This is a genomic window from Eubacterium callanderi (genome assembly GCF_900142645.1).
Lineage (GTDB): Bacteria > Bacillota > Clostridia > Eubacteriales > Eubacteriaceae > Eubacterium > Eubacterium callanderi.
Genome location: NZ_FRBP01000001.1, coordinates 1 through 230,686 on the forward strand (window position 1 = coordinate 1; position 230,686 = coordinate 230,686).

The 230,686-nt window shown below is 46.6% G+C and carries 226 protein-coding genes, 1 tRNA gene, 1 other RNA gene, 1 pseudogene, 1 riboswitch and 1 other annotated feature (1 of these 231 cut by a window edge); of the genes and pseudogenes, 39 read left to right on the plus strand and 190 right to left on the minus strand.

Annotated features, from left to right (window positions below):
• The 7 genes from BUC22_RS00005 to BUC22_RS00030 form a co-directional block, all read right to left on the minus strand.
• Positions 1-487, minus strand: a 487-nt coding sequence (locus BUC22_RS00005) for a sigma factor (RefSeq protein WP_073381791.1), incomplete at its 3' end; no start/stop codon positions are given.
• 9 nt (positions 488-496) lie between these two features.
• A complete protein-coding gene (locus BUC22_RS00010) occupies positions 497-697 on the minus strand; it encodes a hypothetical protein (RefSeq protein WP_073381793.1) in 201 nt (66 codons plus the stop codon).
• Positions 698-699: 2 nt separating this feature from the next.
• On the minus strand, positions 700-1,311 hold the full coding sequence (locus BUC22_RS00015) for a hypothetical protein (protein WP_013381699.1): 612 nt from the start codon (positions 1,309-1,311) through the stop codon (positions 700-702).
• Positions 1,308-2,261 (minus strand): phage antirepressor KilAC domain-containing protein, encoded by a 954-nt coding sequence (locus BUC22_RS00020; RefSeq protein WP_081474246.1) that lies wholly within the window; start codon positions 2,259-2,261, stop codon positions 1,308-1,310. Before BUC22_RS00020 ends, BUC22_RS00015 begins: the two co-directional genes overlap by 4 nt.
• Positions 2,221-2,691: a hypothetical protein gene (locus tag BUC22_RS00025; protein WP_013381701.1), complete on the minus strand. Its 471-nt coding sequence runs from the start codon at positions 2,689-2,691 to the stop codon at positions 2,221-2,223. Before BUC22_RS00025 ends, BUC22_RS00020 begins: the two co-directional genes overlap by 41 nt.
• A gap of 227 nt (positions 2,692-2,918) precedes the next feature.
• Entirely contained in the window at positions 2,919-3,080 is a 162-nt protein-coding gene (locus tag BUC22_RS21620) for a hypothetical protein (RefSeq protein WP_013381703.1), read from the minus strand.
• Positions 3,055-3,408: a hypothetical protein gene (locus BUC22_RS00030; protein ID WP_013381704.1), complete on the minus strand. Its 354-nt coding sequence runs from the start codon at positions 3,406-3,408 to the stop codon at positions 3,055-3,057. Before BUC22_RS00030 ends, BUC22_RS21620 begins: the two co-directional genes overlap by 26 nt.
• A 320-nt stretch (positions 3,409-3,728) precedes the next feature.
• Here BUC22_RS00030 and BUC22_RS00035 point away from each other — a divergent pair, with 320 nt between their 5' ends.
• The 3 genes from BUC22_RS00035 to BUC22_RS00050 all read left to right on the plus strand — a co-directional run bounded on the left by BUC22_RS00035 (position 3,729) and on the right by BUC22_RS00050 (position 7,480).
• Positions 3,729-4,460 (plus strand): LytR/AlgR family response regulator transcription factor, encoded by a 732-nt coding sequence (locus tag BUC22_RS00035; RefSeq protein WP_013381705.1) that lies wholly within the window; start codon positions 3,729-3,731, stop codon positions 4,458-4,460.
• 263 nt (positions 4,461-4,723) lie between these two features.
• Positions 4,724-6,154, plus strand: a complete 1,431-nt coding sequence (locus BUC22_RS00045; protein WP_013381707.1) for an APC family permease — start codon at positions 4,724-4,726, stop codon at positions 6,152-6,154.
• A 15-nt stretch (positions 6,155-6,169) separates the two neighbouring features.
• Positions 6,170-7,480 carry a M18 family aminopeptidase gene (locus BUC22_RS00050; protein WP_013381708.1) on the plus strand — a complete coding sequence of 437 codons (1,311 nt, stop codon included), beginning with the start codon at positions 6,170-6,172 and terminating at the stop codon, positions 7,478-7,480.
• A 253-nt stretch (positions 7,481-7,733) separates the two neighbouring features.
• On the opposite strand, the gene BUC22_RS00055 is transcribed toward BUC22_RS00050, so the two are convergent.
• The 21 genes from BUC22_RS00055 to BUC22_RS00155 form a co-directional block, all read right to left on the minus strand.
• On the minus strand, positions 7,734-8,450 hold the full coding sequence (locus BUC22_RS00055) for a hypothetical protein (protein WP_013381710.1): 717 nt from the start codon (positions 8,448-8,450) through the stop codon (positions 7,734-7,736).
• Between the two features lie 46 nt (positions 8,451-8,496).
• Positions 8,497-9,057, minus strand: coding sequence for a SipW-dependent-type signal peptide-containing protein (locus BUC22_RS00060; protein WP_013381711.1), 561 nt, complete (start codon positions 9,055-9,057; stop codon positions 8,497-8,499).
• A gap of 33 nt (positions 9,058-9,090) precedes the next feature.
• Positions 9,091-9,726: a spore coat-associated protein gene (locus BUC22_RS00065; protein WP_013381712.1), complete on the minus strand. Its 636-nt coding sequence runs from the start codon at positions 9,724-9,726 to the stop codon at positions 9,091-9,093.
• Positions 9,727-9,771: 45 nt separating this feature from the next.
• On the minus strand, positions 9,772-10,407 hold the full coding sequence (locus BUC22_RS00070) for a hypothetical protein (protein WP_013381713.1): 636 nt from the start codon (positions 10,405-10,407) through the stop codon (positions 9,772-9,774).
• A gap of 14 nt (positions 10,408-10,421) precedes the next feature.
• The gene (locus BUC22_RS00075; protein WP_158308595.1) at positions 10,422-10,901 is read right to left on the minus strand and encodes a signal peptidase I; all 480 of its coding nucleotides are present in this window, start codon (positions 10,899-10,901) and stop codon (positions 10,422-10,424) included.
• A gap of 24 nt (positions 10,902-10,925) precedes the next feature.
• A complete protein-coding gene (locus tag BUC22_RS00080; RefSeq protein ID WP_013381715.1) occupies positions 10,926-12,980 on the minus strand; it encodes a VWA domain-containing protein in 2,055 nt (684 codons plus the stop codon).
• Between the two features lie 278 nt (positions 12,981-13,258).
• Positions 13,259-14,485: a tyrosine-type recombinase/integrase gene (locus tag BUC22_RS00085; protein ID WP_013381716.1), complete on the minus strand. Its 1,227-nt coding sequence runs from the start codon at positions 14,483-14,485 to the stop codon at positions 13,259-13,261.
• A 366-nt stretch (positions 14,486-14,851) separates the two neighbouring features.
• Positions 14,852-16,153 (minus strand): acetyl-CoA hydrolase/transferase family protein, encoded by a 1,302-nt coding sequence (locus BUC22_RS00090; RefSeq protein ID WP_013381718.1) that lies wholly within the window; start codon positions 16,151-16,153, stop codon positions 14,852-14,854.
• Positions 16,154-16,186: 33 nt separating this feature from the next.
• A complete protein-coding gene (locus tag BUC22_RS00095) occupies positions 16,187-16,738 on the minus strand; it encodes a 2-oxoacid:acceptor oxidoreductase family protein (protein WP_013381719.1) in 552 nt (183 codons plus the stop codon).
• Position 16,739: 1 nt separating this feature from the next.
• Positions 16,740-17,492: a thiamine pyrophosphate-dependent enzyme gene (locus BUC22_RS00100; protein ID WP_013381720.1), complete on the minus strand. Its 753-nt coding sequence runs from the start codon at positions 17,490-17,492 to the stop codon at positions 16,740-16,742.
• A complete protein-coding gene (locus BUC22_RS00105; protein ID WP_013381721.1) occupies positions 17,476-18,543 on the minus strand; it encodes a 3-methyl-2-oxobutanoate dehydrogenase subunit VorB in 1,068 nt (355 codons plus the stop codon). Before BUC22_RS00105 ends, BUC22_RS00100 begins: the two co-directional genes overlap by 17 nt.
• Before the next feature lie 12 nt (positions 18,544-18,555).
• Positions 18,556-18,780 carry a 4Fe-4S dicluster domain-containing protein gene (locus BUC22_RS00110; protein ID WP_013381722.1) on the minus strand — a complete coding sequence of 75 codons (225 nt, stop codon included), beginning with the start codon at positions 18,778-18,780 and terminating at the stop codon, positions 18,556-18,558.
• 24 nt (positions 18,781-18,804) lie between these two features.
• On the minus strand, positions 18,805-19,479 hold the full coding sequence (locus tag BUC22_RS00115) for an ATP-binding protein (RefSeq protein ID WP_013381723.1): 675 nt from the start codon (positions 19,477-19,479) through the stop codon (positions 18,805-18,807).
• A 127-nt stretch (positions 19,480-19,606) separates the two neighbouring features.
• A complete protein-coding gene (locus BUC22_RS00120) occupies positions 19,607-20,650 on the minus strand; it encodes a Glu/Leu/Phe/Val family dehydrogenase (protein WP_041689918.1) in 1,044 nt (347 codons plus the stop codon).
• A gap of 81 nt (positions 20,651-20,731) precedes the next feature.
• Positions 20,732-22,066 (minus strand): branched-chain amino acid transport system II carrier protein, encoded by a 1,335-nt coding sequence (gene brnQ, locus BUC22_RS00125; protein ID WP_013381726.1) that lies wholly within the window; start codon positions 22,064-22,066, stop codon positions 20,732-20,734.
• Positions 22,067-22,464: 398 nt separating this feature from the next.
• Positions 22,465-23,163, minus strand: a complete 699-nt coding sequence (locus tag BUC22_RS00130) for a helix-turn-helix domain-containing protein (protein ID WP_013381727.1) — start codon at positions 23,161-23,163, stop codon at positions 22,465-22,467.
• 234 nt (positions 23,164-23,397) lie between these two features.
• On the minus strand, positions 23,398-23,997 hold the full coding sequence (locus tag BUC22_RS00135; RefSeq protein WP_041689919.1) for a cytidylate kinase-like family protein: 600 nt from the start codon (positions 23,995-23,997) through the stop codon (positions 23,398-23,400).
• 10 nt (positions 23,998-24,007) lie between these two features.
• Positions 24,008-25,879: an ABC transporter ATP-binding protein gene (locus BUC22_RS00140; protein WP_013381729.1), complete on the minus strand. Its 1,872-nt coding sequence runs from the start codon at positions 25,877-25,879 to the stop codon at positions 24,008-24,010.
• Complete coding sequence (locus BUC22_RS00145) at positions 25,872-28,109, minus strand: ABC transporter ATP-binding protein (protein WP_013381730.1); 2,238 nt, start codon at positions 28,107-28,109, stop codon at positions 25,872-25,874. Before BUC22_RS00145 ends, BUC22_RS00140 begins: the two co-directional genes overlap by 8 nt.
• 33 nt (positions 28,110-28,142) lie before the next feature.
• Positions 28,143-28,640 (minus strand): MarR family winged helix-turn-helix transcriptional regulator, encoded by a 498-nt coding sequence (locus tag BUC22_RS00150; RefSeq protein WP_013381731.1) that lies wholly within the window; start codon positions 28,638-28,640, stop codon positions 28,143-28,145.
• A 253-nt stretch (positions 28,641-28,893) separates the two neighbouring features.
• Positions 28,894-29,595: a TetR/AcrR family transcriptional regulator gene (locus BUC22_RS00155; RefSeq protein ID WP_013381732.1), complete on the minus strand. Its 702-nt coding sequence runs from the start codon at positions 29,593-29,595 to the stop codon at positions 28,894-28,896.
• 196 nt (positions 29,596-29,791) lie between these two features.
• Here BUC22_RS00155 and BUC22_RS00160 point away from each other — a divergent pair, with 196 nt between their 5' ends.
• Together BUC22_RS00160 and BUC22_RS22010 are read left to right on the plus strand one after the other, a co-directional pair.
• Positions 29,792-30,949, plus strand: coding sequence for a uroporphyrinogen decarboxylase family protein (locus BUC22_RS00160; protein ID WP_013381733.1), 1,158 nt, complete (start codon positions 29,792-29,794; stop codon positions 30,947-30,949).
• A 12-nt stretch (positions 30,950-30,961) separates the two neighbouring features.
• Positions 30,962-31,108 carry a hypothetical protein gene (locus BUC22_RS22010; RefSeq protein ID WP_167495274.1) on the plus strand — a complete coding sequence of 49 codons (147 nt, stop codon included), beginning with the start codon at positions 30,962-30,964 and terminating at the stop codon, positions 31,106-31,108.
• Between the two features lie 78 nt (positions 31,109-31,186).
• On the opposite strand, the gene BUC22_RS00165 is transcribed toward BUC22_RS22010, so the two are convergent.
• The 6 genes from BUC22_RS00165 to BUC22_RS00190 form a co-directional block, all read right to left on the minus strand.
• Complete coding sequence (locus BUC22_RS00165; RefSeq protein WP_013381735.1) at positions 31,187-32,074, minus strand: fructose bisphosphate aldolase; 888 nt, start codon at positions 32,072-32,074, stop codon at positions 31,187-31,189.
• 177 nt (positions 32,075-32,251) lie between these two features.
• The gene (locus BUC22_RS00170) at positions 32,252-33,346 is read right to left on the minus strand and encodes a glycerol dehydrogenase (RefSeq protein ID WP_013381736.1); all 1,095 of its coding nucleotides are present in this window, start codon (positions 33,344-33,346) and stop codon (positions 32,252-32,254) included.
• A 188-nt stretch (positions 33,347-33,534) separates the two neighbouring features.
• Positions 33,535-35,442 (minus strand): bifunctional metallophosphatase/5'-nucleotidase, encoded by a 1,908-nt coding sequence (locus tag BUC22_RS00175; protein WP_013381737.1) that lies wholly within the window; start codon positions 35,440-35,442, stop codon positions 33,535-33,537.
• A gap of 119 nt (positions 35,443-35,561) precedes the next feature.
• Positions 35,562-36,608, minus strand: coding sequence for a BMP family lipoprotein (locus BUC22_RS00180; RefSeq protein WP_013381738.1), 1,047 nt, complete (start codon positions 36,606-36,608; stop codon positions 35,562-35,564).
• The gene (gene trxB / locus BUC22_RS00185; RefSeq protein ID WP_013381739.1) at positions 36,605-37,537 is read right to left on the minus strand and encodes a thioredoxin-disulfide reductase; all 933 of its coding nucleotides are present in this window, start codon (positions 37,535-37,537) and stop codon (positions 36,605-36,607) included. Before trxB ends, BUC22_RS00180 begins: the two co-directional genes overlap by 4 nt.
• A complete protein-coding gene (locus tag BUC22_RS00190; protein WP_013381740.1) occupies positions 37,537-39,252 on the minus strand; it encodes a Na/Pi cotransporter family protein in 1,716 nt (571 codons plus the stop codon). The genes trxB and BUC22_RS00190 overlap by 1 nt, the downstream gene beginning before the upstream one ends.
• Positions 39,253-39,439: 187 nt before the next feature.
• Here BUC22_RS00190 and BUC22_RS00195 point away from each other — a divergent pair, with 187 nt between their 5' ends.
• A complete protein-coding gene (locus BUC22_RS00195; protein WP_013381741.1) occupies positions 39,440-40,825 on the plus strand; it encodes a glycine--tRNA ligase in 1,386 nt (461 codons plus the stop codon).
• Positions 40,826-40,865: 40 nt separating this feature from the next.
• Here BUC22_RS00195 and BUC22_RS00200 read toward each other — a convergent pair whose 3' ends face one another.
• Positions 40,866-41,144, minus strand: coding sequence for a TfoX/Sxy family DNA transformation protein (locus BUC22_RS00200; RefSeq protein ID WP_013381742.1), 279 nt, complete (start codon positions 41,142-41,144; stop codon positions 40,866-40,868).
• 40 nt (positions 41,145-41,184) lie between these two features.
• The gene (locus BUC22_RS00205) at positions 41,185-42,867 is read right to left on the minus strand and encodes an FAD-dependent oxidoreductase (RefSeq protein ID WP_013381743.1); all 1,683 of its coding nucleotides are present in this window, start codon (positions 42,865-42,867) and stop codon (positions 41,185-41,187) included.
• Positions 42,868-43,120: 253 nt separating this feature from the next.
• Here BUC22_RS00205 and BUC22_RS00210 point away from each other — a divergent pair, with 253 nt between their 5' ends.
• From BUC22_RS00210 to BUC22_RS00225, 4 genes are all read left to right on the plus strand, one after another.
• Positions 43,121-43,783, plus strand: coding sequence for a response regulator transcription factor (locus BUC22_RS00210; RefSeq protein WP_013381744.1), 663 nt, complete (start codon positions 43,121-43,123; stop codon positions 43,781-43,783).
• Positions 43,784-43,786: 3 nt separating this feature from the next.
• On the plus strand, positions 43,787-44,803 hold the full coding sequence (locus tag BUC22_RS00215) for a sensor histidine kinase (protein ID WP_013381745.1): 1,017 nt from the start codon (positions 43,787-43,789) through the stop codon (positions 44,801-44,803).
• A 108-nt stretch (positions 44,804-44,911) separates the two neighbouring features.
• Complete coding sequence (locus tag BUC22_RS00220; protein ID WP_013381746.1) at positions 44,912-45,688, plus strand: ABC transporter ATP-binding protein; 777 nt, start codon at positions 44,912-44,914, stop codon at positions 45,686-45,688.
• Complete coding sequence (locus BUC22_RS00225) at positions 45,678-47,693, plus strand: FtsX-like permease family protein (RefSeq protein WP_073381795.1); 2,016 nt, start codon at positions 45,678-45,680, stop codon at positions 47,691-47,693. The genes BUC22_RS00220 and BUC22_RS00225 overlap by 11 nt, the downstream gene beginning before the upstream one ends.
• A 44-nt stretch (positions 47,694-47,737) precedes the next feature.
• Here the strand turns inward: BUC22_RS00225 and BUC22_RS00230 are convergent, their stop codons facing one another.
• The 12 genes from BUC22_RS00230 to lepA all read right to left on the minus strand — a co-directional run bounded on the left by BUC22_RS00230 (position 47,738) and on the right by lepA (position 58,099).
• Positions 47,738-48,631, minus strand: a complete 894-nt coding sequence (locus tag BUC22_RS00230) for a polyprenyl synthetase family protein (protein WP_013381748.1) — start codon at positions 48,629-48,631, stop codon at positions 47,738-47,740.
• Positions 48,628-48,849, minus strand: coding sequence for an exodeoxyribonuclease VII small subunit (xseB, locus tag BUC22_RS00235; RefSeq protein ID WP_013381749.1), 222 nt, complete (start codon positions 48,847-48,849; stop codon positions 48,628-48,630). The genes BUC22_RS00230 and xseB overlap by 4 nt, the downstream gene beginning before the upstream one ends.
• Positions 48,831-50,051 (minus strand): exodeoxyribonuclease VII large subunit, encoded by a 1,221-nt coding sequence (xseA, locus tag BUC22_RS00240; RefSeq protein ID WP_013381750.1) that lies wholly within the window; start codon positions 50,049-50,051, stop codon positions 48,831-48,833. The genes xseB and xseA overlap by 19 nt, the downstream gene beginning before the upstream one ends.
• An 11-nt stretch (positions 50,052-50,062) precedes the next feature.
• Positions 50,063-51,022: a Kae1-like domain-containing protein gene (locus BUC22_RS00245; RefSeq protein WP_013381751.1), complete on the minus strand. Its 960-nt coding sequence runs from the start codon at positions 51,020-51,022 to the stop codon at positions 50,063-50,065.
• Between the two features lie 6 nt (positions 51,023-51,028).
• Complete coding sequence (nusB, locus tag BUC22_RS00250) at positions 51,029-51,475, minus strand: transcription antitermination factor NusB (RefSeq protein WP_041689920.1); 447 nt, start codon at positions 51,473-51,475, stop codon at positions 51,029-51,031.
• A 76-nt stretch (positions 51,476-51,551) separates the two neighbouring features.
• Positions 51,552-51,896 (minus strand): Asp23/Gls24 family envelope stress response protein, encoded by a 345-nt coding sequence (locus BUC22_RS00255; RefSeq protein ID WP_013381753.1) that lies wholly within the window; start codon positions 51,894-51,896, stop codon positions 51,552-51,554.
• Positions 51,897-51,908: 12 nt separating this feature from the next.
• Positions 51,909-52,370 (minus strand): CD1247 N-terminal domain-containing protein, encoded by a 462-nt coding sequence (locus BUC22_RS00260; RefSeq protein WP_013381754.1) that lies wholly within the window; start codon positions 52,368-52,370, stop codon positions 51,909-51,911.
• Entirely contained in the window at positions 52,370-52,927 is a 558-nt protein-coding gene (efp, locus tag BUC22_RS00265) for an elongation factor P (RefSeq protein ID WP_013381755.1), read from the minus strand. Before efp ends, BUC22_RS00260 begins: the two co-directional genes overlap by 1 nt.
• A 105-nt stretch (positions 52,928-53,032) precedes the next feature.
• Positions 53,033-53,947: a peptide chain release factor N(5)-glutamine methyltransferase gene (prmC, locus tag BUC22_RS00270; protein ID WP_013381756.1), complete on the minus strand. Its 915-nt coding sequence runs from the start codon at positions 53,945-53,947 to the stop codon at positions 53,033-53,035.
• A complete protein-coding gene (gene rpmE, locus BUC22_RS00275) occupies positions 53,947-54,153 on the minus strand; it encodes a 50S ribosomal protein L31 (RefSeq protein ID WP_013381757.1) in 207 nt (68 codons plus the stop codon). Before rpmE ends, prmC begins: the two co-directional genes overlap by 1 nt.
• A gap of 104 nt (positions 54,154-54,257) precedes the next feature.
• Positions 54,258-56,111, minus strand: coding sequence for a transcription termination factor Rho (rho, locus tag BUC22_RS00280; RefSeq protein ID WP_013381758.1), 1,854 nt, complete (start codon positions 56,109-56,111; stop codon positions 54,258-54,260).
• 182 nt (positions 56,112-56,293) lie between these two features.
• On the minus strand, positions 56,294-58,099 hold the full coding sequence (lepA, locus tag BUC22_RS00285) for a translation elongation factor 4 (RefSeq protein ID WP_013381759.1): 1,806 nt from the start codon (positions 58,097-58,099) through the stop codon (positions 56,294-56,296).
• A 169-nt stretch (positions 58,100-58,268) separates the two neighbouring features.
• Between lepA and rpsT the strand changes: the two genes are divergently transcribed.
• Positions 58,269-58,535, plus strand: a complete 267-nt coding sequence (gene rpsT, locus BUC22_RS00290) for a 30S ribosomal protein S20 (RefSeq protein ID WP_013381760.1) — start codon at positions 58,269-58,271, stop codon at positions 58,533-58,535.
• Positions 58,536-58,668: 133 nt separating this feature from the next.
• On the opposite strand, the gene holA is transcribed toward rpsT, so the two are convergent.
• The 3 genes from holA to BUC22_RS00305 are packed head-to-tail and all read right to left on the minus strand — an operon-like array spanning position 58,669 to position 62,776.
• Positions 58,669-59,682, minus strand: a complete 1,014-nt coding sequence (gene holA, locus BUC22_RS00295; RefSeq protein ID WP_013381761.1) for a DNA polymerase III subunit delta — start codon at positions 59,680-59,682, stop codon at positions 58,669-58,671.
• 21 nt (positions 59,683-59,703) lie between these two features.
• The gene (locus tag BUC22_RS00300) at positions 59,704-62,019 is read right to left on the minus strand and encodes a DNA internalization-related competence protein ComEC/Rec2 (protein ID WP_013381762.1); all 2,316 of its coding nucleotides are present in this window, start codon (positions 62,017-62,019) and stop codon (positions 59,704-59,706) included.
• Between the two features lie 46 nt (positions 62,020-62,065).
• Entirely contained in the window at positions 62,066-62,776 is a 711-nt protein-coding gene (locus tag BUC22_RS00305; RefSeq protein ID WP_013381763.1) for an MBL fold metallo-hydrolase, read from the minus strand.
• A 146-nt stretch (positions 62,777-62,922) separates the two neighbouring features.
• Between BUC22_RS00305 and BUC22_RS00310 the strand changes: the two genes are divergently transcribed.
• The 3 genes from BUC22_RS00310 (at position 62,923) to BUC22_RS00320 (ending at position 65,988) form a co-directional block, all read left to right on the plus strand.
• Complete coding sequence (locus BUC22_RS00310) at positions 62,923-64,158, plus strand: patatin-like phospholipase family protein (protein ID WP_013381764.1); 1,236 nt, start codon at positions 62,923-62,925, stop codon at positions 64,156-64,158.
• The gene (locus tag BUC22_RS00315; protein WP_013381765.1) at positions 64,155-65,084 is read left to right on the plus strand and encodes an alpha/beta hydrolase; all 930 of its coding nucleotides are present in this window, start codon (positions 64,155-64,157) and stop codon (positions 65,082-65,084) included. The genes BUC22_RS00310 and BUC22_RS00315 overlap by 4 nt, the downstream gene beginning before the upstream one ends.
• Positions 65,085-65,211: 127 nt before the next feature.
• Positions 65,212-65,988, plus strand: a complete 777-nt coding sequence (locus BUC22_RS00320; RefSeq protein ID WP_013381767.1) for a class II glutamine amidotransferase — start codon at positions 65,212-65,214, stop codon at positions 65,986-65,988.
• Positions 65,989-66,035: 47 nt separating this feature from the next.
• On the opposite strand, the gene BUC22_RS00325 is transcribed toward BUC22_RS00320, so the two are convergent.
• On the minus strand, positions 66,036-66,485 hold the full coding sequence (locus BUC22_RS00325; RefSeq protein WP_013381768.1) for a SoxR reducing system RseC family protein: 450 nt from the start codon (positions 66,483-66,485) through the stop codon (positions 66,036-66,038).
• Positions 66,486-66,548: 63 nt separating this feature from the next.
• Positions 66,549-68,324 carry an aspartate--tRNA ligase gene (aspS, locus tag BUC22_RS00330; protein WP_013381769.1) on the minus strand — a complete coding sequence of 592 codons (1,776 nt, stop codon included), beginning with the start codon at positions 68,322-68,324 and terminating at the stop codon, positions 66,549-66,551.
• A 208-nt stretch (positions 68,325-68,532) separates the two neighbouring features.
• Here aspS and BUC22_RS00335 point away from each other — a divergent pair, with 208 nt between their 5' ends.
• Positions 68,533-69,189 (plus strand): Crp/Fnr family transcriptional regulator, encoded by a 657-nt coding sequence (locus BUC22_RS00335; protein ID WP_013381770.1) that lies wholly within the window; start codon positions 68,533-68,535, stop codon positions 69,187-69,189.
• Positions 69,190-69,346: 157 nt separating this feature from the next.
• The gene (locus BUC22_RS00340; RefSeq protein ID WP_013381771.1) at positions 69,347-70,726 is read left to right on the plus strand and encodes a uroporphyrinogen decarboxylase family protein; all 1,380 of its coding nucleotides are present in this window, start codon (positions 69,347-69,349) and stop codon (positions 70,724-70,726) included.
• Positions 70,727-70,789: 63 nt separating this feature from the next.
• On the opposite strand, the gene BUC22_RS00345 is transcribed toward BUC22_RS00340, so the two are convergent.
• From BUC22_RS00345 to BUC22_RS00510, 34 genes and pseudogenes are all read right to left on the minus strand, one after another.
• Positions 70,790-71,041: a TfoX/Sxy family protein gene (locus tag BUC22_RS00345; RefSeq protein WP_013381772.1), complete on the minus strand. Its 252-nt coding sequence runs from the start codon at positions 71,039-71,041 to the stop codon at positions 70,790-70,792.
• Positions 71,042-71,211: 170 nt separating this feature from the next.
• A pseudogene (locus tag BUC22_RS00350) lies at positions 71,212-71,862 on the minus strand (nitroreductase family protein); the annotation flags it as partial.
• 98 nt (positions 71,863-71,960) lie between these two features.
• On the minus strand, positions 71,961-72,668 hold the full coding sequence (locus BUC22_RS00355) for a hypothetical protein (protein ID WP_013381774.1): 708 nt from the start codon (positions 72,666-72,668) through the stop codon (positions 71,961-71,963).
• The gene (locus BUC22_RS00360; protein WP_013381775.1) at positions 72,665-73,339 is read right to left on the minus strand and encodes a fluoroquinolone export ABC transporter permease subunit; all 675 of its coding nucleotides are present in this window, start codon (positions 73,337-73,339) and stop codon (positions 72,665-72,667) included. The genes BUC22_RS00355 and BUC22_RS00360 overlap by 4 nt, the downstream gene beginning before the upstream one ends.
• Positions 73,336-74,181: an ABC transporter ATP-binding protein gene (locus BUC22_RS00365; protein ID WP_073381798.1), complete on the minus strand. Its 846-nt coding sequence runs from the start codon at positions 74,179-74,181 to the stop codon at positions 73,336-73,338. Before BUC22_RS00365 ends, BUC22_RS00360 begins: the two co-directional genes overlap by 4 nt.
• Positions 74,174-74,776 carry a TetR/AcrR family transcriptional regulator gene (locus BUC22_RS00370; RefSeq protein WP_013381777.1) on the minus strand — a complete coding sequence of 201 codons (603 nt, stop codon included), beginning with the start codon at positions 74,774-74,776 and terminating at the stop codon, positions 74,174-74,176. Before BUC22_RS00370 ends, BUC22_RS00365 begins: the two co-directional genes overlap by 8 nt.
• Before the next feature lie 125 nt (positions 74,777-74,901).
• Positions 74,902-75,342, minus strand: a complete 441-nt coding sequence (locus tag BUC22_RS00375; protein ID WP_013381778.1) for a GNAT family N-acetyltransferase — start codon at positions 75,340-75,342, stop codon at positions 74,902-74,904.
• Between the two features lie 26 nt (positions 75,343-75,368).
• A complete protein-coding gene (hemZ, locus tag BUC22_RS00380) occupies positions 75,369-76,814 on the minus strand; it encodes a coproporphyrinogen dehydrogenase HemZ (protein WP_013381779.1) in 1,446 nt (481 codons plus the stop codon).
• A gap of 3 nt (positions 76,815-76,817) precedes the next feature.
• The gene (locus BUC22_RS00385; RefSeq protein ID WP_013381780.1) at positions 76,818-77,447 is read right to left on the minus strand and encodes an MBL fold metallo-hydrolase; all 630 of its coding nucleotides are present in this window, start codon (positions 77,445-77,447) and stop codon (positions 76,818-76,820) included.
• Positions 77,448-77,458: 11 nt separating this feature from the next.
• On the minus strand, positions 77,459-77,911 hold the full coding sequence (gene dtd / locus BUC22_RS00390; RefSeq protein ID WP_013381781.1) for a D-aminoacyl-tRNA deacylase: 453 nt from the start codon (positions 77,909-77,911) through the stop codon (positions 77,459-77,461).
• Positions 77,912-77,919: 8 nt separating this feature from the next.
• Positions 77,920-80,097 carry a RelA/SpoT family protein gene (locus tag BUC22_RS00395; RefSeq protein ID WP_013381782.1) on the minus strand — a complete coding sequence of 726 codons (2,178 nt, stop codon included), beginning with the start codon at positions 80,095-80,097 and terminating at the stop codon, positions 77,920-77,922.
• An 84-nt stretch (positions 80,098-80,181) separates the two neighbouring features.
• Entirely contained in the window at positions 80,182-80,700 is a 519-nt protein-coding gene (locus BUC22_RS00400; RefSeq protein WP_013381783.1) for an adenine phosphoribosyltransferase, read from the minus strand.
• A 26-nt stretch (positions 80,701-80,726) separates the two neighbouring features.
• Positions 80,727-82,799: a single-stranded-DNA-specific exonuclease RecJ gene (gene recJ / locus BUC22_RS00405; RefSeq protein ID WP_013381784.1), complete on the minus strand. Its 2,073-nt coding sequence runs from the start codon at positions 82,797-82,799 to the stop codon at positions 80,727-80,729.
• A 63-nt stretch (positions 82,800-82,862) separates the two neighbouring features.
• Entirely contained in the window at positions 82,863-83,807 is a 945-nt protein-coding gene (gene secF, locus BUC22_RS00410) for a protein translocase subunit SecF (RefSeq protein ID WP_013381785.1), read from the minus strand.
• Positions 83,808-83,822: 15 nt separating this feature from the next.
• Positions 83,823-85,082 (minus strand): protein translocase subunit SecD, encoded by a 1,260-nt coding sequence (gene secD, locus BUC22_RS00415; RefSeq protein WP_013381786.1) that lies wholly within the window; start codon positions 85,080-85,082, stop codon positions 83,823-83,825.
• A gap of 34 nt (positions 85,083-85,116) precedes the next feature.
• Complete coding sequence (gene gltX / locus BUC22_RS00420) at positions 85,117-86,601, minus strand: glutamate--tRNA ligase (protein WP_013381787.1); 1,485 nt, start codon at positions 86,599-86,601, stop codon at positions 85,117-85,119.
• A gap of 68 nt (positions 86,602-86,669) precedes the next feature.
• Positions 86,670-87,617: a tRNA epoxyqueuosine(34) reductase QueG gene (gene queG, locus BUC22_RS00425; RefSeq protein ID WP_013381788.1), complete on the minus strand. Its 948-nt coding sequence runs from the start codon at positions 87,615-87,617 to the stop codon at positions 86,670-86,672.
• Positions 87,618-87,683: 66 nt separating this feature from the next.
• On the minus strand, positions 87,684-88,265 hold the full coding sequence (yihA, locus tag BUC22_RS00430; RefSeq protein ID WP_013381789.1) for a ribosome biogenesis GTP-binding protein YihA/YsxC: 582 nt from the start codon (positions 88,263-88,265) through the stop codon (positions 87,684-87,686).
• Entirely contained in the window at positions 88,262-90,646 is a 2,385-nt protein-coding gene (lon, locus tag BUC22_RS00435) for an endopeptidase La (RefSeq protein ID WP_013381790.1), read from the minus strand. The genes yihA and lon overlap by 4 nt, the downstream gene beginning before the upstream one ends.
• An 86-nt stretch (positions 90,647-90,732) precedes the next feature.
• Positions 90,733-91,998, minus strand: coding sequence for an ATP-dependent Clp protease ATP-binding subunit ClpX (clpX, locus tag BUC22_RS00440; RefSeq protein ID WP_013381791.1), 1,266 nt, complete (start codon positions 91,996-91,998; stop codon positions 90,733-90,735).
• An 11-nt stretch (positions 91,999-92,009) separates the two neighbouring features.
• The gene (gene clpP, locus BUC22_RS00445; protein WP_038353137.1) at positions 92,010-92,591 is read right to left on the minus strand and encodes an ATP-dependent Clp endopeptidase proteolytic subunit ClpP; all 582 of its coding nucleotides are present in this window, start codon (positions 92,589-92,591) and stop codon (positions 92,010-92,012) included.
• Between the two features lie 19 nt (positions 92,592-92,610).
• Positions 92,611-93,897, minus strand: coding sequence for a trigger factor (gene tig, locus BUC22_RS00450; RefSeq protein ID WP_073381800.1), 1,287 nt, complete (start codon positions 93,895-93,897; stop codon positions 92,611-92,613).
• A gap of 258 nt (positions 93,898-94,155) precedes the next feature.
• Positions 94,156-94,860, minus strand: coding sequence for an ABC transporter ATP-binding protein (locus BUC22_RS00455; RefSeq protein WP_013381794.1), 705 nt, complete (start codon positions 94,858-94,860; stop codon positions 94,156-94,158).
• A 10-nt stretch (positions 94,861-94,870) separates the two neighbouring features.
• Positions 94,871-95,629, minus strand: coding sequence for an ABC transporter ATP-binding protein (locus BUC22_RS00460; protein ID WP_013381795.1), 759 nt, complete (start codon positions 95,627-95,629; stop codon positions 94,871-94,873).
• Complete coding sequence (locus BUC22_RS00465; protein WP_013381796.1) at positions 95,629-96,636, minus strand: branched-chain amino acid ABC transporter permease; 1,008 nt, start codon at positions 96,634-96,636, stop codon at positions 95,629-95,631. Before BUC22_RS00465 ends, BUC22_RS00460 begins: the two co-directional genes overlap by 1 nt.
• A 3-nt stretch (positions 96,637-96,639) precedes the next feature.
• Entirely contained in the window at positions 96,640-97,515 is an 876-nt protein-coding gene (locus tag BUC22_RS00470; RefSeq protein WP_013381797.1) for a branched-chain amino acid ABC transporter permease, read from the minus strand.
• Positions 97,516-97,624: 109 nt separating this feature from the next.
• Positions 97,625-98,791, minus strand: a complete 1,167-nt coding sequence (locus tag BUC22_RS00475) for an ABC transporter substrate-binding protein (protein WP_013381798.1) — start codon at positions 98,789-98,791, stop codon at positions 97,625-97,627.
• A 98-nt stretch (positions 98,792-98,889) separates the two neighbouring features.
• Positions 98,890-99,531 (minus strand): endonuclease III, encoded by a 642-nt coding sequence (nth, locus tag BUC22_RS00480; protein ID WP_013381799.1) that lies wholly within the window; start codon positions 99,529-99,531, stop codon positions 98,890-98,892.
• Entirely contained in the window at positions 99,524-99,886 is a 363-nt protein-coding gene (locus BUC22_RS00485; protein ID WP_013381800.1) for a cupin domain-containing protein, read from the minus strand. Before BUC22_RS00485 ends, nth begins: the two co-directional genes overlap by 8 nt.
• 13 nt (positions 99,887-99,899) lie before the next feature.
• Positions 99,900-102,062, minus strand: coding sequence for a transglycosylase domain-containing protein (locus BUC22_RS00490; RefSeq protein WP_013381801.1), 2,163 nt, complete (start codon positions 102,060-102,062; stop codon positions 99,900-99,902).
• Positions 102,063-102,077: 15 nt separating this feature from the next.
• The gene (locus tag BUC22_RS00495) at positions 102,078-102,992 is read right to left on the minus strand and encodes an RluA family pseudouridine synthase (protein ID WP_013381802.1); all 915 of its coding nucleotides are present in this window, start codon (positions 102,990-102,992) and stop codon (positions 102,078-102,080) included.
• Positions 102,993-103,110: 118 nt separating this feature from the next.
• Positions 103,111-103,815 (minus strand): RadC family protein, encoded by a 705-nt coding sequence (gene radC / locus BUC22_RS00500; protein WP_013381803.1) that lies wholly within the window; start codon positions 103,813-103,815, stop codon positions 103,111-103,113.
• Between the two features lie 140 nt (positions 103,816-103,955).
• Positions 103,956-104,426, minus strand: a complete 471-nt coding sequence (locus tag BUC22_RS00505; RefSeq protein ID WP_013381804.1) for a MarR family winged helix-turn-helix transcriptional regulator — start codon at positions 104,424-104,426, stop codon at positions 103,956-103,958.
• A gap of 108 nt (positions 104,427-104,534) precedes the next feature.
• On the minus strand, positions 104,535-107,045 hold the full coding sequence (locus BUC22_RS00510; RefSeq protein WP_013381805.1) for a YhgE/Pip domain-containing protein: 2,511 nt from the start codon (positions 107,043-107,045) through the stop codon (positions 104,535-104,537).
• Between the two features lie 248 nt (positions 107,046-107,293).
• On the opposite strand from BUC22_RS00510, the gene BUC22_RS00515 reads away from it, so the two are divergent.
• Entirely contained in the window at positions 107,294-107,542 is a 249-nt protein-coding gene (locus BUC22_RS00515) for a hypothetical protein (RefSeq protein ID WP_013381806.1), read from the plus strand.
• Here the strand turns inward: BUC22_RS00515 and dhaS are convergent.
• From dhaS to hemW, 6 genes are all read right to left on the minus strand, one after another.
• Positions 107,539-108,105 carry a dihydroxyacetone kinase transcriptional activator DhaS gene (gene dhaS / locus BUC22_RS00520; protein ID WP_013381807.1) on the minus strand — a complete coding sequence of 189 codons (567 nt, stop codon included), beginning with the start codon at positions 108,103-108,105 and terminating at the stop codon, positions 107,539-107,541. The two genes, BUC22_RS00515 and dhaS, sit on opposite strands and share 4 nt — an antisense overlap.
• 66 nt (positions 108,106-108,171) lie before the next feature.
• The gene (gene dnaJ, locus BUC22_RS00525) at positions 108,172-109,341 is read right to left on the minus strand and encodes a molecular chaperone DnaJ (RefSeq protein ID WP_013381808.1); all 1,170 of its coding nucleotides are present in this window, start codon (positions 109,339-109,341) and stop codon (positions 108,172-108,174) included.
• 130 nt (positions 109,342-109,471) lie between these two features.
• Positions 109,472-111,307, minus strand: a complete 1,836-nt coding sequence (dnaK, locus tag BUC22_RS00530) for a molecular chaperone DnaK (protein ID WP_013381809.1) — start codon at positions 111,305-111,307, stop codon at positions 109,472-109,474.
• A gap of 105 nt (positions 111,308-111,412) precedes the next feature.
• Positions 111,413-111,988: a nucleotide exchange factor GrpE gene (gene grpE, locus BUC22_RS00535; RefSeq protein ID WP_013381810.1), complete on the minus strand. Its 576-nt coding sequence runs from the start codon at positions 111,986-111,988 to the stop codon at positions 111,413-111,415.
• A gap of 8 nt (positions 111,989-111,996) precedes the next feature.
• Positions 111,997-113,031 carry a heat-inducible transcriptional repressor HrcA gene (gene hrcA, locus BUC22_RS00540; RefSeq protein ID WP_013381811.1) on the minus strand — a complete coding sequence of 345 codons (1,035 nt, stop codon included), beginning with the start codon at positions 113,029-113,031 and terminating at the stop codon, positions 111,997-111,999.
• A gap of 176 nt (positions 113,032-113,207) precedes the next feature.
• A complete protein-coding gene (hemW, locus tag BUC22_RS00545; RefSeq protein WP_073381802.1) occupies positions 113,208-114,347 on the minus strand; it encodes a radical SAM family heme chaperone HemW in 1,140 nt (379 codons plus the stop codon).
• Between the two features lie 119 nt (positions 114,348-114,466).
• Here hemW and BUC22_RS00550 point away from each other — a divergent pair, with 119 nt between their 5' ends.
• Positions 114,467-115,435, plus strand: a complete 969-nt coding sequence (locus tag BUC22_RS00550; protein WP_073381804.1) for a tyrosine-protein phosphatase — start codon at positions 114,467-114,469, stop codon at positions 115,433-115,435.
• 50 nt (positions 115,436-115,485) lie between these two features.
• Entirely contained in the window at positions 115,486-116,379 is an 894-nt protein-coding gene (locus tag BUC22_RS00555; RefSeq protein ID WP_013381814.1) for a helix-turn-helix transcriptional regulator, read from the plus strand.
• Positions 116,380-116,396: 17 nt separating this feature from the next.
• On the opposite strand, the gene BUC22_RS00560 is transcribed toward BUC22_RS00555, so the two are convergent.
• The 55 genes from BUC22_RS00560 to BUC22_RS00840 form a co-directional block, all read right to left on the minus strand.
• Positions 116,397-117,038 (minus strand): RNA polymerase sigma factor, encoded by a 642-nt coding sequence (locus BUC22_RS00560; RefSeq protein WP_013381815.1) that lies wholly within the window; start codon positions 117,036-117,038, stop codon positions 116,397-116,399.
• Positions 117,022-117,594 (minus strand): replicative helicase loader/inhibitor, encoded by a 573-nt coding sequence (locus tag BUC22_RS00565; RefSeq protein WP_013381816.1) that lies wholly within the window; start codon positions 117,592-117,594, stop codon positions 117,022-117,024. Before BUC22_RS00565 ends, BUC22_RS00560 begins: the two co-directional genes overlap by 17 nt.
• Positions 117,591-118,073: a hypothetical protein gene (locus BUC22_RS00570; RefSeq protein ID WP_013381817.1), complete on the minus strand. Its 483-nt coding sequence runs from the start codon at positions 118,071-118,073 to the stop codon at positions 117,591-117,593. The genes BUC22_RS00565 and BUC22_RS00570 overlap by 4 nt, the downstream gene beginning before the upstream one ends.
• Positions 118,063-118,593 (minus strand): hypothetical protein, encoded by a 531-nt coding sequence (locus tag BUC22_RS00575; protein WP_013381818.1) that lies wholly within the window; start codon positions 118,591-118,593, stop codon positions 118,063-118,065. Before BUC22_RS00575 ends, BUC22_RS00570 begins: the two co-directional genes overlap by 11 nt.
• A complete protein-coding gene (locus BUC22_RS00580; protein WP_013381819.1) occupies positions 118,586-119,074 on the minus strand; it encodes a hypothetical protein in 489 nt (162 codons plus the stop codon). The genes BUC22_RS00575 and BUC22_RS00580 overlap by 8 nt, the downstream gene beginning before the upstream one ends.
• A gap of 327 nt (positions 119,075-119,401) precedes the next feature.
• Complete coding sequence (locus BUC22_RS00585; protein ID WP_013381822.1) at positions 119,402-119,746, minus strand: hypothetical protein; 345 nt, start codon at positions 119,744-119,746, stop codon at positions 119,402-119,404.
• 197 nt (positions 119,747-119,943) lie between these two features.
• Positions 119,944-120,528: an accessory gene regulator ArgB-like protein gene (locus tag BUC22_RS00590; RefSeq protein ID WP_013381823.1), complete on the minus strand. Its 585-nt coding sequence runs from the start codon at positions 120,526-120,528 to the stop codon at positions 119,944-119,946.
• Positions 120,529-120,577: 49 nt separating this feature from the next.
• Positions 120,578-121,699 carry an HlyD family secretion protein gene (locus BUC22_RS00595; RefSeq protein ID WP_013381824.1) on the minus strand — a complete coding sequence of 374 codons (1,122 nt, stop codon included), beginning with the start codon at positions 121,697-121,699 and terminating at the stop codon, positions 120,578-120,580.
• Between the two features lie 25 nt (positions 121,700-121,724).
• The gene (locus BUC22_RS00600; RefSeq protein ID WP_013381825.1) at positions 121,725-122,186 is read right to left on the minus strand and encodes a hypothetical protein; all 462 of its coding nucleotides are present in this window, start codon (positions 122,184-122,186) and stop codon (positions 121,725-121,727) included.
• 554 nt (positions 122,187-122,740) lie between these two features.
• Positions 122,741-123,109 carry a hypothetical protein gene (locus tag BUC22_RS00610; protein ID WP_013381827.1) on the minus strand — a complete coding sequence of 123 codons (369 nt, stop codon included), beginning with the start codon at positions 123,107-123,109 and terminating at the stop codon, positions 122,741-122,743.
• Positions 123,110-123,181: 72 nt separating this feature from the next.
• Entirely contained in the window at positions 123,182-125,404 is a 2,223-nt protein-coding gene (locus tag BUC22_RS00615; RefSeq protein ID WP_073381807.1) for a peptidase domain-containing ABC transporter, read from the minus strand.
• A 32-nt stretch (positions 125,405-125,436) separates the two neighbouring features.
• Positions 125,437-125,595 (minus strand): cyclic lactone autoinducer peptide, encoded by a 159-nt coding sequence (locus tag BUC22_RS00620; protein ID WP_013381829.1) that lies wholly within the window; start codon positions 125,593-125,595, stop codon positions 125,437-125,439.
• 118 nt (positions 125,596-125,713) lie between these two features.
• Positions 125,714-127,009 carry a sensor histidine kinase gene (locus tag BUC22_RS00625; RefSeq protein ID WP_073381810.1) on the minus strand — a complete coding sequence of 432 codons (1,296 nt, stop codon included), beginning with the start codon at positions 127,007-127,009 and terminating at the stop codon, positions 125,714-125,716.
• Between the two features lies 1 nt (position 127,010).
• Complete coding sequence (locus BUC22_RS00630; protein WP_073381812.1) at positions 127,011-127,727, minus strand: LytR/AlgR family response regulator transcription factor; 717 nt, start codon at positions 127,725-127,727, stop codon at positions 127,011-127,013.
• Positions 127,728-127,886: 159 nt separating this feature from the next.
• The gene (locus tag BUC22_RS00635; protein WP_041689922.1) at positions 127,887-128,390 is read right to left on the minus strand and encodes a hypothetical protein; all 504 of its coding nucleotides are present in this window, start codon (positions 128,388-128,390) and stop codon (positions 127,887-127,889) included.
• Between the two features lie 259 nt (positions 128,391-128,649).
• Positions 128,650-129,036: a hypothetical protein gene (locus BUC22_RS00640; RefSeq protein ID WP_013381834.1), complete on the minus strand. Its 387-nt coding sequence runs from the start codon at positions 129,034-129,036 to the stop codon at positions 128,650-128,652.
• Positions 129,037-129,108: 72 nt separating this feature from the next.
• The gene (locus BUC22_RS00645) at positions 129,109-129,630 is read right to left on the minus strand and encodes a hypothetical protein (RefSeq protein ID WP_013381835.1); all 522 of its coding nucleotides are present in this window, start codon (positions 129,628-129,630) and stop codon (positions 129,109-129,111) included.
• Between the two features lie 55 nt (positions 129,631-129,685).
• Complete coding sequence (locus BUC22_RS00650; RefSeq protein WP_013381836.1) at positions 129,686-129,958, minus strand: hypothetical protein; 273 nt, start codon at positions 129,956-129,958, stop codon at positions 129,686-129,688.
• Between the two features lie 35 nt (positions 129,959-129,993).
• Positions 129,994-130,497, minus strand: a complete 504-nt coding sequence (locus BUC22_RS00655; RefSeq protein WP_013381837.1) for a hypothetical protein — start codon at positions 130,495-130,497, stop codon at positions 129,994-129,996.
• A 98-nt stretch (positions 130,498-130,595) separates the two neighbouring features.
• Entirely contained in the window at positions 130,596-131,000 is a 405-nt protein-coding gene (locus BUC22_RS00665) for a hypothetical protein (protein ID WP_013381839.1), read from the minus strand.
• Positions 131,001-131,037: 37 nt separating this feature from the next.
• Positions 131,038-131,283, minus strand: coding sequence for a hypothetical protein (locus tag BUC22_RS00670; RefSeq protein ID WP_013381840.1), 246 nt, complete (start codon positions 131,281-131,283; stop codon positions 131,038-131,040).
• A gap of 81 nt (positions 131,284-131,364) precedes the next feature.
• Positions 131,365-131,628, minus strand: coding sequence for a hypothetical protein (locus BUC22_RS00675; protein ID WP_013381841.1), 264 nt, complete (start codon positions 131,626-131,628; stop codon positions 131,365-131,367).
• Positions 131,629-131,902: 274 nt separating this feature from the next.
• The gene (locus tag BUC22_RS00680; protein ID WP_013381842.1) at positions 131,903-132,436 is read right to left on the minus strand and encodes a hypothetical protein; all 534 of its coding nucleotides are present in this window, start codon (positions 132,434-132,436) and stop codon (positions 131,903-131,905) included.
• 77 nt (positions 132,437-132,513) lie between these two features.
• On the minus strand, positions 132,514-133,053 hold the full coding sequence (locus tag BUC22_RS00685) for a DUF2284 domain-containing protein (RefSeq protein WP_013381843.1): 540 nt from the start codon (positions 133,051-133,053) through the stop codon (positions 132,514-132,516).
• A gap of 12 nt (positions 133,054-133,065) precedes the next feature.
• Positions 133,066-133,782: a zinc ribbon domain-containing protein gene (locus BUC22_RS00690; RefSeq protein ID WP_013381844.1), complete on the minus strand. Its 717-nt coding sequence runs from the start codon at positions 133,780-133,782 to the stop codon at positions 133,066-133,068.
• On the minus strand, positions 133,782-135,113 hold the full coding sequence (locus BUC22_RS00695) for a condensation domain-containing protein (RefSeq protein WP_013381845.1): 1,332 nt from the start codon (positions 135,111-135,113) through the stop codon (positions 133,782-133,784). The genes BUC22_RS00690 and BUC22_RS00695 overlap by 1 nt, the downstream gene beginning before the upstream one ends.
• 2 nt (positions 135,114-135,115) lie before the next feature.
• The gene (locus BUC22_RS00700) at positions 135,116-135,700 is read right to left on the minus strand and encodes a hypothetical protein (RefSeq protein ID WP_013381846.1); all 585 of its coding nucleotides are present in this window, start codon (positions 135,698-135,700) and stop codon (positions 135,116-135,118) included.
• A gap of 1 nt (position 135,701) precedes the next feature.
• The gene (proS, locus tag BUC22_RS00705; RefSeq protein WP_013381847.1) at positions 135,702-137,153 is read right to left on the minus strand and encodes a proline--tRNA ligase; all 1,452 of its coding nucleotides are present in this window, start codon (positions 137,151-137,153) and stop codon (positions 135,702-135,704) included.
• Positions 137,154-137,288: 135 nt separating this feature from the next.
• Positions 137,289-137,669 (minus strand): 50S ribosomal protein L7/L12, encoded by a 381-nt coding sequence (gene rplL / locus BUC22_RS00710; RefSeq protein ID WP_013381848.1) that lies wholly within the window; start codon positions 137,667-137,669, stop codon positions 137,289-137,291.
• Between the two features lie 170 nt (positions 137,670-137,839).
• Positions 137,840-138,367, minus strand: a complete 528-nt coding sequence (rplJ, locus tag BUC22_RS00715; protein WP_013381849.1) for a 50S ribosomal protein L10 — start codon at positions 138,365-138,367, stop codon at positions 137,840-137,842.
• Between the two features lie 32 nt (positions 138,368-138,399).
• Positions 138,400-138,536 (minus strand) — a sequence feature (ribosomal protein L10 leader region).
• A 46-nt stretch (positions 138,537-138,582) separates the two neighbouring features.
• On the minus strand, positions 138,583-139,272 hold the full coding sequence (rplA, locus tag BUC22_RS00720) for a 50S ribosomal protein L1 (RefSeq protein WP_013381850.1): 690 nt from the start codon (positions 139,270-139,272) through the stop codon (positions 138,583-138,585).
• A gap of 62 nt (positions 139,273-139,334) precedes the next feature.
• Positions 139,335-139,760: a 50S ribosomal protein L11 gene (gene rplK / locus BUC22_RS00725; RefSeq protein WP_013381851.1), complete on the minus strand. Its 426-nt coding sequence runs from the start codon at positions 139,758-139,760 to the stop codon at positions 139,335-139,337.
• A 45-nt stretch (positions 139,761-139,805) separates the two neighbouring features.
• A complete protein-coding gene (gene nusG, locus BUC22_RS00730; protein WP_013381852.1) occupies positions 139,806-140,345 on the minus strand; it encodes a transcription termination/antitermination protein NusG in 540 nt (179 codons plus the stop codon).
• 15 nt (positions 140,346-140,360) lie between these two features.
• Positions 140,361-140,735: a preprotein translocase subunit SecE gene (gene secE / locus BUC22_RS21220; RefSeq protein ID WP_013381853.1), complete on the minus strand. Its 375-nt coding sequence runs from the start codon at positions 140,733-140,735 to the stop codon at positions 140,361-140,363.
• Between the two features lie 22 nt (positions 140,736-140,757).
• The gene (rpmG, locus tag BUC22_RS00740) at positions 140,758-140,907 is read right to left on the minus strand and encodes a 50S ribosomal protein L33 (protein ID WP_013381854.1); all 150 of its coding nucleotides are present in this window, start codon (positions 140,905-140,907) and stop codon (positions 140,758-140,760) included.
• A gap of 203 nt (positions 140,908-141,110) precedes the next feature.
• Complete coding sequence (locus BUC22_RS00745; protein ID WP_013381855.1) at positions 141,111-141,635, minus strand: GNAT family N-acetyltransferase; 525 nt, start codon at positions 141,633-141,635, stop codon at positions 141,111-141,113.
• Positions 141,636-141,646: 11 nt separating this feature from the next.
• Positions 141,647-141,832 (minus strand): hypothetical protein, encoded by a 186-nt coding sequence (locus BUC22_RS00750; RefSeq protein ID WP_013381856.1) that lies wholly within the window; start codon positions 141,830-141,832, stop codon positions 141,647-141,649.
• Between the two features lie 91 nt (positions 141,833-141,923).
• A complete protein-coding gene (locus tag BUC22_RS00755; protein ID WP_013381857.1) occupies positions 141,924-142,469 on the minus strand; it encodes a hypothetical protein in 546 nt (181 codons plus the stop codon).
• A gap of 23 nt (positions 142,470-142,492) precedes the next feature.
• Complete coding sequence (locus BUC22_RS00760) at positions 142,493-143,353, minus strand: NAD(P)-dependent oxidoreductase (RefSeq protein WP_073381815.1); 861 nt, start codon at positions 143,351-143,353, stop codon at positions 142,493-142,495.
• 81 nt (positions 143,354-143,434) lie between these two features.
• Positions 143,435-143,511, minus strand: a tRNA-Arg gene (locus BUC22_RS00765).
• Between the two features lie 52 nt (positions 143,512-143,563).
• Positions 143,564-144,319: an AIR synthase related protein gene (locus tag BUC22_RS00770; protein ID WP_013381859.1), complete on the minus strand. Its 756-nt coding sequence runs from the start codon at positions 144,317-144,319 to the stop codon at positions 143,564-143,566.
• A 46-nt stretch (positions 144,320-144,365) separates the two neighbouring features.
• Complete coding sequence (locus BUC22_RS00775; protein ID WP_013381860.1) at positions 144,366-145,154, minus strand: M15 family metallopeptidase; 789 nt, start codon at positions 145,152-145,154, stop codon at positions 144,366-144,368.
• A gap of 178 nt (positions 145,155-145,332) precedes the next feature.
• Positions 145,333-145,551 (minus strand): DUF8180 domain-containing protein, encoded by a 219-nt coding sequence (locus BUC22_RS00780; protein WP_013381861.1) that lies wholly within the window; start codon positions 145,549-145,551, stop codon positions 145,333-145,335.
• 26 nt (positions 145,552-145,577) lie between these two features.
• A complete protein-coding gene (locus BUC22_RS00785) occupies positions 145,578-145,991 on the minus strand; it encodes a DUF3842 family protein (RefSeq protein ID WP_013381862.1) in 414 nt (137 codons plus the stop codon).
• 1 nt (position 145,992) lies between these two features.
• Positions 145,993-146,193, minus strand: a complete 201-nt coding sequence (locus BUC22_RS00790) for a CooT family nickel-binding protein (RefSeq protein ID WP_013381863.1) — start codon at positions 146,191-146,193, stop codon at positions 145,993-145,995.
• A 163-nt stretch (positions 146,194-146,356) separates the two neighbouring features.
• Positions 146,357-146,743: a DUF8180 domain-containing protein gene (locus tag BUC22_RS22410; protein ID WP_013381864.1), complete on the minus strand. Its 387-nt coding sequence runs from the start codon at positions 146,741-146,743 to the stop codon at positions 146,357-146,359.
• Positions 146,744-146,872: 129 nt separating this feature from the next.
• Positions 146,873-149,020 carry an acetyl-CoA decarbonylase/synthase complex subunit alpha/beta gene (gene acsB, locus BUC22_RS00800; protein WP_038352888.1) on the minus strand — a complete coding sequence of 716 codons (2,148 nt, stop codon included), beginning with the start codon at positions 149,018-149,020 and terminating at the stop codon, positions 146,873-146,875.
• A 63-nt stretch (positions 149,021-149,083) separates the two neighbouring features.
• The gene (locus BUC22_RS00805) at positions 149,084-149,866 is read right to left on the minus strand and encodes an ATP-binding protein (protein WP_013381867.1); all 783 of its coding nucleotides are present in this window, start codon (positions 149,864-149,866) and stop codon (positions 149,084-149,086) included.
• A 40-nt stretch (positions 149,867-149,906) separates the two neighbouring features.
• Positions 149,907-151,802, minus strand: a complete 1,896-nt coding sequence (cooS, locus tag BUC22_RS00810; protein ID WP_070081154.1) for an anaerobic carbon-monoxide dehydrogenase catalytic subunit — start codon at positions 151,800-151,802, stop codon at positions 149,907-149,909.
• 206 nt (positions 151,803-152,008) lie between these two features.
• Positions 152,009-152,794, minus strand: a complete 786-nt coding sequence (acsE, locus tag BUC22_RS00815) for a carbon monoxide dehydrogenase/acetyl-CoA synthase methytransferase subunit (RefSeq protein ID WP_013381869.1) — start codon at positions 152,792-152,794, stop codon at positions 152,009-152,011.
• 122 nt (positions 152,795-152,916) lie between these two features.
• On the minus strand, positions 152,917-154,263 hold the full coding sequence (gene acsC / locus BUC22_RS00820; protein ID WP_073381817.1) for an acetyl-CoA decarbonylase/synthase complex subunit gamma: 1,347 nt from the start codon (positions 154,261-154,263) through the stop codon (positions 152,917-152,919).
• Positions 154,264-154,282: 19 nt separating this feature from the next.
• A complete protein-coding gene (gene acsD, locus BUC22_RS00825; protein ID WP_013381871.1) occupies positions 154,283-155,218 on the minus strand; it encodes an acetyl-CoA decarbonylase/synthase complex subunit delta in 936 nt (311 codons plus the stop codon).
• Positions 155,219-155,538: 320 nt separating this feature from the next.
• Complete coding sequence (locus BUC22_RS00830; RefSeq protein WP_013381872.1) at positions 155,539-156,186, minus strand: DUF3786 domain-containing protein; 648 nt, start codon at positions 156,184-156,186, stop codon at positions 155,539-155,541.
• Between the two features lie 13 nt (positions 156,187-156,199).
• Positions 156,200-158,125 carry a corrinoid activation/regeneration protein AcsV gene (acsV, locus tag BUC22_RS00835; protein ID WP_073381820.1) on the minus strand — a complete coding sequence of 642 codons (1,926 nt, stop codon included), beginning with the start codon at positions 158,123-158,125 and terminating at the stop codon, positions 156,200-156,202.
• Positions 158,126-158,246: 121 nt separating this feature from the next.
• Positions 158,247-159,017 carry an ATP-binding protein gene (locus tag BUC22_RS00840; protein WP_073381822.1) on the minus strand — a complete coding sequence of 257 codons (771 nt, stop codon included), beginning with the start codon at positions 159,015-159,017 and terminating at the stop codon, positions 158,247-158,249.
• Positions 159,018-159,367: 350 nt separating this feature from the next.
• On the opposite strand from BUC22_RS00840, the gene cls reads away from it, so the two are divergent.
• The gene (cls, locus tag BUC22_RS00845) at positions 159,368-160,846 is read left to right on the plus strand and encodes a cardiolipin synthase (RefSeq protein ID WP_073381825.1); all 1,479 of its coding nucleotides are present in this window, start codon (positions 159,368-159,370) and stop codon (positions 160,844-160,846) included.
• Positions 160,847-160,888: 42 nt separating this feature from the next.
• Here cls and BUC22_RS00850 read toward each other — a convergent pair whose 3' ends face one another.
• From BUC22_RS00850 to uvrC, 8 genes are all read right to left on the minus strand, one after another.
• Positions 160,889-162,160, minus strand: coding sequence for a dicarboxylate/amino acid:cation symporter (locus BUC22_RS00850; RefSeq protein ID WP_073381828.1), 1,272 nt, complete (start codon positions 162,158-162,160; stop codon positions 160,889-160,891).
• A 13-nt stretch (positions 162,161-162,173) separates the two neighbouring features.
• Positions 162,174-163,040: a dTDP-4-dehydrorhamnose reductase gene (gene rfbD, locus BUC22_RS00855; RefSeq protein ID WP_013381877.1), complete on the minus strand. Its 867-nt coding sequence runs from the start codon at positions 163,038-163,040 to the stop codon at positions 162,174-162,176.
• A gap of 136 nt (positions 163,041-163,176) precedes the next feature.
• Positions 163,177-164,394 (minus strand): peptidase T, encoded by a 1,218-nt coding sequence (pepT, locus tag BUC22_RS00860; protein WP_013381878.1) that lies wholly within the window; start codon positions 164,392-164,394, stop codon positions 163,177-163,179.
• A gap of 64 nt (positions 164,395-164,458) precedes the next feature.
• A complete protein-coding gene (prfA, locus tag BUC22_RS00865) occupies positions 164,459-165,532 on the minus strand; it encodes a peptide chain release factor 1 (protein WP_073381829.1) in 1,074 nt (357 codons plus the stop codon).
• 29 nt (positions 165,533-165,561) lie between these two features.
• On the minus strand, positions 165,562-166,422 hold the full coding sequence (locus BUC22_RS00870; RefSeq protein ID WP_013381880.1) for a DegV family protein: 861 nt from the start codon (positions 166,420-166,422) through the stop codon (positions 165,562-165,564).
• 146 nt (positions 166,423-166,568) lie between these two features.
• Positions 166,569-167,324 (minus strand): phosphatase, encoded by a 756-nt coding sequence (locus tag BUC22_RS00875; RefSeq protein WP_013381882.1) that lies wholly within the window; start codon positions 167,322-167,324, stop codon positions 166,569-166,571.
• Complete coding sequence (gene hprK, locus BUC22_RS00880) at positions 167,321-168,316, minus strand: HPr(Ser) kinase/phosphatase (RefSeq protein ID WP_073381832.1); 996 nt, start codon at positions 168,314-168,316, stop codon at positions 167,321-167,323. Before hprK ends, BUC22_RS00875 begins: the two co-directional genes overlap by 4 nt.
• Positions 168,313-170,211 carry an excinuclease ABC subunit UvrC gene (gene uvrC, locus BUC22_RS00885; RefSeq protein WP_073381834.1) on the minus strand — a complete coding sequence of 633 codons (1,899 nt, stop codon included), beginning with the start codon at positions 170,209-170,211 and terminating at the stop codon, positions 168,313-168,315. The genes hprK and uvrC overlap by 4 nt, the downstream gene beginning before the upstream one ends.
• Before the next feature lie 125 nt (positions 170,212-170,336).
• Between uvrC and BUC22_RS00890 the strand changes: the two genes are divergently transcribed.
• The 3 genes from BUC22_RS00890 (at position 170,337) to BUC22_RS00900 (ending at position 172,547) form a co-directional block, all read left to right on the plus strand.
• A complete protein-coding gene (locus BUC22_RS00890; protein WP_013381885.1) occupies positions 170,337-170,591 on the plus strand; it encodes a hypothetical protein in 255 nt (84 codons plus the stop codon).
• 141 nt (positions 170,592-170,732) lie between these two features.
• Positions 170,733-171,389: an HAD hydrolase-like protein gene (locus BUC22_RS00895; protein WP_073381837.1), complete on the plus strand. Its 657-nt coding sequence runs from the start codon at positions 170,733-170,735 to the stop codon at positions 171,387-171,389.
• A 93-nt stretch (positions 171,390-171,482) separates the two neighbouring features.
• A complete protein-coding gene (locus BUC22_RS00900) occupies positions 171,483-172,547 on the plus strand; it encodes a DUF2776 domain-containing protein (protein ID WP_073381841.1) in 1,065 nt (354 codons plus the stop codon).
• Positions 172,548-172,630: 83 nt separating this feature from the next.
• Here BUC22_RS00900 and fsa read toward each other — a convergent pair whose 3' ends face one another.
• Positions 172,631-173,287 (minus strand): fructose-6-phosphate aldolase, encoded by a 657-nt coding sequence (gene fsa / locus BUC22_RS00905; protein WP_073381843.1) that lies wholly within the window; start codon positions 173,285-173,287, stop codon positions 172,631-172,633.
• 329 nt (positions 173,288-173,616) lie between these two features.
• On the opposite strand from fsa, the gene malQ reads away from it, so the two are divergent.
• From malQ to nrdG, 6 genes are all read left to right on the plus strand, one after another.
• Positions 173,617-175,140, plus strand: a complete 1,524-nt coding sequence (gene malQ / locus BUC22_RS00910) for a 4-alpha-glucanotransferase (protein WP_073381846.1) — start codon at positions 173,617-173,619, stop codon at positions 175,138-175,140.
• A 116-nt stretch (positions 175,141-175,256) separates the two neighbouring features.
• Positions 175,257-176,831 (plus strand): ABC transporter substrate-binding protein, encoded by a 1,575-nt coding sequence (locus tag BUC22_RS00915; RefSeq protein ID WP_013381890.1) that lies wholly within the window; start codon positions 175,257-175,259, stop codon positions 176,829-176,831.
• Positions 176,832-177,059: 228 nt separating this feature from the next.
• Positions 177,060-178,334 carry a nickel-dependent lactate racemase gene (gene larA, locus BUC22_RS00920; RefSeq protein WP_073381849.1) on the plus strand — a complete coding sequence of 425 codons (1,275 nt, stop codon included), beginning with the start codon at positions 177,060-177,062 and terminating at the stop codon, positions 178,332-178,334.
• Positions 178,335-178,514: 180 nt separating this feature from the next.
• A complete protein-coding gene (locus tag BUC22_RS00925) occupies positions 178,515-180,146 on the plus strand; it encodes a fibronectin type III domain-containing protein (RefSeq protein WP_073381851.1) in 1,632 nt (543 codons plus the stop codon).
• 317 nt (positions 180,147-180,463) lie between these two features.
• A complete protein-coding gene (locus BUC22_RS00930) occupies positions 180,464-182,788 on the plus strand; it encodes an anaerobic ribonucleoside triphosphate reductase (protein WP_073381853.1) in 2,325 nt (774 codons plus the stop codon).
• Complete coding sequence (gene nrdG / locus BUC22_RS00935) at positions 182,766-183,230, plus strand: anaerobic ribonucleoside-triphosphate reductase activating protein (protein ID WP_013381897.1); 465 nt, start codon at positions 182,766-182,768, stop codon at positions 183,228-183,230. Before BUC22_RS00930 ends, nrdG begins: the two co-directional genes overlap by 23 nt.
• A 51-nt stretch (positions 183,231-183,281) precedes the next feature.
• Here nrdG and cysK read toward each other — a convergent pair whose 3' ends face one another.
• Positions 183,282-184,214, minus strand: a complete 933-nt coding sequence (cysK, locus tag BUC22_RS00940; RefSeq protein WP_013381898.1) for a cysteine synthase A — start codon at positions 184,212-184,214, stop codon at positions 183,282-183,284.
• Between the two features lie 226 nt (positions 184,215-184,440).
• On the opposite strand from cysK, the gene BUC22_RS00945 reads away from it, so the two are divergent.
• The 5 genes from BUC22_RS00945 to BUC22_RS00965 all read left to right on the plus strand — a co-directional run bounded on the left by BUC22_RS00945 (position 184,441) and on the right by BUC22_RS00965 (position 189,987).
• Positions 184,441-185,574 (plus strand): trans-sulfuration enzyme family protein, encoded by a 1,134-nt coding sequence (locus BUC22_RS00945; protein WP_073381856.1) that lies wholly within the window; start codon positions 184,441-184,443, stop codon positions 185,572-185,574.
• Between the two features lie 9 nt (positions 185,575-185,583).
• Complete coding sequence (locus BUC22_RS00950) at positions 185,584-186,759, plus strand: MalY/PatB family protein (RefSeq protein ID WP_073381858.1); 1,176 nt, start codon at positions 185,584-185,586, stop codon at positions 186,757-186,759.
• A 188-nt stretch (positions 186,760-186,947) separates the two neighbouring features.
• Complete coding sequence (locus BUC22_RS00955) at positions 186,948-188,570, plus strand: putative manganese-dependent inorganic diphosphatase (protein WP_073381861.1); 1,623 nt, start codon at positions 186,948-186,950, stop codon at positions 188,568-188,570.
• A gap of 104 nt (positions 188,571-188,674) precedes the next feature.
• On the plus strand, positions 188,675-189,475 hold the full coding sequence (locus tag BUC22_RS00960; RefSeq protein ID WP_073381862.1) for a hypothetical protein: 801 nt from the start codon (positions 188,675-188,677) through the stop codon (positions 189,473-189,475).
• A 140-nt stretch (positions 189,476-189,615) separates the two neighbouring features.
• Positions 189,616-189,987 carry a helix-turn-helix domain-containing protein gene (locus tag BUC22_RS00965; RefSeq protein ID WP_013381903.1) on the plus strand — a complete coding sequence of 124 codons (372 nt, stop codon included), beginning with the start codon at positions 189,616-189,618 and terminating at the stop codon, positions 189,985-189,987.
• A gap of 330 nt (positions 189,988-190,317) precedes the next feature.
• Here BUC22_RS00965 and BUC22_RS00970 read toward each other — a convergent pair whose 3' ends face one another.
• The 30 genes from BUC22_RS00970 to BUC22_RS01110 all read right to left on the minus strand — a co-directional run bounded on the left by BUC22_RS00970 (position 190,318) and on the right by BUC22_RS01110 (position 223,668).
• Complete coding sequence (locus tag BUC22_RS00970) at positions 190,318-192,693, minus strand: homocysteine S-methyltransferase family protein (RefSeq protein WP_073381865.1); 2,376 nt, start codon at positions 192,691-192,693, stop codon at positions 190,318-190,320.
• A gap of 10 nt (positions 192,694-192,703) precedes the next feature.
• Positions 192,704-193,417 (minus strand): UPF0280 family protein, encoded by a 714-nt coding sequence (locus BUC22_RS00975; RefSeq protein ID WP_013381905.1) that lies wholly within the window; start codon positions 193,415-193,417, stop codon positions 192,704-192,706.
• A 4-nt stretch (positions 193,418-193,421) separates the two neighbouring features.
• Positions 193,422-193,823: an NIL domain-containing protein gene (locus BUC22_RS00980; protein ID WP_073381868.1), complete on the minus strand. Its 402-nt coding sequence runs from the start codon at positions 193,821-193,823 to the stop codon at positions 193,422-193,424.
• On the minus strand, positions 193,823-194,983 hold the full coding sequence (locus tag BUC22_RS00985) for a homocysteine biosynthesis protein (protein ID WP_073381872.1): 1,161 nt from the start codon (positions 194,981-194,983) through the stop codon (positions 193,823-193,825). Before BUC22_RS00985 ends, BUC22_RS00980 begins: the two co-directional genes overlap by 1 nt.
• Positions 194,984-195,044: 61 nt before the next feature.
• Positions 195,045-195,148, minus strand: a riboswitch (SAM riboswitch).
• A gap of 197 nt (positions 195,149-195,345) precedes the next feature.
• Positions 195,346-196,447, minus strand: a protein-coding gene (prfB, locus tag BUC22_RS00990; protein WP_371720340.1) for a peptide chain release factor 2 whose coding sequence is annotated in 2 segments (ribosomal slippage) — positions 195,346-196,383 and positions 196,385-196,447 — 1,101 coding nt in all. Because the reading frame shifts where the segments join, the coding sequence is not laid out codon by codon here.
• An 18-nt stretch (positions 196,448-196,465) separates the two neighbouring features.
• Positions 196,466-199,021 (minus strand): preprotein translocase subunit SecA, encoded by a 2,556-nt coding sequence (gene secA / locus BUC22_RS00995; RefSeq protein WP_073381878.1) that lies wholly within the window; start codon positions 199,019-199,021, stop codon positions 196,466-196,468.
• Between the two features lie 148 nt (positions 199,022-199,169).
• Complete coding sequence (locus tag BUC22_RS01000; protein WP_143163918.1) at positions 199,170-200,888, minus strand: DUF5317 family protein; 1,719 nt, start codon at positions 200,886-200,888, stop codon at positions 199,170-199,172.
• 148 nt (positions 200,889-201,036) lie between these two features.
• Complete coding sequence (gene hpf, locus BUC22_RS01005) at positions 201,037-201,570, minus strand: ribosome hibernation-promoting factor, HPF/YfiA family (RefSeq protein ID WP_013381912.1); 534 nt, start codon at positions 201,568-201,570, stop codon at positions 201,037-201,039.
• 462 nt (positions 201,571-202,032) lie between these two features.
• Complete coding sequence (locus BUC22_RS21625) at positions 202,033-202,200, minus strand: hypothetical protein (RefSeq protein ID WP_158501375.1); 168 nt, start codon at positions 202,198-202,200, stop codon at positions 202,033-202,035.
• Between the two features lie 228 nt (positions 202,201-202,428).
• Entirely contained in the window at positions 202,429-203,778 is a 1,350-nt protein-coding gene (gene scfB / locus BUC22_RS01010; RefSeq protein ID WP_073381883.1) for a thioether cross-link-forming SCIFF peptide maturase, read from the minus strand.
• A gap of 88 nt (positions 203,779-203,866) precedes the next feature.
• Positions 203,867-204,007: a six-cysteine ranthipeptide SCIFF gene (gene scfA / locus BUC22_RS01015; protein ID WP_013381915.1), complete on the minus strand. Its 141-nt coding sequence runs from the start codon at positions 204,005-204,007 to the stop codon at positions 203,867-203,869.
• A 25-nt stretch (positions 204,008-204,032) separates the two neighbouring features.
• A complete protein-coding gene (gene yajC / locus BUC22_RS01020) occupies positions 204,033-204,476 on the minus strand; it encodes a preprotein translocase subunit YajC (RefSeq protein ID WP_073381886.1) in 444 nt (147 codons plus the stop codon).
• Positions 204,477-204,494: 18 nt separating this feature from the next.
• Positions 204,495-205,604, minus strand: a complete 1,110-nt coding sequence (gene tgt, locus BUC22_RS01025; RefSeq protein WP_013381917.1) for a tRNA guanosine(34) transglycosylase Tgt — start codon at positions 205,602-205,604, stop codon at positions 204,495-204,497.
• 12 nt (positions 205,605-205,616) lie between these two features.
• On the minus strand, positions 205,617-206,651 hold the full coding sequence (gene queA, locus BUC22_RS01030; protein ID WP_073381889.1) for a tRNA preQ1(34) S-adenosylmethionine ribosyltransferase-isomerase QueA: 1,035 nt from the start codon (positions 206,649-206,651) through the stop codon (positions 205,617-205,619).
• A gap of 10 nt (positions 206,652-206,661) precedes the next feature.
• Positions 206,662-207,690, minus strand: a complete 1,029-nt coding sequence (gene ruvB / locus BUC22_RS01035) for a Holliday junction branch migration DNA helicase RuvB (RefSeq protein ID WP_013381919.1) — start codon at positions 207,688-207,690, stop codon at positions 206,662-206,664.
• An 11-nt stretch (positions 207,691-207,701) separates the two neighbouring features.
• Entirely contained in the window at positions 207,702-208,313 is a 612-nt protein-coding gene (gene ruvA, locus BUC22_RS01040; RefSeq protein WP_013381920.1) for a Holliday junction branch migration protein RuvA, read from the minus strand.
• A gap of 102 nt (positions 208,314-208,415) precedes the next feature.
• Positions 208,416-208,594, minus strand: a non-coding RNA gene (ssrS, locus tag BUC22_RS01045) — 6S RNA.
• 121 nt (positions 208,595-208,715) lie between these two features.
• Positions 208,716-210,077 (minus strand): DNA repair protein RadA, encoded by a 1,362-nt coding sequence (radA, locus tag BUC22_RS01050; RefSeq protein ID WP_073381891.1) that lies wholly within the window; start codon positions 210,075-210,077, stop codon positions 208,716-208,718.
• 10 nt (positions 210,078-210,087) lie between these two features.
• Positions 210,088-210,573 carry a VanZ family protein gene (locus tag BUC22_RS01055; protein WP_013381922.1) on the minus strand — a complete coding sequence of 162 codons (486 nt, stop codon included), beginning with the start codon at positions 210,571-210,573 and terminating at the stop codon, positions 210,088-210,090.
• Positions 210,574-210,641: 68 nt separating this feature from the next.
• Positions 210,642-211,691, minus strand: a complete 1,050-nt coding sequence (locus tag BUC22_RS01060; protein ID WP_073381894.1) for a PTS sugar transporter subunit IIC — start codon at positions 211,689-211,691, stop codon at positions 210,642-210,644.
• A gap of 267 nt (positions 211,692-211,958) precedes the next feature.
• Positions 211,959-212,600 (minus strand): acetolactate decarboxylase, encoded by a 642-nt coding sequence (locus BUC22_RS01065; protein WP_073381897.1) that lies wholly within the window; start codon positions 212,598-212,600, stop codon positions 211,959-211,961.
• A gap of 9 nt (positions 212,601-212,609) precedes the next feature.
• Entirely contained in the window at positions 212,610-213,530 is a 921-nt protein-coding gene (locus BUC22_RS01070; protein WP_083591059.1) for a CobW family GTP-binding protein, read from the minus strand.
• Between the two features lie 58 nt (positions 213,531-213,588).
• Positions 213,589-214,938: a uroporphyrinogen decarboxylase family protein gene (locus BUC22_RS01075; RefSeq protein ID WP_073381902.1), complete on the minus strand. Its 1,350-nt coding sequence runs from the start codon at positions 214,936-214,938 to the stop codon at positions 213,589-213,591.
• A gap of 198 nt (positions 214,939-215,136) precedes the next feature.
• Positions 215,137-216,216, minus strand: coding sequence for a GTP-binding protein (locus BUC22_RS01080; protein WP_073381904.1), 1,080 nt, complete (start codon positions 216,214-216,216; stop codon positions 215,137-215,139).
• A 233-nt stretch (positions 216,217-216,449) separates the two neighbouring features.
• Positions 216,450-217,103: a hypothetical protein gene (locus BUC22_RS01085; RefSeq protein ID WP_013381928.1), complete on the minus strand. Its 654-nt coding sequence runs from the start codon at positions 217,101-217,103 to the stop codon at positions 216,450-216,452.
• Between the two features lie 20 nt (positions 217,104-217,123).
• Positions 217,124-217,615 (minus strand): prolyl-tRNA synthetase associated domain-containing protein, encoded by a 492-nt coding sequence (locus BUC22_RS01090; RefSeq protein WP_013381929.1) that lies wholly within the window; start codon positions 217,613-217,615, stop codon positions 217,124-217,126.
• On the minus strand, positions 217,605-218,504 hold the full coding sequence (locus BUC22_RS01095; RefSeq protein ID WP_073381906.1) for a DMT family transporter: 900 nt from the start codon (positions 218,502-218,504) through the stop codon (positions 217,605-217,607). The genes BUC22_RS01090 and BUC22_RS01095 overlap by 11 nt, the downstream gene beginning before the upstream one ends.
• Before the next feature lie 38 nt (positions 218,505-218,542).
• Positions 218,543-220,300: a sigma-54 interaction domain-containing protein gene (locus BUC22_RS01100; protein WP_013381931.1), complete on the minus strand. Its 1,758-nt coding sequence runs from the start codon at positions 220,298-220,300 to the stop codon at positions 218,543-218,545.
• 105 nt (positions 220,301-220,405) lie between these two features.
• Positions 220,406-222,067: a BCCT family transporter gene (locus BUC22_RS01105; protein WP_013381932.1), complete on the minus strand. Its 1,662-nt coding sequence runs from the start codon at positions 222,065-222,067 to the stop codon at positions 220,406-220,408.
• 98 nt (positions 222,068-222,165) lie between these two features.
• The gene (locus BUC22_RS01110) at positions 222,166-223,668 is read right to left on the minus strand and encodes a trimethylamine methyltransferase family protein (protein ID WP_081474251.1); all 1,503 of its coding nucleotides are present in this window, start codon (positions 223,666-223,668) and stop codon (positions 222,166-222,168) included.
• Positions 223,669-224,217: 549 nt separating this feature from the next.
• On the opposite strand from BUC22_RS01110, the gene BUC22_RS01115 reads away from it, so the two are divergent.
• The 4 genes from BUC22_RS01115 to BUC22_RS01130 all read left to right on the plus strand — a co-directional run bounded on the left by BUC22_RS01115 (position 224,218) and on the right by BUC22_RS01130 (position 229,094).
• Positions 224,218-225,261 (plus strand): ornithine cyclodeaminase family protein, encoded by a 1,044-nt coding sequence (locus tag BUC22_RS01115; protein WP_013381934.1) that lies wholly within the window; start codon positions 224,218-224,220, stop codon positions 225,259-225,261.
• Positions 225,262-225,302: 41 nt separating this feature from the next.
• The gene (locus BUC22_RS01120) at positions 225,303-225,923 is read left to right on the plus strand and encodes a corrinoid protein (protein ID WP_013381935.1); all 621 of its coding nucleotides are present in this window, start codon (positions 225,303-225,305) and stop codon (positions 225,921-225,923) included.
• 149 nt (positions 225,924-226,072) lie between these two features.
• The gene (mtpB, locus tag BUC22_RS01125) at positions 226,073-227,530 is read left to right on the plus strand and encodes a proline betaine:corrinoid methyltransferase (protein ID WP_073381909.1); all 1,458 of its coding nucleotides are present in this window, start codon (positions 226,073-226,075) and stop codon (positions 227,528-227,530) included.
• 301 nt (positions 227,531-227,831) lie between these two features.
• A complete protein-coding gene (locus BUC22_RS01130) occupies positions 227,832-229,094 on the plus strand; it encodes a helix-turn-helix domain-containing protein (RefSeq protein ID WP_013381939.1) in 1,263 nt (420 codons plus the stop codon).
• A gap of 11 nt (positions 229,095-229,105) precedes the next feature.
• Here the strand turns inward: BUC22_RS01130 and BUC22_RS01135 are convergent, their stop codons facing one another.
• Entirely contained in the window at positions 229,106-229,687 is a 582-nt protein-coding gene (locus BUC22_RS01135; RefSeq protein ID WP_013381940.1) for a hypothetical protein, read from the minus strand.
• Between the two features lie 85 nt (positions 229,688-229,772).
• Between BUC22_RS01135 and BUC22_RS01140 the strand changes: the two genes are divergently transcribed.
• Complete coding sequence (locus BUC22_RS01140) at positions 229,773-230,417, plus strand: vWA domain-containing protein (protein WP_073381911.1); 645 nt, start codon at positions 229,773-229,775, stop codon at positions 230,415-230,417.
• 91 nt (positions 230,418-230,508) lie between these two features.
• Here the strand turns inward: BUC22_RS01140 and BUC22_RS01145 are convergent, their stop codons facing one another.
• On the minus strand, positions 230,509-230,686 hold the 3' portion of the coding sequence (locus BUC22_RS01145; RefSeq protein ID WP_013381943.1) for a 5-methyltetrahydrofolate--homocysteine methyltransferase. Its footprint extends 461 nt past the window's final position; only the last 178 of its 639 coding nucleotides appear in the window; the start codon falls outside the window, past its right edge — the gene reads right to left on this strand; it ends in the stop codon at positions 230,509-230,511.

Genomic DNA, 230,686 nt, shown 5'->3' on the forward strand with positions numbered 1-230,686 from the left:
TCAGCCGTGAAAGGCCCTCTGCCAGTTTCCTTTGATGGCGCTCGTTTTCTTTCTTCCAGATAAAACCGTTCTCGGGGCCGGGGGCTTCATCTGCCAGCGTGTCTGCAAAGGTGAGCCCCTGCGTTCCTGGTGCTTTGTCGTCAAGCTGTTTTTTGGCCGTCACCGACTGATTAAAGCGCCCACTTTTCCATTTTCTGTAATACTGACACAGATGGGTGCGTATAAAAGCATTAAAAGCTGCGCCGCGCTCAGGATCAAAGCGCTCCAATCCCTTCATGAAGGCCAGAAGACCGTCCTGAAAGCCATCCTCAAACTGCTCATCCGGCACCTGAAACCTGCTCATCACGGACAGCACCAGGGGCTTAAAGGTTATGATGAGCATTTCTCCTGCCACCTTTGCGTTTTCCCGCTCTGGGCTGTTTGGGGGGTATTTCTGTCCATTTTTGTAGGTTCCGACCAACGCGTCGATCTCTTTGTATTGATTCATTCACCCCTCCTATTCATCCTCATAAAGATCCGTCATACTCAATACAATCTCCGGGTGCCTGTCCTCCACAGCCTGGCAGTACTCGCCGAATAAATCTTCCGCTTCTTCCACAGTCCGGGCATAAAAGCCCACCTGCACCCTGCATTCCGCTTCCACCAGGTAGGGACTGCGCTTGTGCAGGATGCCGGGACCTGTGCCATATTGATTCATGTTCATTTCTCCTTTCTCTGTTTTTCTTCCCTGGCGGCCCAGATGGCGTTAAAGGCGGCGACGTCATCATCGGGGTACTGCGCCCGGATGACGGCTTTCTCTTCCTCGCTGATCTGGGGGAGCAGGTTGAACTGGGGGATGAATGGCGCGTTCTCCTGATTAGAATACAATAGAGAAGCATGTTTTTGGTTTATAGTATTTAGGTATGGTTGAGCGCCTGGTCGGGCTGGGGTTCTGGTTTGTGTCCAGACCCGGGTCGGGCTTTGGCGGTTCTCGGACACAACCGAAACGGCTGCCAGGCCTTGATCAAAGGGGATCAGGCTATAGACGCCGGCCCGGGAGCCGATACCTGGAACGTAGGTCAGGCGTTCTGCCCGAATGAGTGTCTGGCGCTGTGTCCAGAGGGCCTGGCGGTTTTTAAGCCCCAGCCTGGCCATAAGGATCGTGTTAGGCACGTTAAAGCTGACGGGCCAGTACCAGAGGCCGTCGACCGCCTGTACGGCGGCCTTGTTGTTGTAATACATGAGCAGGTGCCAGTAGGCCTGCAGCAGCGGCGACAGGGGGTGGGCCTCCATAAACCGGTAGAAGCTCAGAAGCTCGGTCAGGTAGTTCATGAGGCAGCCTCACCGCAAGGGGCGCTGCCCGGCCCGGCGATAGGGGCCTCGGCAAAAACATCGCGGCCAAACTGCCGGGTGATCACCTCCATAAAATACTGCTGCCCCCGGGCGGTGACCATGGGCTTGCGGTACAGACGCATCCGGCCCTTCTTATCTGCTGTGCGGCTCTCGTACAGCTCCAGAACGCCCTGCTCCAGGGCCCGCTGTGTGGGGTCGTTCCAAAATGCTTTGCGGCGGCAAAGATACCCGTTGGCCCGCATCCAGGCAAAGAGGCGGTTCTGCCCCATATCCTTTACCTGGTGGTGGATGAGCTTGGCCATGGCCCCGATGGTAATGCTGTCCGCGGAGGTCTTGATGTCCCTGGCGAAGGCGGCCTCGGGCTGCTGGCGCCTCCATGCCTCCTGCCACTTATGCGCCTCAGCGGTGCTTTTTTCAAGAGCTTCCACTGCGCTCCGGCGTCCATCAGCTGCCAGGGCCAGGGCGGCGATGAGGGTGTCGAAGGCGGCCTTGTCCACCTGTACCCTGCCGAGCAGTTCGTCCTCGATGTGGGCCCCATGACGGCAGACAGAGGGCAGGATCACACTGGTCACATAGTGCTTGAACCGCCGGGCCGCGGGCAGCCTGCTGCCCATGCTCAGCGCGTACAGGCCACTCTCGTTGATGACCGTGGTGGGCATATGGCAGCCTCTGGGGTCGAGGATACGGCGTTTTGCCGTATCCTCCCTCTCCACATGGCGTTTGATTGCGTGGCCCGCGTCCTTAAAACCCAGGGCGGCGCACACATCCCGGGCCACAAACCAGATCTGGGGCTCGCCGCCGTTTCCAGACATCTCGGTGAGGGTGCGGATGCGTTTAAAGGTTTCGTGCTCAAAGACTTCCTCAATACTCAGGGCGTTCATGGGGTTTTTATTCACAGCGTCCACCTCCCCGGTAATTTTCCTTGACATCCTTTTTAAGCACCCACGGCAACGCCTCGAAAAGCTCGCTGGCCAGTGTTTTATCTTCGCCGCCAGGGGCGTTCTCCATCAGCCTGCGGGCTGTGGCTTCATCCACAAAGGGGGCGATGTCGATGATATAGGGGTTTACCGGCAGGGGGCGCACCATGAAGCGCCACTCAAAATCGCAGGCGTGCTCAAAGAACCATCCTTCGCCGTCCTCATAGCCGAGGAGGTCTAAAAGCTCATAGGCGTTGTACCAGGGCTTCATGCCGCTGCCGAGGAGTATGGCCACTGTGTCGCCATAAAGGGACAGGCCGCCCGGGATGATCTTTTTATCAAGGGTGCGGTCCTCCAGGGCACGCACGCCGCGTGCGCTGTTTAAAAATTGTTCAAAGGCCAGGATCTGATTGAGTTCAGGAATACGTTTTTCTCTGTTCATTGTTTGTTCCTCTGGGAACACCGGTGTTCGTTTGATTTAAGCTTATGGGTGCATTATACCCGGATGACCTGTCCCCTTCAAATGGGCTTAACCCCCTGTCCTTCGCCCAAAAAGAAAATTTTTTACGCACTTTCAGGCTAAAAAATATCCGACGCTGCTCAAAAACCGCTGTCCTTAAAACCTAAAGGCAGCGGTTCATGTTTTTTGCGTTAAGTTTTTCTTAAGCTTCAGGGCCAGAGCTCAAGCTCCACGCTCCGGCACTCCCGCATGCGGGCGTCGATGGCCGCGTTGGAGACGTCCAGCTCAAAGCGCTGGCCGGTGCGGGTCTCAAGGACGCCGCTGTAGCAGGCCTGCAAATTGTCCTTAATTAATTTTAGACCGACACACATAAAGGGGTCCTTCTTTACGTTTAAAACCCATAAACGCCAAGCCAGGCCCTATGTAAATCGGGGAAAGTCGGACCTTTTTCTTTTTGGCCCGCCTGTGCTTTTCTCGCACGATCTCGGCTGCCAGCGCCTGGCGGTGCGGCACCGAGACGCCGGTGCTGCGGAGGATCAGCTCGTAAAAGCCCTTTATATTTTCACTGAGCAGCCGGCTTGTGCTGTCGCTGTAGTAGACGCGCACCCGGTGCCGGCCTTTTTTATAAATCTCCTCAAAGGCCACAATCTCTCGATTGATTATCGTTTTCATTTCTTTTTTACTGTAAACACACTGCATTTCGACTCCTTTTTTGGCGTTTTTACCCGGCCAGCGGCGGACCATAAAAAAACCGGGAACGAAAAAATCGTCCTCGGTTTTTTAACGGGTCACAGGAATGCCCCGATGGTCTGGCTGGATATTTGGGCCGCCACCTCTTTTTATGGATTGTTACCGTTTAATTATATACTTTTTTCAGCCCTTTAGGGGAGTTTACACGCTTTTGACATGATATTGCACATTTTTAACTTTTATCTCCTGATTAAGGCGTTTTTGGCTATTTGACAACCCTGCCTGTTTTTTGATAAAATCAGATCAAAACCCCAGGGAGGTGAGAAGATATGCTGCAAATCGCAATCTGCGACGATGAGGCCGAGGATCTCAAACGCATCAGCCATCTGGCGGCGGCTTATGCCGAAGCGCATCCGGAGCTCAATATTGCCTGTTCCCAGTTTCTTTCGCCCTGCAATTTACTGGAAATGCTGGAAAAAAACCGACATTTTGACATCTATCTGCTCGATATCCTCATGCCGGAGCTGGACGGGCTGAGTGTGGGCAGGGTGATCCGCGAAAGCGACAGCTCGGCGACCATCATTTATCTTTCCTTTTCATCGGACTATGCGGTGGAATCCTACCGTGTCCGGGCTCAGGACTATCTGCTCAAGCCTGTGACCCAGGAGGCCCTTTTCGCCACGCTGGACGAGGCCATCAAAACCATTGACGCCGAGGACGCGCGCCGCCTGGTCATGCGGACAAAGGAGGGCGCGCAGACCATCCCCTTTTATCAGATCGCCTATGTGGAATCCTACGAACACCGCTTTTTCTGCGGTCTGACAGACGGCCGGGTCCTTGAGAGCAAAACGCAGCGGGTGTCTTTCAGCCACTTTATCAAGCCCCTGCTCAAGGATGGGCGCTTTGTGCAGACCTCGGTATCCTACGTGGTCAATATGCAGCATATCCGGACCGTCAACGGCGAGGGCTGCCGAATGGCGGACGGCACCACGGTCCCCATCACCAGGGCTTACGCGGACGCCCGGAACGCCTATCTTGCTTACCTGCTGGAAATGCGTTAACCCATGCGCATGTCATTTCAGATTCTGCTCCGGGCGCTGGTTGATGCTCCATTAAATAAAGAGAGGCTGCGGCATTACGCCGCAGCCTCTCTTTATTTATCTTTTCGTAAGCAGATGAGAGCATTGGATTTTAAACACGATTTTTTTTTCATTAAAAGGGACTCCCTGTTATTTTTTTACTTTTTTCTTGACCTTTTCCTTCAGGTCTTGCATAATAGACAAGGAATCCAAGTTATATAATTGCATAAAAAGGAGTATTCTTTATGAAAAATCAACTCGACACGCAACCTGTTGAAAAGAAAATGAGCTGGTATACCCTGGCGCTCATGGCTTTCACAGCTGTCTGGGGCTTCGGGAATGTCATCAACGGCTTTTCGGAATACAATGGTTTAAAGGCCATTGTGGCCTGGATCATCATTTTCGCCCTGTATTTTGTGCCTTACGCCCTCATGGTTGGGGAGCTGGGGTCTGCCTTCAAAGACGCTGAGGGCGGCGTGAGCTCTTGGATCATGCAGACCATTGGGCCGCGCATGGCCTACTACGCAGGCTGGACTTACTGGGTAGTGCACATGCCCTACATTTCCCAGAAGCCAAACTCGGTGATGATCGCGAGCAGCTGGGCCATCTTCCAGGACGCGCGCATCAGTGACATGAACCCCCTTGTCATGCAGTTTGCCGGGCTGGCCATTTTCCTGGTCGCTCTGGCGCTGGCCTCCAGAGGGCTCAGCATCCTCAAGAAGCTGGCCTCTGTGGCTGGTATGGCCTCCTTTGTCATGTCCATCCTCTACATTCTGCTCATGATGGCCGCTCCGGCCATCACCGGCGCCAAAACCCTTCAGATCGACTGGTCGCTCCAGACCTTTATGCCCACCTTTGATTTGAAATTTTTCACCGGCCTGTCCATCCTCATTTTTGCCGTGGGCGGCTGCGAAAAGCTGTCCCCCTATGTCAACCGGATGAAAAACCCGTCAAAGGATTTCTCGACTGGGATGATCGCCCTGGCGGTCATGGTTTGCGTCTGCGCCGTTTTGGGTACGATTGCTATGGGCATGATGTTTGACTCGAACAATATCCCCAAAGACCTGATGACCAACGGCGCTTACTATGCCTTTGCCACTCTTGGCGAATACTACCACGTGGGCAACGTTTTTGTCATCGCCTTTGCCCTCACCAACGCCATCAGTCAGTTTACGGTCATGATCCTCTCCATTGATGCACCGCTGTGCATTTTACTGGGCAGCGCGGATAAGGAGTACATCCCCAAATCGCTGTTTGTCCAGAACAAGTACGGCGCCTACACTAAGGGCCATAAAATGGTCTTAGTCATTGTAGGGATTCTCATTGTGGTGCCGGCCTTTGGCATTGGCAGCGTAGACGAGCTGGTCCGATGGCTGGTCAAGGTGAACTCGGTCTGTATGCCGCTGCGGTACCTGTGGGTGTTTGTGGCCTATATCGCCCTGAAAAAAGCCGGCAATGCGTTCCCGTCAGCCTATCACTTTGTCAAGAATAAAACCGTCGGCATCATTTTTGGCGCCTGGTGCTTTATCGTCACCGCCATTGCCTGCATTGGCGGCATCTATTCCGACGAGCCCTTTGAGCTGATCTTAAACATTCTGACCCCGGTTGTGCTGGTTCTGCTGGGCTTTATCATGCCCTACATCGCAAAACATCAGAACGCCAGGGATCTGTCGTAAAACAAGGAGGTCACCATGAACGAACCATTAAATCACGAACTGTTATCCTTTATTGGAAAAAGCCCCACCGTCTTTCACGCGGTGGACACCATGAAAGCCCAGCTTGCAGAAGCAGGCTTTATCCCGCTGGAAGAGAGCAGCGCCTGGCAGCTGGCGCCTGGCCGAGGCTACTACGTCACCCGCAACGCCTCGGCTCTCATTGCCTTCAGAATTCCGGAGGGGGCCTATACCGGCTTTCAGATTGTCGCCAGCCACGGCGACTCCCCGTCCTTTAAAATCAAGGACAACCCCGAGATTACCGTGGAGGACCACTACACCAAGCTGAACGTGGAGGGCTATGGCGGCATGCTCCGCGCGCCCTGGCTGGACCGGCCCCTGTCCGCGGCCGGACGGGTGGTCGTTAAGCACAGCAGCCAGATCTTTACCCGCCTGGTGAACCTGGACCAGGACCTGTTCCTCATTCCAAACCTCGCCATTCACATGGACCGCAAGTCTGGCAGCAGTCATGAATATAACATCCAGAAGGATATGCTGCCCCTTGTGGGCGACGGCGCTTCCAGGGGGCGGCTTATGGAGCTTGTGGCAGAGGCTGCCGGTGTGGCCGGAGCGGACATCACCGGCGCGGAGCTGTTCCTTTATAACCGGGACCCTGGCCGCATCTGGGGCGCGAACCATGATTTTATCTCCACCCCGCGGCTGGATGACCTCCAGTGCGCCTTTGCATCGCTGAAAGGCTTTCTGGCCGCGGTCCACCCGCGAAACGTGGCGGTGCACTGCGTCTTTGACAACGAGGAGGTGGGCAGCGGCACCAAGCAGGGCGCTGGCTCCACCTTCCTGAAGGACACCCTGGCCCGCATCGTAGAAGCCACCGGAGGCACCCGGGAGGATACCTTCCGCGCCATGGCCGGCAGCTTTATGGTCTCCGCCGACAACGCCCACGCTGTCCACCCCAATTTCCCGGAAAAAACGGACGACACCAACCGCCCTTACATGAACGCGGGCATTGTCATCAAGCACAGCGCCAACCAGAAATATACCACCGACGCGGTCTCCGCCGGCATTTTCAGGGCCATCTGTCAAAAGGCCGGCGTCCCTGTCCAGAACTATGTCAACCGGTCCGATATGGCCGGCGGCTCCACCCTTGGCAATATCGCAAGCACCCACACCCCCATGAACACTGTAGACATTGGCCTGGCCCAGCTGGCCATGCACTCCCCCTACGAAACCGGCGGCGCAAGAGACACTGAACACCTTGTAAAAGCGTTAAAATATTTTTATGAAACCCCAATCCGGTGCGAGGGCGACGGGCGGTATGTGGTTGAATAGACACCCCTATGCCAAAAGAGAGGATGCGGCGTCTTGCCGCATCCTCTCCTGCTGCCCTGTGACAGCCGGGAAATGGCGCTTTCCCTGGGTCATTCCTTTTTTAAATGCTCACTTCACTCTCCCGTGAGCTGTTCACACATCTACAAAACCTTTTATTTCCACTGGCCCTTTCCACCAGTCTTTCTCCAATCTCTTCAGACGGCCAGCCTGCTCCGCTCCACTGAAGCATTCCGGCCTTCTCCCGCGCGCTTTTTTAACGTTTTTTTCGGTTAACCATAACGCCCGAAACGCTTAATAATGCCAGCAAAACCAACAGATAGGCAGCACCCATACTGTCAAGCTGTCCAAACAGCCCTGTAGACGGCGCGCCGCCAGACCCCTCGGTTTTTGAACCACTCTGCGCAACATCACAGATAAAGACCCAGTGCACCCGTCCCAGGGCTTCCTGGTATTTATTCTCAAGATCCCCCGGAACCGTCAGTGTCGCGTCGATAATTCCCTGGTCATTTTTGGTGTACTCGCCAATGAAAATATCATCCTTTAAGGTCCCCTGGCCGCTGGTTTCCGGCAGCCCGGAGGCCGGCCCGTTATAGATGGTCCGGACGTTTCCGTCAGCGGTTGTCAGGTCCAGATGCAGGCTCAGGCGGTTTAACAATTCGTCGGAAAGCGCTTTTTCTTCTGGTGTGTCAAAACCTTCCGCCTCCGCTGCCTCGGCGTGCAGGTACATCTTCACATTGTTAAAGTCCTTATTGTTGAGCCAGATTCTCTGCTCCTGAACCTCGCCGGGCACCAGCTCCTTATAATTAAAGAACAGATCATCGTCTGGCAGGCTCACAATTTTTTTAGCCTCACCGTCATAAATGACGTTGCGCTCATTCTCAGCCCTGACGCCCACGCCGCTTATTGCCAGCAGGATCAGGACCGCCAAAAGCAAAACGGCTGCTTTTCTGGAAAATGTCATCACACTCATTCAATCACCCCTTTCCTCTGGTAATCAGGCTTATTTTAAGGTTCATTTATTCTCCCGGATAGGGCTCCACATGCGTGTCTCCCCAGCCGTCAATGACGCTCTCTGTCCTGTGGGGTGTAAAATGGTCGGACTGGACCGCTTCTGCCTGCACATTCACTGTAAAGGTTTTGTCCACAATTTCATTTCCCCAGGTTTCCGGGATGCTCAGCTCTGTGAACAGTGCTGGCGTGCTCTGCCCAACTGGCAGAACCGCCTGATAGTAGTAGCAGCCGTCTTCTGATTTCACCCAGTCTTTCTGAATTTCCAGCGCCTGCTCAATGTCATCCATCTGGGCGTCGCTCAGCCCCTCGTCGTGGGTCAGGCGGATGCGTACATAGGCACTGTTTTTACCGGTATTGGTCACTGTTGGATCCTTGGGGTAAACGCCGCCGGGCACAACGCCTGTTGGCGCTTTCCATTCCGGCTCGGTCAGATCAATCCGCACGTTTCCCATGGTGATAATATTTTCAGTTTTCTTGGCATCTGTGAACCACGCCAGTGTCCCAGCTGCGATTAACAGCGCAGTGCACAGAACAGCAGTGATTCCGATGGCTCTTTTTTTATTCATGTTTCGCTCCTTTCAGGTTACTCGCGCTCATGGCTAAACTAAATCCGGAAAAGCTGCCTTAATGCAGTCCGCCGCTGTTTTGCCGCTCTGAACCTGTGCCAGGTAACCGGCCGCGTCGATTTGGAAATCCTTAATGTCCGCCGCGTTCGCGTTATCGTGCACGTTTACCGATTTAAAGACATCGCTGGTTTCGCTGCCAGCTTCGACTGCGGTATTGTACACATAGACCACTGCCTTCCCATCCTTTGAGGTACCCAGCGCTGTCCATTCTCCGGTGTTAAAGCGGATGTCTGCAAACGCACTGACGGCGTCCAGCGCTGCCTGGCCCTCCGCGCCGTCACAGCTTATATCCAGACGGACAGCGATATAGGCCGGCTCCTTTTGCGAGGTGTTTTTCACCTGTGGATTTTTGGGAATGACCATGCCTGGCAGCATATCCTTTGCCATATCTCTGCCAAGGGGGGATGGCTGCGGGGTTACAGGGTTGTTACCATAGTCAAGCCCATCCCAGTTAACCTCCTGTATGGCGCCTGAAAGGCCGGCCGTCGCCACAAAGGTGTTTTTCTTTGTGGCTGTCTGCGCGGTCAGCCAGGCCAGCACGCCGCCAACGGCAAGAATCCCTGCCAGTGCAATCGCACTTAATCCAATTGTCCATTTCTTTTTGTTCATTTTAAACCTCTCTTTCACTTTAAGGCCATTTCTAACGACCGGCCATTACTGAATGGGGGTATCTGCACCCCATGTATCTTTTACAGCGCCCAGATCCGCCGCGTCCAGCGCGTCGGCCAGCACCTGTATTTCCAGATGACATCCCTCGGGCATTACAAATCCCGGAGCCAGTAAAACACTCTCCAACAGCTGTGTGGTGGTATCTCCTGGCGCTACCGGCGTTTTGTAGTAAAAATAGTCGCCCTGCTGCTGCCAGCCGCTGTCAGCCGTTCCCGGGCCAGACGCCGCAAAATTATAGCTTATCTGCCCCTCCAGGCTGATGCCGGTTCCCGCGTTATCGCTGTCAAAGACAATTCTGGGCACCAGCCGGATGCGGATATAAGCGTCTGTGACCTTTCCCTCCGGGTTATCATAGTTCTCAATCCATACCTTTTTAGGGACGGTGGCGCCACCCTGGATCGCTGCATAATTTTGCGGCGTTTTTTCACCAGTCTCCTGCCGGTCCCTGCCGCTGGCCGGGTCTTGTTCTAAGACTGTGATATTCACAATTTTTTTAGGGCTGAAAAGATTTTCCTTCACATTTGTGGTCGCGTTTAAAAACGCATAGGTTCCAGCTACCGCCGCCAGCAGCATAATACCAATGATACCGGCTGTAATGACACGGACTTTTTTTCGTTTCACGCATTCTCACCTCCTCATTTTCGTTTGGATGCATTTGTTTTCATCAGGCGTCCGGGCAAAAAGGCCAGGAGCACCAGGACCAGAAGGGCTGCCCCCAGAATCATTTTTCCCTGGGCCGACCCTGCCAAAATACTGACGTAGCCGGCAAGAGGAACACAGAACTGCGGGCTGCCCACCAGCCGGTCAAAGGACACAGTTCCCTGATCCTCAACGGCGTTGGCGTCCCCCTTTGTTTTAAAACTCTGGCTGGCCTCGTCCACCTGGGTCACCCGGTGTGTGGCCAGGGTTCTGCCGTCTGCCATATAAAAAGTAATGGGATCTCCCAACTTTACATCTTCCGCGGCGACCGGCCTGACAAAGATCAGGCTGCCCACTGGGTATTGCGGCTCCATGCTGCCGCTCAGCACCGCTAAAGGGATCCACCCCAGCAGGCGAAGGCCTGAAAGCAGCAGGATCATCAGACAGAGCAGTACTGTCAGAATGGTGGATAACATTTTTCGGATAACCATGGACTTTATTTAATTCACAAACCGGTTCAGGGCGTTGGCAGCATCCCCCAGAATACCAGTGTTCTGCTTTAAGGCATTGCTGGCCCTTATCACTGAGGGGGCCTTGCCTTCCTGTCCCTGGTAAGGCGCTGTGCCGTTAAGCTGGGCCTCTGTCGCAGTGCCGTTATCCCCTGAACCGCCCAAATAAAATCCTTCTGAGGGCTTATACACCGGGGCTGGAACAGGCTCAAAGCCCTGGGTTAAATCCGTTAAATTGTATTTCCACGACCAGCCGCTCTCTTCCTTTACGGTGTAGTAGCCTTTTCTAAGGCCCCGAACGGTGTTTGTTTTCACCTTTGTATCCTCATTGGCCGCGAAGCTGATCACCTCATAGAAGGTATCCTGAACCGGCCCGGACAGCTCGTCCCGCCGCTCAATTTTAAAAACAAAGCTCTGGTTGGTGTTCGGCCGCGTATCAGATGTATATTGGGCGTCGATCTCTTTAGTAATATCAAGCTGCCCTTTTACCACATGCACTGTGTACTGCCCGGACAGGCTATCCCCCGCCACACTGACGTTTCCAGACGAGCTGTTGGTTGACGCCTCTGTCGGAGGGTTGACGGACTGCGTGACACTCAGCTTATAGACGGTGCCGCTGTCCGGTATTCTGTCCAGCTCTTCTGGTGTGCAGGGTTCAGGCTGCCAGGCCTTTTTAATGAGCCCCTGATTGTAGGGCGCATCAAAAACATCGCCGATAGATGGACGGATGTTCTCAGCGTCGTCCCAGCCCAGCATCATGGCTTCCAGGCCGGCTTCGTCTGTGACGCCGGTCTGCCTGAGCGAATCACCATAAAAAATGGTTTTGTCAACATCCTGGCTCTTCAGCTTCAGCCGTCGCACATTCACCGTCGGCGAAGCAAAGGGCGCCACCAGCACCCCGTCGACACTTACCCCTGAGCCGGCAGCGTTGGTGGGCACATTGTTATCCCCGATAAAGCTGTCTTTTGCCTTCACCTCAACAGAGGCCTGCCAGCCGTTTCCGGACAAATCTTTATCCGGCCATACGATGGTGGTGGTGCCGTCACCGTTTTCGGTATATGCGACGCCTGCGGTGTCAAAGGCGGCTTTCTGCTCAGCGGTCAGCTCAAACCGGCTGTCCAGCACGTCACTTACCGTTGCTGTCACCGCGATCTGGTGTGTGATGGCTTCAAAAATATCCTGCAGAGCCTGCGCAGTATCCGCGAGAGCCGCGCTGTGCTGTGAGTCAATATAGTTCAGGTAATCGTGAACTCTTTGAGACGACCAGCTTTTTAAGATCCCAATCGAGAAGATTTCAGCGCTTAAGGGGTCTCCTTCAAATTCCCAGTCTGGGTTATGGCTGGAGCCATCATCAAGGCTGCCGTCATAATCTCCAAATATTCTTCCGTCTCTTTTAATTAAGTCCTCCCCTTTAATAATCGAGGCGGTGCTCTCCGCTCTCGCCGCGATCTCTCTGTCAAATCCCGAGTAGCTGTTTGGTTCCCCATCGGTCAAAAAGATGACAAACTGCTTGTTTCCTGAATCCGCTGCGCCCAGCACGCTGTACGCATCCTCCAGTCCTAAATCTGACCGTGTGGCGCCACTGGCCCAAAGCTTATCAATGGCCCGGTTAAGGCTCTGGATATTTTCCTGTGTGTCTAGAGACGTCAGGCCTATATTGGTTTTGGAGTCGCTTGCGTAGCTCACGACAGAAACCTGGCTGGCCGGGGACTGCGCGCTCAGCTGGGTAATGAAATCCTTAGCGGTATCCTTCAGCACCTCCATTTTAGTCTGCCGGCTTCCATCGTAGCGCTCGCCCATGCTCCCGGACCGGTCGATAACCAGCACCACATCCGCGGCGCCGACCGCTGAAGAACTGGCCTTTGCGCCAAGGTTGATCTGGTAGGTTCTGCTTTCCCAGTCCTTCAGCGCGGCCGTCTTGGTGACCTCGATATTGGGGGATGACGGCTCCGGCGCTGCCAAAACAGAAAAGCCGCTGCTCCACAGCATGCCCAGCAGAGCGATGACTGCAATAATTTGTTTTCCTGTTTTTTTCATATTCAGCATACATCCTTTCCTCCAGAATATTTTTGAAAACGTTTATTATCGTCGTTTGACGGATTTCGTTTTCTTATTCTGGATTTTTAAATTTTTTTGACAGCACCGTTATCTTGAGTATTTCTTAAAATGTTCGATATCCTCTTTTAAAAAATACAATTTGGTTATAAAATATAGGTCAGCTAACATAAAGCATTCGTGAAATATTTAAATTTCACGAGCTTTTGTCCTAAACCCTCTATTTCAAGCGCTTGGCGTATTTATGACCATGTTTTTGACCAAAACGGTCAGCTTGCAGACAGCTTCAGCATTTCCTGCTGATCCTGGCCGCTCAGTACATGAACATAAAGCTGCAGCGTCAAACCGACGTTTGAATGTCCCAAAATCCTGCTCAGGACAGAAATCTGCATATTTTTACTTGCTGCATGTGTCGCGAAAGTATGGCGCAGTGCATGAAAATTGACGTGGCGAATTCCGGCTTTTTTTAGAATACGCCTAAAGTAAAGCTGATAAACCCTGGGGTCGATGAAAGAATTTTTTCGATTTGTAAAGACGAATGTTTCTGAAAAATTTTCCCTGTGTTTCATGGTTTCATAATACTGATACAGCAGCTCATGGATTTCTGGATTCATGGGGATTGTCCGGTTAGAGCTGTAGGACTTTGTCCCTTCAAACACCATCTTGGTTTTCATGCCACTCTTCTCACTGTTTTTCACACGCTGAACCGAATCCCTGATTTGGATGACCTGCTCATCAAAATCAACATCCTTCCACCTTAAAGCAGCCAACTCCCCTAGACGAATGCCTGTCTTAAGGGCGAAAAGCACAGCTGTTGATTTTTTATGGTCCCGAGAATTTTTCAACACAGTTTCGAGCTTTTGGGCCTCTTTCACATCAAGAAAAACTGGCTTTTTTATGGGCCTTTTAGGTAAAATAATATCGTCACAAGGGTTTTTATGGATTAATCCCTCTTTTTGTGCCTGCTTGAGGGCGGCCGAGAGAATGACAATGTGCCCGCGAACCGTTGAGACCGCTATTTTATTTTCTTCTAAGGTTGCTTTTATATAATCCTGTATGGCATCTGGCTTCAGATTTTCCAGTTCGCAGTGCCCCAGCCGTGGCACGAGGTGCCGGTTGACGACATTGCTGTACCTTGTATAGGAGGACTGTTTGATCGTATATTTTTTGTATGACTCAAGCCACTTCCTCAGCCACTCCGCCAGTAGCGTTTTGGCCTTGTCTTTCTGGTTTTCGTCAAACTGAAGGTTCAAAACATTTTCAATAATACCCCTTTGATTGCTTTTTTCCTTTTCTTCCCGCAACAGACGCTGAAGCTGGACCTCCTCAAAAACTTTATTTTCTGCCTCCTCAAGCTTTAAAATTATTTCCTTGTAGGTTTTAGCATAAACGGAATGGTAGACAGCCTTTCCATAGACATTTTCATATCTTATTATATAGCGGCCCTCGTAACGGCCATCCTTGCGTTTATAGACATTTTTTCGATAACGTTTCATGATGATTCTACTCCCTTTCTGATTTCTGACCATATTCTGACCATTTTTTTTATAATTAAACAGATGAATAAAGCTCTATTTACTATCATTATCCATTTCCCTCTTTAATTATCTTAAAAAAGTCTGGATTTATTCAATTATTGTGTTATAATGTTTACATGAAATAGATAGTATCCGTATTTTAATATTTGATGGCTGACAAAAGCTCGTGAAATTTAAATATTTCACGAGCTTTTTTAATGCTTTTATTTCTTTTCTGTTTTTCTGTAAACCTTTTGAAGGCCGGTACTGTGCCATGGCGCGCGCCACCCAAAAAAAGATAATACGGCAAAACGCCGCATTATCTTTTAGAGAAGGATCTTTATTTTAGGACAGTATTTTCATTTTCCGCGCTTCTGTTTTTAACGCCTCCCTGAAATCAGGATGGGCGATGGCGATCAGCGCTCTGGTTCTTTCGGACAGGGTCTTTCCCCTCATCTCCGCGATACCGTATTCCGTCACGATGCGGTCCACATCGTTCTTGCTGGTTGTGACCACTGCGCCCTGTGTAAGCGTGGGTTTGATCCGGCTGACCTTGCCGTTGATGGCAGTGGAGGGGAAAGCGATAAAGCTTTTGCCGCCGGGGGACAGCCGGGCGCCTCTCACGTAATCGCTCTGGCCGCCGGTCCCCGAGATATGCCTGTTCCCCACAGATTCCGCGCACACCTGGCCCCAGAAATCAACCTCCAGAGCCGAATTAACCGATATAAAATCCGAATGCTCTGCGATCACCAGGGGGTTATTCACATAGTCCACTGGCAGGATTTCGATGGCAGGATTGTCATTGACAAAATCATACATATTCTGGCTGCCATAGGCAAATGTAGCCACAGAGCGTCCGGGGTGGATGGCTTTCCGGCTGTTGTCCACTGCTCCAGAGGCAATCAGCTCCATCATGCTGTCTGTAAAAAGCTCAGTGTGGATACCCAGGTGATGCTTTTTCTTCAGGGCCTGGCCCACTGCCTCGGGGATCCCGCCAATCCCCAGCTGAATAGTGGCCCCATCAGGGATCTCCGCCGCGATCAATTTGCCAATGATCTGGCTGACAGCGTCAGGCTCTGAGGGCTCTGTTGCGGGCAGGGGGACATTGTTCTCGCACAGCGCGGTAACTTGGGATATATGGATTACGGGACCGCTGAGCGATCTCGGCATATTTTCATTGACTTCCAGAAAGATATGTTCTGCCTTTTTAAGCATGGCAAGGCTATTGGAAGCGGTACAGCCGGTAGAGAAGTAGCCGTGCCGGTCCATTGGCGATACCGTCGCGCAAAAGGCGTCCATATCAATATAGTTTTCAAACAGCTCGGGCATATCCCGGTAGTAGCAGGGCATCACATCCCCCACCCCAGCTGCCACGCCCTGGCGCGCGTATTTTCCCGAAAACCAGGAAACGCCCATCTTACCCATAAGCCTTTCGTCGTAACAGGGCATGGGCTGCACATCCAGGATGGTGTGCAGCTGGACGGTAAAATCCGCTTCCTGCTGAATCCGATTCATCACCGCGCTGTAAATGGCCGGCGGGTAGCCCAGCGCGATGTCGGAGCAGCACACCCAGCCGCATTCCATGAGGGCTGCGATTTCCTCTGGCCGCTTAAGCTTTTGCTTATATTGACTGATCACTGTTTTCATTCACACACATTCCTCTTACCCTTATGCCTTCGGCTACGCCAGGGCTCTGGCATAATTCTTTCCCTTTTCAAGCGCCTGCCGGTTAACGGGGATAAACTTCGCTTTACCTTCGCCGAACACCTTGGTAAAGGCTTCCAAAACCGCCTCCTCCGAGATGGTATGATCCACTTCCAACAGGGCCCCAAGCAACACCATATTCATGAGCTTCGGGTTACCCAGCTCCTTGGCAATATCGCTGGCTGGAACATAGATCGTCCGGATATCCGTCCGCTCCGGTTTTAAAGAGATAAGGTTCGCATTGATGATCATGGCGCCGCCCGGAGCGACCACATTCTCAAACTTACGGAAGGACGGCTCATTCATGACGACCGCGGACGAGGCGTTTTTCGTGACGACCGGAGATCCAATGGGTTCATCCGAAATGATCACCGTACAGTTGGCTGTTCCTCCCCGCATCTCAGGGCCGTAAGAGGGACACCAGGAAACCTCCTTGTCTTTTATCATCGCCGCATAGGCAAGCAGCTTGCCAACACTCAGAACCCCCTGACCTCCAAAGCCTGCAAAACAAATTTTCTTCGTTTCCATTTTACGACTCTGCCTCCTTGGTAATGTCTTTATAAACCCCCAGCGGGTAGTAAGGGATCATTTCTTTTTCGATAAACTGCATGGCTTTGACCGGCGTTAGCCCCCAGTTGGTCGGGCAGCTTGAAACTACCTCAATGAGTGAAAAGCCAAGCCCTTTTTTCTGAACCTCAAAGGCCTTTTGAATCGCCTTTCTGGCCTTCATCACATTAAAGGGCGAATTGACTGCAACGCGCTGAATGTAAGCGGCTCCCTCAAGGGTGCTCAGCATCTCTGACACGCGTATGGGGTTCCCGTCGATTTTGGGATCACGCCCACTCTGGCAGGTGGTTGCCTTCATGCCTGGCAGGGTCGTCGGCGCCATCTGGCCACCCGTCATCCCATAGATGCCATTGTTGATAAAAATGGTCGTGATCTTCTCACCCCGGGCAGCCGCGTGAATGATTTCCGCGGTGCCAATGGAGGCCAGATCTCCGTCCCCCTGGTAGGTAAAAACCGTATTATCCGGGTGTACCCGTTTAACCCCGGTGGCCGTAGCCGGCGCGCGGCCATGGGCCGCCTGGATGCCATCAGTATTGAAATAGCTGGTCGCCATGACCGCACAGCCAACCGGGACCACCGCAATGGCTTCCTCCAGCAGCCCCATCTCCTCAAGAACCTCACCGACAAGCCGGTGGACAATACCGTGGGTACATCCTGGGCAGTAGTGGGTCTTTGCCTCGGTCAGCCCCTGGGTGCGTTTAAATACAGTGGTCATTTTTTTCCACCTCCATCACAGATTTCGCAAATTCAACAATTTCCTCTGGCGTCAGGATCACACCGCCGGTGCGGCCGTAAAACTCGACTTTATGGACATCCCCGCAGGCCAGTTTAACGTCGTCCACCATTTGGCCAAGGCTCATCTCAACATCCATGATCTTCTTGACCGAAAGGTTTTTAAATGCCTTTTCTGGGAAGGGCCACAGAGTCTTTGGCCTTATCAGCCCCACGCGGTAACCTTCCTCACGCAGGCGCTTAATGGCTGTCTTGACAATCCGGGCAGCGGTGCCGTATGCGGCAAAGGCGTACTCGGCGTCTTCCATCATAAAGCTTTCCGCCTGCTGCTCACTTTCCTGGATCTGCTCATATTTTTTCTGCAATTCAAAATTGGCGGTTTCCAGCCCCTCGGCTTCCAGGTCCAGGTTAATGACGAGGTGGCGCTCGCCCTTCCCTTTTCCGGTCATGGCCCAGTCCTTGGGCTTCAGTTCTTTGGATGGCCTGTAATTGAACTCCACAGGCTCCATCATCTGGCCGATCATTCCGTCGGACAGAATGATCACCGGTGTACGGTAATAGTCCGCAAGGTCAAACCCCTCCATGACCATATCCGCAACCTCCTGTACCGTCGACGGCGCCAGGACAATATTATGGTAATCCCCATTGCTGCCGCCCTTTACACACATGTGGTAATCGGCCTGGCTTGGCTGTATGCCGCCCAGGCCAGGGCCGCCGCGCATCATATTAACAATCACTGCCGGCAGCTCCGCCCGGGTAATATAACCGATCCCCTCCTGCTTCAAGGCGATTCCAGGTGAGGATGAGCTGGTCATAACCCGTGCGCCTGCTCCTGCCGCACCGTAAACCATATTGATAGCTGCCACCTCGGATTCGGACTGCACAAACGTCCCCCCGATTTTAGGCAGCTCTCTGGACAGATACTCTGGAACCTCGCTCTGCGGCGTGATCGGGTAGCCAAAAAAGAACCGGCATCCCGCCTCCATCGCCGCCTTGCCAACTGCTTCATTCCCCTTCATTAAAACCTTTGTCACTGCTATCCCTCCCTAATCGCATTTTTCTACTGTGATGGCCGCTTCCGGACACATCTTAGCGCAGTTCGCACAGGCGATACATTCGCCCATATCGGTGACCATACAGGGGTTATACCCGCTGATGTTCAGGCGTGTTTCATCCAGCGCCAAGATATCCTTTGGGCAGACGGACACACATAGTTCACACCCTTTACAATAAAATTCATCAATGATGACGTTTCCTTTGGCTCTTGCCATGTCTACTCCTCCATATTTGGTTTATTACATCCATTCTTCCCGCATGAAAAACTTCAGCGGCAGCCGCTCGCCAGACAGCCTCCCTGGTACCCTGCCAATGATTTCTTCCATATAAGACGTATACCGGATGGGAATCCCCGTCCGCTTCGAGGCTTCCCTCAACACCGCGTCGCCAGCGACCAGATTTTCAAGGGTACTCTCTCTCACAAGGTTTGTATTATTAATGAACCCCGTTACCTGAAAGCCTGAAGCGTACTCAAGACATTCTTTCTGAAAGAGGATTCCCTCCACACTCGCGGTATCCGGCCGGTTTACATTAACGACCATGAAAAAATCAATCTCGTCCCGGCTCAGAAGCGGCCTCAGGCGGGCCAGCGTGGTGGTGCCCACACTGTTTCCACCGAGGTCGATGATATAGTCACACGCTCTATCCTTTGCCGGTGTCCCAATCTCCGCTGAAACGGCCGGAAGATCACAGTTATCCTGCTTAATGGAGGACCCGATTACCCTCACGCCGTATTCCTCCAGCTCCTTACGCCTTTCCCTGGACCTGAAAAAAACATTGACAATGTCCAGATCTGCCAGTACAACCCTTGGTGCGTTTTTGCTCAGGGCAACTGCGTAATTGACCGCAAACTCTGTTTTTCCGCTTCCGTAATGGCCGGCAATGATTCGTACTCTTTTGTCTTTTTCCAACATTTTTTCACCTCCGCAGCGGCTTCAGCACAATGACCGGCTGCCCTTTTGCAAAACTAATGATTTTTATCCGGCAGGCCAGTAAAATTAACTGCTTCACAGGCCTGCCGTCAAGGCTTTTTAATAAGAATCAGGCGCGTCCCGCCTTGATGATATCCATTGCGTAGTGGTCTGCGGCCTCATAGGTTGTAATGCCCTTGTCTTTGGCATAATGGATGATGTTGAGGGTGGTGTCATAAATTTTATCAACCTTTTCTGTTACCTTGCTGGCGTCGTAGGGCTTTGTCACAATTTCTTCACCACAGTTGATAACACCGCCGGCGTTAATGATATAATCCGGTAAATAGAGGATGCCTCTTTCTTCCAGCTCCTCGCCGGTCTGTGGGTCAACCAGCACATTGTTGGCGCATCCGCCTACAATTTTACACTTCAAAGCCTTGGCGTTGCCGCTGTTGATCACCGCGCCCAGAGCGCATGGGGCAAAAATATCACACTCTGCTGTCAGTACCTCGTCAGCGTTCAGCGGGGTGGCGCCAAATTCTTCAACAGCCCGCTTTACAGCGTCCGGATTAATGTCATAAACCTTCAAGATAGCGCCCTCATCGTGCAGCAGCTTTGCGACCATATAACCAACACTGCCAAGCCCCTGAACCACAACGGTTAATCCCTCGGCCGTGTCCGCGCCAAACTTTTCCTTGATTCCGGCTTTAATTCCCATAAAGGTTCCTCTGGCTGTATAGGGTGACGGGTTGCCGCCAATTTCCCGGGTGCCGGTAACATACTTGGTTGTCTCCTGCATGTAGGCAATATCCTGCGTATTGATATTGACGTCCTCAGCAGTATAATATCTCCCGGCAAGGGATTCAATAAAGCGGCCATAGGCCTTAAAAAACGCTTCATTTTTAAGCTTTCTCGGATCGCCGATGATTACGGCTTTTCCGCCGCCGTTCTTTAATCCACAGCCCGCATTTTTAAGGCTCATGCCTCTGGACAGCCGCAGAACATCATAGAGAGCATCCTCCTCGCTCTCGTAGTTCCACATCCGGGTGCCGCCGAGCGCCGGGCCCAGGGTCGTGTCGTGAATGGCGATAATGGCCTTTAAACCTGTTTCCTCATCCCGTGCGAATACCAGTTCTTCGTGTCCATAGAAATCCATCTTTTCAAAAATACTCATTTTTTCATACCTCCAAAACATAATTTTTAATAATAATATATAGATACCAGCGGCTCTTAATCCGGCCGGCATAGATATCCCTTAGATTTTTCCCTTTCGCACTGTCTCTGCGGGATCGGGCTCCGGGACAGATACTTCTGGGCTTACTTTTTTCTTGTCGCCCTTGATAAAATACCCGGCCACGCCGCAGATCACGGTTGGCAGCAGCCATCCGAACCCAAAGTGGTGAAGCGGTAAATAGTTGACGAACTGGAAGCCCAGACCATGATTGGCGGCTGTCTCCAAAACGCTGATCAAAAACGCGCCCAGCGCGGCCGCTTTAAAGACATTGTCATTTTTGATCTTGTCACCTACAATGGTTAAAATGATCAGTGTAAGGGCCGGCGCGTAGACAATGGACAAAACCGGCTCTGAAATGGCGATGATCTCATCCAGGCCGATATTGGCGATGACCGGTGAAATCACGCACACAATGGTGACAATGACTTTATAACTGACACGCCCTTTGCTTAACCGGGAGAAATAAGCCCCACTGGAGCTGACCAGCGCCACTGCTGTGGTGATACAGGCCAGCGCTACCACAATCCCAAAGATAACCATGCCGACATTTCCAAGAAGGTTTTTAATGATCTCAAGAATCAGTGTAGACCTGGAAACATCCACCCCATACATGGTCGAGGCTGTCGCCCCAAGGTGGGCCAGACCAAAATAAACAATCAGGAGCCCTGCCCCAGCAACCAGCCCAGCGCCTCCGATTACAGCGTTTTTGGCTTTGATCTCCGTATAGCCCTTTTCCTTGACCGTTTTTACAATAATAACCCCAAAAATCAGCGCTGCCAGCACATCCATTGTCTGGTATCCCGAGATGATGCCGCTGCTGATAATATTTGAGACCTTTGGCTCAGCCGCAATTGGCCCCAGTGGATCAATGATCCCCTTTATGATGACAATCATCAGCCCGATAAACAGAGCCGGTGTCAGGAATTTACCGACAATGTCCACCACCGATGCCTCCTTCACGCACAGCACCCAGATAAGCACGAAAAATGCGATCGAAGCAACCAGTGGATTTACCCCCGGAAAGATGGGCGAAACGCCCATTTCAAAGGTTGTCGCCGCAGTCCTGGGAATGGCCAGCATCGGGCCAACGCACAGCACCACCAGCGTCGACAGCAGCACAGCGGGTATCCTCCCAATGCGGCAGGTAATTCCTTCGATATCGCTGTCACATTTCAGCATGGCCAGGATGGCCAGCATCGCCAGTCCAATATCTGCGATGTAGTAGCAGATAAAGGCCGGCACCCACATAGACGCTGCCGTCATTCCAAGATAAGGCGGAAAGATCACATTCCCGGCACCGAAAAACATCGAAAACAACGCAAGACCAACAATCCACTTGTCTTTTCTTTGACTCATTTTACACTCTCCTCTTTAATCAGCGTTACAGGTCCGAATCTCAGGTGATTAAGGCTGCCTCTTTGCAGCACTGTGTACGTCCGCTCCTCTTTTCTGATGATGGTTTTATTATATTCTCAGTATGTTTTTTCTGCAAAGTTGCTTAATATTCTTTAGAATCTCAATTTTTACCTCAAAAACTTCTTTATACGAAACTTTTAACCTGTTTTAATCTGTTTTTTGTATTTTTTGCTTTCTCAAGAAATCATTTTCACAAAAAAAAAGATTTATATGAAAACGTATTATTTCCCTGACCTTTTTAAAAATCATCCAAAAAAATGAAAAAACCCAGTTAAAATAACACTTTTACCGGGTTTGTTAAATATTAAACATTTTACTAATTTTTACACTTTTCCCTTTTAAGGGTCAATCACAAAACAATGATCTTCTTTCAAACGTTTTATCTCCTCTTTCGACACGACAAAAAATTCCTCCAATTCCTTGCTGGTCATCAGCTCCTTTGAAAGAATCACTTTAATGGCGGTTGGACGCATGCTGTAATTGTCCATTCCCGTCAGAATTCCCGGAATCGCGGAAAGCTTTTTCATGGGGATGAAAAAAGATAAATACGCAATTTCCGCCTCACAGTAAAGATTCTGCATGATGAAAATAATAAAATTATCCCGGATGTTCATGGAACCGTGATAAATCCCCTCGCACTTTTTATAGTTTTTAATATCTTCCGGCTGATAATAAAAGGTCGCGTAAATCTGACCGTTTGCCCGCTCTTCCCCAAGACGGATGTAAGAACAAAAATTTTTATGGCGCGACTGCTGGTAAAGATAAAAGTGGTCAATATTTCCCAGCTGGCTTTGAGTTACTTCCATCGTCTTGTCTTCTTTCGGTATATCCAAAAGATGAGAGACCCCAATGTTTAATGTCGAGGCAATTTCAAACAAAGTTGAAACATCCATACCAATCGCGCCTGTCTCATATTTTGAGATTGTCGCCCGGCTCTTACCAATGGTTCGAGCCATTTCATCAATGCTGATCTTTGCCATTTTTCGATACATCCGAACCTGAGCCCCAATTTGCGCATTCAATGAATCCCCTGTCATAATCTGCTCGCCCCCTATTTCTAAAAATAAAAAAACAAAAACAAATAAGATGTTTATTTCTAGTTGAATTCTACACGATTAAAAGAAGGACTGTCAACCTTTATTTAGAAAAACAAAAAATTTCAGTAATTTTAACAAAACTTTAAGCATTCACATATTTTGCGAAAAATAAATTAAAATAAGAGGATATGGCGTTTTGCCGTATCCTCTCTGCATTGTCATTTTCCGGTTATTTCACTCCACAGCTTTTTCTAAAATATCCACACATTTTCCAATTCCAAGCCTGCCCGAATCCAGAATCATGTGGTAGCCTTCGGGGGCACTCCACTTTTTGCCCGTATTCGCATTATAGTAACAGGCGCGGCGTTTATCAAACTTTTTCAGCACAACTTCTGCGTTGGCCGCGTCCACGCCGTAGGTCTCCACCGCCCGTTTTACACGGGCCTCCCAGCTGCTGTGGATAAAAACATTCAGGACATCTTTTCGTCTTCTCAGGGCGTGGCAGGCGCACCGGCCAATGATGACACAGGGGCCTTCCGCTGCCAGATCATTGATAATTTCAGCTTCTGCCAGCCGCAGCGCATCGTTCTCCGGCAGGCTGGGCGTATCGCCTATCAGGTTTTTGGACAGCATGTAGACAGAGTAGAAGAAGCTGTTGGTTGGTGTTTCTTCCAGCTCTTCAAGATATTCGGGGGAAACGCCTTTCTTTTTCGCAGCCATCTCCAGTATTTCTTTCCCGTAGTAAGGAATCCCCAGCTTTTCTGCTGTCCGGTAGCCGATTTCCCGACCGCCGCTGGCATATTCCCGTTCAATGGTGACAATATTGTATTTCATAATTGTTTTTTTACGCCTCCTCTTCCACTTCAAACTGGCTGTTATACAGGTCTGCGTAGAAGCCATTTCGGGCAAGCAGTTCTTCATGGGTTCCCTGTTCAATGATATCGCCGTCCTTCATCACGAAGATACAGTCTGCGTTCTTGATGGTGGACAGGCGGTGGGCAATGACAAAGCTGGTCCGCCCATGCATCAGGTTATCCATGGCCTTCTGAATGAGGATTTCGGTACGGGTATCGACAGAGCTGGTCGCTTCGTCAAGAATCAAAATTTTAGGATCTGCGAGGATCGCACGCGCAATGGTCAGAAGCTGTTTCTGCCCCTGGGACACATTGTTGGCTTCCTCGTTCAGCACCATACTGTAGCCATCGGGCAGTGTTCTTACAAAGTGGTCCACCTGGGCGGCCACAGCGGCCTGCTGAACCTCCTCATCGGTAGCGTCCAGACGCCCATAGCGGATATTGTCGGCAATGGTGCCGTTATACAGCCAGGTGTCCTGGAGAACCATCCCAAACAGGCTTCTCAGATCGTTTCTTCTAAAGTCCTTAATGTTGTGGCCATCCACCAGAATCGCGCCGGAGTCTACATCGTAGAAACGCATGAGCAGCTTGATAATCGTGGTTTTGCCCGCGCCGGTAGGCCCTACAATGGCGATCTTCTGGCCTTCCTTTACCTGTGCGGAGAAATCATTGATAATGATTTTGTTCGGGTTGTAGCCAAAATGAACGTGATCAAAGGTGACATTCCCCTGGACATCTGCAGGTGACACCGGATTCTGCGGGTCCGGCACCTCTTCTTCCTCAGCCAGGAATGTAAAGACACGCTCAGCCGCAGCCATAGTCATCTGCATGATATTGGACATATTGGCAATCTGTGAGATCGGCTGGTTGAACTGGCGGACATACTGGATGAACGCCTGAATATCCCCGACGGAGATGCGGCCGTTAACGGCCAGATAACCGCCCAAAATACACACAGCCACATAGCCCAGGTTTCCAATAAAGGCCATAATAGGCTGCATCAGGCTCGAGAGGAACTGCGATTTCCAGGCCGACCCATACAAGTTGTTGTTGAGTCCCTCAAAGGTTTTGTATGCTTCCTCTTCGTTGTTAAAGGCCTGAACCACTGAATGGCCGCCATAAATTTCCTCAATATGGCCATTGATGTGTCCAAGATATTCCTGCTGGCTGCTGAAATATTTCTGGGACCGCTTGACCACCAGTACGATGAACACAAAGGACAGTGGAATAATACACAGCGTTACCAGGGTCATCTGCCAGCTGATGGAGAACATCATGACCAGAATACCAATAACGGTTGCCACAGAGGTAATAATCTGGGTCAAACTCTGGTTAAGGGTCTGGTTGACCGTTTCAATATCGTTGGTTAAAAACGACAAAACTTCGCCGTAACTTGTTTTATCAAAATACTTAAAAGGGAGACGGTTTATTTTCGCAAATGTATTTTCACGCAGCTTGTAGGTGACTTTCATCGACACGCCTGTCATCAAAAATCCCTGGAGCGCTGAGAAAACAGCCGAGATAATATACAGTCCTACCAAAAACAGTAAAATCTTTGCGATACCTTCAAAATCAATGCCACTGCCGGTATTGGCGATCATATTCATCACGCCTTCAAAAATTTTCGTGGTTGCCTGTCCCAGAATTTTAGGTCCGACAATGTTAAAAACAGTTGAAGCGATAGCAAAGATCACGACAAAGGTCACGGCAACCCGATGGGGTTTCAGATAAGCTAAAAGTTTTTTAAGGGTACCCTTAAAGTCTTTTGCCTTTTCACCGCTCGCCATCACCGGCCCACGGCCCATGGGGCCACGGCGTTTTGGAGGCGTTGGAGTCGTTGCTTTCGTTACTTTATCAGACATTTCCTAATTCCTCCTTTGACAGCTGTGAGCTTGCGATTTCCTGATAGGTACCGCAGCTTCTCAATAATTCTTCATGGGTTCCCTTTCCGACCACGCGGCCTTCGTCAAGAACGATAATCTGTTCAGCGTTCATAATGGTATTAATACGCTGGGCAACAATCAGCACGGTAGCCTCCTCGGTATAATTCTTGAGGGCCGAACGCAGGGCTGCATCTGTTTTAAAGTCAAGGGCCGAAAAGCTGTCGTCAAAAATATAGACATCCGGTTTTTTAACAAGGGCTCTGGCAATGGATAAACGCTGCTTCTGCCCACCGGAGACATTGTCGCCGCCCTGGGCGATTTCACGCTCAAAACCATCAGAATTCGCGTTAATAAATTCCATAGCCTGGGCGATTTCCGCCCCCTGGCGCACTTCCTCCTCGGTGGCCTCTTTGCGGCCATAGCGAAGATTGGAATCAATGGTTCCTGAGAACAGAACCCCCTTTTGAGGGACATAACCAACCTTGTCGCGCAGGTCGTGGAGAGAGGCATCTCTTAAATCCACGCCATCCAGCGTAATAGCGCCGTCGGTCACATCATAAAAACGGGGAATGAGGTTAATCAATGTTGATTTACCTGAGCCGGTAGAGCCGATAAAGGCTGTTGTCTGTCCTGGATCAGCCTCAAAACTAATATCATGGAGCACGTCCTCGTCTGCGCCCTCGTAGTGGAAGGAAACATGGTCAAACACCAGGCGTCCCGGCACATTCTGAGGGAAGGGCTTTGGATTTTTAGGACTTTTGATCACCGGGTCCACTGCCAGCACTTCTGCGATACGTTCGCCGGAAACAGCGGCTCTGGGCACCAAGATAAACATCATGGAAATCATCAGGAAAGACATGATGATCTGCATGGCGTACTGCATAAAGGCCATCATATTACCAACCTGCATGGTTGAGTCCGCGATCTGATGTGCGCCAAGCCAGATAACCAGCAAAGTGGTACCATTCATAATAAGCATCATCAACGGCATCAGAAAGACCATTGTACGGTTGATAAAAAGGTTATTGTTTGTCACTCGTATGTTTTCTCTTTTAAAACGTTCACGTTCAAAATCCTGGTTCCCAAAGGCGCGGATCACCGACATCCCATTAAGGTTTTCACGCATGACCAGGTTCAGGCGGTCCACCAGCTTCTGAACAATTTTAAAACGCGGCAGCACCAGTGAGAAAGTCACTACAATCACTCCGACCAGCACAATGACCGACACAGCGATAATCCAGCTCATGGACGTGCTTTCCCGCAATGCCATAATCACCCCGCCAACCCCTAAGATGGGCGCGTAGCAGATCATTCGTATCCCCATGATCAGCAGCGTCTGCATCTGGGTGATATCGTTGGTGCTCCTCGTGATGAGCGAGGCGGTTGAAAACCGGTTAAATTCGGTGTTTGAGAAGGACTCAACCTTCTTAAAAATATCTCTGCGCACCACCTGTGAAAAACCAGCGGCTACCTTGGCGGCCAGCAGGCCAACACAAATGGCTGCGATAACACCAATCAGCGATAATCCCAGCATGATGCCGCCAATCTTAAGGATATACATGGTCTGTATATAGCTGGTGTCGGCGCCTAATTCTTTATAGAATTCCCTGACAAAAATGGCGCCTGTCTGCTGCTGGGTGGACTCTGGCGTCTGCACGGCCTTTTCTCTGGCGCTGTCGAACTGTTCCTTCGGCATCATTTTCAGCATAGGTGTCATTTCGTACAGCTTGGATAAATCCATGTCGTCAACGTTGGCTGTCATGTCCTCCTGGCTGGCTGTGCTTCCCTTCTGTTCGGCCATATCCTCTACGAAATTAATAAAAGTCCAGTCGGCCTCACCAAAGATGGCATCCAGCTTCGTGTAGGTATCCTCATCTGTGTTCCTGAGCACATAAGCACGCTCATTCTTCATTTCAGGATATTTTTTAATCTGTTTATCGGTCGCTGCCGAGGGCGTTACTTCCTCATAGGCCTCTGATACGGTTTTTTTCTGCTCATCGGTCATAAAGCTGGTGATAAAATCATATCCCTGCTCGCTGATGGCGTCTGGCGCGGCATGCTCGATCCCATTCTGCTGAATCCCCACATTGACAATATCGGACATGAAATTTGGCAGATTCAAATCCGACATTGCCTGGACAAACAGCAGAATAAAAGCCAGCAAAATCGAACCGATATAGGGTTTGAGATACTTTGCTAATTTTGTCATATTTGCTTCCTTTCTTTAATGTCTTACTCCGTTTTAGTTGCTTTCGCGGTTCAGCCGCTCGATGGTCTCGGAAAACTCATCCATCAAAGCGATAAACTGCCTGGTTTTTTCTTCTCCCATTTCCTCAGTTGTGCGAGTCAGCAGGTTGAGCATGGGTCTTGGTGCTGTTTTCAGCATGACCCTTCCGGCCTCGGTCAAATTGACATAAACAACACGGCGGTCTTTCTTGGTGGTGATACGCTCCACGTATCCAGCGTTCTCGAGGACGTTAATCATCTGAGAAACACCGGGCATCGAGCTGTTTGTCGCCTTGCTCAGCGTTGAGATACGCACCCCGGGTAGTGGTGCTGTTCCATTTTTCAAATGCTCATTTTCCTGCTCCTTACAGTGATTGGCAATACGCATCAGCATAAAAAATTCACTTTGGCGCAGGCCGTCAATGCGCTGCTTGCTCATGGTGTGAAACAGATTCTTTTTTACCTTGTTTAAACTGGCCAGAAACGTTTCCCCAAGGCTTTTCTCATGATCCATGATAAACTCCTTCCCTTTTGGGAACCAGACCTTCCGAAGCCAACGGAATCGCGGTCTCCATTTTTCTTTTGCTATCTTAATTATTACCCAACATAATAGTTAAGTAACTTAAATATTATTATAGACCTTTTTTGAAAGACTTCAAGAGAAAAGTAAAATCCGCAAACGATTTTCATGATCTTTTTGTTCAAAACAGGCTTTTTAAGCGGCTTTAAAAACCTGTAGCCTTTCTTAAAATAAAAAAAGACCAGATTCAGGAATCTGATCCCATATTTTGTACCACAAGGTACTGGTCGGTATCTAACAGCTGCGGATAACGCTCGAAAAGCTGATCGACCATCCGATTTGACCGCTCAATCATGTCCTGAATCTCCGCCTCGGTAAAATTCAGGTTGAGAGCAAAATTAAAACTGCGCACAACATAATCAAAGCATTCTGCGTAGGTCAGATCAAAGCCCTGATTAATTTTCCATTGCAGCGAACGCTGTATGCCGAAAATTGTCCCCAGAGCAAGCTTATAATTTTTTTCAAAGCTATAACCATTGGCCGGCATCTCACGGACAAGAGCTTCAAAAATTTCAGCCTGATTGCCTTCGTAAATGGATTCCTCCAGTAAGTCCTCCTTCATCACACCTGTAATAAAAGAAGCCATTCGCGGGTCGTGCTCACGGATGCGCATGGTCATATTTTGGAAATTGATAATAAAAAACAGGGGTTCCTCCTTCGGATCGACAAAATATTTCAGGTATGAGGCCTGCACCTGATAATCCTCCTTAAGGACCTGAATACCTATGTTTCGCTTACTGCCAAAATGATAGGTAATGAGCGCCTGGCTGACACCTGCCTCCTTTGCGATCTGGCGGCTTCCGACCTCATACCCTTTTTCAAAGAATAAACGCTTTGCTGTTTCATAAATAATCTGCTTCGCCTTTTTTTTATCCAATTTCTCTTTCACGTTTTTTCTCCCATCGCTGTCTTTTGTACTATTTAACCACAAAAAAAAAGATATTTCAAGCAATCCTTAAGAAAAACTATTCGCGAACAGTTTTTTCCTGTTCGCGAATAGTTTTTACTTGACTTTGAATTTGAAACCTGTTATTCTTAAGTCAACGTTAAAACCTGTTCGCGATCAGTTATTACTGGGAGGTAGTATGAATACATCTTTAAATGAAAAAACCCACGCGGTAAATAAAGTTTTTGAGGCTGTTTTTGATGGAAAAATGCCCTCGCGCGTTCCAATTCTCACAAACATTGATAATGCTTTCTGTCTTGAGTATGCCGGCTATAGCCTCAAAAAAGAACAGTACAGTATCGAAAAAACCCTGGAAGCCATTGACGTCACCACCCGCGATTTTGACGGGGACACGGTTCTCGGCATTACCATCCGTCTTCCACAGCTTTATAAAATTCTAGGCGCAAAAAACTTTAAAATGGGCGCCGATGGATTTTTACAGCATCCGGAGGTCCGCGGTATGGAGGTTGAGGATTACGACGCCTTTATTGCCGATCCGGTAAAAACACTCTGGCAAACCATTCTTCCAAGAATTTATGAAGAACTCAACCGCCCCGGATTTGAGGGGCAGAAGGTTCTGGCCAAGGCCTTCTTTACCTTTGCGAGCAGTATGGCCGCACTGGGTGAGGGCTATCAGAAAATTGCCGAAAAATATGGACGGAGCACCTATACCATGGCCTCAGCCGCTTCAGCCGAGCCGCTGGATACGCTTTCCGACCAGCTGCGCTCTTTCTCAGGCATCAGCAAGGATATCCGCCGCTGTCCGGACAAAGTCATTGCCGCCTGTGAGGCATTACTGCCGGTCTGCCTGAAGGCTGGTGTAAATCCTGCTTCAAGCCGCTATAACCGAACCTTTATCCCGCTCCACATGGCGCCGTACATGCGCGAAAAGGACTTCCTGAAATTCTACTGGCCAACCTTTAAAGCTTATGTCGAAGGGCTGAACGCCGCGGGAGCCGGCGCCAATCTTTTTGTGGAAGAAGACTGGTCCCGCTACCTGGACTATTTAAATGAGCTGCCTGAAAATACTTTGATGGTTTTTGAATATGGCGACTCTAAGGAAATAAAAGCAAAGGTAGGCAGCCGGCATATCGTCAGCGGCCTTTACCCCATCGGTCTCTTAAAATCGGGCACTGAGCAGGCATGTATCGACAAGGCAAAAGAATTAATCGACATCTTCGCCCCGGACGGCGGATACATTTTTGGCTTTGACAAAGCCATTCTCCGCCTCAATGACATTAATCCAGCGAACTTAAAAGCAGTATTCAATTTCGTACATGAATACGGAATCTATTAACAGGAGGCACCAATGACTGTAAAATCCGAATATTACACTGATTTTGAAGAAACCATGAATAAATATGATATTCCCGAGGAAGCCGCTCCCTTTGCGGCCGAAAGCCTGCAATCGGTCGAGGAACTTCTCTTTGGGTTTATGATCTACCTGATCTCCTGAGTGATGAGCAGTAAACAATATCTGAAATAAAAAAAGACCGTATCTGAATCGTACAGATACGGTCTTTTGCGTTGAATGCTATTTAATTGAGGCATCATAGATGCTCTTGATCGACTCTGCCAGCATGGCGTTAAATTCCGCGTCGCTCTGGCTCGCGTTCAGCCCTTCGGACAGCGCTCTGGAAAAGCTGGCGATAAGGCCCGGATTCTGTGCCAGCAGGGCGTTTGATTCCTCACGGGTATAGCCGCCGGACAGCGCGACCACGCGCACCACATGCTTATCGGCGATAATGTCGCTGTAGAATCCGTTTTCAGATGGAAGGCTGAGCTTAAACATCAGGCGGACATTGTCGTCCAGGGTATTCAGGCGGTCTAAAATTTCCGTTTTCAGTATTTTTTCGCATTCTGCTTTATCAGCGCTTTTGATATTGACTTCCGGTTCCAGTATTGGCACAAAGCCGGCTGCCGCAATTTGCAGGCCCACTTCAAACTGCTGGTCAACAATCTGTTTAATGCCAGCCGCATTGGCAGATTGAACGACTGAGCGCATTTTTGTACCAAAGATATGGCGGTCTGCCGCCCGCTTGAGCAAGCCGTCCAGATCCGGGATCGGCTTCATGAGCTGAACGCCGTCCTTTTCCTCGGCCAAACCCTTATCGACCTTTAAAATCGGCAGTATTCCCTTTTTCTCCCAGAGGTAATCGGCTGTGTAAACATCGTCAATGGTACGGTCCATGGTCTTTTCAAAAAGAATCGCCCCCAGAATATATTCTGATGTAAAGGCTGGGCTTTTGATGATCCGCGCCCGCATGGCGTGAACCAAATCAAACATCTCATCATCGCCCTGATAGCTGTCCTCAGCGATGCCGTACAATCTCAGTGCCTTTGGCGTGCTGCCGCCGCTCTGGTCCAGGGCTGCAATAAAGCCTTTGCCATTCGCCATTCTTTCCAGTTGCTCTTTCTTCATTGTATAACCTCCTGATCGGATCGTTTTGCCGGTCCTGTTTAAGTTTAAGATCGGGAGCGATGCGCTCCCACTCTCTTTAGTGTATACCTTTTCTCATTAAATATCAAGTGTTGTTTTTAATCCCTATGGGTCAAAAAAGCTCCAGTATTACACTGGAGCTTTTTGTCATTCCTGTTTTTATCCCAAGTATTCCTTACCGAGGCTGTCCGCGACCATAATCGCCGCGTAAACAGAATCAGCGGTTACCTCAAATGGCATATTGTGAATGGATTCGTCCGGGACAGTAGAAGCTTCAGCCACTGCACGGATCTTTTCTTCTGTGACTTCTTCAACGCCAAGTTCCTTGAGCGTTACCGGCAGTCCTACTGACAGGCAGAATTCCAATACTTCCTCGATTTCTTCTACTGGCGCGTCTTCCAGAACAAGCTGAACCAGTGTGCCAAAGGCTACTTTTTCGCCATGATACATATGGTGGCATTCCGGCAATACGGTAAAGCCGTTGTGGATCGCGTGGGCGCCTGCCAGGCCGCCGCTTTCAAACCCGATACCGCTGAGCAGTGTGTTGGCTTCGATAATTTTTTCAAGCGACTTGGTACAGCAGTTATTATCAGCTGCCAGCTTGGCCATAAAGCCCTCTTCAATCAGCGTGTCATAGCAAAGCTCTGCCAGATTCTGTGCCGCCATTGTCGTGGTGCCAGCCGCGCAGGTAGAGGCGTTGCTGGCTTCGCAGGCGCGCGCTTCAAAATAGGTCGCCAGTGCGTCGCCCATTCCGGCAACAACCAGACGCGACGGTGATTTCGCGATAATGTCGGTATCAACCAGAACAAGATTTGGGTTTTGTTTTAAGAACAAATAGCTTTCAAACACGCCGTCTTCGGTGTAAATAACCGACAGGGCGCTGCACGGCGCATCGGTGGAGGCAATGGTCGGGACAATCACAACCGGCAGGTCGTGATAATAGCCTACGGCCTTGATGGTATCAAAGGTCTTTCCGCCCCCTACACCAATCACAACATCAATCCCTTTTTCCTTACAGACCGCGCCGATCCGGTCGATTTCTTTCTTACAGCATTCCCGGTTAAAAGCTTCATAATCAACGGATACGCCGCTTCCCTCAAAGCTTTTGTCGAGCACAGCCTGATTTCGTTTCAGGCCGCTGTCTGTAATCAGGCAGAGTGCCTTTTTCCCCAATGCAGAAACATACTCTCCTAAACGGTACAATTCACCGGACCCCTGAACATATTTGCTTGGTGAAATTAAAATCTGAGCCATAATTACCTCCTCATGTTTGTAAAATTAGAGAACGAGCTGTCTTATTAGCACCAGCCATTCTTTACTTAATATTATAAAAGATTTTTCTTAATACTTCCATGCTGTTTCTCTCAATAACCTTTTTTTACTATTTATCCTCTAATTTTTACAGGTAAATAAAAGTACAACCTGTAAAAAAGGTCATTGTTCTATTTTTCCTTCTGCTGACGGTAGTCACTCTCATGTTTAAACACCGCCGCTCCCAGTATCAGCACAGCCAGGGCTGCCGCGGCAAAAATAGCCGCTCCAGCCTTGTTGTCAAAGACTCCGGTTGGGGCATTCTCACCTGTTCCGGTTATATTCTGGGTACCTGACGTTTGTTTTGGGTCCTCCTCAGAGGGATCCGTCATGGAATTCTGATTCTCAACCGCTTCATTTCCGGGCTGTGTTCCGGTATCCCCGCTGCCCCCCACGGCTTTCAGATTTTTTTCACTCATCAAGGCTGCCCACTCCTCCTTGCCCGAATGGTTTGTGATATAGCGCATCACCGCCTCCTCAGAAGCACCGTATTGGTTAAGCTCTGGCTTGACCGCCAGCTCAGGGTATTTGGAGGCGTTTGAAGCCACAAACTGGTTGGTCACCACGGTATAGGTACTGTCAAGATCAAGGGGAGCGCCGCCGATATCTACGGATACCAGCCGGTTGTCCAAAGACCTGGCTGGGTCATAGGCCACCTTCATACCGCCAATCTGCAGATAGGAACCGCCGCCGTTTGCAGGCCATTCGTGTTTTCCTTCCTGATAAGCCTTTAGGTTATTCGCCCCCATTTCAAGAGACTTTTCCAGAATGCTTTTCAGATCGGCCCCGGTAATTTTTTTGGTCACCAGATAATTGCCAAAGGGGGAAACGCCAATAACGCTGCCCTTAGTAATATCCCCTGCTGCAATGGACGCTCGAATCCCTCCGCAGTTCTCAAAGGCAATATCAGCTCCCGTCGTCTCCAGATAAGCTGAGGTAATCACCCTCCCCAGGTTTGTTTCTTCAGTATAGGTTTTAATCGCGCTGCCCTCCAGCGGTACGTCGGTTTTCCCAACAACCTGGTTTAAAACAGGCTTCTGCCGCGCTTCAATGTCTTCAATGATTTTTGAGACTTCCCAGTTTGATTCATACGCCTCAGCATCCGCCGGCGAAATAACGCGGCCGACTGTGTTGACGATTTTACGGCTGTCAGGCTCGTAAAAAATTTTCACAATACCGGCATTGCTGAAATAGGCGCCAGTCTGGGCAATCAATGTGTTTCCCACCACTTCGTCATACTGCGCATGCGTATGTCCGTCAATGATGACATTAATTTCCGGCACTGCCTTCGCAATGTCCCGGCTGCTCAGCATGCCTTCCTTTTCAGTCATTCCAATATGGGTAAGTGCGATAATAACATCACATTTTTCATCGTTTTTCAGTTTACTAACGGTCTTTTTCGCCGCTTCCACAGCATCGTCAAATCGGACATCCTTTACATTTTCCGGCGCGGTTGAGCTGTAAATATCCGGGCTGATCAGTCCGAAAACACCAACCTTTACCGAGACTTCCTCACCACGCGTTACGGTTTTTGTCATGTAAGGCTGAAAATAATTCTGACCATCGGAGGCATTAACGACATTGGCGTTAAGCAGCTTAAAATTCTTTTGGGCCTTATCGGCCCTGCCCTCTGAATCCTCCGTTTTAACAGCTGGTTCTTCCGTTCCCAGCGCCTTCAACGCTGCTGCGCCGTAATTAAAATCATGATTTCCAGGACATACCGCATCATATCCAACTGCACGGAGCAGCTCCGCAGTGCTTTTCCCCTGTTCAATCGTCGCAAAAGGCAGGCCGTGGAATGCATCCCCTGCATCCAGTATCAAATCTGCATTCTCCTTATCGGCAATGGCCTTGACCTTTTCAAAGCCAACCGTACTGGCGCTGTTTTTATATTGTCCATGCGTATCGTTGGTGTGCACAATGGTCAGCGCGATGGTTCCATCTGGCGGATTATCGTTACCATCCTGGGCAAAGGCGGGGTTCACGCCGGCCAGAAACAGTAGGGCCGCCAAAGTAATGGCTAATATTTTTTTATACATTATAATCTCCTCATCATTCGGGTGCTTTATTCTAATCTATCAAGGTATTATATCATGTTTTCCCATTAAAATAAATTTAAAAAAGATGATACGGCGTTCTGCCGCATCATCTTTCCGTATTATTCTTCTTCGGTATGGCCATTGAAGGCGTCCAGCTCAGCCTGGGTTTCAGGTACCCTGACGCTTCCGTCAGAAATCGCCTTCTGCCATGTATCATATATGGACTGAAGCTCCGGTGTAATATTGCCGCCTGCGCTGCCAAGGGTAATTCCCCCGTTTCCCACACCATACTCGTAAATGCCGCCCTTAAAACTGCCGTCCATCTGCATTTTTACAGCGTCGTAAGCTGCGTTGTCAACATTTTTGACCATTGAGCACAGGATCGTCGGCGCAAACTGCGGATAGACAACCGCCTGGTCCTGATCAACGCCGATAAACCAGTAACCGCCAGACGCGGCGTTTTCTATGACGCCGATATTCGAGCCGCCCGCAAAGCCGAAAATAACGCCGGCTCCCTGATTGTGCTGTTCTCCGGCCACCTGCCCCGCCTTTTCGGCATCATTAAAGCTGCCGATATTGCTGCTCACCACAACATTTTCCGGAGAAACGGCTTTAATGCCGGCGCGGTAGCCAATCTCCGCGCTCTTTACCACAGGAATATCCATACCACCGATGAACCCCTGAACCCCTGAAGTGTCATTGGCCGATGCCGCCAGAACGCCCATCAGAAAAGCACCCTGGGCATTGTCAAAATTCATCGAAACAAAATTTGCCGGCAAATCAGCTCCCGCGTTTTTTGGGGTGGTTCCGTCAATCAACGCAAAATGGATATCTGGATTTTGAGCCGCCGCTGCCAGCAGCTGATCACTGTGGCCTGTCACACTAATGATCATCGCCGGTTTTGCCTGAATCGCAGCCTTAAGATTCTCATTGTATTGATCATCCGTCTCACTCTGAAGAATTTTCAGGTCGTACTTCAGCTCACGGGCGCCCTTTCGCAGGCCGTTGATGATACTGCTGTTAAAAGAACCATCCTCAACACCTCCGACACCGGCCGCAAACATGATAACGGGTTCCTCATAAGCCTTTTCACTGTCCTTTGTCTGACATCCACCAAAACTGAGGGCAGTCAGCAGTATGAGGATAACCGCTGCCAGCCGTTTCATGATTCTGCCACTTCCGAGTAATCCTCAATATATTTGATGGCGCTGACAGCCGCAATCGCTCCATCTCCCGCCGCTGTCACCACCTGCCGCAGAGATTTACGGCGCACATCGCCAGCAGCAAAGACGCCTGGAATGTTGGTGCACATATCTTCATCGGTGATCAGGTAGTCCCGTGCATCCTTTTCTAAAGTGCCAACAAAGTACTGAGTGTGTGGGATCTGGCCGACATAGACAAACACCCCCTGTACCGGGATCTCTGTCAGAGCGCCGTCCTTAACATTTTTAACCACAATGCTCTGGACCAGCCCATCGCCTTTAATCTCCTCAACCACGCTGTCCCATACAAAGCGGATTTTTTCATTTTCCATGGCGCGCTCCTGAAGAACCTTAGCGGCACGCAGCTTGTCTCTGCGGTGGATAACCGTTACTTTAGACGCAAATTTGGTCAGATAAATGGCTTCCTCAATGGCCGTGTCGCCGCCACCGACAACCGCAATTTCAAGGTTCCTGAAAAAATTGGCGTCGCAGGTAGCGCAGTAGGAGACGCCCAGTCCACGAAACTCAAGCTCTCCCGGGCAGCCAAGCAGTTTTGGCTGGGCGCCCGTTGCTACGATAATCGCCTTTGTCTGATATACCGTACTGCTTGTGGTTACCTCAAAGGTCTGTCCGGTTTTTTCAAAATATTTAAACTCTTCCGTTTGAAATTCAACGCCAAAATCCACACACTGCTCCCTCATTCTCTCAGTAAGAGAAGGGCCAGTGGTATCTGCCGGCGCTCCGGGATAATTTTCGACCTCCCAGCTGGTAGCGATCTGACCGCCAAAGCCGCCCTTTTCAAGAATGAGTGTGCGCATCTGCCCTCTGGCGGCATATAAACCCGCCGCCAGCCCGGCAGGGCCACTCCCGATAATGATAATATCATAATGCATTAGTAAATTACCTCCTCAATTTTGTTGACGCCGCGCTGCTCCTTAAGCTCCAATATGTCATTGGCAATATTGGACGCATGGTCGCCGACACGCTCAATGTTCGCCAGCAGATCAAGATATACAACACCCGCGTAGGCGTTACACTGTCCTTTATTCAGGCGGCGGATATGTTCATTTTTGAGCTTATCGGTCAGCGCGTCAATCTGGTCTTCTTCGTTTAAGACACGTTCGCAGAGGCTTCTGTCCTCTGTCTCAATCATCTGGCTCACATCGTTCAATGTTCTGTTTGTAAACTCAATGAGATTTTCCAGATCGGTTGTCGCAACATCACTCAGGGCGATTTTTTCACGATTTTTCATTTCAGCCAGCTCACTGATATTTTCAGCATGATCTCCGATACGTTCCAGGTCATGGCTTCCCTTCAGATAAAAGGCCAGACGGTCATTTTCCTGTTCCGATACATTCATATTTGAAAGCCTGACCGTAAAGTCCATAATACCATGCTCAAATTCGTCAATGCGTTCTTCACGCTCAATAATCTTTTCAATCAGTTTTTCATCACCTGTCATGACTGCGTCACAGGCAGTTTTAAAGTTTTTCTTTGCCATTTTGCTCAGGCGGATGACCTCCTTGCCAACCTGGCCAAGGGCAACCGACGGGTTATTGAGAAGACGTTCGTCCAGCTGCAGCCCCTTTTCCTCTTCGGCTGTGGGAAACATTTTTTCCAGCAGCGTTACAAACCGGTCAATAATCGGCAGCAGCACAATGGTATTGGCCACATTAAAGAAGGTATGTGACATGGCGATCTGGCGCGCGACATTGGGCAGTACCTGACCCGTCTCTGTGATCGTCGTTCCTGAAATATTGACAATCAACTCATAAATCGGATTGACAACCGCAACTGCATCAATAATACCCAGTACTATCATTACCCATACCGCTCCGAAAATATTCACAAAAAGGTGGATGAAGGCCGCGTTTCTGGCCGCGGTGGATGTTCCGATGCTGGATAAGAGCGCGGTGACACAGGTCCCGATGTTTGTACCGATCATAATCGGAATACAGATCTGGATCGCGTCTGTTCCGCCGACGCCAGCGAAAACGCCGGAAATAGCCAGAGCCTGAAGCAGACCGAGTGTCGCGCCGGAGCTCTGCATAATGCCCGTGATGATTGTGCCCAGCAGCAGACCGAAAATCGGGTTTTTGCCATAGGTCGTTAGCAGATGTATAAACTCCGGGCTGTCATTTAATGGCTCCATGGTTGAAGACATCAGATTGACGCCGAAGAACAAAATCCCAAAGCCCAGCAGAATACTCCCCAGATCCCGCGCGCTTTTCTTTTTGGCAAAAAGAGCCATAAAGGTACCCACACCGATAAAAAAGGGTGCGACCGCTGTGACGTTGAAGGCAATGAGCTGTGCCATTACGGTGGTCCCAATATTGGCTCCCAGAATAATCCCAGCCGCCTGGGTAAGCGTCATCAGTGATGCATTAACAAAACCAACCACCATAACCGTCGTGGTGCTGGAGCTCTGAACCATAATGGTGACAATGATCCCACACAGCACAGCTTTAAAGCGATTGTTTGTCAAAATCTCCAAAAGATGCTTCATCTTATTACCGGCAACAATCTTTAAGCCCTCACTCATCAGATGCATCCCATAGATAAACATCCCCAGGCCCCCAAAAAGACCAATAAACATCGATAATGTCATACTTTCCTCCACATAAGCATAATCTCGTTTTCTGTACTTTTTCTTAAACACACTTATAGGTATTTTAACACTAATCGCTCTGTTTTTTAACAACAAATTTACTTTTTTATAAATTATTTTTAGGCACTGTTTTTTGATAGAAACTGTGGTAAAATAGTAGGATAAACGAAATTTGTAGGAGGATACTATGTCTGCATTCACGATGAATGAAATTGTCAGCCTGGCAAAAATGAGAGGAATCGTTTTTCCAGGATCTGAAATTTATGATGGTCTCGCCAACAGCTGGGACTACGGCCCGATCGGGGTCGAAATGAAGAATAATGTAAAAAGAGCCTGGTGGAAGAAATTCGTCCAGGAATCACCTTATAATGTCGGCCTTGACGCTGCGATTCTGATGAATCCGAAAACCTGGGTTGCTTCCGGCCATGTCGGCGGCTTTAATGATCCGCTCATGGACTGCAAGTCCTGTAAAACACGTTTTCGCGCCGATAAGCTGATCGAAGACTATTTTCACGCAAAGGGTGAGGAAGCGGTTGTTGACGGCTGGTCCAATGAAAAAATGATGGATTTTATCCGCGAAAACCACATCAAGTGCCCCGAATGCGGCGCTGAAGACTTCACCGATATCCGCCAGTTTAACCTGATGTTTAAAACCTTCCAGGGTGTCACAGAGGACAGCTCATCCGAAATTTATCTGAGACCTGAAACCGCCCAGGGGATTTTCGTCAATTTTAAAAACGTACAGCGCACGACCCGTAAAAAAATTCCTTTTGGTATTGGACAGATTGGTAAATCCTTCCGTAACGAAATCACGCCGGGTAACTTTATTTTCAGAACACGTGAATTTGAACAGATGGAGCTTGAATTTTTCTGCGAGCCCGGTACTGATCTCGAATGGTTTACCTACTGGAAGGACTTCTGCCGCAACTGGCTGTTCTCCCTTGGCATGAAAGAGGAAAATGTCCGTTTCAGAGATCACGAAAAAGAGGAACTGTCCCACTACTCCAATGCCACTACCGATGTTGAGTTCCTGTTTCCCTTTGGCTGGGGTGAGCTCTGGGGCATCGCGGACCGTACCGACTTTGACCTCACACAGCATCAGAATGTTTCGGGCAAGGATATGCAGTACCAGGATCCGGTAACCAACGAAAAATACCTTCCCTATGTCATTGAACCATCTCTTGGGGCTGACCGTATGTTTTTGGCATTCCTGTGTAACGCCATGGAAAAGGAAACCCTTGAAAACGGCGAAGAACGAAATGTAATGAAGATACACCCCGCACTTTCTGCCTATAAAGCCGCTGTTCTCCCGCTGTCTAAAAAGCTCAGCGAAAAAGCAACGGAAGTATATGCCCAGCTCGCTAAGCACTTCATGGTCGATTATGATGAAGCTGGCAGCATCGGCAAGCGTTACCGCCGTCAGGATGAAATTGGCACACCAATTTGTATAACGGTAGATTTCGATACGCAGGAAGACAATGCCGTCACCCTGCGTGACCGTGATACCATGGAACAGGTCCGCCTGCCCATTGATGAAGTGGTCGGCTATATTGAAAAGAAAATGGACTTCTAGAACAAAAAAGAAGATACGGCAAAACGCCGTATCTTCTTTTTTAAAGCTCGTAAGTCATGTAAAACTCTTCCATGTCCTCTCTGGTCGATTCGTCCAGAGCATATTTTTTAACGTTCCGTATTGCACCCTCGAGGGCGGCCAGCTTGTTAAGATTCAGATTCTGGACACCGCCTCGTTTAAGCCGGAGAAAGGCCTCTTTGCTGCCAACCTTGCGCAGTTCGTCCGGGGTGTTGATCCCAACCTTTTTCAGGTCCTTTTCAAACCCAAGACCTATGTTTAACATGTCGTGCAATTCTTTAATCTGATCCAGTTCGTTCATTTTTGTTCCTCCATTTATATCATCGATTATTCAAATTTCATTATGCGTTCGGCTGATAGGTGCCATCGCAATAGGTGGCGTATCCGCCTGATAAAAGATAAAGGTTATTATATCCGCATCCCCGCAAAAGGCGGACCGCCGTATAGGCCCTCTGGCCGGTACCGCTGCAGATATAAAGCGGCAGCCCTCTCTCCTGAGGCAGCTCATCCAGCCGCTCGCGAAGACAGTCTAACTCAATATTAACCGCACCGCTGATATGACCTTTATCAAATTCTTCCGGTGGCATGACATCAAGCAGAAATCCGCCATCTGCTACAATACCTTCTATCTCATCCCAGGGAATGGTTTTATAAACCCCTTCACTAATATTCCCCGCAATGGTGCCGAGAATATTAACAGGGTCCTTGACCGTAGAATAAGGTGGTGCGTAACAGAGCTCCAGACAGGCAAGATTCCTTATAGTAGCCCCCAGGCGCATAGCCGTTGAGATTACATCGATCCGTTTGTCTACCCCTTCCTTCCCCACTGCCTGTGCACCAAGAATTTTAAGGGTTTTGGGATCATAGATAAGCTTCAGATCAATAAGCGAAGCTCCGGGATAATTGTCTGCGTGGCACAGCCGGTGTGCGTGTACCTCCTGATAGGAAATACCCATTTTTTTAAGACGGGCAACATTATTTCCAGTCGTCGCAGCTGTTTTACCGAATATTTTGAGGATAGAAGTTCTCTGGAGACCGTTGTTAACAGTCGGTAAACCCGCCAGATGATCTGCGAGCACACGCCCCTGCCTTGTGGCCGGTCCCGCAAGCCCTGCCGCATCCGGCTGCTTGTCAACAAAATTTTGTACCTGAACCACGTCTCCAATGGCATATATACCGTCCACCGGGGTCAGCAGATCCGCATCCAGCGCAGCGTAGGTCTGGGTTGTAACAACATAACCCGCTTCGCTTACCCGCAGTCCTGCCCTTTGGGCCAGCCCACTTTCTGGCTTCACGCCCATTGTCAGGATCGACAGATCACAGTCCAGCGTACGTCCCGACTCTAAAACCAGCGTTTTTCCTTTATTCTCAAAACGGCTGACACCGTCATCCAGGACAAGGCCTACGCCATGCACATTGAGCTCACGATGAAGAATCTGGGCCATTTCAAAATCAAAGGCTCCCACAACCTGCCGCTTTTTTTCGACAATGGTAACCGTCAGCCCCAGCCTCTGCAGATTTTCAGCCATCGCAAGGCCGCCAAAACCACCACCGACCACGACAGCATGCTTGGGAGTAAGGGTCATAAGCGCTTTTTTAAGAACATCAGCATCCTGAACGTCTTTTAGTGTAAAGGCATTTTCAGCTTCATCCATTCCCGGCAAATCCGGCACAGTAGGTCTGGACCCTGGCGAGAGAACCAGCTTGTCATAGCTTTCTTCGTAGGTTTCGCCCGTCTCTTTTTCTCTGACCGTAATGCTTTTGTCGTCGCGGTTGATGGACAGCACCTCACTGCCGCAGCGGATATCCAGACGATAGCGCTTTGCCAGTCCAGAAACCGTTTGAAGCAGCTTCCGGCGTTCCTCTATGACGCCTCCAATATAATACGGAAGACCACAGCCGGCGCAGCCGGTATGCTCACTGCGTTCAAACAAAATGATCTCATCTTCCTCGTTCAAACGCCTCAGCCTTGCCGCAGCCGACGCACCGCCGGTTACACCGCCGACGATCAGTATTTTCTTCATCTAACTTCCTCCTCAGAAGTGCGCTCCCATGTCGAGATTTTGACATGGTTATTGAACTTATGACACTTTTATACCCAACTTTACTGCAAATAAAAACAAGTTGCTATTTTTTCATAATATGCCCATTATACGTTTAAAAGAAACATCTGTCAATGTGAGCAGTCGCTTTTCCAAAGTAATTTAAAAAAGTTAATGAAAACCCTTTGGTGTTCATGTTAATATAAAAGTATCAATGATTATAAGGAGGCTCTCCATGAGAATAATGATCATCGAAGATGATCCCAAAATCCGTCAGGAGCTCAGTGAATTTCTGAACCGCTACGGCTATGATCCCGTTTTCCCAGACAGCTTTAAACACATTACCACATCCATTCTGGCCAATCCGCCGGACCTCATTCTTCTGGATATTAACCTGCCGGTTTATGACGGGTATTATATCTGCCGGGAAATCCGAAAACAATCGGATGTTCCCATTATTATTGTCACCAGCCGGGACAGTGAATTTGACGAACTGATGAGCATGAACCTTGGCGCAGATGATTATATTACGAAACCCTACAATACTCAGATCCTTCTGGCGCGGATCGCTTCTGTGCTCAAACGGGCCAATCCCTCTTCCGGTTCCACTACCATGTCTCATAACGGACTGACCCTTGACTTATCCCGAAGCGTAATTCAGTCCGCCATAGGGGAGACCGAACTGACCAAAAATGAAGTTGGTATTCTCCGCCTTCTGCTGTCCCATAAAAACGAAATCGTCTCCCGCGAGGCCATCATGAATGCCCTCTGGCAGTCCGATGCATTTGTGGACGACAATACCCTCACCGTCAATATCAACCGCCTGCGCCGCAAAATCAGCGAAATCGGCCTGAAGGATTACCTCGTCACCAAACGTGGCCAGGGCTATATGGTGTAACGCATGCGGTTTCTGGATTACGTAAAAGATAAGCTTCTGTTTTTGTCGGTTTCAACAGTGCTGCTGGTTTTTATGGGCTTTAGCCTGGAGCTCCTGCACGTCGATAAAGGCTCCCGCCTTTACCTCCTGCTCGTGCTTTTCTTTGCTTTGTCTCTTGTCTTCTGGGTTGAGTTTTTTATGAAAGCCCACTTTTATAATGACGTCTGTAAAAAACTCAGCCGGCTTGACAAAAAATATCTTCTATCTGAGCTCATCAACCGGCCTTCGCTCAATGAATGCCGCATTCTGTACGAGGTGCTGAAAACCGCCAGCAAGAGCATGAACGATGAAATTGCCGTCTACCGGCGCAGCTCCAATGAATATCGGGAGTACATTGAAACCTGGGTTCACGAGGTCAAGACCCCCATTGCTTCAGCCGAGCTTATCATCGAAAATCATCAGACACCTGTAACACTCTCACTCGGTGAAGAAATCGACCAGATTGAGCGCTATGTGAATCAGGCTCTTTTTTATTCGCGCAGCAGCGGCGTCGAAAAGGACTATGTTATCAAAAAAACGTGTCTTCAGAACCTGGTAAACCCTGTCATACGAAAAACCGCTAAAACTTTCATCCGTCAAAAAATCAAACTTTCCACCAATGGGCTGGAACATGAAGTATTTACCGATCCCAAATGGACGGATTTTATCCTTGGCCAGCTTTTGGACAATTCGCTGAAATACCTGGACTACAGCTCGTCCACCCCGGCCGAGATCACTGTTTCCGGCGCCTGTAATGGCGCTGAGATTCTTCTCTCCATTGCTGACAACGGGATCGGTATCCCGCCAGAGGACATTGACCGGATCTTTGATAAGGGCTTTACAGGCAGCAACGGCCGCCGGGGCAGCGCCAAGGCGACGGGCATTGGCCTCTATCTCTGCAAAAAGCTCTGCCAGAAACTGGGACTTGGCCTGAGTGTCGAATCCGTGTCCGGACGCGGAACAACCGCCACCATTCATTTCCCTGTCCTGGAGCAAATGTGACAAAAATGTAAGCTTTCCGTAAGCAACTTCGATGGTTTGTCAGGCGGCACAGCGGTATACTATGACCATAAAAGATAATACAACCAAAGTGCTTTAAGGAGGTTACTTATGGAAAAAACAACACCGATACTGTCTGTACAGCATATCGAAAAATATTATGGAAATAACGGAAATATCACAAAAGCTGTTGACGACATCAGCTTTAATGTAAACAAGGGCGAATACATTGGTATCATGGGCGCCTCAGGAAGCGGTAAAACCACACTGCTGAACTGCGTGTCTACCATCGACTCCGTGACCGCAGGCCATATTCTGATCCAGGACCGGGACATCACCGAGCTGCGCTCGCGTCAGCTTTCACAGTTTCGGCGGGAACAGCTTGGCTTTATTTTCCAGGATTTCAATCTTTTAGACACCCTGACCGCCTACGAAAATATTGCCCTTGCGCTGACAATTCTCAGGGTACCGGCAGCGACCATCGACAAGCGGGTGCGCAGTGTGGCCAAGCGCCTGCAGATTACCGATATTCTAGAAAAGTACCCCTATCAGATCTCCGGCGGCCAGAAGCAGCGTGTTGCCAGCGCAAGAGCCATCATCACCAAGCCTGCGCTCATTTTGGCCGATGAGCCCACCGGGGCGCTGGATTCCAAATCTGCCCGGATGCTGCTCGAGGCCTTTGACACCCTCAACGAACAGCTTCACGCCACCATTCTTATGGTTACCCACGATGCTTTCACTGCCAGCTACTGCAAGCGCATCCTTTTTATAAAAGACGGTAAAATCTTTAACGAACTGATTCGGGGCGATGACAGCCGCAAGGTTTTCTTTAAACGCATTATTGATGTTGTCAGCCTTTTGGGAGGAGGGAACAGCGATGTACTCTAAGCTTGCCTTCCGCAATGTACGGCGCAGCGTCCGGGATTATACCATCTATTTTCTGACTCTGACCTTTGGCGTCTGTGTCTTTTATGTCTTTAACTCCATCGAGTCCCAGCAGGCCATGATGAGCATCAGCTCAAGCGATGAGCAGGCTCTCCAGAGCCTGACAATGATCATGGGCTATGTCTCGGTGTTCATCTCGATTATTCTCGGATTTCTGATCCTTTACGCCAATAAATTCCTGATCAAACGGCGTAAAAAAGAGCTTGGCATCTACATGACCCTAGGCATGGACAAAAGTAAAATGTCCTGGATTTTAATGCTTGAGACCCTTCTGATCGGCATTGTCTCACTGACAGTCGGGCTGATTCTGGGATTCTTCCTTTCCGAAGTTCTGGCCGTCGTAACGGCCAAAATGTTTGAAGCGGCCTTTACGGAGTTTAAATTTGTTTTTTCACCCGCTGCCTGCGGAAAGACCATTCTTTATTTCAGTCTGATTTTTATCATGGTCATGCTGTTTAATACACTGTCCATTTCAAAATACAAGCTCATCGACCTGCTGAGCGCAGATAAGAAAAATGAAACCTTTAAAATCAAAAAGCTCTGGCATTCTGTCGTTATTTTTACCGCCGCTGTCATTTTTATCAGTGTCGCCTACTACCTGATCATTGACAATGGCCTTATGGACATAGGCCCCCAGTTTGCAGCCGCCCTGGCCTGTGGCTCTGTGGGGACACTGCTGTTCTTCATGTCCTTATCTGGTTTCCTGCTCCGCCTTGTCCAGTCCAATAAAAAGCTGTACCTTAAAGGGCTTAATATGTTCGTTCTCCGCCAGCTCAATAGCAAGATCAATACCACCTTTATTTCAATGACGGTTATCTGCATCATGCTGCTGTTCACCATCGGCACCCTGTCAAGCGGAATCAGCCTGGCCGATGTGCTTACAAGCTCAGCCGAGAAGACCACTCCCTTTGACGCGACCATTACCAGCGGCCCGGAAAACCCTTACCTGGATGACCAGCCGATTTATGCGGATATCGCCGCCGAACTGGCTGCTCAGGGGGTCGACTTGAACCGTTTTGCCGGAGAAACAAGCCAGATCACCTACCATCTCAGCGATGTGCCAAACGCGGTTTTATTTGAGTATTCTACAGAGGGCGTAAAAAACATGCTGACCGGTGAAGCCTTCGAGCGTTTCAAAAAAAACCCAATACAGGTTGTTTCTCTTTCTGATTTTAATGCCCAAATGAGAGCGCTCGGAAAAGACACCCTTACACTAAGCGAGGGACAATTCCGTATCTTTTATGATATGCCCCAGATCACCCCATCTGTGGATACCTTCCTCGAAAACAACGGAAAGGTTACCTTAAACGGAGCCACGCTTGAAAGCGCAGGACCGGCCATTAACTGTACCATTGGCACAAACTTTTCATTTAGCAACAGCGGTACACTCATTGTGTCCGATGCCCTGGCACAAAATCTCCCTTTTGACAGCGCGCAACTCAATATCAATTACAAAGCGCCTGCAGAGGCTTCAAGCGAAATTTTAAACCAGTATGCCGGCCTTCTGACACCACAAAACGGCTTCTTAACCATCACCCGGGAAGAAATGTATGCGCAGGGTACCGCCATGAAAATCACCACCTCCTATGTAGGGATTTACGTGGGTATTATCTTCCTCATTGCCAGCGCTGCCATACTGGCGCTCCAGCAGCTCTCCGAGGCGTCGGACAACACTGAACGCTACGCCTTGCTCCGTAAGATCGGCGCAGAGGACAAAATGATCCGCCACGCTCTTTTTGTTCAGATTGCCATCTATTTCCTGATGCCCCTGGCGCTCGCTGTCATTCACTCCATTGTAGGGCTCAAAGTCGCCAATGATTTTATTGCTTTCTTTGGTCATGTGAATGTCGCGGGAAACACGGGTGTCACCGCGCTGATTCTTGTACTCATTTACGGCGGCTACTTCCTCGCTACCTATTTTGGCAGCAAAAATATGATCAAGGCATAACCAAAAAGAGATGATACGGCATAACGCCGCATCATCTCTTTTTCTTAGTTTTCTCTCTGGCAAATATATTTTGCCATATCCTCTAAAAACGAAGTGTCATGGTCAATGGTTGCCAATGCGTCCAGCGCACCGTTTTCCAGCTCTCGGATTTTTTCCTGTGAGGAAGCCATCCCGTAAAGGGAAACAAAGGTTGATTTGTGGTTCTTTTCATCGCTGCCGACCGGCTTACCCAGAGTTTTTTCATCTCCGGTTACATCCAAAATATCATCGACAATCTGGAAAGCCAGGCCAATTTTTTCGCTGTAGGTCTCCAGGGCGTCGCGTTCCTCACCTGTCACCTTTGCCACGAACCCGCCGCACAGCACTGCTGCTTTCAGCAGAGCACCTGTCTTATGAGCGTGAATGTAATACATTTTTTCCTCATTGATTGCCTCGTTCTCACTGAGAATGTCGCCTGTCTGGCCTCCGATCATACCATTTACGCCAGACGAATGTGCCAGGTAGCTGAGCGCCCGGGTATAATGGAAAGTCTTTGACGGATCTACCGGGATGCCGGCAATGGCTGTTTCCATCGCATAGTTCAAAAGCGCGTCTCCTGCCAGAATAGCCATATTTTCACCGTATACCTTATGGTTAGTCGGCTTCCCGCGGCGCAGATCATCGTTATCCATGGCTGGCAGGTCGTCATGTATCAACGAGTAGGTATGAATCATCTCAATGGCACAGGCCAGCGGTTTGACATCTGCAGAATCGCCCCCCAGACAGCGGCAGGTTTCTTTCATCAAAATCGGTCTCAAACGCTTCCCGCCCGCAAAAAGACTGTACTTCATGGCACTGACAATAATATCCGGCGTATCAAACTTCCGGTCGAAGCACGCCAGCAGCTCATGATCTGTTTCCTTTACTTTTTCCAATAGGGTTTCTTTAAATGGTTTCATTCCTCTGTTTCTCCTTCATAAGGCATTTCCTGATTATCGGCTGTCAAGATCGTGACCTTTTCTTCAACGCCGTCCAAATCACTGCCGCACTCCTTTACCAGCTTCATGCCCTCTTCAAAAAGGGCCAGTGACTTCTCAAGATCCAGATCATTCTGCTCTAAAGCCTCTGCAATGGTCTCGAGCCGGGTAATTTTTGTTTTTAATTTTTTGGTTGCCATTCAGCCCCCTCCTTTATCACAGAAACGATGACCTCGCCATCGTGGAATTTTAATTTCATGGTTCCCGCGGCCTCAGCCTCAGCAGCTGAGCGTACAAGACCGCCGGATTTATCCTCAGCCAGAACATAACCACGTTTCAGCACTCCCAGCGGATTCAGAGCATCCAGCCTCCTGGATACTGACTCCACCCTGCTGCGCTGCCGCTCAATTTCAAACCGCATGCCTCTCAGCATACGGTCCTGGAGCGCGTCCAGGTATAAGCGCATATCCGCCACCTGATTTTCCGGCCCGCTTCTCAAAAGCCGGGCAGCAGCCTGTGTCAGTGCCATACGGTTTTTTTCAATATGGCGGTTCATCGCTTTGAGCAGGCGGGATTTCAGCTGGGTTAACGTCCCTGCCCATTCTAACAGGTTCTCAGCTACCAGTTCACCGGCTACAGACGGTGTTGGCGCACGCATGTCCGCCACAAAATCCGCAATGGTAAAATCCGTTTCGTGCCCTACTGCTGAAATAACGGGGAGCTGCGAGGCATGGATCGCTTCGCCCACAATTTCCTCATTAAAGGCCCACAGGTCTTCCATGGACCCGCCGCCGCGTCCGATAATAATCACATCTGCGTTGCCAAGACGGTTAAAGGTTTCGATCCCTCTCGCAATCTCTTCTGCCGCGCCGTCTCCCTGCACAAGGGCCCCGTAGATGACAATATGAATCTGAGGGTTTCTCCGCCGGATGACTGAGATCATATCGCGGATCGCCGCCCCAGTAGGCGAGGTAACAATCCCCACTCTGCGGATATACTCTGGCAAGGGCTTTTTCTGCTCTGTATCCAGCCACCCCAATGCCTGATATTTTTCCTTCAGCTGCTCAAAGGCCTTGTAAAGCGCGCCAACTCCCTGGGGCTCCATAGAGCGCACGTAAATCTGGTACTGGCCATTGCGTTCAAAAACTGAAATACCACCCTTGATTGTGATCTTCATCCCTTCCTCTGGCCGGAATTTCAGATTCTGCACATGATTGCGGAACATAACGCAGGCAATACGGCTTTGACTGTCTTTTAAAGAAAAATATACATGGCCTGAGGAATGAAACTTCAGATTGGAAATTTCTCCCTCTACCATAAGGTTTTTCAACACGCTGTTTCCATCCAGCATGGTTTTAATAAAATGATTGACTTCTGTAACGCTAAGCGCCCGGGTAATCATAGGAACCCCCTTTATGTCATGGTTTCAATCCCCAGCAACGCGTTTCCGGCGGCATTGTCGGTCGCGTAGCAGGGTTTCGTAAAGTGCAGGCGCAGATGCCTGCGGCTCAGCTCTTTCTCGATAAGTCCCCGGATGATCTGATTTGACATAACACCGCCTGAAAACAGAACATCCCGTACACCATAAGTGGCAGCCGCCAGCGCTATGGCCTTCGATAATGTCTTGGCGATACAGCGGTGGAGCCCATAGGCTACCTCCTCCGGCGCTGTCCCCGAGTCCAGAAGTGCTGCCGCTTTGTTTTCCTGCCCCGAAAAGTGAAAGTTCGTTTTATCAACGTTTGACGGTATCACACAGCTGCGCTCTACTGCTTGCAGCGCCAGCTGCTCCAGCGCCTTGCCGGCAGGAAAAGCGTAACCCAGGCGTACACCCACCCGGTCAATGAGCTGTCCGGCATTCAGGTCCAGGGTCGCCCCCGCTATTTTACAATCATACCCGCTTTTCCTTGAGTTTACCAACAGTATCTCAGAGGTGCCTCCAGAAAAATGCGTTGCCAAAAGTGGAAAATGGAGTTCTTCCGGTTTCATTCCGCTGCCGTAAATGGCGCTGCGGATATGATTCTCCTGATGGCTCACCGCAAAGGCGGGAATCCCAAACAGACTGCCAATGGTTTTTCCGCATCCAATGCCTGCGCGAAAAACCGGCATGTACGAATCCTCCAGAGGGCGCGGCCGGTCCGAGTAACACACCACCTGCAACCGCTCCCGCATTTTCAAATTTTCAGGAATGCTCTCAAAAAGCACCGGCAGGTTTTTAACATGCTGATACAGGGCTTCTGACTGGCGCAGCCCGCGTTCGCCGGGCTTCACCTGAAGCAGAAGCCCTTTTTCATAAACCACTTCACCATCAGCATCAGCGACAGCAATGGAGGTTGTGTAATTACTGGTGTCAATTCCCAGAGATAGACCATCCATGTGACATCAATCCTTTGAAAGCTCGTCTGCGTGCTCGACCGCCACTCTATTGAGAATACCATTGATATAGGTTTTGCTTTCTTCTGAGGCGTATTTTTTAGCCAGCTCTACTGCCTCGTTAATCGCTACCTCCTTTGGCACCTTGGTGTATAAAAGCTCGGTAACGCCCAGACGCAGGATGGCCTTTTCCATTTTCGGCACGCGGCTGAAATCCCAGGTTTCCTTTAAATGGCTGGCGATCAACGCATCAATAGCCCCTTGATTTTCAAGAGCAGCGTTGATGACCTTCTTCGCATAGCCGCCTGTCATACCTGACACTTCATCTTCAGGGTCACCCTGTCCCGCCAGCTCAAAAAAATTTTTGAGGCTGGTATCCAGCTCTGCATCCTCCGCGTGAAAATCAATCTGGAAAATCCCGCGCAGAGCCAGTTCTCTCTCTTCTTTTCGATTCATTTTTCGACTCATAGTTACCTCTATCTCACAGTATAAAAGGCCGCAAGAATACTCTCACAGCCTTTTGAATGCTTTTTTAATATTTTCCGCTGCCTTCCACGTGAACATTAACCTGCGCCACCTGATTGCCGGTCATAATCTCAACAGATTCTTTGACCTTAATCTGGGTTTTTCTGGCAATCTGGGGAATGTCAATTCCCAGCTCTGTAATCACATGCACGTCGATATGATAGCCATCTTCCTGGCGCACAACCTTTACGCCCTTAGAAACAGCAGAAGGATAAATCATATCCAATATTTCATCAGACATACGCATAAACATTTTGTCGATGCCGTCCACCCCCAGCGCAGCCAGATTCGCAATCGAACAGACCATTTCGTTAGAGATTTCCTGAGGGTTTAATTTTTGGTTTTCATCCATTTTATACACCACCTATTCGTGATGATGTCCGCACTGACACCCTTCGCCATGGGTTAATTCTTCAACGACTTTTTCTTCCAGATGAAACTGTTCGCCACATTCAGGGCAAAACACTTCATCATCGTCAAAGGCTTCGAAATCGGTAATATAGACTGTTCCGCATTTTGGACATACAACTTCATAATAATCGTCATCATCGTCAAAATCTACATCATCAAAATCATCGTATTCCTCATCCCAGTCTTCATCCAGAATGAATTCCTCAAGCTCGGTCAGGTCGTCATCAATCATTTCCGCGTAATCTTCCAGCTCATCCTGAGCCTCTGCCAGACCCTCCAGCGCATCGGTCATATCGCCCAATACGTCGATAATCCGGTCAAGCACCTTACCTTCCTTTGTCGTAAGGTCTAACTCAAGGCCTTCTACCAGGCCTTCAATAAAGGCTACCTTTTCACGGATATATTTCATATGCATTATACACGTTCCATGTATTCACCCGTTCTGGTGTCTACACGAATCGTATCTCCTTCTTCTACAAATAAAGGAACGGTAATAACCGCACCCGTTTCCAAAGTTGCCGGTTTATTGGCGCCAGTAGCGGTATCACCCTTGAAGCCCGGTTCGGTTTTGGTAATGAGCAGTTCAACAAAGTTTGGAGCCGCTACTGAGAAAGCTTCTCCTTTGAAGAAACGGATGGTTGCGTTGTCGTTTTCTTTTAAGAACTTCAGCGCATCTTCAACCTGATCGTAGTTCAGCGGAATCTGTTCATAGGTTTCAAGATCCATAAAATAGTACAGATCGCCATCTGCGTACAGATACTGCATTTCTTTTGTGTCAATATGGGCTTTCGGGAATTTTTCAGTTGGGCTGAATGTTTTTTCTACAACTGCTCCAGTCAGAACATTTCTGATTTTAGTACGAACGAAAGCGGCACCCTTTCCTGGTTTTACATGCTGGAATTCCACAATCATGAAAACACTTCCGTCCATTTCAAAGGTCACGCCTTTTTTAAATTCACCTGCTGATATCATCTATAAAATACCTCCAAATATTAAATCCTGTTTCTTAGTCATATAGCTTCTTTTATTCTATCATAAAAGTTTTTGAACTTCAAATTCAACTTCAATTTTTTGTTTTTATTCTTTCCAAGCGACAACTCCGCGCACCGCTCCTGTCAGGTCAGGGACCATCGTTATGGCGCCAAAGCCCTGTGCTTCAAGAAGCTCCGCGACTCTTACCTCCTGGGCATTGCCAACCTCAAGAACAATCGCGCCGCCTTTTCTTAAGTAAGGGCCCGTTTCCCCCGCAATACGCTCATAGAGATCATATCCTGTCACACCGCCTGAAAGCGCCAGCATTGGCTCATAATCCACAATATCTCTTTGCAGCGTTGGGATAATGCCATCAGGAATATAAGGCGGATTGGATACAATCAGGTCAAAAGGCTCAGTTTTCGAAAGGCCTTTAAAAAGATCGCTCTCTACCATCGTAATGTTTGAAAAGCCTAAATTCCGGGCGTTTTCTGCTGCCACCTTCAGCGCTCTGCCCGAAATATCCGTGAGGGTAACCACCGCACTTGGGTCAAAAAATTTCAGTGAGAGGCCGATCGCACCGCTTCCCGTACACAAATCAAGCACACGCGGCTTTCCGGTATCCTGCTTGATCTGTGGAATTACCCTTTCGAGAATCGCCTCTACCAGTGATTCCGTATCCGGCCTCGGAATAAGCACATCTGGCGAAACATGAAAAACCAATCCCATAAATTCTTTTTCACCGGTGATGTAAGCCACTGGTTCAAGGAGCGCCCGACGGTCAATGCGGCTGCGGTACTCCTCGGCGTCTTCAAAACTTACCGCCTTTTGAGGGTCACTGTAAAAAGTGATACGCGCACAGTTCAACACTGATGCCAAAAGCACCTCGGCATCCAGCCTTGGGCTTACAGACCCGCACTGCGCAAGCCTTGTACTCCCCACTTCTATGAGTTCTTTAATAGTATTCATCCTGTTTTTCACAATAAAAAAGCCGGTTACCAGGAACCGACTTTCATTCATTATTCGCCTTTTTTGCCGTATTTTCTGTTGAATCGTTCTACACGACCACCTGTATCTACTAATTTCTGTTTACCAGTAAAGAAAGGATGGCAAGCTGAACAGATTTCAACCTTCAGTTCCGGTTTAACAGAACCTGTTTCAAATGTATTACCACATGCGCATTTAACAACGGATTTACCGTATTCTGGGTGGATACCTTTTTTCATCGAATTCACCTCATTTCGTTCTCGTATTTATATATATTGATACATATATTTTTTTCAACTAAGTTAGTATAACAGATTCTCTGTAAAAATGCAAGTTTATTTTCTCAGGATTTAGATTTTTGAAGGATCTTTTTAAGAAAATCCTCATTATCGGTTGTGCGTTCAAGGGTATTGATAATTTTGTCTGTCAGCTGCACAGGGCTGTTGCCTGCGTACAGTTTACGGATCTGGTAACTGACTTTCAGCTCATCGGGTGTCAGCAGCTTTTCTTCACGGCGCGTACCGGATTTGTTCAGGTTGATAGCCGGGAATATCCGGCGTTCAGCCAGCTCACGTTCAAGGTGCAGTTCCATATTGCCTGTGCCCTTGAACTCTTCAAAAATAATGTCGTCCATCCGGCTCCCTGTATCCACCAGCGCAGTTGCCAGTATGGTCAGGCTGCCGCCGCCTTCAATATTTCTGGCAGAGCCAAAAAACTTTTTAGGAAAGTACAGCGATTCCGGGTCAAGTCCACCGGTCAGGGTCCTCCCTGACGGCTCGACAACCAGATTATTGCCGCGGGTTAAGCGCGTCAGACTGTCCACCAGCACAACAACGTCCTTTCCCTGTTCAACAAGCCTTTTTCCCCGCTCCAGCACAATTTCCGCCACACGGATATGATTTTCGGGCGGCTGGTCAAAGGTAGAGTAGGCAATATCTGCGTCGATGGAACGCTTCATGTCGGTTACTTCCTCAGGGCGTTCATCCACCAGTAAAATAATCAGCTCAATTTCCGGGTGGTTGGAACGGATTCCCTGGGCAATTTCTTTAAGCAGCGTTGTTTTACCAGCCTTCGGCGGCGCCACGATCATCCCCCTCTGCCCTTTTCCCATAGGTGAAAAGATATCGATGATACGCGTTGATACAATGTCTCTGTCTGTTTCAAGGGTAATTCGTTCCTCGGGAAATACTGGCGTCAGGCGTTCAAACCGGGGACGGCTTGCGATCTTTTCAGGAATATCACCGTTGACTGTTTCGACATACAGCAGCGCGTCAAACTTTTCCCCTTCGTTGGGCATACGGATTTTACCCACGATTTTATCGCCGGTCCGCAGATTAAAACGGCGGATCTGGTTAGGCGCGACATAGATATCATTGTCACCGGAGGTGTAGTTGTTCATTCTCAAAAAACCAAAACCATCAGAATTTAAGTCTAAAATCCCTTCCTGCGAGTTCTTAAAACGGTCAAGATTTTTTTTATCATCAGCATAGAGCATACTGTTGATTTTATTGATGATGTCTGAGGTCTGTGTTCCGTTAACCATCTCTAAAAAGAGCATGGCCGCGTATTTCTCGCCCGGTTTTGCCTTCCGCACCTTTCCCCCGACAATATCGCCCGTTTCCAGCTTAAACTTCTGGATCTGCGAGCCTGAAACATAGACCCATTCCTGCTGGGATTTCATTTCCGGAGTCTTTATAAAACCAAACCCCTCCGGCAGTACTTCCAGAGGGCCGGCCATTTCAATACTGTCTTCAATATTGTCTTTGATTTTTGCATAGCGGTGATTATTGTAATTGTTATGGTTGTTATGATGCTGTTTTTCCATCGGCTGGGGCAGCGCACTGCGCTCCTGTTTAGACTTATCTACCAGAGCCCGGTCATTCGCTTTTGTCTCATTCTTTTCCTTAACAGCCGTTTTTCCTTCATTTTTTTTATCGGCAGATTTCCGTTCATCCGCCTTTTTATCGCTGTTTTTAGGCGCTTGTTTTTCGGCCTTTTCCGTTTCATTCTTCTTTTGAGCCGCTTCTTTTGGGGATGGCTCCTCTGTCCTTTTAACCGTTTCTGATTTTTGACTGGCTGCTGTAATCATATCGATAAGCTCCTGCTTTTTCTTTTTGCTCAGTCCGGTAAAGCCTAAACGCTCCGCCTCTTTGCGCAGATCGGCCACAGTCAGCTTTTCAAGATTTGTCGTATCCAATAGATTCCTCCAGAATGTGAAATTTGATTGCAAAACTTATAAATGTAGATTTAAAAGTAAAGATAGATAGTTATGATTACTAATTTTAGCATATCTGTCAGAAAAATACAATAAAAATAAAAACCGCCGGAAAAGCCGTAAAAATCGGCTTTGCCACAGCGGTATAATCATTGCTTTTTCGCCTATGAATCCAGTTTCAGTACTGCCATAAAGGCCTCCTGCGGTACCTCTACGCTGCCTACCTGACGCATACGTTTTTTCCCTTCCTTCTGCTTTTCCAGAAGCTTGCGCTTACGGCTGATATCCCCACCATAACATTTGGCTAAAACGTCCTTGCGCAGCGCGCTTAGAGTTTCCCGGGCAATAATTTTATTACCGATGGCGGCCTGAATTGGAATTTCAAACATCTGTCTTGGGATGGATTCCTTAAGTTTTTTGGTAATAGCCCGTCCACGGCCCACGGCCTTTTCTTCATGGACGATAAAGGATAAGGCGTCCACCAGCTCGCCGTTTAACAGAATATCCAGTTTCACCAGCTTCGCCGGGCGGTATTCCTTGATCTCATAATCCAGAGAAGCATAGCCGCGGGTTCTTGATTTAAGGGCGTCGAAAAAATCATAGATAATTTCATTGAGCGGCAGCTCATAATGCAGGGACACACGTGTTTCCTCGATATAATCCATATTGATATAGGTGCCCCGCCGTTCCTGGCAAAGCTCCATCACAGCGCCCAGATACTCAGACGGGACCATGATTGTCGCGTCCACAATTGGCTCTTCCATGGTGTCAATTTCAACTGGGTCCGGAAGATTGGTGGGATTGTCCACCCAAAGCTCTGTACCGTCTGTTTTGATAACCTTGTAGATAACACTTGGCGCAGTGGTAACCAGATCCAGGTTAAATTCACGCTCCAGCCGCTCCTGAATAATCTCCATGTGCAAAAGCCCCAGGAAGCCGCACCGGAATCCAAAACCAAGGGCAATGGAGGTTTCCGGCTCATAGAGCAGCGATGCGTCATTGAGCTGCAGCTTGGCTAAAGCTTCCTTCAAGTCCTCGTAACGGGCACCATCCGCAGGATATATCCCGCAGAATACCATTGACGTTACTTTTTTATAGCCTGGAAGTGGCTCAGCCGCAGGGCGGTCTGCTGCGGTAATAGTATCCCCGACGCGGGTATCACGCACATTTTTAATCCCGGCGTTCACATACCCGACATCACCCGCGGACAGCTCGTCCACTGGCAGCAGTCCCTTGGCAAAGATTCCGACCTCATCCACCTCAAAATCCTTGCCAATGGCCATCATTCGGATCTTCATGCCAGCCTTGATCTTTCCCTGAACCACGCGCACTGAAGCGATAACCCCGCGGTACTGGTCATAGTAAGAGTCAAAAATCAATGCCTGGAGCGGTGCGTCCGAATCCCCGCCTGGCGCTGGAACATCGCTGACAATGGCCTCCAGCACATCCTGAATATTGATTCCCGCCTTTGCAGAAATAAGCGGCGCATTCTCTGCGTCCAGTCCAATTACATTTTCAATTTCTGCCTTCACCTCATCAGGACGGGCACTTGCCAGGTCAATTTTATTGATAACAGGCACCACTTCTAAATCGTTATCCAGTGCCAGGTACACATTCGCAATAGTCTGGGCTTCAATCCCCTGGGACGCGTCCACCACCAAAATAGCCCCCTCACAGGCTGCCAGGCTTCGGGATACCTCATAGTTGAAATCCACATGACCCGGTGTGTCAATGAGATTTAAGATATACTCCTCGCCATCCTTGGCATTGTAAATAAGCCGTACTGCCTGCAGCTTGATGGTGATCCCGCGTTCTCTCTCGATATCCATGTTATCGAGAATCTGGTCTTCCATATCTCTTTTGCTCAAAAGTCCCGTTTCTTCAATCAAACGGTCAGCCAGTGTCGATTTGCCATGATCGATATGGGCAATAATCGAAAAGTTTCGGGTTCTTTCCTGTTTTGTTAACAAAGTAATTCCTCCAATGTGTAAGTCTATTCGATAAAACACGCTATGTGTCCATTATTTTTATGCTACAGATTATTCTATCAAGAAAAAATTTTTTTGTCACGTTTTTTGTTGTAAATTTATTTTCAATGTGTTACAATCAATACGTTATAAATAAATGAGGAGGTACTCCATGGCTAACATTAAATCAGCTATTAAGAGAGCTAAAACAAACGAAAAGGCAAGATTGCGCAACAAAGCGGTAAAAACAAATTTAAAGACAACCATCAAAAAATTTGATGCTGCAGTTGCAGAAGGCGATCAGGCCAAAGCAGAAGAAGCTTTCCGCTTAGCAGTTAAAAAACTGGATATGGCCGTTACTAAACATGTCATCCACAAAAATGCTGCTTCCAGAAAGAAAAGTACTTTAGCAAGAGCCTTAAACGGAATGACCGAATAACCTCATTGTTTATATATTCCCAAATTAAAACCCGTGTCTCAAGGGTGGGCGCACAGTTGTTAGTGCGCTTTTTCTATTTTTTGAAAGCTAAAGTGGAAGATGCGGCAGAACGCCATATCTTCTCCCCAGCGCATTAAAGCTTGAGTACAAACCATTCCAGACCAAACTCAGGGTCAATCTGTCCTGTTTTCATTTTAAGATCCAGCTCTGCCGCCTCGATCATGGTACGCTTAAGGCCTGCCACCCGGTAGCGCCGGCCATTCTGCAATACCTTTTTAACCACGAAAGGCGCCAGCTTTGCCTCCTTGGCAATGGTGTCCGGAGACATGCGTTTCTCAGAGAGCAGCTTGACCATCAGCATCATACGAATTTGCCTCAGCAGGAGTCCAAAAACGCCAAAGGGGCCTTCTCCCTCAAGATAAAACTGATTAAGCATTTTAAGCGCCGCGCCCTTATTGCCGCCCATGGCATAATCGACCATCTTAAACACATTATCTTCAACCGATTTGGGCATGACCGTCTCTATATCCTCCAGGGTAATGGCGTCACGTTCCCCTACATAGTCAATGATTTTATTCAGCTCGTTATCAACCATTTCCATATTTTTATTATCATTTTCAAGATACAGAGTATCCATGACAAACTGCTCCACTACCCTCTGGCTTGTCCGTTTGCCTGCCAGCTTAAGCCGGCGGCCAATCCATTTTTCCAGATCAATTTTATTCAGCTTGTCATAATCCACAATGGCTCCCTGTTCCTTAAGGGTTTTATATACCTTCTTACGCTTGTCCGGACTGCTGTCACAGAGAATAAGCACCGTACTGCCAGATGGTCTTTCAATGTATTTGTTCAGAGCTTCCACGGTTTTCTTATCGCTTGTCTTCGTCAGGCCTGCGCTTTCGCGCACAATAACCACCCTTTTTTCACTCATAAGCGGCAGCGTCTCGCACACAGACAATATCTCTGATATATCTGGATTTTTGTCCTCAAACACCGCCAGATTCAACTGCTCCAAGCCAGGCGCGATCACCGTTTCTACAAGAGTGTGCTCAACCATATTCCCGATGTACTGCTCCGGCCCCGCAAAAAGATACACTGGTCGCACCTCCTTCTGCTTGATGGCCTTCATTAGTTCCTGATATTTCATGTTAACCTCTTATCCGTTATTTTAATCTTTATCGATATAGCTTCGTACGCTTAAATTTTTTCCATCTGTCCATACTTCCACTGCGCCGTTTTTATCCGTTCTTTTACAGACCGCGCCGGATACCTCAATATTTTCAAGCACCTCGTTGGTCGGATGTCCAAAACTATTATAACGGCCAACCGAGATTACAGCAAGGGATGGATTAAGCTTTTTTAAAAACTCCGGCGACGTGGAAAACCGGCTGCCGTGATGGCCTACTTTCAGGACGTCCGTTTCATGCAGGCCGCGAACAATGGCTTCCTCAGCCTGGAAACCGGCGTCACCTGTAAAGAGGAAGGATCGGCTTCCATAGCATAAACGCAACAGCATGGACACGTCATTTTGCTCCTCGTCTGCCAGCGCTTCTCTTTTACTTTCCGGCCACAACACCTCAAAAGATAAGCCATCGCCGCTTTCCAGTGTGCTGCCTTTTGCGAGAACCTCTACGGGTATTTTATTCTGGCTTAATAGCGCTTCATTATTATATTTACTGGAAACATAAATCCGCCCCACAGGAATTTCGGTGAGAAGCTCCTCAATCCCCTGTGCATGGTCCGCATGATTATGTGAGATAAAAACCCCGTCAATCCGCTGGATGCTTTTGGCGTACAGCGCAGGCAGCAGAACACTTTCAGAGATAGGTACACGCTCCTTCCGGGGGGCATTGCCATAGTTTTCGTATCCCCCGCCATCAATGAGGTACACACCTCCAGATGGTGTCTCAACGAGTGCACTGTCGCCCTGTCCCACATCTAAAAATGTTACCTTCAAAGGCTGACGAACCAGCGATATGCCAAAAATGACCAGAAGCAGCAGTGGAAAAGATATCCCAACAAAATACCGGGCAGATTTTTTGTTCAAATTAAAATACCCGGCGAGCAGAAGGGCAGCAAGAACCAGTATCAGGAGTTCTGCCAGAGTCATGGCGCCTCGATGCAGAACCAGCCAGCTAAATTTTGAAAAAAGATTGGTTAAGAATAGAACACAATCCGCTATAAAGGCTGTCGGCAGGCAAAAAAGCCCGCCTGCTGCCGGAATAAAAGCCGTAAGTGGCACTGTAATCAAAGCAAAAACCAGCAAAACCCCCACCAGAGGGACGACCAGCAAATTAGAAATCAGCGCTACCAGATTCAGGGTATGAAAATGGTAAAGGCTGGCTGGCATGGTACCCAGGGTGGCACAAAAGGTCAAAAGCAGGCTGGATACCATCGCTCCCGGTGCTTTAATGTGCCGTCCATATTCGTACAGCAATGGCCTGTAAAACAAAACAATCGCCAGCACCGCGGAAAAAGAAAGCTGAAAGCCTGCCATAAAGAGCTGGGCTGGCTGAAATAATAATATAACGATACCGGCCATACACAGTCCGTTTAGCGCGTCATAGGTCTCAGCCATTCCCCTGCCGCCAACCAGTGCCAGGCACATCAGCGCAGCCCGGATGACCGACGGGCTGAAGCCTGTCAGTGTAATATAAAACAGCAGGCAAACCGCCAGAACAGGTAAGTGGTAACGGCGCCGCACACCGAGCAGAGCCAGCATCCAAAGCACCAGAGCGTACACATAGCCCACATGCAGACCGGATATAGCCAGCACATGGGAAACGCCTGCCTCCCGAAAGGATGCCTTTACCTCGTCATCCATCGTATTGTCGCCTAGCAGGATTCCCTTGATTAAGCCGCTCTGGGACGGCGTGAAGAACTTGTCGCAAACTTTTGACAAATACTGTTTAATGCCATAAACAGCGTATATGGGACTGAATAAACCCGGTTTCACTGTGACAGCCTCTCCGTTTTTCAGATAAACCTGTCCGTCGATCCCCTTTGCCTTTAAATAAAGTGCATAGTCAAAACCGCCCGGATTCCGCCTTCCGGCTGGCTCACTGATTTCACCATCAAAGCTTAAAGCAGCTCCCGGCGTGTAGTTTACACTGTTCTCCGCTACTGTAACCATCACCTTTCCTGAAACAGGCATGTCATTAATTTCCTGAAGTTTTAGTACAAACCGGGTCTTTTCCCCTTCCTGTGAGGGGACACTATCCACTATGCCCGAAAGCAATACCGGTTGATCCCAAAAATCCTCAAAAGGATTTTCGTTTCCAAACACAGGGATAGCAGCGGCACACCCCAGCATGTAAATGGCCAACACCAGTACTACACTTACAGGTCTTACTTTTTTGAAGATCAGCGGTAAAGGCAGCAAAGCGACCGGTAAAAGGACGTAAAGAAAAAAGGGCGCCCCAAATCCGGCCAGCAGGATTGCGCAGCACAGTGCTGCGAATGCATAAATCAGCGGTCGTTTCATTGGGCCCCCTTATCCATTTATTTATTTTGCCGCTCTCAGCAAGTGATCAAATCGTAAAGTTCGCCATGATTTCAGCCTTGGATAAACGTCCGTTAAAGCGTCCATTTCCAATCTCATAGTAACGCTGCGGTGAAATCTCTGGGCTGAAATGCGTGAGGATAAGCCGTCGGACTCCGGCATTGTTCGCGTTTTGAATGGCTTTTTCCATAGACAGGTGAATCGCAGAATCCACATCATCCAGAAAAGCGGAATCGCACAGCAGCACATCCACCCCCTTTGTAAATTCTTCCAGCGCCTGGCACATCGCCGTATCGCCAGTATACATAAAAGTAGACTTCCCGTCATAGGCCTTGATCGCAAAATCCTTAAGCGGATGGCGCATTTCCATGAAGCTGAAGGTCATGCCGCCAATTTCGAGCTTCAAATCCTCAGTGATCGGCGTAAGATCAAATACATTTTTATAGGACAGCCGGTCAAATTCCTTATCGGGGCTGTCGGGGGCATAAAGGGGAATCGTCATTCCCCGCATCTCAAGGGCATAGCGCAGCACAAACAAATCCGAAATGTGGTCGGGGTGAAGATGGGAACAGATTACCGCAGTAATATCCTCAATGTCACAGATTGTCCGAAGGTTGGCCAATGTACCGTTGCCCATGTCAAGCACTACCTTGGAATCTCCATTTTCAAGCAGATAGCCCGAACAGGCACCTCCTGCCTTTGGGTAGGGTCCTGTATTGCCTAATACGGTTAATTTCATTTCAAAAAACCTCCATTTTTTCGTTGATTAAAGTTCATTTTAATGGTTAAATGATATAGTAATATAGTTATTATACACCATATTTACAGATTATCCCACGGTAATCCAATCTTTTTAAATACATTGACATCAAAAGGAGGTTCGTCATGAATAAACCGGGCTTGGTTTTGTCCGGCGGCGGAAGCCGCGGCTCCTATCAGATAGGGGCTTATCGGGCATTGAAAGATAACGGCATCGAAATCTGCGCCGTTGTAGGTACCTCCATCGGAGCCATAAACGGAGCCTATATTGCCCAGGGCGATCTTGATCTCGCCTGCGATGTCTGGGAGCATATTGACTACCATACCGTTTTCGCCGAAACCAGAGGGTTGCTGATGGATGTAGAGCCCCTGCACACACTTCTAAATGAAACCATCGACGAAGACGCCGTAAGACACTCCCCCATCCGTTACGGGCTCACCACCTACAATTTAAGTGATATGAAAATGGAATACCTTTTTATTGAGGATATTCCACAGGGCAAGCTGGTTGACTTTATTATGGCCAGCTCCAATGTACCCATTTTTAAGAGAGTGGTTATCGACAATAAGCGTTACCTCGACGGCGGTGTCTACGACCCGCTGCCGCGCAAAATGCTTTACGACGCAGGTTGCCACGACATGATCACAATCATGATTGATATCAATCCCATAAGTGCATCGGACCGTATAAAATACGAAAATCTCGAGGAGCTTCGTATTACCCACTCTGCCGACCTCGGCCATTTTTTGAGCGTGGACCCGGTTGTCATCAGGCAAAACTACGACATGGGCTACTACGATGCTCTGCGGGCCCTGAGCCAGTATGAGGGTGGTTATTATTACCTTATTCCTAAAAACTACCGTTCCGTCCCCTTGGCCCGGGCTTTTAATAAAAGGGATATCCGCCCACTGGTACAGGACAGAACAGCCCGTTCCATTTTAAATGGCAGTATGACCTTAAGACGGCTGCTTATCCATCTCACCCTGACCCGGTACTGGAAATCTAATTACACAATGACCTGGAATGAGCTTTTTACAGCCTGTGCCGAGCTTACAGGTGAGCTTTTAGCCATTCCAAGGTACAACGCCCTTACACTGTATGAGCTCATCAAGCAAATACTCGACAGTACGGATTTTATAAAAGCCTCTGACAGCTTCCAGAAGCATGACCATGCCTCCCTGGGAGAGGTCATTCTCACAGGGCAGACAGAGTTCATCCGCAGGGAATACGCAGCGGTGGCTCTGGCCGAAAATCATCCGGCAATTACAGCGCTGCTGCCAGCGCTTATTCTGGCAGTACCCGATGTGGTCATTGCAGCCATGTTCCTAAAAGTCATCAAAAACAGAAGGAGAAACCAATGATAAGACTCGATCCCCAAAATTTTGAAGCCTCCGACGGCGCACGGATATACTATTACAGCACTCCACGCAATTTAGATACAAAAGCCGTCCTTATAATTGTCCACGGAATGGCAGAGCATGCCATCCGCTATACCGAATTCGCTGATTTTCTTTACCGGCGAGGCGTTATCGCCTACGCCATTGACCAACGTGGTCACGGTATGACTGGAACCTTCGACGGCACCCTGGGCTATTTTGACGATGTAGACGGCTGGCAGCGCATTGTCGAAGATATCCACGAGCTTACCGACCGTGTCCGTGAGGAAAACCCGGATTTGCCCTTGTTCATTCTTGGTCACAGTATGGGCTCTGTCGTTACACGCACCTGCCTGATTGATTTTGGCGGCCTGTTTCAGGGTGGTGTTATTGTCGGAACCACCATGGGGGTAAGCAAGGCGGTTCGGTCGTTGGGCAAGGCTATCGCCAAGGCAGAAATCGCCAAATACGGCCCTACTCATCCCTCTGAGCGGCTGACAAAAATGTCCTTTGGCAGTTATAATAAAAAATTTGCCCCTAACCGTACCGAGTACGACTGGCTCTCCGTCAATGCGCTGAATGTAGACACTTATTTAAAAGATCCGCTGTGCGGCTTTACCTGCACCTCAGCTTTTTTCTATGACCTTTTTACCGGTCTGGACTACGCCAATGATCCTCGCAATATTTTCAGAATGCCCGCCGATCTTCCTATTTATCTGATTTCTGGCGGCAGCGACCCTGTCAGCAATATGGGTAAGGAGGTCCGTGCACTATACCAGCGTTTTAAAAAAGCGGATATGAAAGATGTTTCCATAACGCTGTATCCCGGCAAACGGCACGAAGTCCTGAACGAGACTAATCGGCGTGAGGTTTATCAGGATATCCTGAGCTTTATACAAAAGCATTTTTAAGAGGCTTCGGCCTCTTTCTTATTGGTCTTCAGGCAAACCAGCTTGACATTTTCATTCATTCATACTAAAATACATATTAATCATACTTGTTTTGTAAATTTAATGTAGATTCAGAAAGGATAACATCATGTGCGAACTTTATGGAATTACCGGGGACATCCCAGTACGTGCCAACGACATGCTTAAAGAATTTTACACCCACAGTTATAAGCATCCCCATGGATGGGGTATGCGTTATTTTAACAAAGACGGCGCTGTTTCCATGTGTAAAGAAGCCGTTGGCGCGCACGACAGTCTGCTGCTTCCAGGACTGCTCAATCATGATATCAGAACCTCTGTGCTCATTGCCCATATTCGATTTGCAACCATCGGGTCCATTGCCAAAAGCAACAGTCACCCTTTTACCGCCCGGGACAGCAGCGGACGGGAGTGGACGCTGGCTCACAATGGCAATATTTACTCTGGCATGGAACTGCTTCCTTATCTGGATACTCAGGCCGGTGAAACCGACAGTGAACGTGTGCTGCTCTACCTGACCGACGCCATGAGCAAAGCCTTCAACGACGCGGGCTGTCCTCTGGACGCGGTTCAGCGGGCAGCTCTGCTCGATGAGAAGATTACCGCCATCGCTAAACGCAACAAGCTTAACCTGCTCGTCTACGACGGTGAGGTTTATTACATACATACAAATATTATTGACACTCTGTACTCCGCTAAAAAATCCAGTCATATCTGTTTTTCCACCCACCCTCTTTCTCAAGAGGGTTACTGCTGGAAAAAGGTACCCATGGCCCGCCTCTTTGCCTATAAGGGAAATCAGCTTATCTACTCCGGACAAAGCCACGGCCACGTGTTTAAGCCTGCAAAACTTCCAGAAAATGATCGGGGAAGCTTTGTAATTTAAAAAGCCTGCCGAACTTAAAATTCGGCAGGCTTTTGTATTTTTATCGTCTATTTACTTTCCGGCGGCAATTCCTGTGCTTCGGCTTCGATCTCTGTGATCACCGGCTCATATTTGGAGTTAAACTTTCCTTTTTTATCGAAAACACGGATGACCAGATAAGAGATAACCGTCAGCAGTATACCGGTAAAAAAGGGAACGAGTACCAAATCCAAAGTCAGGGCAACAGCGGTAAAATAGCCGGCCGCACAGCCCACAACAAAGGCGATAAGAGGGATACCGTACATAATTGAGGTCGCCTTGATAACATTGGCAAACTCCATTTCCACAGATACAGTGTCGCCCACCTGAGCGCCAGCTGCATTTCTGGCCGTAGCTTCCATGGTCATTTTTTCTTTACCGACCTGGCAGGCTCCGCAATCGCCGCATGCGGTATGGCGCTTAATCAGTACCTTTGCATTCTTTCCCTTTAGTTCTTCAACGATTCCAATTTCTTTCATCGTATATCACTTCCTTATATGGTTGCTTTTTCCCTTTTATACCCTGTCCGGCATTCTTAAAACTTACAGTATTTCGTCAATGCTGATGCCCAGATCGATGAGCTGGTCAAGCTGCGCTTCGGCCGGCGCATCGGTCATCAGGCAGCTGTGGTTTTGTGTTTTCGGGAACGCAATAACGTCACGGATATTATCGATATCCATGAGCATCATGATGAGGCGGTCTAGACCAAAAGCCAGTCCTCCGTGCGGTGGTGTGCCATACTTCAGTGCTTCCAGCAGGAACCCGAACTGCTTCCAGGCGTCCTCCATGGTAAACCCAAGGGCCTTGAACATTTTTTCCTGTACATCCTGATTATGGATACGGATAGAACCACCTCCCAGTTCAACGCCGTTTACGACCATATCGTATGCATCAGCGTGTACCTGCGACGGATCGGTTTCCAGAAGCGGCAGATCTTTATCCAGCGGCGCGGTAAACGGATGGTGCTTGGCTACATAACGCCCTGCCTCCGCATCGTACTCGAGCAGCGGGAAATCAATAACCCAGAGGAAATTGAACTTACCGCTCAGGTCAAACTCAAGCTTCTTAGCCAGTTCCAAACGCAGCTGGCCAAGGGCAGTACAGACAATCTCATCCGTATCAGCCACAATGAAGATCATATCGCCAGGCTCTGCGTCCATACGTTCAAAGATCGCATTTTTTTCTTCTTCAGAAATAAACTTGAGAATCGGCGATTTCATTTCTCCATCGGATACGTCGATCCAGGCCAGCCCCTTTGCCTTATAAATAGCTGCAAATTTTTCAAGGTTTTTAATGGTTTTTTTGCTGAGTCTGCCCTGGGCATCCTTCGCGTTAATGGCACGGACAGAGCCACCCTTTTTAACGGCGCCTGAAAATACTTTGAATTCGCTGTTTTCAACAATATCGGAAATATTTGTGAGCTCCATGCCAAAGCGCGTATCCGGCTTGTCTGAACCGAAACGGTCCATTGCTTCCTGATAAGTCATTCGGATAAACGGAGTTTCCAGTTCAATACCTCGGACTTCTCTGAAAATTTTAGCAATCATGTTTTCCATGATGGGGAGAATATCGTCTTTTGTGATAAAGGACATTTCCATGTCGATCTGGGTGAACTCTGGCTGACGGTCCTGACGGAGGTCCTCGTCACGGAAGCATTTTGCAACCTGATAGTAACGGTCTACACCCGAAATCATCAGGATCTGCTTAAAGAGCTGCGGACTCTGGGGCAGTCCGAAAAATTTCCCCTTCTGAACGCGGGAGGGTACCAGAAAGTCACGGGCGCCTTCTGGAGTCGGCTTACCTAAAATTGGTGTTTCAATTTCCAGAAAACCTTCGTCGTTTAAAAAGTTACGGGCAATACTGGCCACCTGGGCTCTGGTTTTCAACATTTTCTGGTTTTTAGGCTTACGAAGGTCTAAATAGCGGTATTTCAGCCGGACCGCCTCGTTGCTCTTATCATCGTCCTCCACATAAATTGGCGGAGTATCGGCAGTATCGAGAATGGTCAGGCTTTTAACCATAACCTCAATTTCACCAGTTGCCATTTTGGGGTTGACGTTTTCTGCGTCGCGGTTAACAACTTCCCCTTCAATACAAAGCACATATTCATTACGTACCTTTTCGGCTTCTGCAAAGGCATTTGCGCTGACTTCTTCATTGACGACCAGCTGTACCTTGCCGCTGCGGTCTCTTAAATCAATGAAAAGAACCCCTCCAAGATTTCTTCTGGTGTCTGTCCAGCCGCATAATTTGACGGTCTGTCCTACAAATTCCGTATTCAGTTCGCCGCAGAGGGCGTTTCTATAGGTGGTTTTCATCTTTCCTCCTGTTATGTTATCAATGCGTATTTTAACTTTTTCATATCTTATTATTATATAAAAGGCGTCCCCTTTATGTCAAGTGTCTGGGGAGTTTTTCTGGGCTTTATCCAATATCTTTACACAGCGGGATAAAAGGGTGATATTAAGCAATTATGAATAAAGGCATGCTATACTAATTTAAATCAAGATTCGAGAGGAACTTTCAATGCATCTGCAATATTATTTTGGCGATGACTTCAAACAATTTGAAGACTATCTTTTGTCCATAGAGCACACGGTTTTTGAATGTACAAAGGACACGCCGCTCAGCGGTGTGGGCGCGCCGCTGGACAAAGAGTATTATGTTCTGGAGGGCATGATCCGAACCTCCTTTATACATGAAAGCGGCCATATCAAGGCTTTTGCTTTTTACGGACCTTATACATTCGCGCCCCTCTACTATCCCGGTGACTATAAGATCGAAAGCTCTCTTATCTTTACCGCCGCCACAGATCTTAAGGCTTTGGCCTTTGACCGAAAACTTCTGGGGCGCTATCTCAATGAAAATCCCGCGCTTAATCAGGCCATGTACGATGCCTATATGCGGCTGGTGGTGCTGCTTATTGAGGATAACATCAATCAGCTTTTTTCAACAGGACTTGAAAAAATTTCGCATTTCCTGTACAGCGCTGTCACCAACAGCGGCAATCCTGTGGTCCTGATATCTCAGGACGATCTGGCCAACTTTGTGGGCATGAACCGGGCCAATGTGGCTAAATATCTGAAGCAGCTGCGCGAGGAGGAAATTATTGAAACAGCCAGAAACCGGATCATCGTAAAAAACGCCAAAAAGCTACAGGACTACAGCCAATACATCGGCTAAACCTTTTATTTTTCCTTAAAAATATATTATTTTAATGTTTTTTTGGCTGTTATGTCTTTTAAAAGATATACAGTCTTTTTTATTGTGCTATAATTGGTACATATTTGAAAACGTTACAGGCCTGTTTTTCAAACGAATATAAGTGAGGTGTTTTTCAATGAGTGATAACAAGAAACTACAGGAAAATAGGATCAAAAATTTCCATGATTTTTATAACAACCGGATTCCAGATCATGTGCCTACCGGCTATATGATCTCTCACTATCTGGTAGCAGAATACGGCGGACAGAATCTTTTTGACTATCAGTACGATTACGGACGTCTGCGCGAGCCTGCGCTGGCACTGGATAAACGAATTATCTCAGATGTGACTCCTATTCTTCCGTGCAGCCAGGTGCTTAACCGTCCGGCAGAATTTTACCAGATCCTGGGCTCTCAGTCTTTTGTAATGGGAAAGAACGGAGTCGTCCAGCACCCTGAGGTTGTCGGTATGCAGCCTGACGAGTACCGTGCCTTGATTGACGATCCCTTTACCTTTTTAATGGAGACTGTTATCCCACGCCAGTATAAAAATCTTGATCCCTGTGACGGATTTAAAACCGCCACAACGATTATGAAGGCTCAGTCCAGCCTGGATAAATCAATCAACGCTTCACTGCCCTGGTTCATGGAAATCACAGAACAGGGCGGACACTATCCCGGCGCTCCGGCCGGCTCTTCCGGCATGACAGAAGCCCCCTTTGATTTTATCGCCGACCAGCTCAGAAGCTTCAGCGGTGTGAGTATGGACATACGCCGCCACCGCAGCGAGCTTAAGGAAGCCTGCGAAGCCCTGCTGCCTGTACTGTTTGAATGGGGACGTCCTCCGGTTCCAAACGCAGAAGGCTCTGTCTTTATTCCACTGCATATGCCAACCTTCATGCGCGAAAAAGATTTTCTTGATCTGTGGCTGCCAACCTTTAAAACCATGATCGAGCAGTACGCAGCTCTTGGCGTACGCTGCAATATTTTCTGTGAGGATGACTGGACACGCTACCTGGACGTTTTGCAGGATTTCCCTGCCGGAACACAGATGTGGTTTGAATTCGGCGATCCTCAGCTGATTAAGGATAAACTGGGCGACAAGATGATTATCCAGGGACTTTTCCCTGTTTCTGCCCTTCGCGGCACCAAAGAGGAAGTCGTAAGCAAAGCCAGGGAGCTGCTCGACATTATGATGCCAGGCGGCGGCTATTATTTCCACTTTGATAAAAACCCATTCCTTCTGAACGAAGTTAACATTGACAACTGGGCCGCCTTATCCGAAACGGTTGCGAAATATGGCGTCTATAAAAATGCAGGAGAAGCCTGCGGTACGCCGCTGAATGCAGAAGGATTTGTCTTTGACCCATCCAAATTCAGACCCATTGAATCTAAATATCTGACCACTTGGGAAGCTTTAAAAGCTGAAAACCCACTGGTTCCTGAAATTGCCAAGGGAAACCTGGCCCAGCTCAATAACGAGCTCATCAATTTCTTTATGTACCTTCTTGTCTAAACACAGAAAAGAGCCGCGGGATTCCATTCCGCGGCTCTTATTCTTGCGTTTTAACCAGATACCCTAAAGGCTGTTAAACCAATCCTTAAGCTCCTGTTTCACCTCATCAGGCAAATCGTATTTTCGGACGCCCTGAATCGCGCCCTCCAAGCCCATAAGCTTATGCAGGCAAGAGCTGGGGTCATTCTGCTTTAATTTTAAAAAAGCCTCCTTCGTTCCGGCTGCACGAAGCTTTTCCGGAGTGTCAATTCCGACTGCCTCGAGTTCCCTGGCAACCACCTTTCCAATATTCGGCAGCTTTTCCATCTGTGACATGTTTACGCTTCCTTTCTTATCCAAGACATGGTGTAGAACCCATTTTCCGGTGTATGCGCAATGGCATCCGGCATTATTTTCAGCCCTCCATCAATGCCAAGTTCCTGGCAGGCCAGATCAAAATGGCAGAGGGCAATGCCCAGATCAATACGGTTCAGGCTGCGCGGTGCCATACGGTAAAAGTGCGCGCCCTCTGGCGCAATGAGCACCTGCCACGGCTGGCAGTTTCTTGAGGATGGGGCCAAACGCACCATCTCGAGAGGTATCCCAAAATCCCCTGCACTTTTTTGGGTGAGCGGGATATTCCAGTTATCTGAGAAAAAGATGGTCTCAAAGGGTTTCCTGGAGCGCTGCTTGGTTACCCTGCTCATAGTTTTAGACACCATGGACGGTTTGGCGGACGCCTGGCCGACCGGCGAAACAATGGGCAGCATTTCGTCTGCCTTCAGCTGAACTGCATCGGCAAAAGCCCCCTTGTTAAAGGTTCCGCCAATCCAACAGGTACCCAATCCCAGCTGGGTGCTCTTAAGCACGACTTTTTCAAAGGCATAACCCAAAGCCTCCTCCGCAAAACTGCTCCGGTCACAGCACACAGCAAAAAACGCCTGTGCATTTTTAATGACCCCATAAGTACCCAGTCGATGGTTGCCAGGGTATTCACCTGTTTTAATTAACTCAACTCTTATTCGTGCATCAAAGGGATGCTCTATATGCCGCAGATAGTCTTTAAGCTGCCCTTCTGCTGCGTGGTGCATGGGACGCTTGCTATAGCTGCGTATCGAACGGCGGGCTTTCATTGCCTCGATTACCGATTTTTTCATCCTTACCACCTCTCCCTGGCATCTTTTTTTATGTGATACCAAGTGTTGCTCTTAGGATACCACCAACCAGGAAAAATTTCAAGTTTCAGTCTCCTGTGCTAGGTCAGCTTTAATGAAAAACGGCGCCATAGCACAAAAAACCAGAGAACCGATGTCCCTGAAAATAAGAGGATGGCAAAGAAGCCCGGCGTTATGGCCCACTGGGCAATCCAGAAAGAGGGCATTAAGCCGAACACATACTTTCCACCTCCCTTGAATACAAAGGGAATCACCATACCAAACAGAATAAGACCTGAAAGCTTGCTGATTGCCATCCCTTCTACTTTATTGGAGGACAGACTGACAATAAGCATGGCTGCCAGCATCCCCAGAACCGCAGACTGCAGGGACAGACTGGCCATGATAAAGATTGAATCAACTGACAGCCTGAAAACTGCCAGAACACAAAAGGATACCAGCCCTGAAACCGCAGCGGGGAAAGCCAGCCGTGACACCAGATATCCATTTTTACCAATTGGAGTGACACAGAGATAGGCGCTCATATGACTGTCAGTCTCGTCCAAAATAACCATGGCCGAAACAAAGCACAACATGTAAGGAGTGATACCGGAAAGGAGCAGGTCCAGCAATAAATAGTAAGACTCAAGCCCAAAGCCAAACCATCTAACAAACAACGGCTCCAGTACCGGAATACCGAATCGGAAAAACGCACCGCAAAGCGGTGGGGCTGCACATACCATAACCAGCATCCTGTCTGCTGCAATCTGACGAATAAAGTAACAAAACGAACGATTCAGTGCCCTCATAATGTCACACTTCCAAGATAACGGGTCATTTTTATATAAGCAGCCCGCGCCGTAAAAAATGCTGCTGCCAGCCACAGAAGAAGGCTGAGCGCTGTCCAATTAATATTTCCGCTTATGAGCTGATAAACCGCCACACCGGGGTGCAGACCGAGCATCCAAGGCCGATAACCCGCTACCCACAAAATCGCGGGGCCAAAGATCACCAGCTCAATAGGCACAGTTACCAGTATAAACTGGTTAATCGTAGAAATACTGGTACCTGCTGCCAGACCTACCATGCTGAAAAGCATCGCGCCAGTAAATGTGCCGGCACATAAAAGGGGCAGGCTCGGGCTGCCGCCTACCACACCCAGCACCGCTGCGGCCAGGGTGCTGATCAAGGCCAGAGACAAGGCTTTGGAAACAATATATTCTTCCGGGCGCACCGGTGAAACAGCAAGGGATTCCAGCACACGCTGGCTCCGCTCCAGAAGAATGACGGCTCCCATGAAGAACAGCCCCAGAGCTGCCGGATCGGAAAAGATAATTAACGCAGTACCAGTCACCTTCCAGTTCGACGGCAGTATGGACAGTACGCCCGCATAGATCAAAGTCAAAATCAGGTATAAACCATAAAAACCGTACTTCCACTGCTGACGAATATCGCCCTTTAAAAGACACACAATTCTCATTGCAGCGCCCTCCCTGTCATTTCGATAAAAATATCGTTAAGGGTTGGTTCGCTGCTGTGTATGGATAACAGGCGATTGCTCTTGATTAGCCCGGCAAGCAAAGAATCATCAGACAGGGCACCAAGAGGGCAGGATGCACTTTTCTCAATGCCATCTAAATAAGAATAGGTAACCCTGGCGGCTCCCTTTGACATTATCAGGTGGTGCGGCGTATCCACTGCTTTCATCTCGCCATCGACGATAAAGGCAACACGATCGCAGAGCTCTGTGGCATCCTGCATATTATGAGTTGTCAGAATAATTGCCTTTCCCTGACTGCGCTGCTCTCTGATTAAGGCCTTCATATGACTGCTGCTCACAGGGTCAAGGCCGCTTGTGGGCTCATCCAGAAAGAGAATATCCGGATTGTGTCGAATGGCTTTGACAAAATTGAGGCGAGATTTCATTCCTTTTGAATAAGCCGATACCTTTTTATCTCCGTCCTTTTCCAGACCAACACTTTCTAAAAGTCCCTCAATCGGCTGCAGAGGACCTTTATAAAGTGAACCAAAAAAATCAAGGTTCTCACGTGCAGTCATTTTTTCATAGAAGCTCGGAAACTCAAAATCCACACCAATCTGCTCATAAAAGCTGTTGCTGTGATTCCGGACCTCCTTCCCGTTGACCACAGCGCTGCCGCCATAGCCAGGCAGTATACCCGTCAGGATTTTCTGAAGGGTACTTTTCCCTGCGCCGGAAGGCCCTAAAAAGCCAAAGATCTCACCTCGCTTCACCTCAAAACTGATCGACTTTATGAAAGGCTTATGAGTATAGCTGAAACTCAAATTTTCTGCTCTAATCATCTTTCACCTCAAAAAGCTGAATAACCACACCGTGCAGCAGCATTTTCAACACATCGTCAAATATCGGGGCACCGATCTCTCTTTTATGCAGGAGCAGTAAAAATACTGCTCTCAGAGCAGCGCTGAACAGCTCCAGATTTTTTCCCTCCACTCCCGGCAGCATGGCTGCCAGATGCTCGACACTGAAATCATCCTGGGCCTGGTGCGCTGCTACCACTTCGTCGGGCAGCCTGCGCATGAGCAGCTCCAGATCACCGCTCACAATCATTGGCATAAGAATACTGTCGTCCGCCATTTTACAAAAACGGAAAAGCAAATCCGTCAATGTATCCGGGGTCACATTGTCTTTTAAGGCTCCGACGGCTTTCAAAACCTCTTCCTGTACATTATCATGGAAGTCCATCATCACCTCAAAGAAGAGCATTTCCTTGGAGGGATAAAACAGGTAAAAGGTCCCCTTGGGAATATTGACCCGGCGTACCAGCTCATCGACTGACGTCTTGCGCATTCCATACTGTTTAATACATAAGATGGCTTCCTCATGAAGCCTCTGGCGGATATAAGCCCGCTCCTGATCCGAATAAGCCCTTGGCATTTCCAATCCTCTTTTCTCACATTTGACTATTTTTATTACATTAGTCAAATAATATCATTCATTATAGATTGAGTCAAGAGAATAAAAAAGACCTGCCTCTTTACCAAGGGCAGGCCGTATAATCATTAAAGCTCTTTATGCATCATCAGCCATTCGTCTACATCAGAATAGCCAAGACTTTTATAAAACTCATGGGTTTCCGGCGCTCTCAGAGTCATTAGAATAATTTCCTCCACACCGTTCTTTTTTACATGCTTTGTCATTTCATCTAAAAGCCGGGTACCTATGCCCTCGCCCTTATGATCAACATCTACACAGAACTCCTTAATTTGAAAGGCCATCTTAGTATCCTCGTACTCATAGTCACCCAGAATCATTCCAACTATATACTCATGGTCATCAAGGGCTACCATGGCACTGGCACTGTTATTGGAAAGCATAAGCTCCAGACGCTTCTCTGCACGCTCAGGTGTCCAGCTGTCCTTCCAGGGGGGTGTATTAAAAGCCCTGGCAAAAAGCTTGGAGGCTTCTTTTAAGTGTTTTTCCGTCATTTCAATAAAAATCATATCTACCACTTCCAATTTTATTTGTTTTATACCCTCTCACCGAAAAAAGCTTCATACTGAGCCATCTTTTTTTCCACAATCTCTTCGGTGCGCTCGTTGTAAGTTTTAACGTCTTTTACAGTAAAAATTCGATCGAAACGATCAATCTCCGGTACGTAAAGTTTACCGGATGAGCCCGCTCCAATACCGATAATGGACTGTTTCTCGGCCATCATAAGAATATTGTAAATGCCTTCCCTGTTCTCCAGGCAGTACCCGATATTTTCACCGTTTCCCTGCGTGTATTTTTGACGGTACAGATAATAGGGCCGATACCCCCTGCGTCCCAGTTCCTCTTGAATACCGGCGCAGAAGTCCTTTGAATAAGGGTTTTCTACCTGTCGTCCGGTGGCTGTTTTAATGGCAGAACCTTTTTTAACAGCCAGGCAGTGTATGGTAATATTTTCAGGCCCCAAAGCGATAACCTGGCCTAACGAGCGCATAAAGGCCTTCTCACTTTCGCGGTTCAGGCCTAAAATCAAATCCATGTTCACACTCTCAAAACCCACCTCGCGGATCGTTTCATAGGTATCTAAAATAGCCTGCGGAGGATAATTCCGGTTTACAGCCGCCAGTGTATCTGCGTTCATGGTCTGGGGGTTAAGACAGACACGGTCTACACCGTGAGCCTTGAGTATTTCCAGCTTTCGGAGATTTGTGGTCTCGGGCCGGCCGGCTTCAAAGGTGTATTCTCTGAGGCCCTGCAGATCCAGTTCTTCATCAAGGGTAGTTAACAGTGTCTCCAGCTGCCCCTCATCCAAAATGGAAGGGGTGCCTCCGCCAATGTAAAGGGTATCGGTCGCAATACCTTTTTCTTTGAGGTAACGTCCTGTCAGGCGTACTTCGTACAACAGGTTTTCCAGATATTCTGATACAATGGTTTGTTTTTTATCCGCTACAGTTGAAATAAAGGAGCAGTAAGAGCATTTGGCAATACAGAGCGGAATCCCTACATATACACTCACTTTTTTCTGGCTCAGGGGATAGATAATCCCCATTTCTCTCTGTGCGATGCCGGTTATCAGCTCAATTTTACTTTCTGAGGCCTGATATTTTTCTATCAGACACTGTTTTACCTGTAAAGGTGTCCGCCCTTCTTTTAACAGGTTATGAGCCATTTTGACCGGCTTAATACCAGTCATCGTTCCCCAGTCCAGAGTATAACCAATTAATTCACATAAAAATAGATAAAGAAACCCTTTGAAGGATTGTTTATCCAGGGGTTTCTTTTCATAGTCATATTCTTTTTGCAGAATCACTTCGCCTTTCTCCAATGCCGTAAGCACCAGTACCCCGCCGCTTAAATCGACGTCAATACGGTCCTCAAGCTCCTCGTTAAAAACAACGGGAACCTCAGGCCTGAATTGCTGGTACATCTCAAAGCAGGGATATTCATAAAAGCGGTCTGCCAGCATAAAACTTAGTTTTTCCAAGGGTTAACCTCTGGCAATAAAAGGATTCCGTGCCCTCTCATAGGCAATATCTGTATTTTCACCATGGCCTGGCAATACGGTCATATCGTCGTCATAGGTCATGAGGCGGCTCAGAGACTTCATCATATTTTCATAGCTTCCGCCTGGAAAATCGGTTCGTCCGATGGAGCCTTCAAACAGAGTATCTCCTGAAAAAATCACGTCCTCTCCCACAAAGCAGCAGCTGCCTACAGTATGCCCTGGTGTATGGATGGTGGTCAGCTTAATATTCGGGCTGATTTCCACTTCATCCCCATCGCGAAGCAGTACGTCCGCCGGTCCAGGATTCATAGGCTGTCCCACCATAGTCGACAGGTTTTTACCCGCCGAAGTCAGGGTATCCGCATCATCTGCGTAAATATAAACCTTTGCCCCGGTCTGGGCTTTTGTCTTTTCCAGACCGCCTATGTGGTCAAAATGGCCGTGAGTCAGCAGAATTTTACCAACCTTTAAACCATGTTTTTCCACAGTTTCCATAATACGGTCATCCTCGAAGCCCGGGTCGATAATAACCGCGTCCTTTGTATCCTCATCCCAGGCGATATAACAGTTGGAAGCCATCGGGCCCACTATTAATTTTACTATTTTCATCATTATTATTTCTCCTAAAACTGTTTTTCACTGTCCAACAGAAGGGTTACCGGACCGTCATTGACGATGGATACCTCCATTTCTGCCTGAAACTCTCCAGTCTCTATTTTGGCAATGGGTTCCTTCTTCAGTTTTTCCAGAAAGAGCTCATACTTGGCCTTTGCCGCGTCCACAGGGCCGCTTTTCGAAAAGCTCGGTCTGCGCCCTTTTCGGCAGTCGCCGTAAAGAGTAAACTGTGAGACAACCAGCAGCTCGCCGCCCACATCCATAAGAGAGAGGTTCATTTTTCCCTCTTCATCCTCAAATACACGCAGGTTTACGGTCTTCTGGATGATATAGTCCATATCCTTTTCTGTATCGTCTTCCTTTATACCCAACAAGAGGTTAAAGCCACGGCCAATGGAGCCGATTACCCGGTCTCCCACCTTGACTTCTGATGCTTTTACACGCTGAATAACTGCTCTCATGTTCGCTCCTATACACGGTGAATACTGATGATTTCCGGTATTTTATTTAAATTTTTAATGAGGAGGTTGAGTTCTCTCCTGGTCTTGACCTCAAAGGTTGCGGAGAAATAATCAAACTCTCCCTTTTCATTTCTGGCCGTTAAGGCAGTAAGGGGGATATTCATCTCAAGGAAAATCTTAGAGATTTCAATGAGCAGTCCCTGTTTTTCACGGGCTTTAATTTGAATTTCAGCCGTAAAACTGCCGCCTATGCCAAACTTGTTCCATTCAACATCGACAATGCGGCTGGGGTCTGTCATTCCCAGCACGTTGGGGCAGTCGGTCCGGTGAACAGAGATTCCTCTGCCAACCGTGATATAACCCACAATTTTGTCTCCGGGTACAGGGTTACAGCACTTGGAAAAGCGCACGTCGATTTCGTTGTGTCCTGCCACAATAACACTGCTGTTGGATTTCTTGAGCTTAGCGGTTTTTTTAATAACCACTTCCTCTTCGGGTTCTGGGAACTCCTTGGGGAAGAGCAGCCGCATTTTCTGCAGAACGGTACCTATCTTCACGCCGCTGTAGCCAATGGCGGCATAGAAATCACTGAGGGTCTTATAACCCATTTTGTCACTGACCACTTCCAGTTCACTCGTGCTCAGAAGCTTGGTATCCTGGAGGCCTTCTCGCTTAATCTCACGCTCCAGCATGGTCTTGCCCTTGGCAATATTTTCTTCTTTTTCTTCTTTTTTGAAATACTGCCGTATTTTGTTGCGGGCATGAGCACTTTTGGTAAAATTGAGCCAGTCACGGCTTGGACCGTTGGAGTTTTTGGAAGTCATAATCTCCACAATGTCCCCATTATTCAGTGTATAGTTAAGGGGTACGATTTTACCATTAACCTTGGCGCCCACGCAGGAGTTCCCTACATCGCTGTGGATGCGGTAAGCAAAATCCAGCGGGCAGGAGCCCATTGGCAGCTCGACCACCTTGCCCTGTGGAGTAAATACATAAACCTCCTCGTTGAGCAGGTCAACCTTGATGGTTTCCACCAAATCGTTAGCATTATCCAGCTCCTTCTGCCACTCAAGAATCTGGCGGAGCCAGGACATTTTATTTTCATACCGAAGCTCCTTGTTGTTGCTGTCAGTAATACCTTCTTTGTATTTCCAGTGCGCGGCAATCCCGTACTCTGCAGTCTCATGCATTTCCTTGGTCCGGATCTGAATCTCAAAAGGGTCGCCGTTTGGCCCGATGACCGTGGTGTGAATGGACTGGTACATATTGGGCTTCGGCATTGCGATATAATCCTTGAAGCGTCCGGGAATAGGTTTCCACTGCGTATGGACAATCCCCAACACGCCGTAACAGTCCTTTACGCTGTCCACAATCACACGCACTGCAATGAGGTCATAGATCTCGTCAAAGTTGCGGTTCTGGGCCTTCATTTTTCTGTAGATGGAATAAAAATGCTTGGAGCGGCCATAGATTTTTGCTTCAATCCCCACTTCATCAATCTTTTTCTCTAAAATCTTAATGACCTTATTGATGTATTCCTCACGGGACTGCTTTTTCATTTTGACCTTTTTTACAAGGTCGTAATAGCCGTCAGGGTCCAGATATTTTAACGCAAGGTCTTCAAGCTCTGCCTTGATGGTCTGTATCCCCAGACGGTTCGCAATAGGCGCGTATATATCCAGCGTTTCTCTGGATTTTTCAATCTGCTTGGACTCCTTCATATACTCCAGAGTCCGCATATTGTGCAGACGGTCCACGAGCTTGATTAGGATAACGCGGATGTCCTTTGACATTGCAAGAACCATTTTCCGAAGGTTCTCGGCCTGGCTTTCTTCCTTTGACTGATACTCAATTTTGCCGATTTTGGTAACACCCTCGACCAGGTCGGCCACCTGTTCGTTGAACATTTCCTTAATATCATCGTAAGTATACGAAGTGTCCTCAATCACATCGTGCAGAATGGCAGCAACTATGGTTTCCGTATCCATCTTATACTCTGCTAAAATATACGCAACCGAAACAGGATGGATGATATAGGCCTCTCCTGACAGACGCTTCTGGTCCTTATGGGCCCCGTCTGCCAGGTGGTACGCCTTTAGAATCAACTCAGTATCCGCATCCGGATTGTTCTTTTTCACAAGTTCGATTAAACTATCAATTTTATGTTCTATTGCTTCGTTCGCCATGGTTCTGCCCACCTTTATTTCTATAAGTGCCTACACTGGATAAAGAATGACCGAAGCTAAAAAGCCCCGGTCATTTTCAGTGTTTTATACCGGATACTGTACTAAGCTGGATACAAAATAATCCTTGAGATTTTCCCGCCCCTTCAGCTCAGTCAATTCTATTAAAAACAATGCGCCGCAGACTTCGCCGCCGAGCTTTTCTACCAGGTCGATTGCCGCCTTCATGGTTCCGCCGGTTGCCAGCAGGTCGTCAATGATAACCACACGGTCCCCGGGTTTGATGGCGCTTTTCTGAATTTCGACAGTGTTCGTGCCGTATTCAAGGTCGTATTCCTCTGCCACAACCTCGCCAGGCAGTTTGCCTGGCTTACGCACCGGAACCAGCCCCACGTTCAGGAGGTAGGCCAGTGGCGTGCCAAAAATGTAGCCTCTCGCCTCTGGAATACACACCAGATTAACATCAAGCGCCTTGGCAATTTTATGAAATTCGTCAATGACAAACTTAAACGCCTCCGGGTCGCGGATCAGACTGTTAATATCCTTAAAACTGATTCCTTCCTTTGGGAAACCTTCAAAAATATCGATTTTGCTCTTAATATCCATTTCGTATCCTTCTCTTTTCTTATTAATCATTCATAATCAAGATATGTTCTTAATTTTACCATTAACGGTGCCTTTTGAATATCTTTTTTTCCATTTGACGCAAGAATTTCACAAAAGACCACTCCCTTTTTAAGCCGGAACCGGATAAGCTCAGACTCCTGAAGAATATTCAGGCCGACCAGCAACTTAAAGACATTGAGCGTCTCAAATTTCCGAACGATCTGATCGACTGCCGCTCCCTTTAATTGCACCTGGCGCATCAGGGCATAGATCAGCTTCAGATCCTCCCTTGTCAGGTTCATGGCTTCCCGATCAAGGTCTGTCAATCCAAGCTCCGGAAGTTCTGCCACCGGCGCGTTTTTGATCCGCTCCACCAGATTATAGGCGGACTGATTGTGGTAAAAAGGCGACCGTTTAATATCTTTTAATAATAATTGTACGCTTTTTTTGTCTCGAAAGCAATTAATTTCTGGTTTACATAGGATAGAAAATTGACCGTCGGTTCCATCATCCAGAGCTGCCCCCATTCCAAAGCCCACACAACGGTAGGGCGGTAGCGAAAACATGAGATGTGTTTTATCACTCCCCATTTTCCGGGCGTCCTGCGGCTTTAGTCCCTCCATTAAAAATACCGGTCCGGGATTTCCTACACCGTAGGGCTCAAACTGGTCCAGCTCTTCGGCCAGAGCCTCACTCACATCGCCTATCCCCATAACACTGTCATAGTACATTGTCTTGGTCAAAAGACGGTCAATCCCCTTTTCTGACGCATAGTCATTGACCTTTTCGGCAAATTGGGGAATATCTTCCGCAGGAATGCTCAGGCCCGCTGCCTGCTCATGCCCTCCAAAGGTCGTAAAAAGCTCCGAACAGCTCTGGAGTGCCTCGAAAATATTAAAGCCCTCCACACTCCTGCACGATCCCTTGCCCATTCCCTTTTCGTCTATACCGATGACAACGACAGGATGATACCAGGTTTCCTGAAGCTTACTGGCTACAATGCCAATGACTCCAGGGTGCCAGCCGTCCCCGGCCACTACCATAATGCCCTGCTCATCAAGGTGCTGCTGCTCTACCTGCGCCTTAGCCAGCTCTAAAATCTCCTGCTCAATATCCTGCCGTTTTCGGTTTTCCATGCTCAGATATGCTGCGATTTCTGCCGCCTGTGCTTCATCCTGTGTCATGTAAAGCTCAACTACCTTACCGGCCTCACCTAAACGGCCTGCCGCATTGATCTTCGGCGCTATGACAAAGCCGATGTTTCCAGCATTTACCCGCTTAAGCTCACTGACCTCAATCAACGCCCGAATTCCAAGATTGACTGGACTGGTATTCAGATAATCAATGCCCAGGGAGGCAATGATACGGTTCTCGCTCTTCAACGGCACAATATCGGCTACAGTAGCGATGGCCGCACATTCTATGTACTCCTGTAAATCTGAGTCCAGTTCCAGAACCCTGTCCAGGGCCATCACCATTTTCAGCGCAATTCCTGCACCACAGAGCTCTGAAAAGGGATAGTCCGAATCCTCCCGCTTTGCGTCCACAACCGCCAGTGCCCGGGGGACTTCTCCCTGGCACTCATGATGGTCTGTTACAATTACATCAACACCCTGTTCGTTACAGTAGTCCACCTGTTCATGGGCGGCAATACCGTTGTCCACACTTACAATCAAAGTGGCTCCCATCTTAATAACTGCCTCAAGGGCTGGGATATTCATACCGTAGCCCTCCTCCAGACGGTTGGGTATCCGGTAAAAGGCTTCGATTCCAATGCCCTTAAAATAGCGCATCAGAATAGATACTGCAGTGGTGCCGTCTGCGTCATAATCGCCGTAGATACAGACCTTTTCCCCCTGCTCCCTGGCCTTCAACAATCTGTCGACAGCTTTCTGCATGTCCGGCAGTCCAAAGGGGTCATAAAAATCCGAGAAGTCCGGCTCCAAATAGGCCATTGCCTTATCAGCAGTGTCATAGCCACGCTTGACCAGCAGTCTGGCCGACAAAGGCGTCAGGCCACATTCCTCTGTCAGTTCCTCCACTGCCGCAATGTTGGCTTCTGTTTTGCTTTTTCGTTCTTTCCAAATTGTGTTTACCATATGTTTCCTCTATACAAAGAAACCGGCTGCTCAACCGTGCAGCCGGCTCCTGGTTTCTTACTTTTATACCTGCGGCTGTTTATTTCTACCCTTATTGGTATTTGAAACCGCTCTTTTTTTATTCTTTTTATTGCTCTTGGAATTTGGGAACCGCTTCTGAAACTGTACCCACAACGGGCTGGCTACAAATATTGATGAGTAGCAGCCACTGACAATCCCGACGATCAATGGCAGGGCAAAGCTTCTGATCGCTTCTACGCCAAAGATATACAGAGCCAAAATGGCCAGAAGTGTTGTCACAACTGTGTTGATGCTTCGTTTCAGGGTCTGTGAGACACTCACATTGACCAGCTCGTTAATGTCGCGCATGCCAATCCGGGTTTCATTTTCACGGATACGGTCAAACACAACAATGGTATCATTGATGGAATACCCCAAAATAGTCAGAATAGCCGCAATAAAAGGCGCATTGACCTGGATCTGGAACAGAGCGTAAACCCCAATGACAATGGTAATGTCGTAAAGCAGCGCAATGATGGCTGAGAGTCCAAAATAGAACTCGAACCGGAAAGTAATATAGATCAGCATAAGCAGAACCGCTATGGCCGATGCGACCACTGCGTTGCGCGCTGTTTCAGAGCCAACTGTGGCTGTAACAGTATCGACAGAGACCAAATCGCTGTCCTGGAGACTGTATTTATCCTTGAACTGATTAAACAGCTCCTTGCGCTGGTCGGTGTCAAGACTTTCCTTGGTACTGATTACAATGCGGTCCTGACCGTCGCCGGCATATGTTATCTCCGCACTTTTGTCGTATTGATCTGTAATCTGACGTGCGTCGTCGGTGTTGAACTGCGTATGCAGATCAATGGTAACAATGGTACCGCCTACAAAGTCGATCCCAAAATTCAAGCCTCTTATAAGCAGGGAACCTACACTGATAAGAACCAGAACGATTGCGATGCTGAACCAGATTTTACTTTTTTCAACTAGTTTTAATGTCTTCATCTTTCTGCTCCTTCCTTAGATCCCATAGAACTTGCCGCTGCCGAACAGATGCGTACCGATGACCAGCTTGGTCAGATGCTTGGTTATAATAACAGCTGTCAGCAAGCTCACAATAATACCGAGAATCAGTGTTACAGCAAAGCCCTGAACGCTGCCGCTTCCCATAAAGAACAGCACAAAGCCCGCAATCAGTGTCGTGACATTGGAGTCGATAATGGTACCCATGGCCCGTTTAAAGCCCGCGTCGATGGCGGCATTGATGGATTTTCCGGAGCGTGACTCGTCTTTAATACGTTCAAAGATAATAACATTGGCATCGACAGCCATACCCACGGAAAGAATAATCCCGGCAATCCCTGGCAGGGTGAGTGTAACATTGGCAAAAACCATCAAAATCAAATCAAGCATAATATAGATGATCAGAGCCAGATCGGCAATAAAGCCAAGACCTCTGTACATAACAAGCATAAACAGCAGAACAGCCGCGATACCGATGGCACCGGCGATCAAACTCTGATTCAGGGAATCCTGGCCAAGAGTCGGACCGATGGTTGTCACTTCGATTGGGCTCAGCTTGACCGGCAGCGCGCCGCCGCGGATAAGCTCAGCCAGATTTCCGGCCTCTTCCATATCGGCCATCCCCTCGATCACGGCCTCACCATTGGTGATGGCCACGTTAACCTTCGGGCTGCTGATAACCTCATCATCCAGCTTGATGGATATCTGCTGATTCAGGTACTTTTGTGTCGCGTCGGCAAAAAGCTGAGTACCTTCGTCATTAAATTTCAAGGTAACAACGGCTTCTTCCAGTCCGCTGCTTGATTTCTGCTGGACTGCTTTGGAGTCCACAACGTCTTTACCGGTCAGAATAACCTCACCGTCCGGGCCCACAAATTCCAGCTGAGCGGTTTTACCAATCATATCCAGAGCCTGTTGCTGGTCCTGTACAGAGGGAATGGACACGCGGATACGGTCTTCACCCTGTTTTGAAACCTGGGCTTCGCTGACACCCATGGAGTCTACACGTTTTTTTATGGCGGCGACAGTACTGTCCATTTTTTCAGACGTAATACCGCTGTCGTCTGTCGCTTCAGCCTGAAGCACAACATTCACTCCACCGGTCAGGTCCAGACCATAGTGCACATGGTCTCCTATGTTTCCAATATCATAAATTCCCACGCTAAGGCCATGAAACAGAGTATAGCCGCAAAACGCAAGAATCGCAATAAAAATAACCAGTGTGATGGTCTTTTTGGTATTAACCTTTTCTTTCACACACTTTCCTCCTCTACTTAACCATTAGATACTTCTAATGGATCATGCTGCGCATTCTGTCAAGACGCAGTAACAGCTCTTCTTTGCCGAGTACATCCATAATCAGTGTTAAATCGGGGCCGTGCATTTCGCCGGTCAACATGATACGGGTAGGCATGTAGAGCATTTTCCCTTTTATTTTTTCTGCTTTGTGTTCTTTCTGTATTTCCTTCAGGATCGCTTTGGCGCGTTCGGTATCCACCACGTCACTCTCTGTAATCTTTTCGACCAAAGCATTAAAGAGTACCGGAACGGTTTCTTCTTTCAGAAGATCAAGGCTTTCCTGGTCTGTAATCTCAAAATTGCGGTCAAAGAGCACTTTTGTTTCTTCCGGCACCTGCGCAAAATAGTTGAGCCGCTCACGCATAAGCTCGCCAACCTTTTCAAGCCATGGCATACGTTTTTCAATATCCGCCTCCGTGATATAGCCAGCGTCCACCAGATACGGAATCATGCGTGCTGTCAGTTCCTCAATGGGAAGCTCCTTGATATAGTGGGCGTTCATCCAATCCAGTTTTGCCCGGTCAAATACTGCGCCGGATTTATTGATTCTGGACAGGTCAAAGGCTTCGACCAGCTCGTCCATTGAAAAGATTTCCTGCTCATCCTCAGGGCTCCAGCCTAAAAGGGCCAGAAAATTGATCAAAGCTTCCGGAAGATAGCCTTTTTTAAGAAAATCACCGACAGACACATCGCCCTGGCGTTTGCTGAGTTTTTTATGGTCATCATTCAGAATGTTGGATAAGTGAACGTACTGAGGCTGTTCCCAGCCCAAGCATTCGTACAAGTACACATGCTTGGGTGTGGAGGGCAGCCATTCCTCGCCCCGGATAACATGGGTAATTCCCATGAGATGGTCATCGACGACAACGGCAAAATGGTAGGTTGGAAAACCGTCGGTTTTAATTAACACCTGATCATCCAGATCATTGGTGTTTATCTCAATCCTGCCGCGGACTGCGTCATCAAAGGTGACAACGTGGTCTTCCGGCAGTTTCAGACGGATAACGTAGGGTTCGCCAGCTGCGACACGAGCCTCCACTTCTTCTCTGGGCAGGTTGCGGCAATGCCCGTCATAGCGCGGTGTTTCACCGGCCCTCTTCTGCTTTTCACGTACTTCGTCCAGACGCTCCTTCGTGCAAAAGCAATAGTAAGCCTGCCCATTTTCCAGCAGCTGGTCAATGTACTTTTTGTAAATTTCCAGACGTTCTGACTGGATATAAGGGCCGTAGTCACCCTTCTGGACAATTTTACCGTCCTCCTCAAAAAGGCCTTCGTCCGGCACAACGCCGGTTACCATCAAAGCACCCAGCAGATTTTCAACCGCACCTTCTTCGTAGCGGGTGCGGTCTGTATCTTCAAGGCGCAGCAAAAACTGACCGTTATTCTTTTTGGCAAACAAATAATTGTATAAGGCGGTTCGCAAGCTGCCCACATGCACGTTGCCAGTGGGGCTTGGAGCAAAACGATCTCTAATCATTCAATTCTCCTTCTAATTGATATCGATAATCATGGTTCTATAATTATTACACGCTAACTATTATAGCATTAATTCTTATCTTTAGCATGATTTTTTAGGTTATTTTTAATAATTCTTGCATTTCGGGCAAGGACATCTTTTCCACGCCAGGCAGCAGCTGTTTTTCCAAACTTTTCTTCAAAATCCGATTCGCTGATCGCTTCGGTTTCATCAAGCCCAGGATAAATGCTTTCTGGCGCTATGTCCGGCCAGGCCTGTCCGCCGTCTGAGCTCTTTATATTCCAGGGACAGGCCCGCTGGCAGTCATCACAGCCGTACAGGTAAGTGACGCCCAGCAGTCTTTCTTCCTCTGGGGTCAGTTTTTTCTTCTGGGTCAGATAGGAAACGCACCGTTCAGGCTCCAGTGTATATCCCTCTCCCAGGGCCTGGTTTGGACATGCCATGAGACAGCGCTGGCAGGTGCCGCATTGGCTTTTAAGCGGCACAGCATGTTTAAAGTCGATGAGACTGCTTACCAGTATCTGCCCAATAAAAAAGAAACTGCCATATTCTGGATTGATGAGGGTATTGTTTTTGCCGAAAAAACCCAGGCCTGCCCGCCAGGCTGTGGCCCGGTCCAGAAGGCGGCTGTTGTCCACATAGCTTCTGTATTCAAGTGAAGGGGCTGTCTCCTTTAACAGCGCCATGAGGCCATTCATTTTTTCTGTAACCACCTCATGGTAATCCTGTCCCCAGGCCACTGAGGCCATCCTTCCGTGTGCAGTATTATCTTCCGGCTCTGGCAGCTCCGTACAGTAAGGCACGCCAATAACGATGATCCCCTTTACTTTTGGAAAGGCCTGGCTGTAGTCAACGCGCCTGGACGGCGGTGTGCGCTCAAAGCTTGTGATCCTTCCCTGCTCTCTGCGTTTTTCCAGTATCTCCAGCCACTCTGTCAGAGGGTGCGGCTCTGCAAAGCCAATCATTTCTATTCCAGCCGCTCTGGCGGCCTCTCTGATTTTTTCTTCCTTCAGCATATTTTTCCTCTGGCTGTTAAAATAAAAAGCAGGCTTATTATCTGCAAGCCTGCTTTCTTTGAAAATTTACAGCCGTCCTTCAATTACTTCCCAGGCTTCATCTTTTCCCATCTTAGTGGCTGCTGAAAACAGAATGACATCACTCCGCTTTCTTGGCCGCAATGTATTGAAAATGTTGTCGACTGCCTTTTTCTGCCGTACCTTTGAAATCTTGTCGGCTTTTGTCGCGATGATAACCGGATCAAGACCATAATAAGTCAGCCAGTCGTACATGAGCCGATCGTCCTCAGTGGGCTCGTGGCGGCTGTCTACCAGCAGCAGGACCAGCACCATGTTCTCACGTTTCTGGAGATATTCCTCAATCATAACGCCCCATTTTTCACGCTCTTTTTTAGAAACCTTGGCATAGCCATAGCCTGGCATATCCACAAAATAGAAAGCGTCATTAATCTTGTAAAAGTTCATGGTCTGTGTTTTTCCAGGCTGGGAGCTGGTGCGGGCCAGGCCCTTTCTCTGGATCAGTGTGTTGATAAAGGAGGATTTACCGACATTGGAGCGCCCCAGCAGGACGATTTCCGGCAGATTATCCTCAGGATATTGAGATTGCTGGACCGCGCTGATGACGATCTCGGCTTGGGTTACTTTCATTTGAGCTCCTCAAATACAATTTTTGTAACTTCTTCCATTTTGCTGACCGGGTGGATATTGAGAGCCTCCAGCACCATATCCGGCACTTCCTCAAGATCCTTCTGGTTTTCCTTCGGCAGGATAATTTCCCTGATGCCTGCACGGTGTGCAGCTGTCAGCTTTTCGCGTAGTCCCCCGATTGGCAGCACGCGGCCTCTCAAAGTGATTTCACCTGTCATGGCCAGATTCTGAGGCACTGGCTTACCTGTAAGAGCCGAAATCAGTGCTGTGGTCATGGTAATACCCGCTGAAGGTCCATCTTTTGGCACTGCGCCCTCAGGTACATGCAGATGGATATCGTTCTTTTCATAGAAATCCTCGGCAATACCCAGCTCCGATATTTTGGAACGAATATAGCTGATGGCTGCCTTGGCAGATTCCTGCATGACGTCGCCAAGCTGACCGGTAATTACGATCTTGCCGGTTCCCTTTACAACAACCACTTCAATCTGAAGCGTTTCGCCGCCAACAGAAGTCCAGGCAAGCCCATTGACAAGGCCTATCTCCTTGACATTGTTCATAGTGTCAAAGGAATAGCGCTCCATGCCCAGGAATTTGTCAAGATTCTTCTGAGTAACGGAAACACTCTGCTTACCGTTTTCCACAATTTCCTTCGCGGCCACACGGCACACACGGGCAATCTGGCGCTCCAGCTCACGGACACCGGATTCGCGGGTATAGTAACTGATAATATTCTGCAGCGCCTTCTGGCTGATCTTACAGCTGCTGGCCTTTAAACCGTGGATTTCCAGCTGCTTTGGAATCAGGTAGCGTTTGGCGATTTCCAGTTTTTCTGTTTCCACATAGCCGTTGACCTCAATGATCTCCATACGGTCAAGCAGCGGTCTCGGAATAGTAGAAAGAGAGTTGGCTGTGGTCAGGAACATGACATGGGACAGATCGAAGGGAAGCTCCAGATAGTTGTCCGTAAAAGTACTGTTCTGTTCCGGGTCCAAAACCTCCAAGAGGGCTGACGCCGGATCGCCCCGGAAATCCTGGCTAAGCTTGTCAATTTCATCCAGCAGGAACAGCGGGTTCATGGCTTCCGCCTGCTTCAAGTGGTAGATAATCCGTCCCGGAATCGCCCCCACATAGGTTCTGCGGTGCCCACGAATCTCTGCCTCGTCCCGCATCCCGCCTAAGGACATACGCACATATGGACGGTTCAATGCCCGGGCAATGGACTTGGCAATGGAAGTTTTACCAACCCCCGGAGGTCCCACCAAGCATAAAATCGGTGATTTCAGAGACTTTGACAGTTGGAGAACAGAAATGTATTCCAAGATACGCTCCTTAACCTTCTCCAATGCGTAATGATCGTGATCGAGTATCTTTCTCGCTTCCACCACATTAAGGGTTTCTTCTGTCATAATATTCCAGGGCAGATCGAGAACCCACTCAATATAGCTCTCAATCACACCAGCCTCTGAGGACCCTGCCGGGATTTTGTTCAGACGGTTAATCTCATTGGTAACCTTCTCCCGGACCTCGTCGCTGACGTCAAGTGAATCAAGACGCTCACGGTAATCCTCAATCTCGTCGATGACGTCACCTTCGCCAAGCTCTTCCTGAATGACCTTGATCTGTTCTCTGAGAACATATTCGCGCTGGTTTTTATCCAGTTCCGATTTCACCTTGGCGTCAATATTCTGTTCAATGCGAAGCATTTCCAGCTCGCTGACCAGCACCTCATAGGTGATCATCAGGCGTTTTTCCACATCGGTTTCCTGAAGAATGCGCTGGGCATCCTTGCTTTCCAAAACCAGGTTGGCGCAGATCAGGTCAATAAGATTATCCGGATTGTCCACAAGGTCCAGCGAGGCCAGCAGGTCTGTCGCCATTTTCCGGGTCATAGTCATATAGGTCGCAAAGGCAGAGCGGATCATGCGGATCAGTGCCTGATTTTCCTTGGTGTCATAATAAATACTCTGGACCGGCTCATAGAGCACTTCAAAAAAGGGCTCATACTGAATGTACTCAATAATTTTCGCCCTCTCCTGGACTTCTACGAGAATTCTGGTCAGGTTATCTGGCATTTTAAGCATCTGCTTAACCTTGGCCACACAGCCAACACTGTAGATGTCTTCCGGTTCCGGGTCTTCTATTTTTATATCCTTCTGTTCGGTCAGAAACACAATCTGATCCCTTGTCATGGCTGTTTCAAGAGCCTGAATGGATTTATCCCTGCCGATGTCGAAATGAACTACCATTCCCGGAAACACGCTCATACCGCGCATGGGAATCATGGGCAGGCCTTTCTGCTCATCCTTGATATCTTCGGAAAGACCCGCAGGATTCTGGATATGATTATTTAAAGTCATTTCATCATTCTCAATATTCATTTTATTGCTCCTTTCTAAGAGATAAAAGGGGATGTCTTTCAGTTATAAAAAAAGCAATCCCATAAGATTGCTTTTTTACAGGTATTCTAAGATACACTGGTCGTCTTTTCTTCACTGGCTTTTGGCTGTGATTCCACTACGGGCGCTTCCAGCTGTTCGACCACATCTTTAGTGATAATAACCTTCGATACGCCTTCCTCCGAAGGTATATCAAACATAATGTCCGTCATGATATTTTCAATAATTCCGCGGAGACCTCTGGCGCCAGTGCCATTCTGCAGCGCCTTCTCGGCAATGGCCTTTAAAGCGTCTTTTTCAAATTCCAGCGCTACACCTTCGATTTCAAACATTTTTTTATACTGTTTAACCAGGGCGTTTTTAGGCTCGGTCAGAATATTGATCAATGCCTCTTCATCTAAATTCTGAAGGGTCGCAATGACCGGAATACGGCCGATAAATTCTGGAATAAGGCCGTATTTCAGCAGATCCTGAGGCTCAATATTATCGAGAAGCTCTTCTTTGGCTTTCTCATCAGAGGTTTTAATGGTCGCACTGAAGCCCATGGAGCCCTTTTCCATTCTACGCTCAATTACCCCGTCCATGCCGTCAAAGGCACCGCCGCAGATAAAGAGAATATTGGAGGTGTCCAGCTGAATAAACTCCTGATGCGGATGCTTTCTGCCTCCCTGCGGCGGAACATTAGCAACGGTTCCCTCAAGAATTTTCAACAGGGCCTGCTGTACGCCTTCACCGCTGACGTCCCGGGTAATGGACGGATTGTCACTTTTTCGGGAGATCTTGTCAATTTCATCTATATAGATAATCCCCTTTTGAGCGCGCTCAACGTCCATATCTGCTGCCTGCAGCAGCTTCAGCAGAATATTTTCAACATCTTCGCCTACATAACCGGCTTCTGTCAAAGAGGTGGCGTCCGCAATGGCAAAGGGTACATCCAATACCCGCGCCAGCGTCTGAGCCAGAAGGGTCTTGCCAGAGCCTGTAGGCCCGATTAAAATAATATTACTTTTCTGTAATTCGACATCATCGTCGCTATCCAGCATCGCGTTAATACGCTTGTAGTGATTGTATACCGCTACTGCCAGCGCGCGTTTTGCGCGGTGCTGGGAAATAACATATTCGTCAAGCTTTGCTTTAATCTCACGGGGTGTCGGCACATTTTCAAAATCAATTTCCTTTGGCACATAGTCGTTGGCAATGATTTCTTCACACAGAGCCACACATTCATCGCAAATGTAGACGCCTGGTCCTGCAACCATCCGCTTTACCTGAGACTGGCTCTTTCCGCAGAAAGAACAGCAAACCTGTTTGATTCCATCTTTTTCGTTTGACATATTAATTCCTCTTATCTGGAACTGACGATTTGATCAATCAGACCATATTCTAACGCTTCCTCAGCAGACATAAAATTGTCGCGGTCTGTATCCCTTGCGATAACGTCAATGGGCTGACCCGTTTTTTCACTGAGGATTTCATTGAGCTTTTCACGCGTTTTAATCAAACGTTTGGCATATATTTCCACATCGACACTCTGGCCCTGGGCGCCGCCCAAAGGCTGGTGAATCATGATCTCACTGTTCGGAAGCGCCTTGCGCTTGCCCTTGGCACCCGCCGCCAGCAAAAACGCGCCCATAGACGCCGCCATGCCTACACACATGGTGGAGACATCGCATTTAATAAAATTCATGGTATCGTAAATGGCAAACCCGGAGGTTATGGAGCCGCCCGGGCTGTTGATATACATCTCAATATCTTTGTCTGGATTATCCGCTTCCAAAAAGATTAACTGTGCTACGATCAGACTGGATGTTGTATCATTTATTTCCCCGTCAAGGAAAATAATCCGCTCTTTCAGCAAACGTGAATAAATGTCAAAAGAACGTTCCCCCCGTCCCGTCTGTTCAATAACCATAGGGACAAGATTCATATTCATTGTTATACCCCTATTATTTAACCTGAGCGGCGTCGACTAAGAAATCGATGGCTTTTCTTCGTTTGATATCGGTCTTCATATAACCTTCCATCGTCTCGTTCACTGTCTTTTTAAATTCTTCAAAATCCTGCTGCATGGAAGCGGCATATCTTTTGATTTCTTCTTCCAGTTCTTCTTCTGTTGGTTCCAGCTTTTCAGCTTCTGCAATTTCAGTTAAAACAAAATCCGCCTTAAGATTGCGTTCAACATCTTCTTTCATACCTTCTCTGAACTGTTCAACATTTGAACCCATATAGCCAAGATAATCGTTGAGAACCAGTCCCTGGCTCTTTAACTGGCGGTCATAGGTATCCAGGGTACGATCCAGCTCTTCTTCAACCATCAGGTAAGGAATTTCAATTTCTGCATTCTGAACAGCAAAGTCGATGACTTTGTTTTCAGCGTTTCTGCGCAGTTCTGTTGTTTTCTTTTCTTTTAACTTTTCAGCGACACTGGCTTTCAGCTCGTCTAAGGTATCAAATTCACTGACATCTTTTGCAAACTCGTCATCGATTTCCGGAAGTTCCTTAACCTGGACTTCATTAACGATTGTTTTAAACACTGCTTCTTTACCGGCAACATCATCCTGCTTGTAATCTTCCGGGAAGGTAACCTTTACTTCAACTTCTTCACCGGTTTTTGCGCCTATGAGCTGATCTTCATATCCTGGAATAAAGGTATTACTGCCCAGTTCCAGAGGATAGTCATGGCCTTCGCCGCCTTCGAACGGTACATCGTCAACGTATCCTACAAAATCAATAATAACGGTGTCGCCCTTTTTAGCTTGAGCATTTTCATCAGTGATCATGCGTGCATTCATGCCAGCCATACGTGTGATTTCTTCGTCAATATCTTCATCGGAAACAACAGCTTCAAGGGATTCAATTTCTGCGCCCTTGTATTCTCCGAGTGTTGCGGCAGGTTTCAGGCCAATATTTACAATAAACACTGCGCCGTCTTCACTGGCTTCTTTTACTTCCTGTAATTCCGGACGGGTTACAGGTTCAATTTTCAGTTCCTCCAGCGCGTCTTTGTAGGCACCTGGAAACGCGAAATCAATGGCGTCTTCATAGAATACACCCTTACCGTAGTGAGCTTCGATCAGTTTTCTGGGCGCTTTGCCCTTTCTGAACCCCTGAATCGTGAAATGTTTTTTATTTTTGTTGTAAGACTGTTTAATTGCTTTTTGAAAGTCTTCAGCTGATACTGTAATCTCAACTGATACTATATTTTTTTCATTACTTAGTTCTTTTGCGCTCATATTATCCTCCACATAGCTCTAATTATAAACATTCTCAATTTCCTAAGTATAACACAGGAATTATGCCATATCAAGCGTAGAAATGCTTTGTTAAAAAAAATTTCGGCTTTTACAGCTCATTTTTAAGGTAAACTTCAAAAATTTCGGCCCGAATTGCAAAAAATAAGGTCCAAGTTGCTGTTTTTGCCTGTCATATAAAAACCCGGGATCACGAAATCCCGGGATTCTATGGTGAATCACTATTTTATTCAGGCTGTATCAGCCGCCCAGATAAGCTGTGCGTACCTCGTCATTGGTAAGCAGTTCCTCTGACGTACCATGCAGCTTGATCTTGCCTGTTTCCAGTACATATCCTCGATTCGCGATACGCAGGGCTTTATTAGCGTTCTGTTCGACCAGCAGAATGGTAGTCCCTGCGCTGTTTATGGTCTGAATCATACTGAAAATTTCATCGACCAGAATCGGCGCAAGCCCCATGGACGGTTCATCCAGGAGCAAAAGCTTCGGTCTGGTCATCAGCGCCCGCCCAATGGCCAGCATCTGCTGCTCGCCGCCGCTCAGGGTACCGGCAATCTGCTTAGACCGTTCCTTCAGGCGCGGAAAATAGTTAAAGACCATTTCCATATCCTGAGCGATCTCCCGCTTGTCCTTTCTGATAAAAGCACCCATCACAAGATTCTCGTAAACGGTCATCTCAGCAAAGACCTGACGGCCTTCTGGTACATGGGCAATCCCGAGATCCGGAATCTGGTATGGTTTTACTTTACTGATATCTTCTCCCTGAAAGGAGATAATGCCTTTTTCCGCCCTCAGAAGTCCTGAAACGGTCTGGAGGGTTGTGGTTTTACCGGCTCCGTTGGCGCCGATCAGGGTGACAATTTCACCGTCATTTACCTCAAAGGTAATCCCCTTGATGGCATGGATTTTTCCATAATATACATTAAGATCTTTTACTTTTAACATCAAACCCCTCCTAATCTCCGAGATAAGCCCGGATTACATCAGGATTGTTCTTAATTTCGTCCGGTGTTCCCTCTGCAATGGTACGGCCGTAGTCAACAACCACAATCCGTTCGCAGATCCCCATAACCAGTTTCATATCATGCTCGATCAGTAAAACGGTGATATTAAACTTATTCCGGATAAAATGGATAGTCTCCATCAACTCTTCGGTCTCGTTGGGGTTCATCCCTGCCGCCGGTTCATCCAGCATCAGGACCTTGGGGTCTGATGCGAGGGCTCTTGCGATCTCAAGTTTACGCTGCTGGCCGTAGGGCAGGTTTTTTGCCTTGGTCTGCTCGTATTCGCCCATATCAAAAATTTCAAGAAGCTTTTTACATTCTTCATAGGCCTTCTGCTCTTCCTTCCAGAATTTCCTGGTGCGGAAGAGGCCCTGGGCCAGATTGTAATTCACAAAATTATGGTAGGCGATTTCAACATTTTCAATGGCGGTTAAATCCTTAAACAGACGGATATTCTGAAAGGTACGGGCAGCGCCCATTTTAACCACCTCATGTGGGGATTTGCCCACAATGCTTTTACCTTCAATTTTTATATCCCCCTCGGTTGGGACATAGACACCGGTCAGGGTATTAAAAATCGTGGTCTTACCAGCGCCGTTCGGGCCGATCAGCCCTACCAGCTCATTGGAACCCAGGGTGAGATTGAATTTATCGACAGCAGTCAGGCCGCCAAAACGCATGGTTACATCCTTTGCTTCAAGAATTGGCATTATGCGTCACCTCCGTCCACTGAATTCTTTGTTGTATCCTTACGGTTTTTCAGATTTTCAAAGAAACGCGTGAGTGAGAACTCATAGCGTCCCAGCATGCCCTGAGGTCTGAAAATCATCATAATTACCAGAGCCAGAGAGTACACCAGCAGACGGTATTCTGAGAACTGCCGCAAAAGTTCCGGCAGAACCGTCAGTACAATAGCTGAAAGAATAGAGCCTGTCACGCTGCCCAGACCGCCGAGTACAACGATGACAAATATTTCTATTGAAAACATGAACTGGAATTTGTTCGGATCCAGATAGCCCTGATAGTGGGCGTACAGAGAACCGCCGACTCCTGCAAAGAACGAGGAGATAGTAAAGGCCATAACCTTGTATTTGGTAGTTGGAATCCCGGCTGCCTCAGAGGCGATCTCATCCTCACGGATCGACATAATGGCCCGTCCGAATTTAGAGCGCCCCAGCGTAAAGATCAGTAAAATAACAACAATCATAATCCAGTAAACATAGCCCAGAGTCGCAATACGCGGAATTCCTTTAAGGCCCTGCGCACCACCGGTAGGCTGAAAGTTCACAAAGAAAATACGGATAATTTCAGCAAAGCCGATGGTAACAATCCCGAGGTAGTCCCCCCGGAGACGCAAGCTCGGTGTTCCGATCACAATCCCGACAATCCCTGCGGCAACCCCGCCGGCCAGAGATGCGATGATCAAGACCAAAAGCGCAGGCAGCGAGTCATTTCCGTTGGTGATAGCGATGGATACACTGGCCGCTGTATAAGCCCCAATGGCCATAAAGCCTGCGTGGCCGAGGGCCATTTCACCCAGAAAGCCCGCTACAATATTTAAGCTTGTCGCCATAATGATCATGATACAGGTCAGAATGACAATACCGCCAAAATAGTTGGTAACAATCTTAAAGGTCACCAGTGAGTAGATCACTGCAAAAATTACGATCATTGAGATTGCGTTGACAATGTATGATTTTTTGAGTTCCTTTGTCATGTCTTACACCTTCTCTCTCGTATTCTTGCCGAGGATACCTGTCGGCTTAAAAAGAAGCACAATGATCAGCACTAAAAACACAATGGCGTCTGCCCAGGTTGAGGAAATGTACGCCTTGGTCATGGTTTCAATCATACCGATAATAAAACCGCCCAGCATAGCGCCCGGCACACTGCCGATACCGCCAAGCACTGCGGCGACAAAGGCTTTAAGACCCGGCATTGTCCCCATGGTCGGCGCAATGTTCAGATAGGCGGTACTGTATAAAATTCCCCCTAAGGCGCCCAGGGCAGAGCCGATCAAAAATGTCAGTGAAATAGTTCTATTCACATTAATTCCCATTAAAATAGCGGCATTCTGATTTTCTGAAACGGCGCGCATGGCACGGCCCTGTTTCGTCTTCTGTATAAATAATTCCAATAAGATCATAAAAAGCACAGAAAGACCAATAGTAATTAATGTAATAGAATTAATTTCCAGACCTCCCACGTGGAATACTACCTGAGGGAAAATCTTCGGCATAACCTTTGGATCAGCCCCAAAGATCATAAGTGCCAGGTTTTGTAAAAACATACTCACACCAATGGCTGTGATGAGCGCGGATAACCTCGGCGCGTTTCTCAATGGCCGGTAGGCGATAAATTCGATGACTACACCCATCACTGCGGTTAAAATCATTGAAAATGCAATAACCGCCCAGAAGGGCCAGTTCAATGTCGTTGCGGCAATAAATGCGAAATAGGCTCCAAACATCATGATCTCGCCGTGGGCGAAGTTGATGAGTTTGAGGATACCGTATACCAGCGTATAACCGATGGCGATCAATGCGTAAATACTGCCTGAATTCAGTCCGTTAATGAACTGCTGCAAAAAGACCACAAACAGTTACCTCCCTTTCAAATATTTTAATTCACCATATTGTATAAACAGATATAGAAGAGCCGAGGCTCTTCTATATCTGTTATTTTAATCCACTTGTGCTTTTGATTTAGTTGTCACCCTGTACAGTGGTCACAAATTTCAATTCGCCATTATCAACCTGAATGATTGTAATGTCTTTACCCTTTGGATTACCTTCTTCGTCAAATGTGAAATGACCGGTTACACCGTCAAAATCAATCTTCTGCAGTGCATCGACAATTGCCTGTGAGTCTGTGCTGCCCGCATTTTTGATTGCTTCAGCCATAACGTTCATGCCATCGTAGCCTAAGGCTGCGAAAGAGTTGGCTGCTTCACTATATTTGTCTTTGTAGGATTTGATAAAGTTCTGCACAGCTTCCTTCGGGGAATCTGCTGCATAGTGGTTTGCAAAATACTGGCCCTGTGCAGCGTCAGCGTAGTCTACCTGAACACTGTCCCAGCCGTCGCCGCCGACGAATTTGGAAGTAATCCCCATTTCCTTAGCCTTCTGCATGATCGGACCTGCTACATTGTAGTAATCTGGAATATAGACAACTTCTGGGTTCAGCTCTTTGATTTTGGTCAGCTGAGCGCTGAAGTCTTTATCTTTATCTGCGTAGGATTCACTGCCGACAACCTTGCCGCCCTTTGCTTCAAAGGTGGCTTTGAAAGCGTCTGCCAGCCCCTGAGAGTAAGCGCTGCCTGAATTCACCAGCATTGCAGCTGTTTTAGCGCCTAATCCGCCGTTTTCAGTGCTCACTGCAAAGTTCGCACCGGCGTTGCCCTGGTATTCATCCAGATAGCATACACGGAAGCTGTTTGGAGCGCCTTCGGTAACGTCCGCTGCGGTAGAGGTCGGGGTTAAGATCGGCATATTATCGGATTTTGCTAAATCCTTAATAGCCATACTTTCGCCTGTCAGTACAGAGCCGACAATTGCGACGACGCCGTCCTGGTCACGCAGACGATTGTACGCGTTGACTGCTTCGGTTGAGTCGCCTTTGGTATCGTAAGAAACGACTTCAACATTCTTTCCGTTGATGCCGCCGTTTGCATTGATCTGTTCTGCGGCCAGCTCGATCCCGTTTTTAGCTGCCACACCGTACATTGCGGTGTCGCCAGTGTAAGGACCTAAAGCACCGATTTTAATGGTATCTCCGCTGCTTCCGCTTCCGGATGAGCTACAGCCAGCAAAGGCGAAAACGGATACACACAAAACACCAACCATTAGAGCACTAATGATTTTTTTCTTCATTTTCTCTTCCTCCTGTGAAAAATAAATTTAAACTTTTACTCATTTTAATATATCCCAGAGAAAATATCAAGGAATATCTGGGTTTTGTATACAATTTTTTATTTTTTCTTGTTTCGCTTTTTATAATCGTCACAGTAAGGATTGATCGCGCAGCTCTCACACTTGGGGTTTCTGGCCGTACACAGCCGCCTTCCATGCCAGATCAGCCAGTGGTGCGCACGGGACCAGTAATCCCTGGGAATATTTTTCATCAGCTCTTTTTCGACCTGGAGAACGTTGTTCCCTTTTGCCAGGCCAATACGCCGGGATACCCGGAACACGTGCGTATCCACCGCGATGGCTGGCACGTCAAAAGCGTTGCTCATAACCACATTGGCGGTTTTCCGGCCAACGCCCGGAAGCTTTATGAGCTCTTCCATAGTCTCGGGCACAACACCGTTGTATTCCGAGAGCAGCATATGGCAGGTCAGAAGAATATTCTTCGCCTTTGTGTTGGAGAGACCACAGGATTTGATTTTTTCCCTGAGCTCTCCTTCATTTAAGGTCAGCAGCTTTTCCGGGGTATTGTACTCCTTGAACAGCTCGCCGGTTACAATATTCACCCGCACATCCGTGCACTGGGCCGACAGCATGGTTGCGATCAGCAATTCAAAAGGGCTGGTAAAATCCAGCCCGCATTTTTCTCCGCCGTAGAGCTTTTCAAGCTCATCCAGCACCTTTTTTCGATTTTCTTTATTCATACTTCTCATCTCCGTAGAGGATCAGCGCCATCATTTCAAGATTCACAGCCCCGGTGTTTTCAACCGCGTGGGCGCTCTCGTGTCCTGTTACCAGAACGTCCCCGGGATTTAATGTCCGCTTTACACCGTTGTCCGTTACCTGGGCCTGACCGCTCAGGATGTAAAAAATTTCCTTTTCGTTCACATGCTCATGACTACCGATGGAGCACCCTGGCTCCACGGTAATCTGGGCATATAATCTTCCCTTGTCACAGAGAACGTCCTGATCCACAACATGCTTGATGTGGATCGTTCCATTTCCTCCGCGCATTTCAAACTTATCATCAATGGTATGTTCTTCATTTTTGATCAGCATTTTGACACCTCAATTATTCTTCCTCAGTGGAAGGTTTCTCATCATCATCTGGTGTTGTTGGTGTCGGTGTAGACGTTGGTCGCGGTGTCGGTTCTGGCTCTACTGTTGGTTCTGGTGTCGGTGCTGCTGTCGCTTCCGGTGTCGGCGTCGGTGTTGCGGCCGGCGTCGGTGTGGTTATGGGCGTTGTCTGTGTAGACTCTGAAGGCGCTGCAAACTCAGTGACCAGATCATTGTTGATCAGTGACCGGACATAGGAGCCGTAGATACCTGCCGGGATATAACTCCCTGTGCCGACTGGGTCATGTTCAAGGTTACCGACCCACACCGAGGTCGTAATGTTCCCGGTCATACCGGTGAACCATAAATCTTCCTCGTTGTCCGTTGTTCCTGTCTTACCTGCTGTCGGATAAGCCTGGGCCGCACGTCCGCCGGTACCGCTGGTGACAACCTGCTGCAGGATACCCCACATGGAGCTGGCTGTATCTTCAGACATAACCTTTCTGGAGGTCAGGCCAAGCTGGCTCTTATCAAAGACCTGCTTGCCGTTGGTCTGCTCAACCTTAACAATTTTGTAAGGCTCATTATAAACACCGCCATCGTTAAAGCAGTTGAAGGCAGCTGCCATTTCGATTGGCTTGATCCCATTCGTCATCCCGCCCAACGCTGTGGCCAGATTATAGTCGTCTGCGCCAGTGTCCAGATCTCCTGGATTAACAAAAGTTGTAATACCCAGTGTTTTCATCCAGTCGATGGCATTTTCAATGCCAAAGGTATTAAAAACCTTAACCGCCGGGATATTCAAAGAATTGACAAGGGCCTGGGTAATGGTGACATTGCCGCTGTAGCCGCCGCCGTAATTCTTCGGTGAGTAGCCGCCAATATTAATCGGCTCATCCTTGATAATTGAAGACGGTGAGAACACACCCTTTTCGATGGCGCCGCTGTAATAGAGCGGTTTGATGTTAGAGCCAGGCTGTCTCGGTGAGTCCGCCATGTCGATATCCGTGTTTCCAGCGTAGTAGCCCAGTACAGCGCCATCCTTATCCACCGTGACGATGGCGCCAGTGTCGCCATTTTCCTGGCTGAAGCCAGCATTGTCCAGTCCGTTTTCCATAGCGGAAATGGCTGCATCCTGATATCCGGTGTTAATGGTTGTATAAACACGGTAACCGCCGTTCGCGATATTTTCGCGGATCTGTTTAACGGCTTCTTCCTCGTCCACACCCTTCTGCTTCATCACACTTGGCGCGAGAGCCTCGGCGTATTCCTGAAGCGCCGCATTAATGAATGCCCCGTAGCCATCCTTAATATCATCGTTGGTCTGTTCTTCGGACCATGGCATTATAGTGATTTCAGTGGCTGCGGCCTGATCCGCCTGTTCCTGGGTAATGTAGCCTTCTTTTACCATACGGGCAAGTACCTGGGCCTGTCGGTTCTTAGCCGCCTCAAAGTTGGCGTTGGGCGCATAGGCCGACGGCGCCTGGGGCAGACCTGCCAGCATGGCAGACTCGGCCAGATTCAGGTCGGAGACATTTTTGCCAAAATAGGTCTGGGCAGCTGCCTGCACACCATAGGAGGCAGAACCAAAGTAGTATTCATTCAGGTACATTTCAAGGATCTGGTCCTTGGTATATTTTTCTTCCAGCTGCCTTGAAATGGAGATTTCCTTCATCTTACGGTTGACAGAATCCATAAAGCCAGGTTCAGCAACGTCCAGGTCAAAGAGCACTCTGGCGAGCTGCTGGGTAATGGTACTGGCCCCCTGGCCTGTACTGTTTCCGCTGAACAGATTTGAAACCAGTGAACGCATAATCCCGTAGTAGTCGACACCGTGGTGCGAATAGAAACGGGAGTCCTCTGTTGCAATCAGGCCGTTCTGAAGATCCTTTGGAATCTGATCCAAAGAGACGTAGGTCCTGTTCTCAGCTGCCATCTCGGCAATAACCTGGTTATCTGATGAGAAAATCTGCGTCTTTTCCTTTTGCTGATAAGTAAAATCTGAAATATCCTGTCTATTGGCCGCGTAGACCGAAAAGCCTGTCACGACACCAGCAACGATCAAAACCGCCAGTACAATCAGAACGATTTTCCAGGTTGCCATTCTTTTCTTTTTCTTTTTGGGCAGCCCTTTTCTAGGCGCCTTGGGAGCAACTTTCTTTGCTTCTTCTTTACTCATAATTCCACCTTCTTTTTATTCTTTCCTCAATGTTTCTTGAAGTGTTACTAAATCTTCAGTTAATCCTGCGGAAAGTTCCAACTCACCGCTTTTGGGTAAGGTTAAGTTCAACTTTGCAGCGTGCAGGGCCTGCCTGGCCATGCCATAGCTCGGATTCCCATCATGATTGTACAGGCTGTCGCCAATGATGGGGCAGCCAATATATTTTAAATGAACTCTGATCTGGTGGGTGCGTCCGGTTTCCAGTACCAGCTCCACCATCGCAGCATTCCTGTAGCTTTCCAGTACTCTGAAGTGTGTGACAGATTCCTTACCGTCTTCCATGACAATTCTTTCCAGACTGTCCTCAGACGGACGGCCAATGGGAACACGGATACAGCCTTCCTTCTCCTCCGGAACATTGTTCACAAAGGCGATATAAGTCTTTTTAACCGCATCAGTCTTCATTCTGGATTGGATATAATGATGCACATATTTATTTTTCGCGATGACGACAAGTCCGGTAGTGTCCCGGTCCAGACGATTCACAAAACGGATTTTTCCAGGGGTACCTCTCTCCTCCCAGTACCAGGCCACATGATTGGCCAGGGTATCCAGCTGGTGGCTTTTGGTTGGATGCGTCACACAATCAGCATCCTTATTGACCACAAGCACCTCGTCGTCCTCATAAACAATATCTAAGGGTCCCTCAACAGCTTCAATGTCGAACCGCTCCTCCGGGAAGGTAATGACCACCTGGTCTCCTCTCTGCACCGGATCGGTCAGCCAACAGTCCCTGCCGTTTAAAGTAATACTGCCGTCCCGCTTGAGCTGCCTGAGCAGCCGGCTGGAGTAATCATAATGATTGGTCAGCATGTCCTTCAAAGAACCACTTTTTACATCTCCTACTATATAATGATATACAAACTGTCCCTCTTCGGGCATAATCATTACATCACCTCTTCCAAGCATTCACAATCTCAACTATTTATTTTATTGTAAAATAAGAAAATAATCAATCTAATTTTAACACAAATTCATAAATAATGCCAAAAAACATAAAAGAACCTTAGATATAACCGGATTCTTTAAAGCTGACATAGTCTGCCCCGCCGATCACCACATGGTCGAGAACTGGAATCCCCAGCAGTTCGCCTGATTCGAGCAGACGTTTGGTAATGGCCCTGTCCTCCGCACTTGGTTTCGGATCACCCGATGGATGATTATGGGCCAGAATAACCGCAGCGGCATGCTGCCGGATAGCTTTTACAAACACCTCTCTCGGATGCACCAGGGACGCATTGATGGTCCCGATGGAAATGGTTTCTGTCTTAATGACTTTGTTCTTGTTATCCAGCAGCAGAATCATAAAGTGCTCCTGCTTCAGGTAACGCAGCTCATCTGTCAGCAGCGTGGCCACATCCTTTGGCGAACCGATTTTCGGCTGTTCGGGCGGACGGGTATTCACACGCCGTCCAAGCTCTATGGCAGCCTTAATCTGGCAGGCCTTTGCCGGGCCAATGCCCTTGAGCAGCGCGTTGCGGTCGAGCTCCTCGATACTCATGCCAAAAAAGGCTGAGAGGTCGTTGTCAAAGGCCCTCAGAATTCGCTGTCCAAGCTCCACCGCAGTCGCGTCCTGGCATCCTGTCTGAATGATAATGCCGATCAGCTCTGCATTACTGAGACTGTGGACACCGTGTTTTATCAGCTTTTCACGGGGACGCTCATCTCTGGGCATCTCCCGGATTGCCATATGGTCACTATTTTCGGCCATAGGTCACCTCCTCGCACGGTTCTCTTTATTCTAACAGATTTCAAATTTCCTTTCCTAAATAAATTCCTAACATTATGTAATGTTTTGTAACTGAATAATGAACAAAACATTAAGAAAAGCCCCAAAAGGGGCTTTTCCGCTTATTTTTCTTTCAAATCCTCCAGCTGTCCGTTAAAAAAGGAAGTGAGCTGTTTTAAAGCAATTATTAAGTTTTCCAGTCCCTCCTCTGTCAGGACCTCACCGACATTTGAGACCATATTCTCGTGGAATATCCGGTGGTGCATCTCGGCACGCATGCCTTTTTCCGTTAAATAGATTCGTACTACCCTGCGGTCCTTTTCGGAACGCCTGCGGGACAGGTACTCTTTTTTGACCAACACATTCACCGCTGTGGTCAGTGCGCCGACTGTAATCCCGACCTGGGCGGCTATTTCCGTCATCGTGTTCTTTTTGTCTCTCTGCAAAATACTGACTGCTTCTATAATATGTAATTCCTTGACAGAAAGATTTTCAATGCTGCTTTTTAAAAGGGTCTGTTCTTCCAACGATAGGATCTTATTGAAGGTATCGACAAAAAAGGTGTTCAAAGTATCTCTTTGTTCATCATTCATGATTTACCTCTTAAATATTGTATCTTTTTAAATTCATTTTATGTTAAAAGTATCCAAATGTCAATGAAAATACAAAGGCCACAGCAAATTTCAGCTGTGGCCTTAATTTTATGGTTGATCCGTTATCTCTGCGGTGCTGCGCGCCCGTCCCCTGTTCTGAAAATAAGTGAATAAAACGGTAAACAGCATGATTACAACCAGAATGCCCATAAGCACCAGACTGTTCTTATCAAGTCCCATAGCGCCGGTTCCGCTGATGGTGTCCTTAAACAGCCCGACCGAATAAGTCATGGGCATAAACGGGTACAGAAGGTTAAAAAACTTCGGCACCGTCTCCATTGGAAAAGTCCCGCCGCAGGAGGTCAGCTGAAGAATCAGCAGCGCAATGGCCAGAAATTTTCCAATGTCCTTTAAAAAGACAATCAGGAACTGGACAATGGCAATAAAGACCATGGATACCAGACAGCAGGCCAGATAGAAGGCCAGCGGATGGTTAATCTGAAGCCCCAGCCCGAACTGAAGCACAAGGGCCAGAAGTACTGCCTGCATGAGCCCGATCACAAGATAGGAAAAGCTCCGGATAATACGCTTGTCTGAGCGTCTGGACAAGAGCTGGAATTTCTCGTCCGCGTCCAGATAAATGCCAAAGAAAATAATCAGTGCGCCGACCCATAAGGATAAGGAGAGGAAGTAGGGCGCAAAAGCTGTTCCGTAATTCGGCACCGGGTCGATGGCGTCGGTACTGACATTGACCGGGTCTGCCGCGTAGCTGTCCAGACCGCTTAAAGCGCCCAGCTGATCCCGGGCATCGGTCAGGTTGTCGTCTACGCCTGTCTTAGCGGTTTGGAGACCGTCCCTGAGCTGAACAGCGCCATCCCTCAGCTTGACAACACCCGTCCCAAATTCCCGGGCGCCGCCCACGAGGGTAGTGGTGCCGTCACTCAGCGCAGACGCGCCTGAATCCAGGGACTGGGCACCCGCATTCACCTGATTGACACCTTGGCTGGCCTGGGCAGTGCCGTCCGCCAGGGCTCCTGCGCCATCCTTGACCTGTCCGGCTGCCGCGTTTAATTTTCCCGCGCCAGCATCAAGGCTTTTGGCGCCTTTGTCGGCCTGGCTGGCCCCGGCGGCTACCTTATTTGCTCCGTTTTTCAGCGTATCCGCACCGCCAACCAGTTGTCCGGTCGCAGTGTCAAGGCCATCCATCCCCTGCTTCAGGCTGCTGCTTCCTTCCGCCAGCTCCTGTGAGCCCGTCTGAGTTTTCCGGGCTCCGTCAATGAGGGCTGGAATCCCCTGCTGTGGGTCGTTAAGGGCCTCCTGCCCTTCTTTGATCCCGGCAGAGAGGGTATCGAGACCGTCGCCCACCGCCTTACCGCCCGCCTGTAAGGCAGTGATCTGGCTTGGGTCTGTTGCTGCTGCCTGATCGTAAAGCGCTTTAAAATATGGATCATTTAACAGATCCGGGTTATTTGTACCAGCCCCCACAATGCCATCCACCATCTGGCTGGAGCTTGAGATCAGCTGATCCACGCCGGCCTGATAGCCTCCGAATCCGGTCTGAAGCTGCCCCACACCGCTGTCCAGGTCCGTCATGCTGGCATTGACCTTCTGGCTCAGCAAATTCAGTCCGTCTGAAAGCTGGGCAATCCCGTCGCTCAGTGAAGCAGCGCCTGCTGCAACCTGATCTGCGCCAGATTTAGCTTTCTGCTCACCCTGCTGATACTCCCTGACTTTTGTACTGAATTCGCCAGTTCCGGCAGCAAGGTTTTCTGCCCCCTGGTTCAGGGTACCTGTACCTCCCGCCAGTGATGACGCGCCGTCTGCCAGGTCAGAGGTACCGTTTTTCAGCGCTGCTGTGCCATCGGCCAGAGTATTGGCGCCGTCCTGCAGGCTCTGGGCGCCCTGAGCCAGGCTGCGGGTACCGTCTGCCAGGGCAGAGGCACCGTTTGCCAAGGCGTCCGCGCCGCCGCTCAGGGCTGACGCGCCACTTAAAAGGGTACCAGTGCCATCGGCCAGGGTTCCTGTGCCGTCACTCAGCGCGTCCGCGCCATCCCCAAGCTGTCCAAGACCATCCTGCAGGGTTTCCAGCTGTCCGGGAACCTCGTAAAGCTTCCCGCTGAGCTGAGCCACCAGCTCCTTATCCACACTGGCCCTCGTTGACTTTTCAACCTCAAGCACTGCCTTGCTGAGAATCTGGCTGGCCAGGTAGTTCCGCTTTTCATTGGGCGAGTAATAAATTTCTGCCTCGCGTTTGTTTTTGGTGCTGGCCGAAGCAATATCAGAGGAGAAGTCCTCGGGTATACGAATCAGGGCGTAATACTGGCTGCCCTCAGTTCCCTTAACAGCGTCAGCCTCATCGGTTAACACGAATTTCAGGGTACCGTCCTTTTCCAGCTCATCCCACATTTCCTTTCCGAGGTTACGCGATTTACCGTCAATGGTCGCGCCCCTGTCCTCATTGACCACTGCCACCGGCAGGGTATCCAGCCTTGAGTACGGGTCCCAGAAGGCGTCCAGATAGAAAAAACTGTACATAAGGGGAATAATGATCACGCCGAGGATCACGATCCAGGGTAGCCATTTTTTTAAAAGCGATTTTTCTGACCTTTGTTTTTCCATTTTTTATTGCTTCCTTTCTGCTGCGTTTATAGTTTAATAGAGAAGATTATTGACATAATGTGAAAGTATACCAAAAGATATCCCCGCTGTAACCCGACAAACCCCAGCCATTGTCCTGTTTTCATACAAAACAAAAAATCTGTCAGGTAGTCTGACAGATCTAGTCTTTTGTCTATATTCAATCAGCCCCATGGCTGATATGCTTTAATTAAATATAAAATCAGTAGAAAAAACGAAAGGAACAGGCCATGAAATCCTTAGAGATTCGATTGAAAAACGCTGTGTTGGATGTAAAGCTTGACAATATCCTGAGAGGCATTGCCAGATCGCCGGAGCGCTGCGCCCGCAATCTGGTCGACCTTGGTAAAAGCGTCTCCCCAAAAGAGCTGACCCGCATCGAATACAGGCTGCTCTACGACGAGTTTTTAAGGCTGTGCATCTCCTCGGATATCGAGGGAACCAAAAGGAACTTTTTCAGGCATTTCACCCCTGACTAAAGCGCGCTTAAAAACCGCTTTACCGCCAGATTCTTACTGTCCACCACCAGATTTTCAAAACGCTCCTTTAAAAATTCCGGGCTTTCACGCATGCCCTCCTGCGCCCAGGCAACAATGATCCCCACTGTTCCGTAGGAAAAAAACGAAGCGATAAAGTCCATGTCCTCAAGTTTAATTTCCTTTTCGCCGCTGAGATTTGCGATGATCTCCTTAAACAGCTCCTTTGCCACCGAAAAGAGGTAGGCCTCAAACTCCTTCTGTCCTGAGGCTTTAAAGGCGTTGATGTAAAAATAATCCTCTTTCTTCATCTGCGTCAGCATCCTGTAAATACGGGAGCTCCAGTTCTCAAAGGTCAGGCCCTCTGTCATGACAGAAATGGCCTCATTATAATAAATCCAGTCCAGCAGCTCATATTTGTCCTGAAAGTGGTAGTAAAAGGTCTGCCTGTTCAGCCCGCAGCTTTTGGCGATATCTGAAATAGTGATTTTATCAAAGCTCTTAATGCGCATCAATCCCTTAAAGCCATCCGCGATGGCCTGTTTTGTTATCAATGATTCCGACATGGTTTTTTCCTCCGTTATGCTGAAAAAACCGGTGCTGCAAAAGCATACACCGGTTAATTAAAAATTCTATTGAAAGGCATTTTTTACCTTGGACCAGAATTTTTTACCTTCCTGGTGATTGTCATTGCCTGTTTCTTTGTCAAAAGCTCTCAATAATTCTTTTTGTTTCTTATTCAGTTTGCGCGGCACCTCAACTCTGACCGTAATGTACTGGTCACCGCGTCCGCGTCCGTTGACGTTCGGCACACCCTTACCCTTTAGTCTGAAGACCTTGCCGGTCTGGGTGCCTTCTGGAACCTTCAGCTTAACCTTGCCATCCACAGTCGGTACCACCAGCTCAGCGCCCAGGGCTGCCTGCGCAAAGGTCACAGGGATTTCCAGGTAAACATCGTCCTCCTCACGCTTGAAGATCGGGTCTTCCTTCACGCTGATATAAACGAAAAGGTCGCCCTTTCCGCCGCCGCGCGCGCCGGTGTTGCCCTCTCCGCGAAGCGGAAGGATGGAACCATTATCTACGCCTGCCGGAATCTTGATGTTGATGGTCCGTTCCTTTTCCTGGATACCGGAGCCATGGCAGGTATGACAGGGGTCATCGATGATTTCGCCCTCGCCGTGGCACTTGTCACAGACGGTGGTCTGCTGGATAGTGCCAAAAGGGGTCTGCTGACGGATATAGATCTGCCCGGAGCCGCCGCACTTATCACAGGTATGTGCTTCACTGCCCGGTTCCGCGCCGGAGCCATGACAGGTCGGACATTCTTCCTGACGCTTGATTTTAATCTTCTTTTCAGTTCCAAAAACGGCTTCTTTAAATGAAAGATTGATGTTAATCTTCATATCAGAGCCACGGCTTGGACCACGTCGTCCTCCGCCGCCTCCGCCAAAACCGCCGAAGCCGCCAAAACCGCCGCCTCCGCCGAAAGAACTGAAAATATCGCTGAAAATATCCTCAAAGCCACCTCCGCCGAAACCGCCGTAGGAGCCGCCGCCAGCGCCGCCAAAGCCGCCTTCCATACCCGCGTGACCGTACTGGTCATAGGTCGCACGCTTGGTTTCGTCACTTAAGACCTCGTAGGCTTCATTGGCTTCCTTGAATTTTTCTTCAGCCTCCTTATCGCCCGGGTTCTTATCCGGGTGATATTTCATGGCCATCTTGCGATAGGCCTTTTTTATTTCATCTGCGCTGGCGCTTTTTTCAACGCCCAGCACCTCGTAGTAATCTCTTTTTTCACTCATGCTTCTATTCACCTCGCCTCATATTGTAACCTAAAAGGCCCAGCCTGTAAAGAATCATTATTAAAGATGGCAGCCATTACAGCTGCCATCTCCTAAAGTCTATCTTATTGTCGGGCTCACAGCGGACGTCTTACTTGTCGTCGTCGCTGACTTCTTCGTATTCAGCTTCTACGACGTCATCGTCGCCCTTCTGGTCAGCAGACTGCTGTTCCGCGGTCTGTTCCTGAGCGGTCTGTTCGTACATTTTCTGAGCGATCGGATATAAAGCTTCGTTTAATTCTTCGATGGCTTTATTGATTGCCTCAACGTCTTCGCCTTCACCTGCGGTCTTAACCTTATCAATGGCGGCGGTTACCTTGCTCTTTTCATCGTCGGTAATCTTGCCTTCCATGTCCTTCAGGGACTGTTCTGCCTGGTAAGCAGTTGAGTCTGCGTTGTTCTTGGCTTCGATCAGGTCTTTTGCTTTTTTATCTTCAGCTGCGTGCTGTTCAGCTTCTTTTACAGCCTTGTCGATATCATCTTCACTCATGTTAGTGGTTGATTTGATCACAACATTCTGAGATTTGCCGGTGCCTAAGTCCTTGGCAGATACGTTGACAATACCGTTGGCGTCAATATCAAAGGTTACTTCGATCTGTGGAATACCACGTCTTGCAGCCGGGATACCAGTTAACTGGAAACGGCCCAGAGTCTTGTTGCCAGAAGCCATTTCACGTTCACCCTGTAATACATGGATGTCTACAGCAGTCTGGTTGTCAGCAGCGGTAGAGAATACCTGGCTCTTCTTGGTCGGGATGGTGGTGTTGCGTTCGATCAGTTTTGTGAATACGCCGCCCAGGGTTTCGATCCCTAAGGAAAGCGGGGTAACGTCGAGCAGGAGCACGTCGTTGACTTCGCCGGCCAGTACACCACCCTGGATAGCTGCGCCAATGGCAACACATTCGTCAGGGTTAATGCCCTTGTAGGCATCTTCACCGGTTAAGTTCTTAACCGCATCCTGTACTGCCGGGATTCTTGTGGAACCACCAACCAGGATCACCTTGTTCAGTTCGTTTTTGCCAAGGCCTGCGTCGCTCATCGCTTTTGAGACAGGTCCTTCAGTTTCTCTTACAAGACCAGAGGTTAACTCGTCGAATTTCGCTCTTGTCAGGGAGAGTTCCAAATGCTGCGGTCCTTCTGCGGTTGCAGTGATAAACGGCAGGTTAATGTCGGATTTCATAACGCTGGAGAGTTCGATTTTAGCCTTTTCAGCAGCTTCTTTCAAACGCTGTAACGCCATTTTATCAGATTTCAGGTCGATACCGTGGGATTTTTTGAATTCATCCGCCATCCAGTCAATGACCTTGTTGTCAAAGTCGTCGCCGCCAAGGTTGTTGTTCCCGTTGGTCGCCTTAACTTCGAAAACGCCGTCGCCTAATTCCAGGATGGATACGTCGAAGGTACCGCCGCCAAGGTCATAAACCATAATTTTCTGGTTGTCTGCCTTGTCAAGACCATAAGCCAGTGAAGCAGCGGTTGGTTCGTTGATGATACGCAGTACATCTAAGCCGGCAATTTTACCAGCATCCTTGGTTGCCTGTCTCTGAGCATCGCTGAAGTAAGCAGGTACCGTGATAACAGCCTTGGTAACTGTTTCGCCAAGGTAGGCTTCTGCGTCTGATTTTAATTTCTGCAGGATCATTGCAGAGATTTCCTGCGGTGTATAGCTCTTATCGTCGATGGTTACCTTATAGTCAGTCCCCATGTGTCTCTTGATGGAAGCGACTGTACGGTCCGGATTGGTGACAGCCTGACGTTTAGCTACCTGGCCGACCAGTCTTTCACCGTCTTTGGTGAATGCGACAACGGACGGCGTTGTACGGTTCCCTTCTGCATTTGGGATAACAACCGGTTCGCCACCTTCCAAAACAGCTACGCAAGAGTTTGTAGTACCTAAGTCAATACCAATAATTTTTTCTTTACCCATAATATATGTCCTCCTATTGATTCGAAAGTTTGTTTTCCAGATTTAATTGCCGACCGGATGGCCGGACTTTGCGTCGTTTCCAAAACGCCGACGCCATGCGTTTTTTTACTTCTGATTAACCTTAACCATTGCGGGTCTTATGACCTTGTCCTTAAAAGTGTAGCCCTTCTGGAAAACCTCCAGAACAACCTGATCATCTTTTTCAGGATCTTCTCCAACAGCAACGCCGTGGTGGAAGTTCGGATCAAAGGCAGTGCCCACGCAGTCAATTTCCTGCAGGCCTTCCTCATTCAGAACACCGATTAACTGCTTGAAAACCATCTGGACACCCTCGCGGTATTTATCCGCATTGTCATCATCGGCTGCCGCTTCGGCGCGGTCCAGGTTGTCAAGCACTGGTAAAAGCTTTGTGACAAAGCCTTCAAGAGCAAACTGGTAAATGTCGGTCTTTTCCTTCTGCGTTCTTTTTTTATAGTTTTCAAAATCCGCCTGAAGGCGCATAAGACGCTCCATCGCTGCTTCCTCAGCTTTGGCCGCTTCATTTACCGATTTTTCAACATCCTCAACAGCTTCCTCTGCTGCCTGTTCTTCTGTTGTCTGTTCCTCTGCTGCCTGCTTCTCCGTAGCTTTTTCCTTAACGGTTTCGTCTACGTTTTGTTCCATCTTTTCTTCCTTAGCCATTTAACCACCTATTTCATTAATAATTTTGTTAAGTTTGTGTTCAGTTCATTTCTTATATAATCAAGAACCGAGGAGACATTGTCATAATTCATCCTCGTTGGTCCTATGACCCCAAAAGCACCTACGGTCTTTCCTTCCAGCTCGTAGGTTGTTGTAATAATACTGAATTCCTTCAGATTCTCATTATCATTTTCATCCCCGATGCTGATGTTAATCACCTGACTGGTGTCATCATTTGAAAGGATACCCGCCAGCAGCGGTTTCTCCTCAATCACATTGACCAGGTGACGGATTTTTTCCACATCACTGAATTCAGGATAATTGAAAAGATTTGTCAGACCCATGGAGTGGATGTCTGAAGCCTCTTCCATCAAAGTATCCCTTAATACCGGAAGAATTTCCCGGAGCAAATTGCTTTCGTCCGGAGACAATTCCTGAATCTGATCAACCAGCTCCATATTAATTTCCTGGAAGGAAATATTTTTGAGGAAGCTGTTTAAGACATTACTCAGTTTCAGAGCCAAAGTGGTGTCAATTTCCTGCGAAAGGGTCATTTCAATGTTCTTTGCCATCCCTTCATAGGTGACCACAATGAGTAAAACCCGTTCCTTAATTAAAGGAACAATCTGTACGTGCTTGCAGTTAAAGCAGGAAACCCGCGGCGACAGCACAACAGAGGTGTAGTTTGTCAGCTGGGACAGCACCTTTGCCGTGTGGTTCATGGTGTTATCCAGCTCCCTTGTTATTTTAAGATACCCATTATGGATGTCATTTCTCACAACCTTAGCTAATTTTTGAATTTGCATGATCTCATCGACATAATAGCGGTATGCCAGCTGAGTCGGAATTCTTCCAGATGAGGTGTGCGGCTGCATTAAAAAGCCCAGGTCTTCGAGATCAGCCATTTCGTTCCGGATGGTCGCAGGGCTGATGCCAAGGTTATAACGCTTTGACAAGGTCCGGGAGCCTACCGGTTCGGCGGTATTGATGTAATCCTTAATGATTACCTCCAATATCTTCTTCTTTCTCTCTTTCAAGTCCATTTTGTTCACCTCTTTATTAGCACTCGTTACATGTGAGTGCTAATATCTTGACTATAATATACCACCAGGGTCTTACTTTGTCAATAGATTTCTATAAGATAAATGTCAAGTTTTTAAGATTTAAACATTATTTAAGCAAGGCCGTCCACGGCGTATTCCACCACAGCAGACCCACTCTAAACAAAGGCTACAAACACCTGATTCGCCAGGTCCTGCCCCTTTGGGGTAAGCCGGATCACCTGATCCTCACGCGTGAGAAGGCCCCGCTCTACAAGGCTTCCGATTTCCTCAAAATCCTCAAAAAAACTACTGCCAAACAGTTCCCGGTAATCCGCATCATCCACACCGCACATGCGCCGCAGGCCCAGAAACATAAAGTCGCCCTTTTTCTCCTGGGCGTCCAGAGTATGCGCCTCGAGCACCGGGGCTTTTCCCTGCGTGACCAGAGCGCAGTAGTCTTCCATATCCATCACATTGGTTCGGCGCTCTTCCTTGTAATAGGAGGCTGCCCCCAGTCCAAAGCCCACATAGGGCTTCATCACCCAGTACAGGCTGTTGTGACGGCTTTCCCAGCCATTTCTCGCAAAGTTTGACAGCTCATACTGCTCAAAGCCGTTCTCAGCCAGACCATCAATGATGGCGTGCTGCATCTGCCGTTCAAGCCCCTCGTCCGGCACCGGCAGCTTTCCCTGGCGGTACAGCGTGTCAAAGGCTGTTCCCTCCTCGATTTTCAGGCTGTAGCAGGAAATATGCTTTATGGGCGCAAAGGCGGTAAGCCGGTCAATATCCTGCCGCACATCCTCCAGGGTCTGCCCCGGCAGGCCGAACATCAAATCCGCTGAAATATTCTCAAATCCCGCGCCTACCAGCAAATCAAGAGACGCCACGAAATCCGCGCAGGTGTGGATACGCCCCAGAGCCTTCAGCCCCCTGTCGCTTGTGGTCTGGAGACCCATGCTCACACGGTTGAGGCCCATGCTGCGGTAAGCCCGGCATTTCGCATCGGTCAGGGTTCCAGGGTTCGCCTCAATGGTCGCCTCAATGGCCGCCTCTGGCAGCTTAAAGCACTCACGGATACAGTCCATGACCTTTCCGATATAACCGGCCGCCACATAGGAGGGCGTGCCCCCGCCAAAATAAACCGTTCCCGCGGGCAGCCTGCCATGCTCAGCCGCGAAGGCCTTTATCTCAAGGCAGACCGCGTCAAAATAGCGCCCGGCCTCAGCCTCGCCAAGACCTGCCCATGAGGGAAAGTCACAGTAACGGCACTTCTGCCGGCAGAAGGGGACATGCACATAAATTCCGACATTTTCCATTAAAACGCTCCTTTTTATAAAATATGATGAAAAAACAAATTGTCACCAGGACAAATTTAAGTCTTTATGTTACAATATATTCTATATAATAAAGTAGAAAGAGTCAAAGGAGTGAACATATGAAAAAATTTGTAGGCATTGGGGCGCTTATTGCCGCGGCTGCCGCAGTCCCATATCTGATTCATAAAAAACGCCAGAAAAAGCTTCAGGCAGAAGATTTTAGCCAGAACGACAGCCTCCCGCTTCCAGAGAAAAACCCCTGGGAAACCGATTTTAAGGACGAAGACCACCTGATCTTCTGTGACGAGTCCAACCTGGGCAAGCGGCTGATCCAGCTGGAAAATTCCATCAATATCCGCGATATCGGCGGCTATACCGGCCTGGACGGACGCAGGACAAAATGGCGCAAGGTGATCCGCAGCGAGGAGCTGGCCCACCTTTCCGATAAGGATGTGGAATACTTTGAGGAACTCGGCCTCAAGCATGTCTTTGACTTCAGGGACGCGCCTAAAGCCAAGGCCATGCCGGACAAGCTGCCCTCCACCGCAGATTACAAAAACATTCCGGTGCTCAAAAATATTCCCTTCAGCCACAACGAGATCGACTTTACAGCCCCTGACGGCATTGATGCGTTCATGCGCAAAATCTACCGCTACCAGGTCGAAAACGCCGCTCCGCTTTACGCAGAAATCCTCAAGGTCATGACCGACCCCAACCAATACCCCATCCTGTACCACTGCACCAACGGAAAGGACCGCACCGGCTTCATGACTGCCCTCATTCTGCTGATCTGCGGTGTACCGGAGGAAACCATCATCTCGGATTACTCCCTGACCAACCTGACCTTCGATGAAGCCTTCGAGGTTCTCGGCACCATCATGGCCGATGAAATGAACGAGGCCAAGGGTATTTCCAAAGACCAGCTCAAGGATTTCTTTGGCGTCAAGCCTGAATGGCTGAAGATCCAGCTGAACTACATCAAGGAAAACTACGAAAATGTCGACGCTTACCTGCTTGATAAAACCGATCTGACAAAAGAAGATCTGGACAAAATCCGCGAAAACATGCTGGAAGCGCCAAGCGTATAAAAAACAAAACGGACGGCAGATCTGCCGTCCATTTTAATTGGAGAAACATCATGCAGACCCATCGCCTGTTCGAAATTATCTACCTGCTTCTGGACAAGGGGCAGATGACCGCCAGCGAGCTGGCAAACCATTTTGAAGTCTCTGTCCGCACCATTTACCGGGACATTGACCGCCTGAGCGTTAGCGGCGTCCCCATTTACACCAACGTGGGAAAAAACGGCGGCATCGCCCTCATGGACGGGTACACCCTGGATAAGTCCATCCTGAGCGACGCTGAGCAGAATGAAATCCTCATGGCCCTTCAAAGCCTTAAAGCCGTCGAGTACCCGGACCCTGACGGCCTGCTCACCAAACTGGGAACTTTTTTTAAAAAGAACCAGCAAAGCTGGATCGAGGTGGATTTTACGGGCTGGGGCGGTTCCATACAGGACCGGAAGCGCTCAGACGAGCTCAAAAACGCCATTCTCAACCGGCGCACCATCCACTTTTCCTACTGGAGCGCCGACGGGAAGAAAAGCGAGCGCACCGCTGATCCCATCAAGCTGCTGTTCAAAGGCCACAACTGGTATCTTCAGGCCTACTGCCATACGAGACAGGACTACCGCGTGTTCAAGCTGTTCCGCATCCAGGACCTGCAGGTGCTGGGGGACACCTTTGAGCCCTATCCCGCCGTCCCCTTTACCGAAACAGCTAAAACCGTCATGACCCCGCTCCACTTTACCATCCTTAAAAACCGGGCCTACCGGGTTTACGACGAGTTCGCCGGTGCCCAGGTTACCCCGCTGCCCGGGGGCGACTTTGACGTGCGCACCTGTCTGCCTGTGGACAACTGGCTCATAGGCTACCTTCTTTCCTTTGGCGGCGACCTGATCCTCCATTCCCCCAAACCCCTCTGCGCGTCCCTGAAAGAGGAGCTTGAAAAAGCTCTGGCCCATTATACCTGATACCAGCACACCCGGCTTTACAGACGTCTCAGATACTCCTCATCCCCGAGCAGTTCCCGCTTCACCCTGTCCAGCGCACGGCTGCACTGTTTATGGACAGTGGAGCGGCTCTTCCCCCTTTTCCTGGCGATCTCGGCGTAGCTGATACCTTCCATGAAATGCCGGCAGACCGCCTCATAGGTTTTCTGCTCCATCTTTTCTTGCATCACCTCCAGCACCTTCTGCGCCATACAGCCTCTGATGGCCAGCTCCTCCGTATTCTCCTCAGCCGGAAGCTGGTTCTTTTTCACGCACTCCCCTCTCTGGACTCCGGCTGTTTTTTCATCCATCGAGTAGATAAACCGCCTTTTCTCAAGTCCAATGCGCCAAATCCGGTTTGAAATCATAAACCGCAGACGGTTTTTAAGGTAATACCGGAAATACACATGCCGGTACTTTTCCGTGTCAAAATCCTCAATGGCCTCCAATATCTGCAAGCAGGCCTCCTGGTACATTTCCTCCCGCTCCTCTTTATCATAAAAAGACCGGTAAACCATGCTGTAAGCCATGGGCTTGAAAAGATTGACCACTGCCAGCTTCATGTCCTTGTCGCCCCGCTTAGCCATCTCGATAAAGCGGAGGATCTCGGCCTGGTTGTCCTGCTCATTCACCGCTTGCATTTTCATCCCTCCTCTGCTCAGGCGGCAGGGTTTTCTGAGCGGCCAGCTCCCCGATCATGCCGCGCACACTTTCCGGAAGCTCCTCAAGGGCGCGTTTACGCCCCCGGCTGGCCCGGTAGCTGCGCATAAAATTGGACTGAATGACCGAGTGAAAGGTGCCCGCCTCCATCAATGCCCACTCCCGGAGGCTGGCCGGAGAGCCCACAATGCCGCGGATATCCTCCGGCAGCTTGTCGAATTCCTCCTCGGCGTACCAGGCCGAATTTTTAACCGCCCTGGAAAGCTGGTTCCAGGCCTCCATTTCCGAGAGCTCCGGCGGCGCGGTGAGCAGCCTCAGCTTGTCCAGAACCATGCCCACAGAGGGCGGAAAACCCTTAGTGTCACTGGCGATAAAGGCCCGCACCGCACCGGATACCAGCCCGTACTCATACTCCTCAAACATCCCCTGCCAGAGGCTGACCACAGTTTTCAGGTCCTCCTCCGACTGGTTATTGTAATAATAGGGATAGGCCGCCCTGATGACCGCCAGAATTTTTAACGTTTCGTTTCGGTTCACATTTCCTCCTCATCGCTTAACATTTTTAAAAAAGGATTGGTGGTTTCCTTTTGTCTCTTTTTGTCTGGTTTGTTCTGTTTATAGAATGTGGTACTGCCGCCTGTACGGCTCCCTGTCTCACTGCCCGCACCACTGCCTGTACTGCTGCCTGTACTACTGCCCTTACTGCCGCGCGCCTCCCGGACCCGCAGGGATACCGGATAAATGTGATATTTTGCCGGTATCACCCCAGACGATCCGGGCAGGTAGTCAATGAGCTCCCTCTCTTTAAGCACCTTCCGCGCCTTATGGATTCCACTGTCCGAAAGCCCCGAAAAAGCCTGCAGCGTCATATTCGGCGCTGTAAACCAGCTCTTCCAGCCACAGAGGTTATTGATCATCATGAGCCCGTGCCACAGGGATATCTGCCCGGAGGCCAGAGGCCTCAGCAGCAGATAATCCCGCATGGCGTTGAGCTCCGCCAGGTAGTTAAGCCCCATTCTCCACCTGCTCCAGCATCTCCTCCAGCTTTTGGCAGCGGCGGTGCGTGCCGATCAGCACACGGGCCAGTGTCCCGGCCTCACAGCCGTATTCCTCGGCTGGAACCGGTTCACTCCCCTCCTCATAGTGGTAAAGGATGGAGGTCTTTGCGTCCCCCTTATGCAGCATTTCCAGGGCGTGTACCTTTCGTTCAAACTGCTCCTTCGCCCATTCCATTTTTACATCGTCCTTTATAAACAGCAGCAGCCCGCGCAACCCCTGCATGTTCACCATCCACATGTGGCGGTGCCTTCCCCCAAAATACACCCGGCGCTTGCACTTGCTTCCCAAAACGATGAGCCCGGCCAGCTTGCTGGCTGAGGTCTGGCCGAGCAGGGGCAGGATCGGGCTCAGCGCCAGCCATACCTCCGGCTCTCCGCCGTAATACATAGGCGGGTCAATGACCGCCGGTATTGTCTCAAGGCCCGGCAGCCAGAGCGTATCATAGCAGGTTGTGTCTGTAATGGTAAACTTATGCATAGCACTGTCTCCCCCAGGCCACAGCCTTTTCCTCCAACAGCTCAAACATGATGGCCATGCCCTCCGGGTCCGCTTCTTTGCCCAGCAGCGCTGCCAGGCGATGAATCCCCTCGATGTCCGCCGTGGGCAGAAATTCGAGCAGCCCCAGCCTGTCCGGCGCCGCCGCAATACGCATGGTCACGCCCAGCGCATCGCTGTGCTCTGCGATAAAAGCGTCAATGCCTTCTCGTTTTCCCATGAGCGCCGCTGCTTCGCGGATATTGTAGCAGGGGGTGGCGCCCGTACCGTACACCACCGTCACGGGCTGCTCCGGCGACCTGCCCAGAAACAGCGTGCGGTTATAATATGCCCTTAATAATTCCTCCCGGTTCATCTGCAAATCCATGAGCTCCATGCAGAACAGCTGGTCCAGTGTGGTGATAGCCGGCTGATCCTTCAGCTCCTCGGGTGTGACAACCATTCTGTTTATTTGATTATTCATTTGATCGTTCCTTTCGGAACACCGGTGTTCTTTGTTTTTTCAAGCTTGTAGGTGTATTATACCGGGCGCTGGCCAATGCCGCAAACCGCGGGTTGGCGGCGTAAACCGGCAAAAAAGGGTAAAATATGGCTGTTTTCATCTGTATATCGGGTATTATTTTGCACTTATGGGACAAACACATACCTTTTTCATCTTTTTTCCAGCGCAGCCGCCACCTGCCTTGCCTCCTCCAGCTTGCGCCTTATGGTGGCGTCCCGGTGCAGATGGCGCACGATCATGCCGTTTTTAAGCTCCAGGCATTTCGCCTCCTTTACAGGCCCGGGGCCGTTAATTAATTAAATCCAAATTTACCCAGCTGTAGGCATACTTCTCCCCGGCTTTGGTCGATTTGGTCTTAATCTGGACAAAGGTACATTTTGGGCCGCGGTACATGGGCAGAAGCTGGCTGCCCGGCAGAAGCGCCCTGGCCGCCTTTTCCGCCGCCGCAGTGCTCACAATATCCCATTCCTCCAGCCATCTGGCAAAGGTTGCCTTACTCCGGTAAAACTCCAGCCCCCGCCAGTCCTCAAACCAGACCCGAAGGCCATCCCCTGCTTCCGGGTCTGTAAAAACCTCCACCCAGGCAATACGGATTTTGTCTTTAAGCACTGCGTACAAATCTTTTTTATTCATAATAACTCCTTCTCTCTTTATTTAGAGCAAAAAAATAACAGAAAGCATAAGCTCTCTGCTTAAAGTGTCGACAAATTTTATTTCCAAGAGATAAAGCGTTAAAGAAAAGATTATTTAATGAAGAATATAGAATTGAAGTCGCCTCTTACTTTAGCTTTATAACCACTTTTTGACTTTGTCGACAGTCCAGGGCAGGCTTAAGCCCGCTTTCTCTTTTGATATAGCGCCGCCAGGGACGACAGCGCAACCGTCAGAAGCCCCAGGGCCGCACCGACAGACGCCGCGTTCCAGGGCACCAAGTACCAGCCCGTCATGATCAGGGCTGTTAAGACAACCACGGTCAGCTTTGCCAGATGGCTCAAGCGCGCACACTCCGCCCCGGTCAGGGGCTTGTTCTCATGGGCCACCGGCGCGGTGCGCACAATGACCGGGATGCCGATGGTTAAGGCTCCCAGAATAACCGGCAGGTAGTAAAGCGGCGGCAGAAAAATGATCACTGCCAGAAACACCGAAAAAATGACCGTAAAGCTCAGGATACAGAAAAAATGCGAGGACGCGTGGTACCCTCCAGCGGACTGCCGAAGCACCAGAAAGGCCAAAACAAAGCTCACGCCGCCCCACACCTGCCCGGTGAGGCATATTAAAAGCACCACCACCGCCAGGTTGATGACCGCGGACAGCAGGAGCTCAAAGCTGTAAATATAAATCTCCCGGTCTTCAGCGTCAATGATGCGGTGGTGGATGAAGGTGGTGGTTAGTTTTTGGGATAGGTTGTGGATCATGGGGGAGTCTCCTGTTTTACAATAGTTTTTCATTTATTCACTTAAAGCCTTAAACTCGTATTCCAAGTGCATCTAAAAAATAATTATAATAGCTGATCTTATCATATTTAACCCTTACCTCAGCTGTCATTCCAGATGTAAGATAGACTGGCTGATTCTTTTTATCAAACAGACAATTTGCATCCGGCTGTACTTTTGCCTTAAAATAAATATTGCCGTCCTTTTCCTGTATGGTTGCATCGGCATCTATATCTGTCACCTTACCCTTCAAGGTTCCAAATTCAGTTTCTAATAAACCATTAACGGCTATTTCTACCGGGTCGCCTATATCTATCTTTGAACGATCTGATGAACTGATACTTGTTTCAAAATAAAGATTATCTTTTCCCGAAAGTGTTGCAATGGCACTCCCAGCCTGTATTACCATTCCATCTGCGACCGGGATCGTTGTATGCAACACCCCTGTAATCGGCGCAGTGATTGTATATTCATTTTTACCAGTTTCCAGCGTATCGGATTGAACCTGAAGTTTATCTCTTTCAGCCTGATATTGCGCCTTTTCTTTTGTAGCCTCAGCAAGTGTTTGATCAAATATTTGCTGTTGTTTATTAAGGTAGGTATCCTTATACTGCTGTATCTGTTCATCGGTCATGCCTTGCTTTTTCATTAATTCATCATTGATCTGATCAATGCTCAGCTGTTGCTCGGCCTGACTAGAATCCATCACAGCTATACGGTTATAAAATTCAGCTTCTACCGAATCGTTAGGATCAAAGGTATTCGTTCCATATTTTAAATTGCTTTCCAGTCTGCTTAGCAGCTGTATCCGATTGTCGGTAATGGCAATCTGGCCTTCAATCTGCTGTTTTTGCAAAGCTAAATCTGGCGAATTGACGACGCCTAAAATTTCACCGGTTTGCACTTCCTTGTTCTCCTCTATTGCGCAATTCATAATCTCTCCTGAGAATTCACTCATGATATAGCGAAGCTCATTCGACTGCACCATTCCCTGCCCTTTGACAACGTAAGTTTTATCCGTTCTGATTGATAAAAAAATCAAAACAATGACTAAAACAAGTACCAATAGTACAATAATCGGAAAAAGTACCGGCGGATTACGATCATACATAATACGGCTGTCTTTTAAATCTGAATAATGATAAATTTTCATATAAACCTCAATATATTATTCTATGTCAGAATAATGGCATAAATATATGTGCAAGTATACTACTACTTTCATCTTGCTTCAGATAAACGGTATAGTTATCACCTCTTAATTTTAATTCGTGTTCATAAGCATAAACGGATAATTTTTGATATGCTATTTGAATACAATCATTTTTTCCTCGAAACTCCGCCATTAAACATTTTTCCTCATAAATTTCACGAGAAAACGCATAAGGTTCATTAATTTTAATGGTATCTTCTGATACTTGCATTATATATGCAATCTGAATACGCGGCAAATCATTTTCAATACAAACCGTCGTATGGGTTATTAACGGCCCAATTTGTTTTAATCCTTTAGATCTTATACAATTAACCATTTGATTAATTATCTTACTTTCTGTTTTGCTTTCTTTTGGATCAAAAACATACTGGATACAATTGGAAAGTTTTAATTTTTTTTCTTTGTTTACCAATATTTCTTTCATTTTTACCTCTCTAATATTTACTTAATAATTCAAAATATTATAACTTTATAGCGCAAAATAAATTTATCTTTTTTTCCAAACAAGCAATATAACAGAAACCACTAACAAAATAGCAAACAAGACTCCAATTACTATGGTTAATACGTTTATATAATTATCAAATAAACTTTTACCTTTTGTTGCTACAAATACTAATAGACCTATTAACAATAAACTAACAATGCCAATTAGAAAAAATGCTCGATTTTTCACATTATTTTTTATTACCATCTTTGTTTTTTTTTATTACCAAATAAATATTCAAAATGTTTATTATGATACCTATACCGATAAATATGCAAACAATAACCGTTACTTCAGAGACCGTCAAAAAATTTGTTTTATAGGCTATATAAGCAATAAATGCCAGACAAAACAGTATTATCGACTGTATGGCAATAAACACTTTCTTTTTTTTCATCATTTCACCTCATTATATCTTATTCTATATAATATAATTAGCTAAAAATTTTGTTTTATAGCGTAAAATAGATTTTTAAATACTTACTAACTATTTAAGAAAGAAAACCCGCACTTACCAATCTTCCCGTTCTAAACTGCATATAATATCCTCCTTTAGCTGCTGCAATACCCATTACTCCAGCACCAGCAGCAAAAACTACATTAGCAGTCATACCAGCTATTGCACCAGGTATTCCACCTAATAAAGCTATTACACCACCAATAGTAGCGCCTGCAATTGCTAAATATGCTGCTTGTCTCGCACAATCTTCTCCATTTAATTCAACATAGTATCCAGCACCATTAAAAATTGGTCTATAACTGACACCGCCATCAATATACTCCATCTCATCGTTATTAATAGCTTGATAATCTCTCGGCATTCTCATTTGTTTATCTGTGTACAAATTATTAATTTTCATAATTTAATCTCCTGTTTTTCCATTTTACGCCATAAAACAAATTTTTTAGTTAATTATATTTTGTTTGCGAATTTAAACATAAACCATAATATCCTTTTCTTCGATAGATTCTTCTTCTCTATCAGTATCTTTGTAATCTTTCTCTCCAATTTGACTCATCCACAGCTGATAATACATATTTTTATTTTCCAATAACTGCTCATGGCTCCCAACTTCTACGACTCTTCCTTTATCCATCACATAAATTACATCACAGTTCCGAATTGTACTTAAGCGGTGAGCAATGATCAGCATCGTTGTCTTCTGTAATTTATTAAAAATCGTATCATATATTTTACTTTCACTAATAAAGTCAAGATTACTGGTAGCTTCATCTAAAATCAAAAATTCCGGCTGTTTTACCAGCGCCCTTGCCATCGCTAATCGCTGTTTTTCTCCACCCGATAAGCCCCCTCCTGCTTCTTCAAGAAATGTTTGATACCTTCCGGGAAGCTTTTCGATAAAGCTGTCACAACCGCTTAGCTCACAGGCATATTCCACTTCTTGCTGGGAAGCTCCAGGTTTACCTCTGCGTATATTACTAATAACAGTTCCTGAAAAGAGCTCTACATTTTGTGGCACATATCCAATTGACTTTCTTAAACTTCGAATATCGTAATCCATTATTTCCTTATGATTAATCATGATACTGCCATCTTCATAGTCAAAAAATCGGAGCAATAGTTTTGATAGAGTTGTCTTTCCAGATCCTGATTCCCCAACTAATGCGACCTTTTTTCCTTTAGGGATAGTCAGAGAGACTTTATCTAACACAGGTTTTCTGGAACCGTAACGGAACATAACATTCTTTATCTCAATATCTGAATGAATCTTATTAAAAATCGGATACTTAATCTCTGTATTTTGTTCCTCTTCTACTTCTAAAATTTCAGACATACGTTTCATCGATATACTGGCTTCCTGTATCTGAAACTGCATACTGATCAATCTTCCGATCGGCTCCATAAAATATCCTGATAAAGAAGTAAAGGCAAATAAGGTCCCAAGTGTTATATTTCCCTCCATTACCTGTAAAGCTCCAATATACATTAAAACAAGGTTACCCATTGTTGATATAACACCGTTAATGCTTCCTTGAATATTTGACAAGAACCCTTGATGAAAGTTTACACGCAGATTTTTTATATAGTCTTTCTCAATATACTCCATCGTTTGTTCTTCATTTGCATTCCCTTTAACTGCTTCAATCCCCCTTAAGCTTTCAATAATGGTTGAATTAAGCTGTGCTGACTGCTCCATTTGTTCATAATTAATTTTTTTATAAGGCCGTTTAAAAATATAAATCAAAATTGCGCTGATAAAAGTGATTACAACAATAACTGCAAAAAGGCTTTTATTCATAACATATAAAATAACCCCTGAAGCAACAGTCATCACTACGTCAATAATAATTGTCAGATAGATTGATGTAAGGACATTTTTTATTGTAAAGCTATCTGAAAACCGGGTTAAAATATCGCCAACCTTTCTTGTCGCAAAGAACCTGACCGGTAAGTTGAAAATATGATTGAAATAGCCTAAAACCAACGGTATATCAATTTTTTGGGATAAATACAAAAGCATATGTGAACGAATAAAACCAACTGCTGCTTGTGTAAGGCCAAGTAGACCAAACGCAATAACGTAAATCAGCAGTTCTTTTTCTAAATGATATGGTAAGATTTCATCCATAAAAAACTTATTGAATAATGATGAAATAATACCAAAGACAGTTAACAATAACGAGGCAATGATCGCGTAAATAAATAATTTTTTTTGAGCTAGGATTAGTTTCATAAAATGATCAAATACCGACTTTGTTTTTTGTTTTGATTCAACAAATTTTTCTGTGGGCTTTAGCAAAAGCAAAATACCATCAAAGTCATCGTAAAAATCGACAACAGACATCCTTTCATCGCCCTTTGCCGGATCGGATATCCATACATTACCTTTTTTTATCTTACGAATAACAATGTAGTGGGCTAACCCCTCATCTGTTAAAACATGGGCTATGGCTGGTAATGTAAAAGGTTCTTGAAAATTTTCCATATCTACTCGAAGTGCTTTTGTTTCAAAGCCCAAAAACTCTGCCCCTTTTGCCAAACCGGCCAAAGTAGTGCCTTTAATATCTGTCCCCAAGACATCCCGTAATTTGGTAATACTCAATTCTTTGTGATAATAAAAGCAAATCATCGAAAGACAGGCTGCACCACAATCGGTTGCATCGTGTTGCTTTACTAATACTTTTCTTTTCAATCAATCACCCCACAAAAATTTCCATAAACATCTTAGTTATCTTTTTTAAATTTCTTCATCCCTTCTGGCTCCTTCGGCTGATACTGCCAAAAACACGCCGATGCATTCGATGTAAAAATGCCCATCTGCAAAGCTAAAATAGTGAGCAAAGGCCCAAAGCGAACGATTATTTTTTTCATTTTTTCTTTCATTTTCTTTACCTCTTTCTCAGCTTTAATAAAAAAAGCTATCTTTAAATTTATCCTTCTGGATAATTTAAAGATAGCATGATTGCGTTTACTTTTAAAGAGGGCTCGCAGAATTGACGGTTTATCTCACAGAATTAACGGGGTCTTTAAAGTTTAAATTGATGGACAAGCAAAACCAGCCGTTCTTTACCTCATAACCCATCGTCCCATCATATTGTTTTGTTAATTGATGTATTGTTTTAAGACCAAAGCCGTGATTTATCTGATCTTTTTTCGTTGTAACCAGCTCATCTGAATCCTTGACCGGTTTCTCATCAAAGGTGTTTTTTATGTTGATCAAAAGCATCTCCCCTGTTTTACGTAAGCTTAATATGATCTCCCCCTGTCCACACGGCATTTTTTCACAGGCCTCCAGTGCATTCCCCAAAATAATACACAAATCCATTTCGTCAATGTGTAAATCTTCTGGTAGCCATATATTAACATCAAATTGGATTTGTAGTTCATTTGCTCTTGATTTTTTATTGTTAATAACCGCATCAACAGCAGGATGCCCTGTATTATATGTCAATTCTCCCAAGTTTTCAACGTGTTTATCTACATACTTTTTAGCATCTTCTATATTTTCCGCATTTAGATAACCAGAAAGAGCCGCAAAGGCATTTTTCAGGTCATGACGTATTTTCCTTATTTCCTCATTTGAAACTTCAAGATTGCGATAATACAAACGCTGATTTTCAATTTGCTGTTCAAGATAAAGCCCTCTTAACTGCTGTTTTTGAAGGTTCTCTTCCTTTTCGAAAAAAGTAAAGGAATAAATATTTCCAATAAAAAGCCCTACGATGCCAAATACACACATAATAATGCTTATTGGATTATCGAAATCATTAAAACGAAGCATCTGACTCAATATTGCAATGCTCGCTATTGGTAATATCAGAAGATAGATCACTCTAAGCATCGATAGCCGATTAATATCTGCTTTCCAGTGAACGTAAACAAAGCTTACAAAAGACAGCAGTAAAAATTTTGTTATTATATTTGAAATCAGCATATACTTGGGCGCAAACCGTATATGTTCAATACTTTCATTGCTGAACATCATTACAGCATAAGTTGATAAAACATCACATAAAGCCATAATCACGCAAAAAATCAGTGTTGCCACAAAACCAATTTTCCATGGAACATGGTATATCCCAAAAATAACTATACAGCCTATTGCAGTAAACGAGATTAATGCTAATGGATTTTTTAGAAAGACCAAAGAGATAAATATCCAAACGCTTACTCCCGCTACTTCAAAGATAATTTGAATCCTTTTGTTCGCTTTGTTTTTCGAAAAAGCCCGTACCCAGTAATAGATCAAAACCGCCTCAAACACAGCGGCAAAAGCCTGCACCCAAATTTCCTGCATTTTATATTCCCACCTTACGTTGATACTCTAAAAAAGTGCATCGGGCATTGTCTTTATATTTTCTGCTTACCGGCAAAATTTTATCCTTATGCCATAAAATGACCTTTTCACTATAAAACTGCTTGATATATTTCATATTGACTAAATAACTCTGATGAATGCGGATAAAATAATAATCAAGGAGTCTGATTTCTTCCTCGCTCAATTTTCCTACTATTTTGTAATCTTTCTCCTTGGTATGTACCAGAACGTTCCAGCCTGATGATTCAAGATAAACCATTTGTGAAATTGGAATTTTTGTTTTTACGCCTTTATACTCTAACACATAGTCCTGTTTTCTTAAAACAAAAGCCGTTACCACGCGTTCCATTTCCTGTTTAAAAAAAGAATCATTCAAAGGCTTTTCTAAATACTGAAAAGCCCCTAGACGAAAAGCTTGCGTGACATACTCGTGGTGGGAAGTCACAAAAATCAAAAAAACATCTGGTTTTATACGCCTCAATTTTTGTCCAACAGCTACCCCGTCCATATCTGGCATTTCAATATCCAAAAAAGCAAGATCAAAAGGCTTTTTTTCTGCCACCTTCAAAAGATCCCGTCCTCTTTCAAAAAAGATGATTTCAGATTTGAACTTTTTACTTTCAAAATAAGCTTTTAAGCGTTTTTTTAAGTCCTTTCTGAAATAAGCTTCATCATCACACACCCCAATACGGAACATTTTCAAGACCTCCTCTCTCCATCCATGGATTTACGCTTTATTTTATTATAACATTTTCAACTTATAAAAGATATCTATATATTTTTTAGACATATAAAAAAGACAGAAAGCCCGTACTTTCTGTCTTTTCCATAATTTGCCCGTTATTTATAAAAGCGTTTATGTCACTTTCTCAAAATAAGCCCGGACGCTGTTATCCTCTGGTACGAGCTCCGCGCGGTCTATACGGTATTCGATTCCCTGGTCCTTAACCGATTCATTGAGTGCTGACAAATCGTTTTTTACCTGTTCATTATACACATCCCAGGATTCATAGTATTTTAGAACATAGGTCTCCTTATTAATTCGCCTGTAGGTGGCATCGACTTTTGAATCGGAGCTGGGCGCGCCTGCTGTGTAGCTGATATCGCTCAGAACAAATTCCGCTTTATCCGGGTCCACAAGCGCGTTCATTGTCTCCAGATCCTTTTGGTATTCCGACCGGAATGCTTTGATGTTGTCGTACTGTTTAAAAATCGCGTTCTGATTGTTCTCTACTTGTTCTTCCATGGTTTTTTCCGCTTTGTTTTCTTTCTGTACGTCTTCTTTATCTGGCGTGCATCCTGACAATGGCAAAGAGAAAACCAGCAATGCCAGCATCATTACAAACAATTTCTTTTTCATTTTTTCTCCTTTCTCGTGGTTTTTATCCCTTAAAAAAATCACATTCAAAGCAAATGGTACCTTTTTAGCACTAGATATCTATCTTTAATCTTGTTAAAAACAAATATAGCATGTTTATGCCTGCCATAAAAGATCTTTCGCAAAACTAACCGGCTATCTCGCAAATTTAACTGGTATAATCACAAAATATGATTATCTTGTCGTTTTGTCTTTTTGCCAAATTCAGAAGAACGCTGTGAGGATAGACAAAGTGCGCAGTTCAATATTTTTGGACCAAAAGATAAAGGTAACTGCCCATTAATACTATGTCAAAGGTTAAAAAATCTTTAATACTAACAAAGATGCTTATCCCAATATAACCTGCTGCAAAAAAACCGAGCAGGATAATTAAATTGCTGATTAAAATAATTTTCAACGCCTTGTTTGAACTTACCTTTTTACAGTCCTTATACAAACCTGCGATCAATATGCCTGAAATGATGTAAATAAGCAGTAAAAATATGAACGCGGCATAGTAGAGACCTGTACTCATCATCGCATCAATATTGACTGCCCGCCATTTAGCTATAAAATTACTTATTGTTAATAACCCCAAAATAATATATGGTGTCACCGCAATTTTAATCAAAAACTTGTTTTCGCTCATTTCTGTCACCTCATTATCAATATCGAAGTTTTCTTCACTCGAAACAGGAAACTCCAACTAATTCTTACACAATCAATTTTTATCTCCCGCAACTGGAGCCCTAACAACCCCATTTATGATAAAGTACCCCGACAGCAGTAACAACACCTGCAAAAATGCCCGATTCGCTCCTTTGGACAGAAAGAAAAGTACCATCCTGACAAAAAACGCTGAGGATTGAAAACTATAAAAAATGTATGGGAGATAAAGAATCATATATAACGCAAACAGAATTAGCCCGATAATAATGCTGTCCTTTTTTATTTTGCTTCTTCTTTTTAAGTTAAAGTCCTTACTGATCCATACCATTGAGAGCACCAGTGCCAGGATAACCGCCGGGGAAAAAACATAATGATAAAGCACCATATTGTTTTCTAATTCAGGATTGATCAGAGCATAGGCCCTATCGGGTATGCTTTCGAGCACCAGTGTGTTCAGAAGCGCGTATACCGACAGAACCAGGAGCACCAAAATGATTTTAATGACAAGACGAACTCCCCGCATACTTTTGGATTCTTCCCGCAGCAGCCTGTTTAGATACGCTTTTAGTTTCATGGACTTTCCTCCTCTTATTCTGCAAACGCTCTTTTTTGTAAAGATAAAGGTCATTTTATTGGTTTTTCTTTTCCTCAATTTTCTTGCACAGAAAATACCCGGCCATCACAATGACCAAAAACAGAATAACTGGAATAAGGAATTGGAAAAAGACCACAAAGGGTGGCTGGCCCTTCAGGCCCAGCTCCGCAGAGCCGAAAAGTGTTTCATTAATTCTGTAAAGAGGCTTGCTCAGCCAGTGGAAAAGCTGATAGTTAAGCACGATATCCACCATAATGATGACGCTGTAAACCACCCAGCTCACGCCGTTTTTGATGGTATCTCTCATTCTGCGCACCTCCTGTCCTCAATTCTTCTAATTTTTCAGACAATCTTCTCATAATAGGCCCGGATATTTTCCTGCTCTGGTACAAGTTCCGCAATGGTCGGCTTGTAGGTGATCCCCTGTGCCTTGCCGGATTCGTTCAGGGCTGCCAGGTCGCTTTCTTTTAATTCGCCGTATTCTTCAAATGAATCGTAATACTTCAGCACATACTTATCCTTGTCAATCTTTTTATAGGCTGCCGTTACCTTTGAAGACTCCTGAATCTGTGGGTACTCATACTCAAGATTTTTCAAAACAATATCATATTTATGAGGATCTACCAGCCCGTTCATGGTTCTCAGATCATTTTGATACACGGCTCTAAAGGCCTTGATATTATCGTATTCTTTAAATATGTCGCTTCGGCCATTTTGAATCTGCTCCTCAATACTCCTTTCGGACAGAGGGATTTCCTCACTTGCCATTTCTTTTGCTGAGCAGCCAAAAAACATCAGGCAGCAGACTGCCAGCAGCGCGAGCACTGTCAATAATTTCTTCTTCACTTTTGACCTCCCATCTCTTAATTTCCAGCTTTTTTATGATCTCAATGACCTTTACGCATACTGAAACGGAAATAATTAATATCACTTTTCCTTTCATTTCACTGTCCTTTTTTAAAACTCATCATTAACAAAACTAGGTAATAGCCCATCAATAAAAGGGACAAGGTCGTAAATGACGGCACCTTGATAAAGAACAGCATATTCACGCCCAGTCCGCCGAAGCCAGAATAATAGATGGACCAAAATGCAATTGGTACCATAAAATTGACAGCCATAATGCTTCTTGCCCATTTTGTACCATACACACTTTTGGGAATAATGTGCAGGAGGGCCAGGAGAACCCCGATGACAGGGTACATCAAAATGGTGAAAACAAACAAAAAGGGTTCGAAAGCCAGCGTGGTCGGGCTTGGCCTGTAATACTCATACCAGTGCACAGTGACCATCGCCAGAATAAGGTACGGAACTACCGCCAGATAGACTAAACATATCTTATTTTTCATTGTTTTCCTCTCAGTCTGAAACTTTTCGTTTACATCTTTACCACTTATAAAAGCATGTCATCTGATCCACAAAGAACCGGTTAATGATCACCTGATTTTCCTCTACCTGGAAATGAAAGAATTTTTGAAGCTCGCAGATATAGCGCGTGCTGTTCATATCTGGTTTAAAGTTGATAACCGACGCTTTTTCGTCAGGTACATTCTTTTTTATACGGTTCCGGTATTCTTCAAACAGCTCACTGGCGTAATTTCTTGCAGGGTATGATAATTTTTGATATTGCATTTTATGTCCTCCTTTTTTAACAATAGAAATGACATTGGCCGCTTTTCATCCCTCAGGGGAGGCACACATCCTGTACTGCCCTCATGGCTCCTCTCCTTTCTTTTTATCCGTCTCCCACCGGTAAGCCAGATAGATGAGCACAGTCACATTGACAGCGATGGTCCAGGCTGGTACCATTTCTATTCCTCCCATGTATCCCAGATACGCCACCGCGCTATTGCCTGTGGCGCTGGACAGTGTCATAAAAACAAGGTTTGAGGCCGTACCAACCATAAAATGTAAATAATAGGCGATCAGCGGCGACAGCGCGCAGATGATCATCCCGTTTCGCACATATTTTTTCATGGATTCTCACCCTTTCTCAAACTTATAACGAGCAAATACACATAGTAACCAAAGAGCAGAAAAGAAATCTGATAAAAATAGCGGGCAATTAAAATTAGAATACTGGTAAATTTGAATGAACACGTTTAAAATCAACAATAGCGCAACCGATATTTAATTTATCTCCATTATATCACCTTTATCTCTGAAAAGATATACATAAAAAATGCAATTTTTTGTACAAAAAAACACCGCCGGTTCTGTCGAAACCGGACGGCGGATTGGGCTTTGTCTGTTATTCATAAATTTGCAGCAGCATGGGGACAAACAAAATCCCCACGTCCCCGGGCTCATGGGCGATCCAGTCCAGCAGAATACTTGACAGCAGCTCCTTCTGGGGTTTGGTCATGGATGGATCGTGGATAATGCTTTCCAGGCTGTTTAACGCCATTTTACATTCGACCTGCTTTTCCTCTGGCAGCTCCAAAAGCATATTGTCAAAGCCGTCCCAGGCTGTACCGTAGTCGGTCTCACGGGCGAGCTCTGGATCGGCGCCCTGGGTCTCGAAGGCGGCGGGATACAGGATGTTTTCTTCCCGGGCGTTGCCCTCAGCCATGCGCCCCAGGCCGGTATAACGCCTGGTTCTCCGCTTCAGAAGCTGAAGGACCATCTCATAGGAGGCTTCTCTGGCTTCGCCGGTTTCGATGACTGAGAGGCCTGTGTATTTTTTTAATAATTCTGAATACGTGTTTTCCGAGTAATCTTCCAGATATCTGGCAAAAATGCATTGCAGTATGTCCTGATAGACTGCTTTTTCCTGTGGCTGCATATCGATTCCTCCTTGTTTAGAACTATTTCTATTATACAATGGTTTTACCCATTTCTCAAGCCGCTCAACGCTCTTGGCTAAAGATTGTACAAAACCAGTGAAAAGTAGGTCACGATGTTCTGTCCGCAGTCGTAATCCAGGCCCTGTTGGGCTGCCATCTGCATAATCATAATGCCGTGGCTCTCAATGGTCTTAAAGGCTCTTTCGGGGTGGCGGCAGGGCGCGTCTGGGTAAGCGCAGTGCTCACAGGGAATGCAGCCTGTTGACAGAATAAGCGGATTTTCGGTCTCCTGCCTGAAGATCTGGGCGACATCGTAGGTAATGGCCTCATGGTCGCCTCTGGCCTCAACGCAGGCCTTGAGGTCGAAGGAATCTGCCACCTCGGTCACGGTCGAGAAGAGAAAAGCGTGCGCATAGGCCTGGCATTCGGCAATGCAGTCCTCAATGCTGCCGATGACCGGCGGGCAGACCCAGCGCCTGCCGTACATGCCGCAGTCATTCATGGCGCAGATGGTGCGCACATCCTGTGTGAAAATAATATCCTTTACCGGGAAAAAGGCATAGTCGTAAAGGGGCATTTCCAGGAGGCGCGCCTCGATTTTTTCTTGTCTTTTCACTTTCCGCCTCCTCTATACATGCAGTTTTTTCTTCAGGTATGCCTTGGTACGGTCGGGCACGCCGTGGTAAATCCCCATGAGCAGGGCGATAATGCAGATGCCAGAGATCGCCACGATCAGGGACCAGGTAAAGCGCAGGTGCCCCAGAAGGTTATAGGAAATCACACCGTCAATCCCCAGGCACAGCGTAGCGCTGAAAGCAATCAAAAACACTGGCGCGTAGATGAATTGATTTCGGTGACGGTTCTTTTTGTAGATGATACCAAAAACGAGAATATCAATAAAAAGAATTGTCACAATCGGCATGGCGTAATTTACAAACCAGTCTCCCGAACCACCCACAATCACATAAATAATAGAGCCAAGAAGCAGCGTTGTAAAATAACAGCCCAAAAGGTTCACCAGCGCCGGCAGATAATTAAAGCAAAACATCAGATACAGCGCCAGAGAAACGGATGATATCATAATAATCTGAGCAATGGTCGGGTTAAAAGGGATAAACCAGTATAACACCATATTAATTAAAAATACTGCCGCCACAATAATTTCCAGGGCGTAAAAAATCCGGTTCTTCTTCTCCTGATGTTCCTGCGGATAGGTATTGACTGCCAGGGGATAGCGCTTTTCGCCCTTTGGCTCCTCGCCGATATCAGGTATTGGAAAATCGCACAGCGGGCAGTTTTTGACGTTATTATCGACCTCAACACCGCATTTTGGACAATAGGCCATTAGGCATCCTCCTTTTCGACTTCGTAATAATTGATCTGGTTCCCTTCGATTCGTACCGGGATTCCCAGCCTTCGCAGCTTTCTGAAAAAAATCCGCTCAATGTCCTTTTCCCCTGTGGTCTTTCCAAAGGAGATATACAGCTTATCGCCATAGCTGGCCATCACGATTTTTAGCTTGTTTCCGGCGCTGGGCGGCGGGAATATCTCGAACCCGGTAATCCTGTCCCGGACCTCCTCGGGCATCCAGATGCTCCCCAGGTTGCTGACGGAGCTGGTGTAGCTTCTTTCGCCGTAGCGCTTGTATACAATGGGCATAATCACACGCTTTACCCACAGCGGGATCATGCGCAGCACCATGAGCTCTTCGTTCCGCACGTTTCTGGAAACATAGCGATTGATATTTTTCTGGTTGATGTACAGGCCCATATAGCCCTTGATCTGGTCGATAATCTCTTCCAGGCTGTAAACCCCCAGCTGCATATCAATGGCCGGGTTCAGGCTGATAAAGAAGTTCCGCAGGGTTTTGGACGGAAAAAAGGCTCTCAGGTCCACTGGCACATTGATGGCGATATTGGCCTTGGTATGGCCGGACCGGGCGCGTTTCTTTTTCTCGAGGCCCAGGATATACTCCTGAATACTCTCAAAATAAAGGGCTGTGATAAACTGCGTCAGGGTGCATTTGTGGGCTCTTGACTGTACCAGCATTTCTTTCACTGGTACAATGCCGGTCAGCAGCAGGTACTGCCCCTTATCCAGCAGGCCAAAGGGAAAATGGTAGGCCTTCTCCCCCTTTTCCGGCGGCGGAACCCTTTTTTCATAATATTTTTTAAAGGCGTCCTCGTATTCCTCGGGGTCGACCGGGCTGTTAATATCGATGATATCGCCCAGCTCCTTGCAGACAATGCCGTCCTTTACTTTAAAATATTCTAATACAAGCGGCTTTAAAAAAGCTAAACCACCGTAGCCGTCACAGATGGAATGGCTCATTTCCAAATGGATATAACGGCCATAATACAGAATCCGGAAAGGAAACACGCCCTTTCGCTGCCGGATGGTTTTACAGGGATAGTGTGATTCTTTTTCGACCAGGGGGCGATTTTCGGAATGGTCATAGTAATACCAGAAAAAGCCCCGGCGCAGCGTGACATTAAAGTACGGAAAGCGCACCATCACGTTGTCCAGAGCTTTTTGCAGGGCCTCGGGGTCTACCTCTTCTGTGAGACCCAGTGTCATCCGAAACACGGTTGATACTCTGGAGGACGCAATGGAAGAATAAAGGGTTCCCGCATTGTCCAGCTTGTACCATCCCTTTCTGGGTTGTCTGTCTGCCATTGTCAGCTGCCGACGATCAGGCCGTAGGCACTGCGGCTGGGCTTTGGAACACCCGCCTCGGATATGCTGAGCCCTGTCCCTTCGGTTTCCTTTGAGAATATTTTAAAGATCTGGATTCCCTGCTGCAGATCCCAGCCCTTTTCGCCTGGAAACAGCTCGGTGCTCTCTTCCATTTTAAACTCGTCTCTGATGGCGTTAAGCATAGCCTCCCTGGCCACGGCGCAGCTGAAATTACAGAGCTCCATGGTAATGTACTGTTCCAGTACCTTTTTGCGGTCAACACAGAAGGCTTCGATCTCTGGCCCGCAGGACACAATGTTTGGAAAAACAAAGCTTTCGCGCTTCAGTATTTCCAAAATCTCCCTGCTTTTAAAGGCCAGGCCGTCAATGGTGAACACGTCGCTGTCCACCATCTGTATCTCAGCCCGTTTGTACATGGCCACAGGTCTTATGTAGGGGCTGGCGGTTTCGATGATCTCGAATATCCGCTTTGAACGCTTCGACTCCTTTTCCATGCGGATATGCGTGAAAAAGGCGTCGACGTCGAGTTCAAAGGGAATATCCTTTAATACTCTTGCTTTGTTCATTTTAGTATGCGCGGGCGAAGTATGCCATTTTTTTCGCTGGCTTGCCACAGCAGACGCATTTTCCCTCGCCGATCACTTCTTGCTCATCGTCGAATGGAATACAGCGGACACTGGCCCCGGTTTCGTCTTTGATCTTGTCCTCGCAGGCGCGGTCTTCACACCACATGGCTTTGATGAAGCCTGGGTTTTCCTTGAGATTTTTCTTGAATTCGTCCATATCCACTGCGGTCGAGGTTTTTTCCTCGCGCATCTTGAGGGCACGGTCGAACAGGTTCTGCTGAATTTCGGCAAGCAGGTTGCGTACTGCTTCTGTGATATCATCCAGAGCTACCTGTACTTTTTCACCGGTATCACGGCGGGCCAGAACGCACTGTCCGTTTTCAATATCGCGCGGTCCGATTTCCAGACGGATCGGCACACCTTTCATTTCCCATTGGTTAAATTTCCAGCCTGGGGAGTTGCTGTCGTTATCGTCCAGCTCAACGCGGAATTCTGCGCCTAAAATATCCTTGAGCTCGTAGGCCTTGTCCAGAACGCCTTCCTTGTGCTGGGCAACAGGGATAATGACCAGCTGGGTCGGCGCGATGCGCGGCGGCAGAACCAGTCCGTTGTCGTCGCCGTGTACCATAATGATACCGCCGATCAGACGGGTGGATACGCCCCAGGAGGTGTGGTATGGGTAAGCCTGTTCATTATTACGGTCCAGGTAGGTAATATCAAAGGCTTTGGTAAAATGCTGTCCGAGGTTATGGGAGGTACCGGACTGCAGAGCCTGTCCGTCATGCATCAGCGCTTCCATGGTATAGGTTGCGGCGGCACCTGCGAATTTTTCCTTTTCGCTTTTCTGTCCAACGACAACCGGAATCGCCATAATATCTTCTGCCACTTCACGGTAGATGTTTAACATCTGCATGGTTTCTTCCTGTGCTTCCTCTGGGGTTTCATGCAGAGTATGGCCTTCCTGCCATAGGAATTCAGAGGTTCTCAGGAAAGGTCTTGTGGTTTTTTCCCAGCGCACTACGGAGCACCACTGGTTGTATAAAAATGGCAGCTGTCTGTAGGAATGCAGCCATTTTGCGTACATGCTGCAGATAATGGTTTCGGAGGTCGGGCGCACACAGAGGGGCTCTGCCAGCTCCTTGTCGCCGCCCTTGGTGACCCAGGCAACCTCGGGCGCAAAGCCCTCAACGTGCTCTGCTTCTTTTTTCAGCAGGCTTTCCGGAATCAGCAGCGGGAAGTACATGTTTTGATGCCCGGTGGCTTTAAAGCGCTCGTCATAGGCTTTCTGAATGTTTTCCCAGATGGCGTAGCCATAAGGGCGGATGACCATAAAGCCCTTGACTGGGGAGTAATCGACCAGTTCTGTTTTAGAGATAACGTCTGTATACCATTGTGGAAAGTCAACTTCCATTGGTGTGATTTCTTTAACCTGATTATTTTGTTTTTTACCCATTGTAAAATCCTTTCGTATTCAAACTCGCATGAAACTATTATAACACAAGTGGCGTGGCTTAAAAATGCAGAAATTAAAAAAAGTGCCATGGAACAGGCCCATAGCACTTTGTTTTTGTGTTTTATAAAAGTTAAATTATTTAACTTCTACGCTACCGCCAACTTCTTCAATTTTAGCTTTGATTTCGTCAGCTTCTTCTTTAGTAACGCCTTCTTTAAGCGGCTTTGGAGCTTCGTCAACAACTGCTTTAGCTTCTTTTAAGCCTAAGCCTGTTAATTCACGAACAACTTTGATAACTTTGATTTTCTGGTCGCCAGCAGCAGCTAAAACAACGTCGAATTCAGTTTTTTCTTCAGCAGCAGGAGCAGCGCCACCAGCAGCAGGAGCAGCAGCTACAGCTACAGGAGCAGCAGCGCTAACGCCAAATTCTTCTTCTAAAGCTTTTACTAATTCAGATAATTCTAATACGGTTAAACCTTTTACGTCTTCAATTAACTGTGTTACTTTTTCACTCATTGTAATATCCTCCAAAATTGTGTAATTATTTTTTTAATGATCGTATTTTTTCTTTAAAATCTTTATCCAGAAAGGATTATTTCAAAGAAAAATGCGTTAGTTTTTGTACCGCTCGTTCACTAACGTTCAGTACTCGCTGCCAAATTTTAAATAAAATTTGGACAAAAACGTCAAGCCTCTGCGCCTTTTTGTTCTGCGATCGCATTTAAAGCGACAACTAAACCCTTCAGGTTTGCGTTCAGTACATTTGCGAAACCAGAGATTGGTGCGTTTAAGCCGCCAAGGACTTTTGCAACCAATACTTCGCGTGGCGGTAATTCGGCTAATTCTTTAACACCAGCTACATCTAAAACCTTGCCTTCGACAACACCTGCTTTAATTTCTAAAGCCTTGTGTTCTCCCGCAAAGTCGTTGATCAGTTTAGCCGGAGCAACCGGATCGTCTTCGCAGAATGCGATGGCTGTTGGTCCAACCAGAACATCCAGTAAGCCTTCTACGCCTGCTTCTTTCGCTGCAAAACGCATCATAGAGTTTTTATAAACTTTATAATCGATGTTGTTTTCTCTGGCTTTTTTTCTTAATTCGGTCACTTCTTCTACGTTTAAGCCACGATAGTCAACAACGACTGTACCCTGTGCATTTTTCATTTTATCGGCAATTTCCTGCACGATAGCTTGTTTTGCTTCAATATTTGGCATATTCTTTTCTGCACCTCCTTACGATGTGAATTTTAGTCATATAAAAAGCTCTCTCCACGCAGGTGAAGAGAGCCTATATCATCATGTATATAATGCTCGTGTCTCTTCAGCCTCGGCAGGATATTTAAACTGCAGTCCCTGCTGTCTATGGATGAACGTTTTATAACTTTTTTACAACATCGAATATTGTATCATTAGTCTGTTTTTATGTCAAGTCAGATTTTTGCTGTATTAATTTTTACACCAGGGCTCATTGTGCTTGCAACGGTAACACTTCTGAAGTACTGACCTTTTGCAGCTGCTGGTTTTGCTTTTTTGATGGTTTCCAGAAGGGTGGTCATGTTCTGCATGAGCTGTTCTTCTGTAAAGGAAGCCTTACCGATGATGACGTGGATAATATTGGTCTTATCCAGACGGTATTCAACTTTACCAGCTTTGGTATCCTGGACAGCTTTTGCGATATCCATGGTTACTGTACCGGATTTTGGGTTTGGCATTAAGCCTTTTGGTCCTAAAACACGACCCAAACGACCAACCTTGCCCATCATATCTGGTGTAGCAATCATAACATCAAAATCAAACCAATTTTCTTTTTGGATTTTATCAATAATTTCATCTTCGCCAAAGAAATCTGCACCGGCTTCTTCCGCTTCCTTCAGTTTGTCGCCTTTGGCAACAACTAAAACTTTCACGGTATTACCAGTACCATTCGGCAGTACAATGGCGCCACGAACCTGCTGGTCCGCATGACGGGAGTCAACGCCGAGTTTGATGTGCATTTCAATACTTTCATCAAAGTTAGCGGTAGCCATTTTTTTAACCTGTGCCACTGCGGCATCAAGGTCAAATAATTCAGCTTTATCAAAACTTTTTAAATTGTCCTGATATTTCTTTCCTCGTTTCATATTTCCTCCTTGTGGTTTTAGCGGTTTCCCTCCCACTTAAGGTGTTTCTACCTTCTGAATTCTTATTCTTCTACAGTGATACCCATGCTGCGTGCTGTACCAGCGATCATTCTCATAGCTGATTCAACATCGGCTGCATTAAGGTCAGGCATTTTTAAGGTTGCGATTTCGCGGACCTGGTCCTGAGAAATTTTTGCAACTTTTGTTTTGTTTGGTACGCCGGAAGCTTTATCAATCCCTGCTGCCTTTTTGAGTAAAACGGCTGCCGGTGGAGTTTTTGTGATAAATGTGAAGGAATGATCCTGATATACGGTAATTACTACCGGGATAATCATACCTGCTTCATTTGCTGTTTTAGCGTTAAATTCTTTACAGAATCCCATGATATTTACACCATGCTGACCCAGAGCCGGACCAACCGGTGGAGCTGGAGTAGCTTTACCTGCAGGAATCTGTAACTTGATGAGACCAATTACTTTTTTTGCCATGCTAACACCTCCTTCATTTTTTCATAATTGAAGAATAGTTTTCCCTTAAGTGTTCTTAATTTTTTGTATTTGTTCAAATTCCAGTTCGGTTGGGGTTTCCCGTCCAAACATGGAAATATTGACCTTAACTTTTGATTTTTCCAGATTTATCTCCTCGATAATTCCGGCAAAACCTTCAAATGGTCCATCCACAACATTGACTTCATCACCAACCTCAAGGTCGATCTGAATAGCCTGCTGCTTGATGCCCATATTTTTGAGTTCGGCTTTGGTTAATGGAACGGGCTTGGAGGCCGGGCCGACAAAGCCGGTTACACCACGCGTATTACGTACAACGTACCAGGAATCATCGGTCATAAACATCTTGACCATTACATATCCCGGGAAGAGTTTTTTCTCTCTTACGACGCGCTTGCCGTCCTTTGTTTCGACAACTTCCTGTACAGGAACCTGTACTTCGAGGATCTGATCCTCCATATGTCTGTTTTCGACCGTTGCTTCAATACTCGCCTTTACCTTGTTCTCATATCCTGAGTAGGTATGGGCAACGTACCATTCTGCCTGGCCACTGTTTTCATATTCCATGATTATCCCTCAGTACTATTTAAGTCCAATTAGTAGAGCGGCCAATGCACCAAGACCTGAATCAATAATCCAAATCAAAAATGTGAAGATTGCGACAAAGCCGGCTACAAAGCCAGAGCTCTTTGCCAATTCTTCTTTTGTCAGCCAGTTGACCTTTTTAAGCTCAGAGAAAACTCCCTTAACAAAGTCAAGCATACGGACAAAGATATTTGGCTTTTTCTTTTTGTCAGATTTCTTGGTATTCTTTTTATCTTTACTGTCAGTGCTCTTTTTGTCATCCTTGGCAACACTCGTCTTTTTTGATTCAGCTACCTGTGTCTTTTGGATATTATCATTTTTAGTGTTTGTGTTTTTTGCATTTTTAGACTTTTTTTTCGTCTTAGCTGCCATGATTAATTCCTCTTAGCCAATCCTATTTCGTTTCTTTATGCAGTGTATGCTTTTTACAGAACTTGCAATATTTTTTTTCTTCTAAACGATCCGGATTGTTCTTTTTATTTTTCATTGTATCGTAGTTTCTTTGTTTACATTCCGTACATGCCAAAGTTACTTTAACTCTCAATTACAGCACCTCCTACATCCTTTATTATATACACGAATAACATCATATAGACACACGTTTCCTATTTTCATGGTCACCAGTATAGAATAGCATAAAACGGTACCCCATGTCAATAAAACAATAAAAAAAGGCGTAACGCCTTTCACATCAAAACACTACAAGCTATTATAGCAGAGTTGTCCAAAATAATCAAGCGGTAATTCTCAAAGTTTCAGGCCCATCTGGTAGCAGTCCGTGGTCCTGCCGTCGATCTCAACAATCTCTGGAAAGGTCCCCCAGATCTTAAAGCCGTACTTATAGGCCAGCCGCTGTGAACCCAGGTTATCGGCAAAAATAACCGCCATGAGGTTCTTGAGTCCCCGTTTCCTGCTCTCGCGGATCACATGCTCCATAAGGCTTGAGCCTATACCGCTGCCCCGGAACTCCGGCGCGATATAATAGCTGATCTCGCAGGCGTGCTTAAATCCCTCTCTGCCGCAGCGGTAAGCGGTCACTGCCATCCATCCGGCCACAATACCGTCCTTTTCAGCTACGTAAATGGGGTGTACACCATCGCTGTGCTCCTTGAACCAGCCCCTGCGGCTTTCCATGGTAACCGGGGTTAAAAGCGCAGTGACACGCCTTTCCAGAATGGCTGCATTCAGAATATCCAGTATTCTCTGATAATCCTTTTCCTTTGCCAGACGCACCGCAATGCGTTTTCCGGCCGTTTCCAACGTTCTTGTCAATCACAACTCTCCTATTTTCTTCCGATTTTATTTTTATAGGCAATAAAAACCGTCACGGCAAACAGGATCAATATAAATCCGATTGTCGTAATTACAGGGGACAAAACAATACCCAGCAGAGCGATAATCACCGGCGCCACCAAAACAGCTACCAGTGCCAGTATGGCAATGATGATATATTTTTTAAATTCATCCACAGCGTTTCACTCCTTTACCTGTAAGTCGACTTATTTTAGCACAATCCACCTGTGCCTGCAATGCAGAATCTGTTAACATTTTTGCAGACTTTCAGCGCGGTATGTCCTGCTTAAGCACGATTTGAAAGTCTTCGTGCTCTCTTCCCTTTTCAAAGCAGTAAATCCCTGCCCAGCTGCCGCTGCGGCCGTCAAAAAATTTATACACATAGCCTGGGTTCAGTATCTCCAGCACACTGACCAGGACATTGATAACCTGCACAGCGCTCCGGATATTCTCGCCGTGGACCGCGGCTCCCTTTTGCTCCTGAGCCAGCTCAAAGGTATAGGCTGACAGGTGATGGTTCAAAAGCTTTAAAATGCGGTCGGCCTGGGCCTGGTCCATTTTGGCTTCCGAACTCAGCTCATACGCAAGCTCCAGAGGCTGGGCATTGTAATCCTGAAAAAAGTTCAGCATGGCGCCAGCGCTTTGAAGCCTCCCTTCCAGAAAGCCTCTCTGATAATTCAGATCTGCCAGCTCTACCGCGTCTGGATTCCCGGACATGGCCTGGTTGATCTTTTCGATTTCCTGTTTGCAGATCTTATAGGTCCGCTCCAGCTGCTTTGTTTCGCGCTTCAGCTTTTCATCCCTGATTCTCATGTTTTACCTCAAATTCAATGGTTTTACTGCTCGTAATATTTAATGAGCGCCTGAGTCCCCAGATCGCCATAGCCTTCTTTTTCAAGGCTCTCATACATTTCTAATACTTTGTCCAGTACTTCTAAATGGGCGGAGGCCTCCTCGGCTTCCTCTCTGGCAATTTTCATATCCTTGATATAATGCTTCACAAAAAAACCCGGAGCGAAGTCGTTTTTCAGGATTCTCGGCGCGGTGTTGCTCATCTGGAAGCTTCCGGCGGCCCCTGCGCTGATGCTGTCAAGCATGGTCTGTTCGTCCAATCCCACGGCCTTTGCATAGGCCAGGGCTTCACAAACACCGGATACAGCGCCTGCAATGGCGATCTGGTTGGCCATTTTGGTATGCTGGCCTGCTCCCGGGCCGCCCTCGTAAATAATATTTGTCCCCATGGCCTCAAAGACTGGCAGGCAGGTTTTAAACACGTCCTCGTCGCCGCCGACCATAATGGACAGGGTTCCTTTTTCTGCGCCCACGTCGCCGCCGGACACCGGGGCGTCCAGCGCTGCCATGCCGCGCCTGGCAGCCGCTTCATAAATACGTTTGGACAGCTTGGGGCTGGTTGTGGTCATGTCAATCAGCACTGAACCTTCCCTGGCGTTTTCAATAATACCCGCGCTGCCGAAATAGACTTCCTCCACATCCTTTGGATAGCCGACAATGGTTATGACCACATCCTTGTCTGCCGCGCACGCACCTGGGCTGTCGCACCAGTGGGCCCCTTCCTGCACCACAGCTTCTGCCTTGGCCTTTGTACGGTTATAAACTGAAACGTCATAACCCTTTTTCATCAGGTTTCTGACCATGGATTGTCCCATTACGCCGATTCCGATAAATCCAATCTTCATTTTTATTTCTCCTTATAAAGCGATTACCGATATAAAAACCCCGACAAGCTCTGCTTTCGGGGCTGTTTTAACTAAATAAGCTGGCGTCCCTAAGAGGATTCGAACCTCCGGCACGCGGTTTAGGAAACCGCTGCTCTATCCTACTGAGCTATAGGGACGCATTTTTCTATACCATTATAATAATCTTCTATGAAAAAAGCAAGATTTAATTTAACGAAGATTTGTTTTTATAAAACTTCCCAGCTCTGTGACCTGCTTTCCTGTATATTTTTTGAGCTGAGCGACCCCGGCTTGGGGCAGAGTAGCAACACAGCAGGAGGCCGGGCCGCCGGACTGTCTCACGTCAAAGGGAAGGCTGTTCTCCCATTCAAACCCCAGACCATTGTCCTCTGCAATTTTTAAAACCTCATAGGCGATGCCCTTTGAACCCACCGGCACCATTTCCAGAAGGCCAGGGACTTTTCGGATGGCTGTAAAATCTGGCAGCTGCAATGCCAGGTGCAGTTTTTTTGAAAAATCGTCCCCGTACAGCGGTGTTCCAAAAAGAACAGCCCTGTCGCCCGGCTTTGTGATCCGGTATTTTACCTGTGCCTCCTGTATAATACCGATTACGGTAATGCCTGCTCCGGTCTGGACTGTGGGCATATTGTCCTCACAGCTTCCGGTCAGGGCGATTTCATAATCCGGCAGCTCTGAAATGGCTTTTCTGATACCGTTAATCATCCGTTTTCCCGTTGGGTCTGTCTCTACTGCCAGCCCATCTGAAACCGCGATGGGCGCTGCCCCTAGGGCCAGCAGCTCGCCCAGAGCCACTTTGACGGTTTCATAGGCTGTCAGCTCTGGCGTTACCTTAACCACATCCATCTCCTTATCGCCGATGGCACCGATGGAATCACAGGTGATGACAATGGCTTCTTCTGTGTCTCTGTAGATCAGGGTGCAGTCTCTGATTTTTTCTACGCGCATTCTTTCCTCCTGAAATCGAAACAAGGATGTGCGTTTCAGCACATCCTCAGTTTGTTTGTCCTAAATATTCTTCAAAGGTTTCATTCTTACGGTGTATCTCTTTTGCCGCGTCTACACCCACATAACGGATATGCCAGGGCTCATAGGAGTAACCTGTAATCTCCGTCTTTCCTTCTGGAAAACGGATAATAAAGCCATAATTCTGGGCATTATCGGCAATCCACTGGCCTTCAGTGGTATCGGCAAAGCTTTCCTGAAGATCCATGCCCATGGCCTCACAGGTCACATCCATGCAGAGACCGGTCTGGTGCTCGCTCTGTCCTGGTTTCGCGCTGACAAGATTGGCCTGTTCCTCGCCGTAAGCGGCAACGTTTTCTGCAAACAGATCTTCCTGCGTACTGTATGAACGGTAGCCTGAGGCGCAGTAAAGGGTCACACCGTCGCTGTCCGCCGCTTCAAAAAGCTTGACCAGCGCATCTGATGCCTGCTGGCGGAGCTGTGTCTCGCGGCTTCCTCTCAATGGGACGGTCACTAAATCCGAAGGCTCGTAATCAGAGGGAAGCTCATGGGTCTTATTGACCAGGATCTGGATATCTCCCAGATTGGAGGGATCAACCGTTGGCGCTGCCGGTGTCGGGGATGCTGAAGGGGTCGGCGTCGCCGCCTGAGCGGTTGCGGTCGGCTCAGGCGCAGCCTGCGGTTCATCTTTTTTGGTAAACAGACCGATGATTTTTCCCATCACTGTAAAAAAGCCAACGATGACAAAAAGCAATAAAAGCAGGGTAACAATCAATGAGATTAAAAATCGTTTTGGATTTTTAATTTTTAGCGACATTCCTTCAGCCTCCTATGTCAAGATATCTCTATTATAACCGATTACTCTTTAATTATCAAAAGAAAAAAATAAGACCACTTAAAATAAAGCGGTCTTATCCGGCAAACAAATAAAAAAAGACATGGTTAATAAACCTTGCCTTCAAGCAAATATTTTCAATTTATTTTATTGTCTGCTCTCAGCTTTCCTGAAATTTGATTTTGGCTTCCATCAGTTTTCTGCCAGCCTGCTGCATATCGTCAATCGCCTTGTCGATCTCACCAGCCACCTCAGGTCTGACATCCGCCATTTTTTCGGACCATTCACGATAGCCCTCCACATGCTCACCGTTGTGATTAATCCAATGTACCAGTAATACCTGAAAAACTTCAGCGTCCTTTTCGGATAATTTTTCCATTTCAGTCACCTTCATAAGTATCTGTATTAAAGATTCAGCTCTTTTTTAATCAACGCAACAGCTTCACGGATCTGCAATAACAGTGGTTTTTCCTCAAGGGAAACAATATAGTTATTTTCCGGCAAAATAGGAATATAAATTTTAATGGCTTCACTGGCGTTTATTGCCTCCACCATCCGCATTGTTACCTCACCCATCATTTCATTGGGCATTGTCATGGCAATGGAACCGATAATCACATCTGCTTTTCCCGCATTTACCACAATGGCGTTTTCACCGGTCGCCCCCTTGTTGGCACCTTTTTTGAGCATCGCCGCTGTCGCCAGGGCATTTGTTCCCAAACCGTACACTTCAATATAAGGTGGGATTTCTTCTTTCAGGATACCAACAATCCGGGAACCGATACCGCCGCCCATTCCGTCCAACACAACAATATTCATCTTATACCGCTGCGTCCTCGATCAAAATCTTGTGGTTTAATAATTTTACTTCTTTTAAACGTCCGTTGACAATTTTAGTGCCTCCTAAAAGGTCTGAAAGTGTCAGGCTACCGTCATTATTAGGCACAATGTCGATGACATAGTCCATAATTTTTTCTTCTTCGCCTTTTTTATTCACTAAATATGCTGAAGATTCGCACATAACAAACATCTCCTTTCAATTTGAAAATTAGATTTTCGTTCTGGTACCCGGATGGATAGTAAGAGCCCCGGATACCGGAGTTAATCATCTTTTACAATCTTAGTATATAATGTTCAGCCCAATTTATCAACCCATTTTGTGGCAATAAAGGGCAGAAACTTTTCTATTTAATCAAAGCCTTTTTGGCTTCCATTAAATGCTCATCGGCCTGGCCGATCAGGGCGATGGCTTCTTCAATAGCCTTTGACACTTCTGTCTTGCCCACTGAGTTCATTTTATCCACCCAGTTTTTATATTCCTTGGCGTGTTCCTGGTTATGGTCTGCCCAATGGTCCAGCAAAAGGCCTAAAATTTCAATATCCTTGCCTTCGCCCTCATGGGAATGCGCGTGACCGTGGTCATGTTCATGTTCGTGGTCATGAGGATGCGTATGGGTGTGCGTATGCTCATGGTCGTGCATTGTTTCATGGCTGTGCCCATGGTCGTGATCTTGGCTTCCGTCGTGCGGGTGGCTGTGTGTATGTGTATGTTCGTGGCTGTGTTCGCTCATAATAATCCCTCCAAGCTTTTATAATTTAATTATAACCTTTTTCCTTAAATTTGTCTTGCTCTTTTAGAAATACTCTTATTTAGAAAAAGAAAGCAGGACGACAACGTCCTGCTTTCAAGCAAGTATTTATTACATAATTGGATCCATTTCCAGTGCTGGATGGCCTTTTTCTGTTAAGAATTCTAATACTGCTTCAGAGTCAACGGCGATTGTTTCATCACAAACCATGTCTGTGAAGTTTTCAATTCCGTATAATTCCTGTACAGATTTGTTTAATCTCTCTGCAACGTCGTCTTTCAGTTCCTTAGGCATCCATACGATTCTTTCGATACCGCCTTCAGCAGCCATGAATTTCTTGGAGCTGATGAAGTGGCGGCCGTGGCCCATGAAGCCAGGAGTCTGAACCCCACCACCTGTCATGGAAGCTAACTCACCGAAGGTCATACCGGTAGGTGTCATGCCGCCAAATTCACGGTTAACAATAACAACACCGTTGGCTTCTGGCATAATACCGCAGATACATTCGAAGCAACCGCAGGAGGTCATTGGATCTTCCAGGATAGAGTACAAGGTTACTTTTTCAACTGCACCCTGAGAGCACTTGGCAACAACGTCATTGACTTCTTCCCATGCGCCTAAGCGTTCGTCGATAACACCGTTCTTTTCGATTGGCTGTGCAGGACCGGTTGGGTCAAGTTCTTTGGTTGCTTTGGAGTCTAACCAGGAAACAGCACCGCAGAGGCCTAAACGTTCAGGTGTTACAACACAAACGTGAGAAGGAGCAAAGGACTGGCACAGTGTACAGGTGTAGAATACATCGACACTTTCATCTGTCAGTGAGTTCAGTCTGTCGTCACGTACGTTGTAGATTGGTCTAACCAGTTCTTCTTCAAGACGTACAACATCTTCTTCTTTGGTATAGATGGTAACTTCAACCTTATCAACTACTTTACCAAATTCATCTAACATCTTAGCGTAAACTACTTCACCGAAGTGACGCAGTCTGAAGCCAGCGTCAAACGCTTCTTTGGTTAAACGAACCCAGCAGATATTTCTCTGTCCAACGTGCATTGAACCTTCAATGTAGTTTAAGAAGTAGTGTAATCTTCTTTCAAGTACAGATTCGAAGTCGGACTGCATTGCTTTACCAGCAACTTTGATTTCCAGGCCAAATGGGATACGGACAACGTCAACGCCATCAAACTGTGGATCGTCGATATCCGGGCCGACAACGGTGATCTTATGATCTTCAATATCGCCCAATTCTACAGTGTGAACTAATTCCCAGGCTTTTGTTCTGTTTCCACCGAACTCAGCTTTCATGTTGTCTTTACGGACACGTTCGCCTTCGAAAGCGGAGGATACAGATACCGGACAGTCAATTTCGGTAACCTTGATCTTGATGCCACGGGCTTCAAGAGAGGTAGCGTCTGTTTTTGTCAGGTCTGGCTGGTTTAATAACAGGGTAGGAACTTCATTAATGTAGGTTTCTGTGATTGCCGGGAAGCCCATATCGATTGCGCAGGCGCCAGCAGCGATGATCTTATCATCCCAGTCGCCAAATACATTAACAAAAGCGAATACACGGTCTCTTGTGTAAATTCTGTGTTTTTCCCATTCGCCGGCTGGTGTGTTACCGAACATGATAGAAGCACGTACAGCAACAGATACAACGTTGATAACATCTTCGATTTCGTAACCGCATGGGATAACACGAAGATCAACGCCCATTTTGATTTTCTGGTCTCTTGCCTGATCGATACATTTACCAACCAGATAAGTCTGAAGACCTTTATTCTGATAAGATTTGATTGTTTTTGCTAACTGTTCAGGATCCTTGTGTTCACCGATGATAACAGCAACACCAGGAATATCCTGGGTAACCAGGGCAACACCGAAGGAACGGACAACCGCATCGGTCAATGCGCCGTCTACCCATTCCGGATGTGGGTTGCCATCTAAGTATTTGCAGGCCTGGATAATTTCACATAACATTGCAGCAGCAACACCGGCTTCTAAAGCGTCAGCCAGCATGTTTGTGCGGTTGATGTGTTCTTTTGCCATTTCAATACCGCGTTCCAGATCGCCTACTGTTAATAATTTTTCGCCTGTGATTGCGTAAATTGTGGCTAAGCCATAAGCGGTATCCGGCAGTTTCGCCTCTGCATCTCTGCCTTTTTCTTCAATGGCCTTTGCTACATCTTTTTCAGCACGTTCAAGATATTTAGCAGTACCACTGTAAATTATATCAAAAAGATTATAAGTCTTACGTTCCATGTGATTTTCTTCCTCCGTATTTATATTTCAATATAAAGTTATGAATGTTTTAGGTGAATTGGACTATTTATTGCTTTTTACAGTCGCTTCAATTTTTTCCCCGAGAGCTGCAATTTTTTCTCTGGTTTCAGGAACATCGTACGGTGACTTGTTATTTCTGTCTGAACCGGAAATCTGATCACTGTAATCTAAGAAGCCAAAAATGTTTTCCGCTCCGATCCGTTCATTTAAAAAGTCAATATCTTCCGGTTTGCGAATTTTATTGCCAATGGCGTAAACGTGTTTAACACCGATATCGCCTGCCAGCTTGCTGATTCGTTTAAAGGTCTGGATGCTTCGGATACCCGGTTCGACGACAACGATAAATGCGTCGACCGCTGATGCGGTGCCTCGGCCAAGATGTTCAATCCCTGCTTCCATATCCATGATGACAATATCCTTTTGGTATAAAACCAAATGTGTCGTCAGCATTTTTAACAGTACGTGTTCCGGGCAAACACATCCGCCTCCGCCAGTATCGACTGTTCCCATTGTTAAGAGCTTAACACCGTTAAACTCGCGGCAAAATTTTTCAGGAATATCCGCAACTTCCGGATTCATTGTGAAAAAGGCGCCATAGGTTCCTTTTTTTGCATTTGTTCTCTCTTCGGCCAAGTCTTTCATTTCAGAAATAGGTGTGATGCTGTCAATCATTTCTTCGCTCATACCCAGTGCCAGGCCTAGATTTGCATCGGGGTCAGCATCAACGGCCAATACGTTAAAACCTTTATCGGCGTAATAACGGCTGAGGCAGGCTGTAATTGTCGTTTTCCCAACGCCACCTTTTCCAGTTAATGCTATTTTCATTTTATCACCTGTCCATTCTTAAAGTAATTATTCAGTATAATTAAATTCCCAGTTTTGTTCTCTTGTCTTCAATATCTGCCATGATTAATTCAGCAGCCTTGATTGGATCTGATTCAAAGACATAAGCAGCGCCAGTCCATTCTTTAACACCTTCGGTCATCAGCTTCATGAAGTTTTCACTTCCGGAAACATAAGGCATAACACCAAGATAAGTATTTAAACCACTTGATACTACGTAAGATGCGATAGCAACAGCCTTTTCAGACATATATTCAGGTGCGGCACCTACAACTGGAAGTTCTGCAATATCAACGCCTCTTTCGTTAGCTACTAAAGTAACCAGATGGAGGATACGGCTGATATCAACACAGGAACCCATATGTAATACTGGAGGAATATTCGCTCTTTCGCAGGCTTCTTTCAAACCACGGCCGCAAAGTTCTTTTGCTTCCAGTTTTAAGAGACCAGCTTTAGCAGCAGCCTGAGCTGCACAACCAGTAACAACGCAGATAACGTCGTTTTTAATTAACTCTTTCATCAATGTGATGTGGGCATAGTCATGTTCGACCTTTGGATTGTTACAACCAACAATACCGGCAGCGCCTCTTAAAACACCCGCCCAAACTAAGTCACCTAAAGGCTTAACTGTACCTGTTACGTCAGTCTGAGAGTTAACAACGCGGTCTAAAGCGCCGATTGTGGTTTCTACAGAGTAACCAACAATTGTTTCAGCTTTCAGTTCTGGTACATCAACCTTGGAAGCGTCTCTGTTTTTAAAGTTCATAACAGCTGTTTTGATTACTTCTTCAGCGCAGCTCAATGGATCTTCTTCATTAAATTCAATGTACATGTCCCCTGCAATTTTTGCTTTTGGAGATGTACTGATAAAGCGTGTATGGTAGCTCTTGGCTAATTTTGGCAGTGCAGGGAAGATACACTGAACGTCTACAACCGCAACTTCAACGGCACCGGTGATAATGGCCATTTCCTGCTGGTAGAAGTTACCGGCGATCTTAATACCGTGACGCATGGTCATTTCATTACCAGTACAGCACATACCGACAACGTTGATACCCTTAGCGCCCTGTTCCTTTGCCATTTCAATCAGCTCAGGATTTTTGGATGCAACTGCGATCATTTCGGCTAAATTCGGATCATGACCGTGGAGCATGATATTTACCTGTTCAGGATCAATAACACCTAAGTTTGATTCAGAAGCTCTTTCCTTTGGTACACCATACATGATGTCAGAGAATTCTGTACCGATCATGGAACCGCCCCAGCCATCAGACATACTTGTTCTTAAAGAACGTCTTAAGATGGATTCAGGATCACTTGCACAACCCATATGTGTGGAGTGCATTAAGGTAACAACTTCCTGGTCAATCGCTCTTGGCGCAATGTTTTCTTTTTCCCAGATTTCCTGACGGGATTCTGGCGCTCTCTTTAAGAAATTCTGTGTTCCGAAGGGTTTACCGAATTCCATTAAAGCCATTTCTGCAAGTTCATGGGCCAAAGCGTAAGTTTCTTTGGTATCTGCTTCTTCAATTCCCCATTCTGCAGCGATTTTTCTTAATTTGCCTTCTTCTCTGATTTTGAAAGGACCATCTTCAGAAGAATGATACATTGCATGTACGATATCGCGCGCATGGTCAGAGTGAGCGGATGTACCGGCACAACACATTCTTGCAAAGTTTCTGGCAACGATGGTGTCTCTGTCTGCACCACAGATACCTCTCTGAGCGCCTTTATCCGGTGATGGGCTTACACGGCAAGGTCCCATAACACAGATACGACAGCAAATACCAGCTTCACCAAAACCACACTGGGTTTTTAAAGCTGCTTTTCTGTCCCACATGGTTTCAGCGCCATCTTTTTGAGCTTTTTCGATTAAAGCTTCAGCTATAACATCAAATTCTAACAATTCATTGCTCATAATTTAATTTACCTCTCCATAGTAATTTACTCGCATTGCAGCAACTTTGTAAAAATTTCCACTTTACAAAAACACTTTATTATTGTAGAATAATAAAAGCGGCAACGCAAATCAGTCATTTATTCAATATGGGCTCCTAAAGCAACGTTCCCTTCCGGGTCTCGAAATGAGCGTTACTTTAGGGGCTTATTTTTTATTAACTTCTTTTAGAATTCCAGAACGGAGTCTGCGTATAAGATATTATTTTTGATAATATCGCAGGCAACTACAGTTTCCATTAAGCGTTTGTCACAAGGATTAATGATTGCGCTGGATAAGCCGCAGCACATTGCCATTGCCATCATTGCGCTGTCAAGTAATGGTCTGATATGTTTTGGAGCACCGTTGGAAACATTACTTAAGCCACAAGTGGTCAACAGACCCATGTCTGTGATCATCTTAACGGCTTCAAGCATTTCTTCTTGTTTGTCCTGCATACCCTTGATAACGAGCGCCAATGGGTCAAACAGCATATCGGTTGGTTCCATGCCATGTTCCATACCTCTTTCAAGGAGTTCAGAGCAGTAAGCGATACGTTCGTCATTATCAGAAGGTACACCTTCTTTAGAACATAAGCAGATGCAGGCAGCATCGTTGGCAGCAGCTAAATCCAGGTAACCGATACGGTCGCCGGCATCAGCGGAGTTAACGAGTGGCTTGCCTTTTTCACGGTTGTAAACCTGAATACCAGCTTCGATCGCTTTCATGTTAGCGGTGTCGAGTGCCAATGGAACATTGTCAAAGTTTTCCTGTAACAATTTAACGCCCCATTGCATTAATTCTTCACCGTCTTTTTCAGCAGGTCCGATATTCAAATCCAAATAATCTGCACCAGCGTCTAACTGTTCTTTTGCTCTTTGCAGGATTGGTTCAGGATTACGAGTTTCAAATGCTTCACGCATTGCTGGAGAAATACAGTGAATTCTTTCACCGATAACCATAAATTTTGCCATAATGTTTCCCCTTTCGGATTATAAAATATTTTTGGATAAACCGCAGCCGGAAACCCCCGCTTCCAGCTGCGTAAAAGTTTTAATTTGTATGAATTACAGATATACGCCGCTCAGCGCAAAGCTTAAGCAATTCCCATTAAATCACGTAAGAATTTCGGGATCTGCATAGCTTCTGTCGGTCCGACAATAACTTCCCAATCCGGAAGCGCTTCAGCAACGTCACCCTGTAATACAGCAACTTTACCAGGTAAGATAAGTTTTCTGCATTTAGTTTTGTCAGCAATGCCGCTTTCCTTAATGAAATCAGAGATAACGGAAGCACCGAATTTACCGGCAGCCCACGCTGTAAGAACGGAGTAACCGCCAGCGTCAGGAATAGCCAGGTAAGCAGGAACTTTAGAACGTTCGATTTCGCCGGAAACTACGAAGTAAGACAGAGCGAAGTCAACGGTAACCAGTACAGGTGAGTTGTCATCAGCTTTGTTGAATTCATAGATCGTCGGTTCAACACGCATTGGTTTCTGAGGATCGGTGAAGATGTTCTGTCTTAAACCGAACAGCGGCAGAGCCTGTTTGAAGTCCATATCGCTCATTACGATGATGGAACCATAGCGCAGAACAAAAGCAGAAGCTAAGGCAACTTCCATCTGTTCGCAGCAAGCAATTTTGTTAACAAATACAACTGAAGGATAACCGAATGTTCTGTCATCGCCCTTCAGAGTGTTTGTACGGATGGTTACAGCATTGTTGTAAGCTTCTTTAACAGAGCTGTCACCAACATTCAGAACCAGGTTCTTGTAACCAGCGGCTTCAATTTTTTCAACAGTGTCGTGTAATTCTTCGATAGAACCAGCGGAAACCCCCAGTACAACGTCAGCAGCTTTGGCAACTTCTACCATCGCGTCAGCATTTGCAGGTGTAGCGCCCATTAAGATACCTTTAGCAGCTTTGATTGCTTCAGCAGCTTCCTTAGCCACTTCAACATCTTCAACAACAGCCATCGGTACACGTCCCAGTTCGATCACTTTAGCGATCAGGTCTAAGAACTTAGCTTTGTCAGCAGCATAGCGTACAGAAGCAACTTCTACACACATTAATTCGCCGATACGGTCATATTTAACAGCTTCTAAATGAGCTACCTTCTTGGCAATTTCATCATCAGAGTCCGCGTCTGAGAATTCAACTGCGAATAATGCTTTGTTAACATAAGTTTTTTCATGTCTGAATAATACGGTTTCGCCGCCCAGAGCGCACTCTGTGTCGCCAGTTCCGATCTTGATTGTTTTCATCGGAGGAGCGGTAGCTTCAGATAACTGAGCTTTAGCTTCGTCTGTAATATACGGGCATTTATCAATTTCTGCAGCGCCAGCGGCTACTTTCATTGAGAATGCCATACATGTAGGGAATCCACATTCCTTACAGTTTTTCTTAGGAGTCAGTTTAAAAATATCTAAACCTTTTACTGCCATTTTTTTGCGCCTACCTTTCCTAACCTACTAACTCTTTGATAAAGTTTTTAATCACTTTAGCTGATTCCGGATGTTTAACAATAACAGCGTTTGAGCCGCCGATTAAGCAAGAAGCTGCAGTGGAAACTTCCATAGCGATACCACGTTCTTCCTGATTTCCCCATTCAGGAGCTTCTTCTTCTGTGAACACAGCTTCCTTTACGCCCCATGCTTCGTCGCCAACATTGGTCATGATTGGCATCTGAAGGTCTGTATCGTTCTGGCCTAAAGCGGCTAAACGGATACGGTCCATTGTAGAAGCAACATATTCGAAGCCATAGCCAACAGCAGCGGTTCCAACATCCATGATAATGTTTCCACCGTCAACACCTAACTGTGTCAACAGGATATTTAACTGTTTTGCAAGGTTGATATCAACAGCAGACTGGCCGGATACTTTGTGGCCGTCAGCATTACCTGCTACGCCGACAGATTTGTAGTTATCTTCAACAGCTGAGAATAAAACAGCGTTTTTGCCAGACAGTGCCTGAGAAACCTTAACCAGTAAATCACCGTCTTTTTCAGCGTTGTTGCAGCCTGCAACAACCAGCGGAAGATCGATTGCTGCTTCGACAGCTTTAGCAATTTCAACACATTCTTCAGATGATTTGTTAGCACCGTTAGGATCGGCACTGATTAATTTTAATGCGATAAACTGTGCGTCTGTATTATCCTGTACATATTTTGCCCATGCTGCAGGATCCTTTACGACGTCACCATAAGCGTCAACCAGACATTTTTCCCAGTCTTCTGGGTAACTGTCTAAAATTTCCACACCAACAACCGGTGCGTTTCCTTCACCACTTAAAAATGGTAATCCTTTTTCTCCTCCGAGAGTAACTGCTGCATCTCCAACACCAATTACACACTCATTGATCTTGCCACTAAACTTTTGTTCTGCTTTTTTGAATGGCATTTCCTCGTTACCTCCTAACTCGTTCTTGTTAGTATTTTTTTATATTTCAAAGCCCGGAATCGTTTTATGAACATGACAAATTCCGGTTGCTTTAAAATTTCAATTGTAAAAAAACCGGTGTACACAGACTTGTATATATAAGTATACACATATACTACTATCTTGTTATAAGTTTGTCAAACATTTTTCGACCAAAAACAAAAATTTACCCGTCTTTCTAAAGCTTTTAATTCACAGTTATTCAGTAGGTTTAAATGATTTCATGAAACCCATGAAAACGACCCCGTAAATAAGCAAAATATTACTATAGTATACAAGTGTCAGTCTGCTTTGGCCAGCCGCTTCAACGCAGGGATGAAAATATCTCCCATTACAGCGAGATCCTCCGCGTCAAAACCTGAGGTAATATTACTGTCAAAAAGAATCTGTGATTCCGGCGGGAACTCATCATCCCCCAGCCAGAGGATCACGGTCAGATACATATTGTTGATAAACTCAAACCGGTAGGACAGATCACCATGCTCTTTGGGTTCCGCCCCCAGCTTCTCCATAGCGCGCTTCAGTCCCTCAACATCGTAGTTAAAGGTGAAGGCAAAGCGCTTCAGGCAGCGGCCCTCAAAGCTCTTAAAATAGTGGTTTCCTCCCGAGATATCCCGGTATGCAATGGTGGTGCCCATCGGCGGCACACCCTGAGCGTTAAGCAGATAACGCAGGATCATGGTCATCGGCTTATAATCGTCAAAGGCGGTTTCGTCCTTTAAAAGCACGTCGCCTTCGGGATATTTTACCTTGTATTCCTCACCCATCAGCGTCACTGTAAACAGCTGTTTTTCAGGGTCATAGGGACAGGTGGATTTCTCCGCCATCTCCAAGGGATCCTTATCCTTTATCAGATTTTTATAATGATCATAGGGCAGCTTGTCTTTTCTCTTCTCTTCAATGGCTGCTTCTATTTCAGAATTTAGCATTGGTTACCTCTGTCTATTTTTGCAGGCTCGGGAACAGGCTCATATCCGTGTGCGGAATAAAGCAGGCAGATATGAAGGCGTCCATATAAGAAGGGTGGACACTAAGCTCCATATAAGTCATATTCTGTCCGATTTCTGCAATTTTTTCTTTTCCTTCAGCCAGTGTAAGGGCTAGATAGCACCCCTGCATCGAGCTGTTTCCAATATAATAATATTTTTCGACCGGTATATCTGGGAGCATACCGAGGGCAATGGCGTTTTCAATGCCAAGGTTGCTGCCGATTCCTCCGGCCACATACACATTTTCCAGGATCTCAATCGGCATATCCATGCTTTCCATCAAGGTGTGAATAGCTGAGAACACCGCTCCCTTTGCCTTAATAAAGCTGTCGATGTCAATTTCTGTAATATAGATATCCTTGGCGGTACCGTCCAGTTCTTTTGAGCAGACAAAGTAACGCCCGATATCGTATTCGTCAAAGGCAATCCTGGGATTGTCGATGTCTTTGCTGATACGGCCTTTGCCGTCAATAATACCGGTTCGCTTCATCTCGCAGATCAGGTCAATGATCCCTGAACCGCAGACCCCTACTGGTATTTCCCCGCCGATGGACGAAAAACTTGCCTTTAAGGTGGCATCGTCAATCTTGACCTCTTCAATGGCTCCTGGAACCGCCCGGGTTCCGCAGCTTATTTCTCCGCCCTCAAAGGCCGGTCCTGCCGAGCAGGCGCAGGTCATCATAAAATCCTTGTTTCCGAAAACAATCTCGCCGTTTGTTCCCAGGTCTACCAGCATGGTAAATTCTTCCTGCAGCCAAACTGGAACAGCGAATACACCAGCGGTAATATCACCGCCAACATAGCTGGCCACCGAAGGTGCCAGATAGACACGCCCCTCGGGATTAATGCGGATACCAATCTCGGTGCTCTTCATTTCTGGAATCGTATTGACACCCGGTATAAAAGGCTCCCGTCTCAGATGATCCGGGTTGATCCCAAGCAGCAGGTGGGTCATGGTCGTATTCCCCGCCGCACACATCTCATAAATGTCGTCGGTGGTAATACCTGCCGACTGTACCATCTGTCCGATCAACGGATTGATGGTCTCCTCGATAATAGCGTCCCGCAGCTTTTTGAGACCTCCCGGCTTTTCTGTATAAACGATACGGTTGATAACATCGCCGCCGTATTTAACCTGGGCATTCCCCATAGATGCTTTGGAAACAATCTCATTAGTATCCATATTGACCAGGCAGGCAGAGACAGAAGTTGTGCCGATATCTAAGGCTACCCCGTAAAGGGCGCAGGCACATTCCAGACAGGAACGTACATCCATGATTTCGGCGATATCGCCGCGCTTCAGATAGACAACCTTTATTTTAAAATTATTTTCCCTGAAAGCGTCCGGGAACTTCCTGAGAACATCCAGGCTCACCTGAATATCTGAGTAGCCCAATGTCTGGCGGAAATAACGCTTTAACCGATCCTCATCTGCGAGATTATCGTCATTGGTAGGCTCTGGCAGCTGAATGATCTCACAGCACAGGCGGTTGGAATCGGTCATCCCCATTTTCAGCATCTTTTTCCGCACATAGCGGATATTTTTGTTTTCATTTTCAGACAGGTCGGTAATCTGCATTTCATTCTGGAACGCAGAAGCCAGATCAGGCACATTTACCTCAATATCCTCAATGATTTCTGAGCTGCAGGCCAGCACCCATCCGTCGGCAATTTCTTCTTCCGTCAGCCGGGTCAGTGACAGGGCGTCCACTCTGCCTTTTATAATCTGAACCTTGCATTTTCCACAGGTTCCATTGCCATTACACGGTGTGTCGATCATAATTCCGGCTTTCCGCGCTGCTTCCAGGAGATTTTCTCTTTGTCCTGCTAAAAACTCTACCTGCCGTTTCCCCTTAACGACAAACACTACTTTATGCATACACGCCTCCTTGTTCTGTTAACCTTTGCAAAATAGTCATATGCATGATCTTATTTTTAAAACAGAAACCGCCACTCCTCTTTGACGGCTTCTGCTATCGCACTTACTTAAGAAACCAGAACTACTTGATTTCAAGCTTATCAATAATTTCACGAACAGCCTTACGCGCTGCTGAATCCTCTGGAAGGGTAACAAGCGGCTTGCCGTATGCGTCGTATTCAAACACCTGCTGATCCATCGGGATAACGCCCAAAAGATCCAGTCCCTGTTTTTCAATTTCTTCCGCTGTGCCTTCATTGAGTTCTCCGTTTGGCGCGCGGTTTACAATCAGCTTAATGACCGGGATTCTCAGATTGAGTTCCTCTGCCAGATCACGGATTCGTGCAACCGCCTGAATACCGCGGCGTGAGCAGTCGCTGACCAGCAGTAAAATGTCCATTCTCCCCATGGTTCCGCGGCTGATATGCTCCATTCCTGCCTCGTTATCCATAATGACATAATTATAGTTTTCAGATAAACGCCCCACCTGAGTCTTTAAAAGGCCGTTGACGAAACAGTAGCAGCCTTCGCCCTGACTGCGGCCCATGACCAGCAGGTCGTAGCCCTTTCCTTCAGAAACAGCCTGATTTAAACGAAGGGTCAGAAAATCCCCCTTGGTCATTCCCGGCGGCAGCTGTTTACCGTCCATTTCCGCATGGTTGACCTCTTCCTTGATGTGTCCGATGGTCAGTTCAACCTCTTCACCCAAAACCTCGTTCAGGTTTGCATTTGAATCAGCATCCACTGCCAGGATTGGTCCCTTGCCCTGTTCTGCCAAGTATGAAACCAGCATACCTGTAAAGGTTGTTTTTCCAACACCGCCCTTACCGGCAACTGCAATATTAAAAGCCATAATACGCTCCTCCTTTGTTGAAATTTCAATTTCACTCAGCCTGCTTCACAGGCTTTTTAAAGCGTGAACTGATGGATTGTTATTTTTTTAACAAGTAAAAATCCTTGACTTGTATATATAGGTATTAACATGCCTATCATAACATATTGAGAACCATAACACAATGTAATATTTTGTCCTGTAAAGCCGGGCTTAAGGCTGCAGTATTCACCAAAAAGAACAAATAAACACCTGCTTTTTTAAACGAAAGCACCTGATTTAAAATACTTTTATTATCCGCTTTTAACATCTTGTAAAAACCGCTGTATATGGTATACTTTCAGTATCATTACAGCCATCGGGAGAATCATATGACTTTTTCTTTTTTTACCCTTGCCAGCCCTTTCTCAGTTTTTGTGTTTATTGTTAACATTCTGTTCAGCTTCACGATTATTTTTCTGGAGCGCAAAACACCGCAGAGCACCTATGCCTGGCTGTTGTTTCTGTGGATCATTCCGGTTCTGGGATTCGTCTTTTATCTCTTCTTTTCCCAGAATCTGACCAAGCGAAAAATCTACCGCTACAACACGCCGGAAAACGAGCAGTACCAGCTTCTGCTGCGACGGCAGAAAAAAGCGCTGGTAGACCGCCAGCGGATCGCAAAAAATAAAACTATTGCAAAAAAATACCGTTACAACATCGAGTATCACCTCAATGTCAGCCATGCCCTCTACACCGACAACAACAGCATCGATATTTATACCGATGGACACGAAAAATTCAATGCCCTGTTCGAGGCCATTGAAAACGCCCGTTCCACTGTTCACATTGAATATTATATCATTAAATACGATGGCCTTGGCCGGAAATTTATGGAGCTCCTTACCAAAAAAGCCCGGGAGGGTGTCGAAGTCCGGCTTCTCTTTGATGAAATGGGTGGCCGCTATATTCCAAAGAGCGCTCTAAAAGAGCTGGAATCCTCCGGCGGCCAGTATGGTATTTTCTTTCCCTCCAGGCTTCGTTTTATCAATCTCCGCCTGAACTACCGTGACCACCGCAAAATTGTCATTATTGATGGCAAAACCGGCTTTATTGGAGGGTTTAACGTTGGTGACGAGTATCTGGGCCTTAAGAAAAAAATGGGCTACTGGCGGGATACCCACCTGAAGATTGAAGGGTATGCTGCCTACGAGCTCCAGATGCGATTTTTCCTCGACTGGCGTACCAGCGGCAACAAGGCTAAGCTCAATATCAATTCTGAAAACATCCACCGCTATTTTCCTTATATGGAAAACTGTGAAGGTTCAGGCATCCAGATCGTCTCAAGCGGCCCCGATGATCCCAACCAGGTCATCAAACAGGGCTTTATCCGGATGATTACCAATGCCGAGAAATACATTTTAATCCAAAGCCCTTATTTTGTTACAGACGAGAGTATCATGGAGGCTCTTAAAATCGCCCTGCTGTCCGGTATCGACGTGCGGATAATGATCCCTAACAAACCTGACCATATCTTTATTTACTGGGCCACTCTCTCCTATGTTGGAGAGCTCATAAAATACGGGGCCAGAGTCTACATTTATGACAATGGCTTTCTCCACGCCAAAGTGCTTGTCGTGGATGACCAGATCGCCGCTGTCGGTTCCTGCAATTTTGACATCCGGAGCTTCAGTCTCAATTTTGAGACCAACGCCTTTATCTACGACCCCGAAATTGCTGTAAAACTGCGCGATATTTTTTACAGAGATATTGAGAAATCCATTTACTATGACACCATGGCTTACGAAAAACGCAGCCGTGTCATCAAGGTTAAGGAGTCTATCTCCCGCCTCTTTGCGCCGCTGTTGTAAAAAAGACAGGATGTACCGACCCAACCAGTACATCCTGTCTTTTTATTTTTTGCGGTAAAACACCTGCCGGTTTACTGCCTTGTCCTGTGAAGCGACAATCGTCGTACAAACCGCGTCGCCTGTGATATTAACAGCTGTTCTGGCCATATCCAGAATGCGGTCGATACCCATAATCAGGGCGATACCCTCAATGGGAAGCCCGACCGAATTAAAAACCATGGACAGGGTTATCAGACCCACCCCCGGCACCCCTGCTGTACCGATGGAAGCCAGCGTAGCAGTCGCAATAACGGTCACATAATCGGGTATCCCCAGAGGAATTCCAAAGGCCTGGGCTGCAAAAACAACTGCCACACCCTGCATAATAGCCGTACCGTCCATGTTTATGGTCGCTCCCAGCGGAATAGTGAAGGAAGAAATTTTGCGCGATACCCCCATTTCCCGTTCCAATGTCTCAATTGACAGTGGAATAGTCGCATTGGATGTTGCTGTTGAAAAAGCAAAGCCCATAACCGGCAAAAACTTTTTGATAAAAGTGATGGGGCTGAGACCTGTAAAACCCTTGAGCATTCCCTGATAAACCACAAAGCACTGTATGCCAAGGGCCAAAAAAACAGCGGCCATATATTTAAGCATTGGCAGAAACGCGTTAAAACCGATTCCCGCAAAGGTTTTGGCAATCAGGCAGAAAACACCAATCGGTGCAGCCTTCATAACCATCGTGGTCATTTCCATCATTATATCGTTAAACTGGGAAAAGAAGTTGGAAACAATATCTGCCTTTTCTCCAAGCTTAGCCAGAATAATACCAATAAGCAGTGCAAAGACAATGACCTGGAGCATATTTCCTTCGGCCAGACCCTGGATAGGGTTTTTGGGGATAATATTCAGCAGCGTGTCCACAAGGCTCGTCTTTTCCGCGATTGTAGTCTCCACCTGCTGGATCGAAGAAATATCCAGGCCGATTCCGGGATTAATCAGGCTGGCAACAGCGATAGCCAGAGTAACCGCCACAGCGGTAGTAAAGATATAGAAGCCAATGGTTTTAACCCCTACCTTTCCCAGTGTCTGTGTATCTCCAATAGCAGCACTTCCACAGATTAGAGAGCAGAACACCAAGGGAACGACCAGCATCTGCATAAGCCGGAGAAATCCATTTCCAAGCACATAAAAAACGCCGTTGATAACAACTGTATCCTTAATGTAACCGCTTGGAATAAGATAGTGGAGAACAATCCCGGTAACAGCCCCTGCCAGCAACGCGATAAAAATCCAGGTTGTCAGACCAAGCTTTTTTCCTTTATTCTTTTTCATAAACGCCCTCCTCTCATATTGTATCCCGCTTCAGCGTTTCCATAAACTCACGGATAGCGTCTTCCCAACGGGGCATCTGGTATACCTCAGTCATATACATCATCATGTTTTCCAGCACTGTGTGGCTGGGATATGGGAAAAACCGGCTGGTATTTTTAGAAACGGCTGCATCGATAGGTACATTCTCCAGACCTGCCAGCCGCAGAATCTCCTTGGCAAAATAAAAGCGGCTGCACACGCCTTCGCAGGCAGCGTGAAAGACCCCGTACTCTCTGGTTGAAAGCAGGCGCACAATAAATTTTGCCAGTTCAACAGCACTTGTCGGAGAGCCTACCTGATCATTGGGAACCTCGAAAGGCTCTCCCTTTCGCGCCATTTCCAACACCCAGAACACAAAATTACTGCCGGACTGCCCATAGATCCACGAACTCCTGATCACCAGATGGCGCGGGTTCAGTTCCCGTACAAAGCCTTCGCCTGCCAGCTTGGATTTGCCATACACGGTCACTGGTTCAGGCGTATCAAACTCGGTATAGGTCTTTTGGCTCATTCCTCCAAAGACATCATCGGTGGATATCTGGATAATTTTAGCACCTATTTTCCTTGAGGCGATACTCAGATTTCGCGCGCCGAGCGCATTAACCTTATACGCCTGAATCGGTTCCTCTTCACAGTCTTTGACATCCGCCATCGCCGCACAGTTAATGATCACGTCTGGCCGGTTTATATCTGCGTACTGCATAATACCATCCAAATCTGTAACATCCACATCTTTATCGGTTGTCAATATATCTCTCGCCGCATCCTCCAGCGTTTTGTAGAGCGTATGGCCCAACTGCCCTTCTGCTCCGGTTATCCATATACGATCATTTTCCAACATCGCCACAGCTCCTTATCAAATTTTTGTATTTTTCGTTTCTTAACTATAACACATCAATTGCTCAAAAAACAAGAGAACCCGGAGAGCAAGACCCTCCGGATTACAATGTTCACATTGATTGCGTATATCTTTCTGCTTAGCTGTAAATTTCCACCAGGCGTTTTAAGAGCGCAACAACCTTTTCCATAGACTGAACCGGAATATACTCAAAACGTCCATGAAAATTGTGCCCGCCGGTACAGATATTCGGGCACGGCAGCCCCATATAGGACAGGCGCGCACCGTCGGTACCGCCTCTTATCGCCGTCACCTTAGGCTCTATACCAACATCCTTCATGGCTTTTTCGACATTGCGGACAAGATGGATATGCGGCTCAATTTTTTCTTTCATATTATAGTATGAATCTGAGAGAAGGTACTCAAAGCTTCCCACACCGTACAGTTCATTAAGATAATCACAGATTTTTACTGCCCGTTCCTTACGTTTTTCAAATTTCACCCGGTCGTGGTCACGGATAATATAGGTCATTTCTGCCTTTTCTACTGTTCCCTCAAACTGGTCCAGGTGATAAAAACCCTCGTAGCCTTCTGTGTGTTCAGGCGTTTCACATGCTGGCAGCATGTTCTGGAACTCCATTCCCATGAGCAGGGCATTTTTCATCTTGTTTTTAGCCGTTCCGGGATGAGTACTGACGCCGTTGACGGTTAATTTTAAACTGGCTGCATTAAAGTTCTCATATTCCAGCTCACCCAGCTCACCGCCGTCCACAGTGTAGGCAAATTCTGCACCAAAGCCTTCCACATCAAAATAGTTAACACCCCGTCCGACCTCCTCGTCTGGCGTAAAGGCTATTTTTATGGTTCCGTGAGTTACAGGGTTGTTCATCAGGAAATCACACAGGGTCATGATCTCAGACACGCCGGCTTTATCGTCCGCGCCTAAAAGGGTAGTACCATCTGTCACAATGATATCCTGGCCTTTGTAATCCAAAATTTCCGGGTAATCCTCTGTCTTAAGAACAATATTTTGCGCTTCGTTCAGTAAAATATCGCCTCCGTCATAATTTTCGACAATTCTGGGTTTAACATCCTTTCCGCTCACTGCGCTGGAGGTATCCATATGGGCGATCAGTCCAATGACAGGCAGCTCCTTATCCGTTGTTGGCGGAATGGTTGCATAGACATAACCATAGCTGTCCATGCGTGCATCCTCCACGCCCATTTCCTTAAGTTCCTCAACCAGTATAGCCGCCAGATTTTTCTGTTTTTCGCTGCTTGGGAAACAGTCAGCTTCCGGCACAGACTCTGTGTCCACTTGAACGTATCTTAAAAATCGGTCTACTACTGTTTTCATTTTTCCTCCTGCTATTATAAAATAAAAAAGGCATCACATAAGAGATGCCTGTGTTCCGCTGTCTTTACTCACCTTGCTGCTTAAGCTTTTCCGCCTGATCACTGGTAATCAGTGCGTCGACCATTTCGTCAATTTCACCGTCCAGAAAAGCCTCAAGCTGATAAACGGTCATGCCAATACGATGGTCTGTTACACGGCCCTGCGGGAAGTTATAGGTACGGATACGCTCACTTCGGTCACCGGTGCCCACCTGGCTTTTACGGTTTTCAGCAATTTCGCTCTGCTGCTTCTGCATTTCAATTTCAAAAAGGCGGGCCTTCAGAACTTTCATGGCCTTTTCTTTGTTTTTCAGCTGGGATTTTTCATCCTGACAGGTTACAACCATTCCGGTGGGTTCGTGTGTGATACGAACCGCGGAGTCGGTGGTGTTTACGCACTGGCCGCCATTTCCAGAGGAACGGTAAACATCAATTCTCAGATCATTCGGATTGATATCAATTTCCACATCCTCGGCTTCCGGCAGCACTGCAACCGTCGCGGTAGATGTATGGATACGGCCGCCGGATTCTGTACTTGGAATACGCTGAACGCGGTGAACCCCGCTTTCATATTTCAGACGGCTGTAAGCTCCCCGCCCTTCGATGGAGAAGGTAATTTCCTTAATCCCGCCGATATCTGGAATATTAGAGTTCATAATCTCCGATTTCCAGCCCTGGCGTTCTGCATAGCGGGTGAACATTCTGAAAAGATCACCGGCAAAAAGAGCAGCTTCACTTCCTCCTGCGCCTGCACGGATTTCGACAATAACATTTTTGTCATCATTGGGGTCCTTTGGCAGAAGCAGGACCTTCAGTTCATCTTCAAGGTCTGCTTTTCTCTCTGTCAGCTCGTCCAGCTCAGCCTTGCACATTTCTTCAAAATCTTTGTCAATGCTTTTGTCAGAAAGCATTTCCTTGCTTTCCTCAATCCCCTCAAGGGTCTTCTTATATTCGTTATAACGGTTGATGATCGGTTCGATATGGGCATGCTCCTTCATAAGCTTCTGCCACTGTGCCTGATCGGCAATAATATCGGGATCTGCTATTTTTTCATTGAGCTCCTGATATTTACTTGATAAAAAATCTAACTTTTCTAACATTCTGTTTTTCTGTTTCTCCTCTATTACGCTTATTTCACTTCATCGAAGAAAAATACCGCCAGTGTCCCCGGTCCCGAATGGGTCCCGATAATAGGGGCCAACGGCATAATTTTAAAGTTATCGGTCTTAAAATGCTTGCTGGCAATCTTTACAAAGCTTTCAACCAGGGGCATATTGTCCGCATGGGTGATATAAATGGTCTGTTCGCTAAGCTTATCGCCCTTTTCCTCAATGTATTCCACCATTTTTTTCAGTATTTTTTTCTCACCGCGCGCCTTATCGAGCTGTCTGAGCTCACCATTTTCGTCAACATCCAGCAAAGGACTGATCTTAAGCATATTTCCGACAATAGCAGTCCCCTTGTTCAGGCGTCCGCCCCGGTACAGGTACTCCAGGTCCGTTACGGTAAACACGTGGCGGATATGGGCAGCATAATAGCCGCTCAGCTTTACCAGTTCTTCCATGCTGGCGCCATTCTGGGCCGCCTCAGCGACCTCCCGTACAATCAGACCAAGACCGCCCGTTACAGCCTTGGTGTCGAGCACCTCAATATCCGCGTCGGGGTATTTTTCCAGCACATCCCGCTTCGCCAGCATTGCCGCCTGATAGGTTCCAGACAGACCGCTCGAAAAGCTGAGATACATGAAAGGCATCGACGCCTCTGCCAGCTCGGTGAACCGCTTTACAAAATCCGCATAGGGAATCTGGGACGTCTTGTAATGAACGCCGCGCCGCATTTTGCTGTAGAGCACCCCAGGCGTGATCTCAATCCCATCCAGATAGGTCTTTTCACCTTCAATGACGTATAGAGGCATCAGCTCAATATCATACTTTTCCAGCTCTTCCGCCGGCATATCGCAGGCAGAATCGGTTAATATTTTTATACTCATCGCTTTCCTCTCTGCATTATTTTAATTTTACCACTGTAACGGTCAACGCTGCCCGCATTTTTAAGATACAGCGTATCTGCTTTGCGGGCAGCGGCAGGTTTCATTATTTTCTCAATTTATTATTGTAACACAAAAACAGTATTTTGTTAAAACAATTCTTCAGCTTCTTTTCTCGGGTCCGCAAAAAGCTTTCGCCCCTTGGCCTCCAGATAATCAGTCAGACGTCTGGTGTCCAGATTAATGATCAGCTCATCGGGAAATCCCACCTCATCCAGCGCCTTGTCGGCATATGGAAAATAACCGATATCGGTGCAGAAATGCGTATCTGTTCCTAAAATAACTGGAATATCCAGCTCTTTACAACGCTTGGCAATGGCGACACAGTTCGTTTTGGAGCCATGTCTGATAAAAAAGGACCCGTTATTGATCTCAATGAGGGTATCCTTCCGCTTAGCTTCCTGTAAAACAGCCTCATAGTCAAGCTCATAGGTCGGGTTGCCCAAGTGGCAGATAAAATCCACCAGCGGGTTGTTGATGGCGCCCAGGACTGCAGAAGTATTATCTGCCTTTGAGCCCGGCTCGATACAGGGGGTATGGAGAGAGGCAGAAACAATCTCCAGCCTGTCCGCAAATGCTTCTGGCACGTCGATAGTCCCATCCTTATCCATAATGTTGGATTCCATCCCCTTAAGAACCTTCACATTGTTGATAACCGGCGGAATAATCCGATAGTTCGCAAAAAACATGGCTGTGGCTGAGCCCGGCATTTCAGGTCCGTGCTCAGTCAGGCAGAACATCTCAAGACCTCTTCTGGACGCTGCTTCCACCAATTCCATCAGTGTGCAGTAAGCATGTCCGCAGGCCAATGTATGCGTATGTCCGTCAAGTACGTAATTTCTCACTTCTGTTCCTCCTTAAGCGCTTTCTGTTTTTCTTTTTCTTCCTGTCTTTTACGCGCTTCCGCAACCTCTTCATTATGCTTTGCGACCTTGTCGCAGAAAATCTGGGCCGATCGGAATCCCAGTGCCTTCATACGGTTATTGATCGCAGCGGTTTCAATAATCACAGCCAGATTTCTGCCTCCGGAAACCGGAATGGTCACCAGCGGCACCTCGATTCCCAGAATATCCTGGGTTTCCTCATCCAGCCCCAGCCGGTCATAGGGAGAGGTCTCATCCCAGTTTTCAAGCTTTATGACCATATCCACCTCTACAGACTGCTTAACAGCCTTTGCGCCGTACAGGGTTCTCACATCAATAATACCAATGCCCCGGACTTCCATGTAATACCGCAGCATTTCAGGCGCTGTACCACTCAGCACACGGTCCTGATGATTGCTGACCTCCACCACGTCATCGGCAATCAGAGTGCTGCCCCGCTTGACGAGCTCAAGGGCTGTCTCACTCTTGCCAATGCCGCTGGGGCCTGTAATCAGTACGCCCACGCCGTGAACCTCCACCAGTACACCGTGCATACTAATCATAGGCGCGGTTTTACGGTCGATATAGTCAATTAAATGGTAAAAGAAAATGGAGGTCTTTTCTTTGCTTCTCAGCAGAATACGTGCATGTTTTTTAGCCGCTGCCTCAAAAATCTCTGCCTCTGGCAGATCCCAGCAGATAATCACACACGGAAAATCATAGGAGAAAAAGTCGTCAATACGTTTTTCCCGCAGCTTGGGGTCAAGGCTCAGCAGATAGGAGGTCTCAACCTTTCCGATAATCTGGATACGCTTGGCGTCAAAATATTCATAATAACCATGAAGCTGAAGTCCCGGGCGGTTCAGACCGCTGTCGTAAAGATCAAACTCATCAACCGGACTGTAAATCTCCTCAAGATTCAGGTCCTTACAAAATTCCGCAAGATTCATACATCCTAAAGATTCTTCGTTCATTTATTCTCTCTCTTTTCTTCAGATTTTGTTTTATGCTCATCATCATTGAAATAGTCGAAAACTGCCTGAGCGGTCTTGTCGCTCATTCCCGGCAGGGTTTTAAGCTCCTCCAATGTTGTTTTCTTCAGATTGTTCAGGCTGCCGTAATGCCGCATGAGCAACTCACGGCGCTTCTTTCCAATTCCCGGAATTTCTTCTAAACGGGATTCCAGCATTCCTTTTTTTCGCAATGTCTGATGGTAGCCCAGAGCGTAGCGGTGGACTTCCTCTGAGATATCGCTCAGAAACGTGCACAGCGGTGTGGATTTTTTCAGAGGATACTCCTCATCCTTATAGATAATCCCGCGAATCCTGTGGTGATCATCTTTTACCATGCCGCAGACCTCAATATGAACGTTCGGGTACATCTGTAAAATGCTCCGAACTGCGTCGACATGGGTCTTTCCGCCGTCAATACAGAACACATCCGGGAAGGGCAGAAAGCTGCTTTTTTCAGGGTCCTTCCCCTCATTCTGCTCCTTTATGCCCCGCTCGATACGCCGGAAAATCATTTCCTGCATGCTGGCATAGTCGTTCTGCCCATCCACTGATTTTATCTTAAACCGGCGGTAGGCTTTTTTGTCCGGCTTACCTCCCTGAAAAACAACCATCCCTCCTACATTGTCGGTGCCGCTGATGTTTGAGATATCATAAGCCTCAATTTTCTCTGGTGTGTGATCCATTCTGAGCAGATCCTTGAAAGCGTCCAGGCGGCTTTTTTTCTTTTCTTCCTTCTGGCGTTTTTCAAGCTCATACTGCTTGAGGGTAAGCTCTGCGTTTTCCTCTACCATCCGTGTCATCTTTGACTTCTGGCCTTTCTGCGGCCGGGTAAGGACCACCTTCGCACCGCGCAGCTCCGCCAGCCATTGGGCAATGGTGTCCTCTTCGTCCTTAAGCAGCGGCGCGCCCAGAATAATTTCCCTGGGAATAAAGGGTTTTGAGGAATAATACTGCTTGACAAAGGTTGTCATAATATCCTCCGGCGTGGATTCCTCCACCCCCTCGAGAAAGGTATGGTCCCTGCCCAGCATTTTTCCGTCACGGACGTTAAAAACCTGAACACAGGCCAGATCCTCGTCCTTTGCAAAGGCGATAATGTCCTGATCCTGCTGGCTGCTCACGATAATTTTCTGTTTTTCCACAATATGCTGGATGCCGTAAATCTGGTCTCTCAGCTTAGCGGCCAGCTCGTAATCCATTTTTTGAGCAGCCTCGCTCATTTTTTCCTCAAGAGTTAAAACCAGCTCCTTATCCTTTCCGTTGAGGATGGACAGGATATCGCTTATATAGGCCATATATTCTTCCTTTGGCACATTCCCCTGACAGGGGGCGCAGCACTGGCCGATATAATAATTGAGACAGGGACGTCCGTTCTTTTCCCCAAAGGCCACCTTACGGTTACAGCGCCGCAGCGGGTACAGCTTTCCAATGGCCTCGATGGTTTTCTTTACCGCAAAGCTGCTGGTAAAAGGGCCGAAATACTTGCCGCCATCCTTTTTGTGTTCTCTGGTCATAATGACCTTGGGGTACTCGTCCTCCAGCGTAACCTTGACGTAAGGATAGCTTTTATCATCCTTTAACAGGATATTGTATTTTGGCCGGTGCTCCTTGATCAGGTTACACTCCAGAATCAGAGCTTCCAGCTCACTGTCCACCACGATGGTCTCTATATCGCAGATATGAGATACCAGCGTGACCGTCTTGGGCGTCAGGTTTTTGGAGTTTTGAAAATACTGCCGGAGCCGGTTCCTCAGATTGATGGCCTTCCCGACATATATTATATCTCCCGCAGCGTTTTTCATCAGGTAAACGCCGGGGTTTTGAGGTATATCTTTTAGTTTATTGCGATCGTACATGTCTATTCCTGAAATTTTTTAAGATTTTTCTACTTTTTGCCAAGAAATACTTTTATTTTTCATTCCATTTGGTATAATCTATCTATAAATAATGCAGTTACTTATACACGAAAGGATGTGTTCCTATGTTTGAAACAGTTATAATTGATGGTCAAAACACCATTTTGTCAAACGGCAGCTTCGAAGTTAAGATCATTCCTAAAATATACGGCGGCTACACCTTAACCAAAACAGTCAAGGATGATCCGCTTGATATCATTGAAATCCGAGATATCCGTCTGCCGCTCTCTGAAAAAGAGATTATCCGGGAAGCCAAGGCCCTTTTAAAGCAGAGCTATGATTCCGTAGACTTTAACAATTATAACATACAAACCATTTAAACAATACCCGACAGGGTTAAATTTTAAAATCTGAAAACGTCACAGGCCGCTGCACTCAGGTGTATCGGTCTTTTATTATCATTGCGCCTGTTCTTTTTACTATGGTATAATTAAGCATCCCATAAGATAAGGAGTTCATTTATGAAAGATTACACTGCAATTATTTTCGATCTGGACGGCACTCTGCTCGATACTTCCGAGGGTATCTACAACGCTGTCCGTTCTACTGAAAAAATAATGCATTTTACCCCCATCGATGACACAACCCTTCCAGAATATGTAGGGCCGCCCACTCTTTTTTCCTATAAAAAGCATTACGACATCGATGACGATACCGCCCAAAAAGCTGTCGTCCACCACCGCAAATACCAGAGCGAGCAGGGCGTAAAGGAAGCGCGCCCATATGATGGCATGCCGGATTTACTCGCAATGCTGAGGGAATCCGGCCATAAACTGGGGGTTGCCACCCTCAAACGCCAGGATATTACCGAGGCAACGCTGGCCGCCGCCGGTATGCTGGACTGCTTTGACTCCATCAGGGGCATCGACATGGCCGAGTCCCTGACAAAATCCGATATCATCAACCTGGTTCTTGAGGATCTCAGTGTCGAACCGGAAAACGCTGTTCTCATTGGCGACAGCGCCTATGACGCCATCGGCGCCAGACAAAGTGGTGTGGATTTTATCGGCGTTGAGTATGGTTTTGGTTTTAAAAACCTCCAGGAAATCGAGGCCTACCACCCTGTTTTTATCGCCTATTTTGTCGATGATCTCATCCAGTTCTTTGACCATTGTTAGGACTTTAAGGTTTTTATAAAAAAAGATACTCAGCTCCTCTAAAGGGTATATAAATTACCGTCATTCAACTTTATCCTTTGGAGGTTTTTTATTATGAATTATTTTATGAGTATCTTTTTCAGGCTCATCCCCCTTTTAATGGGGGCAATCTGTTTTAGCTACGGCATCTATGTCACTACCCTCGGAACCGCCCTGGGATCTGGCTATCTGGTAGCCGGGCACGTGCTTATCTCACTGACTGCCATCTGTATCGCGCTGTATTGTACAGCCGCTACCATTATCCGTCAGCTCATCAACCGGTACAGTAGCTTTTTCAAATGGTTTCTGCCTGTTCTCGGCTATGCTGTCAGTCTCTTTACTGTTGGCATGGGCATCTATTACTGGAATCTTCATACCATCAACACCGCTTACTTTGTCTCCGGCAACATTATCTTCGGCGTTGGCCTGATCGCGTGCTGTGTCACCACTGTGGCCACCTCATCTACCCGTTTCCTTTTTATCCCGGCCAACTCCAATAAACTACAGCCCGGCGACAAGCCGCAGGGCGCTTTCAGCGAAAACACAGCCAAAATCCTTATTGCCATTCCGGCTTTCTGCGCTCTTGTGGGACTGATCCGCAGCATCGTACTGATATCAGCAGGCCTGAGCTCGGAATATTTTGTAGCCGGCCACGTCCTTTTTGGCACTTCCCTTGTCTGTGCCAGCCTGATCGCACTAGTAGCCTCAGTAATCCGTCAGATACAAAACACTTTTACAGACAAAGAGCGCTGGAAATGGACGATTTTCGTTTTAATTTTAGGCTCCATCAACGTTGTTCTGGGTATTGGCATACTGTTGGTTCAAAAAACACCAGCGTGGATCGCTCCGGGATGGGTATTGGTTGGCCTTGGCTTTATCTGCTACAGCATCTCGAGCAAGGTCATTCTCCTCGCCTCCGTCTGGCGTCAGACCTTCTCCCTCGCCAAGCGTATTCCACTGATACCGATAATGACCACGCTTTTCTGCCTTTTTACCGCAGCCTTCCTGTTTGAAGCAGAGCTTTTCAATTCTGCCTTTTTTGTGCCGGCTCGTGTAATGGTCGGCCTCGGCGCTGTATGCTTTACGCTTTACTCCATTGTTTCTATTTTGGAATCCGGCACTTCCGGCTCCAGCGAGTAGTGATAAGAAAAACCCAGCTGAAGGTTCAGCTGGGTTTTTCTTATTATGAGGTTTAATATTAAAATTTAAAATGGGGTCGTAGTTTATTGTTCTCCGAAGACAGCTTTATAGTCTGCCTGGAATTTTTCAATTCCCTGATCGGTTAGAGGATGTTTGGTCATCTGCATAATAACGCCAAACGGCACTGTCGCAATATCTGCACCGGCTCTCGCACAGTCGATCACATGGATCGGGTTGCGGACACTGGCAGAAATAATTTCTGTTTCAATCCCCTGGACCTCAAAAATTTCCGCAATGGTTTCAATCAGCTCTACACCAGGGGTGGAGATATCATCCAGACGGCCAAGGAATGGTGAAACATAAGCGGCGCCAGCTCTCGCGGCCAGCAACGCTTGGGCTGCGGTAAAGATCAGTGTGACATTAACCTTGATACCTTCGGCAGATAAAACTTTGGTTGCCTTCAAGCCTTCTGCTGTCATTGGAATTTTGACAACCATATTTTTATGAATTTTAGCAATTTCTCGGCCCTCTGCGATCATTCCCTCAGCATCGGTAGTGGTTGCCTTCACCTCGCCGCTGATCGGTCCATCAATAATTGAAGCAATCTCTGCGATAACTTCATTAAAATCACGGCCTTCTTTTGCGATTAAGGAAGGATTGGTTGTAACACCGCAGATAACACCCATGTCATTTGCATTTTTAATATCTTCTACATTAGCAGTGTCCAGGAAAAATTTCATTTTAAGCCTCCATTTTTTACTTGAATTTCTGAATAATAAATACATAATTTCTAAAAAACATAATTATTTTTACATTTTTAAAAATAATTAACATTTCAAAAGAAACTATCTTTGTCTATGAATACAGTATATAACGATATAAAGCCATTGTCAAGGTATTTAAGCCTTTTTGTATGGTTTTTAAATAACTTTTACTTTTGTAATAATATTAAACCAAAAATTCTTTCCTTCTATAAAACCGCCAAAGATGCAAACATTTACAAGCGTTGACCTGTATGATAAACTATTAAAGACTTATATACATTACTTAAATAACGAGAGGATTTATCATGAGCTTTAAACGATCAAGCGGTATCTTAATGCACATTTCATCACTTCCCGGTAAATACGGTATCGGAACTTTTGGCAAAGAAGCCTGCTCTTTTATCAATCTTTTAAATAAAATGGGCTTTACCTACTGGCAGACTCTGCCCCTTGGACCCGTAGACCAGTGCCACTCGCCTTATAAAAGCCCTTCTGCCTTTGCGGGCAACCCTTTTTTTATCGATCCTGAGCTACTGGCTGAGGAAGGCCTCCTTACTCAGGACGAGGTGAAATCCAGCGAATACAGCGACCCTTACAGTGCTGCCTACGAATGGCTTGATGAAACCCGGCCCACTCTCTTTCGAAAGGCTTTCAGCCGCATTGACGATCAGATAAGATCGGACATTAAAATTTTTGAGAACGAGCAGCGCCATTGGCTTCCAGACTATGCCCTCTACATGACCTTAAAAAACCAATTCCATGGGAAGGACTGGTACCTTTGGGAAGACATAGGTCTTCGGGATCACCACACCGAGGCACTGAAGGAAGCCAGGGAAGCCTATGCCGAGGAAATCCTGTTCCACGAGTTCCTGCAGTACGAATTTACTAAACAGTGGAATGCTGTAAAATGCTGCGCCAACGACAACGGTATCCAGATCATCGGTGACATGCCCATCTACGTCTCTCTGGAAAGCGCCGATGTATGGGCACACCGTGATCTCTTTGATCTTGACCCGGAGGGCCAGCCAAATCATATTGCCGGGGTGCCGCCGGATTATTTCTGCTGCGATGGGCAGCTGTGGGGTAATCCCCTCTACAATTGGACAGCCATGAAGACCTCTGCCTATAAATGGTGGATCGACCGGATTGGCCGTTCTCTTGAGATTTACGACGCGGTTAGGATTGACCACTTCAGAGGCTTTTCTGCCTATTGGGCTGTGGCCGGCACTGCTAAAACCGCACGAAACGGCAAATGGCTGGAAGGTCCGGGCATGGATTTTTTCAACGCCGTCTTCAATGCTTTTGATTTTAAGGAGCCGCGCATCATCGCCGAAGACTTGGGCGTAATGGATGAGGGGGTCACTAATCTTCTCCAGGAAACCGGCTTCCCCGGTATGCGTATACTGCAGTTTGGCTTTATTGAGGAAGGCAATAACCAGCATCTGCCTCATAATTATGTAGAAAACAGTATTGCCTACACAGGAACTCACGATAACAACACCCTGCTCGGTTTTTTGTGGGAGCTTCCACCTTACAAACGGGATTATGCTTTAAAATATATTAACTATTCCTGTAGCGGCAACGAATGGCAGGAAGGAGGCCCCCAAAGCCCATCCTGCCACCATTTCATCCGCTGCCTGTGGCAAAGCTGCGCCAGCCTCACCATTCTGCCCATTCAGGATCTCTGCGGTTTTGGCAGCGACACAAAAATGAACTGTCCTGGCTGTGCCGATGGCAACTGGAGCTTTCGGATTACCCACGATGCTCTGGACACCATTGATATCTCCTGGATACGCTCTATGAACGAAATATACAAGCGCATCCCCTGATTCACTCTCTCGACAAATAGCAGTTTTTATGGTAAAATCGTTATCATACAGGGTGTGAATTGAGCATTTTCACCTTCCTGTAAACAGTTTTCAATATTTTATAGAGGAGAGAGAATATGAAAAGTATGAAAAAACTGGCTGCTTTACTGTTGGTTTTAGCGCTTGTCTTTACCGTAGCGGGGTGCGGCGACAAAGGCGCTTCAAGCAGCAGTAGCGGCAATACCCTGCGAGTTGTCATGCAGGACCCCAATGTTCCCATCGACACCAACATGGGTACTCAGGCATACCTGATTATGGTATCAGACCAGGCCTGTGAAACACTTATCGGTCTGAACAATGATACAACCTTAGACCCACAGTTGCTTAAGCAGATGCCAACCGTTTCAGAAGATGGCCTGACTTACAGCTTTGAGCTTAAAGATGGTGTTAAATTCCATAACGGCGAAACCCTGAAGTCTTCTGATGTTAAATATTCCTATGAACGCTTAATCACAAAAGGCCTCATGGGCTCACTGTTTGACCAGGTCGTTGGCTTTAAAGCCCTTGAAGACGGCGCAGCCAATTCACTTGAAGGCTTTAAAATCAAAGATGACACACACTTCGATATCGTTCTTCAGCAGCCCTACGCACCTTTCGAAGCAGCTTTATCTGCTCCATATGCTGTAATCTTCCCGGAAAAAGCCTGTGAAGAAGCCGGCGGAGACTGGGGACGTACTGTTCTGTATGGAACCGGCCCATTTAAAATGACCTCCTACACAGCAGGCCAGGGCATCGAAATGGCACGTTTTGACGATTACCATGGCGATAAAACCAAGCTTGATGGTATCAGCTTTAAGTTCGTAAATGACCTGAACACTCAGGTTATGGAATTCCAGAAAGGCAACTGCGATTTCGTCATGCTGGATACCGGACAATACGAAACTGTGACAAACAATGACGCTGTCAAAGACAAAATGCACAGCTTTAATCCAATCGGCCTTGTCTACTTAAGCCCGAACAACGAAATCTATACCGATCCCAAGGTTAAGGAAGCCCTGTCCTACGCCGTAGACCGCAAAGCCCTGTGCGACGAACTGTTATCCGGCGCCGCCACACCAGCCAAGAGCTTTATCCCCAAGGGACTGCTCGGATACAACGATTCCCTTCCTGAATATGAATACAATCCGGAAAAAGCAAAACAATTACTGGCAGAAGCCGGCTATCCGGATGGCATTACCATTCCTGTCGTCGGATCAACCAATTATCAAACACTGATCAAGGTGGCCACCGCGATTCAGGATCAGGCCAAAAAAGCCGGTATCAACATTGAACTTTCTCAGGTTGACCACGCAGGCTACAACGACATGAACAAGAGCGGTTCCGTTAATCTGTCCGTCAGCAACTGGTATACCGATTACGTTGACCCAGACGGTATGATTTATCAGCGTATGTCTGCCACAACTACCCAGCAGGTATCCAACAAATACAACAATCCAGAATTCAACGACCTCATCAACCGGGCACGTCAGACAAAAGACGAAAGCAAACGCCAGGAATTATATGAAAAGGCCGATGAAATCCTGACACACAAAGATTATGGTGCGATTCCGCTGTATAATGACACCATGTTCTACCTGTTAGGAGATAATGTTAAAAACTTCGAAGTTACCAGCATCTACCGTTACCATTTCTATGATGCTGAACTTCAATAATAATGCTCAGAAAGCTCCGCGGCCGCGGAGCTTTTTTATTCTGGAATATTCCGTTTTTGCATTCCAAGCGACCAATTTCTAAAATTATTTTTGAAAACGGTTTTTTTATCCTTGACTTTCTCCAAAAAGCGTACTACAATAAGAACATAACTGGTAAGACCACTTACCAATATTTTTGACCGAATTTATACCCGCATCGTGCTAAATCATTTAAATTGGAGGATCATTATGATTTCAAGAATTCCCTACGGTAACACAGAACTGACCCTGGAGCTTCCTGATGAACAGGTCGCCGGCGTCTTAAATTCCAATATCGGTAATCTGCAGAGCGACCAGACCGAGGATGATATCGTCAAGTCTGCGATGGCAAAACACTTAGGCAGCACTTCCCTAAAAGATCTGGCAAAAGATAAAAAAACAGCAGTCATCATTATCAGCGACCATACGCGCCCGGTGCCAAGCAAGCACATTATTCCATTTATGCTTGAGGAAATGCGCGCGGGAAACCCGGATATCGATATCACACTGCTTGTCGCCACAGGCTTTCACCGCGGTACCACAAAAGAAGAGCTGGTATCAAAGCTGGGGCAGAAAATTGTCGATGAAGAAAAAATCGCTGTACACGATTCTTCCAATGCCGACGAAAATGTTAAAATCGGGGTACTTCCCTCTGGCGCCGATTTGATCATCAACCGCCTTGCGGCCGAGGCCGACCTTCTTGTCTCTGAGGGGTTTATTGAGCCACATTTTTTCGCCGGCTTTTCAGGCGGCCGAAAAAGTGTGCTGCCAGGTGTCTCTGACCGCGTGACCGTCTTAGGCAATCACTGCAGCAAATTCATTGCAAGCCCTTACGCGCGCACCGGTATTTTAGAAAACAACCCGATCCATACCGATATGAAATCTGCCGCTGAACAGGCTGGTCTCCAGTACATTGTCAATGTGATTATCGATGAGGATAAACGTGTTGTCATGGCCTTTGCGGGCGATCCTTTCATCGCGCATGAGGCCGGATGCGAATTTTTAAAGCAATACTGCCGTGTTAAGGCCGTACCGGCCGACATCGTCATCACAGGCAACGGCGGGGCGCCTCTCGATCAGAACATGTATCAGTGCGTTAAAAGTATGACCGCTGCCGAAGCATCCGCCGGAGACGATGGTGTTATTATTCTCTGCGCCGAATGTCTGGATGGTACCGGCGGAGATGGCTTTTACCACGCCATGCGGGACTGCGAATCTGCCAGAGCACTTTTTGAAAACATTATGACGATTCCACAGAACCAGACAAGGCCTGACCAGTGGGAATATCAGATTCTCGCACGCATTCTCTCAAAACACACGGTTTTATATGTTACACGGCCGGAAATGAAAGATATTGTAACTGAAATGAAAATGACCTATGCGCCAGATCTTGACACAGCCGTCAAAATGGCCAGAGAAATCAAAGGTGAAAACGCCAACTTTACAGTTATTCCAAACGGAATTGCCGTTATCGTCGAGCAATAAAGTTCATTATCTACTCCTCTAAATAAATATATGAAAAGGGCATCCGAAAGGATGCTTTTTTCATGTATTTCACAATAAACAAGGTGCTTTTCATTGATAAACTGTTCACTCCCGGGCAATTTTGTGGTATAATAGGTGCGATTGGCAATTTGACAATATTCGAATGCTCAAGGAGGGCTTATGAAGACCCAGAGAACCTTATTAATGATATTATTGTGTCTGTTCCTTACCGTTATGCCGGTATGTGCCCAGACACCCGAAAATACGGCCGACAGCGCCGAAACCTTAACTTCCGCAGTCAGTGCACTTAACGAAACCGGAGGAACTATCCGCATTACAAAAGATATTATTTTAGGAACAGACAGCAGTATTGGTGGCTTTGAACCCGACAGCAACATTACCTTGGATCTTGGAGGAAATACCCTGTACATCCAAAACAGCTGGTCCCTTAAAAACATAACCATTACCGGTCAGAGGACTTTGATCATGCTGGAGAACAATGCAGACCTTCATCTCGATCACACCACCCTGGCAGCTACCGCTGAAAACAGCACAGCCATTAAAATTACAGGAGACAGCCGCCTGTCAGCTGAGGCTTCAAAAATTGAGGCAATCGGGACCAACACCTTTGGTATCATCGCTGTCAGCACCGCTGACTTGTCCTTTAACTCTACCCTTGTCAGTACCATTGGCAACAGCAGCACCTCTATTCAGACAAAAGGCATTGTTGATGCCTATTTCAGTGAAATTACTGCTGAAGGAACTGGAGCCACGGCTATTAAAGCAGGCGAAGTGCTTCTAAATACAAGCGCTGTTTCTCCGGAGGCCTCAAACGCTGTTATTGCAGATACCACCGCGGCCCCCACGAACACAGGCTACCACTACACAGAATTGAACACTCTGGGCGGTCTGCCTGATAGTATGATGTTTGAAATTACCGACAAGAAGACAGGCGATATCCGCTACACCCCGTCAATGCCTGTCTGTTGGGATACTGACACAGCAGACATTACAAAGGCCGGAATTTATCCGCTGGACTACGAGCTCTGTCCTGATACATTTACTCCTGCCGGCGCTGCCTCTTTACTGGAAAATCAAACGCAGCAGCTTGTCGTCATTGATCCTAAAAAGCCTTTTATTTATTACGATGCACCTGTGACTGAAAACACTGGCAGCTACAGTTTGCTTCTCCGATTCCACCAGCCAATCCAAAGCTTTGGCACTCCAACACTTTGGGTGGAAAAGGACGACAGCAGTACATGGCAGACCTGGCCGTCTGAAAAAATCACCCCGGCCGCCTCAAACCAATATAGTCTGACCGGTCTGGAGGCCGGCCACAGCTATGTTTTCCAGCTTGAAGCCAAAAACGGCAGTATTAACGGCGATTCCAATGCTATCCGCATTACACTTGATCAGGACGGAAACCCTACTGTTACTCAGAGTGATATGGACCACGGTAGCAGTGAAATAAAATCAGTGCCGACGACAGCCCCCAAAGCCTATGTTGAAACAGAATCCGTTGCTCCTTCTGTTTCAAACCCCAGTAAAAATGTTAGAACGGGTAGCAGAGAAAGCCTTAAATCCGAATCGACCCTTTATCTCCAGGAAATGGGTAATGCCTTAAAAACCGTATCCAACTACCTGAATGGTACTACCCCCGTCTCCGATAATGTGGACACTGGAATTAACGGTGCCCTAAAGAATAATATAAAAGGCGGATTACCTGCGGTGGCAGCACTCAGTCTGACATTCCTCTGTGCAGTTACCATGCTGCTTGTACGGAAAGAAACAACGGACGTAAAAGATGAGTAAAAGCAAGTACATCAAATCCATATATTGTATGCTATACTTATTAAAATTATTTTTTATCTAAATGTAGCGGTATACGTTGAAATAGCGTATACCGTTTTTTCATATGCGCAGCCGTTTTTAACTGTAAAAATTTGCCCTCTTTCGAGCTTATTTATTAAAAATTTTTGTGCACATTTTTTATCCACAGGCCTCAGCCCTCTCATTCTCTCATTTTAATCATTTTCACAAAATATTGTCCACAAATTGACAACCAGCACAATATATAGTATGATTCTCGATATAAACAACAATAACTAAGCATCCGGAGGAATGATGTAATGATCGACAATATTATAAAACGAAACGGGACTGTAGCGCCTTTTGATACCCGTAAAATCAGCAGCGCCATCTACAAAGCAAATATCTCTGTGAACGGCGAGTCTATGACAGAAAAGCACATTGAGTTTCTGACGAATGTGGTTACCTCAGCGGCAGAGCCTTTGGTCTGCCCGACAGTAGAGCAGATACAGGATATTGTGGAGGAAACACTGATCAAAGCTGATTACGCAAAAACGGCCAAGGCCTATATCCTGTACCGCGCCGAGCACGCCAAAACACGTCAGGCCGAAAGCGATTTGATGGAAATATATAAAGATCTCACCTTCCGCTACGCTGAGGACGCAGATCTTAAACGTGAAAACGCTAATATCGACTCCGATACAGCCATGGGAACTATGCTGAAATACGGTTCTGAAGGGTCAAAATATTTCATTGATAATTATATCCTTCCGCGCGAAATTGCTGATGCGCATATCTCCGGTGATATACATATTCATGATAAAGATTTTTATATGCTGACTGAAACCTGCTGCCAGATTGATTTACTCAAGCTTTTTAAAGGTGGCTTCTCAACAGGGCACGGCTATCTGCGCGAGCCTAATGACATCCGCAGCTACTCTGCCCTTGCCTGTATCGCCATTCAGGCAAATCAAAATGAAATGCACGGAGGCCAGAGTATTCCAAACTTTGACTACGCCATGGCGCCCGGCATTGTCAAAACCTTCAGCAAGCTGTACCGCAAAGCGCTGATCAACGATCTCAGTGTCTGTTCCGGCCAGGACCGTGAAACAGTCACAGAGATGGTTGCCTTCGCCTGCGAAAAAATTGAGGCTCCGATCACCTTGGATACGCTGGAAGCTTTTGGCCGGGAGCTTTCCATATTTTTTAATGGGTCTTCTTTTGATGCCCAGATGATTAATAAAACGCATGATCATGCCTGCAAGACCGCTCTGCGTGAATCAGAGGAAGCCACCTATCAGGCGATGGAGGCCTTCATCCACAACCTGAATACCATGAACTCACGGGCCGGCGCACAGGTTCCCTTTTCCTCCGTAAACTATGGCACGGATACCTCATCCGAAGGACGTATGGTCGTCAAAAATCTGCTGAAAGCCACAGCAGCCGGACTTGGTAACGGTGAGACCCCCATTTTTCCGGTTCAGATTTTCAAGGTAAAGGAAGGCATTAACTATAACGAAACCGACCCTAACTACGATCTTTTTAAGCTGGCCATCAAGACGTCTTCTATGCGCCTTTTCCCGAACTTCAGCTTTCTGGATGCCCCCTTTAATTTACAATATTATGAAGAGGGTGATTATAACACTGAGGTAGCCTACATGGGATGCCGAACCCGGGTTATGGGAAACCATTATGACCCTCAGAATGAAACGACCTGCGGTCGCGGCAATTTAAGTTTTACTTCCATCAATCTACCAAGGATTGCCCTTGAATCCAGCGGAAGCCTTGACACCTTTTATAGGCTTCTGGACGAACGTGTTTCTCTGGTTGTGAAACAGCTGCTTCACCGCTTTAAAATCCAAGCCGCCAAAAGAGGCAGAAATTATCCTTTCCTGATGGGACAGGGTGTCTGGATCGATTCGGAAAGCCTTGGCCGGGACGACCGTGTTGAGGACGTTTTAAAGCACGGAACCCTGAGCGTCGGCTTTATCGGACTTGCTGAAACGCTCAAGGCGCTTACCGGCAGGCATCATGGTGAAAGTACAGAAAGCCAGGCTCTGGGGCTTCAGATCATCTCGCATCTGAGGTGCCTGATGGACGCTGAATCTGAAAGAACTGGTTTGAACTTCACCCTGCTCGCTACCCCGGCAGAAGGGCTCAGCGGACGCTTTGTCGCCATAGACCGTGAAAAGTTCGGGACTGTTCCCGGCATTACAGACCGTGAATTTTACACAAATTCTTTCCATGTTCCGGTCTACTATCCCATACAGGCCTATAAAAAAATTCAGTTGGAGGCGCCATACCACGAATACACCAACGCAGGGCACATCAGCTACGTCGAGCTGGATGGGAATGCCAGCGCCAACCTCGCGGCTTTTGAAAAAATTGTCCGCTGCATGAAAGAAGCCGGCATTGGATATGGTTCCATCAACCATCCAGTTGACCGAGATCCCGTCTGCGGCTACAATGGTATAATCGGCGAAGAATGTCCAAACTGTCACAGACACGAGGGCGATGGAAACCCTGATTTTGAGCGCATCCGCCGAATCACGGGCTATCTGGTGGGCACCATTGACCGCTGGAATAACGCAAAGCGCGCAGAGGAGAAAGCGAGGGTAAAGCATGGCGTTTCTGCTAATCAATAACTGTATCGAAGAATCCATTGTTGACGGACCTGGGCTCCGCTTTGTCATTTTTACACAGGGCTGCCCCCACCATTGTCCTGGATGCCACAACCCTCAGACACACCAGATAACTGGAGGAACTTTTGTGGAGACAGAAATACTTCTCGCCAGAATAGTGGAAAACCCTCTACTTCAGGGTGTTACATTCAGCGGCGGCGAGCCCTTTCTGCAATCCGCAGCCCTGGCCGACTTAGCCCAGAAGCTTCATGTAAACAGTCTGGATGTAGTCACTTACACCGGTTACACACTGGAAAAGCTGAAAGCCATGAAGGATGAAAGCATCAATGCCCTGCTTCGGGAAAGCGATCTTCTCATCGATGGGCCATTTCAATCTGAAAATCGCGATCTAACCCTCCCCTTTCGTGGAAGCAGTAATCAGCGTATTATAGAATTACACCATTAAAAAAGCGGGTGTGTACGAAATAGAATGTACACACCCGCTTTTTATTTTTATTTATTCCTCAAATAAAGCGGTTGATAAGTAACGTTCTCCAGTGTCGGGTAACAGAACTACAATATTTTTCCCTTTATTTTCAGGACGTTTTGCAAGTTGTGTTGCCGCCCAAAGAGCCGCGCCGGATGAAATACCGACCAGCAGTCCTTCCTCTTCTGCTACCTCACGGCCTGTCACAAAAGCGTCTTCATTATCGACTTTAATGATTTCATCGTAGACGCCTGTGTTCAGGGTATCCGGTACAAAACCAGCCCCGATTCCCTGAATCTTATGCGGACCTGCCTTTCCTTCAGACAGCACTGGAGAACCCGTCGGTTCAACGGCGATCACCTTTATTTCTGGATTTTTAGATTTCAGGTACTCACCTACACCAGTAATTGTACCGCCTGTACCGATACCTGCAACAAAGTAATCCACCTTTCCGTCTGTGTCTTCCCAGATTTCGGGGCCAGTCGTCGCTCTGTGCACAGCCGGGTTCGCAGGATTGATAAACTGTCCGGGAATAAATGAGTCAGGCGTTTCCTTTGCCAGCTCCTCTGCCTTTGCGATAGCACCCTTCATACCAGCTGCACCATCAGTCAGAATCAGCTCAGCCCCATAGGCCTTTAAGAGCTTTCTTCGTTCCACACTCATGGTTTCAGGCATTATCAGAATCACACGGTAGCCTCTGGCGGCAGCGACGCTTGCCAGACCGATACCGGTATTACCGCTCGTCGGTTCAATAATAACTGAGCCTTTCTTCAGCAGCCCCTTTTCTTCCGCATCATCAATCATGGCCTTGGCAATACGATCTTTTACGCTTCCTGCGGGATTAAAATATTCAAGCTTTGCCAGCACCGCAGCACCCAGTGCATTTTCCTTTTCATAATTGCTGAGTTCCAAAAGCGGTGTTTTTCCAATCAATTCTGTTAAACTCTTATAAATTTTTGCCATTTTGTTTTCCTCCGTTTAAAATATATTTAATTTTATGTTTTCATATATGATTACTATGATTTTATTATATGACGCAGAATCGATTCTGTCAAGCACTTTTAAGAAATAAACCATATTTTTCATATATGTTTTAAAAAAAACGTTGACTTTCCAGATTTTTCATACTATGATTATAAAAGCATATTTATTAACTATGTCTTGTATCATTTATAAAGGAGACTTTCCTATGAACATTAATACCCTCTGTATTCATGGTTCTAACGTTTATCGCAACGATACCGGAGCCATTTCTGTTCCTATTTTTCAAAATGCCACCTTTTCCCACCCTGGGGTTGGACAGAGTACAGGCTATGATTATTCGCGCATTCAGAATCCAACTCGGGAGCACCTTGAGGAGACCATCGCCCATCTGGAACACGGGAACGAAGCGCTTGCATTTTCCTCTGGCATGGCAGCTGTTACCGCTCTTTTTGAGCTATTTAAAAACGGTGATCACATTATCATCTCCGACGATCTTTACGGTGGCTCACACCGGCTGTTTAACAGTATTTCCTCCAATCATGGGCTGCAGTTCACGGCGGTCAACACCTCGGATACAGCAGCGGTCAAGGGCGCTGTCACACCTCTCACCAAAGCTATTTTTATCGAAACGCCGACCAACCCCATGATGAAAGTGACAGATATAAAAGCAATATCCAAAATCGCAAAGGCCTGTGATCTTTTGCTGCTGGTGGACAATACTTTTTTAACACCTTACTATTTAAACCCGCTGGAACTCGGGGCAGATGTGGTGATCCACAGCGGCACAAAATATTTGTCCGGCCATAACGACACGCTTGCTGGTTTTCTTGTTACTAAAAATAAGGCTTTATCCGAACGTCTCCGCTTCATTTATGGAACCACCGGCGCCTGTCTCTCTCCTTTTGACAGCTGGCTTGTCCTTCGTGGCATAAAAACTTTAGCTGTACGTATGGACAGACAGCAGCAAAATGCGTTAGAATTATCTAAGTGGCTATCACACCACACTCGAATTAAAAAGGTTTTTTATGTTGGTCTTCCAGACCATCCTGACTACGCACTTTCAAAAAAACAGGCCAGAGGCTTTGGCGCAATGGTTTCATTTAAGGTCGATTGCCCTCAGACAGCCGTAAAAGTACTAGAGCGCGTTTCCCTCATTCTGTATGCCGAGAGCCTTGGGGGTGTTGAGTCTCTCATCACCTATCCAATGCTCCAGACCCATGCCGATGTGCCGGAGAATATAAGGGAATCCCTCGGAATTGACAACTGTCTGCTGCGTTTGTCTGTAGGACTGGAGGATATTAATGATCTCATTGCCGACCTGGATCAGGCACTGAAATAGGAGGAATTTATGTCTTACAATTTTGATGAAATAGTAGACCGAAAAAACACCGGTTCCATTAAGTATGATTTTGCCGCAGAGCGGGGGATGCCCGAGGATATCCTGCCTCTCTGGGTAGCTGATATGGACTTCAAGACACCGCAGGCCGTTATCGACGCTCTCGTAAAAACCAGCGAACATGGTATTTATGGTTACTCTGATGTGAAATATGATTATTTTGACACACTGCGCACCTGGTACAGCAGGCGTTTTAACTGGGAAACGGAGGCCTCCTGGCTCGTCAAGACACCTGGTGTTGTCTACGCCATCGCCACAGCCGTGCGTGGTCTGACAGAGAAGGGTGACGCTGTACTGATCCAGCGACCAGTTTATTACCCTTTTACGCGCTGCATTGAGGTTAACGACCGCCAGTTGGTAAACAATCCATTGATCTGTCAAAACGGTCGGTATACCATTGATTTTGAGGATTTTGAGCAGAAGATTATTGATCATAACGTCAAACTGTTTATTCTCTGCAGTCCGCATAACCCTGTCGGCCGCGTCTGGACAAGGGCGGAACTGACACGGATGGGCGATATCTGCCTCGCTCACAATGTCACAGTTGTCTCAGATGAAATCCATGCAGATTTTGTATATGAAGGGCAGACGCACACCATTTTTGCCAGCATAAAACCAGCCTTTGCCGACATCAGTCTTACCTGCACAGCCCCCAGCAAAACCTTTAATCTCGCCGGACTTCAGGCCTCCAATATTTTTATCCCCAACCGGTCACTCCGCCACGCCTTTAAGGCGGAAATGGAACGTTCCGGCTTCAGCCAGGTAGGCCTCATGGGGCTCGTTGCCTGTCAGGCTGCCTACGCACACGGCGCAGAGTGGCTGGAGGCACTAAAGCAATATCTTGCCTCCAATTTATCCTTTATCCGTGTTTTTCTGAAAGAAAACTTACCAGAGGTAAAACTTATTGATCCAGAGGGAACCTATCTTGTATGGCTGGATTTTAGGGAATTGGGCTTGTCGGAGGATGCTCTGGAAAACCTGATCGTTAATAATGCCAAACTGTGGCTGGACCGCGGCGCCATGTTTGGTCCTGAGGGCGAGGGCTTTGAACGTTTTAACATCGCCTGCCCAAAAGCAACGCTGGAAAGAGCCTTTTCTCAGCTTAAGGCGGCAATTGACGCCCTTTAATCCTGACGGCAGAAGCAGAAGCCTCTGCCGCTTTTTTATTGCCAAGCTTAAATATTCCTTTTATTCCAACCCTTGTAGCAGAAGCTTAATTTCCTGCGTCTTATAACCTGATACCCTTTACAGCGATTATTGATGGATTTTTTCTTCTTATTATGATAGTATTACAAAAAAAGGAGAGAATTCGAAACATGGCTCAAGCTATTTATGTTTTTGGACATCAAAATCCCGACACGGACTCCATTTGCGCCTCTCTTTCCTATGCCTACCTGAAACAGGCTCTCGGAAATGAAAACGTCGTGGCATGCCGTCTTGGTAATATTAATAAAGAAACAAAATATGTACTGGATTATTTTAATGTGGAGCCGCCTAAGCTGATCAAAAGCGTTAAGCCTCAGGTTTCCGACCTTCATTTCAATAATTTTTCAATGGCGACAGAACAGGATTCGGTATTAAAAACCATGAATCAGATCATTTCAAATCCCGGCCGTTCTCTGCCCGTTGTCGATACCGATAAGAAGCTTCTTGGTATCATCTCACTTCCAGATATCATCCAGGCCTACACAGACCCTTATGTTGAGTCTATTCTCAAGGACACCGAAACCCCTTATAAAAATATCATTGAAATTCTGGATGCCCGTATTATCGGAGAGATTCCACATGACTATGTTACCGGCAATGTCTACACCAATACCGAGCTGGTCGCCGGTCAAAAACTCAACGCAGAGGATTTTGTCGTCACAGCCCTCAATGATGGCTCACTTGAAAAGGCTTTTAATGTCGGTGCAGAAAACATCATTATCTCCAACACACCGATTGGAACAATGCCTCTGATTCCTGAAAATTATAAAGGACTCGTATTCCTTTCTAACCATTCTCCTTTTGAGGTTATCCGACTTTTAACCCAGGTAATCCCAATTACCAACTTTGTAAAGCGCGAAAATCTGGAGTACTTTGTCACATACGAAACAATTGATGATGTCAAAGAAAATATGCTGACCTCTAATCATACAAGGTTTCCAGTTGTCTCTGAAGACGGTATGGTTCTTGCCTCCATTACCAAAAGTAATTTGCTGGACTATAACCGTAAACAAGTTATCCTCGTTGACCACAACGAACGCGGGCAGTCTATCCGAGGCGTGGAGGAGGCTGAAATTATCGAGGTTATCGACCACCACCGTGTCGCTGAAATTCAGACGGCCACACCGCTTTATCTCCGGATTGAGCCTGTAGGCTGCACCTGTACCATCGTAGCCAGGATGTACCATGAGCGGAATATCCCAATACCGCGCCCTATCGCTGGTTTAATGCTTTCGGCTATTATTTCAGACACCCTGCTTTTCCACTCTCCTACCTGTACTGAAACCGACCGGAAAATTGCAGAAGAACTGGCCGATATTGCTGGGGTTGATCTGAAAGCCTACGGCGAAAACATGCTGGTAGCCGGCAGTAATCTGGCAGACATGTCTCCGAAAGAAATCTTATCAGCGGACCGCAAACGCTTTACCATGGGTAACTATAAAGTTATGGTTTCTCAAATCAATACTGGCGACTTTAAAGGTATGTTTAAACAGCTCAGACCAGTATTATCCGAAATGGAAAAAGCGTGCGCTGAGGAGGGATTTGACCTTGCTGTCCTGATGGTAACTGATATTATTATGGGCGGCAGTGAAATACTGGTGGCCGGAAAATCCAGAAAACTTGCCGAAGCTGCTTTTGGTATCGGAGAGAATGACATCAGTAAATTTTTTCCTGGTGTTTACTCCAGAAAAAAACAGGTTGTGCCGCCGCTTATGAATGCTTCGGCGTTATAATTTAATAAATCTTAACAAAAGAGAAGGAGTTTCATTCTTTCTCTTTTCTTTTGTTTATATTTACTCTATAATGGTATAAAGAATTAATATGAAAGGAGACCTGCATGCAACGAATTAAACAAAATATGGTTTGTATCTTGATTCTCATTTTTGCATGTCTGCTTCTGCTTTCAGGATGCAGTAAAAAGGAACTTGTCAATAACAGTATTACCGGAGAAATCCTGGATTCGGAGAAATCCGAAGCACTGATTGACGGTACCTATACCGCCATATCCAAGTATTATGATCCCAGAGGCTACGGCCAGAGAATAACGGCCTCCGTGCACAAAGGCATTATCACAAAGGTCACCTACGAGGAAACCAACGCTCAAGGAACCAACCGTCTGTCCGTTCCCTCTCCCAAAGAAGGCTGGACTGAAACAGATCTGAGTCTGGGCACTGTTTATTCAAAGCTTTATACGAGTTTTATTGAAAGGCAGAACCCTTCAATCGACACGGTGACCGGTGCTACACAGACCACTGAAAATTTTAAAACCCTCGCTTCTTCTGTCTTTAACGACTGTAAAACCGGTGACACAACACCTAAGGTTATCAATGATTTTATCTGGACCTATACGGCTGAAAGTCCAACTGAGGATGCGTTGGGATATAAAGGCAAACTTTCGATAACCTTTGATAATGACACCATCACTCAGGTAGTTTATGATGAATACAAAGACAATAATCTTAAATCCTCGAATGTGTTGATGAAACAGTATTTTGCATCGCTGTCAAAGGAAACCATACAAAAGCAGAACCTGACTCCAGTAACTGTCGACCCGGTCAACAACCCGCTGGAAGCCACTAAATACAATGAATTGCTTCAGGTTATTGCCAATCAGAGGACGCCCTTTGGTTCAGTATAAAAAAGAATAAGCGGAAAATCCCAATGGTTTGGCGTTATTCCTTTTTGACTTGACAAAAATGCAACAAACATATATACTTGAATAAACTGGTTATGATCGCTGCGTCAAAAACTAACATATTTATTAGAGAAGGTGGAAAAATGGAGAATAATACATTTGGTTCACGTCTTAAAGCTTTAAGACTGTCTAAAAATCTAACTCAGGAGAAATTCGCAAATATTTTTTATCTTAATAAAAGTTCAATTTCTAAATATGAAAAAGATAAAAATTTGCCTGAAAATCAATTATTAATTAAAATCGCTGACTTTTTTGATGTATCTGTTGATTATTTGTTATGTAGAACATCCCAGCAAAAATTATTGCCAAGCAATCCAAAACCAATGAGCGGTGAAGAATTCTTAAGCTCTTATGTTTTCTCTGAGGAAGAAACGGAAGCTTTTGCAGCTTATTTTTCTTTCCCCGACGACTTGAAAAAGGAAGTTTTAGACTATATTCGTTTTAAACAACAATAATTCAAAGCTTGGGAACCTCTCACTTTCCAGGTCATCAGTAAAAGGTTAATTAAAAAACCCGCTGTCTTCTCAGCGGGTTTTTATTTATATCATTATTCTTTTATACCAGTAACGAAATAAATATGCCTAAGAAGCTAATCATTCCGATACCCAACAATTTGTCATATTTCATTACGGTCACCTGTCTTTCTCTGATTTTTAACTTACTGATATTATACCCGACACATGTATCAAGCCTACAACCATGAAGTTAAAAATTTTATGAATTAAGTAAACATAATGAAATCGCTTGTATCATTTTAATTCCGAATTGTTACAATCTTTACAAATCTATTTTTCAAAAATGCTCTGGGCAATGTTAACACCGGCTTTTGCATCTTTACCGTAATAATCTGCTCCGATATCAGCCGCGTACTCAGCGTTGAGCACTGCACCGCCGACCATCACAGCTGTTTCCGGACAGCGTTCATGAAGCTGACTCACGGTTTCCGCCATATTTTTGACAGTTGTTGTCATCAGCGCGCTCAGGCCGACCAGCCGGATATTCTCCTTTTTGACAGTCGCAACAATCCTTTCTATCTCAACGTCCTTGCCAAGATCCAGTATTTCATAGCCGTAATTTTCCAGGATAACCTTCAGGATGTTTTTTCCAATATCGTGGACATCTCCTGAGACAGTAGCCAGTACAATCCGTCCTTTTATGATCTGTTCCTCAGCGCTGAGGTGGCTCTTGATAATCTCAAAAGATTTCTGAACAGCTTCGGCTGCAAAAATAAGGTTTGGCAAAAATGCTTCCCCTGTCTCAAATTCCTCGCCCACAATATCAAGACCGGGTATCAGATAGTCATTGACAAGGGCCATCGGGTCCAGTGTCTTCAGGAGTTCTTCCGTTGCAACAGCGGCCTCTTCCTTCATTCCCTTAACGACCATTTTTTTAAGATCAGGCAGTGCTTCACCTTTATCCTTGGCTACCGGGGCTGCCGATTTACTGTTATATTTTGTGACATATTGGATACAGCTTTCATCATAACCCCAAAGCCCCCTGAAGGAGGTGACAACATCCATCATTCCCTGGTCAGAAGGATTCATAATCGGCGTGTTTAAACCTGCTGTAAAGGCCATGGTGAGAAAGGTGCGGTTCATCAGCTCTCGGTTTGGCAGCCCAAAGGAAATATTGCTGATGCCAAGCACTGTTGGAACCTGCAGTTCTGAATGAATCAGTTCAAGGGCTTTGATGGTTTCTTTCACCATTTCCTGCTGGGCCGATGCGGTCAGAACCAGACAGTCGAGCAGCATATTCTTTTTGGGAATTCCCATGGACGCTGCTTTATGAATGATCCTCTTCCCAATGGCGAGACGGTCCTTAGCCTTTTCAGGAATACCCTTTTCATCCATGGTCAGTCCGAGAACGCAGGCGCCATATTTTCTGGCAATGGGCAGTATCCGCTCCATAGAGCTCTGTTCCCCATTGACAGAGTTAATAATCGGCTTTCCATTATACTGCCGCAGTACCGCCTCAATGACCTCAGGGTCTGAGGAGTCAATCTGCAGCGGCAAATCAACCAGATTGCTGACAGCCTCGACAGCCTTCAGCATCATTTCCTTTTCATCAATATCCGGCAGCCCAAGATTGATGTCAAGAATGTGAGCCCCTTCCTTTTTCTGTTCTATGGCCAGCTTTTTAACAAGGGAAAGCTCTCCGCGGCGCAGCTCTTCCTTTAACGCCACGTTTGTCGTTGGGTTAATACACTCTCCGATGATGCGGATATCCTGCCCCAGCGCAACGGTTCTGGTTCCTGTTGCCACAAGTGTCTGCTGTTTCTCAGGCCTTAAATTCCCGAGATCTGGAAGCGGAGAAACTTTTGTGGCATCAATGGTCTTTTGGATATATTCCGGGGTTGTCCCACAGCACCCGCCCAGCACAGATGCCCCATTTTGTGCAATTTCCGCCATATAAGCGGCAAATTCGTCCGACGTTATATCATAGAAGGTTTTTCCATCCGCCACCCGCGGAAGGCCCGCATTTGGCTGAACAACAACTGGGACCGAAGCATACTTAAGCAGCGTATCAATAACCGGCATCATTTTATCTGGACCGGTAGAGCAGTTGATCCCGATGGCATCTACTCCCAAGGCTTCAAGTACCGTCACAACGGTCTGGGGATCGGAGCCTGTCAATGTGCGCCCATTTTCCTCAAAGGTCATTGAGGCGATTACCGGCAAATTGCTGTGCTCTTTTGCCGCCAGAACAGCTGCCTTCATTTCATAGATATCGGTCACGGTTTCAATCAGCAGCACATCCGCCCCCGCCGCAGCCCCAATTTCGACCATCTGCGCAAAATAATGATACGCTTCGTCAAAGCTGATCTCCCCAAGGGAACCGATCAGAGCGCCCAAAGGGCCGATATCCAGGGCGACATAGCCAGGCTTCAGTTCCTTTGCCAGCTTCACAGCCGCTGTAATGATCGCTCCCTGGTCGTATTCCGTATCGTTTAGCTTATAGCCGTTTGCTCCGAAGGTACAGGTCGTGATAATATCTGCCCCGGCTTCAATATAGGCTCTGTGAATGTCCTGAATAATCTCAGGATGTGTTAACGTCAGTGCCTCTGGCACAGGACCGATATTTTCAAGCTTTGCCTGAAGCAGGCTTCCCATGGCGCCGTCAAGATAAAGTCGTTTTGTTTTTAATGCTTCTGTAAATTTCATAGTCCTCACTTTAGTCCAATTCAATTTCTCCCCACGCGCCCATCCGGTTGTCAACGATGATCAGGGCACCCTTGATGCCAGCGATACCTTTTATCCACTCGATGGCACTGCTGATATCCTCGTGAGTTCTGACCCGGTTTCCAAGAGCTGTGGCCGCAGCGTCAGAGAGATAGACATCCTCGCTGACAACAGTGGCAGCATCTGCCTTTCCAAAGCTGAGCGAATGCCCAACGGTACCTGATGAGGTACAGATTCCTATGGGATGGGAGGCTGGCTTTATTTTTAATGCCAGATCCTTAAAAGCAGAGCGGCCTGCATCAATGGCAACCCGGCGGGTTTTATCCGTCTTTATAAACAAGTCACCGCCGTTTTCAACGATGACTTCTTTGTTCTGTTTTAAAAGCACTCCTCCGACGCTGGCTGAGACAGCTCCCGCCACAGCCGCCATCGGACCGACGCCCACAGCGGCGGCGGCAGTTTTCATGCGTTTGATCATTGCCGGATCACGCTGCAAAACCGGTATCGGCTCAAGCGATGTAAAGAACTCAGGCACTGCCCTTCCATAATTTCCCAGTATTTTCCGGGTTTCGTGAACCTGACGCTGCATCAAATCAGTCTGGTCTGTCTCCGACGCGATCAGAAGATCTGTCTCATATTCCACAACGCGGTAATAAACCAGGCCGTCAGCCTGCATTTTATCTCGATAAACACGTTTTTCGTACATTGTCCTAAATAAGGGTATGGATAGCACGGACCGGGCAGGCTTTAATACAAAGTGCGCATTCCAGACATTTTTCGGGATGATAGGTCAGGAGCCAATTCTCATCCATATCCAGAGCTCCCACAACACAGGCGGCAGTACAGGCGCCGCAATCCACACAGCGGTCCTTATCCACCGCAATGACAGAGACGACCTCCTTAACGTCAACGCCGCTCTTTTTAATAAAGGCGATCCCTTTCTCAATGTTATCCTCTGAGCCAGAAACTTCAAAAAGCAGGGTGCCGTTCACGTCATCATCGACAAAAGCCTTTAAAATATTCAGCTGCAAATCATAATCCCGGATCAGCTGGCTTGCAATGGGTTTGCCGGTTGCTTCTTTTGGGAAGTTCAAAACAATTTTTTTTACCATTATTTGTTACCCCCTTCTTTTATTTTCAGGCTGTTAAGCGTATTGTTGACCGGGAATTTCGTTACAGGTTCCTGGAGGAAAAACTCACCTTTTTTTATCCATCCTGTCAGCTCATCTGCAATAGTTCTTGCCTTTGTAAGGCTGGAGAGCGGCGAGGTCCGGATCTTTTTCCCATCGATTTCGACAGACCCGCTGCGCAGCTCTGCATAGCTGACCTTTTTAATGACTGGCCGGTCTTTATCGCTGTAGTCCATGATATTTGTATGGAGCTCTGCGTCTGTTACTGAGACAAACTGCATCATTTCTTCATCTAAAATAGGAATTGGTATCCCAATCCCCACAAACATGGATACTCCATAGCGTTCAAAAACAGCTGGCTGAATGTATTTTGTGTTCATCTCACGCATTTCGCCCATGACGGCCAGTGTCCCTGCTCCGCCCAGCGGATATCCTTTGTCATCCCGGGCGCCTCCTGAATTAAACTGAGTCCCCATCCATGAGACATAGCCTTGAGCACCGGCTAAGAAAATGCGCGTACCCATACCGATGGTTTTATACAGAGGATCATTCAGTAATGGACTGAGGGCCCCGGCAGTACTATAAGTGATGTTTCCCATATTGGGGTGTAAAATTCCCATATAAGTGTAGATACGTTTTTTTGAGGTATTGATGGCCGCATTATAGTTCTGATAGCAGTTTCTCGGATTGTAAAGGTAAGCTTCGTTCATGTCCTTCAGCCCTACCCAGGTATCGATTTCCTTTCTCGGATAGCAGTCTGTCCCTGGCGAGGTGGCGTGGAGATGTACTTCCTTACCGTCAATCAAATCGCAGATGACGTGTGCACCGCCATATTCTGCGCCTTTATCTGAAGATGGCTGTGTTGCTCCAATGTAGGTATCGACAGCCGCCAGTCCACCGTAGGCTTCAACATTGTTCAGCTCAATCTCTGCCATACGGATCGGCGGATCGGCGTGTCCAAAATTTAAAAAGGCGCCGGATGAGCACATGGGTCCAAAGGTAGCTGTTGTAACAACATCCACATACTCTGCCGCTTCTTTTGTTCCGCGTTCCTTAACAATATCAATAACTTCTTCGGCTGTGACAATGACGGCCTCGCCTCTGGCAATTTTCTCATTAATTTCCTGATAAGTCTTTGGCATATTTACTCCTTCTCTTTCTATAAAAAAACTCATTTTCACCAAATGAAAATGAGTCTGCTTTAGATTATCTTTCATTTCATGAAAAGAAATGCTGGATTTGGCACCACGCTTACGCAGGTTGCCGGGTTTCATTGGGCCAGTTCCCTCTACCACTCTTGATAATTCGATTATTCAATTGTACGCTGTATACTAGTATAGCAAAAAACAAATTTAAATGCAATCACGATTTACAATTCATTTTCTGACATTTGTTTTTTCAATAAACAACCTCTTAAATAAATGCAGGCACACGCCAAAACGGCGTGTACCGCAATATATAGTGTTTTATTTCTTTTTTAATTCTATTTCGTCCATATCTCGTTTTACTGCTGTGCAGCTGTCTGCTGGAGATAGGCATTCATAAACTGGTCTAAGTCACCATCCATGACCGACTGGATATTGCCGACTTCCACATTGGTACGGTGATCTTTAACCATATTATATGGGTGGAACACATAAGAACGAATCTGCGATCCCCAGGCAATCTGGCTATAATCGCCCACAACGTCATCCAGCTTTTCTTTCTGTTCCTGCTCCATGATCTCAACCAGCTTACCCTTGAGCATGTTCATCGCCACCTCTTTATTCTGATGCTGGGAGCGCTCGTTCTGGCACTGCACAACAACACCAGTCGGAATATGGGTAATTCGGATAGCCGATGAGGTTTTATTGACATGCTGGCCGCCTGCACCGCTTGCGCGGTAGGTATCCACACGGATATCATCCGGGTTGATTTCAATTTCCACACTGTCATCAACCTCTGGTGTAACATCCAGAGATGCGAAGGAAGTATGCCGGCGGCCTGAAGAGTCAAAGGGTGAGATGCGGACCAGACGGTGGACACCTCTCTCTGTTTTCAGATAGCCATAGGCGTTAATGCCTTCGATAAGTAAAGTGGCGCTTTTGATACCGGCAACATCCCCGGGCTGTAAATCAAGCGATTTAACCTTAAAGCCTTTACGCTCTGCCCAGCGGGTATACATTCTGAGCAGCATTTCCGCCCAATCCTGGGATTCGGTACCACCGGCGCCTGGGTGCAGTGAGATAATGGCGTTATTGCTGTCATACTCACCGGACAGGAGGGTTTCCAGCTTGAATTTCTCAAGCTCTTTTCCAAAAGCCTCAATGGTATCTGGGAGCTCGTCCATTTCTTCTCCCTCATCGATCAGTTCAAACATAACGAGGATATCATCAAGATTATCCTTCAGCTTATCGTACTCACCTTTTTTCTGGCGTAGGATTTTCAGCTCCTTCAAAACCTTCTGGGCTTTTTGCTGATCGCTCCAAAACTCTGGTGATTCGGTCTGGGCGTTCAGTACTTCTATTCTTTCACTGACGGCTGGTAAGTCAAAGTGAATCCCTCAAATCCGTCAGTTCTTTTTCCTTTTCATTGACACTCTGTCTGCATTCATAGAGATCAATCACGACATCACATCCTTACTTTTATAAATTTGCGCCGCAGCACTTCTTATACTTTTTACCGCTGCCGCAGGGGCAGGGATCATTGCGGCCAACCTTCTTATTTCTGGCGGCTGCGGGCCGGCCTTCAATTTCACTTTCATTGGTTTTAACATCCTCCATATTGACGTTCCGCTGCTGCTGGGGCGCCTTCTGGATTTTAATATTATAAAGGTACTTGACCGTGTCTTCCTGGATTCTCAAAATCATATCCTCGAACATGGCAAAACCCTCTTTTGTGTATTCCTTAACAGGGTCATTCTGTCCGTAAGCACGCAGGCCAATCCCTTGTTTCAGCTGTTCCATATTGTCAATATGTTCCATCCAGGCAGCGTCAACACTTCTCAAAAGAATCGCGCGCTCAAGCTCCTGCATATTAGCATCGCCCAGTGTTTTTTCTTTTTCTTCATAGTTATTCCGGCAGTACTGAAGAATCGCATTTTTGAGGACATCACGGCTTTCAGGCTCTTTGGGCAGGTTCAGTGTTGCCCCTTCAGCCACCAGTGTCTTTTCAAAGTAGTTGTTCAGACCTTCAAGATCCCAGTCATCGTAATAGTCTCCGCCATTGGTGTACATTTCCACATAGCTGTCAACCATATCTTCGGTCATTTTCCAGATCTGTTCATGCATATTCTGCCCGTCGATAACTTGCTGACGCTGCTCATAGATAATTTCTCTCTGGCGGTTCATGACATTATCATACTGAAGGACGTTTTTACGGATATCAAAGTTTCTTGCTTCCACGCGCTTCTGCGCACTTTCAATCCCCCTGGTCAGCATTTTATTTTCGATGGGCGTATCCTCATCGAGGCCAATGCTCTCAACCATGCTCTGAATTTTTTCCGAACCAAAAATACGCATCAGGTCATCTTCCAGGGAGACAAAAAACTGTGAGGAGCCCGGGTCACCCTGACGTCCGGAACGGCCTCGCAGCTGGTTGTCGATACGGCGGCTCTCATGGCGCTCTGTCCCAATAATATGAAGCCCGCCCAGCTCCTGGACACCTTCTCCGAGGACGATATCCGTACCACGGCCCGCCATATTGGTGGAAATGGTAACGGCATCCATCTGACCGGCATTTGAGACAATCTCCGCTTCACGTTCCAGATATTTTGCGTTCAGAACATTATGCTTAATACCTTCTCTCTTAAGGTATTTACTTAAAAGTTCTGACTTCTCAATGGAAATCGTCCCGATCAGAATCGGCTGTCCGGTGGCATGGCGCTGCTTAACCTCTTCGGCCACCGCCTTGAATTTCCCCTCTTCACTTTTGTAGACAAGGTCGTTCATATCATTACGAACCATCGGTTTATTGGTCGGGATCGTTACAACGTTCAAATTATAAATGGTGTTGAATTCTTCTTCCTCAGTCTTTGCTGTACCGGTCATACCGGAAAGCTTGTTGAACATCCGGAAATAGTTCTGGAAGGTAATGGTCGCCAGTGTTTTAGACTCACGATTGACCTTTACATGTTCCTTGGCTTCAATGGCCTGATGCAGACCATTGGAATAACGGCGGCCTGGCATCAAACGGCCTGTAAACTCATCAACAATAATGATTTCGCCGTCCTTGACGACATAGTCGCGGTCCTTAAACATCAGAGCATTGGCGTGCAGAGCCTGATTGATATTATGGGAAATTTCCATATTATCCACATCGGCCAGATTATCCAGTCCAAAATATTTTTCAGCCTTTTCCACACCCTTTTCCGTCAGCATAACGGATTTTGCCTTTTCATCCTTGGTATAGTCGCCCTTTTCTTCAATGGGTCGGTCATCATCCTTTTCGTCTCCATCCCAGGTGTCTTCCTTGAGGCGCTTGACAAACATATCCGCCTGTTCATACAGCTTGGTACTTTTGTCACCGCTGCCTGAAATAATCAATGGGGTTCTGGCTTCATCAATAAGGACGGAGTCCACTTCATCGATAATGGCGTAATTAAGCACACGATGTACCTGCTGCGCTTTCTGGGAGGCCATATTGTCACGGAGATAATCAAAGCCAAATTCATTGTTGGTTCCGTAGGTGATGTCTGCATTGTAAGCCTCAATCTTTTCGTCGAAGCTCAGGCCGTGAACCACCAAACCAACTTTCAAACCTAAAAACGCATGCACTTTTCCCATCCACTCGCTGTCACGTTTAGCCAGGTAATCATTGACGGTTACGATATAAACGCCTTTTCCCTCAAGGGCATTCAAATAGGCCGGCAGAGTAGACACAAGCGTTTTCCCTTCACCGGTTTTCATTTCCGCGATATTCCCCTCATGAAGGACCATGCCGCCAAGCAGCTGGACCGGGAAATGCTTCATTCCAATTGAACGGTAGGCCGCTTCACGGACAGTGGCAAAGGCCTCAACCAGAATGTCGTCTAAGGTCTCACCATTTGCCAGACGCTCCTTTAACAATGCGGTCTGATTCTTCAATTCTTCATCTGACATGGCGCTGTATTGATCTTCCAATGCCAGGATTTTATCTACTTTTTTTTGCAGTCTTTTGATCTCTTTTTTATTGACATCAAATATTCCATCTAAAAACCCCAAAGTATTCACTCCTTACAGTTATATAAAAATTATTTAATTCGATATTAAGCACACTTACAGAACAGTATAACATATTTTGTCCATTATACCAAAAAAACTTAAAAGGGATTGAAGTTTTTTAACTTCAATCCCCACATCTTAATTATTTTTAATCTTTTTTCTTACGCCAGAACACGACATCCTTGCCGTCAACATTCAGCTTAACACGTTCGTATCCGGCTCTTTCGCGTTCTTCATCCGGATCTGCCGAACTCGCTTTCACGTCAGCACTGCTATTTGGGACGGATGGCTGCTGCGAAACGGTTACTGTGTTAACAGGTGCTGCCGGTTCTTCAATCGGCGGTGTAATGACCGGTTCCGCCGGCTTTTGAACAGCCGCAGCAGCCTGTTGGGCTGCAATGGTCTGGGCCTGAAGCTCTTCCGGTGTAATCTGACGGTGGACGGGCTGGGCTTCTGTTACTGCCTGAGCCTTAGCGACAGCCGCAGCGCGGGCCACAGCCTTTTCTGCTGCAACCTTTTCGCGTTCTGCTTTAAAGGGCTCCTTAACATCGACATATCTGGTACGGCGGCGTTTGCGGGCACGGATACGTTCCTGTTCCTGATTAACCTGCTGCCAGATACTGAGCATATCATCTTCTGTGCGTTCTTCTTTTTCTGTATTAATCATAGTTGCTCCATATTCCGGATTACTGACAATTTTATCATCCTCAACAACAAACGGCGTCTTTTCCTCAACAACCACTGGCTGCGGCTGGGGAACCGGCTCGATATTGATCACTGGCTCCTGAATAACAACACGCTGTTCCGGGACTTTTTCCTCCGGTTTTTCTTCAGTTTTAATTTCTTCCTGTTCCTTTTCAAAGGCTAGCTTGCCCTTTTCCTTTTCAGCATAGAATGATTGGGTAAAGAAACCGGAAACCGGTCCTGTATCTTCATCTGAAAAATCTTCTTTTACTTCTGAAGGCTCGTAGGTTCCGATATCCTTGATCGCCGTAAATACCTTTGTATCCTGACTCGGATCATATTCATCCAGAATTGACTTACCCATGCTGCTGTCACCACCATTATTCTGAATTTCAGCAATGGCTTCTGGTGTAAGCTTCGGAATAACATCGGTCATACTCTCAAAAGAGCCTTCAAGGTTTTCAATTGGGTCTTCCTCAAACTCTTCTTCCGGGTAGTAATCGTCGTTTTCATCATCGTAATCATCAAAGAAGTCGTCCTCTTCATCCTCATCCGGTGGCAGAATATAGTCTTCCTCGCCAATCGGTTCGTCTTTGTTAAAGACAGAATCTGCAGGCACACGGTTCATCGCGTACTGAACCCAGCCGATAAGGCCTATAAAAACAACGGCACTGCCAATACTGAAACCGCCGATACTGCCGATATACTGCATAAATCCGCCGACAAACGGAATGGGAACATTAACTCCCAGCACCCAGAGTCCGCTCTGCTGCATAACCGCATATACGGCATTTGTTCCTTCGTTAATACTTGTGGCAAAAGCCGAGGTCGCCGGAAGCGATTCAACAATTTTTGATGCCACAGGCATCTTGCCGCCGTTGATAAAAGTGACAATAAAATTTGCTGTAATACCCACCGCCATCATAATGGTCCAGAAATCATCCAGATTAAAGACCAGCATAACTAAAATCAAAATGTAGCTGATAAAATTGACCACTGGTAAAAATGCATCAACCGCTTCGATACCGCCAGTATAATAATACAGATGGAGTCCAAACTGCAAAATAATTCCGATAATTCCCAAAGGCAGCAAGGAGATTTTCTTCGCTTTGAAGCCTTTAAAGCTCCCGCCTCTGATAAAGCCAATGATTAGTCCTAGTATAATTGCTATTAGTACAAACATAACTTCCCTACCCTCTGTATTTATTCTGAAAAGTAAACACGTATTCTAATGACATTATATTACATCTATTTTAAATCAAAAGATTTATTATGTCAAACAAAAACACCCGTTAAATACTACTTCTTAACGGGTGTTAGGGGTTATTTTACTAGAAAATCGGCTCGATCAGGCCGTAGTTTCCGTCTTTTCTCATGTAAACAACGTTAACATCCTCGGTTTCCGCATTTAAAAATACAAAGAAATCATGTCCTAAAAGCTCCATCTGCATGGTTGCTTCGTCGACTGACATTGGTTTGACAGCAAATTTCTTTGTGCGCACGACCTTTGGCGGATGTTCTTCGTAATCTTCCATTGGTTCAAGACCGTCCAGGTTATATTTCAAGGCTTCTTCAGCGTAACGTTTTTGCAGTTTTGTTTTATGTTTTCTTAACTGGCCTTCCAGCTTGTCAACAACAGCTTCAATGGAGCCGGCCATGTCTTCACTTTTTTCTTCAGCTCGTAAAATTGTTTTACCCATCGGTATGGTTATTTCCAGCATCTGGAAGTTTTTTTCCTTGCTGAACGTGGCATACACTTCTGTCTCCTGCCCAAAGTAGCGGTCAAATTTTTCGAACTTTTTCCTGAGTGCTTCTTTTAAACCTTCTGATACATGCATGTTTTTTCCGTAAATTGTGAATTTCATAATGATAACTCCTTTCAAAAGGTCACTGTACCAGCACATTAAAACGATTAACAAAAATCGTCATCCTGTACTGGTGATGGCAATATTATACCATAACTCACACGAAAATGCACATACAAATTGTTACAATAATGTAACAAGGAGGCCAAAGGCCTCCTTATGTCCCGCTTGACCTGGTTTTTTCCCCCACACTCGCCAGCTGGGAGTTTAGCTCAAGGTTTATATCACAACTCCTCCTCTCGGCTTTACGCCGGCTGGTCTTACATCTAGGCCGCACTATGATCAGCTTTCCGCTTTTAGAAAGCCTTACGTGGATCGCTTCGCCTGCGACTGGCATCGACTTTCAACCACAAACACAGGACCACTTTATTATAAAGAAACCTTTAAGGACTGTCAAGCGTCCAAAAAATAAAGAAACAGGTACGTTTAAGCTGCACCTGTTTTAATAACCTATTTAAATTTTCACTTTAATTCTTCAACGTCATCGATGGACAGACCTGTGATCTTCGCTATCTCTGCAACCGGATAATCACGATCAATCATGGTGCTCGCAATTTTCAAGCGAACATCTGCTTCGCTATCATTTCCCATACCAGGCATGGTGTGGTCAACTACAGTTCGATACAACATCTGATTATCTCCTTTCAGCTTTCGCTCGTATTTCGTCTGCTTTTCCACAGCGATTAGATTTGCAATTCCTATTTACGAAACACATTATATCCATCACCGATTTTTTTTCAAGTGTTTAACGCTTTCAAAAATAGAATTCTTAAGTTTTCTCCACCACTATTGCCTTGTTTCATAAAAAAACCTCCATCAAATGGAATGGAGGTTTTTTGTTACTCAACTATTTTATTGTCAGACATTTCCTTCAAGAATGTTGATCATAATGGCGTTTTCCACCCGGCGGCGTTCAATCTCACAGGCGACATCGTAGGGTTCCATCACAGTATGGTTGAAGTTATAGGCGTTTGCGTGACAGCCTCCGCCGCAGAAATATTTACACCAGCAACTCTGGCATTTTTCTTTTTGCAGGAGATTTGCCTTACCGAATTCGTCCTTGATTTCGGGGTGCTGAATGCCTTCATCCACTGTTCCCATCTTAAATTCCTCATTGCCGACAAACTGGTGGCAGGGATAGATATCCCCTTCAGGTGTCACCGCGACGTAGTCACGGCCGGCTCCGCAGCCCGACAGGCGTTTATAGACACATGGACCATTGCTCAAGTCAATATTAAAATGGAAAAAATTATAATCCAGGCCTTTTTCATGGCGGTTGAGATAATCCAGAGCCAGTTTATCATATTCTGCCAGAATCTGGTCGACGTCTTCTCTCAAAATTGCGTAATCGTGCTCTTCCTCTGCAACGACAGGCTCCACAGAAATGCTTTTAAAGCCTTCCTCCGCCAGGAAATTCACATCCTCGCCGAAGTCCAGATTATGCTTGGTATAGGTGCCGCGGACATAGTAGTCCTTTTTACCCTCGCGCATGGCCGCCATCTTCTTGATTTTGTCAATGATGATGTCGAAGGAGCCCTTGTCATTGACTGTTCTTCGCATATTGTCATTCACGCATTTTCTTCCATCAAGGCTCAAAACCACATTGTCCATATTTTCGTCGATATAAGCCATATTTTCATCGTCCAAAAGCACACCGTTGGTGGTGATTGTAAATTTAAATTTCTTGTGATAACTTTCTTCCTTACTTCTGGCATAGTCCACCAGCTCTTTAACCACATCAAAATTCATGAGCGGCTCACCGCCAAAGAAATCAACTTCCAGGTTCTGGCGGTCTTTTGACTGTTCAATGATGAAGTCAATGGCTTTCTTTCCGACTTCCAGAGGCATCAGCAGCTTTTCGCCGTTAAAATCCCCCTGGGAAGCAAAGCAGTAGTTGCATTTCAGATTGCAGTCATGGGCGACATGGAGGCAGAGGGCTTTGACCAGATCGTGATTTTTGTAGACATCCGGGTCATAGTCGTTTTTCGTAAAAATCATTTTCTGTTCTTCAAGCATTTCAAGCTCCAGAATAACCTCCAGAAGCTCCTCCTCCGGATACTTACGCTTCAGCTTTTCAACGATCTGGTCCCGGCTCATTTCTTTATAATCGTCCAGAACTTCATAGGTCATCTCGTCCACTGTCAGCACGGTGCCGCTGTTGACATCCAAAACGATGTAAAGACCATTTAAATAAAACTTATGTATCATGATTATCTTCTTTCTTAACTTTCTTTTCCAAAATTTTATGCAAAGAAAAAGCAGTAAACACTGTTACTGCTTTTTCGCAAACTCATAATTATTTAGATTGTTTACACTGCTGGTTTCCCACTGTGCAGGAAGTTTTGCAGGCAGACTGGCAGGAAGTCTGGCATTCACCGCAGCCTTTGTTTTTAACATCAGCTAAAGTACCTTTTTTAACGATTGTGATGTGTTTCATCTCATTCACGCTCCTTTATGCAGTTTTATTTTTTGTCTTCATCGACTTCTTCGCCAACTTCAACATTTTCATCGGTCACTTCTTCAAATTCAGCGTCCTCTACAGGGCTGTCATTGTAATCCTGAGTTTCCTGTACTTCTTCAATGGTTTCAGGTTCTGAAACAGATTCGGTTGTTTCTTCCTCGGTATCATCTTCCGTCTCTTCACGTTTGATTACCTTTGAAACAGCACTTTTAACGATCATTGCCTTATGGAAATCCGGAAGCATTTCGAGGACGATATTTTCATCATCGATTGCATAAATTATCCCATAAAAACCACCAATTGTCAAAATTTCATCCCCTGGCTTCATGTTGTCCCGCATTGCCTGTATTTCTTTTTTCTGCTTATTCTGTGGACGCATAATAAAGAAATAAAAGAAAACAACGAGCAGGATCAGCGGAAGAAAAGTCACTAAACCATTCTGCATTCTAAATTCTCCTTAATGTTATATTCCGTATTTTTGAAAAAAACTTTCCTTGAACGCTAAAAGGTTGTCTTCCATAATAGCATTCCGTACTTTTTCCATAAGCTTAAGTGTAAAGTATAAATTGTGATATGTCAATAACCTTGCGCCCAAAATTTCATTGCATTTTACCAAATGGCGTAAGTAAGCCCTTGTATAATTTCGACAAACGAAACAATCACATTCCGGGTCTAATGGCGTAAAATCTTCCTTGTAGGTCGCGTTGCGCACGACCACTTTTCCCTGACTGGTCATGGCCGTTCCGTTTCTTGCGATACGGGTCTGGAGCACACAGTCAAACATATCGACACCGCGGATTACACCTTCCAAAAGTGCATCCACTGAGCCGACTCCCATAAGGTAACGCGGCTTGTCTTTTGGTAAAAGCGGAACTGTCGCATCAAGAATCCGGTACATGGTATCTTTGGACTCCCCAACGCTCAAACCGCCGATGGAATAGCCCGGAAAATCAATTTCAGTCAGCCCTCTCACGCTTTCTGCCCTGAGGTCCTCATACATACCGCCCTGCACGATACCAAAAAGCGCCTGATCATCCGGACGCCTGTGGGCATCCTTACAGCGCTTTGCCCAGCGGGTGGTCATTTCCATGGATTTTTTGGTGTACTCATAATCCGCATCTGCCGGGGCACACTCATCAAAGCACATAATGATATCCGCACCGATCGTGTTCTGCATATCAATGGATTTTTCCGGAGACATAAAGTGCCGGGAACCGTCTAAATGTGAACAAAACTCCACACCTTCTTCTGTAATTTTTCTTAAATCATTTAAGGAAAAAACTTGGAATCCGCCGCTGTCTGTGAGGATCGGGCGGTCCCAGTGCATAAATTTATGCAGCCCCCCTGCCTTCTCCATAATTTCTTGTCCAGGCCGCAGGTAAAGGTGGTAGGTATTGCCAAGAATGATATTGGCATCCATCTCCTCCAGATCCTCACTGGTCATAGACTTAACCGTCGCCTGTGTTCCAACCGGCATAAAAATCGGTGTATTGATGACACCGTGGCTGGTATGGATTTTACCAAGCCGGGCCCCGGTGTGTTTATCTTCTTTGATTAATTCGTATCTGAACATTCAGTTTTTCTCCTAATAAATAAACATGGCGTCACCAAAGCTGAAAAAACGGTAACGCGCGTCAATAGCGTGCTGATAGGCCTTCAAGACCGCTTCACGGTTATAAAAAGAGGATACCAGCATCAGCAGTGTGGATTCCGGCAGATGAAAATTCGTAATCAACGCATCAATCACCTGCCACTTGTAACCTGGATAGATAAAAATATCCGTTGATCCCTCGCACGCCTGAACCTTGCCGCCAAAGCGGGCTGCGGCGCTCTCCAGCGTTCTGACAGACGTCGTGCCGACAGCAATGACTCGACCGCCCTTTTTTCGGGTTTCCTCGATGAGTTTTTCCGTTTCTTTGGGCACCTGGTAGGTTTCCTCATGCATATGGTGATCCAGTATATTATCACATTTTACAGGACGAAAGGTCCCGATCCCCACATGCAGTGTAACCTCAGCAGTCCTGATGCCTTTTCTGCGGAGCGCATCCAGCAGCTCCTCTGTAAAATGCAGACCAGCAGTTGGTGCGGCGGCGGAACCTGTGTACTTGGCGTAAACTGTCTGATAGCGGTCCTGATCCTCTAAAACCTCATGGATATACGGCGGAAGAGGCATGGTTCCTAGTTCCCCGATAATCTCCTCAAAGATGCCATCATATTCAAATTCAATGATTCTGAGGCCGCTCTCTATCTTATCTTTAATCTCACCCTTAAGCTTGTCCCCAAAGACCAGGCGCGTGCCGGGCATTGCCTTTTTCCCTGGCTTTACCATGGTTTCCCATGTTTTATCATCCAGCCGTTTAAGAAGCAGCAGCTCAACCTTGCCTCCGGTTTTTTCTTTTTTACCGAAAATCCGCGCTGGCAGCACTTTTGTATTATTCATAACCAGCAAGTCATCCTCATTTAAATAATCGATAATATCGTGAAAATAACGGTCCTGAATACTTCCCTCCATACGGTTGAGCACCATCAGTCTCGACGCGTCCCTTTTCTTTTCCGGCGTCTGAGCAATAAGCTCTTCAGGAAGGTCATAATAAAAATCCTTTGTCGTTAGTGTTTCCAAATTGATTCCTCTATTCTAAATCCAATTTCACCTGTTCCTGCAGCACTGCCGGCTCAAGTCCCAGATGCCTGTAGCCGCCTGAGGTGATCACGCGTCCCCTTGGGGTTCTGGCCAGATAACCGAGCTGAATCAGATAAGGTTCGTAAACCTCTTCGATGGTATTGCGCTCCTCGCCAATGGCCGCCGCCAGTGTGTCGATCCCTACAGGGCCTCCGTCAAATTTCTCAACGATGGTCGTCAGCATGATCCGGTCAATTTCATCTAAACCCTTGGCGTCCACTTCAAAGAGTTCCAAAGCTGTTCTGGCTGTCTCCAGATCGATAACGCCTTTTCCCTCAATTTCGGCAAAGTCGCGCACCCTCTTCAACAGACGGTTGGCAATACGCGGCGTTCCACGTGAACGCACTGACAGCTCCTCTGCACCCTTTTCATCCAAATTGACAGACAATATCTCCGCTGAACGGCTGATAATAGTTGCCAGCTCAACCTGGTTGTAAAGCTCCAGCCGCTGAACCACACCAAAGCGGTCCCGCAGCGGAGCCGTCAGCAGGCCGGCCCGTGTCGTGGCTCCGACCAGCGTAAACTTGGGCAGGTCAAGACGAATGGATTTCGCGCTGGGTCCCTTTCCGATAATAATATCCAGAACAAAGTCCTCCATCGCCGGGTAGAGTACCTCCTCCACACTTCGCTGCAACCTGTGGATTTCATCAATAAACAGGACATCACCTTCTTTAAGGCTGGTCAAAATGGCGGCCAGATCTCCCGGCTTTTCAATGGCTGGCCCGGAGGTGGTCTTTATATTCGTTCCCATTTCCTGGGCAATAATATTGGCCAAAGTCGTCTTTCCAAGCCCTGGTGGCCCGTAAAGGAGAACATGGTCCAGCGGTTCGTTCCGCTTCTGGGCTGCCTGTATAAAGATCGCCATCTGGCGCTTAACACGGTCCTGCCCTATATAATCCTCCAGCCGCTGGGGCCTTAAACTTCTCTCAATATCAATGTCGGTTTCTGTAAAACCGCTTGTCACTATACGATCCTTCATTTTTTATTCACCTACCGTCCAAGGGGATTTGCAGACATCAGCGCATTTTTCAGAATATCCTCAATGCTCATTCCCGGCTGAATAATTTTTTCGACCAGCTCTGATGCCTCGGCATAGCCATAGCCCAATCCCAGCAGCCCGTTAACCGCCTCATTAAAGAGGTTGTCCGTCTCTCTGAGATTTTCGATGGCGCCCGGTTCTGCTGAATCCGTAAATGCAAAATTCTTGTACTTATCCTTAAGCTCCAGAATAATCCGATTCGCAGTCTTCTGTCCGATTCCCGGCGCGCGAGAGATCGCCTTGGCATCCTCGTTGACAATATAGCGAATCAGCTCATCTCTGGTAAACTGTGATAACAGCCCCATCGCTGCCTTTGGCCCGATGCCGGAAATAGTGATAATTGTTCTGAAAATCTCGCGTTCTTCTTTTGACGAGAAGCCATAGAGCGTTACATCATCTTCCTTAAACGCCGGATGGATATAGACCTTTACTTCCTTGTGTAATTTTGGAAGCTCAGACATCGTGTTTGCGGAAACATTGATCCGATATCCCATACCCTGATGGTCCACAACGATGTAGTCTGACGCCTGTTCCTCATAATTGCCTTTTATATACTCAAACACGTCAAGCCTCCTGTTTTTTCGTATTTGTTTATTGTATCAATTCACTCCTGTTAATTCAAGAACCTTTATTCGGTCGTAACATGAAAAAAGCACCCGAAGGTGCTAAATCCCGAATATGCCGTCCACCATTTTTGACGCCTAGCGGATGCTAGGTGGGTGCCCTGTCTCTAAGGGTCTGTTTTCCACTCAAAGGAGGCTTAACATTGCATAGAGAACATCCGGACTCCCTATAAATAAGTGTAGGTTCAAAAATAAGGTTGTAACGTACATCTCAGGATTAATTTCATTATATCTGTAATTATTAGAATTGAAAAGGATAAATTTTTGTTGAGGGATTGCTAAAAAAGACTACAAAAACTAATTGACATTATCCGAATTTCAGCATTCCATTTTATTCCATTTCTATTTCAATATATTTAAGGCCTTAGATATATTATCGACTGGCAGAAGCTCCAGCCCTGTATTTTCCAGGCCCCGGGCATTGCCCTTTGGCATGATACAGCGCTTAAAGCCAAGCTTCGCGCCTTCTTTAAGGCGCTTTTCAATATGCTGTATATTTCTGACCTCACCAGTCAGGCCTACCTCGCCGATAATCATCATATCCTCTGGAATTTCAAAATTCCTGAAGCTTGAGTATAGCACAGACACAACGGCCAGATCAAGAGCCGGCTCATCTATCTTCATACCCCCGACCACATTGATATACGCATCAAGATTTTGAAGCTGTAATCCTAGCCTTTTTTCCATAATGGCCAGGAGCAGCACCATACGGTTATAGTCCATTCCGGTGGCCATACGCCTTGGGTTACCGAAGCTTGTCTGTGATACGAGCCCCTGAAGCTCGATTAAAAGCGGACGTGTCCCCTCCATGCAGGGCACTACCACAGAGCCACAGGTATTTTTCGGCCGGCTCGACAGCATCATTTCAGAGGGATTTGCCACCTCGTGCAGGCCATCCTGCGCCATTTCGAAAATACCGATCTCATTGGTTGAGCCAAAACGGTTTTTGACCCCTCTGAGTATCCGGTAGGTATGGTACTTTTCACCCTCAAAATACAAAACCGTATCAACCATATGTTCTAACACACGGGGACCGGCAATATTGCCTTCCTTGGTCACATGTCCGACCAGAATCATCGAAATATTGTCTTTTTTGGCAATCTGCATCAACACGTTAGCGTTCTCCCTTATCTGGCTGACGCTTCCGGGCGCTGAGGTAATTGTAGGACTGTACATTGTCTGAATCGAGTCAATAATGACCAGATCGGGCTTTTCATGCAAAATAGTATCTACGATATAGGGCACGTTAATCTCAGACAGAAAAAAAATATTCTGGGATTTCACCTTCATCCGGACTGCGCGCATTTTGAGCTGCTGCTCGGACTCCTCACCTGAAATATACAGGATTTTAAGCCCCTGGCTTCCAAGATTTTCCGTCGTCTGCAGCAAAATGGTTGACTTTCCAATTCCCGGGTCACCTCCTAGAAGGATAACGCCTCCAGGCACAATGCCGCCGCCGAGGACGCGGTCGAGCTCCTTATTCTTCGTTTTAAAACGATCCTCTTTCTGAGGAATAATTTCTTCAATACGCTTGGGTTTTGTGTACACCGCCCGTTCAAGGGTATTCTTCTTTCCCTGCTCAGTGGGCATATCCAGCTCCTCAACAAAGGAGTTCCATTCGCCACATTCTGTACAGCGCCCCATCCATTTAGGCGTGCTGTACCCGCAGTTCTGGCACACAAATTTCTTTTTTATTTTCGCCATATACCCTCCGTCATTCAATCCATTTATAGATCAGATAGCCGATCATACCACCGATAAAATTCAGTATCAGATCATCCACATCCGCACTGCGGCTTGACAGAAAAGCAAATTGGAGCAATTCGATCAAGGCTGTGGCTCCGGCTGTCACAATCAATATATGGGGAAAGCTCACCCGTCTTTTTTTACAGAGCGGGTATAATAACCCCAAAGGAATAAAAAGTGCAATATTTCCTGCCAGATTCCGAAAGGAGTAGGTAAAGGTATTGTACAAAATACTCACCGCATCTGTCGGCTTAGTGGCTAAAAACTCCCAATTTATGATCCCGCTGTGCGCAATATCATAAATATAATTATCAATATTGGTAAGCGGAAGCAGGTTATAGCTGGATTCATACACAATGTTTGATGTCGGCAGGAGCGTGACCATTGCCAGAAAACCAATATAAAATATAAACACAACCCTCAGTAAAAAACGCCTCCGCGCATCTTTTGTCATATTGCCGCTCCATTCTTAAACTTTAACGAAACTCATTATAACCCTAAAACCTTAATGATGCCAGTGGTTTATAAGTCCAGTTTCATATCGCCGGCTTTAATCCAGCCCGCTCTGGCGCAAAGCTTATAAAAAATCATCGTCATAGCTGCCGGCAGAATAATCTGAAGCAGGCCAATTCCCAGCACAATCTGTATCATCGGCTGGCCAGCCTCTGTCATGGCCATAACCGTGCCAATCTGTCCGACAAGGCCGCAGGTTCCCATTCCCGCAGCCACCGGCGTATTCTGCATCTGGAACACAGTGGTTGCCAGCGGCCCTAATACCGCTGACGCCGCAGTGGGCGGTATCCATATTCTCCAGTTTTTTATAATATTGGGCACTTGGATCATGGAAGTCCCCAGTCCCTGAGCCGCTAATCCACCGATCCCGTTTTCCTTATAGCTCTGAACCGCGAAACCGACCATCTGGCAGCAGCAGCCCACAGTCGCCGCTCCAGCTGCTATCCCAGAGAGGTTCAGCATAATACACAGCGCTGCGCTGGAAATCGGCAGTGTGAGTACCACCCCAACGACCACTGAGATAACAATGCCCATGATGATTGGCTGCTGCTCTGTCGCCCACATGATCACATTTCCAAGGGCTGTCATAAAAGCACCGATGGGCGGGCCAACCACTACAGCGACAAGTGAGCCAATGAGCATGGTCACAAAGGGAGTTACTAAAATATCCACCTTTGTCTCCCCTGATACAGCCTTGCCAAACTCCGCGCCGATAACCGCCGCGATCAGAGCACCCGCCGGCCCGCCCTGGGTGTTGCCAAGAAAACCTGCCACAGTAATGGAAAATAAGACAAGCGGTGGCGCATTGAGACCAAAAGCGACAGCGACCGCAATGGCTGGCCCTGTCATGGCCTGGGCCGCGGGCCACAAGGTCTCATTTAAAAAGGGAATGTGAAATAATATTCCGACCTGGTTCAGGATACTGCCCATCAGCAGTGTGCCGAACAAACCAAAAGCCATGTATTTCAGCGCATCGATCAAATAGCGCTGAGCGGAAAACTCAATGTCTTTTTTCTTAAAAAAATCCCGCACGTTTTCATACTTAGGTTCTTTTTTCATTTTTCCTCCAACTTATTTTTATGTTTTATCTATATTCACACAGGCAAAACAAAAGGATACAATCTGTATTCTTTATGCTGTGGCAAAAAATTGAGCGGCATGCACTTTTTGTACACACCATATTCGGCCGCAAAAAATAAAAATACCGAGCAAAACCCGATATTTTTATTTTCTAAGCAATAAACTAAAATACATTATTGTATCCTTATCATTTAAAACTTTTATATTTTATTATTATATCATATTTGAAGGGGAATTTCAAGCCGCTCATTGATGTTCTACGCACTCGATTTGATTACAGCTTTTAAAGCGTCCAGTGAGCTGACCTCCGCTTATCTGGTTCACATGGCCGCCCCATTTGTGATCCTTTGATAAAAAATGAAAATGCCATCCGACGAAGTTTTTTCCTTCTGCCCACTCTGGGCAACGGACTCCGACAAGAGTTCCAGTAATCCCTTGAAGTGTCACACATTTCTGCCGCCCGACAATCTCATCAAGCGCCTCATAGGGGCTTTCCACCGGCCAGACACTGTGGACTTCAATTTCCTTAAAGCATCCATCGAGACGCCCGATAAAGCAGCGCTCATGAATTTGATATCTCTGCTGCTCGTCCAGCTGTCTGCACAGGTCACTTATACTGGTAAATTCGCCCATTTCAATATAAGTATCTGGTTTAAAATCTGAAATTGTGGCAAAGGGTGTCCGGTCATTCTCATCCGCTATCTTAACGCGGCAGTCGCCGTCTGCTTTGTAGGGCACTCCCTCCAGGACAATCATCTCTCCATCCAGGGCATGGTAGGTCCCAAAGCCGATATCGCCATGCTTAAGGAGTTCCTTAACACTTCCGCAGCCGTCAAAACCACGATTTTTAAAAGCCTCAAAAGTTGAAACCTGATAAATCGTACTCATTTTTTATTCCTATCTGAATTCCATCGGCACATCGCCTAAAAACTTTTTCCAGGCTGCCAGTACCTCACTGATGATTTTAATGCCCACCGAAGAAATAATGACGATTTCTGTCTGGTCAAGCTCTTTTTTCCATGGATTCATGACTGCAAATTCATTGACGCAGCTGACCTCAAAATCGCCGGCGTTGGTTTTTACAAAACCCTTAATCCGGTAAGCATATTTTTTGATGTCGTGTAGAAAAGCGCCAAATTTCTGATAATCCAAAGGCTCATCTGAACGCAGGACACTTGTTTTAGGCCGAGATTCCCAGGTGTTGGTTGTCTCAACTGGAGCTGGCTGCTCTCCGTTCATTTCCGCAAGTATTTCTTCCATGAAAACCTCACAGAAAGCCGCTCTGTATATCTGCGTCCTGCTGTTTACTTCCTTTATCTTTTCCTCAATTTGGCTTAAGCGGTCTTCGCTCTGCAAATCTGTTTTATTGATAATCACTGCGTTGCTATAGACCAGCTGCTTATGCAGCGCGGGAATCAGATCATACTGCTCCAGAAAATACAGGCCATCCACAATACAGATGGCTCCAAGGTAATCATAAGCTTTTCCACTGATTAAGGTAACAGTCTCCAATATGGTACCCATGTTTGAGGGATCGGCTACACCGGATGACTCCACAAAAACATATTCTAAATCATAATCCAGAAAGCTTGCCAGCCCTTTAATATAATTTTCCTTTAAACAAGCGCAGAAAACTGAACCGCCTGTCAGTTCAAGAAGATCAAAACCATCACCTTTAATGAGTTCACCATCAATACTTTTTTCTCCAAACTCATTCATTAAAATCCCAATTTTGACGTCCTTAAAGTTTTTTAACAGATTAGTTAAAAAAGTTGTTTTGCCAGATCCTAAAAAACCAGTTAAAAGTACTAGCTTCATTTTTCCCTCCATTGAAAACAGGGTGGGTAACCTGAGGCACCCACCCTGGTGTTATTTTCTATAAATATTTTTTCACTTCATCTACAATTTCCTGACGGCTTGGAATAATGGAAGACCATACCAGCTGTCCGTTGATGTAGATGGAAGGCAGATGCTGTACTCCCATCTTCTGTGTACGCGCAATATCTTCTTTAATACAATATTTGTAAACGGCAATATCAACTGCGTCACCAAACTCTTCTCTGGCCAGCATCGCTGCTTTTTCCATGTATGTGCAGGCAGCGCACTGAACCGGGTCGAGGGTAAAAACTTCGATGAAAGGTTTGTCCAGATTTTCATAGTCTGGCAGCTCTACATCACCGAGCGTATCGACCGCTTCGTAGTTTTTAACCATTTCGCGGACTTCATCGGTGTGCTTGACAGCCTGCACACATGCGATGGTGTTTTCCATAGGCACATTGTATGGCATATCACAGCCCGGGCTCACGATCAGGTTGTGATGGTCAATGTTGTCTAACATATCGACAACATATTTCATATTATCCTGTTGTGTCCCGAACAGCATGGTTGTTGTCAGTGGGATGTTTCCGCCGATTGCAATATTGTACTGGTCTGTAATCTTTTTGGCTTCATTGATATTAACATTTTCGTCGATGGAAATGCCGTCTGGATTTGTCCGGCACATAACATCCATCTGAATGGTTGCGTCGCCACAGACAAAGAAACAGCCAAGAGCGCCTTTACTGCGAATATAATCAAACGCAGCTTTGAACTGATCCATAAACAGATCTTCAATGGACTTTGGTGAAATCTGACTGATAATCGGGTCGACGAGAGCAATGACATCCATTCCTGCTTCTACATAATAGTCAGTCATCGTATTGCAGACCTCTGTGCAGAAAGCAACCAGTTCTTTAACATAATCTGGATACATGATAATATCCATAAAGAATTCGCTGCCGCGGATGTGTGAGGCCAGGGTAACCGGACCACAGATCAGGCCATATAAAGCGGTATCATCACCTACAGATTCTTTTACGCGGCGCATAACATCCAGCACCATCGGGATACGTCCATCAGTTTTCTTGGGAATTTTGCATTTGCACGGCACCTTAGGATCGCCGGCAAATGGATGGCTCATAACAGAAGGCGGATTATCCTCTGCCCACAGCAGCTCGCAGCCTAAAATTTCGGCCTCAATCTGTAAATCAAAAATAATCGGCATACCATCCGGCGTATACAGTTTATGAACCTCCATCAATGATTCATATAACTTATCACCGTCTGTCAGCACTTCTCTGGCTGTATAGCCTTTTAAGGATCCTGCGTGCACACCGCTGAACGGCACGAACGGCACATTGTCTGTCTGTTCATGTCTCAATGTTTTTAATAAAAGTTCTTTACCCATTTTTTCCTCCAAAATTGTTTTACTCACAGTGGTTCATTTGTTTTATCTTGTGTTAAGTATATCGTTTTAAAGAAAAAAATGATTGTAGGTGCCCTGGTATTTTTGGGAAAATCTCCACGAAAAAGAGACCGAAGCCGCACATGTATACGAAATCAGCCTTCTTTTTTGGTAAATTTTCCTTATTTTTTTGTAAAGGCTTTACATCCGGTAAGTTGGATTCGGGAATCCCGGCCGGAAAGCCTCTATAACCAGATTTTCAACATTGAACCCAAGGCTTTCGCCCAGCGCTTCAATTTTTTCATTGGTGTGTTTTTCAAGCAGTGCAGGATCGACAGCCGCTCTCAGATTAATGGTCATGTGTCCTTTTTTCACTTCCTGGCCTAAAGTATGATCTAATTCAACCGGCCGCCGAACCCCCACACAGCTGAGCTTTGAGGCCCCCTTACCTGTATCTAAATAGAGCTTCAGATGGCCGATTTCGCCTCCTTCCTCTGCTACGGCTTCCTTCAGGGCCTCACCGAGAGCACTCATCAGCGCATCGCCGTTCACGGTGTCTCTGGCATTTATTTCAGCCTTGGCATTCAACCAGCCCATTTCAGCCTCGGCATTGCCGTAGGTTTCATAAACAACCTCCATTTTTTTCGCGTTTGAAGCGGCAATATCTGCTGAAAGAACTGCCAAAAGCCAAGTTTCAACACCTTTTCCCTCTTTTGCAGAAATTTCCATTACGCTTCCCGCCGGATATTTTTCATTTAAAAAGCTGACCAGTTTTTCTTTCTCTCCAGTATCGAGTGTGTCGACTTTATTTAAAACAATAAAATCGGCCTCCTCCATTTGCTTGTCCATAATATAATACACGCCTTCTGAGAAAGCATTGGTATTATCTTCCATAAAATCCTTCAGACGTCCGGGCTCAACCAAAACGGAAAGCGGCAGCACATCCAGTTCACCAGCTTTTCCCTCTTTAGAAGGTTTCATAATCGTCGAAACCAAATCTGTACAGCTGCCGACTGGCTCTGCCAGGATAAAGTCCTCCTGGCGCATTGTATTCACGCGTTCTGCGAAGCCTGGATAATTACAGCAAAAGCAGCTCCCTGTCAGCTCTGTGACCTCCAGATCATGATACTCAACATACTGGGTATCCACCAGATAATCCGTCTGGTCATTGGTAATGAGACCTACTGTATTTCCAATTTTTTTAAGTGTTTTCGCCGCTTCAATCATTGCCGTTGTCTTTCCGGCGCCTAAAAATCCACCAATTACCATTAGCTTTGTCATATTGATTACCTACTCCTCCGTTAGAATAGAACATTTATTAGATTAAGTATAATAAATGTTTTATTCAATTATATATCCTTTTTCAAAAATTGAATTGTAAATTATTATTTTATTTAGGTAGATTTTTGACAAATTAATTTCTGTATTCTTAAGATTTTGCTAAAAATAAAAAAGCCCGGATTATGGGCTTTTTAAACTTTTTAGAGGCATACGTTGTTTCAGCGTATACTAAATTATGCCGAGCGTCTTTCTGTTTTTCGAAACTCACAGTCAATATTCGAACAGAGGCGGCAGTCATGATCAATCTCAGCAGTACAGATTTCACGGTCTGCCCCATATACGTACCCCAATGTTTTTATGGGATTGTACATATAGCCCTCTGTAATATTTACCGCCATCTGGCTCCGGCCATCTACAATCTCTAAAATCTCCTTTTGAAAATGGATTGGGATCAACTGGTCATCTGGAGCAAAGCGGACGGTCAGTCCAAATCCTCTCCGTTTACAGATATCCTCTCGAATAATTTGGTAAAAATCATTTGACAGATCAAATAGAACCTGATCGGCAATACTGTCAATCATCAGGCCCTTCAAATACTCTTTTTCCATAAAATAGGCTGTACAGCGTTCGCTAATCCCTGGACCGAGCGTAACCATACTGCATACAAGATGGCTGAGGCCTGTAAGATCTTTGTGGATCAGCGGCCCTATTTCATTGGGAATGAGCTTGTAAATTCCCCGAGTCTCGACGAGTCTGGGGAGTTCTTCTGCCAGCTCATCATAAGCTTTCTCATACTCATTAAAATTCCAGAGCTCTTTACGGATATGCATTTGTTCAAACAGCTTTTCCCTATCCAGGCGGACAGGTATTCCTCTATAACATCCCATCTTGTTCCCTCAATTTCTTTTTAAACTCGAACGATCTCCACAGGATTGCCGCAGGCCGCCAGAAACTTTTTCAGACCGTCTGCACTAAAGTGAACCGTGGATGTATTGACATTAGGGTGGAAGTTCACAAACTCCTGATCCAAAACATCCTGGTCAATATAAACTTCTACTTCATGCTTCTGATCATTAATGATGCCAAAAACAGAGACCGCCCCGGTGGTAACCCCCAGATATCTGAGGAGACGTTCCTCGGAAGCGAAGCTCAAGTTGCTGATCCCGATCTGTTTGCCAAATTCCTTGATATTCATCTGCTTGGATTCTTCCAGAATCACCAGAATATGACGGTTCCCTTTTTTATTTCGCAGTAAAAGATTTTTACAGTGCGCCCCTTTGACGCCGTCCATATATTGCTCCAGTTCATCGCAGGTGTAAACCGGCGGATGCTCAATCACCTGATATTCTACACCAAGCGCGTTTAAAAAATCATATACCTTTTTCGCTTCAGTTTCCATTATTATTCCCTCTTTCTGATTTTTTCTTTCTTAAATAACCTTCAAAGGCGATAAGCAGAATAACCGCAAACATCATCAGGCTCCCCAGAAAACCGTAGGCTGTCAGGGGCTCCCTAAAAATGCCAACGCCGCATAAAAGCGCCACTACCGGCTCAAGCACACAGATCATCGCTGCATAGGTCGGACCGATGGTACGGATGGCAACCGTTGAAAAACCAATACCAATAATGGACAAAGCCGCCACCCCCAGCATTGACACGTAAACAGCAGACCCGAGACCGACAAGATGGAGTTCACCTTTTATTATGCCCCATGTGCCAAACACAAGCACCACCACCAAGGCCAGATAAAAAAGCAGGTTTAACGGATCCAGATCTTTGATACTGCTCTCACTGACACTGACCATATAGAGGCCAAAAGCCGCGCCAGATAGAAGGGCGATGAGCAGGCCCACAAGGTTTACTGTAAAATTAAATTCCATAAGGAATGCAATTCCCAGACAAGTCAGGACAAGGGCGGAAGCCTTTACCCATGTTATTTTTTCCTTATAAAAGACAACCATAAAAAACGCGACAAACAGCGGATATGAAAAGTGGATCATGGTTGCTTGGCTCATGGGCATAAAAATATAGGATTCGGCCAGCAGAAAAATCGCTCCGCCGTAGCCGATAACGCCGTATATCAGTAAATCCCTAATCTGTTTTTTTGTGGGCTTTACCAGCTTTTTTCTGGTTGCCAGATAAAGGCCGATCACCAGAAAAATAATCAAAAACCGGCTGACCAGTATGGTATCGCTGGTTACAGACAGATTGACTAGATTTTTGGTAAAAAGTGAGATAAAACCGGAGGCCGCGGCACCGATCACAGAAATAACGATTCCCTTAAACATTTTACTCCCTTTACTTTTCTGAAAATACCTCTGCCGTTTTATTTTAAATTGTATTTTTTCAGCTTATAGTATAGCTTCTGTCGGCTCATGCCCATCTGTTTGGCTGTTTTTGCGATATTTCCGCCATTTTTGGTCAGGCTTTCGATGATAAACTCTTTCTCTTTTTCCTTTAATTCCTCAAAAATATTCTGTCCCTTGTCAATCGAAACCGAAGTCCGTATCTCACGGTGCTGTTCTGGCTGCCCTTCATAATTTCCGATTTTATCCTCACCTAAAATATATTTGGGCAGATGCCGTATGCCGATATAGGTCTCATCCGGATCAATGACGTTCATGGCAGACTCCAGGAGGTGCCGGAGCTGCCGGACATTTCCTGGCCAGCTGTAGTTTTCAAAAAGCTGACTAACCTCTGAATCGACTCCAATGATTTTTTTATCGAACTGCTTATTATACATTTCGATAAAATATTTAGTCAGCAGACTTACATCATCCAGGCGCATCCGCAATGACGGGATCACAATATAGACAACTGCCAGACGATAAAAAAGGTCACTTCTGAAATTATTATCCTGAATCGCCTGTGCAGGATTTTCATTGCAGCTTGAGATGATTCGCGCACTCACATGGATCATTTTATTTGATCCCAGACGCGTAACGGTTCGTTCCTCCAAAACTCTTAAAAGCTTTGACTGAAGAAACAGGGACATGGAGTTGATCTCATCCAGAAAAATAGTCCCTCCGTCAGCTTCTTCAAAGAGCCCAGGCTTGTCGGTAGCGCCAGTAAAAGAGCCCTTTGTCGTCCCGAACAGCAGGCCCTCCAACAGGGATTCGGGTATGGCTGCACAGTTAATGGCCAGAAAGGGCTTGTTCCTCCTCGGGCTGTAGGCGTGGATGCTCTGCGCAAACATCTCTTTCCCTGTTCCCGTCTCACCGATAATGAGAATGTTCGAATCGGTTTGAGCTGCCTGTTTGGCAGACTGTATGCTCTTTGCGAGCTCAGGGTTCACTGTAATAATACTGTCAAAGGTATAACGCGTCTGCTTGGATTCATAGTTTGGCTGTGTGGTAATACTCTTGATTTTTTCAGAGTTCACTTGCTCCTTTTCTTTTCCAAGGGTTTGCAGAATACCATTATAATCCCTCACAATCGCGGCTGATCCGAAAATCTTTCCATGATAAAAAAGCGGGATAACCGATGTGACACAGTCCACAAAGGTTCCTGCCTTGGTATAATAGCCCTGCCGGACATTTTCAATTGGCTTCTGTGTTTTCAGCACTCTGAGCAGCAGACTGGATTCATAATCCAGCGCGTAAATATCCATGGCATGCCTGCCAATGACCTCTGAAGGCTCATAGTGGTCGATCTTCCCCTGAGCCTCATTATAAATGATTATCTTGCCATCCTGGTTAACAGCGTGAATCCCATCCTTGCTGAACTGTACAATAGTTTCCAAAAGACTGATTCGCGCATTCTTCATCCCAACCACCTCAAAAATCCAGATATTAAGTACGGTTTCTTCTCCAAAGGTCATTGTTTTCAATCGGACATTTACCTGGTTTTTATCAAGATCATAGAAGTATTCAGAATCCTCATCAATTCCATATTTTAAAAACAGCTCCTCAAGATGAAACTCCAGACCATCACTGGTGTTCAAATGAAAAATTTCTAAAAAACGGTCATTGACTTTGACAATTTTTTTAAACTGGTCTGTTATGACCAGTCCCTTGTATCTTAAATCAATAAAATCAATGAATTCCTGCATCGTATCATTCACTTTTTTGTCTATTTCTGCCATTATCAATACCTCCTTTAGAAACCGTTTATAAACTAAGTTGCTGTAATTATTATAACATTTTAAAAATTGGATAAAAGGGGCGAACGCATCCACCCCTTTATTCCATCACTCATTTTTTTCAACACTACTTCCACTGGCCTCTGCTTCAGCTGCTGCAACCCTCTCTAGACGCTCTTTCTCAGACGTGTCATAAACTGACAAGTCCCCTTTACTATAGATATCATATTCATCAAGCCGTTTCATGGATTTGAAGTAAGATGCCATCATAAAGACCATAATCACACAGAGGGGCAGGCCACAGACAATGACCGAAGTCTGCAGGGCGTCGGTTCCGCCGGAAATCAACAAAGTATATGCTGCTAAAGCCATGATAGCGCCCCAGAAAATACTGACAATTCTTGGAGGACTTGCCTCACCAGTTTCATCTTGAAATTCCTTGAGTGTCATGGCTGAAATAGACATAGTCATTGACTCAGCCAAGGTAACAAAGGATAAGATAACAATAAGAAGGGCGATTACGTTCATAAACTGGCTCCACGGCAGCTGGTTGAAGAATGCGTACAGCGCCATATCTGAGCCTACCTGCTCAACGATCTGTCCAATATTTGTTCCAAAGAATTTTTCAAGGATAATGCTGCCGCCGCCAAATACGCCAAACCAGACAAAGGAGAACACAACCGGTGCGATCAGGTTAACTGTAACAAATTCCCGAATTGTCCGGCCATAAGCCAGTTTGACTAGGAATAAACCAATCAACGGCGCAAAGACCATCCACCAGGTATTAAAGAATACATTGTTTGCTCCTACCCAGCCTGTCCTGGCAATGGGGTCTAAGAACAGTGAAAGGTTAATAAATTCATTAAAATACTGTCCGATGGCCGTAATGGTCAACTCTGTAACACCAATGGGATCAACAACAATAAACGAAAAGATTAATACGAAGAAGTATAAAACTGTGTTCAAATTACTGATATAGGTAATCCCTTTGTGCAGACCCGAAATGCTGGAGGCTGTATAGAACACTGTCATAATGGCGATGATAATCAGCCAGTTGACCATATTGCTTTCAAAGCCGACAATCGTGTCCAGACCGCGGGCAATCTGAAGTGTCGCAAAACCAAGAGATGTGGCGATCCCGCCGATAATTGCAAAAATAGCAACAGCATCGATAAAATTACCAATGCCGCCATAGGTTTTTTTGCCCAAAAGCGGATACAGAGAGGTACAGACACGGTAACGTTTTTTCGCATTGTAAATTAAGAATACCACACAAAGGCCTGCAGTCGTGTAGATGGCATAGGGATGCAGGCACCAATGCAGGAATGTATATTTTAAAGAGTTCAGAATCGCGCCGGAGGACAGGGGTTCTACACCCAAGAACGCCGGAGGATTGTACACGAAGCTGATGGGTTCATAAACGCCATAATAATTGATGCCGACGGCAATCCCCGATGTTAGCGCAATGGCAAACCAAACCGGTTTGCTCATTTTTGGCTTTGCGTCAGGCCCGCCCAGTTTAATCTTTCCGAACTTACTGAACCCGGCCCACAGGCAGAAGATAACCATAAAAAAGGCTACAGGCGTAATAAACCATGAGAAATATTTCAGAACAAAATTTAATGCCGCGTTGGCGCCGTTGGCAAAGGTCTGCGGTGCAATGCAGCCAAAAGCTACGAAAATAACAAGGGCGATTCCCGATGAAAAGAATACCCACTTATTCACAATATCAAAGAATCCCTTCTTTTCTGTTGTTTGCTGCTTATCCATTTTTCCCCTCACTTTCATAATTCATTTTATGCCACAAGGAACATTATAGAGGAATTAAGGCAGACTGTCATCTGCCTTAATTCAAGATACACACATTCTTAATTGTATTTAGCAATTAAAGCTTTCAAGATATCGTCACAGTCCTTGCTGACGTCTGCCGGGATGGTTTTAGGCTGATGGTTTTCAAGAATATCTCTGACTTTTGCATTGGCCAGGTCTTTAAGCTCTGGTTTTCCGTCTGCTTCCCAGTTGGTGTATACTTTACGGTTAAATAACTGTGGAAGCCACCATTCGGTTTTGAACTTTTCAAATGTCTGGCGTTCGGCCAAGAAGTTTCCGCCAGGTCCTACATTTTTGATAATGTTGACAGCCAAAGACTCGTCTGTTACTTCAATACCGCGGATAATCTGCTTGGTCTGTCCAATAATTTCGTTTGCGATGACAAGGGCTTCCATGGAGGTTAGCAGACCCGATTCCATGTATCCGACATCATGGATTAAATTACCGCCATAGAGTGCGGACATCAGGATACTTGTTGCCTGATCAATGCCGTGCTGCTGGTCAAGACACTTGGAGTCTGAGCAGCCAGCTGTTGTGAATACAGGAAGGTTATAAAACTGAGACATTTTGCTCAGTCCGCCCTGCAGCAGATTGAATTCTGGTGAACTGTAGGTAATCTGCATTGAGGACATGTCCACGCAGGTACAGACGCCGCCCATAATATAAGGCGCACCCTCTTTAATCAACTGGTTGATTACCAGACCGGACAGGGATTCGGCCAGTTCGACAACCATAGTACCTGCCAGTGTAACCGGGGCAGTCATACCTGCCTGAGCAGCAGAGGTGTAGACAGCCGGCAGTCCATGCTCTGCCATGGTCATCATAACATCCAATCCTTCGTTTTCGTGGATCAGCGGGGTGATCGGCTCAGAATAAACTGCGAAAAATGGATATTTTTCAAGTTCTTCATAGCTGCCGCGCACTTTTGCACCCATATCGATCATTGCCTGAACATTGTCACGGTTATAAGCCCAGTGTAAAATCGGCTTCGGAGAGTTTTCAAACATTGCCTTAAAGCAGTAGACATCTAAAACGCTGGTTTCGACACCATCAATGGTCCCAAAGTCCATCAGATAGTCAATGTTTGGAAGCGCATCCATTACCTTCACGGCCTTGCAGGTATCTTCATAATGAGGAATTTTCCGCTCACCGGTGTATGGATCCAGTGTATTGATAACGGTGGGGCCAGGTCCGTAATAAAAACGCTTGCCGCCAAGGATCATCTTGGATTCCATATCCTGAGAGTAGAGTGTTACCTGGGAAGGTGCGGACTGAATAGCGCTTTCAACCATCGCAGCAGGGAAACGAACGCGTCTGCCATCGACGAAGGCTCCTGCTTTTTTAAGAATTTCCAGTGCCTTGTCATTATAGACATCAACACCGACCTCTTTTAATACCTCTAAAATTGCCTGATGAATCATTGCGCATTGATCATCGTTAAAAACTTCAATACCTAATTGTTGTCTACTTGTGTAGTTGCATAAGTTATCCATCGTTTTCTCCTTTTTCTCTTGATCAACAAATGCGATCGTTTTTAACATAAACCTTTTGGGGTGATATTAATGCAAGACCTGTGCCATATTCGTAAAACATTTTAAAAAAGTGGTAGTTTCAACTGGGATTTGTGGTTTTCCAACCTTATATATACAAAAGTCTCCTTCCTGTCATAAAATTTTATTCCATTTTATTAAGAAAGAATTTCTATTGAAAACGTATTAATCCGTTTGAATAAAAAACGTCAAATTTGTCAAAAAATGTAAAAATTATTTTGACATTTTTTACACCTGCCAAAAATGTTAAAAAAATAACGAAAACTTTTTGGTAAGCTCTTTAATTTTGTCAAAAAATGTAAAAATTGTTATTATTTGTCAAAAAAACGTCCACTTTTAAGACGCTTTTTTTGACCTACGCACCCTCCGTTTTTTTTCTTAATGCTTTTCCGAAAGTACTTTTTCTTTGTTATATATATATGTAATCAAAGTTTAAGACACTTTATTTTTACGAAAACCAGAAATTTTGGCACGAGTATTGCATCTCTTATCCAGCAAACATAAACTTTTTTAATCTATCAACTTTTGGAGGGAATATATATGAATTTTGATCACGCTTATTTTGAACAAGACAGAGAAAACATTTCGAAGAAACTGGATATTGGCAAAGAAATTATTTATCTGACAAAACCAGAATGTGAGAATATCGGCCTCACACGCGACGATATTCTGGAAATCACCAAGAAAACGTTGATCTCCCACGGAAAAAAAGAATTTGAGATGCCCGCAAAAATTGGCGTTCATCCATGGACAGAAGTCTTTTTCCATGCAATGCCAGCCTATGTTCCAGAGCAGAGAGCCATTGGGTGTAAGTGGATCGAATGCTACCCAAACAATCCAAAGAAGTACAATCTTCCACAGACAACTGGCCTTTTGGTATTAAACGATGTGCTTTCCGGTGTCCCTGTCGCAGTGATGGACTGTGCCTGGATTACCGCCATGCGCACACCAGCTGTTACAGTCTTAGCTGCTGCTGCCCTTCATCCAGATGCTGAAAACTTTGGTATGTTTGGTTGTGGTGTACAGGGGATTGAACATGTGCGTTATGTCACGAGAACACTCAAAAATCTGAAAAAAATTTATGTATATGATGTCGTGGAAGCTGCTGCTGATAACCTGATTAAAATTGTCCAGCCCGAAATTGATGTTGAAATCATCAAGGCTGCTTCGCCTCAGGAAATCGCTGAAAAATGTGAGGTCATGAGTTCTGCCACCATCATCCTAAAAGATCCTTTGTGCGTTGTTAAGGACGAATGGATCTCAGCCGGGCAGACCATTGTGCCCTGTGACATGAACACCTTCTTTGACCTTAAGACACAGTACCGTGCCGATAAATACATTGTCGACAGCAAAGAGGAGCACGAGCTGTTTGCAGAGATGGGCTACTTCCCGGCAGATAAGGGGCTCCCGGAGGTTTACTGCCAGACCGGCGAGATTCTCGCTGGCTTAGCTGAAGGCCGAACTTCCAAGGATGAACTGATTGTCTGCAGCAATATTGGGATGTCTGTCTGTGATATGACGGTTGCCCGCGCAATATTCGATATCGCCCTTGAAAAGGGCATTGGCCAAAAGCTTGACCTGTAAAAGCATTCTTATATAAAATTAAAAAAAGTGAGGATAAAATTATGAGTAACTATGCAATGATCAGCGATTATGTTGTAAGCGGAAACGAAAACGGCGTTGTCAATGAAGTTAACGCCGCTTTATCTGGCAATGCAGCACCTCTTGAAATTATCAATGATGGTCTGTTGACCGGTATGAATGTTGTCGGTGAAAAGTTTGCAAACGGCGAAATGTTTGTTCCTGAGGTTTTAATGGCTGCCCGCGCCATGAACGCTGGCATGGACATTGTTAAGCCGCTTCTGGCCGAAGGTGATGTTACCTCCCTTGGTACAGTTGTCATCGGCACTGTCAAAGGCGATCTCCATGACATTGGGAAAAACCTGGTGGTTATGATGCTTGAAAGTGCTGGATTCAAAGTGGTTAATCTTGGTGTTGACGCTAAAAAGGAAGCCTTCGTTGAAGCCGCTAAAGAAAACAATGCGGATATTGTGGCCATGTCCGCCATGTTGACAACCACCATGACTTACATGGATGAAATTATCAAAACCTGTAAAGACGCAGGCATTGATGCCAAGTATATGATCGGCGGCGCGCCAGTAACACCAGCCTACGCTGAAAAGATCAGCGCCATCTACACCGCTGATGCGTCAACTGCAGCCGAAAAAGCCAAAGCATTGGTTTAAAAACTTAAAAACAAACTATTTTGACAAATTTTTAAAATAAAGAACCTGCCCACTCTTTCTTCCTCTTTCAAAAAAGAGTGGGCCATTGATGCGACTGCCTTTGGATACCGTTGCATCCAAAATTCAAAAAATATCGGAGGAATCCAATAATGTATATTAATCGAAAATTTTATGAAAATTATGTCTCTACCCGCGATGTTGAACTTCTGCATGAATACACCCTGAAAGTTTTAAAAGAAGTGGGTGTCTCCTTCAATTGCGAAGAAGCATTGGATATTTTCAAAAAACACGGAGCAACGGTTGAAGGAAGTATTGTTAAAATCGATGAATCCTTATTGAACGCAGCACTGGAGACGGTTCCCAAAACCTTCACTGTTCATACAAGCAGCGGTGAAACATCAATTGGTGAACCCTTCCGTCCAAAAACAGTTGGCTGCTACGGTCCTTCCAAGTTCCTGTTTGAGGATGATACCTACCGTGTGGCCCAAATGGCGGACATGATTAAATTCCTGAAACTTATGGATACCAGCGACGTGACTGATTTTGTCAACAACGCTGCTTTCGATACGCCTGACCTTGACAAAGATCAGGATGACTTTTACCTGCCTCAGGTGGCCATGTGCCTGAAATATTCTAAAAAGCCAACCTACGGCAATGTGGCCAACAGCCTGAACACCCGCGGCAAAAGTCTCAAGGAAGCCGCCCGCGGTATTGCAAATCTTTACAAAGAGTTCTACGATATCTGGGATAAACCAGTTCTCCTGACCAATGCGTGCGCTCTCTCACCCCTTGGTTACTCCTATGAGGTACTGGATAATATTATCGGCTTATGCGAAGAAGGACAGCCTGTAACCATTATCACCTGTTCCATGACAAACATGACTGCCCCGGCAGCGCTGCTTGGAACTGTAATCCAGAACAATGCGACTATTCTGGCCGGTATCGTGCTGACCCAACTCATCAACCCAGGTGTGCCTGTTATTTATGGCTCCGTCTCGAGCGCCACAGATATGCGTGAGGTAGCTCTCGCCATCGGCGCACCGGAGGCTCAGCTGATCCAGATGTCTTCACTGTCACTGGCCCGCTATTATCAGATCCCAGTGCGCACCGGCGTTGCTGGAACAGACTCCATGAAGCCCGATTACCAGGCCGGGGTGGAAACCTTTATGAACCTTATGACAACCTATCTGGGCAAAGCAGACTTTATCCTGCACCACGCGGGTATCCTCCAGTCCTATGCCCTCGGAAGCTATGAAAAATTCGTGATGGACGAAGAAGTTAACCGAATTCTTCTGAGACTGAACCGCGGTATTGATATCAGCGATACAAAAGCAGAAAAGGTTTTTGCTGAAATCAAAAAAGCCGGACCGCTTGGTAATTATCTGTCCGGCAGGACACCAAAAGACTACCGGCAGGAGCACTACCTGACCAAGCTCTTTAACCGCGCCGCCGGAGATCCCCAGCCTATCGCCGACAAAATCGGTGATATCCGCGAACGGGTGGCAAAGGAAATTGAAGAAAGAGTTGAAAATTACACTCTGCCTGATTTAACACAAACTCAAAAACAAATTTTAAACAAATTTTTACCTAAATCTGAAAAATTTTAAAGCCTCAGAAAAATCCCTCTTTTCTAAACCGGTATGCAGCCCCAGCAAGCATACCGGTTTTATTTTTTAAATTGAATTTAAAGAAATGTTTTTACTGAATTTTCATAATCATCCTGTTATTAATTTTCTTATAATTTTGTAATAAATATAAAACTGTTTTCTGCTTTTATAAATTTTTTGATATATTTCATGATTTTAAAGGATTTAATGGTATTTTTCAACAAAACTTTTGTAGATATTTTCAAAATATGATATAATAATCAATAACAAATGCAGAAAGGACAGAAAGGCAGATAATTCTATGAAAGAAACTATTTTTAAAGAAGACCACCAGTTAAACCTCGAAGCCATCGAGGACATTCTTACCTCATTTTATTATGCGACAGATGTTCCGGTAACCTTATATGACCAGAACACCCATCCGTTGGGCACCTACTTTGAGGATAAAAAAATCTGCCGGTACTTTAATCAGTCCGAGACAGAATCCAGCCTCTGTCCAAACGCACTGCACTTTGCTGCAACCTGGGCACACCGTCTTGGAGAGCCCTATATATTTGTCTGTCCCTCAGGCTTTGTCAATATCGCCATCGCCATCCTCGACGGCCAGCAATTTGCCGGTTCTGTCATTGCCGGCCCCATTGCCATGGGAACCATTGAGGAGAGCACTATCCGGGATATGTTCACCATCCACCAGGCCTCACCTGAGGTGCTCTATAATACTACACTCTTTATCCGAAATATGAAAATTTTCACCCCTTCCCAGGTAAACCATTTAGCTAAACTCCTAAACGCGGCGATCCTGAGCCTGTACCCCAATACAGAAGCCTATGAAAAGCTAAGCTCTGAATACCATGATCAATCTGAAATTGGAGAGCGTATCCACGAGCATAAAAAGAACAATATCCCATTGGTTTACCCCTATGAAAAGGAACAGGAGCTTGTGCGGCAGGTGAAGGAAGGTGATCACGAGGGCGCCCAGGTAACTCTCAAATTTTTAGTAAATGAAATTCTGCTGATTGAGGGCGGCAACCTTGAGGTCATCAAGGCCAGAATTCTGGAGCTTGTCACTATTCTCTCCCGGGCTTCGGTAGAGGGCGGGGCTTCGCTTGAAAAGATCTTCGGCCTGAATCTTGACCTGATCACTGAGCTCAATAAAATTGACAGCATCCAGGTTCTGAGCTCATGGACTGTTAAAATTATCGACCATTTCACAAAAAATATTTTTAACAATATTTACTCAGGAGACTCCTATCTGATCAACCAGGCCATTGAGCACACAAGAGCCAATTACATGAACAAAATCACTCTCCAGAAGCTGGCAGACTATCTGCATGTTTCAGATTCCTATCTATCTAAGCTGTTTAAAGAAGAAACAGGCATCAGTTTCACGCAGTATCTCAACGAAATCCGGATTAACCGAAGCAAGGAGCTCTTGCAGAACACCAAAATGAGCATTGTCGAGGTTGCTCTTTTCGTCGGCTATGAGGATCAGAGTTATTTTACAAAGGTTTTTAAAAAAATTACCGGTATTACCCCAAAGAAATACCGGTCAGGAAAAAAATAAAAACGAAATTTTTAAGCCACTCCTCCGAGTGGCTTTAATTGAAAGCTGTCCAGCGCCTCATTGATTTCGTCCAAATCAAAAACGCGATGCTCCACACAGTAGCGGATGATTAAGTCAAAGGTTTCACTGCCGGAAAGAGCATAGCCGGCTTCGCACAAAAGGGCTTCCATCTCGTCCAGATCGGCTTCCAGCGCAATGCCCAGAGCGATGACCGTGGCCTTTGACGGATGGTATTTCGGGTCGCTTCTTATTTTTGAAAACAAACGGCGGTCAATGCCGGCTTTATGGTAGACTGCCTTGTCTGGAAGGCCCCGCGCATCAATCATTTTAAAGAGAAGACCTGTAAAACCCGGTCCGCGATTCAGCACAATGTAGCTGTCCAGGCTTTCCTCTGAAGCGACCAAAGTCCCCTGGCTCAGGCACACGTCCTCTTGATGGCTTTTTCCAAAAACCTTCAATGCTTTTGCCTCTACATTGCGCGCGCACACTGCCGCGGAATCTCTTTGCTTTTTTCTGGCAGATTCATCGACGGCCTGCCTCTGTTCTTTTTCAACAAATTTTCTGAGTTCGGATAAAAATTTCTGTGACAGCATCATAACCTCCGATGTCGCCCTTCAGGCGACCATTTTTCTTTCAAAGATGTTATTATCATATCATAAAAAGAAAGGAGACCTCATCATGAATCTAAATTTAACAGAGATCATTTTTATACTGGACCGGAGCGGCTCAATGGCAGGGCTGGAGGCCGACACCATTGGCGGTTATAATCAATTTTTAAAAGCGCAGGCCAAAAAAGCCGGCGAGCTTCGCGTCACCACCGTTCTTTTTGATCACGAATACGCGTGTCTGTACCAGAGCGTCTGCCCTAAAAACGCCGTACTCACAGACCGACAGTATTTTGTCCGGGGCTGTACAGCCCTCTATGACGCTGTTGGACAGGCAGTGACCGACACAGGCTTGCGTCTTGCCGAAACGCCCGAGTCCGATCGCCCCAAAAAGGTGATTGTCGTCATTACCACCGACGGCTACGAAAACGCCAGTAAAAAATACACACATCAGCAAGTTCAGAATATGATCCGGCATCAGCAGGAAAAATACAGCTGGGAATTTTTATTTTTCGGCGCAAACATTGATGTGGCAAGTGTTGCAGAGACCATCGGCATACAGCCTTTTCGGGCTTTTGGTTATAAAGCGGACAGCGCGGGAATCCACAAGATGATGGCCAGCGCCTGCGATATGGTTTCATCTCTCCGCGCTGCTCCCTCCTGTCAAAATGACACTAAAAGCGATCAGTCGTTTTCCGAAAAAAATAGGCCAAATTGAAAAAAGCCCAGCTTTCGGGCTTTTCATTCGTTTTAGCGCTATATGTTGAAACAGCATATATCTTTTTTGCTCTGCTGACCATGGCTCAACCTTATACAGACCGGAATTCACATCCATAATTTGAGCACAGGCCGCAGTCATGATCCTTTTCCGCGATCTGCATATTTTTATCGGCGCCGTATACATAGCCCATGGTTTTCAAGGGATTGTACATAAAGCCTTCTGTCACAGAAACGTTTAACAGGTCACTGCCGTCTGCTTCCTCCAGA

What these genes read in the sequence shown, in the direction of transcription:
- prmC (WP_013381756.1), bottom strand. Translation starts at nt 53,947, where the DNA reads ATGAATGAAAGTCGGTTCCTGGTAACCGGCTTTTTTATTGTGAAAAAC.
- BUC22_RS00650 (WP_013381836.1), bottom strand. Translation starts at nt 129,958, where the DNA reads ATGAGAGATACCATCAAAAACGGCGTGAGCTGGGTGGTTTACAGCGTC.
- BUC22_RS00460 (WP_013381795.1), bottom strand. Translation starts at nt 95,629, where the DNA reads ATGCCAATTCTTGAAGCAAAGGATGTAACCATGCGTTTTGGCGGCCTG.
- BUC22_RS00575 (WP_013381818.1), bottom strand. Translation starts at nt 118,593, where the DNA reads ATGCATAAGTTTACCATTACAGACACAACCTGCTATGATACGCTCTGG.
- BUC22_RS00870 (WP_013381880.1), bottom strand. Translation starts at nt 166,422, where the DNA reads ATGAGTATAAAAATATTAACCGATTCTGCCTGCGATATGCCGGCGGAA.
- BUC22_RS00895 (WP_073381837.1), top strand. Translation starts at nt 170,733, where the DNA reads ATGAAAGATTACACTGCAATTATTTTCGATCTGGACGGCACTCTGCTC.
- BUC22_RS00635 (WP_041689922.1), bottom strand. Translation starts at nt 128,390, where the DNA reads ATGAAAAAGAAATTGTTTGTAATGATGCTGGCATTGCTGGTTTTCTCT.
- BUC22_RS00945 (WP_073381856.1), top strand. Translation starts at nt 184,441, where the DNA reads ATGAACATTAATACCCTCTGTATTCATGGTTCTAACGTTTATCGCAAC.
- BUC22_RS00010 (WP_073381793.1), bottom strand. Translation starts at nt 697, where the DNA reads ATGAATCAATATGGCACAGGTCCCGGCATCCTGCACAAGCGCAGTCCC.
- BUC22_RS00770 (WP_013381859.1), bottom strand. Translation starts at nt 144,319, where the DNA reads ATGCGCGTAGAAAAAATCAGAGACTGCACCCTGATCTACAGAGACACA.
- BUC22_RS00300 (WP_013381762.1), bottom strand. Translation starts at nt 62,019, where the DNA reads ATGAAACGACCGCTGATTTATGCATTCGCAGCACTGTGCTGCGCAATC.
- BUC22_RS01085 (WP_013381928.1), bottom strand. Translation starts at nt 217,103, where the DNA reads ATGGGATGTTATAGAGGAATACCTGTCCGCCTGGATAGGGAAAAGCTG.
- yajC (WP_073381886.1), bottom strand. Translation starts at nt 204,476, where the DNA reads ATGCAGAATGGTTTAGTGACTTTTCTTCCGCTGATCCTGCTCGTTGTT.
- hemW (WP_073381802.1), bottom strand. Translation starts at nt 114,347, where the DNA reads ATGGAAAATGTCGGAATTTATGTGCATGTCCCCTTCTGCCGGCAGAAG.
- pepT (WP_013381878.1), bottom strand. Translation starts at nt 164,394, where the DNA reads ATGAAAACAGTAGTAGACCGATTTTTAAGATACGTTCAAGTGGACACA.
- BUC22_RS00080 (WP_013381715.1), bottom strand. Translation starts at nt 12,980, where the DNA reads ATGCTGAATATGAAAAAAACAGGAAAACAAATTATTGCAGTCATCGCT.
- BUC22_RS00785 (WP_013381862.1), bottom strand. Translation starts at nt 145,991, where the DNA reads ATGAATATTGTTGTGTTGGACGGAATGGGCGGCGGTATCGGTTCCCGG.
- rplJ (WP_013381849.1), bottom strand. Translation starts at nt 138,367, where the DNA reads ATGCCAAATATTGAAGCAAAACAAGCTATCGTGCAGGAAATTGCCGAT.
- rpmE (WP_013381757.1), bottom strand. Translation starts at nt 54,153, where the DNA reads ATGAAAAAAGGTATCCACCCAGAATACGGTAAATCCGTTGTTAAATGC.
- radA (WP_073381891.1), bottom strand. Translation starts at nt 210,077, where the DNA reads ATGGCGAAAATAAAAAAGAAATTTGTGTGCCAGAACTGCGGGTACAGC.
- rpsT (WP_013381760.1), top strand. Translation starts at nt 58,269, where the DNA reads ATGGCTAACATTAAATCAGCTATTAAGAGAGCTAAAACAAACGAAAAG.
- xseB (WP_013381749.1), bottom strand. Translation starts at nt 48,849, where the DNA reads ATGGCAACCAAAAAATTAAAAACAAAAATTACCCGGCTCGAGACCATT.
- BUC22_RS01095 (WP_073381906.1), bottom strand. Translation starts at nt 218,504, where the DNA reads ATGTTTAAGGGAATCGTTATTTCTGTGATCGGTGCCGCGGCCTCCGGT.
- BUC22_RS00340 (WP_013381771.1), top strand. Translation starts at nt 69,347, where the DNA reads ATGAGTGATAACAAGAAACTACAGGAAAATAGGATCAAAAATTTCCAT.
- BUC22_RS00775 (WP_013381860.1), bottom strand. Translation starts at nt 145,154, where the DNA reads ATGTCGCTAAAAATTAAAAATCCAAAACGATTTTTAATCTCATTGATT.
- acsC (WP_073381817.1), bottom strand. Translation starts at nt 154,263, where the DNA reads ATGGCAGTAAAAGGTTTAGATATTTTTAAACTGACTCCTAAGAAAAAC.
- BUC22_RS00170 (WP_013381736.1), bottom strand. Translation starts at nt 33,346, where the DNA reads ATGGCTCAGATTTTAATTTCACCAAGCAAATATGTTCAGGGGTCCGGT.
- BUC22_RS00570 (WP_013381817.1), bottom strand. Translation starts at nt 118,073, where the DNA reads ATGGGGCTTAACTACCTGGCGGAGCTCAACGCCATGCGGGATTATCTG.
- BUC22_RS00485 (WP_013381800.1), bottom strand. Translation starts at nt 99,886, where the DNA reads ATGCTGATCAAAAATGAAGAACATACCATTGATGATAAGTTTGAAATG.
- BUC22_RS00065 (WP_013381712.1), bottom strand. Translation starts at nt 9,726, where the DNA reads ATGAACAAAAAGAAATGGACAATTGGATTAAGTGCGATTGCACTGGCA.
- BUC22_RS00970 (WP_073381865.1), bottom strand. Translation starts at nt 192,693, where the DNA reads ATGAAATTTACAGAAGCATTAAAAACAAAACGACTTTATCTTGACGGC.
- BUC22_RS00310 (WP_013381764.1), top strand. Translation starts at nt 62,923, where the DNA reads ATGAATAAACCGGGCTTGGTTTTGTCCGGCGGCGGAAGCCGCGGCTCC.
- cls (WP_073381825.1), top strand. Translation starts at nt 159,368, where the DNA reads ATGACTTTTTCTTTTTTTACCCTTGCCAGCCCTTTCTCAGTTTTTGTG.
- BUC22_RS01105 (WP_013381932.1), bottom strand. Translation starts at nt 222,067, where the DNA reads ATGGATAAGCAGCAAACAACAGAAAAGAAGGGATTCTTTGATATTGTG.
- BUC22_RS00550 (WP_073381804.1), top strand. Translation starts at nt 114,467, where the DNA reads ATGAAAAAATTTGTAGGCATTGGGGCGCTTATTGCCGCGGCTGCCGCA.
- BUC22_RS00665 (WP_013381839.1), bottom strand. Translation starts at nt 131,000, where the DNA reads ATGAAAAATAAGATATGTTTAGTCTATCTGGCGGTAGTTCCGTACCTT.
- BUC22_RS00375 (WP_013381778.1), bottom strand. Translation starts at nt 75,342, where the DNA reads ATGATTTTTATTGAAATGACGGAAAAACACTTAAAAGAAGCCTCCAAG.
- yihA (WP_013381789.1), bottom strand. Translation starts at nt 88,265, where the DNA reads ATGAAAGTAACCCAAGCCGAGATCGTCATCAGCGCGGTCCAGCAATCT.
- BUC22_RS00395 (WP_013381782.1), bottom strand. Translation starts at nt 80,097, where the DNA reads ATGGCGAACGAAGCAATAGAACATAAAATTGATAGTTTAATCGAACTT.
- BUC22_RS00360 (WP_013381775.1), bottom strand. Translation starts at nt 73,339, where the DNA reads ATGAGAATTGTGTGTCTTTTAAAGGGCGATATTCGTCAGCAGTGGAAG.
- BUC22_RS21620 (WP_013381703.1), bottom strand. Translation starts at nt 3,080, where the DNA reads ATGTGTGTCGGTCTAAAATTAATTAAGGACAATTTGCAGGCCTGCTAC.
- BUC22_RS22010 (WP_167495274.1), top strand. Translation starts at nt 30,962, where the DNA reads ATGACTGTAAAATCCGAATATTACACTGATTTTGAAGAAACCATGAAT.
- secE (WP_013381853.1), bottom strand. Translation starts at nt 140,735, where the DNA reads ATGGCAGCTAAGACGAAAAAAAAGTCTAAAAATGCAAAAAACACAAAC.
- xseA (WP_013381750.1), bottom strand. Translation starts at nt 50,051, where the DNA reads ATGATTACCCGGGCGCTTAGCGTTACAGAAGTCAATCATTTTATTAAA.
- BUC22_RS00585 (WP_013381822.1), bottom strand. Translation starts at nt 119,746, where the DNA reads ATGAATAAAAAAGATTTGTACGCAGTGCTTAAAGACAAAATCCGTATT.
- BUC22_RS00120 (WP_041689918.1), bottom strand. Translation starts at nt 20,650, where the DNA reads ATGAGTATTTTTGAAAAGATGGATTTCTATGGACACGAAGAACTGGTA.
- BUC22_RS00315 (WP_013381765.1), top strand. Translation starts at nt 64,155, where the DNA reads ATGATAAGACTCGATCCCCAAAATTTTGAAGCCTCCGACGGCGCACGG.
- dnaJ (WP_013381808.1), bottom strand. Translation starts at nt 109,341, where the DNA reads ATGAGTGAAAAAAGAGATTACTACGAGGTGCTGGGCGTTGAAAAAAGC.
- BUC22_RS00890 (WP_013381885.1), top strand. Translation starts at nt 170,337, where the DNA reads ATGTTTGAAACAGTTATAATTGATGGTCAAAACACCATTTTGTCAAAC.
- BUC22_RS00900 (WP_073381841.1), top strand. Translation starts at nt 171,483, where the DNA reads ATGAATTATTTTATGAGTATCTTTTTCAGGCTCATCCCCCTTTTAATG.
- BUC22_RS01110 (WP_081474251.1), bottom strand. Translation starts at nt 223,668, where the DNA reads ATGTTAAAAACGATCGCATTTGTTGATCAAGAGAAAAAGGAGAAAACG.
- BUC22_RS00015 (WP_013381699.1), bottom strand. Translation starts at nt 1,311, where the DNA reads ATGAACTACCTGACCGAGCTTCTGAGCTTCTACCGGTTTATGGAGGCC.
- radC (WP_013381803.1), bottom strand. Translation starts at nt 103,815, where the DNA reads ATGGCCGAAAATAGTGACCATATGGCAATCCGGGAGATGCCCAGAGAT.
- BUC22_RS00095 (WP_013381719.1), bottom strand. Translation starts at nt 16,738, where the DNA reads ATGGAAACGAAGAAAATTTGTTTTGCAGGCTTTGGAGGTCAGGGGGTT.
- prfA (WP_073381829.1), bottom strand. Translation starts at nt 165,532, where the DNA reads ATGTTAGAAAAGTTAGATTTTTTATCAAGTAAATATCAGGAGCTCAAT.
- BUC22_RS00680 (WP_013381842.1), bottom strand. Translation starts at nt 132,436, where the DNA reads ATGCAGCCACAGGAAAAAGCAGTCTATCAGGACATACTGCAATGCATT.
- BUC22_RS00830 (WP_013381872.1), bottom strand. Translation starts at nt 156,186, where the DNA reads ATGCTAAATTCTGAAATAGAAGCAGCCATTGAAGAGAAGAGAAAAGAC.
- BUC22_RS00850 (WP_073381828.1), bottom strand. Translation starts at nt 162,160, where the DNA reads ATGAAAAAGAATAAAGGAAAAAAGCTTGGTCTGACAACCTGGATTTTT.
- BUC22_RS00190 (WP_013381740.1), bottom strand. Translation starts at nt 39,252, where the DNA reads ATGACATTATCGATGTTTATTGGTCTTTTTGGGGGCCTGGGGATGTTT.
- BUC22_RS01055 (WP_013381922.1), bottom strand. Translation starts at nt 210,573, where the DNA reads ATGACAAAAGATGCGCGGAGGCGTTTTTTACTGAGGGTTGTGTTTATA.
- BUC22_RS00205 (WP_013381743.1), bottom strand. Translation starts at nt 42,867, where the DNA reads ATGAAGAAAATACTGATCGTCGGCGGTGTAACCGGCGGTGCGTCGGCT.
- efp (WP_013381755.1), bottom strand. Translation starts at nt 52,927, where the DNA reads ATGATATCAGCAGGTGAATTTAAAAAAGGCGTGACCTTTGAAATGGAC.
- BUC22_RS00670 (WP_013381840.1), bottom strand. Translation starts at nt 131,283, where the DNA reads ATGCAATATCAAAAATTATCATACCCTGCAAGAAATTACGCCAGTGAG.
- dtd (WP_013381781.1), bottom strand. Translation starts at nt 77,911, where the DNA reads ATGAGAGCAGTTATTCAGCGTGTAAAAGCATCAGAAGTCAAGGTGGGA.
- hrcA (WP_013381811.1), bottom strand. Translation starts at nt 113,031, where the DNA reads ATGGACTTGAAAGAGAGAAAGAAGAAGATATTGGAGGTAATCATTAAG.
- BUC22_RS00700 (WP_013381846.1), bottom strand. Translation starts at nt 135,700, where the DNA reads ATGAACAAAGCAAGAGTATTAAAGGATATTCCCTTTGAACTCGACGTC.
- BUC22_RS00610 (WP_013381827.1), bottom strand. Translation starts at nt 123,109, where the DNA reads ATGAAAATTAATAATTTGTACACAGATAAACAAATGAGAATGCCGAGA.
- BUC22_RS00050 (WP_013381708.1), top strand. Translation starts at nt 6,170, where the DNA reads ATGAACGAACCATTAAATCACGAACTGTTATCCTTTATTGGAAAAAGC.
- BUC22_RS00110 (WP_013381722.1), bottom strand. Translation starts at nt 18,780, where the DNA reads ATGGCAAGAGCCAAAGGAAACGTCATCATTGATGAATTTTATTGTAAA.
- BUC22_RS00400 (WP_013381783.1), bottom strand. Translation starts at nt 80,700, where the DNA reads ATGGATATTAAGAGCAAAATCGATATTTTTGAAGGTTTCCCAAAGGAA.
- cysK (WP_013381898.1), bottom strand. Translation starts at nt 184,214, where the DNA reads ATGGCAAAAATTTATAAGAGTTTAACAGAATTGATTGGAAAAACACCG.
- BUC22_RS00790 (WP_013381863.1), bottom strand. Translation starts at nt 146,193, where the DNA reads ATGTGCGAATCTTCAGCATATTTAGTGAATAAAAAAGGCGAAGAAGAA.
- BUC22_RS21625 (WP_158501375.1), bottom strand. Translation starts at nt 202,200, where the DNA reads ATGTTGTATCGAACTGTAGTTGACCACACCATGCCTGGTATGGGAAAT.
- BUC22_RS00975 (WP_013381905.1), bottom strand. Translation starts at nt 193,417, where the DNA reads ATGTACGAAAAACGTGTTTATCGAGATAAAATGCAGGCTGACGGCCTG.
- BUC22_RS00640 (WP_013381834.1), bottom strand. Translation starts at nt 129,036, where the DNA reads ATGAGCGAAAACAAGTTTTTGATTAAAATTGCGGTGACACCATATATT.
- BUC22_RS00755 (WP_013381857.1), bottom strand. Translation starts at nt 142,469, where the DNA reads ATGAGAATCAGGGATGAAAAGCTGAAGCGCGAAACAAAGCAGCTGGAG.
- clpX (WP_013381791.1), bottom strand. Translation starts at nt 91,998, where the DNA reads ATGTCAAACGAAAAAGATGGAATCAAACAGGTTTGCTGTTCTTTCTGC.
- tgt (WP_013381917.1), bottom strand. Translation starts at nt 205,604, where the DNA reads ATGTTCAGATACGAATTAATCAAAGAAGATAAACACACCGGGGCCCGG.
- BUC22_RS00465 (WP_013381796.1), bottom strand. Translation starts at nt 96,636, where the DNA reads ATGACAAAGGAACTCAAAAAATCATACATTGTCAACGCAATCTCAATG.
- BUC22_RS00560 (WP_013381815.1), bottom strand. Translation starts at nt 117,038, where the DNA reads ATGCAAGCGGTGAATGAGCAGGACAACCAGGCCGAGATCCTCCGCTTT.
- BUC22_RS00805 (WP_013381867.1), bottom strand. Translation starts at nt 149,866, where the DNA reads ATGAAAATAGCATTAACTGGAAAAGGTGGCGTTGGGAAAACGACAATT.
- BUC22_RS00255 (WP_013381753.1), bottom strand. Translation starts at nt 51,896, where the DNA reads ATGGATGAAAACCAAAAATTAAACCCTCAGGAAATCTCTAACGAAATG.
- acsV (WP_073381820.1), bottom strand. Translation starts at nt 158,125, where the DNA reads ATGCATAAAGTAGTGTTTGTCGTTAAGGGGAAACGGCAGGTAGAGTTT.
- BUC22_RS00495 (WP_013381802.1), bottom strand. Translation starts at nt 102,992, where the DNA reads ATGATTATGCCCGAAGAGGGACAGTTTGTATATCATTATATAGTAGGA.
- holA (WP_013381761.1), bottom strand. Translation starts at nt 59,682, where the DNA reads ATGAAATATCAGGAACTAATGAAGGCCATCAAGCAGAAGGAGGTGCGA.
- hprK (WP_073381832.1), bottom strand. Translation starts at nt 168,316, where the DNA reads ATGAACGAAGAATCTTTAGGATGTATGAATCTTGCGGAATTTTGTAAG.
- rplL (WP_013381848.1), bottom strand. Translation starts at nt 137,669, where the DNA reads ATGAGTGAAAAAGTAACACAGTTAATTGAAGACGTAAAAGGTTTAACC.
- queG (WP_013381788.1), bottom strand. Translation starts at nt 87,617, where the DNA reads ATGCTGAAGGAAGAAAAAATCAGAGAGGCCGCCAGAGCGGCTGGAATA.
- BUC22_RS00140 (WP_013381729.1), bottom strand. Translation starts at nt 25,879, where the DNA reads ATGTCTGATAAAGTAACGAAAGCAACGACTCCAACGCCTCCAAAACGC.
- BUC22_RS00220 (WP_013381746.1), top strand. Translation starts at nt 44,912, where the DNA reads ATGGAAAAAACAACACCGATACTGTCTGTACAGCATATCGAAAAATAT.
- BUC22_RS00690 (WP_013381844.1), bottom strand. Translation starts at nt 133,782, where the DNA reads ATGGCCTATTGTCCAAAATGCGGTGTTGAGGTCGATAATAACGTCAAA.
- BUC22_RS00165 (WP_013381735.1), bottom strand. Translation starts at nt 32,074, where the DNA reads ATGAAGAAAGAGCAACTGGAAAGAATGGCGAATGGCAAAGGCTTTATT.
- BUC22_RS01135 (WP_013381940.1), bottom strand. Translation starts at nt 229,687, where the DNA reads ATGCTGTCACAGAAATTTTTATCCGAACTCAGAAAATTTGTTGAAAAA.
- nth (WP_013381799.1), bottom strand. Translation starts at nt 99,531, where the DNA reads ATGAATAAAGAAAATCGAAAAAAGGTGCTGGATGAGCTTGAAAAGCTC.
- nusG (WP_013381852.1), bottom strand. Translation starts at nt 140,345, where the DNA reads ATGGAATATGAAAACAGTGGCCAGGCAGAATGGTACGTTGCCCATACC.
- BUC22_RS00225 (WP_073381795.1), top strand. Translation starts at nt 45,678, where the DNA reads ATGTACTCTAAGCTTGCCTTCCGCAATGTACGGCGCAGCGTCCGGGAT.
- recJ (WP_013381784.1), bottom strand. Translation starts at nt 82,799, where the DNA reads ATGGTAAACACAATTTGGAAAGAACGAAAAAGCAAAACAGAAGCCAAC.
- BUC22_RS00320 (WP_013381767.1), top strand. Translation starts at nt 65,212, where the DNA reads ATGTGCGAACTTTATGGAATTACCGGGGACATCCCAGTACGTGCCAAC.
- BUC22_RS00950 (WP_073381858.1), top strand. Translation starts at nt 185,584, where the DNA reads ATGTCTTACAATTTTGATGAAATAGTAGACCGAAAAAACACCGGTTCC.
- BUC22_RS00115 (WP_013381723.1), bottom strand. Translation starts at nt 19,479, where the DNA reads ATGTTGGAAAAAGACAAAAGAGTACGAATCATTGCCGGCCATTACGGA.
- BUC22_RS00200 (WP_013381742.1), bottom strand. Translation starts at nt 41,144, where the DNA reads ATGAACGAACTGGATCAGATTAAAGAATTGCACGACATGTTAAACATA.
- BUC22_RS01130 (WP_013381939.1), top strand. Translation starts at nt 227,832, where the DNA reads ATGAAAGAAACTATTTTTAAAGAAGACCACCAGTTAAACCTCGAAGCC.
- BUC22_RS00230 (WP_013381748.1), bottom strand. Translation starts at nt 48,631, where the DNA reads ATGAAACCATTTAAAGAAACCCTATTGGAAAAAGTAAAGGAAACAGAT.
- BUC22_RS01060 (WP_073381894.1), bottom strand. Translation starts at nt 211,691, where the DNA reads ATGAAAAAAGAACCTAAGTATGAAAACGTGCGGGATTTTTTTAAGAAA.
- dnaK (WP_013381809.1), bottom strand. Translation starts at nt 111,307, where the DNA reads ATGGGTAAAGAAAAAATTATTGGTATTGACTTAGGTACTACAAACTCT.
- BUC22_RS00100 (WP_013381720.1), bottom strand. Translation starts at nt 17,492, where the DNA reads ATGACCACTGTATTTAAACGCACCCAGGGGCTGACCGAGGCAAAGACC.
- BUC22_RS01120 (WP_013381935.1), top strand. Translation starts at nt 225,303, where the DNA reads ATGAGTAACTATGCAATGATCAGCGATTATGTTGTAAGCGGAAACGAA.
- tig (WP_073381800.1), bottom strand. Translation starts at nt 93,897, where the DNA reads ATGAGCGCAAAAGAACTAAGTAATGAAAAAAATATAGTATCAGTTGAG.
- larA (WP_073381849.1), top strand. Translation starts at nt 177,060, where the DNA reads ATGATTTCAAGAATTCCCTACGGTAACACAGAACTGACCCTGGAGCTT.
- grpE (WP_013381810.1), bottom strand. Translation starts at nt 111,988, where the DNA reads ATGGCTAAGGAAGAAAAGATGGAACAAAACGTAGACGAAACCGTTAAG.
- dhaS (WP_013381807.1), bottom strand. Translation starts at nt 108,105, where the DNA reads ATGTCGGAATCATTGATAACAAAACAGGCCATCGCGGATGGCTTTAAG.
- BUC22_RS00175 (WP_013381737.1), bottom strand. Translation starts at nt 35,442, where the DNA reads ATGTATAAAAAAATATTAGCCATTACTTTGGCGGCCCTACTGTTTCTG.
- mtpB (WP_073381909.1), top strand. Translation starts at nt 226,073, where the DNA reads ATGTATATTAATCGAAAATTTTATGAAAATTATGTCTCTACCCGCGAT.
- BUC22_RS00210 (WP_013381744.1), top strand. Translation starts at nt 43,121, where the DNA reads ATGAGAATAATGATCATCGAAGATGATCCCAAAATCCGTCAGGAGCTC.
- acsD (WP_013381871.1), bottom strand. Translation starts at nt 155,218, where the DNA reads ATGCCATTCAAAAAAGCAGAACAAAAGTTTAGTGGCAAGATCAATGAG.
- BUC22_RS00385 (WP_013381780.1), bottom strand. Translation starts at nt 77,447, where the DNA reads ATGATGAAAATAGTAAAATTAATAGTGGGCCCGATGGCTTCCAACTGT.
- BUC22_RS00135 (WP_041689919.1), bottom strand. Translation starts at nt 23,997, where the DNA reads ATGAAATACAATATTGTCACCATTGAACGGGAATATGCCAGCGGCGGT.
- aspS (WP_013381769.1), bottom strand. Translation starts at nt 68,324, where the DNA reads ATGAAAACCACCTATAGAAACGCCCTCTGCGGCGAACTGAATACGGAA.
- BUC22_RS22410 (WP_013381864.1), bottom strand. Translation starts at nt 146,743, where the DNA reads ATGAGCGAACACAGCCACGAACATACACATACACACAGCCACCCGCAC.
- acsE (WP_013381869.1), bottom strand. Translation starts at nt 152,794, where the DNA reads ATGGCAAAATTTATGGTTATCGGTGAAAGAATTCACTGTATTTCTCCA.
- BUC22_RS00215 (WP_013381745.1), top strand. Translation starts at nt 43,787, where the DNA reads ATGCGGTTTCTGGATTACGTAAAAGATAAGCTTCTGTTTTTGTCGGTT.
- BUC22_RS00060 (WP_013381711.1), bottom strand. Translation starts at nt 9,057, where the DNA reads ATGAATAAAAAAAGAGCCATCGGAATCACTGCTGTTCTGTGCACTGCG.
- BUC22_RS00030 (WP_013381704.1), bottom strand. Translation starts at nt 3,408, where the DNA reads ATGCAGTGTGTTTACAGTAAAAAAGAAATGAAAACGATAATCAATCGA.
- BUC22_RS00555 (WP_013381814.1), top strand. Translation starts at nt 115,486, where the DNA reads ATGCAGACCCATCGCCTGTTCGAAATTATCTACCTGCTTCTGGACAAG.
- BUC22_RS00645 (WP_013381835.1), bottom strand. Translation starts at nt 129,630, where the DNA reads ATGAAACTAAAAGCGTATCTAAACAGGCTGCTGCGGGAAGAATCCAAA.
- BUC22_RS00160 (WP_013381733.1), top strand. Translation starts at nt 29,792, where the DNA reads ATGAATACATCTTTAAATGAAAAAACCCACGCGGTAAATAAAGTTTTT.
- BUC22_RS01065 (WP_073381897.1), bottom strand. Translation starts at nt 212,600, where the DNA reads ATGAGTACGATTTATCAGGTTTCAACTTTTGAGGCTTTTAAAAATCGT.
- BUC22_RS00630 (WP_073381812.1), bottom strand. Translation starts at nt 127,727, where the DNA reads ATGTTCCGTATTGGGGTGTGTGATGATGAAGCTTATTTCAGAAAGGAC.
- BUC22_RS00370 (WP_013381777.1), bottom strand. Translation starts at nt 74,776, where the DNA reads ATGCCAAGGGCTTATTCGGATCAGGAGCGGGCTTATATCCGCCAGAGG.
- BUC22_RS00180 (WP_013381738.1), bottom strand. Translation starts at nt 36,608, where the DNA reads ATGAAACGGCTGGCAGCGGTTATCCTCATACTGCTGACTGCCCTCAGT.
- BUC22_RS00075 (WP_158308595.1), bottom strand. Translation starts at nt 10,901, where the DNA reads ATGTTATCCACCATTCTGACAGTACTGCTCTGTCTGATGATCCTGCTG.
- cooS (WP_070081154.1), bottom strand. Translation starts at nt 151,802, where the DNA reads ATGAGCAATGAATTGTTAGAATTTGATGTTATAGCTGAAGCTTTAATC.
- secF (WP_013381785.1), bottom strand. Translation starts at nt 83,807, where the DNA reads ATGAAGACATTAAAACTAGTTGAAAAAAGTAAAATCTGGTTCAGCATC.
- BUC22_RS00960 (WP_073381862.1), top strand. Translation starts at nt 188,675, where the DNA reads ATGCAACGAATTAAACAAAATATGGTTTGTATCTTGATTCTCATTTTT.
- BUC22_RS00345 (WP_013381772.1), bottom strand. Translation starts at nt 71,041, where the DNA reads ATGTCACAGATGGAAAAGCTGCCGAATATTGGAAAGGTGGTTGCCAGG.
- BUC22_RS00625 (WP_073381810.1), bottom strand. Translation starts at nt 127,009, where the DNA reads ATGCAGGAAATTTGGGTGCAGGCTTTTGCCGCTGTGTTTGAGGCGGTT.
- BUC22_RS00355 (WP_013381774.1), bottom strand. Translation starts at nt 72,668, where the DNA reads ATGAGGGCACTGAATCGTTCGTTTTGTTACTTTATTCGTCAGATTGCA.
- BUC22_RS00475 (WP_013381798.1), bottom strand. Translation starts at nt 98,791, where the DNA reads ATGAAGAAAAAAATCATTAGTGCTCTAATGGTTGGTGTTTTGTGTGTA.
- BUC22_RS00925 (WP_073381851.1), top strand. Translation starts at nt 178,515, where the DNA reads ATGAAGACCCAGAGAACCTTATTAATGATATTATTGTGTCTGTTCCTT.
- BUC22_RS00305 (WP_013381763.1), bottom strand. Translation starts at nt 62,776, where the DNA reads ATGAAATTAACCGTATTAGGCAATACAGGACCCTACCCAAAGGCAGGA.
- BUC22_RS00490 (WP_013381801.1), bottom strand. Translation starts at nt 102,062, where the DNA reads ATGAGTAAAGAAGAAGCAAAGAAAGTTGCTCCCAAGGCGCCTAGAAAA.
- BUC22_RS00595 (WP_013381824.1), bottom strand. Translation starts at nt 121,699, where the DNA reads ATGAAAATTTATCATTATTCAGATTTAAAAGACAGCCGTATTATGTAT.
- BUC22_RS00965 (WP_013381903.1), top strand. Translation starts at nt 189,616, where the DNA reads ATGGAGAATAATACATTTGGTTCACGTCTTAAAGCTTTAAGACTGTCT.
- proS (WP_013381847.1), bottom strand. Translation starts at nt 137,153, where the DNA reads ATGGGTAAAAAACAAAATAATCAGGTTAAAGAAATCACACCAATGGAA.
- uvrC (WP_073381834.1), bottom strand. Translation starts at nt 170,211, where the DNA reads ATGTACGATCGCAATAAACTAAAAGATATACCTCAAAACCCCGGCGTT.
- BUC22_RS00020 (WP_081474246.1), bottom strand. Translation starts at nt 2,261, where the DNA reads ATGTCAAGGAAAATTACCGGGGAGGTGGACGCTGTGAATAAAAACCCC.
- BUC22_RS00600 (WP_013381825.1), bottom strand. Translation starts at nt 122,186, where the DNA reads ATGAAAGAAATATTGGTAAACAAAGAAAAAAAATTAAAACTTTCCAAT.
- BUC22_RS00620 (WP_013381829.1), bottom strand. Translation starts at nt 125,595, where the DNA reads ATGAAAGAAAAAATGAAAAAAATAATCGTTCGCTTTGGGCCTTTGCTC.
- BUC22_RS01100 (WP_013381931.1), bottom strand. Translation starts at nt 220,300, where the DNA reads ATGGCAGAAATAGACAAAAAAGTGAATGATACGATGCAGGAATTCATT.
- BUC22_RS00085 (WP_013381716.1), bottom strand. Translation starts at nt 14,485, where the DNA reads ATGAAACGTTATCGAAAAAATGTCTATAAACGCAAGGATGGCCGTTAC.
- BUC22_RS01115 (WP_013381934.1), top strand. Translation starts at nt 224,218, where the DNA reads ATGAATTTTGATCACGCTTATTTTGAACAAGACAGAGAAAACATTTCG.
- nrdG (WP_013381897.1), top strand. Translation starts at nt 182,766, where the DNA reads ATGGCGTTTCTGCTAATCAATAACTGTATCGAAGAATCCATTGTTGAC.
- lon (WP_013381790.1), bottom strand. Translation starts at nt 90,646, where the DNA reads ATGAATATTGAGAATGATGAAATGACTTTAAATAATCATATCCAGAAT.
- BUC22_RS00150 (WP_013381731.1), bottom strand. Translation starts at nt 28,640, where the DNA reads ATGGATCATGAGAAAAGCCTTGGGGAAACGTTTCTGGCCAGTTTAAAC.
- BUC22_RS00335 (WP_013381770.1), top strand. Translation starts at nt 68,533, where the DNA reads ATGCATCTGCAATATTATTTTGGCGATGACTTCAAACAATTTGAAGAC.
- BUC22_RS00025 (WP_013381701.1), bottom strand. Translation starts at nt 2,691, where the DNA reads ATGAACAGAGAAAAACGTATTCCTGAACTCAATCAGATCCTGGCCTTT.
- BUC22_RS00195 (WP_013381741.1), top strand. Translation starts at nt 39,440, where the DNA reads ATGTCTGCATTCACGATGAATGAAATTGTCAGCCTGGCAAAAATGAGA.
- scfB (WP_073381883.1), bottom strand. Translation starts at nt 203,778, where the DNA reads ATGATACATAAGTTTTATTTAAATGGTCTTTACATCGTTTTGGATGTC.
- BUC22_RS00930 (WP_073381853.1), top strand. Translation starts at nt 180,464, where the DNA reads ATGATCGACAATATTATAAAACGAAACGGGACTGTAGCGCCTTTTGAT.
- BUC22_RS00260 (WP_013381754.1), bottom strand. Translation starts at nt 52,370, where the DNA reads ATGCATATGAAATATATCCGTGAAAAGGTAGCCTTTATTGAAGGCCTG.
- BUC22_RS00985 (WP_073381872.1), bottom strand. Translation starts at nt 194,983, where the DNA reads ATGCCAAAGACTTATCAGGAAATTAATGAGAAAATTGCCAGAGGCGAG.
- BUC22_RS01070 (WP_083591059.1), bottom strand. Translation starts at nt 213,530, where the DNA reads ATGAAGCTAGTACTTTTAACTGGTTTTTTAGGATCTGGCAAAACAACT.
- BUC22_RS01080 (WP_073381904.1), bottom strand. Translation starts at nt 216,216, where the DNA reads ATGACAAAGCTAATGGTAATTGGTGGATTTTTAGGCGCCGGAAAGACA.
- brnQ (WP_013381726.1), bottom strand. Translation starts at nt 22,066, where the DNA reads ATGAGTCAAAGAAAAGACAAGTGGATTGTTGGTCTTGCGTTGTTTTCG.
- nusB (WP_041689920.1), bottom strand. Translation starts at nt 51,475, where the DNA reads ATGAATCGAAAAGAAGAGAGAGAACTGGCTCTGCGCGGGATTTTCCAG.
- BUC22_RS00695 (WP_013381845.1), bottom strand. Translation starts at nt 135,113, where the DNA reads ATGGCAGACAGACAACCCAGAAAGGGATGGTACAAGCTGGACAATGCG.
- BUC22_RS00365 (WP_073381798.1), bottom strand. Translation starts at nt 74,181, where the DNA reads ATGATTAGAGCAGAAAATTTGAGTTTCAGCTATACTCATAAGCCTTTC.
- scfA (WP_013381915.1), bottom strand. Translation starts at nt 204,007, where the DNA reads ATGAAACACATCACAATCGTTAAAAAAGGTACTTTAGCTGATGTTAAA.
- clpP (WP_038353137.1), bottom strand. Translation starts at nt 92,591, where the DNA reads ATGAATCTTGTCCCTATGGTTATTGAACAGACGGGACGGGGGGAACGT.
- gltX (WP_013381787.1), bottom strand. Translation starts at nt 86,601, where the DNA reads ATGATTAGAGATCGTTTTGCTCCAAGCCCCACTGGCAACGTGCATGTG.
- acsB (WP_038352888.1), bottom strand. Translation starts at nt 149,020, where the DNA reads ATGGAACGTAAGACTTATAATCTTTTTGATATAATTTACAGTGGTACT.
- BUC22_RS00840 (WP_073381822.1), bottom strand. Translation starts at nt 159,017, where the DNA reads ATGGCTTTTAATATTGCAGTTGCCGGTAAGGGCGGTGTTGGAAAAACA.
- BUC22_RS01090 (WP_013381929.1), bottom strand. Translation starts at nt 217,615, where the DNA reads ATGGAAACTGAAGCGAAAAAGGTATATGATTTTTTAAACGCGCTTGGT.
- hpf (WP_013381912.1), bottom strand. Translation starts at nt 201,570, where the DNA reads ATGAAATTCACAATTTACGGAAAAAACATGCATGTATCAGAAGGTTTA.
- rplK (WP_013381851.1), bottom strand. Translation starts at nt 139,760, where the DNA reads ATGGCAAAAAAAGTAATTGGTCTCATCAAGTTACAGATTCCTGCAGGT.
- BUC22_RS00515 (WP_013381806.1), top strand. Translation starts at nt 107,294, where the DNA reads ATGAAATCCTTAGAGATTCGATTGAAAAACGCTGTGTTGGATGTAAAG.
- BUC22_RS00510 (WP_013381805.1), bottom strand. Translation starts at nt 107,045, where the DNA reads ATGGAAAAACAAAGGTCAGAAAAATCGCTTTTAAAAAAATGGCTACCC.
- BUC22_RS00145 (WP_013381730.1), bottom strand. Translation starts at nt 28,109, where the DNA reads ATGACAAAATTAGCAAAGTATCTCAAACCCTATATCGGTTCGATTTTG.
- rplA (WP_013381850.1), bottom strand. Translation starts at nt 139,272, where the DNA reads ATGAAACGAGGAAAGAAATATCAGGACAATTTAAAAAGTTTTGATAAA.
- BUC22_RS00130 (WP_013381727.1), bottom strand. Translation starts at nt 23,163, where the DNA reads ATGACAGGGGATTCATTGAATGCGCAAATTGGGGCTCAGGTTCGGATG.
- BUC22_RS01075 (WP_073381902.1), bottom strand. Translation starts at nt 214,938, where the DNA reads ATGGGTAAAGAACTTTTATTAAAAACATTGAGACATGAACAGACAGAC.
- BUC22_RS00915 (WP_013381890.1), top strand. Translation starts at nt 175,257, where the DNA reads ATGAAAAGTATGAAAAAACTGGCTGCTTTACTGTTGGTTTTAGCGCTT.
- BUC22_RS01140 (WP_073381911.1), top strand. Translation starts at nt 229,773, where the DNA reads ATGAATCTAAATTTAACAGAGATCATTTTTATACTGGACCGGAGCGGC.
- trxB (WP_013381739.1), bottom strand. Translation starts at nt 37,537, where the DNA reads ATGCATTATGATATTATCATTATCGGGAGTGGCCCTGCCGGGCTGGCG.
- BUC22_RS00055 (WP_013381710.1), bottom strand. Translation starts at nt 8,450, where the DNA reads ATGAGTGTGATGACATTTTCCAGAAAAGCAGCCGTTTTGCTTTTGGCG.
- BUC22_RS00035 (WP_013381705.1), top strand. Translation starts at nt 3,729, where the DNA reads ATGCTGCAAATCGCAATCTGCGACGATGAGGCCGAGGATCTCAAACGC.
- BUC22_RS00580 (WP_013381819.1), bottom strand. Translation starts at nt 119,074, where the DNA reads ATGAATAATCAAATAAACAGAATGGTTGTCACACCCGAGGAGCTGAAG.
- BUC22_RS01000 (WP_143163918.1), bottom strand. Translation starts at nt 200,888, where the DNA reads ATGTTTGTACTAATAGCAATTATACTAGGACTAATCATTGGCTTTATC.
- fsa (WP_073381843.1), bottom strand. Translation starts at nt 173,287, where the DNA reads ATGAAATTTTTCCTGGACACTGCTAATGTAGAAGATATTAAAAATGCA.
- BUC22_RS00980 (WP_073381868.1), bottom strand. Translation starts at nt 193,823, where the DNA reads ATGGTAAAAAAAATTGTTTTGAACTTCCCAAAAGAAGCAACCGGCAAA.
- BUC22_RS00675 (WP_013381841.1), bottom strand. Translation starts at nt 131,628, where the DNA reads ATGAAAAAATATGTGCGAAACGGGATGATCATCTGCGCGCTGTCGCCG.
- BUC22_RS00325 (WP_013381768.1), bottom strand. Translation starts at nt 66,485, where the DNA reads ATGAAAGAAATTGGAATCGTTGAAGAACTAAAGGGAAAGAATGCAAAG.
- BUC22_RS00090 (WP_013381718.1), bottom strand. Translation starts at nt 16,153, where the DNA reads ATGAAAACAGTGATCAGTCAATATAAGCAAAAGCTTAAGCGGCCAGAG.
- BUC22_RS00045 (WP_013381707.1), top strand. Translation starts at nt 4,724, where the DNA reads ATGAAAAATCAACTCGACACGCAACCTGTTGAAAAGAAAATGAGCTGG.
- BUC22_RS00760 (WP_073381815.1), bottom strand. Translation starts at nt 143,353, where the DNA reads ATGAAGATTGGATTTATCGGAATCGGCGTAATGGGACAATCCATGGTC.
- BUC22_RS00590 (WP_013381823.1), bottom strand. Translation starts at nt 120,528, where the DNA reads ATGATCCACAACCTATCCCAAAAACTAACCACCACCTTCATCCACCAC.
- malQ (WP_073381846.1), top strand. Translation starts at nt 173,617, where the DNA reads ATGAGCTTTAAACGATCAAGCGGTATCTTAATGCACATTTCATCACTT.
- BUC22_RS00780 (WP_013381861.1), bottom strand. Translation starts at nt 145,551, where the DNA reads ATGGAAAAATTATCCGAAAAGGACGCTGAAGTTTTTCAGGTATTACTG.
- BUC22_RS00245 (WP_013381751.1), bottom strand. Translation starts at nt 51,022, where the DNA reads ATGGATGGTCTATCTCTGGGAATTGACACCAGTAATTACACAACCTCC.
- rfbD (WP_013381877.1), bottom strand. Translation starts at nt 163,040, where the DNA reads ATGTTGGAAAATGATCGTATATGGATAACCGGAGCAGAAGGGCAGTTG.
- BUC22_RS00505 (WP_013381804.1), bottom strand. Translation starts at nt 104,426, where the DNA reads ATGAATGATGAACAAAGAGATACTTTGAACACCTTTTTTGTCGATACC.
- BUC22_RS00955 (WP_073381861.1), top strand. Translation starts at nt 186,948, where the DNA reads ATGGCTCAAGCTATTTATGTTTTTGGACATCAAAATCCCGACACGGAC.
- BUC22_RS00455 (WP_013381794.1), bottom strand. Translation starts at nt 94,860, where the DNA reads ATGTTAAAAGTAAAAGATCTTAATGTATATTATGGAAAAATCCATGCC.
- ruvB (WP_013381919.1), bottom strand. Translation starts at nt 207,690, where the DNA reads ATGAAGGATCGTATAGTGACAAGCGGTTTTACAGAAACCGACATTGAT.